Consider the following 190205-nt stretch of genomic DNA (forward strand, 5'->3'; position numbering starts at 1 on the left):
CCCCGGTCGCCTGCCTGTTCGTCGACGAGGCGCAGTTCCTCGAGCCGCGCCAGGTCGACGACCTGCTGCGGATCGCGGTCCGCCACGAGGTGCCGGTGATGACCTACGGCATCCGCACGGATTTCCGCACCCGGGCGTTCCCCGGCTCCGCCCGCCTCCTCGAGATCGCGCACACCCTCGAAGAGCTCAAGACGATCTGCCGCTGCGGGCGCAAGGCGCTGTTCAACGGCCGCAAGGTCGAGGGCCGGTTCGTGTTCGACGGCGACCAGGTGGCGATCGACGGCGCGGAGGTGACCTACGAGTCGCTGTGCGCGCACTGCTACGCCGCGGAGTCCGCCGGTCTCCCGCGCGACGCGGACTGACCCGGGGCGCGGAGGTGCCGGCGGGCCGGGGCACCGACGGCCGGCGGACCGGGGATGCCGGGGCCGAGGCGCGGGCCGGATACCGCCGCCCGCGTCCGGACCTGCCGATACAGTAGGGGTGAACCGCCGGAATCAGTGTCGACCCGCTGGGAGTGAAGCGCCGATGTCACAGCTCGCCTACTCGATCATCAACGATGCCGACCCCGCTGCCCCCGTCCTCATCCTCGGTCCCTCGCTCGGCACCACCGGGTCGCTGTGGGCCGGTCCCGCCTACCGTCTGGCCGACGACTTCCGCGTCGTCACCTTCGACCTGCCCGGCCACGGCCGCAGCCCTCGGGTCCCCGGGGTGACGATCGAGCAGATCTGCGACCTCGTCCTCGAGATCGCCGACGAGCTCGGGGCCGACTCCTTCTTCTACGCCGGGATCTCGATCTCCGGCGGGATCGCCCTCGCCCTCTCCCTGCGCGCTCCGGATCGGGTGCGCGCCGCCGCCGCCCTGTGCTGCGCGCCGCGGTTCGGCGATGCCGCGACCTGGGAGCAGCGCATCGCCGACGTCCGCTCCGACGGCACCCGCTCCCTCGTGCCGGACACCGCCGACCGCTGGTTCGCCGCCGGATTCCTCGACGAGGACATCGCGGCCGGGCCGATCGTCCTCGAGATGCTCGCCGCGACGGACGACGCGGGCTACATCGACTGCTGCGAGGCGCTCGCCGGCTTCGACCTCAGCGGCTCCGTGGGAGCGATCACCGTGCCGCTCCTGCTGCTCGCCGGTGCCCAGGACCCGAGCAACCCGCCCGAGGCGATGCGCGCCCTGGCCGAGCAGATCGACGGCTCGTTCTTCGCCGTCGTCCCGGACTCCGCGCACCTGCCCGTCGCCGAGCACCCCGAGCTCGTCGCCGAGCACCTCTCCGGATTCTTCGGTGCCCGGCTCGACTGAGCACGTCGCCGCCGGCCCGAGCGCACAGCCCGGACCGCCCGATCACCGCTGCCCGACCGATGAGAGCGAAAGAGGACACCATGTCATCGACCCGACCCGCCGGAGAGCACGCGGCGCGCTACGCACCGCTGCCGCAGGGCGATACGGAGAGAGAGTTCAAGTCACCCGGTGAGCGGGCCGAGGGCTTCTCCCTCGGCACCACCCGGATCCGCTGGATCGGATTCGTCGGCGGACTGCTCGCCGCCGTCCTGCTCTGGGTGATCATGCCGGACGACCTGCCGCAGGCCGCGCGCGTCACCGCCGCCGCAGCCGGGCTCATGGCGGTGTGGTGGATGACCGAGGCGATCCCGATCCCGGCGACCGCGCTCGTGCCGCTCGTCGTGTTCCCGCTGCTCGGCGGCACGGAGGAGGAGCCGGCGACGGTGTCCTCGGTCGGGGCGAGCTACGGCTCGGACACGATCTTCCTCTTCATGGGCGGGTTCCTCATCGCGCTCGCGATGCAGCGCTGGAACCTCCACCGGCGGATCGCGCTGTTCGTCCTCTCCCTCATGGGGGAGAGCACCGGGGCGATGATCGCCGGCTTCATGATCGCCACCGGCTTCCTCTCGATGTGGGTGTCGAACACCGCCACCGCGGTGCTCATGCTGCCGATCGGCCTGTCCGTCCTCGTCCTCGTCAACGAGGCGATGGAGAAGGACTCCGACTCCGAATCCCTCGCCGAGGTCAGCGAGGCCGATGAGGCGGACGGGGACTCCGAGGCCGCCGTCGACAGCCCCGGCGGGGAATCGGTGAGATCGAGCGTGCTGCGCTCGAACTTCGGCACCGCCCTCATGCTCGGCATCGCCTATGCGGCCTCCGTCGGCTCGCTCGGCACGATCATCGGCACCCCGCCCAACCTCCTGCTCGTCGGGTACCTCCAGGAGAACCACGACATCACCATCGGCTTCGGCCAGTGGATGCTCGTCGGCGTGCCGCTCTCGCTGGTGATGATGGCGATCACGTGGTTCCTCCTCGTCAAGGTGCTGTTCAAGCCGGAGACCGATCGGATCCCCGGAGGCAGGGACCTCATCGCGGCGGAGAAGGAGAAGCTCGGCGCGATGTCGCTCGGTGAGAAGCTCGTGCTCGCGATCTTCGTCCTCGCCGCCGCCTCGTGGATCACCATCCCGCTCGTGTTCGAGGAGCCGCCGATCTCCGACGCCGGGATCGCGATCGTCGTCGGCATCCTCCTCTTCATCGTCCCAGCCGGCGCCGAGCGCGGGGTCCGGCTGCTCGACTGGGAATCGGCCGTCGAGCTCCCGTGGGGCGTGCTGCTCCTGTTCGGCGGCGGCCTCGCGCTGTCCGCCCAGTTCTCGTCCTCCGGGCTCACCGACTGGATCGGCGAATCGGCGCAGGGCCTGGCGGGCGTGCCGGTCCTCGTCCTCGTCCTCATCCTCGCCGCAGGCATCCTGCTGCTCACCGAGATCACCTCGAACACGGCGACGGCCGCGACGTTCCTGCCCGTGGTGGGCGGGGTCGCCGTCGGCCTGGAGATCGATCCGCTGCTGCTGACCATCCCGGTCGCCCTCGCGGCGACCTGCGCCTTCATGCTCCCGGTGGCCACCCCGCCCAATGCGGTGGCCTACGGATCGGGCTACGTCACGATCGCGCAGATGGTCAAGGGCGGCGTGCTGCTCAACCTCGTCGGTGTCGTCCTCATCACCCTGGTGACGATGACCCTGGCCACCTGGGTGTTCGGCATCGCCTACTGACCGCTCCGGCGCACCGCGCCGAGCACCTCTGCACCGACCCACCGTCCGCACCGAAACACGACCAGGAGACCCAGTGCCCCGACTCTTCGACCCCATCACCCTGCGCGGCCTCACCGTGCGCAACCGGATCTGGCTCGCGCCCATGTGCCAGTACTCGTGCGAGGCCCGCGACGGCGTGCCGACCGACTGGCACCTCGTCCATCTCGGCGCCCGGGCGCAGGGCGGGTTCGGGCTCATCATCACCGAGGCCGCGGCCGTCGTCCCCGAGGGCAGGATCTCGCCGCAGGACGCCGGGCTGTGGAACGACGAGCAGGCGCAGGCCTGGTCGCGGGTCGTCGAGTTCGTCCACTCGCAGGGGGCGGCGATCGCCGTGCAGCTCGCCCACGCCGGACGCAAGGCGAGCACGTACCGGCCGTTCGTCGGCGAGCCCACCGGTTCGGTCCCCGAGTCCGAGGGCGGCTGGCAGGCGGTCGGACCGACGGAGGCCCCGTTCGAAGGGCTCGCCGCGCCGCGCGCCCTGACGTTCGCGCAGATCGAGGAGGCGGTCGCCGCCTTCGGCGCGGCGGCGGCTCGCGCCGAGCGCGCCGGCTTCGACGCCGTCGAGATCCACGCTGCCCACGGCTACCTCATCCACGAGTTCCTCTCGCCCCTGTCGAACACGCGCAGCGACGAGTACGGCGGCTCCCTCGAGAACCGCGCCCGGTTCCTGTTCGAGGTCGTCGAGGCGGTGCGCACGGAGGTCCCGGACACCATGCCGGTGCTCGTGCGGATCTCCGCCTCGGAATGGACCGAGGGCGGCTTCGACGTCGCGGAGGCGACCGAGATCGCCGTGCGGCTCCAGACCGCCGGCGTCGACCTCGTCGATGTGTCGAGCGGCGGCAACGTGCTCGCCGACATCCCGCTCGGCCCGTCCTACCAGGTCCCGCTCGCCGGGGAGATCGCCGCGGCCGGGGTCACCACCGGCGCCGTCGGACTCATCACCGAGCCCGCCCAGGCCGAGGGGGTGCTCGTCACCGGCGACGCCGACGTCGTGCTGCTCGCCCGGGCCGCGCTGCGGGAGCCGAGCTGGCCGCAGCGCGCCGCCCATGCGCTCGGGGTCGGCTGGCGCGAGGCCCCGTACCCGCCGCAGTACACCCGCGGGAAGTGGTGAGGAGCCCGGACCGAACCCGGGGCACGATCACACGGTGCCCGGCAGCACCGGGGCCACCCGCAGAACCCGATACGACCACAGGAGGAGAACCATGGAACCGCTCGCACTCAGCGACGTCGTCATCCGCGCGACGTCCGTCTCCGACATGGAGAACAACGTCTACCTGCTCACCGCGCGCACGAGCGGTGAGCAGGTGATCATCGATGCCGCCGACGACGTCCCCGCGATCCGGGAGCTGTTCGCCGCAGGGGCCGAGGACTCCGCGCACGGCACCCGCGTCACCACGGTGCTCACCACCCACCGCCACTGGGACCACGTGCGGGCGCTGCGCGAGACCGCCGCGGAGCACGACGCGCGGACGCTGGCCGGGGAGAACGACGCGGACGCGATCGAGGAGGAGTCCGGCGCCCGGATCGACGAGCGGATCGCCCACGGGGACACGCTCGAGTTCGCCGGGTTTCGGCTCGAGGCCGTCGAGCTGCGCGGCCACACGCCGGGCTCCATCGCGTACGTGCTCCGGGACTCCGGCGGCACGACCGTGATCTTCTCCGGCGACAGCCTGTTCCCGGGCGGGCCGGGGAAGACGTGGAGCGCTGAGGACTTCGAGTCGCTCATCACCGACCTCGAGGAGCGGATCTTCGACCGCTTCGACGACGAGGTCCGGGTGCTGCCCGGGCACGGGGACACGACGACCCTCGGCGCGGAGCGCCCGCAAGTCCCGCAGTGGCGCAAGCGCGGGTGGTGAGGATCCGCCCCGCCGGGCCTGCGCGGTGACGCTTCTCAGCCGGCAGCGGGGCGGTCCGCTCGCCGCTCGGCCTTCTCCACGCGTTGGCGCAGTGCGAAGAAGAGCGAGGCGGCCATGATGAAGATCATCGAGCCGATCTCCCCGACGACCTCGAGCAGGGTGACCCCGTAGCGCAGCCGTTCCGGCCAGCCCCACAGGCCGGAGGCCGGGTGGAGCATGTCGAGGATGGCGGCGAAGAGCACGAGGGCCGCGAGCCCGGCGACGATCACCCACGCCTGGCGGCGTGCCCGGGCGCCGGAGAGGATCCACGAGATGCCGAGCGCCAGCACCACCGGGATCCCCATGAGGCCCCAGGCCAGGAGCTCGCCGAAATCCTGACCGCGCAGCCCGAGCCCCGATTCGAACCCGAAGCGTTCGGCGAGCGCGCCGCCCCAGTTCTCGTGGAGCTCGAGGCTGTCGTCGGCGATGACGACGAGGAAGGCCGCGGCGATCGCGTAATGGATCCGGGCCCGCGGCAGGTGGAGCGCGGTGTAGATCAGCGCACCGGCGGCCACGACGAGCTGGAGATAGCCGAGCGTCTCGGCGAATCCGCGGTCGCGGTCGGCGTTGAACAGCGGGTCGGCGAACGCCGGAAAGGCCCCGCGCGTCGTGTTGAGCCGGTGGAGCATGTCGAACCCGATGAGCACAGCGAGGACGATCACCGAAGCGATGATCGCTGCCCACCACCAGACCGCCCGCCGACCGAGCAGGTCGCGGACAGTTGTTCGAACATTTGAGATCTGCATGACGGACCAGCCTATCGGTCGTCCGGGCCCGAGGTGCGGGCCGGTGGGGGCGTGTCGATGGATCGGGGGGCCGGATCTCCCGGCGGGCGGTGGTGGACCGAGTGCCGGCCGTAGCGGGGGCGGCCCTGAATGAACACGAACCACAGGCAGGAGAGCATGATCACACTGATCGAAGCGAGCTCCCCCGCGGATTCGGCGAGGTCGAGGAGGTACCGCTGTCGGACGGTCCACCCCCACCAGTAGGACGCCTGGGTGAGCATGTCGACTCCGGCGGCGAACACTGCGATGAGTGCGATCCCGGCGATGACCACCCAGGCCTGACGGCGGGCGTGCACGGAGGAGAACCACCACGCGAAGACCAGCGCGATGAGCACGGGCAGCCCCATGAGACCCCAGGCCATGAGCTCGCCGATGTCGTGACCGCGGACGCCGAGCATGTGGGGGATGGCGAACCGGTCGGACAGCGCTCCGCCCCAGTTCTCGTGGAGCTCGAAGGAGTCGTCGATGATGATTCAGACGAGGTCGCGGCGAGCACGAGGTGCGTCCAGGCGCGGCGCTGCCGCAGGGCGACGCAGACGAGGGCGAGGGCGAGCGCCGTCCACCACCACGGCGCCCACCGGCCGAGCCGACGCGCCCCGCGTGGGCCGACCGGGCCGGAGGCAGGGCGCCGGGTCGTATGCCTGGTCCCGGAACCTGCCAGCGAGGATCGACGTCGCTGTCCATTCATAACCGTAAGGCTATGCATTTGCGATGAGACGAGAATGAGACGAAATGCGGGGTGTCTCATTCTCGTCTCATCCGCGCCGACCGCGGCCGCAGCGGGTCGACCAGGGGTGCGCCGGGACGCGGTGTGCCGGGGACCTCAGGGAGTCGGCATGCCCCCGTTGACGTTGAGCGTCTCACCGAGCACATAGCTCGACTCCGGTGAGCTGAGGAACACATAGGCGGGTGCGAGCTCGGTGGGCTGGCCGGCACGGCCGAGCGGTGTGCTCTTCCCGAACTCCGGCAGCGCCTCCTTCGGCTGCCCGTCCGACACCTGGAGCGGGGTCCAGATCGGCCCGGGGGCCACCGCGTTGACGCGGATGCCCTGCGGGGCGAGCGACTGGGCCAGACCCTTGGTGAAGTTGTTGATCGCCGCCTTGGTCGAGGCGTAGTCGAGCAGATGGGCCGAGGGCTCGTAGGCCTGGACCGAGGTCGAATTCACGATCGTCGACCCCGGCGGCATGTGCTCCACCGCCGCCTGGGAGATCCGGAAGATCGCGTGGATGTTCGTCGCGAAGGTCTGCGTCCACTGCTCGTCGGGGAGTTCGGCGAACTCCTCGACGGCGATCTGCCGACCCGCGTTGTTGACGAGCGCATCGAGGCCGCCGAGCGCCTCGACCGCCTGCTCGACGAGCGTGGTGCAGAAGGCGGGGTCGGAGATGTCCCCGGGGAAGAGGAACGCGCGGCGCCCGGAGTCCTCGATGAACCCCTTGATCTCCTGGGCGTCGGCCTCCTCCGCCGGGAGGTACGACAGTGCGACGTCGGCGCCTTCGCGGGCGAAGGCGATCGCGACGGCGGCGCCGATGCCGGAGTCGGCGCCGGTGATGAGGGCCCGCCTGCCCTCGAGGCGGCCGGTCCCGCGGTACGAGTGCTGTCCGCGGTCGGTCTGCGGAGCGAGCTGCTGGTCGAGGCCCGGCTCGGGCTGATCCTGCTGCGGCGGTGAGATCTCCGGGAAGCGGGTGACGGGGTTCTGGAAGGTGAGCTGGTCGGTGTGCTGGGTGTCGGTCATGGGAGCCTCCTCAGGAACCGAAGATGCCGACGGCATAGGCGATGAACAGGAACACCAGTGCGGCGACCACGAGGACGATCGCGATCACGGGACCCTTCGAGCCCGACGACGAGGCCTCGGGCTGGTGAGGCGGTGTCGAGGTCGCCGACTGCGACTCCGGCGGAGTGTCGCCGGGCCGGACGCCGCCCCCGGGTTCGAGGTCGGCATCCCCGCGTGGGTCGGGGTCGAGGTTCGGGTTCTGCTCCGTGTGCTCGGTGTTCATCGGATCGGGGGTGCTGCAGGGGTCGTTCGTGCTCATATCGCACTCGTCCTCTCCGCGGCCGACGAGCGGGACGGCCGCACCTGGACCCGGTCCGGACGACCGGGTGGGATCACGGCTCCCATCCTACTCGCGCAGACCGCGGCCAACAATGGTTCATGTGACAAGTTCCCTTGTGATTTCTGAGATGGCCCCGTCAGCGGTGCGCACGCTCGGTGTCAGGGCTGGACATGGTGTTCCTTCCGGGGATCGAGGACGACTTTGATGCACCCGTCGGACTTCTGCTGGAACATCGCGTACGCCTGGGGTGCGGCCCCGAGCGGCACCCGGTGGGTGACGAGGTCATCGATCCCGAGCGGGTCGGCAGGGTCCTCGACGAGCGGCAGCAGATCGTCGATCCAGCGCTTGACGTTGCACTGGCCCATCCGCAGCTGGATCTGCTTGTCGAACAGCGTGAGCATCGGCATCGGGCTCGCCTGACCGCCGTAGACGCCGCTGAGCGACACCGTCCCACCGCGGCGCACGAGATCGATCGCCGCATGGAGCGCGGCCAGCCGGTCGACGCCGCCGGTCTCCATGAGACGCCGGCCCAGGGCATCGGGCAGCAGGCCGACGGCTGCGTGCGCAGCGCCGCCGAGAGGGGACCCATGCGCCTCCATGCCGACGGCATCGACGACGGCGTCGGGGCCGCGGCCGCCGCACACCTCCCGGATCGCCGCGATCGTGTCGGACCCGGGGTCGAACACCTCGACCCCGTGGCGCGCGGCCATCTCCCGCCGTTCGGGCACCGGGTCGATGCCGAACACGCGGGCCCCCCGGTGCACGCCGATCCGCGCCGCGAACTGGCCGACCGGACCGAGGCCGAGCACGGCGAGGGTGTCCCCGGCCCCGACACCGGCGTACCTCACCCCCTGCCACGCCGTGGGGAGGATGTCGCTGAGGAAGAGGTAGCGATGGTCGGGCAGCTCCGTGCCGACCCGAATCGGTCCGAAGTCCGCGTGCGGGACGCGCAGGAACTCGGCCTGGCCGCCGGGCACCGACCCGTAGAGACGCGAGTAGCCGAACAGGGCGGCTCCGGAGCCGTGCTCGGTCACCTGCGTGGTCTCGCACTGGGAGAACAGACCGCGGCTGCACATCCAGCACCGGCCGCAGGAGATCGTGAAGGGCACGACCACGCGATCACCGACCGCCAGTCGGGTGTCCCTCCCGGCCTCGACCACGATCCCCATGGGTTCGTGTCCGACGATGTCACCGGGATCCATGAATGGGCCGAGCACCTCGTAGAGATGGAGGTCCGAACCGCAGATCGCGGTCGATGTCACCTCGATGATCGCGTCGTCGGGGCTGTGCAGGACGGGGTCCGGGACGGTCTCGACGCTCATCGTCCGCTTGCCCTGCCAGGTCACTGCTCTCATCGCTGGTCTCCTCTCGCATCGATGTCGTGGAGCGTGTCGTGCATGGTGCGGTGGAGCAGCCGGAGGGCGGCGACCTGGGTCCGGGCGAGGACCTCGACCGGGTCGCCCTCGAAATGATGGAGCGCAGTGCGCACCTGCCCGCGGACAGCAGCCGCCAGCCAGGCGGTGCCGGGCGGGTTGCCCTCCTGCTCCCCGGGCCCGCCGGACCCGGTCACCGCGACGACGGCATCGGCCCCGAGCAGCCGAGCGGCACCCGACGCCATTGCGATCGCTGCATCCTCACTGATCACCGGCCCCTCCGGGACCCCGAGCGCGCGGTGCTTGACGGCGGACTGATAGCTCACCACCGCACCGGCGAACCACGCGGAGGAATCCGGCGCGGCAGAGAACTGCACGGCGATCTTCCCGCCCGTGAGCGATTCGGCGGCGGCGACGGTGAAATCGTGGGTGCGCGCGAGCTCGGCGACCTCCACGGCGATGGCGGCCGCGGTGCTCTCGAGCTCCTCCGGTGCCGTCACGCGAGCCCGTCCGGGTCGGTGCTGTCGGCGGGATCGGTCCCGTGACCGGTCGCGGCCGCGGTGAAGCTGTCGCGACCGGTCCGGAAGGCCCGCTCGCGGGCGTAGGCGTGGACGGCATCGAGCACGGTGAGCTGCCCGTCGACCTTCTCCGAGAGCTCGGCGAAGACGTGCGGATCGAGACCGAGCAGGTCGGCGTTGGTCTCCAGCGTCTGCCAGCCGCCGCGCTTGCCGACCACCGCGCTGCGCATGAGCTCGGCCTCGAGCACGAGGGTCATGGGGGATCGGGAGAATAGGGTGCCGTTGGTCTTGAGGCGCGCGGCTCTCTCCCCGGCCCACGACAGCGCCTGACGGTGCGGAAGCTGTTTGAGCCCGAGTCGCCGGATGATCCGGCGGAGGAGCTCGCGCTCGCCGCGGATCTCCTCGGCGAGGGAGGACAGGCGGGCGAACACCGGCGAGTCCGCGTAGGCCTCGGCCATCCGCTCGATCCGCTCCACGCCCGCGGTCGCGCCGGTGAGGTGATCGGAGAGGTACAGGCCCAGGAGGTCCCGGTCGACGACCGCGGCGATCGCCGGCGTTCCCTCGTCACGATCCCGATCCGGGCCGCCCACGGCAGTCCGCAGTCGGCGCTCGTCGCTTGGCCGGAGCGGCACGGAGTCGCCGCCCTGTCCCTCGGACAGGGCGGCCAGCAGCTCGCGGAGCGTCTCCGCAGCGGTGTGCTGCGGCTCCCAGGCGAACTCTCTGCGGGCGCGGGAGCCGTCCATCACCGGGACCTGCATCCCCATGTCGAGCCACCCCGGATCCGCCGGCACGGCTCCGGTCCGATGGGCGGCGGCAAGGGCGGCGCGCACCGCCCCCACCGGCAGCTCGACGAAGCGTCCGTGATCGACGAGGTCGGCGAGCTCCTGAGCGCCGAGCACGTCATCGGTGCAGATGTTGAACGCACCGGGAGCGCGCGTGGCCACGGCCGCCGCATAGGCACGGCCGACGTCGGCGGAGTGCACCGCCTGGACGCGCAGCCCCTTTGGCACCGGCAGGGCCGGCAGGCGCCCGGCGCGCAGGGCCTGCACCGGTGCCAGGTCCCCGAGGAAGTACCGCTGGATCTCCGAGGCGGCCGCGGCCTGGAAGGTCAGGGCGGGCCGCAGACGGGTGAGGAGGATCTCGGGGTGGTCGGCGGCGAACTCGTCGAGCAGCCGTTCCTGGGCCGCCTTGTCGACGCTGTAGTGCGAGCTCGGAATGCCGCCGTGCGGCCAGGTCTCGTCGTGCGCTCGGTCGTCCTGGGCCGGCGAGTACGCGCCCACCGACGAGGCCACGACGAGGTGGGGCACGCCTGCGGCGGCGACGGCGCGGGCGACGTGGGCGGTGCCCGCGACGTTGACCCGGCGCAGCAGGGCGCGGTCCGAGTTCGGCTGGATGAGCCAGGCGAGATGGACGACCGCGTCGACCCCGGCGAACGCGCGGGTCAGCTGTGCGACGGCGGTGTCGGGGTCGGTCGCGGCCCCGATGTCGATCGAGGTCCACGCGCACCCGCTGTAGGGAGGACGGGACTCGTCCGGCAGGCGGCGCGCGATGCCGAGGACATCTGTCACCTCCGGGCGCTCGTGCAGTGCTGTGAGCACTGCGGTTCCGACGTTTCCGGTGGCGCCGACGACTGCGACTCGCATGGGATCCCCTCGGTTGGGCGGCGGTGCGGCGAGCACCGCCGGATGCATCGAACCTACCGCTCGCGGCCGCCCGCTGTCGAGAGTCGGAGCAGCAAGATCCCTTGTGATCTCCGGAGGGTTCAGAGCGTGGCGAGGCCGATCGCGAACCAGCTCGCGGCGAGGCCGAGGAGGACGAGGTTGGGAACGTTCCAGCGGGATTCGACGACCGCGCCGGCCCGGTCCGCCGGCGCCGCGGCCGAGGCGGCGCGCGCCGCGTGCACGGCGGCGATCTGCGGTGAGGTGCGGGCGGCGATGCGCGCCCGGGTGCCCGTCGTACGGACGATCCCGCGTCCGGCCGCGGGCAGCGCCCAGGCGGCGATCGGGCCGCCGTCCGTCCGTTCGACGCTGAGTCCCAGGCGCTCGTCGAGCCCGGTGATCGCCGACCACGGCACATCGTGGGTGCGCAGCGGATTGGCGATCCACAGGCCGTCGGGGGCGATCCGCAGGTGGGGGTGGCCGTAGAGGACCCAGGCGAGGACGGCCGGGGCGACGGCGATTCCCGCCAGCCCTGCCGCGCGCCCGGGAGGCGCCTGGAGCATGACGGTGACGAGGGCGATCGCGCAGGTCAGGCCCACCGTGGCGACGATGAGGCGCGAGCCGCCGGTGCGGAGCACCGAGGACTGCGGTGCGGGAGGGGGTGGGGTGTGCGCGGTCATGGCTCCGGCTCGACTCTGGCGGTGTCTCGAATTGATAACGATAGCCGATTTATTTCGGCATATGAGACGCGGATCACACGGCGCGCATTAGTGTCCTCATCAATTCGTGTTGTGCTCGAACCACTGTAGTTGACCGTTCGGTGAACTCGTGGTCGCACGACACCCGGTCGGACCGCAGGTCCACGAACCCTCGAGGGAGCGAACACGGTGAAGAGACGACTTCTCGCAAGCGGAGCAGGCCTGGCGGCCGCCGCACTGGTGCTCAGCGCATGCACTCCGCCCGGCAGCGGCGGCGACGGCGGCGGCGACGGCGGAGGAGGCGGCGGTGAAGGCGGCGACTCCGTCATCAACGTCGGCTGGAACGAGCCCTTCCGCTCGATGAACACCCTGACCGCCAACGGCAACGCGGTGGCCAACTCGATCGTCACGTACATGATGAACGACAACTTTGGATACTACGACGACGCTCTCGAGATCCAGGACGGCCAGCTGGGCTCCGTCGAGCAGGTCTCCGAGGATCCGCTCAAGGTCAAGTACACGTTCGCAGATTCCGCGCAGTGGTCCGACGGCACCCCGGTCGATGCCGCTGACCTCGTGCTCCAGTGGGCGGCGTCATCCTCGAACTTCAACACCGTCGAGTCGAACAACGACGACGAGGGCAACGTCAACGAGAACCCTGAGGGCACCGTCTACTTCGACTCCTCGAGCATCGGCCCGAAGCTCATCGAGGAGTTCCCGGAGGTCTCCGAGGACGGCAAGGAAGTCACCGTCACCTATTCGAAGCCCTTCGCGGACTGGCGAACGACCCTTGGGCTCGGTGCGGACGGGGTCGGAGTGCCCGCGCACATCGTTGCCAAGAAGGCGCTCGGCACCGAGGACGCAGCGGAGGCGAAGCAGGGGATCCTCGATGCGATCGAGAACGAGGACGCCGAGGCGCTGTCGAAGATCTCGAACACGTGGAACACCGCGTTCGACTTCACGTCGTTGCCCGATGACCCCGATCTCCTCGTCCACAACGGTCCCTACAAGATGACCGCCTTCGAGGAGGGCCAGTACCTCACCCTCGAGGTCGACGAGAACTACTCCGGCCCTATCGAGCCGCAGGTGCAGACCGTCACCTTCCGGTACAACGAGGACCCGATGGCGATGGTCCAGGCGATCGAGAACGGCGAGGTCGACATCACCCAGCCGCAGGCCACCGCGGACGTCCTCCAGGCCGCCGAGGGCATCGAGGGCGTCACCGTCGACACCGGCGACGGCGCGACCTACGAGCACGTCGATCTCACATTCAATAACAACGGCCCCTTCGACCCGGCGACCTACGACGGCGACGAGGAGAAGGCCAAGAAGGTCCGGCAGGCGTTCCTCATGACGATCCCGCGCGAGCAGATTGTCGAGACGATCATCAAGCCGCTCAACGAGGAAGCCGTCGTCCGCAGCTCCCTCTACCAGGTGCCCGGTTCCCCGATGTACGACACTGTCGTGGAGGGCAATGGCAGCGACATGTACCCGGCGGCCGCGGACGTCGAGGGCGCCAAGGCGCTCCTCGAGGAGGCCGGCGTCGAGGCGCCCGAGGTGCGCTTCCTCTACGGTGCGTCCAACCAGCGCCGCGCCCAGCAGTTCCAGCTCATCAAGGAATCGGCTGAGGAGGCCGGCTTCACGGTGATCGAGGACGGCGACGACAATTGGGGCACCCGCCTCGGTGACGGCACCTATGACGCCTCGCTGTTCGGCTGGCAGTCCGAGGGTACCGGCGTCTCCGATGCCGATCCCAACTGGCGCAGCGGTGCCCAGAACAACTACGGCGGCTACAGCAACGATGAGCTCGACGGGATGCTCGACGAGCTCCTCAGCGAGACCGACGAGGCCGCGCAGGGGGAGAAGGTCGCGGAGATCGAGAAGACCCTGCTCGAGGACGGCTTCGGTGTGCCGATCTTCCAGCACCCCGAGCTCCTCATCTACCGCGACCGCGTCCAGGGCGCCAGCTCCACCACGGTGTCCCCGACGATGTTCTGGAACTACTGGGAGTGGCAGGTCTCCTGATCACGCCCGGTCCGCGGGCCGTGAGGCCCCGCGGAACCCTCCGCCCGCCGCGTGATCGGACCCGGTGGCGCCGCTCCGTTTCGGAGTGGCGCCACCGGTGAGGTTCACCGGCCCAGAGCCCGCCGGAAGCCCTATGCTCACATTCCTGCTCCGCCGATTCCTCTCCTCGGCCCTCGTCCTGCTCGTCGTGTCGTTCGTCATCTATCTGCTGCTCGACGCGGCGATGGACTACTACTACGACCTGCGGACCTCGACCTCGCCGAACATCGCCGCGCTCTACGAGAGCCGCACCCGGCTCCTCAACCTCGACACCCCCGTCATCGTGCGCTACTTCCTGTGGCTCGGCGGCGTCGGCGGGTGCCTCATCGGCTCCTGCGACCTCGGAACCGCGTGGCAGAGCGGCCAGGAGGTCACCTCGATGCTCCCGGGCGCGATCGGCAACACGATCAAGCTCGTCACCGCCGCGACCGTCGTGTCGATCGTGCTCGGCATCGGCGTCGGCATGATCTCCGCGATCCGGCAGTACACCGGCTTCGACTACTTCATCACCTTCGTCTCCTTCCTCCTCTACTCGCTGCCGGTGTTCTGGGTCGCCGTGCTGCTCAAGCAGTACGGCGCCATCCGGTTCAACAACTTCCTCGGTGATCCGGTTGTCGGGTGGACGCCGATCATCGTCCTCACCGTGTTCGCCGGCCTGTTCTGGATGGCCGCGCTCGGCGGATCCGCGAAGCGGCGGCTCATCACCTTCCTCATCGCCGCCGCCGCGACCTTCGCGACGATCTACTACATCCTCGCCACCGGCTGGTTCCAGAGCCCGAGCGTCGGGATCGTCGGCGTCGGGGTCACCGGCCTCGCCGCGGCGATCGTCGTCGTGTTCCTCTCGACCGGCCTGAAGAACCGCCGCTCGCTGTACACCGGCCTCACCATCGCCGTGCTCGGCATCGCGCTCTACATCCCGCTCCAGTGGCTCTTCTTCTATGTGCCGATGAACTGGCTCCTCATCCTCGGCCTCGCGGTGGTCACCGTGCTCGTCGGCCTCGGCGTGGGGCTGGCGTTCGGCGGCCCGGACAAGTGGGCCTCGGCGCGCACCGGCGCGATCATCGCCGTGATCATCTCCGTCGTCGTGTTCTTCGACCGGATCTTCCAGGAGTGGGGCGCCTACAACCGGCACCCGGCGATCAACGGCCGGCCGGTCGCCACGATCGGCGCCTCGACGCCGAACATCGAGGGGAGCTTCTGGTTCCTCAACCTCGACACCTTCACCCACCTGCTGCTGCCGTCGATCGCGCTCATCCTCATCTCCTTCGCCACCTACACCCGTTACACCCGCGGGTCGATGCTCGAGGTGATGAACCAGGACTACATCCGCACCGCCCGGGCCAAGGGGCTCGGCGAGCGCACGGTGATCATGCGGCACGCGCTGCGCAACGCGCTGCTGCCGCTCGCCTCGATCATCCCGGTCGACATCATCACCCTCATCGGCGGCGCCGTCATCACCGAGACGATCTTCGGCTGGAACGGGATGGGCAAGATGTTCATCGACGCGATGAACCGCAACGAGCTCGAACCCGTCATGGCCTACATCCTCATCACCGGCATCCTCGCGATGGTCGCCAACCTCGTCGCCGACTTCCTGTACGCCGTCCTCGATCCGCGAATCCGGGTGCAAGCATGAGCACACCACTGAATACCCACGACCACCCCGACGCCCACGGCGACGGGGAGACCACCTCGATCGAGCTCAAGGAGACCGAGGGCCTGTCCCAGTCGGCCATCGTGTGGCGCAAGTTCATCCGCCACACCGGTGCGATCGTCGGGTTCACCGTGCTCGGGTTCGTCGCGCTGCTCGCCTTCACCTCGCAGGGGGTCGGTCCGATCCCCGGCTGGTGGATCCACGGCCATCAGGCGTCGAACCCGGTGATCAACCCCTCCGGCGCACCCACGTGGTCGCTCGCCGATCCGTTCGACCTTGGACCGCACCCGTTCGGGCAGGACGACATCGGCCGAGACAACTTCGCGCGCGTGATGAAGGGCACCCAGATCTCGATCATGGTCATGCTCATCATCGGCGCGATCTCCATGGTCATCGGCACCGTCGTCGGCTCCCTCGCCGGGTTCTACCGCGGCTGGCTCGACGCCGCCCTCATGCGGATCACCGACGGCTTCATCATCCTGCCGACGATCGTCGTCGGCGCGATCCTCGGCAAGCTCGTGTCGAACTCGAACGCCGTCATGCTCGGCGTGGCGCTCGGCGCCATCCTGTGGACCGGCCTCGCCCGTCTGGTGCGCGGCGAGTTCCTCGCTCTGCGCGAGCGCGAGTTCGTCGACTCCGCGCGCGTCGCCGGCGCCTCGGACTTCCGGATCATGTTCAAGCACATGCTCCCCAACGCGCTCGGCGTCGTCATCGTCAACACCACGCTGCTCATGAGCCAGGCGATCGTGCTCGAGACCGCACTGAGCTTCCTCGGGTTCGGCATCCGCTCGCCCGAGGTGTCGCTCGGCGCGCTCATCAACGAGTACCAGACCGCGTTCTCCACCCGCCCCTGGCTGTTCTGGTGGCCGGGCCTGTTCATCATCGTCATCGCGCTGTGCATCAACTTCATCGGCGACGGCCTGCGCGATGCGAACGACCCCCGCCAGAAGAAGATCCCCAGTCAGCGCCAGATGGACCGGGCGGCGAAGCGCGAGTCGCAGGCCCCGGCGGCCGGCGGCCTCCGCGGAGACGCCCTGACGAACCCGAACGCCGCCAAGCCGGGCCAGCGCCCGACGGAGGAATGACATGTTGGACACCACAGACGCAGTCGCGGCCGATGCGCCCGTGCTCTCGGTGCGCGACCTCGGGGTCCGCTTCTGGGTGGGCGGCGAATGGTTCACCGCCGCGGAGAACATCAGCTACGACGTCCGCCCCGGCGAGGTCCTCGCGATCGTCGGCGAGTCCGGTTCGGGCAAGTCGCAGTCGTCGATGTCGCTCATCGGCCTGCTCCCGGCCAACGGGCGGGCCTCCGGGTCCGCGAAGCTCCGCGGCCGCGAGCTCATCGGGATGCCGCAGGCGCAGATGCGCGAGGTCCGCGGCGACGACATCTCGATCATCTTCCAGGAGCCGATGACCGCCCTCAACCCCGTCTACACGGTGGGCTATCAGATCGTCGAGACGCTGCGCACGCACTTCGACATGGGGCCGAGCGCGGCCAGGGAGCGGGCGCTCGAGCTCATGCGGCTCGTCGAGATCCCTGACCCGGAGAAGCGCTTCTCCTCCTTCCCGCATCAGCTCTCCGGCGGGCAGCGGCAGCGCATCATGATCGCCCAGGCGCTCGCCTGCGACCCCACGCTGCTCATCGCCGACGAGCCGACGACCGCGCTCGACGTCACGGTGCAGGCGGAGATCCTCAAGCTCATGCGCGAACTCCGTGAGCGGATCGACTCCGGGATCATCCTCATCACCCACGACATGGGTGTCGTCGCCGACATGGCCGACCGGATCATCGTCCTGCGCAACGGGCGCGTCGTCGAGGCCGGCACCTCGGCGGAGATCTTCAGCGATCCCCAGCACCCCTACACTCGCCAGCTCCTCGACTCCGTGCCCCACCTCGGCGCGAACGTGCGCGGCGGGGCGCTCGGCGGGGTCGACCTCGCGGCGATGTCGGAGGACCCCGACCACACGGTGGTCGCGGCGGACCGGGAAGCCGAGACCGCCCCGCTCGAGGTGTCCCTCGACTCCACCGACATGCTCGTCCACCCGGGTGGGGAGAGCCCCGACACGGGGGTGCCGGCGCTGCGCCTGCGCGGGGCGTCCATCGAGTACCCGGCGAGCGGTCGGCAGAAGGCGTTCCGCGCCGCCCACCGGATCGACCTCGGGATCGGACCCGGCGAGGTCATCGGCCTCGTGGGGGAGTCCGGTTCCGGCAAGACGACGATCGGGCGCGCCGCGCTCGGCCTGCTGCCGGTCGTCGAGGGCTCGATCGAGGTCGTCGGCACCGACATCACGGGGCTGAAGAACTCCCAGCTGCGCAAGCACCGCCGCGACGTCGGGATCGTGTTCCAGGACCCCGGCTCCTCCCTCAACCCGCGCCTGCCGGTGGGGGAGAGCATCGGGGAACCGCTGCTCCTCCACGAGAACCTCAAGGGCAGGCCGCTGAGCGACCGGGTCGAGGCGCTCCTCGACTCCGTCGAGCTGCCGCGCTCCATGCGCAACCGCTACCCGCACGAGCTGTCCGGCGGTCAGCGGCAGCGGATCGGCATCGCCCGGGCGCTCGCGCTCAAGCCCAAGCTCCTCATCGCCGACGAGCCGACCTCCGCGCTCGACGTGTCGGTGCAGGCGAAGGTGCTGCGGCTGTTCTCCGACCTCCAGGCCGAGTACGGCTTCGCCTGCCTGTTCATCTCCCACGACCTCGCGGTGGTGGAGAGCGTGGCGGCGCGGATCGCGGTCATGCGCCACGGCCACATCGTCGAGGTCGGACCGTCGCCCGCTGTGATCTCCGCTCCGCTCCACCCCTACACCCGCCGGCTGCTCGCCGCGGTGCCGGTGCCGGATCCCGAGGAGCAGCGCCGTCGCCGCGAGACGCGCGATGCGATGCTCGAGGCGACTGCGGAGTGAGGCCGCCCCGGCTGCGGCGCCGGGGCGGGCCCGCGCCGTGCGCGTCACGGAGGCGGGTCCGGCGACCCTATACTGGACTGTTGGACACCTGACTGCATCTCCAAAGGGAATCGATGACTGAACTCACCTCACGCCGCGCCGACCGCCGCAACGTCGCGATCGTCGCGCACGTCGACCACGGCAAGACCACCCTGGTCGACGGCATGCTCCGCCAGGCCGGCGCCTTCGGCGACCACGGCGAGGTGCTGGAGCGGGTGATGGACTCCGGCGACCTCGAGCGCGAGAAGGGCATCACGATCCTCGCGAAGAACACCTCGATCAGCTACAGCGGCCCCTCGGCCGACGGCGAGACCATCATCATCAACGTCATCGACACCCCCGGCCACGCCGACTTCGGCGGCGAGGTCGAGCGCGGCCTGTCGATGGTCGACGGCGTGGTGCTCCTCGTCGACGCCTCGGAGGGCCCGCTGCCGCAGACCCGGTTCGTGCTGCGCAAGACGCTCGCCGCGAAGAAGCCGGTGATCCTCGCGATCAACAAGACCGACCGGCCCGACGCCCGCATCGACGAGGTGCTCGAGGAGGCGCAGGACCTGCTCCTCGGCCTCGCCGGCGACCTCGTCGACGAGGTCCCCGACATCGACCTCGACGCCGTCCTCGAGGTGCCCGTCGTCTACACCTCCGGCAAGGCCGGGCGCGCCTCGACGCACCAGCCCGCCGACGGCGAGCTGCCCGACACCCCGGACCTCGAGCCGCTGTTCGCGACCATCCTCGAGCACATCCCGGCACCGGCCTACAACGACGACGGGGTCCTCCAGGCCCACGTCACCAACCTCGACGCCTCGCCGTTCCTCGGCCGCCTGGCGCTCCTGCGGATCTACGGCGGGACCCTGCGCAAGGGTCAGCAGGTCGCGTGGATCCAGGGCGACGGGACGGAGAAGACCGCGAAGATCACCGAGCTGCTCGAGACCCAGGGCCTCGACCGGGTGCCGGCCGAATCCGCCTCCGCCGGAGACATCGTCGCGATCGCCGGCATCCCGGAGATCATGATCGGCGACACGATCACCGACCCCGAGGACCCGCGCCCGATGCCCGCGATCACCATCGACGATCCCGCGATCTCGATGACGATCGGCATCAACACCTCGCCGCTCGCCGGCCGCGAGAAGGGCACGAAGGTCACCGCCCGGATGGTCAAGGACCGCCTCGACGCCGAGCTCGTCGGCAACGTGTCCCTGCGCGTCCTGCCCACCGAGCGCCCCGACGCCTGGGAGGTCCAGGGCCGCGGCGAGCTCGCACTCGCGATCCTCGTCGAGCAGATGCGCCGCGAGGGCTTCGAGCTCACCGTCGGCAAGCCGCAGGTCGTCACCCAGGAGATCGACGGGGTCGTCCACGAGCCGCTCGAGCACGTGACGATCGACGTCCCGGAGGAGCACCTCGGCGCCATCACCCAGCTCATGGCCGCCCGCAAGGGCACGATGGAGACGATGTCGAACCACGGCAGCGGCTGGGTCCGGATGGAGTTCAAGGTGCCGGCCCGCGGTCTCATCGGCTTCCGCACCCGCTTCCTCACCGAGACCCGCGGCACCGGCATCTCGAACTCGATCTCCGCCGGCCTCACCCCGTGGGCCGGGGCGATCGAGCTGCGGACCAACGGCTCGCTCGTCGCCGACCGCCCCGGTGCGGTCACCCCGTTCGCGATGATCAACCTCCAGGAGCGCGGCACGTTCTTCGTCGAGCCCACCTCCGAGGTGTACGAGGGCCAGGTCGTCGGCGAGAACTCGCGCAGCGATGACATGGACGTCAACATCACCAAGGAGAAGAAGCTCACGAACATGCGCTCGGCGACCGCCGACTCGTTCGAGAACCTCACCCCGCCGCGCAAGCTCACGCTCGAGGAGAGCCTCGAGTTCGCCGGCAACGACGAGTGCGTCGAGGTCACCCCGGGCACCGTGCGGATCCGCAAGGTCGTGCTCGACCAGAAGGAGCGGCAGAAGCTCTTCAACGCCCGCCGTCGCCAGAACGCATGACCGTTCGCCCCGCCGCTGCCGCCACCCGCTCGCTGTCCGCGGCCGAGGCGCGCGTCCTGTTCGTCCACGCCCACCCGGACGACGAGTCGATCCTGACCGGCGGGACGATGGCGCAGCTGGCCGCCGCCGGCGCGGCCGTCACCCTCCTCACCGCCACCCGCGGCGAGGGGGGCGAGGTCATCGGGGAGGAGCACGCCGCGCTGTTCGGGGACCGCCCGGGGCTCGCCGCCCACCGCGAGACCGAGCTCGCCGCCGCCGTCGCCGCGCTCGGCGTGAGCGACCACCGGTTCCTCGGCGACGGTGAGGCCGGGGGCGCGCGCGGCGGTCTGCCCGCCCGCCGCTTCGAGGACTCCGGCATGGAGTGGGGTCCTGACGGCCACGCCCGGGAGCCCGCCGAGATGCCGGCCGCGGCGCTCTGCCGCACCCCGGTGGGCGAGGTCGCCGCCTACATCCGCGAGGTCGTCCGCGACGTCGACCCCCACCTCGTCATCACGTACTCCGACGGCGGCGGCTACGGCCACCCCGATCACCGACACGTCCACCGCGCCACCGTCGAGGCGCTGCGCGGGATCGTGCCCGCACCGGGGGAGCCGGGTGCCGCGGCGGCCGCGGTCCCCGCCGCCCACACCCCGCCGGTGCTCCTCTTCGCCGACACCCCCGCCGAGGTCGCCGCCCAGGCCTTCGACCCGCAGCGCCCCGGCTTCGACCTCACGGGCTTCGCGCCGGCCGAATCGATCCCGACGATCGCCGCCGAGGCGCCCATCAGCGTCATCGAGGACGTGTCCGCCTTCGCCGGGGCCAAGGCCATGGCGATGGCCGCCCACGCCACCCAGGTCACCGTCGCCGGGGAGTTCTTCGCCCTGTCGAACGGGGTCGGGCAGCACATCGGCGACGTCGAGTACTACACGTCCGCCGCGTTCCCCGGACCCGTTCCGGATCCGCACGGCCCCTACGAATCCGTGCTCGACACCGTGCGCGTCCCGCTCGCCCCGGCGGCAGCGGCGGGCGAGCGCGACGAGCGCGGGCCGGGCGCCCCAGGTTCCGATGCCGCGGCAGGCGCTGCGGGTGCCGGTGCGGCCGCCGGGACGACCGCGGGCTCCGACTCGGCGGACGCCGCGGGAACCCGCCGGAAGGTCGGTGTGGGCGCTGCGATCCATGCGATCATCGTCGGCGTGCTCATCGGCGCGCTCGGGACCGCTCAGCACCTCAACGCGACCGCGGTCGACCTCGCCGGGCAGGACGTCGTCGTCCCCTGGGGGCTCGTGCTCGCCCTGGTCCTCGTCACCGCCGGGCTGTGGCACATCGCCACGCTCTACCGGTCCACCGGGCTCGTCGTGCTCACCGCCGCGGTGATCTCCGGCATCGGGTTCCTGTTCGGGCAGCCCGCTCTGCTGCCCGGCAGCGATCTCCTCGTCACCGGCTCGCTGCGAAGCATCACCTGGATCTTCGCGCCGATGATCATCGCCGCGATCCTCGCCTTCACCCTGCCCGCGCTGCGCCGCCGGCGGTCCGCTCCCGAGCCGCAGTCGTCAGCTGACCGAAACTGAACAGAGATCGGACAGGTGACCCTGCTGTAGTAGATTGTGCTGAACCGTCCGCCCGCACACCTCGACAGTGAGACCTCCATGGCCGCCCGCACCGCAGCGCCGAACCGCGCCCGCACCACCGCTCTCGTCCTCCTGGGCATCGTCGTGCTGCTCGCCGTCGTGTACGTCGTCGCGGCCTTCTTCGCCTCCCGGCAGATGCCCTCCGAGGCCTCCGTGGGCGGGGTCGACATCAGCGGACAGAGCGAGGAGGAGGCCGTCGCCACCCTCGAGCGCGAACTCGGTCCGCGGGCCGCGGAGGAGTTCCGGCTGCAGGCCGGGGACATGGAGGCGACCGTCGTCCCGGCCGACGCGGGTCTGGGCTTCGACGCCGCCGCCACGATCTCCGGTATCACCGACTTCACCCTCGACCCGCGGGTGGTCGTGGAGAAGCTGTTCGGCGACCGCGTCTACGATCCCGCGCTCGTCGTGGACGAGGACGCCTTCACCCCTGTCGCGCGCACCGTCGCCGAGGACTTCACCGTGGACCCCGTGGACGCGGAGCTCGCGTTCGACGACGGGGAGATCGCGCTGAGCGAGGGCGAGGCCGGCACGGTGGTGACGGAGGACATGATCCGCACCGCCGTCGCCGAGCAGTGGCTCCGCAGCGAGGACGCGCTCGCCGTGCCCGCCGAGGAGACCGCGCCGGACATCACCACCGAGGAGGCGCAGACCGCGCGCACCGAGGTGGCCGAGCCCGCGATCAGCGGCGACGTCACCCTGCGCGCCGCCGAGGAAGACGAGGAGGGGCAGCCCGTGGGCGAGCCCTCCGAGCTCGTCGTGTCCCCGGAGGTCATTGCGAGCACCCTGTCGTTCGAGGCCCACGAGGGCGCGCTGCGCCCGGTCCTCGACGTGGAGAAGCTCCAGACCGCGGTGCTCGAGGACAACCCCGACGTCGGTGCCGAGGCGAAGGATGCGAGCTTCCGGATCGTCGACGGGAAGCCCGAGGTCGTCCCCGGCGAGAGCGGCATCTCGGTGGAGGAGCAGGAGCTCGCCGACGCGGTGCTGCCCGCACTGACGTCCGAGGAGCGCAGCGGCGAGGTGGCGCTCAAGGAGTCCGAGCCGGAGTTCACCACGGAGGAGGCCGAGAAGGCCGAGGTCAGCGAGGAGATCTCCGCGTTCTCCACCTCCTACAGCTCCGAGCCGAACCGCGACACCAACCTCCGGGTCGCCTCGGAGAAGGTGTCCGGCACCGTCGTGCAGCCCGGCGAGCAGTTCAGCCTCAACGAGGCGATCGGCCAGCGCACGGCGGCCAACGGCTACCGCCCGGCCGGTGTGATCTCCGGCGGGCAGATGAAGGAGGACTACGGCGGCGGCGTGTCCCAGGTGTCGACCACGCTGTTCAACGCCGCGTACTTCGCCGGGTTCCAGCTCGACGAGCACCAGGCGCACTCCCGCTACATCTCCCGCTACCCGGAGGGCCGGGAGACCACCCTCGACTGGCAGTCGATCGACCTCAAGTTCACCAACGATTCGGAGACCCCGGTGGTGCTCGACATGTACCTCGCCGGGGGAGAGGTCCACGCCCGCGTGTTCGGCGTCAAGACCGTCGACGTCGAGTCCTCCTCATCGGGTCGCTTCGCCTTCATCTCGCCGTCGACGATCACCGAGTCCGGTCCGAGCTGCCGTCCGCAGTCGGCGCGCGAGGGCTGGTCGATCACGATCTCGCGCACGATCAAGGACCACGACAGCGGCTCGGTCGTCAAGCGCGACGAGTTCACCACCGTCTACCGGCCGGTCAACCGGGTCGTCTGCGAGTAGCCGGATCGCTCACGAGCGCAGCGCGTACCAGTAGCGATGATGCTCGACGGCGCCGAGCGCACCGAACAGCCCGAGCGAGGCGGCGTTGTCCGCCTCGACCTCCGCGAGCAGCGAGCGCACGCCCCGCTCGGCGGCGGCGGCCGCCGCCGCGACGACGAGCGCCCGGCCGGCGCCGCGCCGGCGGACACCGGGGTCGACGACGAGGTTCGACACCACCGCCCACTTCTGGGTGATCGCCAGGCGCACCGTGCCGACGAGCGTGCGGGAGCCGTCGGGGTGGAGCGCGAGCGCGGAGTAGAACCGGTGCTGCTCCGGGGAGGTGACGAGCCGGGCGAAATCCTCATGGGTCGGGGAGTCGACCGGGTGGCCCCATGCGGTCCAGTGCACCGCGTGCGCCTCCTCGCTCTCCACGATCTCGAGGCCGGGCAGCGCCGCATCGGCGGCGCGCCCGACCGGGCCTGCGACCTCCCGGGTCGCGGCGGTGAGCGCCAGCGTCGCCCCCGAGGGCGCGAAACCGGCGGCCCGGAGCAGCGGGCCGAGCTCCGCGCACGGCTCGGCGAGCTCGGAGGTGCCGTGGGCGGAGTAGATCTGGAGCTGCGGGGGCAGTCCGCGCTGCTCGTACCAGCGGATGATGAGCTCGAGGGCCTCAGCCGCGGGGATCCCCGTCCGGCCGAGCGGGAGCGCGGAGTTGCCGCGCGTGGAGACCCCGCCGGCGGCCCGCAGCAGCACCCCGGTCTGGGTGAGCGGCACCTCGGCGCCGGCGCCCTCGGCCTCGTGGTGCAGATTGTCCGTGTGGAGCCACGCGATATCGGCGGGCAGCCACACCTGCGCGGAGATCCGGCGCAGGTCGAGCGGGGACACGATCTCATGGAGCCGGCCCGGGCGCTGCGGGGCCGGCGGCACCTCGTGCACGAGGAGGATGTCGGCGCGTGCCACGGTCACCTCGCCGCGCCGGGTGTCCACGGTCACGCTCGCCTCGTCCGCGGCCGTCACGGTGCCGAGCGCATCGGTCGGCTGCCCGTCGGCGGCGTACCGCAGGACCACGCGCATACCGGCGCGGGGAGTGAGCATGTGTGACCTCTTCGACTGGGGGACCGGGCCGGTGTCCAGCCTATAAGGGAGTACCCTGGGAGGGCGCACACCATGCCCGTTCGATGAGGAGACAATCCCGTGACGTACGTCATCGCCCAGCCCTGCGTGGATCTCAAGGACAAGGCCTGCATCGATGAGTGCCCCGTCGACTGCATCTACGAGGGCGAGCGCTCGCTCTACATCCACCCCGACGAGTGCGTGGACTGCGGTGCCTGCGAACCGGTCTGCCCGGTCGAGGCGATCTACTACGAGGACGACGTGCCGGAGCAGTGGGCGGAGTACTACAAGGCCAACGTCGAGTTCTTCGACGACATCGGCTCCCCGGGCGGTGCCGCGAAGCTCGGCAACACCGGCAAGGACCACCCGATCATCTCCGCCCTGCCCCCGCAGCAGTGACCCGCGCCGGCCACACCACCGAGCGGAGCCGGAGCCTGAACCCAGGAGCGCCAGCGTGAACTACGGACTCGACCTGCCCGATTACCCCTGGGACACCCTCGCCCCCTACCGGGCGCGCGCCGCCGAGCACCCGAGCGGCATCTGCGATCTGTCGATCGGCACGCCGGTCGACCCGACGCCCGCGGTGATCCGCGAGGCTCTCGCCGCGGGATCGGACTCCCACGGCTACCCGACGACCGCCGGCACGCCCGAGCTGCGCGCCGCCATCGCCGGCTGGTACGAGCAGTGGCACGGGATCGCGCTCGACCCGCGGACCCAGGTCATGCCGACGGTCGGCTCGAAGGAACTCGTCGCCTGGCTGCCGACCCTCCTCGGCCTGCGGCAGCGCGGGCTCGCGGTCGCCTGCCCGTCCGCGGCCTACCCGACCTACGAGATGGGGGCGACTCTCGCCGGCGTCGACTGCGTGCGCCTCGACGCCGCGGACATCGCCTCCGGTGCCGCCGGGCTCGAGGGCATCGGGCTGCTCTGGCTCAACACCCCGGGCAATCCCACCGGCACGGTGCTCGACGTCGAGGTGCTCGCCGCGGTCGCCGAGCGCGCGCGGGCCGCCGGGGTCGTCGTCGCCTCCGACGAGTGCTACGCGCTCCTCAACTGGCAGGGTGAGGACGCGACGCCGTCGATCCTCCACCCGGCCGTCACCGGCGGCGATCCCACCGGTCTGCTCGCGGTGTACTCGATGTCCAAGCAGTCGAACCTCGCCGGCTACCGCGCGGCCTTCACCGCCGGCGACCCCGCGCTCGTCGGCGACCTGACGAACTCGCGCAAGCACGCCGGGATGATCGTGCCGGGCCCCGTGCAGACGGCGATGATCGCCGGGCTCGGCGACACCGCCCACGTCCGCGCCCAGAAGGAGACCTACCGGGCGCGCCGCGACACGTTGCTCCCGGCGGTCACGGAGTTCGGCCTGCGGGTCGAGCACTCCGAGGCCGGACTCTACCTCTGGTGCACCCGCGACGAGGACTGCTGGGACACCCTGGCCGCGCTCGCCGAGCGCGGCATCCTCGCCGGCCCCGGAGCGTTCTACGGGGACGCCGCGGGCCGCTTCGTGCGGATCGCGCTCACCGCGAGCGACGAGCGGATCGCACAGGCCGCCGATCGCCTGCGCGCGGGGGGCTGAGCGCCCCGGGTGCGGCTGAGCGCGCCTCGGGTGCGGGAACCGGCCGGGTGCCCACCGAGCGGACCGCGTGCGCCGGTCCGCGCCTCGGACGCGGGAGCGCTCGCAGGGCGGGCGCGATTTTCGCTCAGGCCGGGGAGTCGGTAACCTCTACCGTGACTGTGAATGAATACTCAGGAACTTCTTGAGGTGACCCCAGAGGAGCGAATATGGCAGAGGATGCAGTTCTGCGCGTCGACGGCACGGATCTCTCCCTCCCCACGGTGACGGGGACCGAAGGCACAGCAGGGCTGCGAATCGGATCGCTGCTCAAGGACACCGGCCGGGTCACCTACGACCCCGGGTTCGCGAACACCGCCTCGACCTCCTCGGCCGTGACCTACATCGACGGCGACGAGGGCATCCTGCGCCACCGCGGCTACTCGATCGAGGACCTCGCGGAGAACTCGACCTTCGTCGAGGTCGCCTACCTCCTCATCTACGGCGAGCTCCCCACGCAGGAGCAGCTCGATTCCTTCGACGCGCGCCTGCGCCGCCACACGATCGTCCACGAGGACCTCCGCCGCTTCTTCCAGGCGTTCCCCTACGACGCCCACCCGATGCCCATGGTGTCGGCCTCGATCATGGCGATGTCGACGTTCTACCAGGACAACCTCTCGGTGTTCGACGACGAGCAGATCGATCTCTCGACGATCCGCCTGCTTGCCAAGATGCCGACCATCGCCGCGCTCGCGCACCGCAAGGTCGCCGGCCTGCCGGTGGTCCACCCGGACAACTCGCTCAACATCGTGGAGAACTTCCTCCGCGTGAACTTCGGCTTCCCGTCCGAGCCCTACGAGGTCGACCCGCTCATGGCGAAGGCCATGGACCAGCTCTTCATCCTCCACGCCGATCACGAGCAGAACTGCTCGACCTCGACGGTGCGGATGGTCGGGTCCTCGCAGGCGAACCTCTTCCAGTCGATCTCCGCCGGTGTCAACGCCCTGGCCGGGCCGCTGCACGGCGGCGCGAACTCCGCGGTGCTCGAGATGCTCGAGGAGATCTCGGAGTCCCACGACGGCCCGCAGAAGTTCATGGAGCGGGTGAAGAACAAGGAGCAGGGCGTCCGGCTCATGGGCTTCGGCCACCGGGTCTACAAGAACTACGACCCCCGCGCGGCGATCATCAAGAAGACCGCCCACGAGATCATCGACCAGATGAGCGGTGCGGACGAGATGCTCGACCTCGCGATGAGCCTCGAGGAGATCGCGCTCGCCGACGACTACTTCGTCGAGCGCAGCCTGTACCCGAACGTCGACTTCTACACCGGCCTGATCTACAAGGCGATGGGCTTCCCGACGAACATGTTCACCGTGCTGTTCGCCGTCGGTCGACTGCCGGGCTGGATCGCCCAGTGGCGCGAGATGATCAAGGACCCGGAGACGAAGATCGGCCGCCCGCGCCAGATCTACACCGGCGAGCCCGAGCGGAAGTACGTGCCGATCGCCGAGCGCTGATCCCCGCTCCACATCCCAGAATCCGAAGGTTCCTGAGAAGGGAACCTTCGGATTCTGCGATGTCAGGGGCGGTGTGCAACGGGTGCTGGGTCAGTGGAGGTCGGGGTTGAGCGCGATGCCCTTCGCGGTCCGTCCGAGCGCCTCGATCGACCCGGTCGTCGAATTGCGGCGGTACAGTACGTTGTCCGCCCCGTCGAGCTCGCGCGCCTTGACGACGCGGCCGCCCTCGTCGACGAGCGACACCCGCGAGCCGGCGGTGAGGTAGAGGCCGGCCTCGACGATGCAGTCGTCGCCGATCGAGATCCCGATCCCGGAGTTCGCGCCGAGCAGCGTTCCCGAGCCGACGGAGATCCGGTGCTCGTTGCCGCCGGACAGGGTGCCCATGGTCGAGGCGCCGCCGCCGATGTCCGAGCCGTCGCCGACGACGACGCCCTGCGAGATCCGGCCCTCGATCATCGCCTGCCCGAGGGTGCCGGCGTTGAAGTTGACGAAGCCCTCGTGCATGACGACGGTGCCCGGCGCCAGGTGCGCGCCGAGTCGGACGCGGTCCGCATCAGCGATCCGCACTCCGGCGGGCACGACGAAATCGGTCATCCGCGGGAACTTGTCGACCCCGTGGACGGTGACGTACCCGCGCGCCGTGAGCTTGGCGCGGGTGAGCTCGAAGTCCTCGACCGCACAGGGGCCGTGCGAGGTCCACGCGACGTTCGCGAGCTTCCCGAACAGCCCGTCGAGGTTGACCTCGTTGGGCGCGACGAGCCGGTGGGACAGTGCGTGGAGGCGCAGGTAGCCGTCGGCGGCGTCCGCCGGCGCGGCGTCGAGATCGATGGTGTGCTGCACGACCTCGGTGCGAGTGCCGCGCAGCTCGTCGGCGCCGACGAGGGCGTCGAGCCCGGCGGTCGCGACACCGGACGCGGCGTGCTGCTCGGCCTGCGCGGAGTCGTCGAACAGGGCAGGGGTGGGGTACCAGACGCTGAGCACGGTGTCGCCGTGCGCGGTGGACACTCCGGCGGAGGATACGAATCGTTGAGTCATGTGTCCCAGCCTACTGCTCGCCCTCGCGCAGCCGGTACTAGGCTGGGCTCCATGAGCAGTGATCCCCACGACCCCGCGCCCGCCGCCGAGACCGCGCCCGGCGCACATCCCACCCCCGACGCCGATGCCGCCCGTCTCATCGAGGCGCTGGCCGACCCGGTCGAGCTCACCGCCCGGCTCTGCGACATCCCCTCGGTGTCCGGGGACGAGGCGCGCCTGGCCGATGCCGTCGCCGGCGTCCTCGCGCACATCTCCGCCGGCCCCGGCCCGGACCTCGACATCCACCGCGACGGCGACACGGTCGTCGCCGCGACCCGGCTCGGCCGCGGCGAACGGATCGTCATCGCCGGCCACCTCGACACCGTCCCGATCGAGGACAACGTGCCCGCGGAGCGTCGCACGCTCGACGGGGCCGAGGTGATCTGGGGGCGCGGCGCCTGCGATATGAAGGCCGGAGTCGCGATGCAGCTGTGCACGGCCGCCGCCCTGCGCAGCCCCGAGCGCGACGTCACGTGGATCTTCTACGACCACGAGGAGGTCGAGGCCGAGCTCAACGGGCTCGGCCGGGTGGCCCGCAGCCATCCCGAATGGCTCGCCGGCGACTTCGCGATCCTCGGGGAGCCGAGCAACGCCGGCATCGAGGGCGGCTGTAACGGCACGATCCGCATCGAGGTCACCACCGAGGGCGTGCGGGCCCATTCGGCACGCGCCTTCACCGGGGTCAATGCGATCCACCGGGCCGCCGACATCCTCACCCGTCTCGCCGAGCACACCCCGGACACCGTGACCGTCGACGGACTCGAATACCGCGAATCGCTGTCGGCTGTCGGGATCCACGGGGGAGTGGCCGGCAATGTCATCCCCGACGCCTGCACCGTCGTCGTCAACTACCGGTTCGCCCCGGACAAGTCCGCCGCGGACGCCGAGGCGCACCTCGCCGCGTTCTTCGCCCCGCACCCGATCCGCGTCACCGACTCCGCCGAGGGCGCCCGTCCCGGTCTCGACCAGCCCGCCGCCCGGGCCTTCATCGACGCGATCGGGGGAGAGCCCCAGGCCAAGCTCGGCTGGACCGACGTCGCACGCTTCTCCGCGCTCGGCATCCCCGCGGTGAATTTCGGCCCCGGCAGCCCGCTGTTCGCCCACAAGGCCGACGAGCACGTCCCGTGCGCAGAGGTGGAATCGGCGAGCGCTGACCTGCTGCGCTTCCTCGAACCCGCCCGCAGCGCACCGGAGGCCCCCGCCCGATGACCCCCGACTCCCCGATCTACAGCAAGGGACCGCTGCGCCTGCGCCGCGCCCACGTGCCGGCCACCACCACCGATCAGCGCCTGCTCGAGGGCGGCGGCACCGCCGACTGGGTGCACCAGGACCCGTGGCGGGTGCTGCGCATCCAGGCGGAGTTCGTCGAGGGCTTCGGCTCGCTCGCGGAGATCGGCCCGGCGGTGTCCGTGTTCGGCTCCGCCCGCCTCCATGAGGGCACCCCGGAGTACGGGCTCGCCCGCGAGGTGTCCGGCGAGCTCGCCCGCGCCGGCTACGCCGTCATCACCGGCGGCGGGCCCGGGATCATGGAGGCGGGCAACCGGGGTGCCGTCGACGCCGCCGGCTCCTCGGTGGGTCTCGGCATCGAGCTGCCCTTCGAGTCCGGGCTCAACCCCTACGTCGACCTCGGCATCAACTTCCGGTACTTCTTCGTCCGCAAGACGATGTTCCTCAAGTACTCGCAGGGCTTCATCGTGCTGCCCGGCGGATTCGGCACGCTCGACGAGCTGTTCGAGGCGCTGACCATGGTGCAGACCGGCAAGCTCTCCCGATTCCCGATCGTGCTCATGGGCACCGAGTTCTGGGGCGGCCTCGTCGACTGGATCCGCGACACGCTCGTGGGCGTCGGCACGATCAGCCGCGAGGACATCGACCTCCTCACGCTCACCGACTCCCCGACCGAGGCGGTCGCGTTCATCACCGGTGCCGACACGAGCGATCCGGTCTCTGCCGAGCCCGGGCCCGAGGAGCCGGCCGAGGTGGTGTCGGGCCTGACCGCCGAGCACCGGACCGGCCGGCGCCCGGCTCCCGGCGGCGCCGACCGTCCGGACTTCTCCGCCCACGACGCCTGGTGAGCACTGCGGGCAGCCGCGACGGCCGCACGCCCGCTGGGTCCGAGGTGCCCGCGAGTCCGATATGAGACCATGGGCGCATGCCAATGTGGATCGTTCTCGGAGTCTGCGCCGCGGTCTTCTTCATGGCCGTCGCCGTCGCAGGCGCCTTCAACCTCTTCAACGGGGGCATGCCCGCGGCCGGTGACGAGCGCCCGCGTCGTCTCCTCGCCTCCGATTTCACCGCCGGGGATCTCGAGGCCGTCGCCTTCTCACCGGCGATCCGCGGATACCGGATGGACGAGGTCGACGCGGTGTACAGCGAGATGGCGCACCGGATCCGCCTGCAGGAGGACCGGATCGCGGTCCTCGAGAGCCGCCTCCCGGCGCCCGAGGCATGACCCGGCCCGCACCGGACGTCTCCGTGCTGCCCGAGTACGACCGCGCCCCCCGCTTCGCCCCGACCGTCTTCGACGCCTCCCGTGCCGGGCGCTGGGCTCGGGAGATCCTCGCCCTGCCGGTATGGCTGCAGGCGCTCGCGGTCTATCTCGCCTCCCGGATCATCAGCGTCGGGATCTTCGCCGCGGTCGTCCGCACCCAGGACCGCACCCCGTGGACCACCGGGTTGGACACCTCGCTCGGGGACTTCCTCAACTTCTGGGACGGCGGCTGGTACCAGCGCATCGCCGACGAGGGCTACCCCGATGTCCTGCCGCGCGGCGCCGACGGCACGGTGATGGAGAACGCGTGGGCGTTCTATCCCCTCCATCCCTGGATGGTGCGCGACTTCGCGCAGCTCACCGGCCTCGACTACCAGGTCGTCTCCCCGCTCCTGTCCACGGTGTTCGGTGCCGTCGCGGCGATCGTCGTGCTCCACCTGTTCCGCCGGCACACCACGCCCGGCCGGGCGCTGTTCGGCCTCGCGGTCCTCTTCGTCTTCCCCGCCTCGGCGATCTTCAGCACCGGCTACGCGGAGTCGCTCACGCTCCTGCTCCAGGCTCTCGCCCTCCTGCTCGTCATCGACCGGCGCTATCTCATGGCGGTCCCCGTCGTCGTCCTCATGGACCTGTCGCGGCCGATCGGCGTGGCGTTCTCGTTCTTCATGCTCATCCACCTCATCGACCGGTTCCTGCGCCGCCGGACGATCCCCTACCCGGCCGGTGAGGTCGTGCGCTCCTGGACGCTCGGCGTGCTGTCCTGCGCCGCCGCGCTCGTCCACCCGGTGCACGCCTGGCTCCGCACCGGGGAGCTCACCGCCTACACCGACACCGAGGCCGCCTGGAGCGGCGGGCACACGCGCATCATCGTCCAGTGGTTCGCCCGGGGGAACGATCTCGTGGGGCCCTTCGGGCCGCTCCTCCTGTTCGCCGCGATCGCGCTCATGCTCGTCCTCATCTACTCCCCGGCCGGCCGGCAGATGGGCCGGACGCTGCAGCACTTCTGCCTCGCCTACTGCATCTACATCCTGCTGTTCTTCAATCCGCAGACCTCGACCCTGCGCCTCCTCCTCCCGCTGTTCCCGATCGCGCTCACTCTCGCCTGGTGCCGGGCAGGGATGTACCGGGCGGTGCTGCTCGGCTGCCTCGTGCTGTTCCAGGTCGTGTGGGTCGGCTTCCTCTGGCACTTCACCCCGCCGGCCGACCTGCCGCCGTGACCCGGCAGGCGCCGATTCGCGCCCGATCCTCCTCAGCCGGGGCGAAATGGTGGATAATCGACAGTGACACAGTCGGGAATGGAAGGAAGAACTCTTCATGGCAGCTCAGAAACCGCGCACCGGTGACGGACCCCTCGAAGTGACCAAGGAGGGTCGCGGATACGTCGTCCGTCTCCCTGTCGAAGGCGGCGGACGTCTGGTCATCGAAGTGAGCAAGGACGAGGCCACGAACCTTCAGAACACCCTCGGCGAGGCGCTCGCACAGTGAGCTGAGACCGGTGCACGGAGGAGGGGAGCCCCGAGCGGACCCCCTCCTCCGGCGTTCCCGGGCCCGGCTCAGACGCGGGTGAGGACGAGGAGCCCGTCGTCGACGGGCAGGATGAGGCGGGCGACGTCGGTGCGCTCGACGATCCGGTCGAGCATCGTGCGCACCACCTGGGTGCGCGGGGCGCGGTTGGCCGGTTTCGCCACCGCCCCGCCAAGCAGCGCGTGGTTGACGACGAGCAGGCCGCCGGGGGCCAGCCGCTCGATCGCGAGCGGCACGAGCCGGTCGTAGGTCAGGGGCTCGGAGTCGACGAACACGAGGTCGTAGCCGCCGGCGGCGAGCCGGGCGAGCGCATCCTCGCCGCGCCCGTGGATCATCCGCACCCGGTGGGCCCGGATCCGGGCGACGCCGATGAGGTCGCGCGCTACGGCCTGCTTGTCGGCGTCGATGTCGATGCTCGTGAGGATGCCGGAACTCGGCATGCCGCGGAGCAGGGCGAGGGTGGAGACGCCGGTGCCGGTGCCGACCTCGATCGCGGTCGCCGGCCGTGCCATCCGGGCGAGCAGGGTGAGGGTCCCGGCGGTGGTCGTCGACACCGGGACGGTCGAGTACTCCGCGGAGATCGTGCGGGCGGCATCCATCACCGGATCGGAGGGGTTGAACCGATCAGCGTAGTGGGCGTCGATCGCCCGGTCGCGTGACATGGTCTCCTCCTCTCCTCGGACGGCGCTCGCCAGTCTATCCCGGTTCCTCCGAGGTGCGGAGGTCGCGACTCGCGGCCTCCCAGGACTCCCGCAGCAGCGCCTCGTCGGCGGCGCAGTCCTCGATCCGGGCGCGGCCGTCGGCGTGGGGGATGCCCTCGGTGTCCCAGCGGCGTGCGGCCTCGGTGCGGATCGGCGCGGGCAGGACGCCGCGCACGTTCGTCACCCTCCACCACGGCACGAAGGATCCGTGGGTGGCGAGCACCCGGCCGACGAAGCGCGCCGAGGTGCCGGTCACCCGACCGAGCATCCCATAGGGGGCGATCCGGCCGGCGGGCACGCACTCGACGGCGCGCAGCACCAGCTCCGTCCGGCGTTCGTCCATAGGGGGATTGTGCCACGGGCCCGCTGATAGACTGGCGCCCATGTTCGGCATCAACGGCACTGAGATGATCATTCTCGTCGTCGTGGTGCTCCTCGTCGTGGGGCCCAAGCGCCTGCCCGAGTACGCCCAGCAGCTGCGCGACCTCGTGCGCTCGCTCAAGCGGAAGGCCGACGAGGCCAAGGCCGACGTCCAGCGCGACCTCGGCGACGACTTCTCCGACGTCGACTGGCGCAAGCTCGATCCGCGCCAGTACGACCCGCGCCGGATCGTGCGCGAAGCGCTCATGGAGGAGGAGGCCGACTCCCGCGCCCGTCAGGTCTCGGCAGGCGCGGCGGCCGTGGCCGGGGCCCAGGTCGCCGGTGCGGGCTCCCCGGTGAGCACCCAGGCGGGCCCGCTCGAGCGGTTTCAGGCCCAGGCCGCGCTGCGCGACGTCGCCGTCGCCGCGCCCTTCGACCCCGAGGCCACCTGATCGGAGCGCCTGACGCAGCGCGCTCGATCCACTCGGTTCGCCCGGTCCATCCGGAGCGCCTGAACCGCCCCGAGCCGGAGAGGCCCGGGGCGGGCTCGGGCCCACGGCTTCCCGATCAGACGGGGGACAGCCCCAGGGAGCGGCCTGCGAGCCCCCGCGTGCGCGAGGTCAGCTGCGAGGCGATCGAGCGCAGGGCCACCGAGGCCGGAGCATCGGGGGCGGCGAGCACGGCGGGGCGCCCGGCGTCCGCGCCCGAGCGCACCTCGGTGTCGAGCGGGATCCGACCGAGCAGCGGCACCTTCGCCCCGACCGTGCGGGTGAGGTTCTCCGCGACCTGGTCCCCGCCGCCGGACCCGAACACGTCCATCCGGGTGCCGTCGGGGAGCTCGAGCCACGACATGTTCTCGATCACGCCGGCCACCCGCTGGCGGGTCTGCACGGCGACCGAACCGGCGCGCTCGGCGACCTGCGCGGCCGCCTGCTGCGGGGTGGTGACGACGAGCAGCTCGGAGCCGGGCAGCAGCTGGGCCGCCGAGATCGCGATGTCGCCGGTGCCCGGGGGCAGATCGAGGAGCAGCACGTCGAGATCGCCCCAGAACACGTCGGTGAGGAACTGCTGGAGCGCGCGGTGGAGCATCGGGCCGCGCCACACGACGGGCTGGCTGGGAGGGACGAACATGCCGATGCTCATGATCTTCACGTCGTGCGCGACCTGCGGGATGATCATGTCGTCGACGCGCGTGGGGCTGCCGGTGACCCCGAGCATGCCGGGGATCGAGAAGCCGTAGATGTCGGCGTCGACGACTCCGACGCGCAGACCGTCGGCGGCCATCGCGGCGGCGAGGTTCGCCGTCACCGAGGACTTGCCGACCCCGCCCTTGCCGGACGCGATCGCGTAGATCCGGGTGAGCGAGCCGGGCGCGTTGAACGGGATCTCACGGGACGCGCCGGCGCCCTGGAGCTTCTCGCGCATCGCCTGCCGCTGCTCCGGGGTCATCACGCCGAGCTTGACCGTCGTCCCGGTGACGCCGGGGACCTTCCCGACCGCGGCCTCGGTGTCGCGGGTGATGGTGTCCTTGAGCGGACAGCCGGCCACGGTGAGGAGCACGGTGACGGTGACGTGGCCGGAGTCGTCGACGACGACGTCGTCGACCATGTCGAGCTCGACGATGTTGCGCTTGATCTCCGGGTCGAGCACGGTCTCGAGTGCACTGCGGAGCTGGTCCAGGGTGGGTGCGGGCATCGGTGTGCTACGCGTCCTCTCTGTTCTCGGGGGGTGTCTGCACGGCGTCGCGGGCCGCCTTGAGCGCGGTGGCCTCGGCAGTCGCCTGCGCCTTCTTCACGGCCTTCTTCACGGCAACCTTCTTCACGGTCTCGAGGTCCTCGCGGTGCTCGGCCCGGCGGTCGGCCTCCCGCGCCTCCTCCATCTCCTCGAGCAGGTTGCGCAGCTCGGAGCGGATGAAGTCGCGGGTCGCCATCTCGCGCATCGCGATGCGCAGGCTCGCCACCTCGCGGGTGAGGTACTCGGTGTCGGCGAGGTTGCGCTCGGCGCGCTGCCGGTCGTTCTCGAACTCCACCCGGTCGCGGTCGGCGCTGCGGTTCTCCGCGAGCAGGATGAGCGGCGCGGCGTAGGAGGCCTGGAGCGACAGGATGAGGGTGAGCAGGGTGAAGTTCAGCGCCCGCGGGTCGAACTGGAGGGGTTCGGGCATGAGCGTGTTCCACGCCAGCCAGACGAAGCAGAACACCGTCATCCCGATGAGGAACTGGGGTGTGCCCATGAACCGGGCGAAGGACTCCGAGGCCTTGCCGAACGACTCCGGGGACATCCCGATCGACGGCAGCCGCCGCTTCTTGATGCGCGGGACGTCGAGTGCGTCGTAGTCGCCCTTGCTCACTGCTTGCCCTCCTTCGCCAGGTCTCCGGTGATCTCCTCGGCGCGGACCTCGTCGGGCGCCTGCCGCCAGTCCTCGGGGAGGAGCTGGTCGAGCACGTCGTCGACGGTGACGACGCCCACGAGGTGGTCGTTCTCGTCCGCGATCGGGATCGACACGAGATTGTAGGCGGCGAGGATCCGGGTGATGTCGCCGAGCGGGGCGTCGGCCCCGAGCGGTTCGACCTCGTCGTCGAGGATCGTGCCGACGGCCACGTGCGGCGGTTCGCGCAGCAGCGCCTGGATGTGGACGAGGCCCAGGTACTTGCCGGTGGGCGGCTCGAGCGGCTGCCGGCACACGAACACGGCGGCGGCGAGCGCCGGATCGAGGTCCTCTCGGCGGACATGGGCGAGCGCCTCGGCGACGGTGGTCTCCGGGGCGAGGATCACCGGCTCGGTGGTCATCAGGCCGCCGGCGGTGTCCTCGTCGTAGGACAGCAGGTGGCGGACGTCCTTGGCCTCCTCGGGCTCCATCGCGGCGAGCAGCACCTCGGCCTGCTCGTCGGTGAGCTCGCCGAGGAGGTCGGCGGCGTCGTCGGGGTCCATCGCCTCGAGGACGTCGGCGGCACGGTCCATCCCGAGCATCGACACGATCTCGACGCTCGTCTCCTCCGGCAGCTCCTCGAGGACGTCGGCGAGGCGCTCGTCGTCGAGCTCGCGGGCCACCTCGAGCCGACGCTTGGGGGTGAGCTCGAGGAGCACGTCGGCGAGGTCGGCGGGCTTGGTGCCCTGGTACGCCGCGATGAGCTGGGTGGCCTCCTGGTCGACGGCGGAGTCGATCGGGTGGTCGACCTCGGACCAGTCGACCTGAAGGGTCTCGCCGCGGCGGCGGAAGCCGAAGGTGCCCTGGCGGTCGGTGACGCGGCGCACGAACAGGCGGGTGACCTCCCACTCGCGGTTGCGCTGCTGCTCGATCGCGACGTCCTCGACCTGCACGGCCGTCCCGTCGGAGCGCAGCCGCAGGCGCCGGTCGAGGAGCTCGCCGAGCACGAGGGTCTCCGAGCGGCGCTGCTCGAAGCGGCGCATGTTCACCAGGCCGGTGGTGATGACGGCGCCGGCGGCGATCCCGGTGACCCGGCCCATCGGCACGAACACGCGGCGGCGACCGGGCACCTCGACGACGAGGCCGATCGCCTTGGGCTGCTGGCGCATGGTGGCGCGGTAGACGATGACGACATCGCGCACGCGCCCCACCTGATCGCCGAGAGGGTCGAAGACCGCGGTGGAGGCCAGGCGGGCGACGAAGACGCGATCAGCTGAACCACTCACCCCACAAGACTACGCCAGTCGCTTCGGTCATACTGGACCCCATGGCGAAACCATCGATGCAGCTCCCCGGGGGAGAGGTCCTCGGCTCCTACCGCACCCATGACGAGGCGAACGGAACGGTCCAGTTCCTCGCCCAGCACGGCTTCCCGGTGGCCTCCCTGTCGATCGTCGGCACCGACGTCCGGATCGTGGAACAGGTGACGGGCATGCTCACGTGGGCCGCGGCCGCCGGTCGGGGAGCGCTGACCGGCGCCTGGATGGGGCTGTTCGTCGGCCTCCTCCTCGCACTGTTCGGCGGGAACGAATCGCTGACCTCCGGGGCCCTGCTGCCCGGCATCGTCATCGGCGTGGGCTTCGGCATGCTCTGGGGCATCCTCGTCAAGGCGCTCGGGCGCAAGAAGGCCTCCGTCATGCTCCGGCCGCAGGTCATCGCCGGCACCTACGAGATCGTGTGCCCGCCGGCCCGGGTGAACGAGGCCCGCGAGATCCTCTCCCGCCGCTGAACCGGTGCGCGAACTGCGCGGTATCCGACTTCCGAGCGCGCAACTGCGCGCCTGCCTTCGGATAACGCGCAGTTCGATGAGGGGGCACAGTTCGACGAGGGGACACAGTCCGACGCGGGGGCGACCTCAGGGGAGTGCGCGCCAGGCCTCCGCGGTCGTCGGGTCGACCTCGACGAGCGCCGGGGGAGCGGGCACGCCGGCGGCGGTGACACGGCCGGGCACGGTGTCCGGTTCGGCGCTGAGCACCGCGTCGACGATCGCGGCCGACAGGACGTCAGCGGCGGCGATGTTGAGCTCGACGAGCGCGGCGGCCTCCGGATCGTCGAGCGCGCGCTCACCCGTGGCGAGCGCGAACACCGCGTCGCCGTCGAACAAGGTGTGCGAGGGGTGGATCGCCCGCGCCAGGCCGGCGTGGGCCGACTGCGCCAGGCGTGTCGTCTGCGCGGCGTCGAGGCGGGCATCGGTGACGATGCACGCGATCGTCGTATTGCGGGCGCCGGCGTTCTCCCCGCCGCCGTTCCCGGTGCTGCCACCGGGATCCCCGCCCCCATCGCCGCCACCGGGATCCCCGGTCCCGCCGTGGAACTCCGTGAACCGTGCGCGCAGGCCGTGCGCCTGCGGCACGCCGATGCCGTAGCGGGCGAGCACCGAGGCGCAGTGGAGCCGACCTGCGGGGTCGAGGACGCCTCCCATCGGGTTCGCGACGACGAGCGCGGCGACAGTGTGCCCGGCGGGGGTCGTGATCGACGCCTGCCCGAGGCCGCCGCGCAGCAGTCCGCGCCCGGTCCAGGCGCCGACGCCGGCGCCCACGGAGCCGCGCAGGTGCGGCTGCTCGGCACGGGCGTCGCCGTAGGCGGCCAGGCCGTCCTCCTCGACCGGCGGAGCGGCCGGCTCGCCGCCGCGCCCGAGGTCGAAGATCCCGGCGGCCGGCACGATCGGCACGGTGACGCCGGGCAGCCCGGGGGCGGGGAAGCCGCGGCCGTCGGCACGAAGCCCGCGCTGCACCCCGTGGGCGGCGACGAGCCCGAACGCGCTGCCGCCGGTGAGGACGACGGCGTCGGCGCCGTAGCCGAGCGTGCCGGGGGAGAGGATGTCGGTCTCGTGGCTCGCCGGTCCGCCGCCGCGCACGTCGACCCCGGCGAGGGTGCCGGGCGGGGGCACGATCACGGTGGTCCCGGTGAGCCGGCCCTCCCCGGTGCGCGCGGTGTGGCCGAGCGCGACCCCGGCGACCTCGAGGACGCCGCGCCCGCGGCGCAGCGTGCCCAGGGGGAGATCGGGGGAGCTCATTGCGCGCCCTGCACCCAGGCCTCGACCTCGGCGCGGGTGCGGGGGAACCCTGCGGACAGGTTCTCCACCCCGTCCGCGGTGACGAGGACGTCGTCCTCGATCCGCACGCCGATCCCGCGGAACTCCTCGGGCACGAGCATGTCCGCGGCCTTGAAGTACAGACCCGGTTCGATGGTGAACACCATGCCCTCGCGCAGCTCGGCCCCGAGGTACATCTCCGCGCGCGCCTGCGCGCAGTCGTGGACGTCGAGACCGAGGTGGTGGCTGGTGCCGTGGACCATCCACCGGCGGTGCTGCTGCCCGGTCGGGGCGAGCGCCTCCTCCGGGCTCACCGGCAGCAGGCCGAAGTCCGCGAGCCGGTGGGCGATGACCCGCATCGCGGCGTCGTGGACCTCGCCGAAGCGCACCGTCCGGTGGACGTGTTCGGCGGCGACGGCGAACGCGGCATCGGCGGCCTCGAGGACCGCGTCGTAGATCCGGGCCTGCACCGGGGTGAAGGTGCCCGACACCGGCAGGGTGCGGGTGACGTCGGCGGTGTAGAGCGAATCGGCCTCCGCCCCGGCATCGACGAGCACGAGGTCTCCGGGGGCCACCGCGCCGGTGTTCTTGATCCAGTGGAGGGTGCAGGCGTGATCGCCTGCCGCGGCGATGGTGTCGTACCCGACGCCGTTGCCGTCGGCGCGCGCGGCGAGCGCGAAGGCCGTCTCGATGACCCGCTCGCCGCGGGTGTGGGCGAGCGCGCGCGGCAGGCTCGCGACCACGGAGTCGAAGCCGGCGCGGGTGATGTCGACGGCACGGCGGAGCTCGCCGATCTCGTACTCGTCCTTGATGAGACGCATCTCGGAGAGGTGCTGGGCGAGCTCGTCGTCGCCGGCGCGGGAGACCTCGAGGTCCGCGGCGACCTGGGTGCGGGCGGTCTCGATCTGCGCCTCGACCACGGTGTCCGCCCCGCGCAGCAGGCGCACCGACACGGAGCCGAGGTCCTTGGCGATCGCCTCGGGCGCCTCGCGGATGTCACGGCAGGCGATGCCGAGCTTCGCCTCCATCGTCGGCAGGTCCTCGCGCGGACCCACCCAGTACTCGCCGTAGCGGGCGTCGGAGAAGAACTCCTCGGTGTCCGCGCCGGCCCGGGGCCGGAAGTAGAAGGTCTGCTCGTGGCCGTCGTCGGTGGGCTCGAACACGAGCACCGAATCGGGCTCGGAGTCGGTCTCGAGGCCGGTGAGGTGGATGAAGGCGGAATGGGCGCGGAAGACGTAGTCGGTGTCGTTCGAGCGCACCTTGAGATTGCCGGCCGGGATCACCAGGCGTTCGCCCGGGAAACGGGCCGAGACCGCCGCACGCCGCGCCGGCGTCCAGGCGGATGCGGGCAGGGGCGTCGGGTCGCCGGCGCTCGTGCGGTCCCAGCCGGAGGCGATGAAGTCGCGGAAGGCCGCCGACTGCGGGCGGCGGGAGCGGGTGTTGACGCGCTCCTCGAGCGGCGGGTCGGACGGGGCGGCGGCGGGTGCGGATTCCTTGGTCGTCATGTCTCCAGTCTAGGGGTGGGGGAGACGTTCGGGTCCAGGGGTGAAATCACCGGTCAGAGGCGGGAGGGCGGAGCGACGGGCCGTGCGGACAGCCCTACAATCGGAGTCATGGCGATCGACCTCCACACCCATTCGCGCTTCTCCGACGGCACTCAGAGCCCGACCGCGCTCGTCGAGGAGGCCGCGGAGCTCGGGGTCGCCGTGCTCGGCCTCACCGACCACGACACCACCGCCGGCTGGGACGAGGCGGTGCGCGCCGCGCAGGCCGCCGGGATCGCACTCGTGCGCGGGATGGAGGTCTCCTGCCGGTACGACGGGATCAGCGTCCACCTGCTGAGCTACCTCCACGACCCGGCCGCCGCCGAGCTCACCGCGGCCGTCGCCGACGCCCGCCGGGCGCGCCTCGACCGGACCCGCACGATGGTCGAGCGGCTCGCCGAGGACTTCCCGCTGTCCTGGGAATCCGTGCTCGAGCAGGCCGGTGCCGAGGCGACGATCGGCCGCCCCCACATCGCCGATGCGCTCGTCACCGCCGGCATCGTCGGGGACCGCTCGGCGGCCTTCGCCGGGCTGCTGTCCTCCCATTCGAAGTACTACGTGTCGCTGCCGACGATCTCCCCGATCGAGGCGATCCGGATGGTCCACGAGGCCGGGGGCGCGGCCGTGTTCGCCCACCCGCGGGCGTCGCTGCGCGGCCGCACGGTGCCCGACGCCGGGGTGCGCGCGATGGTCGAGGCGGGTCTCGACGGGCTCGAGGTCGACCACCGCGACAATCCGCCGAGCGCGCGCGTGGCGCTGCGGGCGACCGCCGAGGCGCACGGCCTGCTCGTCACCGGCTCGAGCGACTATCACGGCACCGGCAAACCCAACCGGCTCGCCGAGCACACGACGGACCCGGAGATGCTCGAGCGGCTCGTCGCGGTGACCTCGGGCGTGCCGCTCATCGACGCCTGAATGCCGGAGGGCCGGTGATCCGTGGGGATCACCGGCCCGGTGCGCGGTGCTGTGCTGACGATGCTGCGCCCGCAGGGGAGCGGCGCGGGCGCTCAGCCCTCGCGGCCGCCCTCGGCGCGCGAAGCACGGCCCTGCGGCTTGCCGCGGCGGGTGCGCCGGCGGTTGCGGCGCGGACGGTCCCCGCTGCCGGCGGAGTCGCCGGAGCGCTCGGCGCCGGCTCGACCGCCGTCGCGCGAGCGATCGCCGCGACCCTCGGAGGAACGACGCCGGGAGCCGCTGCGGCGGGGCACCTCGGCCCCGGTCTCCCCGTCGACCTCCTGGCCGGCGGCGGGCTTGCGGCGACGCAGTCGGCCCTTGGTGCCCGCCGGGATCCTGAGGTCCTCGTAGAAGTGCGGGGAGGTCGAGTAGGTCTCCACCGGCTCGTCGAGTCCGAGGTCGAGCGCCTTGCTGATGAGGCGCCAGCGCGGCATGTCGTCCCAGTCGACGAAGGTCACCGCGATGCCGGTGTTGCCGGCGCGACCGGTGCGGCCGATCCGGTGGACGTAGGTCTTCTCGTCGTCGGGGCACTGGTAGTTGATGACGTGGGTGACGTCGTCGATGTCGATGCCGCGGGCGGCGACATCGGTGGCGACGAGCACGTCGACCTTGTGCTCGCGGAACGCCTTGAGGGCGCGCTCGCGCATCTGCTGGTTGAGGTCGCCGTGGAGCGGCCGCGCGTTGAAGCCGCGGTCGACGAGCTCCTCGGCCAGCCGGTCGGCCGTGCGCTTGGTGCGCGCGAAGATGATCGTGCGCTCCCGGCCCTCGGCCTGGAGCAGGCGGGCGACCATCTCGCTCTTGTCCATCGCGTGCGCCCGGTAGACGTACTGCTTGGTGTTCTTCGCCGTCTTCGTGTGGTCGTCGGGATCCTGCGCCCGGATGTGGGTGGGCCGGTTCATGTAGCGGCGGGCGAGCGAGATCACCGGACCGGGCATGGTGGCGGAGAACAGCATCGTCTGGCGGTGCGCGGGCAGCGCGTCGACGATCCGTTCGACGTCGGGCAGGAATCCCAGGTCGAGCATCTCGTCGGCCTCGTCGAACACCGCGGTGTTGACCCGGTCGAGGCGCAGCGCGCGGCGGCCGTAGAGGTCGAGCAGGCGGCCCGGGGTGCCGACGACGACGTCGACGCCGGCGCGGAGCGCGGCGAGCTGGGGGTCGAAGTCCTTGCCGCCGTAGATCGTGATGATCGACAGGTTCCGCTTCGTCGAGGCGGTGCGCAGGTCCTCGGCGACCTGCTGCGCGAGCTCACGGGTGGGGACGACGACGAGGGCCTGCGGGGCGCGGCCTTCGATCTGGGTGGCGCCTTCGTCGGGGCCGACGGCGCGCTGGAGCAGCGGGATGCCGAAGCCCAGGGTCTTGCCGGTGCCGGTCTTCGCCTGCCCGATGATGTCCGCGCCGGTGAGCGCGACGGGCAGGGTGAGCGCCTGGATGGGGAAGGGGGTGGTGATGCCGGACTCGGCCAGTGCGGCCACGATCGGTTCGGCGACCCCGAGGTCGGCGAAGGTCTGCTCCGGGGGAGTCTCGACGTCCTCGACGTCGATGGTCTCGGCTGCGATCTCTGTCATTGCTGTGCTCCTCACGGTGCTCCCGCAGGAGCACGTTCTGTCATGGTGCGTCGCGGTAGGCTGTCCGCATGTCTGCTGCCGCCCTGCCCGCCGACGTCCGGTCGACCACCCTGGCGATCCTCGCGTTCGGGGAGCTCACGTCGGTCGAACGCGCCGCCGCCGATGCGCAGGCGGCCCCGAGCATCCGGGACCGGGTCGATCTCATCGCCGTCGCGGGCGTCGCCCTGAGCCACTACGAGGCGCTCGCCGCTCGCGTCGAGGCGCTCGGCGGGGACATCGCGGAACTCATGGAGGGCGTCGAACCGTCGTTCACCGCGCTGCGGGAACGCACCCGGCCGCGTGATTGGTACGAAAGCCTCATGAAGGGGTACGTCTTCGACGGGATCAACAGAGATTTCTATCGCGCGGCCCTGGTCAATCTCGATGAGACGAGCGAACGGGTGGCCACTGCCGTACTCGATGATACACGGCAGGCCGATCACCTCCGCAGCCGGCTGGCCCGCGCCATCGCCGAGCAGCCGGAGCTGTCCTCCCGGTTGGCGCTGTGGGGGCGGCGGCTCGTCGGGGAGGCGCTCGTGCGCGGCCGGCACCTCATCACGGCCTTCGACCTCGCGGTCGACGACGAGGCCGTCTCGGCGATCGCGCAGCGGGTGATGACGAATCACTCGCGCAGGATGGCCGCGCTCGACCTCGTCGCCTGACCGGAGCTCACGCCCGGGGCGACGTCTCAGCCCACCCCGAACCCGACGCGGCGCTGCTGCTCCTCGCCGGTCTCCACGTAGGCGAGGGCGGCGGCGGGCACGAAGACCTGCCGACCCTTGGCGTCCGCGAGGCTGAGCATGCCACCGTCCTGCAGAGCCGCCTTCACCTGTTCGTTGACCTCGTCGGCCGTCGCGGTGCTCTCGAGCACGAGTTCGCGGGGGGCGTTCTGCACGCCGATCCTGATCTCCATGGGTCTCCTTCGTCGATTTCGGCGCAGCCGGTCGGCTCCACGCTCGGGGGTGGGTCCGGGACCACTCTAGTCCGCGGGAACGGGAGCGGCGGAGCCCCCTCCGGCCTCGGCCTCCTCGGAGTCGGACAGCGAGCCCACGCCGTTCCACAGCACTCCGGAGATCAGATGGGCGGCGGCGTCGGCCTCGAACTCGGCGGTCTCCGCGAGCTGGAGCGCGGCGGCCTCGGCCATGCTCGTGATCGCGACGGCGAGGAGCTTCGCCTCGGCGGTCGTGGCGGCGGACTCGCGCTCGATGAGCTCGGCGATCCACATCGCGGCCCGATCGGTCGAGCTGCTCGCACGTTTGACCGCGCCGGGCTCATAGGAATCGGCGCGGGCGATGATGAGGAACTCCGACCGATGATCGGTGACGAAAGAGAAGTAGGCCGAGATCGCCGCGGCCACTCGCTCCTCGTTGTCATCGCTCGAGTGCAGCGCCTCGGTGAGCACGGAATCGAAGACCGCGTTGGCGGCATCGATCACGGCGAGGTAGAGGGACTGCTTCGAGTCGAAGTGCTGGTAGAGGACCGGCTTCGAGACCCCGGCGGCGATCGCGACGGCATCCATCGAAGCCGTGCGGTATCCCGAGCGGGAGAAGACCTCGGTGGCCACTGCGACCAGCTGGTCCCGACGCTGGGCCTGGGGCATTCTCTGAGATTTCGTCATCCTCTCAGTTTATCGCCAGAATCGCTGACCCAAAGGCAAATGTCCAGACCAGAGAGTACAAGTCGTGGAGATCACACCCGTGTCCGTGCCGCGTGATGGAATGGGCGGCATGGGAACGAGCAGGGGAACATCACCGTCGGGCACACCCTCGGAAGCGCAGGCCGACGCACCGGCCGATGCAAGGCCAAGGCCGGACGCATTGCCGAGCGCGCCGGGAGCGGCTGCCGGGAGCGGCGCGGACCCCGCGGCGCTCGCCGCCGCGCTGGCCGCCGGGCAGGCGGTCAGCGTCGTCGGCGCTCCCGGGACCGGGAAGACCGCGCTGCTCCTCGCCGTCCACGCCCGGCTCGCGGCGCTGCCGGGGACGGGGCCGGACGACACGCTCGTGCTGACCCCCACCCGGGACCACGCCACGGATCTGCGCGACCGGATCGCACTCGACCCTGAGCGGGTGCGCACGGCCCCGGCCGCCCGGAGCATCCACTCGCTCGCTTTCGGGATCGTGTCCGCCCACGCCGCGGTGCGTGACGGCGCCGGCACGAAGTTCGTGTCCGGGCCGGACCAGGATGCGCTGCTCGCCGCGCTCCTCGAGGGATACGAGGAGGGCCGGGCGGCACCGCCGGCGTGGCCCGCCCACATGACCGCCGAGGTGCGCCGCACCGCGGGCTTCCGCGACGAGCTCCGCGAAGTGCTCAACCGGGTGATGGAGCGCGGCTTCGCGCCCGCGGACGTGCTCGACGCGGCACAGGCGGCCCGTCGCCCCGAGTGGACCGCCGTCGCCCAGGTCCTGCAGGACTACGAGGACCAGCTCGCGGTGCCGGTGTTCGGCGGTGTCGACACCGCCGCCGTCCTCGCCGAGGCCGCGGCGGTGCTGCGGGAGGAGCGCGACGCCGGCACCGTCGCCGGTCGGCGGTGGAGCTTCTCCGGTGAGATCGTCCCGCGCTATGTGCTCGTCGACGCGGCGCAGGACCTCCCCGACGCCGCCGTCGCGGTCCTCAGCGGGCTGCGTGACCTCGGCACTCGGATCGCCGTCGCCGCCTCCCCGGACACCGGCACCCAGGGCTTCCGGGGCGGCTCGGGCTCCGTCGTCGCCGCGGTGACCGCCCACGGCGCCCCGGCGATCGCCGGACCCGCGGGCCATCGGCCGATCGTCCTCGAGGCCGCGGCCGGGCACGTGCGCGGCGCCGGGGCGATCGCCGCGGTGTCCCAGGACTTCGCGCGGCGGATCTCCACGGACCTCGCGCGCGGCCACGTCCCGCGCGCGGCGGCTGACGCACCGGACGGGGGCTCCCGCGTGCGGGTGGCGCTCTCCCGCTCCGCGGCGGAGCAGTCACGCACCGTGGCCGCACTGCTGCGCGCGTGGTTCCACGACGTCGGGACGGATTGGTCCGACATCGCCGTCATCGGACGCACCTCCGGCACCGCGGCCGCACTCCGGCAGGAGCTCGGGCACCTCGGGATCCCGGTCGGCGCCGTCGAGCTCCCGCTGCGCACCGACCCGGCCACCGCCCCGCTGCTCCGGGCCCTCACCGTCGATCTCGGGGACCCGGACGCCCTCGACGGGCTCGTGCGCGAACTCCTCACCGGTCCGTATCTCGGCGTCGATCCGGTCGCGCTGCGCGGACTCGAGCGGGAGGCCGCCGTCCTCCTGTCACGGCATGCGGGTGGCGCTCCGGACGATGGCGGGGAACGTTCCGCACCGCACCGCTCCGTGCTCGTGCGCGCCCTGCAGGAGCTGCCGCCGGCGCAGCTGCCCGACACGCTGCGGACCCTCGCGACGGTCCTCGACACCGCCGCGGATTCCGCCGACGCAGACGCGCACACCGCGGTGTGGCGGCTCTGGCAGGCCACCGGGGTCGCCCGGGCGTGGCGGGCGCGGGCGCTCAGCAGCCCCGGTGACCCGATCAACGACCGCCTCGACGCGGTCCTGCGCCTGATCTCCCTGGCGGAGAAGCTGGGGGACGACCTCGCGGACCGGGAGTCGCTGCGGGCGCGGTCCTTCGCCGCCCTCGTCGCCGACCAGGAGTTCGCGCAGGATTCGCTCGCCGCCCGCCGCACGCAGGCTGCTGTGGCAGTCGACTCACCGGCGGCACTGGCCCACCGGAGCTTCTCCCGGGTCGTCGTCGTCGACGTCGACGAGGGGCAGTGGCCCGACCCCCGTGTGCGCGGCTCGATGTTCGCCACCGAGGCCCTCCTGCTCGGCCTCACCGGAGGAGAGCCCGACCCGGACCCGGGCGCGGAGTACGCCCGCCGGCGCCGTGCGACGATCGTCGACGAGGGCCGGCTGTTCCTCAGCGCGATCACCCGCGCCGCCGACGAACTCGTCGTCATGGCTCTCGAGGACGGCGACACGTCGCCGAGCGCGTTCTTCGATACCGTGGCTGCCCACCCCGCGGTGGAGGAGCTCACCGCTCCCACCGCTCCTCTCGATGACGGCCCGGATGCCGGTGCGGACATGGGCGGGGGCGGCAGTGCCGTATCGGACCTCCTCCCGGTGAGCGCGCGCCAGGCCGCCGCCCGCGCCCGCAGCCGCTTCGTGGCAGCGGCGGATTCCGGCGCGGACACCGAGGAGTGGGCGGACCTCCTCCACGCGCTCGCCGCGCACGGCGTGGCGGAGGCCGCCCCGGAGAACTGGACGGCCTGGCAGGAGGTGACGACGTCGACCCCGCTGCTCGGGCCGGACGACGAAGCCAGGATCTCCCCCTCCACCGCGGAGGACTTCACCTCCTGCGCCCTGCGCTGGTTCCTCACCCGGCACGGGGGGCGCACCGCGAGCTCGCGGGCGCAGAGCCTCGGCACCCTCATCCATGCGATCGCCGAAGCCTACCCCCGTGGCGGCTTCGCGGACATGATCGCGGACTTCGACGAGGGGTTCGCCGAGATCGCGTTCGATGCCGCATGGGAGCGCGACCGCGAGTACGCGACCGGGCGGCGCATGGTGGAGAACCTCGACCGGTACCTGCGCGAGTCGTTCGAGCAGCGCCCGGGTCTCGAGGTCGCCGTGGAGGTGGGCGTCGACGCCGCGGCCCCACAGGGCGCCCCGGGTGCGCCCTGGCGGATCACCGGCCGGATCGACCGGCTCGAGATCATCCCCGGGCGTGCGGGTGCCCCGGACGGTGTGCGCCCGGTCGACTTCAAGACCGGGAAGACCATCGTGTCCCGAGCCGACGGCACCACGCACCCGCAGCTCGGGGTCTACCAGTTCGCGCTGCGGGCGGGGGGTACGGAGCGCGCCGACGGCACCCGCGTCGACGGCGAGCCCGCCGGGGCGGAGCTCGTCTACCTGCGCAACACCAAGCCGACCACCCGGGAGCAGCCGGCGCTCGGCGACGCCGCGGACCCCGCCTGGGCGGAGACCCTCGTCGGAGGCATCGCCGAGGGCATGCGCTCGGCGCGCTTCGTCGCCACCCCGAGTCCGGACATCTGCCGCAGCTGTCCGGTGAGATCATCGTGCCCGGCCTTCGCCGGCGCACCAGTTGCAGGAGCCGATGACGCATGAGCCCCACCGCACCGCGCTACACCGCCCTCCGACTCGCCGAGATCATCGGCGTCGAACCGCCCACCGAGGAGCAGCAGCGGATCATCGAGGGCCCGCTCGACACCGCCGTCGTCATCGCCGGAGCGGGCTCGGGCAAGACCACCGTCATCGCCCAGCGCGTCGTCTACCTCGTGGCCAACGGGATCGTCGACGCGGAGTCGATCCTCGGCCTCACCTTCACGCGGAAGGCCGTGGGGGAGCTCAACGAGAGGATCCGCCGGCTGCTCCACCGTTTCCGGGCGGCGGAGGGCGACCGGCGCGGCGCCACGGACCTGCCCGGGCTCGACGTCCCCACCGTGACGACGTACAACTCCTTCGCCGCCGGGATCGTGTCCGACCACGGGGTGCGGATCGGCGTCGAACCGGAGTCCCGACTGCTCGACATCGCCGACGCGATGGAGCTCGCCGGCGCCGTGGTCGACGCCGCGACGGACCGGGAGATCCCCCCGAACGTCGCCCGCTCGACGGCCATCGACCAGATCCTGGGCCTCTCCTCCCAGATCAACGAGCACCTGCAGACCCCGGAAGCGGTGATCGACCACCTCGACGACTGCCTCGATGCGTTCCTCACCGGGGAGTCCTTCACCGCGCATCTCGACGCCATCCGCCGGAAGAGGATCCCCAAGGAGGAGAAGGAGCAGCTCGTCGACGAGGCGGAGGCGCTCGCAGCCCGCGCCGGGCTCGGCGAGGTCCCCGCCGGTCCGCGCAGCCGGGCGCGCACAGCGGATCCCGCGCGCCTCGAGCTCATCGATCTGCTCGCCGGGGGCGGCCTCGGCCCGGACACCGTCCTCCCGCTCGCCCACAAGCGCCGGGTCGCGGTCCTCGCCCGCCGCTATCTCGATCTCAAGCGCGCCGGCTCGGCCATGGAGTTCTCCGACCAGGTGGCCTTCGCCCACCGGATCATGACCGAGGTGCCGGCCGTGCGCGGCATCGAGCGCGCGCGCTGGAGCGTCGTCATGCTCGACGAGTACCAGGACACCTCGGACTCCCAGTTCGAGCTGCTCCGCACCGTGTTCGCCGGCCTGCCCGTGATGGCGGTGGGCGACCCCCGGCAGTCGATCTACGGCTGGCGCGGGGCGAGCGCGCGCAACATCGGGGAGTTCCCGCTCCACTTCCGCTCCCCGGACGGCACACCCGCCCGTTCGCTCACGCTGAGCACGAGCTGGCGCAACGACGTCGACGTCCTCGCTGTGGCGAACCGGCTCGCCGCCGCGCTGCCCGACGCTGACCCGGACGACGCGCTCACCGCACGACCTGGCGCCGGACCCGGTCGCGTCGACATCTCCGCCACCCCCGGTGATCCCGATCCGGAGTACGGCTCCGACCAGTGGGCCGGGCTCGCGCAGTGGTTGGTGGAGATCGGGAAGGAGACGCCTACCCGGACGCGGGCGGTGCTGTGCCGCAAGCGCAGCCAGTTCCCCCCCGTCGCCCACGCGCTCACCGCCGCCGGGCTCGACGTCCACATCGCCGGATCCACCGGTATGCTCGACGACCCCTTCGTCGCAGACGCGCACAGCGCCCTCCAGGCGCTCGTCGACCCCGGTGCCGGCGACCACCTCATGCGGCTCCTCAGCGGTACGGTCTGCGGGCTCGGTGTATCCGACATCGCCGCCCTCGACCGCTTCACCCGACACCGCAGCCGCCGCCTCCGGGAGCGGCTGTCGCCCGCCGGGCCCGAGGCCGTCGGAGCTCCGGGCCCGGGAGGTGCCGGCGACGCGGAACCGGCGCCGGAGATCGAGGACATCACCCTCGTCGAGGGCATCGACGACCTCCTCACCACCGGCGCGCAGGCTGATGCCCGGGCCACCGGGCTGTCTCCGGCGGCACTGCGCAGGATCACCCGGCTCGCCGCAGCCCTGCGCACCCTGCGGCGGTCGACGACGACGATCCCCGGGCTCGTCCGCGAGGTCATCCGCGAGCTCGACATCGACACCGAGGTCGACGCGCTGCCCGCCGCCGCGGCTCAGGTGCACCGCGCCTCGCTCGACGCCTTCGTCTCCCTCGCCCTCGACTACTCCGCCCAGCACCCGGAGGGCACCGTGCGCACCTTCCTCGACTGGGTCACGGTGCTCGAGTCGAAGGACGCGCTCGCGAACCCGGAGAGCGAGCCGGACCCGACGGCGGTCACGGTGATGACGATCCACTCCTCCAAAGGCCTCGAGTTCGACGCGGTCGCGATCCCCGACTGCGTGGTGGGCGACCTGCCGACCGGGCTCCGGGAGACGAAGGGGTGGCTCGCCCCCGGGGCACTGCCCTACCCCCTGCGCGGCGACCAGGCGAAGCTGCCGCCACTCGATCTGCTGGCCCACGGTGGCTCCTCACCCGCGGAATTCAAGGAGTGGCTCGCGACGAACGTCCGACCGCGGCTCGAGGAGCACCACCTCATCGAGGAGCGCAGGCTCGCCTACGTCGCAGTGACCCGGGCCAAGGCCCGCCTGTGGCTCGGCGGTGCTCTGCACACGACCCGCACGAAACCCAATGAGTTCTCCCCGTTCCTCCACGAGGCGATGGAGGTGCTCGGCCACGACGAGAGCGAGCTGCCGGAGGCCGAGGATCCCGGCGAGCGCGCGACCGCCGCGACCACCGGCATCCCGTGGCCGGTCGTCGACACCGCGCGCCTCGAGAAGCAGCGCGCCCACCTCGACCTGCTGGACGCGCGCCGGGCGGAGCACCCCGACCTGCAGTCCCTCGCGGAATCCGCTGCGGACCCGGAGGTCAGGGCGCTCGCCGCTCGGGTGATCGCGCTCGACGAGGCCCGGACCGCAGGCGGCGCAGACTTCGCCGTCCCCGCGCGCCTGTCGACGACGGGGATCGTCGCGTTCCTCGACGATCCCGCCGGGTTCGCCGCGAGCACGCGCCGCCCGATGCCCTACGCCCCGAACGAGGCCACCGGCCTGGGCACGGCCTTCCACACCTGGGTGGAGAACTACTACGGGCAGGCCGCGCTCGGCGATGTCGACGTCGACCCGGCGGTCGCCGCGCTGTCCGGCGCGGCCCGGCGGCGGCTGGCCGAGCTCACCGAGGTATTCGTGGCCTCGGAGTTCGCCCGCCTCGAGCCGGCGGAGATCGAGCTCCCCTTCGAGCTCGTGCTCGAGCGGGCCGACGGCCCCGCCATCCACGTGCCCGGCAAGATCGATGCGGTGTTCCGCACCCCTGAGGGTCTGCGGGTGGTCGACTGGAAGACGGCGCGGGCGCCCGGGGAGGAGCAGCTCGGGACCATGGCGGTCCAGCTGTCCGTCTACGCCCTCGCGCTGTCCCGGATGCCGGAGTACGCCGGACTCCCGATCGACGCGGCCTTCTACTTCCTCGGCAGCGACCGGGTGGTGCGCGCTCCACGCCTGCTCGGGGCCGCGGAGCTCGTCGCCGCCCTCGAATCCGGCGCCGACGACCTCGCGCAGCAGGGACGGGAGGGCGGCGGGGTCAGCGGTCCTCGGGGCCGGTGATCCGCTCCGTCGGGACTGCCGAGGCCGACTCCTCGTCGATGTCGTGCGTCACCGGTGCGGTGGGACGGAAGACGTCGCCGGCGCGCACCGCGGTGCGACGCGGGGCCGGGGGAGAGGTGGTGGCCGCGGGGTCGGCTCCGGTGTCTGCGCCCGTACCGGACAGAGGCTCGGGCCCGGGCACGGGCTTCGGTTCGGGCCCGGTCGCGTCTGCGGGCTGCTCGGCCGCGGCGCCCGGCTCCGTGATCGCCTCTGCCGACTGCTCGCCAGGGGGTGCCGCGGGCGCAGCGCCCTGCGCATCCTCGGGGCCCGTGCCGCCGTAGGGGCCGGGATGCCCCTCGGCCGGTGCATCGGTGAGCTCGGCGAGCGAGGCGAGGAGCGCGACGGCATCGGCGATCTCGCCGTCGTCGCCGCCCCGGCGGGCCTCGAGGAGCCAGTCGAGGGCGGTGAGCTCCGAGCGGAGCTCGACCCGTGTGCGCAGGCCCGGGTCCGGGCCTGCGCGGTGACCGCGGTAGACGGTGAAGAACTCCTCGACCGCATCGGGGTGCAGGAGTGCGGTGACGGCGGCGAGGTCGGTGGCCGGGTCGCCGATGTGCAGCCGCCCCAGGTCGGTGACCGCGGCGATCCGGCCACCCTCGGTGCGCAGTGCGTCCTCCGACAGGCCGCCGTGGACGGCACACGGGAAGAAGCGCCAGGTCGCGACATTCTCCAGGGCGGTCTCCCAGCGCGAGAGCAGGACGGAGGGCACCTGGCCGGTGGCGGCTCCGGCGTCGAGCGCATCGAGGAGGCGCTGCCGCTCCTCGGCGCTGTCGAGCACGGCGAGGCCGGAGTCCGCGATGTCCCCGGGGTCGGCATTGTGGAGCTCGGCGAGGAACTCCGCGAGCGCCGTCACGAGGGCGGGGGAGTCGGCGAAGGCGACGGTGGAGGCCGGCGTGCCCGGCAGGGGTGCGCACACCCGGATCTCCTCCCCGCGGGAGTCGAACTGCTCAGCGGGCACCGCGAGCCGCCCCAGGATCTGCGGGAAGGTCACCGAGGTGCCCGGCAGCAGCCCGCGGAGCAGTGCGGCGGCGTACTCCTCCGCATCGGCTCCCTCCGCGCCTGCGCTCGGCACGAGGACGGCGACGACGGAGCGCTCGCCGTCGGACACGAGCACGCGGTGGCCGCGCGGGTCGTCGAGCGCGAGCCACGACTGCGGTTCGAACCCGTCGAGGATTCCGGCGGTGGCGGCAGCGATCTTGAGGTCGAGAGTCTCCACCCCTCCAAACTACCGCCGCAGGGCGGCCCTGGCGATGAGGCGCACGGATCCGCACCCGGAAACCCGAAGGACGGGCCGTGTCCGTCCGGTTCGCTATCGTGGACACCATGAGACCCCTGCCGCTCCTCGAGCCCGCCAGCCTGGCACGCAGCAGCGTGCGCCGCAACCACCTGTCGCGCGGCACGGACGGCGACCTCTCCGCGGTCTGGGCGCGGTCCGGGACGCGCGGCGTCCTCGCCCATCGCGGCTACCTGCTCATCGCCTCCGGGCACCTCGTCACCGTCACCGCGGACCAGGTCCCGGAGGGGGGCACCCAGATCTACCTCGGGATCGACCCCGACGGCGCCGACAGGATCGGCATCGACCTCGACGACGCCGGCCGCTCGGCCGTCGACGCACGGCTCGCCGCGGAGCGCGACCGCGATGCCGAGGACTTCCTCGACGGACCGACCACCGGCATCCACGTCACGGAGCCCACTTGGCTCGACCTCCGCCATGTCGCCACCGAGCTCGACGACCTCGACATCGGGCTCGCCTGCAGCCTCGTCGCAGTCGGCAACTGGCACCGCACGCACACCCATTCGCCCCGCAACGGGTCGCCCACCCGACCGGCTGTGGGAGGCTGGGTGCGCCGTGACCCGGAGACCGGCAGCGAGCACTTCCCGCGCACCGATCCCGCCGTCATCATGGCCGTCGTGCACACCGACGGGGACGGCACCGAGCGCCTCCTGCTGGGCAACAACGCCCAATGGCCGGCCGACCGCTATTCGCTCCTCGCCGGGTTCGTCGAGCCCGGGGAGACGCTCGAAGCAGCGGTGATCCGCGAGGTCTGGGAGGAGGCCGGGGTGGACTGCGTGCGCCCGGTCTACGTCGGCTCGCAGCCGTGGCCGTTCCCCTCCTCGCTCATGCTCGGTTTCACCGCCGAGGCCGTCTCGCGCGACACCCGTGCCGACGGCGACGAGATCACCCGCGTGCGCTGGTTCACCCGCGAGGAGCTCACCGCGGAGACCGCGGCCGGCACCGTGTGGGTGCCCGGCGACGTCTCGATCGCCGGGCAGATCCTCTCCGCCTGGCTCTCCGGGGGAGCATGACCGCAGTGCAGCCGGCGGCCGCCGCCGCACTGCTCGAGCATCTCGACCCGGAGCAGCGGCGGGTCGCCGAGCACGTGAGCGGCCCGCTCGTCGTCCTCGCCGGCGCCGGGACGGGCAAGACCCGCGCGATGACGCATCGGATCGCGTACGGAGCGGCCACCGGCGCCTTCTCCGTCCGCCACGTCCTCGCGCTGACCTTCACCTCGAAGGCCGCCGGCGAGATGCGGGCGCGGCTGCGTGCACTCGGCGTGCCCGGGGTGCAGGCCCGCACCTTCCACTCCGCCGCGCTGCGCCAGCTGCGGTACTTCTGGGACGCGTTCGCCGAGGGACCCTTCCCCGAGCTCCTGGGCCAGAAGGCGGGGGTCCTCTCCCGCGCGATGGCCGAAGCCGGATTCGAGGTCGAGCGGGAGGTGGTGCGCGACGTCGCCGCCGAGATCGAGTACGCCGCGGTCTCGATGCTCGCGGTCGACGACTATCTGGCGCAGGCCGCGCACCGCGAGCTGCCCCCGGGCATCACCCCGGCCGGCATGGAGCAGATCATGCGCGCCTACAGCGAGATCAAGTCCCGTCGGCGTCTCCTCGACTTCGAGGACATCCTGCTCACGCTCACCGGCCTCCTCGCCACCCGGGAGGACATCGCCGCGCAGGTCCACGAGCAGTACCGCCACTTCGTCGTCGACGAGTTCCAGGACGTCTCCCCGCTCCAGTACGACCTCCTCATGCGCTGGCTCGGGCGACGCGAGTCCCTGTGCGTCGTCGGCGACCCCGCGCAGACGATCTACACCTTCGCCGGCGCCACCGACTCCTTCCTGCTGCGGCTGCCCTCGCGCCTGCCCGGAGCGCAGAGCATCTCGCTCGTGCGCAACTACCGATCGACCGAGCAGATCGTGCAGGCGGCGAACGCGGTCCTGTCCCACACCGGGCGCACCCCGCTCGTGCTCCGCAGCACCGGGCGCAGCGGCCCGGCTCCGGTGTTCACCGAGTACGCCGACGACCAGGCGGAGGCCGAGGCTGTCGCCGCCCGGATCGCCGAGGAGATCTCCCGGGGCCGGCGGGCCTCGGACATCGCGGTGCTGTTCCGCACGAACGGGCAGAGCCGCGCGTTCGAGGACGCGCTCGGAGCCCGGGGAGTGGGATACGTGCTGCGCGGGGGAGAGCGGTTCTTCGCCCGACGCGAGGTCAAGGAGGGGATCGCGCTGCTGCGCGCCTCGGCCGCCCGGCTGGCTCCGCGGCCGCTGCCGGAGCTCGTCGGCGAGGTGCTCGATGCGATCGGCTGGGCACCGCGCCCCCCGAGCGGGGCCGGGGCGAGCCGGGAGCGCTGGGAGTCGCTCGACGCCCTCGTCGGGCTCGCCGCATCGATGCAGGAGAAGTCGGAGCTGCCCGTACCCCTGCAGGATTTCCTCAGCGACCTCGCCGACCGTCAGGAGCACCAGTTCGCCCCTCCCGTCAACGGCGTCACGCTCGCCTCGGTGCACGCGGCCAAGGGTCTCGAGTGGGAGAGCGTGCACCTCGTCGGGCTGTCCGAAGGGCTCGTGCCGATCAGCTATGCGACGACGCCGGCGGCGGTGGCCGAGGAGCGGCGGCTGTTCTACGTCGCGCTCACCCGGGCCCGCACCGAGCTGTCGCTGAGCTGGTCGCTCGCACGTCAGGAGGGCCGCCGGTCCCGGCGCTCGCCCTCGCGCTTCATCGGGGAGATGCAGAGTGCGCACGGGGCCTCCACCCGGCCCGCCGGACAGCGTGCGGGAACCCGGAACCCGCGGGCGCGGACGGCCCCGGTGCGGTGCACGCGCTGCGGGAGGACGCTCGTGACCGCGGTGGAGCAGAAGCTGCAGCGCTGCGGCGACTGCCCCGGCGAGGTCGATGCGAACCTGCTCGTGGCGCTGCTCGACTGGCGCCGGGAGCAGTCGGAACGGCTCCGGATGCCCGCCTACATGATCCTCACCACCGCGACCGTCAACGCGATTGCCGAGGTGCGGCCGCGCACGGCGGCGCAGATGGACCGGATCCCGGGGATCGGCCCGGTGAAGTGCGAGCAGTTCGGCGCGGACATCATCGCGCTCGTCGAGGCGCACTCCGGTTCGATGTGAGGCCCGGGGGAGCGCGGGATCAGGCGGGGACGTGGAACCGTCCGGCGACGGGGATCCGGCAGTCGCACTCGCCGTGGAAGTCGACGCCGATCTCCGTCACCGCGCCGCTCGGCAGGGTGACGACGGCGTCGACGGGGACCGGGGTGCAGCCGAGCAGATGGTTGCGCAGCACGAGCGCGGTGTGGGCGACCGCCAGGGTGCTGAGCACCGGATCGGTGCGCGCCGGCCGGGGAGACTGCTTCCACAGCGTCCGCCAGGCGAGGAGCCAGTCGGCGTCCTCCTCGGTGCGGAGATTGACCCGGCAGCGGGTGCACGGTGTGGAGCCGGGCACGATGACGTGGGAGATCGTCGCCTGCGCCTGCCCGACGACGACCTGCTGGTGGTCGATCCCGTTCTCCACGAGGTATCCCGCCGAGACCGCGTCCTCCACCCAGACCCCGGTGAGGACGACGAGCGGGGAGCGGTACCCGGTGGACTCCTCCGCCCGGCCGATCCGATGGGCGTCGAAGCCGGCGGCCGCGAGCACCGGGAGGAGCTCCTCGGCGTAGGGGCCGAGCACGAGCACCGGGGTGGCGGCGAGCGTGGCGGCGATCTGCGTGGGGGAGACGCCGAGGTTCGCGGCGAGGGGATCGACGTGGACGGTGGGGCGCCGAGGCGCCGCGTCCGGGCCGAGCGGCACGAGGACCCCGGCCTCGTCGAGGAGGGCGAGCAGGGAGGAGGCGCGGGCCGAGGACACGCCCAGATGCTCCGCCCGGTCGAAGAAGTCGTCGATCCCGATCCCCATCCGGAGGACGGAGATGAGCTCCGTGTCCTGTGGGGTGAGGCCGTCGATGAGGATCGGTTCGTCGATCCCGAACTGTACGCACCGGTCGCTGCGCCAGACCACCGGCACCGAGTGAAAGAGCTGATACACCGCTGATGCACCTCCTGATCCGGAGGCTACCGACTGGCGGTGCGCGCGAACAGTCCCCGGACGCGCCTGTGGATAACCTCTGCGGGAGAGTCCCGGACCGGGTCCGGGCAGGGTCGGAGCCCACTGCGCATCCGATGATCCGCAGGAGCTGACCGGCCCTGCCCGGGTGGTCGACCCCCAGCCGCGCTCGGGATCTCATGAGCCTTCCCCTTGCCCATGAAACCCGGGTTTTCCGGGGGTCTGACACCTCAAACTATGCGGCCCCCGCGGTGCCGTCAACACCGGGCGTCCCGGCGCCTGTGCACAAGCCGGCGCCAGCTGTTGACGAGTGTGCCCGCGCCTGTGGATGACGGTGTGGATGCGGGAACGCGCGAGATTCCGAGGGTGCCCGATCCGCCCCGGTGGGCGCGGCGTGTCGCGGGCTGGGTGAGCGGGGACAGGGGCGGGGGCGAAAATTTCCGCCGGAAGTTCGGCGCCCGGGGCCCCGCACCCGACCGGGGTGCCCCGGTGCACGTGGCGGGCCCGTGTCAGCGGCGCACTCTAGGGTGGTGGTATGGAGGCACGAGAGGTCATCGCCGCACTCGCGGACGGCACGATCACGGTCCGGCGGTCGGCGCGCCGGCGCAAGACGATCTCGGTGAGCCGCGATCACGGCTCGTACGTCGTCGCGGTGCCCGCCCGGTACGACGTCGACCGCCATGCCGGTGACATCGGTTCGCTCATCGCGCGACTGGAGAAGCGCGCCCGCACCGCGCCCCGCGGCGACGCCGAGCTCGAACGCCTCGCAGCCGAGCTCAACGACCGCTGCTTCGACGACGGGATCGCGCCCGCCTCGGTGCGCTGGGTGACGAACCAGCGCCATCGCTTCGCCTCGGCGACCTCGGCGACCCGGGAGATCCGGGTCTCCGACCGGCTGCGCGAGGTGCCGCGCTGGGTCCTCGAATCGGTGCTCGTCCACGAGCTCGCGCACCTGCGTGTGCCGGACCACTCGGCGGCGTTCACCGCGCTCACCCGCCGCCACCCGGACACCGACAGGGCCGAGGTCTTCCTCACCGGCTTCTCCTACGGGGAGACCGCGGCGGAGGCCTCTGCGCGTCACCGGGACTGAGTCGCGCTGCCGGGTTCGTGGTGCGCCGCCGCGGCCGAGGAGCGCCGCCGGGTCGACGGCGCAGGGCCCGGACCGAGGTGGGTCGCCGGGATCGAGTCGCGGCACCGGCACCTGGACCCGTGAGCAGGATCGGCCAGGGCACGAGGGAGCGGATCAGGAGCGTCCCGCATCGACGGTGCGGGCGGAGTGTGCCGCCTCGAACAGTCCCGGCAGGCGGCCGGGCAGGTCGGGCAGGATGTTCTCCGGCAGCTCCTCGAGGTCGAACCATGCCACGGCGAGCGACTCCTCGGAGGCGCTCACCGGCGCCGCTGCGTCCACCGACGCGCCGTAGACGACATCGCGGTGCACCCGGCACGCGCCGAAGGCCGCGGGCAGGCCGTGGACATGGAGGTCGATCGGGGCGGGGGAGAACCAGTCGACGCGGGTCAGGCCGGACTCCTCGAGGCACTCCCGCAGGGCCGCGGCCCGCAGCGAGGAGTCCGCGGCCTCGATGTGTCCGCCGAACTGCCCCCAGGCATCGGCCTTGCGGTGGTGGTGGAGGAGCACACGCCGGGCATCGAGGTCGAACACCACGCAGCTCGCGGTGAAGTGCTCGGGCCCGCCGTCGCGGTCGAGGGCGGCGGCCCCGGCGGAGGCGAGGAAGGCCCGGGCCGCAGCCTGTTCATCGATCCGGTCGGCAGGCGCGGGCCAGGAGCGCAGCTCGCGCGCCGCGAGCTGTGTGCGGGCCCCCGGGGCGCTGCCGCCGGTGGGCGTCACGGGGACGGCGGGGTGGAGCCGCTGGGACGATCGTCGTCCCCGTCGCCGGGGTCGCCGCCGTCGGCGGGGCCGTCCCCGGCCGCGGAAGCATCGCCATCGTCCGGGGTGGATGCATCCGTGCTCGGGGCGGCAGCTGCGTCGGCGGGGCCGGTGGTCGGCGAACCGGTGTCGTCGTCACCAGCGGAGCCGGCGCCCTCGTCGGCGAGCAGCCGGGCGAGCGCCTCGTCCATCGAGGAGTCCGTCGACCATTCCTGGCTGCGACGCTCGCGGTAGCCCAGCGGGTCGTCGAGGTCCTGCGTCGTCGGCAGCAGGTCGGGGTGGTTGAATACCGCGTCGCGCGCCTCGGGCCCCTCGGTCTGCTCGAGGTAGGAGAACAGCGCCGCGGCATCGCGGAGCCGGGCCGGGCGCAGGTCCATGCCGACGAGCTGGGCGAAGGTCCGGTCCGCCGCGCCCTCGGTGGCCTGGCGCTCGCGGAGCGCCTCGCGGATGGTGTCGCGCGAGCCGAGCTGTGCGCACGCCCGGTAGGCCACGACATCGGCCCAGCCGGCGATCACCGACAGGAGGTTCTGCAGGCTGGTGAGCGCCTGGTGCTGCGCCTCGGTGGGTTTCGGGTCGAACAGGCCGCGGCGGATCTCCTCGCTCATCTCCTGCATGCGGCTGGGATCGATCGAGCCGGCCATGCCCTGGATTCGATCGAGGTCGAGCTCGATCCCGGAGGCGTACTTGCTCAGCGCGGTCTCCACGTGGCCGGCGAGCCAGGGGGAGCGCTTGAACAGCCAGAGGAGTGCGAGCTCGCGCACGGCGAGGTGGATGCGCAGCTCGGTGGCCTCGACGCCGATCTCGGAGGCCGCACCGGTGATGTTCGCCTCGATGAGAGCGGGCCGGCTGCCCTTGATGAGCGGCAGACCGTACTCGGTGCCGCTGAGCACGGAGCCCGACAGCGCGCCGAGCGCCTCGCCCAGCTGCATGCCGAACATCGACTCGCTCATCGAGGTGAACATCTGACCCGCGCCGGCGAGCATCGGCTTGAGCTCCTCGGGCGCCTGCTCGGCGATGCTCGCGGTGAGCGCGGAGGACATGTTCGACTGGATCGGTCGCACCAGCCGCTGCCAGCCCTCGAAGGTCTGCTCGACCCACTCGCGGCGGGTCAGTGCGATCGCTTCCGGAACGCCGACGGCGGAGGTCGTGACGTCCTCGAGCCAGAGCTCCGCGAGGCGGAACGCGTCGTGGGAGGCGCGGGTGACCTCCTCGGTGACCTCCGGGTCGGGCTGCGGGATGTGCTGCTCGGCCGCGCGCATGCCCCCGGTCTGCGAACCGCCGGAGAGCATGCCCTGGAGCTGCTGCATGATGCCGCCGAGCATCGCCGGATCGAACGGGAGGCCGCCGGGGCCCGCCTGTCCGGCCGAACCGGACTGCCCACCCGAACCTGACTGCCCGAAGGCACCGCCCATCTGGCCGCCGGGACCGAAGAGCATCCCGAAGATGTTGCCGAGCGGGTCGTTGTTGTCGTCGGGCTGGTCGCCTTCGCGGTTCTTGTCGGTCATGCCATTCCCTCGGTCGTCCGCGGAGCCTCGGCTCCGCTGATGTGCTGGTCGGTGCTGCTCGCGGTGCGCGCGTGCCGCGTGCCGTGCACGGGCGGCGCGCTGGTGCTGTGCTGTGCGCGGTGAGCGATCCCGTGCGATCCACGGGCCTGCTGAGAAGCCTACCGAGCGAAGCTGGTCAAACCTTCCGAACCGGGGGCGCGAATCGCCGGTGTCCGCCCGTGGCTGAATCGTCGCCCGGGCGGCGAGGGCGCCGGCACCCGGTCACGATTGGGTCACCGCGATCGCCGTGGCCTACACTTCACTAGAGCCGAGACCGAAAGGAACCCCTGCGTGAGCGAGCCTGCCGTCACCGGCCCCGAAGCGCCCGCACGGTCGCGCCGGAAGCGGTCCGACGGCACCATCGTCTCGGGGATCGTCACGTATCTCCTCGTGCTCGTCGCGGCCCTCGTCCCGGTGCCCTATCTCATCCAGATGCCCGGGCCTGTCGTCAACACCCTCGAACCCGTCGAGGGCGACGAGCTCATCACGATCACCGGCACCGAGACCTACGAGGCCGAGGGCACGCTCGACCTCCTCACCGTCGCCGTCGCCGGCGGGCCCGGCCGCAGCCTCAACGCCTCCCAGGTGCTCCGCTCCGTCGTCAGCGCCGAGGACACCGTGGTGCCGACCGAGGCGTACTATCCGCTGACCACCACGCGGGAGGACGTCACCGGGCAGAACGCCGCCGAGATGGCCTCCTCCCAGGACACCGCCACGGCCGCCGCGCTCGGCGAGCTCGGCATCGACTACCGCTCCGTCATCACCGTCGCCGAGGTCGTCCCCGGCTCGGCGGCCGAGGGCCAGGTGCAGCCGGGGGACATCATCACCGCCGTCGACGGTGCGGAGATCGGCGGCGACGAGGCCGCCGCGCAGACCGTGGCCGACGCCGTGCGGAGCTCGGAGAGCACGGTCGTCCTCGGCCTGGAGCGCGCCGGGGAGCCGCTCGACGTCGAGGTCGCCCCGGTGGAGGCGCACGGCCAGAAGATGATCGGCGTGACGATGACGCAGGCCTTCGACTTCCCGTTCGACGTCACCTTCAACGTCGAGGGGATCGGCGGACCGTCGGCGGGGACGATCTTCGCCCTCGCGATCATCGACGAGCTCACCCCGGGCAACCTCACCGGGGACCGGGCGATCGCCGGCACCGGGGCGATCAGCCCCGACGGCACCGTGGCCCCGATCGGAGGCGCCCGCCAGAAGGTGTCCGCCGCCGCGGAGTCGGGCGCCGAGTTCTTCCTGTCCCCGACCGACAACTGCGCCGAGGTGCTCGGCGCCCGGGGTGCCGACGCACTCGCCGTCGTCGCCGTGGGCACCCTCTCAGAAGCTCATTCCGCGGTGCAGGACATCGCCGCGGACCGTACCGGGAACCTGCCGTCCTGCCAGGACGCCGCGGCCAACTGATGTCCGACGCTGCTAGGAAAGGACACGCGTGACCTTCGCTGCCCCACCAGGAGGCCGTTCGACCGGCATGAAGCCGAAGAAGCCCTCACCGCTCATGCTCACCCTCATCGCGGTCGCGGTGCTGCTCGTGCTCTTCGTGATCTTCGCGCAGGTCTACACCGAGGTGCTGTGGTTCGACCAGCTCGGCGTGCTCTCCGTCTACGCCACCGAGTGGATCACCAAGGTCGTCCTCTTCGTCATCGGCTTCCTCGTCATGGCGGTGCCGGTGTGGTACTGCCTGCGGATCGCCCACCGGAACCGTCCGGTCTACGCGCCCGTCACCCCGCGCCAGGAGAACCTCGACCGGTACCGCGAGGCCGTCGAGCCGCTGCGCCGGATGATGACGATCGCGCTGCCGGCCGTGCTCGGACTGCTCGGCGGCGTCGCGCTCTCGGCGGCCTGGACCCAGGCCCTCATGGTCCTCAACGCCACTCCCTTCGGCACTCCCGATCCGCAGTTCGGCCACGACATGTCCTTCTACGTCTTCGTCCTCCCGGTGATCCGGGTGGCGCTCGACTTCCTCGGCATGGTGACGCTGCTGGCCTTCATCGCCTCGGTCGTCTCCCACTACCTGTTCGGCGGAATCCGTCCCGGCGAGGAGCGCGGTCTCCACCTGACCAGGACCGCGCGCGTGCAGCTCGCGATCACCGCCGCGCTCCTGCTGCTCGTGCAGGCCGGCCGGCTGTTCGTACTGCGCTACGAGAACCTCACCAACACCTCGGGGATCGTCACCGGCGCCACCTACACCGGGGACAACATCACGCTCCCGGCGATGCTCATCGTGTCGCTCGCGACCGTGGCCGTCGCGGTGCTGTTCGCCGCGAACGCCTTCGCGAACGTGTGGAAGCTGTCGGTGGTCGCGGTGATCATGCTCGTCGTGCTCGGCGGGATCTCGATCATCGGTCTGCCCGCCGGGGTCCAGCAGTTCCAGGTGCAGCCCTCGGAGCAGAGCCTCGAGAACGAGTACATCCAGCGCAACATCGATGCCACCCGCAGCGCCTACGGCATCGACGACGTCGAGGTCATCCCCTACAGCCCCACGGTCGAAGGGGAACCCGGTGCGCTGCGGGCCGACGCGGAGACCGCCGCCTCGGTGCGCCTGCTCGACCCGAACCTCGTCTCCGACACCTTCCGCCAGCTCCAGCAGCAGCGTCCCTTCTACGGCTTCCCCGAGCAGCTCGACGTCGATCGGTACGAGATCGACGGGCAGATGCAGGACACCGTGATCGCGCTGCGCGAGCTCAATCCCGGTTCCCAGGCGGATTCCTCGTGGCTCAACCAGGCCGTCGTCTACACCCACGGCTTCGGCGTCGTCGCCGCCTACGGCAACCAGCAGGGCAACGACGGGCAGCCGGCCTTCCTCGAGGCGAACATCCCGCCCACCGGTGAGCTCGGCGAGTACGAGCCGCGCATCTACTTCGGCGAGCGCTCCCCGCGCTACTCGATCGTCGGTGCGCCGGAGGACTCGGACCCGCGCGAGATCGACTACCCGGCCGACGGCGAGGACGGCTCCGCCCAGGTCTACAACACCTTCTCCGGCGAGGGCGGCCCGGCGGTCGGCTCGTTCTTCCACCGCCTGCTCTACGCGATCAAGTTCCAGGACGAGCAGATCGTCCTGTCCGATGCGCTCAACCCCGAATCGCAGATCCTCTACGAGCGGAACCCGCGCGAGCGGGTGCAGCGCGTCGCGCCGTTCCTCGAGGTCGACGGCGATCCCTACCCGGCTGTCATCGACGGGAAGATCAAGTGGATCGTCGACGCCTACACGACCTCGCCGGAGTACCCGTACTCCACGCCGCAGGTCCTCCAGGAGGCGACGCAGGACTCGAACACCGAGCGCTCCGGCGCCACCCAGGCGCTGCCACCGCAGCAGGTCAACTACATCCGCAACTCCGTCAAGGTCACCGTCGACGCCTTCGACGGGTCCGTCGACCTCTACGCCTGGGACGAGAAGGACCCCGTCCTGCAGACGTGGATGAAGATCTTCCCCGACCTCGTGCAGCCGGTGGAGAACATGAGCGCGGATCTCATGAGCCACGTGCGCTACCCCGAAGATCTCTTCAAGGTCCAGCGCTCCCTGCTCACCCAGTACCACGTGGAGGACTCGAACTCGTTCTACACCGGGCAGGACTTCTGGACCCAGCCGCTCGACCCGACGGTCAACGCCGAGCGCAACCTCGTGCAGCCGCCGTACTACCTCACGCTGCGGATGCCCACCCAGGAGGCGCCGTCGTTCTCGCTGACCTCGTCGTTCATCCCGCGGCAGTCGAACGGGCAGACGCGCAACAACCTCACCGGCTTCCTCGCCGCGTCCGCGGATGCGGGCTCGGAGGAGGGCGCGCCGAGCGAGGAGTACGGCAAGCTCAGGCTCCTCCAGCTGCCGCGCAACACGACGTTCCCCGGCCCCGGCCAGGCGCAGAACAACTTCAACACCGAGCCGGAGATCCAGACGAGCCTCAACCTGCTGCGGCAGGGCGAGTCCGAGGTGCAGAACGGCAACCTGCTCACGCTGCCGGTGGCCGGCGGTCTGCTCTATGTGCAGCCGGTCTACGTGCGCTCCGCGGGCGAGACCTCGTACCCGGTGCTCCAGCGCGTGCTCGTGGCCTTCGGCGAGGAGATCGGCTTCGCGCCGACGCTTGACGAGGCGCTCGACCAGGTGTTCGGCGGCGACTCCGGTGTGCAGGCCGGCGATGCCGACAAGGCCGGTCAGGACACCGAGGACGAGGCGGGCACCGGTGCCGGTGGGGAGGGGGCCGGAGCATCCGCCCCCGACGAGTCGGTGCAGGAGGCCCTCGACGAGGCGAAGCAGGCGATGGAGGATGCCGACCGGGCTCTCCAGGACGGCGACTTCGCCGCCTATGGCGAAGCGCAGGAGCGTCTCCGCCAGGCGCTCGAGCGCGCGCTCGAGGTCGAGCAGGGCCCGGCCGACGCCGAGGCGCCCGCCGAGGGGGAGGCCCCGACCGAGGCGCCCGCCGAGGGCGAGGGCTGATCGCGCGAGCTGGTTCCGGGCCGCTCCACGCGGTGAGGCAGATCACCTCCCGGCGATTTGGTGGTCACCTGGCGTTCACGTATAGTTGAGAACGCATCGCGGGGTGGAGCAGTTCGGTAGCTCGCCGGGCTCATAACCCGGAGGTCGAGGGTTCAAATCCCTCCCCCGCCACCAGTAGGGAGAATCCCCCGGTTCCGGAGACGGAACCGGGGGATTCCGCGTTCCCGGGCGGCTCTGCGGTTAGGGTGGTGAGGACCAGCGATCCGACGGCTCGGCCGTCGAAGGAGGTCCTCGTCCATGACCACGAACCCCCAGGGAATCGTCGACGCACTCGACTTCTCACAGCTCATCGCCGCCGCCGGGCACGCCGGCCCGAAAGTCACCTTCTCCGTGCCCACCGAGGTGCGCGGCACCACCGGCGGCACGTCTGCCGCCGTGCTGGCCGGCCAGCTCCGGACCGCGGCCGCGGAGCTCGAAGCCGCCGGCACGAACCGGGCCGACGCCGAGGCGCTGCTCGCCCCGATCCAGGAGCTCGCCGACGACTCGAGCTACTGGCGGCGGCAGAGCCGCGGCTTCGTCGCCTTCGCGGCCCCGGGCTTCCACCTCGCCGTCCGCGTCCCGATCGAGGTCGAGGTCGGCCTCACCGTGGCCGACCGGTTCCGCGTGGTGCCGCTCGTGCCGCTCCTCGAGAGCGGCGGCCGCACCTACATCCTCGCGCTGTCGAAGAACTCCGTCCGCCTGTTCGAGGCCACCCGCAACGCCATCGAGCAGCTGCCGCAGGGTGGGATCCCGGCCGACTTCGACGCGGTCGTCGGCGAGCTGCCCGAGCACCAGCTGCAGCAGCGCGCGGTCGGCGGCGGGCACGCCGCGTTCCACGGCCACGGCGGCTCGGACGACACCGACAGCATGCTCACCGAGAAGTTCCTCCGGGGTGTGGGCGAGGCGGTGGGTGCCGAGCTCGGCACCGCGCGCTCCCAGCCGCTCGTCCTCGCCGCAGTCGCGGAGTACCTGCCGGTCTTCACCGCCGTCTGCCCCTACCCGGCGATCCACGACGCGGTGATCGCCGGCAACCCCGAGCACACGAGCCCGGACACGCTGCGCTCGGAGGCGTGGCGGCTGCTCGCGGAGCGCACAGCCGTGGCCGAGGCGGAGGAGGCGGAGCGGGCGCTCTCCCTCGTGCACAACGGCAAGGGGTCCTTCGACCTCGCCGAGGTCGCCCAGGCCGCCGGTGAGGGCCGCGTCGACACCCTCTACCTGCCGCGCGACGCCCGGCGCCTCGCGTCCCCCGACGCCGCCGCCCTGGCCGACGCCGCAGTCGTCGACACCGTGCGCAACCGCGGCACGGTGCGCACGCTCGGGGAGTGGGACCGCTCCGACGAGGTCATCGCGACCTTCCGGTACTGACACGCACCGCCCCGTACTGAGGCGCACCGCCCCGTACGGAAGCGCACCGCCCTCGCGGCGAGGCGCGCCGTGTCGATCCCCTCGGACTCCGCGCCGCTGCCGGCGGGCTCCGCGCCGCTGCGGAGGGCGCCGCTGCAGGGCGCGGTGGGGAGGCGTGCGGCTCGCCCCCGGGGACCTGCGGGATGCCGCGGCGCGGGCCCGGCGGAGGGTCGGTGCAGAGGTCCGCGGGGGGAGCGGCGACGGGGGAGTGACGAGGCTCACGCCGCAGGGGTCGTCATCCCGCTTGCGCATAGTTGAAGCTTCAACTACATTATCTCTTGTAGTTAAAAACTTAACCAATGAGGAGAACACCATGACCGCTCTGCCCACCAACCTCACCGCCGGCACCTGGAACTTCGACGCCCTCCACTCCGACTTCGGGTTCGTCGCCCGTCACGCCGGCGTGTCGAAGGTGCGCGGCGAGTTCACCGACTTCACCGGCGTCATCGCCGTTGCCGACGAGTTCGAGAACAGCACCGTCGAGGCCTCCGCGAACGTCGCCTCGATCACCACCGGCAACGAGCAGCGCGATGGCCACCTCCAGTCCGGCGACTTCTTCCTCGCCGAGGAGCACCCGCAGGCGACCTTCATGTCGACCGCGATCGAGAACTTCGACGGCGCCGAGTTCGACCTCGTCGGTGACCTCACCATGCGCGGTGTGACCCTGCCCGTGACCTTCAAGGCCGAGTTCAACGGCGTCGCCGTCGACGTCGACTCCTCGCTGGCCGGCTTCTCCGCCACCACCACCGTCAACCGCAAGGACTACGGCATGAAGTTCCACGCCGCGATGGGCGGCGGCGAGCTCCTCGTCAGCGACAAGATCGTCATCACCATCGAGATCGAGGCCGCCAAGCAGGCCTGATCCGCCGCTCCGGCGGGCGCACCGCGCGCCCGCCGGACCCGGGAGCACCGACGAGGCGCCCGCACCGGAAACCGGTGCGGGCGCCTTGCTGTGTGCTCGGAGTCGGGCCGCCGGCCGTAGACGGCGGAGCCCGGGGACTACTTCGCCGGGCGCGCGGTGAAGGTCCCGTCCTCGATCGCCCGGGCGAGGCGGGCGATGCCCGCGGTGGCGGCCTCGACCTCGGCGGGACTCTTGCAGAACGAGTAGCGGATCGTCGCGCGGTAGTGCTCCGCCGTCGGTGATCCGGCCCGGCACAGCGCGGCCACCGGAATCCCGGTGAAGCCGTACTCCCGGGTGATCCGCTCGTTGAGGGCGAAGGCGTCCTCGTCGGTGAGCGGGGCGAAGTCGACGAGCACGAAGTATCCCGCCCGCGGCGTCCGGACATCGATGCCCGGCACCTGGCGCAGTGCGGCGAGCAGCACGCCGCGGCGCGCGGCGAGCGAGTCGCGGTTCTCGGAGGGGAACGGCGAACCGGTGCGCAGCGCCTCGGCGACGGCGACCTGCAGGGGGGAGCCGGCGGTGAAGGTGAGGAACTGCTTGACGCCCTGGATGGCCGCGCGGACCTCCGGAGCGGCCACGACCCAGCCGACCTTCCAGCCGGTGATGTTGAAGGACTTTCCAGCCGAGGACACCGATACCACCCGCTCGGGCTCGTCGACGTGCGCGGCGAGCGCATGATGCTCGGCTCCGTCGAACACGAGGTACTCGTACACCTCGTCGGTGATGACCCAGGCATCCGCACGCTGGGCGCCGGCGAAGATCCGCCGGAGCTGTTCGAGGTCGAACAGCGCACCCGTCGGGTTGTGCGGGGTGTTGACGATGATCGCCGCCGTCGACTCCGACACCGCCGCCTCGAAAGCCTCCCAATCCGGGGCGAAGCCGCCGTCGACCGGCAGCACCGGCACCGTGACCATCGTCGCCCCGGCAGCCGTGATCGCCGCCGGGTACGCATCGTAGAACGGTTCGAACACGATGACCTCGCCCCCGGGCGGCACGAGCGCGAGGATCGCAGCGGTGAGCGCCTCCGTCGCGCCGACGGTGACGAGCACCTCGTCGGTGCTCACCTGCTGGCCGTACTCGCGGCGACGCTGCTCGGCGACCGCGTCGATGAGCGCGGGGAATCCTTGGCCGGGCGCGTACTGATTCATCCCCGCGCGCATGGCGTCAGCAGCAGCGGCGACAAGCGGCTCCGGGGCGTCGGTGCCGGGCGCGCCCTGGCCCAGATTGACTGCCCCGTGGGCGGCGGCGAGCTGCGTCATCTGCCCGAAGATCGTCTCTCCCACCGTGCCGTCGGGCCGGACGAGGCCGGCGGCGTCGACCATCCGGTGCCACAGGGGTGCGCGCATGAGCTCCGGCATCACATGTACTCCAGCACCGCGTCGTGGAGCCGGCCGTTCGTCACGACCGCGTTCCCGCCGAAGGGACCGTCCGACCCGCCGAGGTCGGTGAACCTGCCGCCGGCCTCGAGCACCACGGGGACGAGCGCGGCCATGTCGTAGAGCTCGAGCTCCGGCTCGCAGGCGATGTCGACCGCGCCCTCGGCGACGAGCATGTAGGACCAGAAGTCTCCGTAGCCGCGGGTCCGCCACACCGTGTCGCACAGCTGCAGGAACCGCTCCCGGGTGCCGCGCCCCCGCCAGCCGGTGAGCGAGGCGAAGGACAGCGAGGCATCGGCGAGCGCATCCACGGCGGACACGGAGATCCGCTCCGGGGCACCGCCGTCGACGACGAGGTGTGCGCCGGCCCCGGACGCGGCGTACCAGCGGCGGCCGAGCGCCGGGGCGCTGACGACGCCGACGAGCGGCGTCTCACCGTCGTAGAGGCTGATGAGGGTGGCGTAGACGGGCACGCCGCGGACGAAGTTCTTCGTCCCGTCGATCGGGTCGACGATCCAGCGCCGGGCGGCCTCACCACGACCGCCGTACTCCTCGCCGAGCATCGCGTCGGCGGGCCGGTGCTCGGCGAGGACCTCGGCGATCATCTCCTCGACCGCGCGATCGACGTCGGTCACGGGGGTGAGGTCCGGCTTCGTGGTCACCGTGAGGTCGTGGGCGCGGAAGCGGGGGAGGGTGAGCGCGTCCGCCCGGTCCGCGAGCAGGAGTGCGAGCTGAAGATCGTCCATGGGGCCACAATAGCGAGCACGCCCGCCGGGGGAGTGCGGGGTTCGAGGAGTGGGAAGGTCAGCCGGCAAGGTTGCCGAGCAGCCGCCGCAGCGAGGCGAGCCGTGCCGGTCCGGATTCCCCGGCCCGTCCCTCGGCGACCCAGGCGTCGAGTGCACAGCCGGCGGAATCGGCGAGGTGCGCGCACCCCTTGGGGCAGTCGGCGGTGGCGGGGACGAGCTCGCCGAACGCGGCGAGCACGTTGTGCGCATCGACGTGGGCGAGGCCGAAGCTGCGCACTCCCGGGGTGTCGATGAGCCAGCCGCCGCCGGGCAGGGGCAGGCAGACGGCCGAGGACGAGGTGTGCCGGCCGCGGCCCGTGACCTCGTTGACGGCACCGGTCGCCCGACCGGCGTCGGGCACGAGCGCGTTCATCAGCGTCGACTTGCCCACCCCGGAGTGCCCGACGAGCACGCTGAGCCGGTCGGCGAGCACGCCGGCGAGCGCGGTGATGCGCGGTCGGCCGCCGTCGTCGAAGCCGCACGGGACGATCTCCACACCGGTGGCCTCGAAGCGCTCCCGGATCGCGTCGAGGGGCGCGAGGTCGAGCTTGGTCACGGCGAGCAGCGGGGTGATCCCGGCGTCGAAGGCCGCCGTGAGCGTCCGATCGATGAGCCCCCACGAGGGTTCCGGGTCCGCCGTGGCGGTGACGACCACGAGCTGGTCGGCGTTGGCGACGATGACGCGCTCGGTCGGGTCGGTGTCGTCGGCGCTGCGGCGCAGCACCGTGCGCCGGGGCAGGACCTCGACGATGCGGGCGAGGGAGCCGTCCTCGCCCGAGGTGTCCCCGGCCATCCGCACCCGGTCGCCGGGCACGATCGCCTGCCGGCGCAGCCGCGAGGCGCGCACGCACGTGATGATCGGCCCCTCGGCGGGGGCCCCGGCCTCATCGTGCTCCGCGACGGCGCGGTAGCGCCCGCGGTCGACCGCGACGACCATGCCCACCGGCGCGTCGCTGTGGTCGGGCCGCTCCTTGGTGCGCGGCCGCGAACCGCGCCGGTTGGGGCGCGGTCGGTAGTCGTCCTCGGTGAAGTCCCGGTAGCGGCGCGGCATCGGTCACCCGAGCATGGCGGTCCACAGCGCGGTGAACTCCGGCATCGTCTTGCCCACCGTCGCGACGTCCTCGATCTCGATCCCCTCGACCCGCAGCCCGAGGACCGCGGCGGCCATGACCATCCGATGGTCGTGGTAGGTGGCCCAGCGGGCACCCCGCGTGGCCGGCGAGTTGATGATGAGCGAGTCGGGGCCCTCGGTGACGCGGGCCCCGGTCTTCGTCAGCTCGGTCGCCAGAGCGCTGAGCCGATCGGTCTCGTGGCCGCGGAGGTGGCCGATGTTCCGCAGCGTCGAGGTGCCCTCGGCGCAGGCCGCGATCGCGGCGACGACGGGGGTGAGCTCGCCGACGTCGCCGAGGTCGAGGTCGACGCCGTGCAGCCGCGCCGGACCGGTGACCTCGAGCCCGCTGCGGCTCAGCGTGGAGGTGGCGCCGAACTCCTCGGCGATGCCGCGCATCGCGTCCCCGGCCTGGGTGGTGTGCGCCGGCCAGTGGGGGATCGTCACGGTGCCCCGGGTGACGAGGGCGGCGCCGAGGAAGGTCGCGGCGTTCGACAGATCCGGTTCGACCGCGACCTGCAGGCCGTGCGGACGGCCGGGTTCGACGACCCAGCGGTGCGGCTCCGGCTCGCTCACGTGCACGCCGGCGTCGGCGAGGGTCTCGAGCGTCATGTCGATGTGCGGCCGGGAAGGGAGCCGCTCACCGGTGTGGGTGAGCTCGAGGCCGAGGTCGAAGGCGCCGGCGGCGAGCAGCAGGCCGGAGACGAACTGGCTCGTCGCGGAGGCGTCGAGGTCGAGGTGCCCGCCGCGGACGCCGCCGGCGGCCTCGACCGTGAAGGGCAGAGCATCCGTCCCGGAGTCGGTGGTGACCTCGGCCCCCAGGCGGCGCAGCGCGTCGAGCATCGTCGACATCGGGCGCACATAGGCCTGCGGGTCGCCGTCGAACCGGACCCGGCGCCCGGTCGCGGCGGCGAGCGGGGGCACGAAGCGCATGACGGTGCCGGCGAGCCCGCAGTCGACGGTGACCGGGTCCGTGTCGGCCACGGCCGCGGGACCCGGGAGCGGCTCGATGCGCAGCGCGCCGTCGGCGTCGGGGACGATGCGGGCGCCGAGCGCGGTGAGGGCGGCGATCATGAGCTCGGTGTCGCGGCTGATGAGCGGGGCGGCGATCCGGGAGGGCTCGGTGGCGAGCGCGGCGAGGACGAGGAAGCGGTTGGTGAGGGACTTGGATCCGGGGACGGCGACAGTGGCCCGCACCGGTGCATCGCTGCACGGTGCGAGCCACGTCCGCTCAGGGCTGTGCGTCACCTGTTCGGCAGGCTCACCGTGTCGAGCGCCTTCGCCGAGGTGCGCTCGACATTGCGCCACAGATCCTCCGCGGCATGCTGGGCGCGCCATGCGAGGCCGGGCTTGCCCGCGGTGTCCACGCTGGCGAGGAGCGCCCCGCCGAGCAGCGAAGTCTTGGCGAGGAGAGAATCCTTCGAGGCGCTCTCGCTGCTGAGCTGCTGGCCCACGACGTCGATGAGGTAGGTGCCGACGAGCACAGTGGACGACAGGCGCGGGAACCGGCCGATCGCGAGCAGCGAGCCCGCGGCGACCTGGGCGGCGCCGGTGATCCGGGCGACGGTCTCCGCCTCGACCGGGAGGTCGACCTGCTTCTTCACCAGGGAGAGGAGGGGGGCGACGGACTTCGCGGCGGCGTGCGGATTGCGCACCCGGGCGATGCCGTTGCCGATGTACGCGGAGGCGAGCATGGGGCGGGCGATGAACCGGACCAGGGACACGGTGTTTCCTTCCGTAGTGGGCAGTACTCCTGCCACCCGAGCATAGTCGCTCGCCCGCGCCCGGACGGAACTGCCGGCGGAATATCATCGCCGCCGCGGGCGTTCTCACGACACGAGCCGCAGCCGCCGTCCCGGAGCCCGGGAGGCGCCGACGGCAGAGAGGAAGTGGAGCGGATGACGGCGACGATGCTCGCAGAGCGCAGCGCGCGCACCGGAACCCCGGTGCGCACCCCCGACGCCGGGGCGACGGGCGTATCATGGTCGATGATGACTGAATCGACATCGCCCGTGGTCGACGACACCGTCGACGTGGCAGCCGAGACCGACGCCGAACGCTCCGCCCGCTTCGAACGCGACGCGCTGGAGTACGTCAACCAGCTGTACGCGGCGGCGCTGCGCATGACGCGCAACCCCGCGGACGCGGAGGACCTCGTCCAGGAGGCGTACACGAAGGCCTACGCCGCCTTCCACCAGTACACCCCCGGCACGAACCTCAAGGCGTGGCTCTACCGCATCCTCACGAACACCTTCATCAACAACTACCGCAAGAAGCAGCGGCAGCCGCTCGAATCGAGCGGGGAGGACATCGAGGACTGGCAGATCCACCGCGCCGCCTCGCACACCTCCTCCGGCGGCCGGTCCGCGGAGCTCGAGGCGCTCGACCGGCTCCCGGACAGCGATGTCACCGATGCGCTGAGCCAGCTCCCCGAGGACTTCCGGATGGTCGTCTACTACGCGGACGTCGAAGGTCTGCCGTACAAGGAGATCGCCGAGGTCATGGACACTCCCATCGGCACGGTGATGTCACGACTGCACCGCGGGCGCAGGCAGCTGCGCGAGATGCTCGCCGGCTACGCCGCCGAACGCGGATTCGGAACCCGGAAGGAGGCCGACGATGAGTGAGCTCCGTCGGGACGACGACTGCTGCCGATCCGGACGCCAGGAGAGCCTGACCCGGATCTACCACTACCTCGACGGCGAGCTCTCCGGCGAGGAGATCTCCGCCATCCGCGAGCACATCGACACCTGCCACGACTGCCGCGAGGAGTACGCCGTCGAGGCGCTCCTCAAGGAGCTCGTACGCCGCTCGTGCTGCAACGACGCCGCGCCGGACGGGCTCAAGGAGCGGATCCGTGCGCGCATCGTGATGGAGCAGACGACGATCACCGTCCACCGTCGGATGGGCTGAGGGACGTCGCATCGGCCTGCGCGCTGCGGAAGAGCGGCTACAGGTGTGCGAACAGCATTCTGCAACAGCGCACAGCACAGCGGCGGGGGGGGGGGGGGGGGCCGGCCCCCCCCCCCCGGGGGGGCGGCCCCCCCCCCCCCGCCGAGCGCGGGGGGGGCGCGCGCGGGTAGGTATTGGAGTGCGGCGCGGACGGCCCGGGCGCGCCCGGCGGCGCCCCGCCCCCCCCCGGGGCGCCGGGGGGGGCGGTTTTTTGCCCCCCCCCCCCCCCCCCCCCCCCCCCCCCCCGGGGGGGGGGCCGCCCCCCCCCCCCCCCCCCCCGCCGCTGTGTGCACCGCGCCTCAGCGCAGCCGTCCGTGCGCCTCAGGCGTTGGGACGCTTGCCGTGGTTGGCTCCGCGCTTCTTGCGGTCACGGCGCTTGCGGCCTCGCTTGCTCATGATCGTCACTCCTTCTGTTCGACCTCATTATTCTTCCATACCTGGCGCAGGGGCGCCACAGCACGGACTCAGCCGGCGGTGTCGCGCACCCCGAGCCAGTCGAACCAGCCGCGGTGCAGCACGAGCCAGGCGAGCAGCCCGTACCCCTCCTGCCCGGGCAGCCCGGTGCCGGACGCGGTGAGCTCGCGCTGCCAGGCGGCATGCTCCCGCAGCGGCGTGAAGGTGTCGACATAGGCGATCCCACGGCGCAGCGCGACATCGGCGAAGCCCGCGTTGAGCTCCTCGAGGCGCCGGTTGCGGTCGCGGTCGAGCGACGGGGGAGGCCCGACGACGAAGGTGAGGACCTCGGACCCGAGCGCGGAGTCGAGCGCGTTGGCGAGGTTGAGGCGCGAGCGCGCCGTCGACAGGCCGGCATCGATGTCGTGCGGGCCCGGTGCGAGCACGAGGCGGTTCTGCGTGTGCGGGTCGAACCGCAGGCGCGCCTCGGCCATCCCGCGCTGGCTCATGCCCACCGAGTCCTCACCGGCCACCCCGAGGGCGTAGAACCGGGAGTCTGGCAGCGACGGCAGGGTGCGGGCGGCGACACGGCCCGTCCAGCCCAGGCAGCGGGCGTCGCCGTGACCGGCGACGAGCTCGTCACCGATCACGACGACCGTGGTCGTCCGCTGCTGCGTCACCGTGCGAAGACGCGTTCGACGAGGTCGGCCTGCTCGAGGTCGTGGACCTTCTTGAGACCGGTCGCCGGGGACGCCGAGGCGACGCGGGTCACGATCCGCATCTCGCGGCCGCCGAGCAGCGGTACGAGATCGAGGGCCATGAACGGCCAGGCGCCCTGGTTCTCCGGCTCCTCCTGCGCCCACACGAGCTCCACGTCGTCGCCGAACGGCGCGAGCGCGGCTGCGATCCCCTCCTCGTCGAGCGGGTAGAGCTGCTCGACGCGGACGAGCGCGGTGCGGGTGTCCTCGAGCTTCTCCCGCTGCGCCAGCAGGTCCCAGTAGAGCTTGCCGGAGACGAACACCACCCGATCGACGCCCGAGGCATCCACAGTGGTGTCCGGGAGCACCGGCTCGAACCGGCCGGAGGTGAAGTCCTCGACCGTGGTCGCCGCGGACTTGAGCCGCAGCATCGACTTCGGAGTGAACACGACGAGCGGCCGCTTGCGGTCCGTGTGCGCGTGGCGGCGCAGCAGGTGGAAGTACGAGGCGCCGTTCGACGGGTAGGCGACGGTCATGTTGTTCTCCGCGCACAGCTGGAGGAACCGCTCGATCCGGGCCGAGGAGTGGTCCGGGCCCTGGCCCTCGTAGCCGTGCGGCAGGAGCATGACGACACCGGAGGTCTGCGCCCACTTCTGCTCGGAGGAGGAGATGAACTCGTCGATGATCGACTGCGCGCCCTGCGCGAAGTCGCCGAACTGCGCCTCCCACAGCACGAGCGCATCCTGGCGCTCCACCGCGTAGCCGTACTCGAAGCCCACCGCCGCGTACTCGCTGAGCAGCGAGTCGTAGACGTAGAATTTCGCCTGGTCCTCGGTGAGGTTCGACAGCGGCGTCCACTCGTTGCCGTTGTCGTGGTCGATGAGGACCGAGTGGCGCTGCGTGAAGGTGCCGCGGCGGGAGTCCTGGCCGGCGAGGCGGACGGGGATGCCCTCCATGAGGAGCGAGCCGAAAGCGAGCAGCTCCGCGAAGCCCCAGTCGATGCCGCCGGAGCGCGACATCTCCTGCCGCTTCTGGAGCAGGCTCTTGAGCTTCTTGTGGACCGCGAAGTCGTCCGGGACCTCGAGGTGGGCATCGCCGACCCGCTCGATGACCTGCGAGGGCACGGCGGTCTCGAAGGGGTTGTCCGCTTCGAGGTCGGCCGGGCGCTCGGGGCGCGGCGGCAGCTTCGCGGCCTCCTTGGCCTGCTTCTCCGCCTCCTTGGTCTCGGCGAAGGCGGCCTCGAGCTTGGACTGGTAGTCCTTGAGCGCCTCCTGCGCCTCCTCCTCGGAGATGCACTTCCGGCCGACGAGCGATTCGGTGTAGACCTTGCGCACCGAGCCCTTCGACTCGATGAGCGAGTACATCACCGGCTGTGTCATCGATGGATCGTCGCCCTCGTTGTGGCCGCGGCGGCGGTAGCACACGAGGTCGATGACGATGTCGCGGTTGAACTCCTGGCGGTACTCGAAGGCGAGCTCGGCGGCCCGGTACACGGCCTCCGGGTCATCGCCGTTGACATGCAGGATCGGCGCGCTGATCGTCTTCGCGACGTCGGTGCAGTAGTACGAGGAGCGGGCCGAGGCCGGCGGGGTGGTGAAGCCGACCTGGTTGTTGATGATGACGTGCACGGTGCCGCCGGTGCGGTAGCCGCGCAGCTCGGACAGGTGCAAAGTCTCCGCGACGACTCCCTGACCGGCGAAGGCCGCGTCGCCGTGGACGAGCACCGGCAGCACGGAGAATCCGGCGTTGCCGGCGTCGATCTCGTCCTGCTTGGCGCGCGCGATGCCCTCGAGCACAGGGTCGACGGTCTCGAGGTGGCTCGGGTTGGCCGCGACGTAGACCTTCGTCGAGTTGCCGTCCGGCGAGGTGTAGGAGCCCTCCTGGCCGAGGTGGTACTTGACGTCGCCGGAGCCCTGGAAGCTGTCCGGGGCCTGGGTGCCGTCGAACTCGCGGAACACCTGGGCGTAGCTCTTGCCCGCGATGTTGGTGAGCACGTTGAGGCGGCCGCGGTGGGCCATGCCGATCGTCACCTCGTCCATGCCGGCGTCGGCCGCCTGACTGAGGATCTTGTCGAGCATGACGATCGCGGACTCGCCGCCCTCGAGGCTGAAGCGCTTCTGTCCGATGTACTTCGTCTGCAGGAAGGTCTCGAACGCCTCGGCGGCGTTGAGGCGGCCGAGCACGTGGCCCTGCTCCTCGCGGGTGAGCTCCTCGTGGGGGACCTCGAGCTTCTGCTGGAACCAGCGGCGCTGCTCGGGATCGGCGATGTACATGTATTCGATGCCGGTGGTGCGGCAGTACGAGTCGCGGAGCACGCCGAGGATCTTGCGCAGCGGCAATAGCGGCCGGTCGCCGAAGCCGCCGGTGGGGAACTCCCGCTCGAGGTCCCACAGGGTGAGGCCGTGGGAGTTGATATCGAGGTCCGGGTGGCTGCGCTGGCGGTAGACGAGCGGGTCGATGTTCGCCATGAGGTGACCGCGCGTGCGGTAGGCGTCGATGAGCTCGATGACGCGGGCGGACTTGTTGACGTCGGTCTGGTCGCCGGCGTCGAGGTCCGGCACCCAGCGCACCGGCGTGTAGGGCAGACGCAGCGACTCGAAGACGTCGTCGTAGAAGCCGTCCTCGCCGAGCAGGTAGCCGTGGACGAGCTTGAGGAACTCGCCGGAGCCAGCACCCTGGATGACGCGGTGGTCGTACGTCGAGGTCAGGGTCACGACCTTGGAGATCGCCAGGCGGTTGATGGTCTCCTGGCTGGCGCCCTGGAACTCGGCGGGGTACTCGAGCGCGCCGACGCCGATGATGCAGCCCTGGCCCTTGGTCAGGCGCGGCACGGAGTGGACGGTGCCGATGCCGCCGGGGTTCGTCAGGGACACCGTGGTGCCGGCGAAGTCGTCGGCGGCGAGCTTGCCGATCCGCGCCCGCTCGACGAGGTCGTCGTAGGCGTCGACGAACTGCTTGAAGGTCAGGGTCTCGGCCTTCTTGACGTTGGGCACGAGCAGGGTGCGGGTGCCGTCCTTCTTGGGGACGTCGATCGCGAGACCGAAGTTGACGTGACCCGGGCTGACCATGACGGGCTTGCCGTCCTGCACCTCGTAGTACACGTTCTGGCTCGGGAAGGCCTTGAGCGCCCGGATCACCGCGAACCCGATGAGGTGGGTGAAGGAGACCTTGCCGCCGCGGGTGCGCTTGAGGTGGGAGTTGATGACGATGCGGTTGTCGATGAGCGCCTTCGCCGGCAGCGAGCGGACCGAGGTGGCCGTCGGGATGGTGAGCGACTGGTCCATGTTCTCGGCGATGAGCTTGGCCGGACCGCGGAGCTTCGTCACGACGTCCTCGACGGTCTCCTGCGGAGCGGACTTCTCCCGCGTGCCGCTCGACTCCTTCTTCGAGGCCGCGGACTTCGACTCCGCCTTCGGGGTCTCGGACTCGTTGACCGAGGGCGTCACGCCCTTGTGCGAGTCGAGCTTCTTCGCATCCCCGGAATCCGCGCCCTTCTCACCCTTGGCGGCGTTCCCGGTCTTGGCGGCGGCCGAGGACGAGCTGCTCTTCGAGGCGCTGCTCGAGGCCCCGGGCTCCGCAGAGTCCGAGGAGGACTTCTTCGCGGAGGACGAATTCTGGTTCGACTTCCCCGACGTCTTCGTCGGAGCGCCGTTCCCGGCCGCCGGGGAGTCCTGCCCGCCCTCGGCCTCGTACTGCTCGAAGAACGGCCACCAGGACCTGTCGACGGAATCCTTGTCGGACTTGAACTGCTCGTAGAGTTCCTCGACCAGCCACTCGTTGGACCCGAAGTCCTCGACGCTGCGGTTGGGGGTGTTTACGGACACGGCGAGAATCGCCCTCTTCCTCATCTGAAGTGATTGACGTCCTCCCCAGCCTAGCGCTTCGACCGTGCAAAATCGCCAGGAGAATGGAGAATGGGTCTATGCGCTTCATCACCGGAACACCCTCCCATGAGCTCACCTACGCCGATGCGTTCCTCGTGCCGAGCCGCTCGGACGTGACGAGCCGGTTCGACGTCGATCTCTCCTCCGCCGACGGCACCGGCACGACCATCCCGGTCGTCGCGGCGAACATGACCGCGGTGTCCGGCCGTCGGATGGCCGAGACCATGGCCCGTCGCGGGGGGCTCGCGGTGCTCCCGCAGGACACCCCGCTGTCCGTCGCGGCGGACACCCTCGCGTGGATCAAGGCCCGGCACCCCGTCTACGAGACCCCGGTCCGGGTGTTCCCGCAGGACACCGTGCTCTCCGCCCTCCACCTCCTGCCCAAGCGCGCGCACGGCCACGCGGTCGTCGTCGACGAGGACCAGCGCGTGCTCGGCACGATCTCGCGCGACTCGCTCGAGGGCGTCGACCGCTTCACCTCGGTGAGCGCAGTGATGGAGCCGCCGCTCGAACCGGTCGAGGCCTCCCGGTTCGATTCCGTGGAGCGGTCCGACCTGTCCGGGGTGTACGAACGGATGACCGAGGCGCGGCGCGACTTCGTGCCCGTCGTCGATTCCGGCGTGCTCGTCGGGGCGCTCACCGCGCAGTCGGTGCTGCGCGCCTCGATCTACACCCCGGCGCTCGACGCGCACGGCCGGCTCCGGGTGGCCGCGGCGATCGGCGTCAACGCCGACATCGGCCACCGCGCGCAGGCGCTCGTCGAGGCCGGCGCCGACGTCCTCGTCGTCGACACCGCCCACGGGCACCAGGAGAAGATGCTCGAGGCGCTGCGCACCATCGACGGCCTCGAGCTCGGGGTGCCGGTCGTCGCCGGCAACGTCGTCACCGCCGCCGGGGTCGAGGATCTCGTCGAGGCCGGCGCCGACATCATCAAGGTCGGGGTCGGGCCCGGGGCGATGTGCACCACCCGGATGATGACCGCGGTCGGCCGCCCCCAGTTCTCCGCCGTCGCCGAATGCGCAGCCGCCGCCCGCGGCCTCGGCGCCCACGTCTGGGCCGACGGGGGAGTGCGGCACCCCCGCGACGTCGCCCTGGCGCTCGCCGCCGGCGCCTCGCAGGTCATGGTCGGCTCGTGGTTCGCCGGGACCCTCGAGAGCCCCGGCGACCTGCTCGTCGACCCCTCCGGACGCCAGTACAAGGAGAGCTTCGGCATGGCCTCGGCCCGGGCGGTCGCCGCCCGCACCCGCACCGAGTCCGCCTTCGATCGCGCGCGCAAGGGCCTGTTCGAGGAGGGGATCTCGAGCGGCCGGATGTTCATCGATCCCGAGCGCCCCGGCGTCGAGGACCTGCTCGACGAGATCACCTCGGGAGTGCGCTCCTCGTGCACCTACGCCGGCGCGCGCACGCTCGCCGAGTTCGCCGACCGGGCGCTCGTCGGGATCCAATCGGCGGCAGGGTACGAGGAGGGCCGCCCGCTCGACCGGAGCTGGTGAGCCCGCAGGGCGCGATCCGGCGGCCGCTACCGCAGTCTGTGAGTCTGCCGTGAACCGGTTCCGGCCGTCTTCCCGGCGCGGGGCCGGTGGACGGGGTTCGTTAGGATACTGCGCATGACCAGTGACAGTCCCGGCCGGCCTCGAGCCGGCAGCCCCGTCCATCCCCCGCACGATCACACGCATCCGCAGCGCACCGCGCACCGGCCGTCGAGCCAGGGGGACCGTCACTGAGATGGAGTGGTTCCTCCTCGCCCTCGCGCTCCTGCTGATCCTCGGCACCGGCGTGTTCGTCGCCGCCGAATTCTCCCTCCTCACCCTCGACAAGCACACCGTCGACCAGTCCGTCGAACGGGGTGAGCGCGGGTCCTCGTACCTCAAGAAGGGGATGACCCAGCTCTCGACCCAGCTGTCGGCGGCGCAGGTGGGCATCACGCTCACCACCCTCCTCACCGGTTACCTCATGGAGCCCTCGCTCGGCGTCCTCCTGTCGCCGATGTTCGAGGGCTTCGGCCTCGGGGAGTCCGCGGCGTCGACCGCGAGCCTCACCCTCGCCCTCCTCATCTCGACCTTCCTCTCGATGATCGTCGGCGAGCTCGTGCCGAAGAACCTCGCGATCTCCGCCCCGCTCATCACCGGCAAGATCTTCGTCCCGCTCCAGTACATCTTCTCGGTGGTGTTCCGGCCCGTCATCGCAGTGCTCAACGGCACCGCGAACAAGGCCCTGCTCGCGATGGGCATCGAGCCGCAGGAGGAGGGCACCGCCGGGCGCTCCCCGGAGGAGCTCACCGCGCTCGTGCGCCACTCCGCTCAGGAGGGCACGATGGCCGAGCAGACCGCGGACCTCCTCACCCGCACGCTGAGCTTCTCCGAGCGCACCGCTGAGGACGTCATGACTCCGCGCACCTCGATGATCAGCGTCAACCGCGACACCACGGCCGCGGAGATCGTCGAGACCGCCCGGCAGACGGGCTTCTCGCGGTTCCCGGTCGTCGGGGATTCGCGCGACGACATCGTCGGCATGGTCCACGTCAAGCAGGCCGTCGCGGTGCCGCTGGCCAACCGGCCCGACGCCTTCGCCGCCGGTCTCATGAGCGAGGTCGCGCAGGTGCCGGAGACGATGCCGCTCGATCCGCTCCTCATGGAGCTGCGGATGCGCGGCAGCCAGATGGCGCTCGTCGTCGACGAGTACGGCGGTACCGCCGGGGTCGTCACGCTCGAGGACGTCGTCGAGGAGCTCGTCGGCGAGGTCGTCGACGAGCACGACCGGCTGCGTGTGAGCGTGCGTCCGGTGCGCGACGGCAGCTGGGTGGTCCCGGGCCGGCTGCGTCCCGACGAGGTGAGCTCGGTGATCGGCCTCGAGGTGCCCCAGGACCCCGACTACGAGACCATGGCCGGCTATGTCATGCTCACGCTCGGCCGGATCCCGGTCGAGGGCGACAGCGTCCGCCTGCCCGAGGCGCGCCTCGTCGTCGAGCGGATGCACGGCCGTCGGATCGAGAGGCTGCGCCTCATCCCGGACTACCTCGCGAGCGGATTCGGGGGTGCGTCATGAGCGACTGGATGGGTCTCGTCTGGCTCGTGGTCCTGCTGCTGGCCAACGCCTTCTTCGTCGCCGCGGAGTTCGGCATCGTGTCGGCCAAGCGCTCGCAGATCGAACCGCGGGCCGCGGCCGGGTCGAAATCGGCTCGGACAGCGCTCTACGCGATGGAGCACGTCTCTATCATGCTCGCGATCTGCCAGCTCGGCATCACCGTGTGCTCGCTGCTCATCGGCAATGTCGCGGAGCCGGCGATCCACCACCTGCTCGCCGGCCCGATGGAGTTCCTCGGCATCCCGCCGACGATGTCCGACGTCGTCGCCTTCATCATCGCGCTGTCGGCGGTGACGTACCTCCATGTGGTCATCGGCGAGATGATCCCCAAGAACATCGCACTCGCCATGTCGCGGCAGGCCGCGATGCTGCTCGCGCCGCCGCTCGTGTTCCTGTCCAAGGTGTTCGGCTTCGTCATCCGCCCGCTCAACGCGATCGCGAACGGGATCCTGCGCCTGATGGGAGTCGAGCCGCGCGACGAGGTCAACGCCGCCTACACGGTCGAAGAGGTGCAGTCGATCGTCGTCGAGTCCCAGCGCGAAGGGCTGCTCAGCGACGACACCGGGCTGCTCAAGGGCGCGCTCGAGTTCTCCGACAAGTCGATCGGGGACGTCATGGTGCCGATGGATCGCGTCATCACGCTTCAGGCCGGTGCGACCCCGTCCGACATCGAGCGGCTCGTCGCCCGCACCGGCTTCTCCCGCTACATCCTCCTCGACGCCGACGGCGCGCCGGAGAGCTACATCCACATCAAGGACGTGCTCTACGCCGACACCCCGGCCGACTACGAGGCGGAGATCCCGGCGAAGCGCTACCGCTCTCTCGTCACGCTCACCGCCGGGGACGAGATCGAGGACTCGCTCGGCGTCATGCAGGACGCCGGCAACCATGTGGGACGGGTGCTCGACGCCGCCGGTGTCGCGGTCGGCGTGCTGTTCCTCGAGGACGTGCTCGAGGAGCTCGTCGGGGAGGTCCACGACGCGATGCAGCGCGGGCCGCGCTCACGCCGCTGAGGGCCTCTCGACACACCCCGGCACGCCGGTGATCACAGTGATGCGATAATTGTGACAAATCGGTGACATCCCCGTGATTCCGCGGGTATCGGGGGCGGTCGCGGCACTGTCCGAGCGCCTCGGCCCCGGACCGGGTCACGGGAATGTGTCATTCCGTCACTTTCTCGTTATAGTGTTGTGACATACCTGGTGCACGGTCGGATCCTTCCCCTCCGCCACACCGTGCGCAGATGTCGTCGTGTGCTCGTGCGCCGGCATCGCAGAACCTGCAGTCGTCAGTTTGGAGTTGTGGAGTGGGTCAGGAAACCACCGCGCCGGCACTCGTGCGTCGTCGTGATCTGCGCAAGCAGGAAGAGGCGGCCCGCCGGGCGGAACGGAAGCTCCCGTTCCTGCGCTCGGCCGTTGCGAGCCCGGCGCCGCGGACCGAGGACCTCGTGGAGCGCCGCTCCTCTGGCACCGTCGGTGCCCGGTCCATCGCGACCCGCGGCTCCGACGGCAGCGCCGTCCGCGCTCTCAAGCGCCGCCGCGTCACCACCGTCACCGCGATGGCCTCCGTGTCCGTCGCCGGCACCGCGATCGCCGGCGTGCTGCTGAGCTCGAACATGCCGAGCACGCAGGTCGCCGCCGCCCAGGAGATCAGCACCGACGCCGTCGAGGCGATCGGCGCCGAGTCCGTCGACCCGCAGGTCGACGCCGAGGAGGGCGACAAGGCGGCCGGCGAGGCCGACGCCTACGCCGGCGGCGTGCCGAGCGCCCAGGACCGCAAGGCCGAGGCCGCGTCCCGCTCCGTCACCCGCACCGTGCTGCCGGGCTGCTCCGGCGAAGCTCCCGCAGGGGACGCATCGAACGGGCAGATCCCCGACGAGTGGCTGTGCGAGATCGGTATCGGCGGGCACAAGCTCCGCGCCGACGCCGCCGTCTCCTTCGCGGAGATGAACGCCGCGTACAAGGCCGACACCGGCAAGGACATGGCGATCACCGATTCCTACCGGACGCTCGAGTCGCAGGTCTCCGTGGCCGGTCGCAAGCCCGGTCTCGCCGCCCGCCCCGGCACCTCGCTCCACGGCTGGGGGATCGCGCTCGACTTCGGCGGCGGTGCGGCCACCGCCTCGGGCGAGCAGTACGAATGGCTCGTCAAGAATGCCGGCAAGTACGGCTGGGAGAACCCGGACTGGGCGAAGTCGAGCAAGTACGAGCCCTGGCACTGGGAATACGTCCCGGCCCGGCAGTCGATCCGCGGCGCCTGAGCCCGGTTCGCACCGCGTGCCCGGCGTCATGTCGGTCACATTCGCACACTCGGCGCACGCACCCCTTCGGTGAGTGCTAGTATTGTCGAGTTGCCCGCCCGCGTAGCTCAGTGGATAGAGCGTCTGCCTCCGGAGCAGAAGGTCGTAGGTTCGAATCCTGTCGCGGGCACCACATCGCGAAATCCCGCGGTTCCTGAGAACGGAACCGCGGGATTTCGCATTTTCACTGCCGGAGATGCTTCCCCTGAACGGGGCGGGGGCACTGCTTGACGAGAGCGGTCGGCGATCGGAAGCGCAGCGCGGCGATCACTCGGTGACGACGATGGTCTCCGTGGTGATGACGGACCTGTCGCCCTTGGCATAGCGGACTTCGACGGTCAGCGTGTCGCCGGGCTCCACGCCCGCGGTGTGCTTGATGTTCTTGAACGTCTTCGCCCATTCCGTCTTGGATCCGGGAAAACGGAATGTCGTGGGCTTGCGGTCATCGTTCGAGGGGTGGACGGAGACCATGATGTGCTCTCCGGTGGAGTTCGTACCCGAGATCACGAAACCCTTCTTCAGGTCCTTCCGCGTGACTTCCGCCGGCGCATCGACTCGGAGCCCGTGACCGGGTTCGGCGGGTTCTTCGGGTGCGTCGTCGACGGTGAGGGTGATGAACTTGTTGCTGCTCTTGCCTGCTGCGCTGACCATGATCGAGAGGGTGTCGCCGGTGACGACTTCGTCGAGGTTGTCGTCGGTGTTGGAGAGCTGTCGGTGGATGTCGTTGCGGTATTGGGCGCCGAAGGTGGTCGACAGCGGCAGTTCGAGGGTCCATGCGCCGGTGTCGTCGGTGGTGACCTCGGGGACGGCGGATTTGACGTAGTAGGTGTTGCCGGAGGTGGTCATGATCGCCAGTTGGCGGATGTCGACGGGGGTGTTGGGTGTGGCGGTGCCGGTGATGCTGATGGTGGCGTCGTCGTCGCCTTCGGTGTAGGTGATGTCCGAGGTGGTGATTTTCGGGAAGACGACCTCGGCCGCCGCTGCGGCAGCGGACGCCGGAATGGAGGCGGCCGCGATCGCCGGCGCGCCGAGACCGGTGAGAGCGAGTGCGATCGCAGGTGCCAGGACCAGAGACTTCTTCATGATTCCCCTTACGGTGAGCGAGTGATCCACCGCCATTACATGCTCTGGATGTGCTGGCCCGATGAATGAACCTTGAACGAGCGGCGAACGGGCACGCGACGAACGGCGCAGAGCCTGGGCCGCGCGATGGTCCGGACGTGCCGTCCGCCCGCCGCCTCGGCCACGAGTCGGCGCCTCCGCCGGCCATCGATGCCTCCCGCGCGGCAGCTCGGTTCTCAGCGGCGCCGGCCGCCGGGGCGGGCCCGTTCGACCGCGATCGCGACACCCACCCGGGTATCGGCGGCGAGCTTGAGCATGACGCGTCCCAGGTGCACCTTGACCGTCGCCTCGGACAGGAACAGCCGGTCGGCGATGAGCCGGTTCGTCAGGCCCTCGGCCACGAGCTCGGCGACCTCCCGCTCGCGCTCGGTGAGGGTGCCGAGCAGGCGCTGGGCATCGTGCTGCACCGTGAATCGCCCACCGACCCCGAACCTTCGGATGAGGTGGAGAGTGGCGCGCGGGGAGAGGAACGCGTCACCGGCCATCACGGTGCGGATCGCACCCACGAGGTCCGCCGGAGGGGTGTCCTTGAGGAGGAAGCCGACCGCTCCGGCCTCGAGCGCCCGGAACACCGCGTCCTCGCTGTCGAAGCTCGTGAGCGCCACGACGAGCGGAGGGCGCACGGCGTTGACGAGCGCGGCGGTCGCGGTGATGCCGTCCATCCCCGGCGTCCGGATGTCCATGATGACGACGTCGGGGAAGTGCGCGGAGGCACGGTCGATCGCCTCGGCACCGTCCGCCGCCTCGCCGACGACCTCGAGATCCGGCGCCTGCTGCAGGATCGCCCGGATGCCCGCTCGCGAATACGGGTCGTCGTCGACGACGAGGACCCGGATAGCGGCGGGCCGCGGGGGCGGTTCAGGGGCGGCGGTCACCTCTCGAATATAGGTCACACCCCGCGCCAGGCCTGCGCGGCCTCGATGGGCCACGGGAGCGTCGCGTCGACGACGAAGCAGTCCTCATGGACGCCGATCCACGACGCGCCCGACAGCAGGCGCACCCGCTCGCGGATGCCTGCGATCCCGGAGCCCGCACCCGAGCCCTGCAGCACCGGGTCCACTGGTCCGCCGATCGGATTCGACACCCGGATCCTGATATCCGATCCCGGCGCACCCTCGACGTACAGCGAGATCGGTGCGCCCGGCGCGTGCTTGAGCGCGTTGGTCAGGGATTCCTGCGCGATCCGGTAGATGCTGCGATCGAGCGCGGCGGGGGCCGATTCCGTGCCGTCGAGCAGCACGACGGCGTCCACCGCCGTCCCGGCCTCGCGCAGCGAGCGGACGAGGCGGGGGAGTGCGCGCATGGAGGCGGTGGCCGGTGCCTCGGTCGGACCGGTGGAGGAGGCCGGGCCGCCGGTCCGCAGATCCCCGAGCAGACCGCGCAGATCCTCGAGCGAGGCGTGCGCCTGGCCCCGCAGCACGCGCGCGGCGTGAGCGAGCGCAGGGTCGGAAGTGTGCGTCGCCGTCTCCAGCGCCCCCGACTGCAGGGAGATCACCGACAGCCGATGGGCGAGCGCATCATGGATCTCCGTGGCGAGCCGGTCCCGTTCGGACGTGCGGGCCAGCTCCGAGCTGAGATCGGCGTTGCGAGCGTCGACGGCCTCGACGCGGGTGCGTGCGGTGGCGGTCTCGCGCCGACTGCGGACGAGGAGCGCCAGCCCGCCGGTGGTGCCGACCGACATCGCCGCGACGATGAGGACGACGATCGCGGCGACCGCCCCGCTGCCGGGCGTGTCCGGTGTGCCCGCGACCCCGAAGAGCGAGCCGATCATCGTCGACTGGGGATCGCGGACGAGGTCGCGCACCGTCGCGAACACGACGAGCACCCCCGCGCCGGCCGCCGCGGCAATCGCCGGCCATCCGCGCAGCCGTGCGAGAGCGTGGAAGGCGCCGATGAGAACGAGCCAGTAGTCCATGCCGACGAGCGTGAGGAGGGCACCTGCGACGAGCGGCACGACGGGGAAGCGTCGACGCAGGAACACGGTGAGCCAGAGCAGGCAGGCGAGGAGCAGGACGACGATCCCGAGGTCGGTCGGGAGCCCCGGTCCGGAGGTGGCGCCCGGCACGCCCTCGATGCTGAGGAACGTGAGGAGGACACCCAGCAGGTACAGCACGATGTCCCACAGGGTGCGCAGGGAGAGGCGCACGATCCGCGCGGCAAGGCTATTCACGATCCCCACCGTAGTGCGGGGTCCGGACACGGCCATCAGCCGATCGGTCGGTGCGGTCGAGCCGATCGGCTGATGTGGGGCAAGCAGCGGGCGACCGACGATGGGTCTCGTCCGCACCATCGCACGGTCGGCTCGCCGGCCCGCACCCGAACCTCGAGGAGATCCCATGTCACAGAACCAGCCCCCGCAGCCCGGACACCCGGGCGGGCACCACCCGCACGCCGGAGGCCCCCACGATCCGCAGGGTCCGCCCCGCCCCCCGTACGGGCATCCCGTGCCGTCCGGCCAGCAGCCGTGGGGCGCAGGCCCGCAGCCCGGCCCGAACGGTTACGGCATGCCCCCGGGCGCGCCCCACCCGGCGCCGCCGAAGCGGAAGTCGATCTTCAAGCGCTGGTGGTTCTGGGTGGGCGTCGTCGTGCTCCTCGTCATCGTCGGCAGCTGCGCGGGAGGAGGCGGCGAGCAGCAGGCCTCCGACGCCGGTCAGGACGCCGCCGGAGAGCAGGATGTGGAGCAGCGCGCCCCGGCGGAAGAAGAGGGTGGCGGCGAGGATGCCGCGGAGGACGCGGCCGCGGCCGAGGCGCCGGAGGAGAAGTCCGCGGGCATCGGCGAGCCGGTCGCGAGCGGGGACTTCGAGGTGACCGTCTCCGATGTCGAGTCCGGGGTCTCCTCGGTCGGTGACGACATGTTCGGGGCAGAGGCACAGGGACAGTTCGTCGTCGTGAGCATGGAGGTGACGAACGTCGGCGACTCGCCGGTGATGTTCTTCTCCAGCGATGTGGAGCTCACCGATGCCGAGGGTCGCACGTACGCCGCCGACGAGGGCTCCGCGATGTACCTCGAGGACAGCAACTCCTTCCTCGAGGAGATCAATCCCGGCAACACGGTCGACGGGATCGTGCTGTTCGATGTGCCCGAGGGCGTGGAGCCCGACACCCTCGTGTTCCGCGGCGGCCTGTTCGACGAGCCGATCGAGATCGCGATCGGCTGAGCGCCGCAGCCCTCGGGACATCGACCGGGGACCCGGCCGGCGGCACTGCACCGCCGGCCGGGTCGGTGCCGCCGACCGGATCCGTGCACCCCCCGCCGGCGCACCCTCCCCACCCGGCTCGCACCCGCGGCCCTGCGGGTAATACCCTGAGACGGTGACTCCTGAAGAACTTAAGTCGGCCATCAGCGCCGTCATCGCCGAACTCAACGCCGCCGGCCTCGCGATCACCGAGCCGGACACGATCGTCGTCGAGCGCCCGAAGAACCGCGACCACGGCGACTGGGCGTCGAACATCGCCCTGCAGACGGCCAAGCGGGCCGGCCTCAAGCCGCGCGACCTCGCCGAGCAGATCGCCGAGCGGCTGCGCGCCCGCTCCGGCATCGACGCCGTCGACGTCGCCGGACCCGGCTTCCTCAACATCACCCTCGCCGCCGATGCCGCCGGACGTCTCGCCGCGGACATCGTCGCCGCCGGAGAGTCCTACGGCACCGGCGACGCGCTCGCCGGACACGTCGTCAACATGGAGTTCGTGTCCGCCAACCCCACCGGTCCGCTCCACCTCGGCCACACCCGCTGGGCCGCGCTCGGCGACGCGATCGCCCGTGTGCTCCGCGCCGCCGGGGCCGAGGTCGCCAGTGAGTACTACATCAACGACGCCGGCTCGCAGATGGACACCTTCGCGAACTCTGTCCTCGCCCGCATGCACGGTCGCGCGGTCCCCGAGGGCGGCTATCCGGGGCAGTACGTCGCCGACATCGCCGAGGCGATCCGCGCCGAGCGGCCCGCACTCGCCGAGGCCCCCGAGGACGAGGCCCGCGCCGAGGTCCGCGACCGCGCCTACGCCCTGCAGATGGCCGACATCCGCAGCACGCTGCAGGATTTCGGCGTGCACTTCGACGTGTGGTTCTCCGAAGCGTCCCTGCACGCCTCCGGTGCGATCGAGAAGGCCGTCGCCCGGCTCCGCGAGCAGGGCCACGTCTACGAGGACGGGGGAGCGGTGTGGCTGCGCACCACGACCTTCGGCGACGACAAGGACCGGGTGCTCATCCGCGCCGACGGCCAGCCCACGTACTTCGCCGCCGACGCCGCCTACTACCTCGACAAGAAGGACCGCGGCTTCACCGAGAAGATCTACCTCCTCGGTGCCGACCACCACGGCTACATCGGCCGGCTCAAGGCGATCGCGGCGGCCGCCGGCGACGATCCGGAGACGAACATCGAGGTCCTCATCGGCCAGCTCATCTCGATCAACGGGGCGAAGCTCTCCAAGCGCGCCGGCAACATCATCGAGCTGCGCGACCTCATCGACTGGCTCGGCGCCGACGCCGTGCGCTACTCGCTCGCCCGCACCCCGGCGGACTCGCCGCTCACCCTCGACCCCGAGGTGCTCCGCTCGGCGAGCAACGACAATCCCGTCTACTACGTCCAGTACGCGCACGCCCGCGCATGCAGCATCGAGCGCAACGCCGTGACCGCCGGGATCACCACCGAGGCGTTCGACCCCGCCGCGCTCACCGACCCGACGGAGACGGTGCTGCTCGCCGCGCTCGCCGACTTCCCGCGCGTCGTCGCCCAGGCCGCGCAGCTGCGCGAGCCGCACCGGATCGCGCGCTACCTCGAGAGCGTCGCCGGACTGTTCCACAAGTGGTACGACGCCTGCCGCGTGACCCCGCGCACCGACGAGGAGATCACCCCTGTGCACTCCTCGCGCCTCATGCTCGACCGGGCCACCGCGACCGTCTTGGCCAATGGACTCGGGCTCCTGGGCGTCGGCGCGCCTGAGAGGATGTAGGGGTGCCCGCACACATCGCCGGCAGTCTCCACGCCGTCCCGTCCCCGGTCTGGCTGCCGTTCCCCGACGACGTCAACGCGCTCATGCCGAGCCTGTGGTCGGCGAACGTCACCAAGGGCGACGACGGGGTGCTGCGCATCGCCGGGCACTCGGTCGTCGACCTCGCCGCCGCGCACGGCACCCCGATGTACGTCCTCGACGTCGCCGACTTCCGAGCCCGCGCCGCCGAGTTCGCCACCGTCTTCTCCCGCGCCTTCGAGCGCGTCGGCCCGGGTGCCCGCGGCTACTACGCCGGCAAGGCGTTCCTCTGCACCGCGGCCGCCGGCTGGATCGCCGAGGCCGGGCTCGGCCTCGACTGCTGCACGCTGGGCGAGCTCATGGTCGCGCAGCGGGCCGGCTTCGACCCCGCGCTCGTCGGCCTCCACGGCAACAACAAGTCGGACGAGGAGATCGCCTATGCCCTCGACTGGGGGATCGGCCGCATCGTCATCGACTCCTTCGACGAGATCCCGCGGGTCGCCGCTGCCGCGGCCGCCCGCGGCATCACCGCACCCGTCATGCTCCGCATCACCGTCGGCGTCGAGGCGCACACCCACGACTTCATCGCGACCGCCCACGAGGACCAGAAGTTCGGGCTCAGCCTACAGGGCGGGGACGCCGCCGCGGCTGCGGCGCAGATCATCGACGCCCCCGAGCTCGAACTCCTCGGGCTCCACAGCCACATCGGATCGCAGATCTTCGACAAGGCCGGGTTCGAGGTCGCCGCCGGCAGGATCATCGGCCTGCGGGCCCAGCTCGAGCGGGCCCACGGGGTATCCCTGCCCGAGGTCGACCTCGGCGGCGGGTTCGGCATCCAGTACACCTCGCAGGACACCCCGACCCCGTTCGCCGAGATCGCCGAGCAGCTCGCCGACGTCGTCGCCAAGGTGTGTGCCGAGCACGGCAGCGCGATGCCGCTCGTGTCCTTCGAGCCCGGTCGCGCGATCGCCGGCCCGGCGATGTTCACCCTCTACCGGGCCGGCACGGTCAAACCCGTCGACACCGGCAGCGGAGTGCGCTGCTACGTCAGCGTCGACGGCGGGATGAGCGACAACATCCGCACCGCCCTCTACGACGCCGACTACTCGTGCACGCTCGCCAACCGCGCCTCGGCAGAACCGCCCGTCGTCGTGCGCGTCGTCGGCAAGCACTGCGAGAGCGGGGACATCGTCGTCCGCGACGAGTACCTGCCGGCCGACATCACCGCCGGCGACCTCATCGCGGTGCCCGGCACCGGCGCCTACTGCCGACCGCTCGCCTCGAACTACAACCACGTGCCCCGCCCCGGGGTGCTCGCCGTCGAGGGTGCCGAGGTCCGCTGGGCGATCCGCCCCGAGAGCTATCAGGACATGTTCGCCACCGACCCCGGGTTCGCGCCCGGGACCGATCCCGAAGAGTGAGAGCCCTATGAAATCTCTGCACGTCGCCATGCTCGGCTGCGGTGTCGTCGGCACCGAGGTCGCCCGCCGGATCCTCGAGAACGGGGACGATCTCGCCCAGCGCACCGGAGCGCGCCTCGAGCTCACCGCCGTCGCCGTGCGCGACGCGGACAAGGAGCGCCCCGGCATCCCCGCGGAGCTCCTCACCACCGACGCCCAGGCCGCGATCGCCGGTGCCGACATCGTCATCGAGCTCATGGGCGGCATCGAGCCGGCCCGCGAGCTCATCCTCGAAGCACTGCGCTCCGGGGCGTCCGTGGTGACGGCGAACAAGGCGCTGCTCGCGGAGTCTTACGGCGAGCTCATGCAGGCCGCCGACTCCGCCGAGGTGCGCCTCGAGCACGAGGCCGCGGTCGCCGGGGCGATCCCGATCATCCGCCCCGTCGGCGACTCGCTCGCCGGTGACCGGATCACCCGCGTCATGGGCATCGTCAACGGCACGACGAACTACATCCTCGACCAGATGGACTCCGAGGGGTGGGACTTCGACACCGCGCTGCGCACCGCACAGGAGCTCGGCTTCGCCGAGGCGGACCCGACGGCGGACATCGGCGGCCACGACGCCGCCGCGAAGGCCGCGATCCTCGCCGCGATCGCCTTCCACACCCCCGTCACCATCGACGACGTCGATGTCGAGGGCATCACCGGCGTCACCGCCGACATGATCGAGACCGCCCGTGCGCAGGGCTTCACCATCAAGCTGCTCGCGATCTGCGAGGAGCTCGCGGACTCGCCCGAGGGCCCGGGAGTCTCCGCCCGCGTGTACCCCGCGCTGCTCCCGCGCGACCACGTGCTGTCCGGCGTCGGCGGCGCGTTCAACGCGGTGTTCGTCGAGGCCGAGGCCGCCGGCGAGCTCATGTTCTACGGCCAGGGCGCCGGTGGGGCGCCGACCGCCTCGGCCGTGCTCGGCGACGTCGTGTCGGTCGGCCGCCGCAAGGTGCTCGGCGGCCGCGGCCAGTACGAGCGCGCGGTCGCGGTGCGCCGTCCGGTGCTGCCGATCTCCGCGATCACCACCCGCTACCAGATCACCCTCGACGTGTTCGACCGGCCCGGCGTGCTCTCCCGGGTGACCGAGGTGTTCGCCTCGGAGCAGGTGTCGATCGAGCTCGTCCAGCAGACCCAGGTCGTCGACGAGCCCGAGGGCACCGAGCAGCGCGCCAAGCTCGTCATCGCCACGCACTCGGGCACCGATGCCGCGCTGCGCCGCACCGTCGACCGGCTCGCCGCGCTCGACGTCGTCAACGCCCTGACCTCGGTGCTGCGCATCGAGGGCCACTGAGCCGCCCGCGCCCCGCCCGCCCGACATGTCCGGAAGGAACCCCATGAACGCACAGCACCGCCACCAGTGGCAGGGAGTCATCGAGGAGTACCGCGGCCTCCTCGACATCGCTGACACCACCGCCGCCGTCACCCTGGGGGAGGGCGGCACGCCGCTCATCCACGCCGCCGGCCTGTCCGAGCGCACCGGTGCCGAGGTGTGGGTCAAGTACGAGGGCATGAACCCGACCGCCTCCTTCAAGGACCGCGGCATGACGATGGCGATCTCGAAGGCCGTGGAGTACGGCGCCAAGGCCGTGATCTGCGCCTCGACCGGGAACACCTCGGCCTCGGCGGCGGCCTACGCGACGAAGGCCGGGCTCACGTGCGCGGTGCTCGTGCCGGCCGGCAAGATCTCGGTGGGCAAGATGAGCCAGGCCGTCGCGCACGGCGCCGAGCTCCTCGAGATCGACGGCAACTTCGACGACTGCCTCACCCTGTGCCGCAAGCTCTCCGAGGCCTACCCGGTGCACCTCGTCAACTCGGTCAACCCCGACCGCATCGAGGGCCAGAAGACCGCGTCGTTCGAGGTCGTCGACCGGCTCGGGCAGGCCCCGGACATCCACGTCCTGCCCGTCGGCAACGCCGGCAACATCACCGCCTACTGGAAGGGCTACCGCGAGTACGCGGAGCTCGGCCTGGCGGACTCCCGCCCGCGGATGTGGGGCTTCCAAGCCGCGGGTGCCGCCCCGCTCGTGCTCGGTCACCCGGTCGACGAGCCGGAGACCGTCGCGACCGCGATCCGGATCGGCAACCCGGCCTCGTGGGAGCAGGCGATCGCCGCCCGCGACGAGTCCGAGGGCCTCATCGACTCCGTCACCGACGACGAGATCCTCGCCGCGCACCGCCTCCTGTCCTCGACCGAGGGGATCTTCGTCGAGCCGGGCTCGGCGGCCTCGATCGCCGGTCTGCTCAAGCGCTCCGACGCCGGAGAGGTGCCGTCCGGAGCGACGATCGTGTGCACGGTCACCGGGCACGGGCTCAAGGACCCGCAGTGGGCGATCCGCACCGCCGACGGCGCGGATCTCGAGCCCACCCGGGTATCGGTCGACGCCGTGTCGGCAGCCCGTGCGCTCGGACTCGAGGAGGGCTGATGCCGGTGGGCACGCCTGCCGACTCCTCCGTGCGCGGTGACCGGATCCCGGCCGGCCTCGAGGTGCTCGTCGAGGTGCCCGCCACCTCGGCGAACCTCGGCGCCGGCTACGACAGCTTCGGCATGGCGCTCGACATCCGCGATGCGGTGCGCGCCCGGATCACGCCCGCACCCATCGACCCCGAGGCCTGTGTCACCGTCTCCGGCGAGGGCGCGGACGTGCTGCCCCGGAGCACCGCGCACCTCATCCACCGGGTCGCCCGCGAGGTGCTCGCCGCGCGCGGGCTCGAGCTCGGCGACCGCCTCGAGCTCGAGGCCCGCAACGTCATCCCGCAGTCGCGCGGCATGGGGTCCTCGGCCTCCGCCGTCGTCGCCGGCATCGCGATCGCCGACGCGATCGGGCAGGCCGCCGGATGCGAGCCGGAGACCGCCGCCGGCCGGCTGGCCTGGGCGACGCACTTCGAGGGTCATCCCGACAATGCCGCGCCGGCGCTGTTCGGGGGAGTGACGATCAGCTTCACCGACATCGGCGGTGCCGCCCAGTCGGTGTCGGTCCCCGTGGCCGACGGCGTGCGCGCGGTGCTCATCGTGCCCGAAACCCGGCTCGACACCGCGATCGCCCGGTCCCTGCTGCCGGAGACGGTCCCGCACACCGATGCGGCGGCGAACTCCGCGATCGCCGGGCTGTTCGCCTATGCGATCTCCCATGACCCGGGGATGCTCCTCGAGGCGACCGTCGACCGCCTCCACCAGAACTACCGCCGGCCGGCGATGCTCGAGTCTCTCGAGCGCGTCGACGCGCTGCGTGCCGCCGGTCTGGCGGCCGTCGTGTCGGGTGCCGGCCCGACCGTCGCGGTGCTCGGCACCGGTGACGACCTCGCCGAGCGCGTGGCCGCCGTGCTGCGCGGCGATCCCGCCCGGATCCTCGCGACCGCGATCGCGCCGGTGGGGGTCCTCACCACGGTCGTCGACGAGTCCTGAGCACACCGCCCGGGGCTCCACGGAGGGCTCCCAGGCCAGCCGCCCAGCCGGCGGGGAGCAGGGTGGGGGAGCCGAGCGGTGCACGGCGGGTCCGATTCGCGCTGACCGGTGTCGAAGTGTAGGCTGGAGCCGTTCCCTCACGAGAAGTCGTGAGCTGTCAGGTCCGTTCGGATCGACTCCGTCGAGCGTGGCTCTGCTCGGATCGTTACCGTATCGAAGCGGATTCGCCGGGAACATTCTTCGTACCGCTTCTGAAATCTTCAGGGTACTCCATTGAGAGCGTGCAGTGTCATGCGCGCCGTCCATCGCTGCGGAATCCATGTACGACTTCCCCGCAGCCGAACGAGGGAGAAGGAACCTTCGTGACTGAGACCACGAACAATGACTCTGCCGCCCGCACGGGAAGCCTGACCGCACTGCGGCTCCCGCAGCTCCAGGAGATGGCAGCAGGTCTGGGTATCAAGGGATACCGGCGTCTGCGCAAGAGCGACCTCATCGACGCCATCAACTCCGCCGGCGGACGGCAGAGCGCCGCCCCGGCCCGCCGTTCGCAGGCCGCCGAGGCGCCCGCCGCTCCCGTTGCCGAGGCGCCCGCCGCTCCCGCTGCCGAGGCGCCCGCCGCCCCGACGACCCCCGCCTCCGCGCCCGAGGCCCCCACCGGGAACATGCAGGGTGCCGAGCAGACCGAGGGCGAGCAGCGCTCGCGCCGCTCGCCGCGCCGTCGCGGCGGCGATGCCGCGCAGGCCGGTGAGACCCGTGGGCAGGGTGCCGAGTCCGGCACCCCCGCCGAGGAGCGCGGCGAGCAGCCCGGCCGCGGCCGACGCCGCGGCGGCGACCGCGACGAGAACCGCGACCAGGGCGACTCCCGCGCCGAGCGCGGGGGAGACCAGGGCGGCGACAAGCGCGACCACGGCAGCGACCGCAGCGATGACCGGAACCGTGATCGTGGGAACGACCGGAACAACGACCACGGCGGCGAGCGGAACAGCGATCGCAACGAGCGGGGCGGCGACCGGAACGGCAACCGCGACCGCAATGACCGCAACAACGATCGCAACAACGAGCGCGGCAACGATCGCAACGATCGCGGCAATGACCGGAACAACGACCGGAACGAGCGCGGCGACAACCGTGATCGCAATGACCGGAACAACGACCGCAATGACCGGAACAATGACCGGAACGACCGCAACGACCGCGGCGGCAGGAACCGGGACCGCGGGAACGACCGCCACGACCGCGACTCCGACCGGCGCGGCCGGAACCGGGGGCGCGACCGCAAGCGGCGCGGTGGGCGCAACGACTTCGACGAGCCGGAGCTCCGGCCCGACGACGTGCTCATCCCCGTCGGCGGCATCCTCGATGTCCACGACAACTACGCCTTCCTGCGCACGACGAACTACCTCCCGGGGCCGAACGACGTCTACGTCTCGGCGAACATGGTCAAGCGCAACGGCCTGCGCAAGGGCGACGTCGTCGTCGGCGCGATCCGCCAGTCCCGCGAGGGCGAGCAGCGCTCCGGCAAGCGCGAGAAGTTCGATGCGCTCGTGCGCCTCGACTCCGTCAACGGCCTGAGCGTCGAGGACGCCAAACGGCGCGTCGAGTTCTCCAAGCTCACCCCGCTCTACCCGCAGGAGCGCCTGCGGATGGAGACCACCTCGAAGCAGATCTCCGGACGCATCATCGACCTCGTCGCCCCGATCGGCAAGGGTCAGCGCGGCCTCATCGTCGCGCCGCCCAAGGCCGGCAAGACGATGATCATGCAGCAGATCGCGAACGCGATCACCGCGAACAACCCCGCGGTGCACCTCATGGTCGTGCTCGTCGACGAGCGCCCCGAAGAGGTCACCGACATGGAGCGCGCGGTCAAGGGCGAGGTCATCGCCTCGACCTTCGACCGCCCGGCGGACGACCACACGACGATCGCCGAGCTCGCCATCGAGCGCGCCAAGCGCCTCGTCGAGATGGGCCAGGACGTCGTCGTGCTCCTCGACAACATCACCCGCCTGGGGCGCGCCTACAACCTCGCCCAGCCGGCGTCCGGACGCATCCTGTCCGGCGGTGTGGACGCCAATGCGCTCTACCCGCCGAAGAAGTTCTTCGGTGCCGCGCGCAACATCGAGGGCGGCGGCTCGCTCACCATCCTCGCCACCGCGCTCGTCGAGACCGGGTCGAAGATGGACGAGGTGATCTTCGAGGAGTTCAAGGGCACCGGCAACATGGAGCTGCGCCTCAGCCGCCACCTCGCGGACAAGCGCATCTACCCGGCCGTGGACGTCAACTCCTCGGGCACCCGTCGTGAGGAGAACCTCATGAGCCCGGAGGAGCGGAAGATCATGTGGAAGCTGCGTCGCGTGCTGTCCGGTCTCGAGCAGCAGCAGTCGCTCGAGCTGCTCCTGTCGAAGCTCAAGGAGACCGGCTCGAACGCGGAGTTCCTCATGCAGGTGCAGAAGACGACTCCGCTGCCGAAGTCCGCCGCCGACGAGTACTGATCGATGAGCGCAGGGCATGCCGGCGCGGACATCGAATCGCTCACCCAGACGGTGCGCTCGCTCCTCGACGAGCACGCGCGCGTCGAGCAGGACCTCGCCGACCCGGAGGTGCACCAGCACCCCGGGTCGGCGAGGCGCCTGACCCGGCGCTACGCCGAGCTCGACCAGGTGGCCGAGTGCTGGCGCGAGCTCACCGCCGTCGACGCCGATCTCGGCGCCGCGGCCGAGCTCTCCGCGGAGGACGCGTCCTTCGCCGCTGAGGTCGAGGAGCTCACCGAGCGTCGCAGCGCGCTGCTCGCCCGCCTGCGCGAGCTGCTCGTGCCGCGCGACCCCGACGACGCCCGCGACGCCCTCATCGAGATCCGGGCGGGGGAGGGCGGCGAGGAATCCGCGCTGTTCGCCTCCGACCTCCTGCGCATGTACCAGCGGTGGGCGGACTCCCGCGGCTGGACGACGGAGATCCTCGACCGGACCGCCTCCGACCTCGGTGGCAGCAAGGACGTCACCCTCGCTGTGAAGTCGAAGGACGGGGGAGTGTACGGCTGGCTGCGGTTCGAGGGCGGCGTGCACCGCGTGCAGCGCGTACCGGTGACCGAATCGCAGGGCCGGATCCACACCTCGGCCGCCGGCGTGCTCGTCTTCCCCGAGGTCGACGAGCCCGAGGAGGTCCAGATCGCGGACTCCGACCTCCGGATCGACGTCTACCGCTCCTCGGGACCCGGAGGCCAGTCCGTCAACACCACCGATTCCGCCGTCCGGATCACCCACCTGCCCACCGGCATCGTGGCGAGCTGCCAGAACGAGAAGTCGCAGCTCCAGAACCGCGAGGCCGCGATGCGCATCCTGCGCGCCCGGATCCTCGCCCGCCAGGCGGAGGAAGCGGCCGCCGCCGCCAACGACCTGCGCCGCACCCAGGTGCGCACGGTCGACCGCTCCGAGCGGATCCGCACGTACAACTTCCCGGAGAACCGGATCGCCGACCACCGCACGGGGTACAAGGCCCACAACCTCGACCAGGTGCTGTCCGGCCAGCTCGACCCGGTCATCGAGTCCTCCCGGGCCGCCGAGCGCGCCCGCCGGCTCGACGCGATCGGCTGAGCCCCGATGCCCGCTCCCACCCCCGACGCCGTGCTCGCCGTCACGGCCGACCGGCTGCGTGAGGCCGCAGTGCCCTCGCCGTCGGCCGACGCGCGGCTGCTCCTCGCCCACGCCTGGGACTGCACCCCGGGTGAGCTCGGGCTGCGCTCCCTGCGCGGCACCGCCGTCCCGGAGCCCGTGCGCGCCCGCCTCGCCGACCTGCTCGAGCGCCGCTGCGCCCGCGAGCCGCTCCAGCACATCACCGGCTCCGCCGCCTTCCGCTACCTCGAGCTCGCTGTCGGCCCGGGGGTCTTCATCCCGCGCCCCGAGACCGAGCTCCTCGTCGATCAGGTGATCGCCGCCGCCCGCGGCATCGAGCGGCCGCGCATCCTCGATCTGTGCACCGGCTCCGGCGCGATCGCCCTCGCCGTCGCGACCGAGGTGCCCGGCAGCACCGTCGTCGCGGTGGAGAAGGAGGAAGCCGCGCTCGCCGCCGCGCATCGCAATGTCGACACCCACCGGCACGCCGTGGCAGCCGCCGGCAGCACGGTCACGCTGCTCGCCGCCGACATCCGCGAACTCCCGGAGATCGGCGCCTTCGACGTCCTCGTCTCCAACCCGCCCTACATCCCCGCCGGACGCACGCCGGACGCCCCCGAGGTCGGGGAGCACGACCCGGCGAGCGCGCTGTTCGGCGGGGGCGCCGACGGCATGGAGCTGCCGGCAGCAGTGGTGCGCGCCGGCGTCCGGGTGCTCCGACCCGGCGGCACGATCGTCGTCGAGCACGACGACACCCAGGGTGCGGCGCTGCGCACCCTGCTCACGGCGAGCGGCTTCACCGGTGCGCGCACCCACCGCGATTACACTGACAGGGACCGCTTCACGACCGCCGCACTACCGGAAGAGAGCTGATGTCACGCACCTTCGACGTCCGCAACGACGATGTCCGTGATCTCGTGTTCGAGGAGTGCGCCCGCGTCGTGCGCGCCCAGGGGCTCATCGTGCTCCCCACCGACACGGTGTACGGCATCGCCGCCGACGCCTTCTCCCCGGAGGGGGTGGCGAAGCTCCTCGCCGCCAAGGGCCGCGGCCGGGACATGCCGCCGCCGGTCCTCGTCGGCCGGCGCGAGGCGCTCATGGGGCTCGCCGAGGTCGCCGACGAACGCATCCTCACGTTGACGAAGCGCTTCTGGCCGGGTCCGCTCACGATCATCTGCACCGCCCAGCCGTTCCTCGACTGGGACCTCGGCGACACCCACGGCACGGTCGCGATCCGGATGCCCGACGAGGACCGGACGCGCGAGCTCCTCGTCCTCACCGGGCCGCTCGCGGTGTCGAGCGCGAACACCACGGGATCCCCGGCCGCCTCGACCGCGGACCAGGCCGAATCGATGCTCGGCGATGCCGTCGACGTCTACCTCGACGGCGGCCCGGTGCTCGGCGGGAGGTCCTCGACGATCGTCGACATGACCGCGCGACCCCCGCGCCTCGTCCGCTCCGGCCCGATCACCCACGGGCAGCTTCTCGAGGTCGTGCCGGACCTCGTGGATGTGGACGGCTGAGTGCGCGCCTATCTGTTCATCGTGGTGATCGCTGCGATCACCACCTACCTCGTGACCCCGATGGTCCGGCGCATCGCGGAGCGGGGGCTGATCTTCTCGCCCCTGCGCGAACGCGACGTCCACTCGGTGCCGACGCCGCGCCTCGGCGGGGTCGCGATCTTCGCCGGGGTCATGGTGGGTCTGCTCTTCGCCTCGCGCACCCCGTTCCTCGAGGAGCTCTTCGAGCAGCCGGCACCGGTCATCGGGATCGCCGGGGCCGCGGCGATGCTCTGCCTGCTCGGCGTCATCGACGACATCTGGGACCTCCACTGGATCACCAAGCTCGCCGGGCAGACGCTCGCCGCCGGGTTCATGGCGCTCAACGGCGTGGCGATGCTCTCGATCCCGTTCAACGAGGTCATCATCGGCTCGCCGCGGATGTCGATCATCGTCACGGTGCTCGTCGTGCTCGTGACGATCAATGCGGTGAACTTCGTCGACGGCCTCGACGGGCTCGCCGCCGGCGTCGTGACGATCGGGGGAGTGGCGTTCTTCGTCTACTCCTACGGACTCGCCGTCGACACCAGCCCGGACAGCTACGCGAACCTCGCCTCGCTCATCATCTCCGTGCTCGTCGGCGCCTGCCTGGGCTTCCTGCCCCACAACTTCAACCCCGCACGGATCTTCATGGGCGACTCCGGCTCGATGCTCATCGGCCTGCTCCTCGCCGCCTCGACGATCCGCGTCACCGGCCAGGTCGACCCGGCGCTGCTCGGCCGCGAGCGCGTCCTCCCCACCTTCCTCCCGATCATCCTCCCGGTCGCGGTGATGTTCCTGCCGCTGCTCGATCTCATGCTCGCGGTGGTGCGCCGCATGCTCGCCGGCCAGTCGCCGTTCTCCGCCGACGCCAAGCACCTCCACCACCGCATGCTCCGGCTCGGCCACTCCCACGCCCGCGCCGTGCTCCTGCTCTACCTGTGGACGGCGATCTTCGCCTTCGGCACGGTCTCCTTCCTCATGCTCCCGCCGGGCACCGTGATCTCCGTGCTCTTCGTCGCGATCGCTGTGACCCTCATCCTGACGTTCTACCCGCTGCGTGCCCGTCTGCGGGCCAAGGAGGAAATATGACTGCCCACGACACCGTCCGGACGATCATGCGCGGCATCATCGTGCGCGGTCTGCTCATCACCGCCGTCATCGCCGTCATCGCCACGGTCGTCGGGTATCTCGTCGCCGGCATGCCGGGGGTGTGGGGCGCCCTCATCGGCGCGGCCACCGCATTCGTGTTCTTCGCGATCACCGCGCTCCTCATGCTGCTCACCGCGGACTCCTCGCCGGTGGTCATGGCCGGAGCCGTGCTCGGCGGCTTCCTCCTCAAGGTCGCCGGCCTCATCGCGCTCACCGCGAGCCTGCGGAACCTCGACTTCTACGATCCCTGGGTGCTCTTCGTCACACTCGCCGTCGGTGCCTTCGCCTCCCTCATCGTCGACGTCGTCACGGTGCAGCGCGCCCGCCTCCCGATCATCGACCCGAAGTAGGCGCCCGGAGGGCCGGGGGCACCCCGCCCGGAGCGGCGATCCGGTTTGGTCTGGCCCTCTACGGTTGGTAGAGTGACTGTGGAATCGCCGTGGAGTGCCTGAGCGCACACCGTGCAGATTTCACAGGCGCCAGCCCCACCTCCCATCCCGTCCGGGATCGAGGTGCGCTCGCCGGTCAGTGTTCGTCCATGGTGGTCAATCGGGAGCCCGGTTCGCCCCGCCGAGTCGTCAGGAGTCAGCCCTGTTCACTCCAGCTGCCTTGTCACCGACAATGCTTCTCGCAGCGAGCGAGGGAGGCGGTTTCCACGCCCCCGGTCTCGAGGAGTTCTATCCACCGGCAGTTCTGTTCGCGGGCACTCCGTTCGAGCTCAACCGGATCATGATCATCCGGATCCTCGTGAGCCTGCTGCTCGTGCTGCTCTTCGTGTGGCTCCTGCGCAACCCCAAGCTCGTCCCGGGGCGCGGTCAGTCGATCGCGGAGATGGTGCTCGACTTCGTCCGCAAGGGCATCGCCTACGACATGCTCGGCAAGAAGGACGGCGACCGCTTCTTCCCGCTCATCGCGGTGATCTTCCTGTCGGTCTTCGCTCTCAACATCACCGGCATCATCCCGTTCCTCAACATCTCCTCGAACGCGAACATCGGCATGCCGCTCGTCATGGCCCTCGTCGCCTACGTCGTCATGATCGGCGCCGGCATCAAGGCCCAGGGCGGCGGCCAGTACATCAAGAGCCAGCTCTTCCCGGCCGGCGTGCCCAAGGCGATGTACATCCTCGTCACCCCGATCGAAGCGGTCTCGACCTTCGTCGCCCGCCCGCTCAGCCTCACCCTCCGACTCACGTTCAACATGCTCGTCGGACACCTCCTCCTGGTGCTGTGCTTCGCGGCCACCCAGTACTTCGTCGTCGAGCTCGGCGGGGCCTGGGCGGCCTTCGGCGCACTCACCTTCATCGGCGGCTTCGCGTTCACGCTGTTCGAGATCCTGGTCGCGATCCTGCAGGCCTACATCTTCGCGCTGCTCACCGCCGCCTACATCCAGCTCAGCGTGTCGCACGACCACTGAGCCGGCCCATTGAACCTGTCAACCAACGGCTAGGAACGAGTCCGACCCACCAGTCGGATTTCAGTAATCGGAAGGAAGAACCCACGTGGACACCACCATTCTCGCCGAAGTCTCCGGCAGCATCTCGACCGTCGGATACGGCCTGTCGGCCATCGGCCCGGGTATCGGCATCGGCATTCTCGTCGGCAAGACCGTCGAGGGCATGGCCCGCCAGCCGGAGGTCTCCGGTCAGCTGCGCACCACCATGTTCCTCGGCATCGCGTTCGTCGAGCTCCTGGCGTTCCTCGGCGTCGCCGCACACTTCATCTTCGCCGTCTGATAACGGAAGCAGAGCGATCACATGACCCCGATTTCAGTGCTTGCAGCAGGAGAGACTGCCAACCCCCTGCTGCCGGCGACCTATGACATCATCTGGTCAGCGGTCTGCTTCGCCATCATCTTCTTCGCCTTCTGGAAGCTCGTGCTGCCGAAGTTCAGGGACATCCTGGACGAGCGCGCACAGGCCATCGAAGGCGGCATCGAGAAGGCTGAGCGGGTGCAGGCGGAGGCCGACAAGGCCCTCGCCGAGTACCAGAAGCAGCTCGCCGACGGTCGCGCCGAGGCCGCACGGCTCCGGGCCGAGGCCCAGGAAGAGGGCGCGCAGATCCTGGCAGAGATGAAGCAGAACGCCAACGACGAGGCCGAGCGCATCATCGCGCAGGCCAAGGCGCAGATCGAGGCCGAGCGGCAGGCCGCGATGGTCTCGCTGCGCGGTGAGGTCGGCGGCATCGCCACCGATCTGGCCTCGCGGATCGTGGGCGAGAGCCTGCGCGACGACCAGCGCGCCGCGAACGTCGTCGACCGCTTCATCGCCGACCTCGAAGCGCAGACCCCTGCGGCTCAGCCGGTGAAGGAGTACTGATGCTCCAGTCGAGCAGAAGCTCACTCGCCCTCACGCTGCAGGACCTGGACGCGGCCCTCGGGCAGCAGTCCGGTGCCGCGCTGGCCGACGGCCTGCTCGGCATGGTCTCGGTGCTCGCGGACAACGCGCAGCTCCGCCGTGCCATGGCGGACTCGGCGATCGACGCCGAGCGCAAGCGCGGCGTGCTCCAGACCCTGTTCTCCGGGTCGGTGGACGAGCGTGCGCTCGACATCGCTCTCGCCGCGGCCGCCCGTCACTGGGCCAGGCCGCAGGACTTCGTCACTGCGCTCGAGGTCGCCGGCGTCACCGCGGTCGCGGCCGACGCTCAGACCGCGGGCCGGCTCGGCCAGGTCGAGGAGGAGCTGTTCCGCTTCAGCCGTCTGCTGGAATCCGATCACGAGCTCGGCTGGGCCTTCGAGTCCGCCGCGCCCGCGGAGTCCAAGCGCGCGCTCGTCGCGGACCTGCTCGGTGAGAGGGCCTCGGCCGACACCGTCCGTCTCGCCTCCCAGGCGGCCGCGCACCCGCGCGGCCTGCGGGTCTCGGAGACGCTGGACACCTACTCCGAGGTGCTCGCGGCGCGCCAGCAGCGCTCCGTCGCCGAGGTGACGGTCGCCCAGCCGATGAGCCCCGAACAGCAGGACCGTCTGACCGCAGCGCTCTCTGCGTCCTACGGCAGGGAGCTGGTCCTCAACGTGCACGTCGATCCCGAAGTCGTCGGCGGAGTGCGCGTGCAGGTCGGCGATGAGGTGATGAACTCGACGATCTCCGATCGTCTGGCAGACGCCCGTCGCCGGCTCGCCGGCTGACACACCACCGCCCGCGCACCTCGGGCACACATACACGGTATGGAGCGGTCCACCCGACCACCTCGGGGACGCTCTTCGAAAACAAGGAAGCAGGGAAACCAGATGGCGGAACTGACAATTCGTCCGGAGGAGATCCGGGACGCCCTGGCGAAGTTCGTCGAATCGTACAACCCGCAGGGTGGAGACAAGACCGAGGTCGGCAAGGTCATCACCGCCGGTGACGGCATCGCCAGCGTCTCGGGCCTGCCCGGCGTGATGGCGAACGAGCTCCTCCGGTTCGAGGACGGCACCCTCGGCCTCGCCCAGAACCTCGATGAGCGCGAGATCGGTGCCGTCATCCTCGGTGACTTCGAAGGCATCGCTGAGGAGCAGAACGTCTACCGCACCGGCGAGGTCCTGTCGATCCCGGTCGGCGACGGCTACCTCGGACGCGTCGTCGACCCGCTCGGCAACCCGATCGACGGACTCGGCGAGATCGCCTCCACCGGCCGCCGCGAGCTCGAGCTCCAGGCCGCCGGCGTGATGGACCGCAAGGAGGTCAAGGAGCCGCTGCAGACCGGCCTCAAGGCCATCGACGCGATGATCCCGATCGGCCGCGGACAGCGCCAGCTCATCATCGGCGACCGCAAGACCGGCAAGACCGCGATCGCGCTCGACACGATCATCAACCAGAAGGCCAACTGGGAGTCCGGCGACCCGAAGAAACAGGTCCGCTGCATCTACGTCGCCTGTGGCCAGAAGGGCTCGACCATCGCCTCGGTGCGCCGCAGCCTCGAGGAGTCGGGTGCGCTCGAGTACACCACGATCGTCGCCTCCCCGGCCTCCGACCCCGCCGGCTTCAAGTACCTCGCCCCCTACGCGGGCTCGGCCATCGGCCAGCACTGGATGTACGAGGGCAAGCACGTCCTCATCGTGTTCGACGACCTGTCGAAGCAGGCCGAGGCCTACCGTGCGATCTCCCTCCTGCTGCGCCGTCCGCCGGGTCGTGAGGCCTACCCGGGCGACGTGTTCTACCTCCACTCCCGCCTGCTCGAGCGCTGCGCCAAGCTGTCGGACGCGATGGGCGGCGGTTCGATGACCGGCCTGCCGATCATCGAGACCAAGGCGAACGACGTCGGAGCCTTCATCCCGACGAACGTCATCTCGATCACCGACGGCCAGATCTTCCTCCAGTCGGATCTGTTCAACTCGAACCAGCGCCCCGCGGTCGACGTCGGCATCTCGGTGTCGCGCGTCGGCGGCTCCGCCCAGACGAAGCCGCTGCGCGGTGTGTCGGGCACGCTGAAGATCTCGCTCGCGCAGTACCGCTCGCTCGAGGCCTTCGCGATGTTCGCCTCGGACCTCGATCCTGCGACCAAGCAGCAGCTGGCCCGCGGCGCCCGCCTCACCGAGCTGCTCAAGCAGAACCAGTTCTCCCCGATGTCGGCGGAGAAGCAGACCGTGTCGATCTGGGCCGGCTCCGAGGGTCACCTCGACGACATCCCGGTCGAGGACGTGTTGCGGTTCGAAGCGGAGTTCCACGAACACCTCGAGCGGAAGACGAATCTGCTCGACACGATCCGTGATCTCACCGCCAAGCTCTCCGATGAGATCATCAGCGAGCTCGATCAGGCGATCACCGACTTCAAGGCCGGCTTCCAGCCGTCCTCGGATGCGGGCATCCACGCCGGCTCGGAGGAGTTCGACTCCGCCCAGGCCGACGAGGTGCAGCAGGAGAAGATCGTCAAGCAGTCGCGCGGGTCCTCGGCCAAGAAGGCCTGACCGACCCCATGACGCTCGCTAGCGAAAGGAACATCTGATGGGAGCCCAGCAGAGGGTCTTCAAGGCGAAGATCAACTCCACGAAGTCCTTGCGGAAGATCTTCAAGGCCATGGAGCTCATCGCTGCGTCCCGGATCCAGAAGGCGATCGGACGCGTGCAGGCCGCGAGCCCGTACGCGAATGCGCTCACCCGTGCGGTGTCCGCCGTCGCCACGCAGTCGAACGTCGATCACACCCTCACCACCGAGCCCGAGAACGCGCAGCGGGCCGCGGTGGTCGTGATCGGCCCCGACCGCGGATTCGCCGGCGCCTACTCGGCGAACGTCATCCGTGAGGCCGAGGAGCTCGTCCGCATGCTCGGCGAGGACGGCAAGCAGGTGTCGCTGTACACCGTCGGCCGCAAGGCGGAGACCTACTACACCTTCCGGGAGCGCGAGCTCGCCCGGGCGTGGACCGGGTTCTCCGAGGCGCCGGAGGCCGCTCACGCCCGTGAGATCGGCGAGCAGCTCGTCGAGGCGTTCCACACTCCCGTCGAGGACGGCGGGGTCGACGAGATCTACCTCGTCTACACCCGCTTCATCTCGAGCATCGCCCGTGAGCCGGAGTACCGTCGGCTCATCCCGCTCGAGGTCGTCGAGGCGGAGGACGACTCGAGCGTGCCCGAGGTGCGCACCGAGCCGACCGCGCCGAGCTTCGAGCAGGATCAGGTGTTCCCGCTCTACGAGTTCGAGCCGAGTGCGGAGGAAGTGCTCGATGCGCTGCTCCCGCGCTACATCGACTCGCGGATCCTCGCCGCCCTGCTCAACGCCTCGGCGGCGGAGCAGGCGGCTCGCCAGCAGGCGATGAACACTGCGGTGGACAACGCCGACGAACTCATCAAGACCTACACCCGGTTGGCCAACACGGCCCGCCAGGCCGAGATCACTCAGGAACTCACTGAGATCGTCGGCGGTGCCGACGCCCTCGCCGCCTCCGGCGGCGAGTGACCGGTCACCTACGAGAGCAGAGAAGAAAGAAGACCATGACTGCCACAGTTACGGAAACCCCCCAGGCACAGGGGACCGTTGGCCGGATCTCCCGCGTCATCGGCCCCGTCGTGGACGTCGAGTTCCCGCTCGACTCCGTGCCGGCCATCTACAACGCGCTGACCACCGAGGTCACGCTGTCCGAGGGGACCCGCAAGGTCACCCTCGAGGTCGAGCTGCAGCTCGGCAACGGCATCGTCCGCGCGATCTCCCTGCAGCCGACCGACGGCCTCGTCCGCGGCCAGGAGGTCGTCGACTCCGGTTCCCCGATCACCGTGCCCGTGGGCGACGTGACCAAGGGCAAGGTCTTCAACGTCACCGGTGACGTCCTCAACGGCTCGATGATCGACGAGCCCTACGAGATCACCGAACGCTGGCCGATCCACCGCAGCGCGCCGAACTTCGACCAGCTCGAGTCGAAGACCCAGATGTTCGAGACCGGCATCAAGGTCATCGACCTCCTCACCCCCTACGTGCTCGGCGGCAAGATCGGCCTGTTCGGCGGCGCGGGCGTGGGCAAGACCGTGCTCATCCAGGAGATGATCACGCGTGTGGCCCAGGACCACGGCGGCGTATCGGTGTTCGCCGGCGTCGGCGAGCGCACCCGTGAGGGCAACGACCTGATCTTCGAGATGGACGAGTCGGGCGTGCTCGACAAGACCGCGCTCGTCTTCGGCCAGATGGACGAGCCGCCGGGCACCCGCCTGCGCGTCGCGCTCACCGGTCTGACCATGGCGGAGTACTTCCGCGATGTGCAGAACCAGGACGTGCTCCTCTTCATCGACAACATCTTCCGCTTCACCCAGGCCGGCTCCGAGGTCTCCACGCTGCTGGGCCGCATGCCCTCGGCCGTGGGCTACCAGCCGACCCTGGCCGACGAGATGGGTGTCCTGCAGGAGCGCATCACCTCGACCCGCGGCAACTCGATCACCTCGATGCAGGCGATCTACGTCCCGGCCGACGACTACACCGACCCGGCCCCGGCGACGACCTTCGCGCACCTCGATGCGACGACTGAGCTCAGCCGTGACATCGCCTCGCGCGGCCTCTACCCGGCCGTGGACCCGCTCGCCTCGTCCTCGCGCATCCTCGACCCGCTCTACGTGGGTCAGGAGCACTACGACGTGGCGACCGAGGTCAAGCAGATCCTGCAGAAGAACAAGGAGCTGCAGGACATCATCGCGATCCTCGGCGTCGACGAGCTCTCGGAGGAGGACAAGCTCACCGTGCACCGCGCGCGCCGGATCGAGCAGTTCCTCTCCCAGAACACCTACACCGCGCTCCAGTTCACCGGTGTCGAGGGCTCGACCGTGTCGATCAAGGACACCATCGAGGGCTTCCGCGGCATCTGCAACGGCGACTTCGATCACATCCCGGAGCAGGCGTTCTTCAACGTCGGCGCGATCGACGACGTGCTGCGCAACTACGACGAGCTCCAGAAGAAGGGCTGATCCGATGAGTCTCCAGGTCACCGTGGTCGCCGCCGAGCACGCTGTGTGGTCCGGCGAGGCCCGCCGGGTCGTGGCCAAGACCACCGAGGGCGAGATCGGCATCCTGCCCGGCCACGAGCCGGTGCTCGGCATCGTGGCCGGCGGGCAGGTGCGCATCGTGACCGCGGACGGCGAGCACCTCACGGCTCAGGCCGATGGCGGGTTCCTGTCCGTGGAGAACGATCGCGTGACCGTGGTCGCCGACCAGGCCGAACTCGTCTGAGCTTCGCTACACTGGCAGACGTGAACCCCTCCTCCCTACTGATTGTTCTGCTCTCATTGGTAGGGCTGGCGATCCTCGTCGTCGCACTGTTCTCGATGCGACGCCGCTCGATCACCCGTCTGTCGGGCGCATTCGACTGCTCCACCCGCGTGGGCGACGGTACCCGTCGCCCACGTTGGCGTCTCGGGGTCGGGGTGTTCACCGTCACCGCTCTCGCGTGGTACCCCGTGTTCAGCCTCGGCCGGCGCCCCGCCTTCCTGCTGCCGCGCTCGGATCTCGAGATCACCGCGCGGAATGCGCCTGATCCGGACGAGCAGTACGCGGTGTTGCCCGATGCTCAGATCATCACGTGCCGCTACGGCACCCATGACGGGGATCCCCGGGACGTGCTCCTCGCCCTCGACTCCGAGGCGCTCTCGGCCTTCTCCTCCTGGCTCGAGTCGGCTCCTCCCGGCTCCAATCTCACGATGGGACGATTCACCTGATGCAGGTCCTGACCGTCCACGGCCCCGCTGTGCTGTCCGGCTCCGTCGAGGTCCGCGGGGCGAAGAACAGCGTGCTCAAGCTCATGGCGGCGACCCTGCTCGCCCCGGGCCGTTCCGTGATCACCAATGTGCCGCGCATCCTCGACGTGTCGATCATGTGCGAGCTGCTCGGACGCCTCGGCTGCGGGATCGACTACGACCCGGAGGCCGGGACGGTCGCGATCGACGTGCCCGAGGAGGCCGGGATCCAGGCGGACTACGAGCTCGTCCGCGCGATGCGCGCCTCGATCTCCGTTCTCGGCCCGCTCACCGGTCGGATGCACGCCGCCCACGTGGCGCTGCCCGGCGGCGACGCGATCGGCTCGCGCGGGCTCGACCTCCACAAAGCCGGCCTCGAGCTCCTCGGGGCGACCGTCCACCTCGACCACGGATATTTCATCGCCGAGGCGCCCGACGGCCTGCGCGGGGCGGACATCCACCTCGCGTTCCCCTCGGTCGGGGCGACGGAGAACCTCGTCATGGCCGCGACGCTCGCCGAGGGCCGGACCGTCATCGAGAACGCGGCGCGCGAACCGGAGATCGTCGACATCTGTCGGATGCTCGTGGCGATGGGCGCACGGATCTCCGGGATCGGCACCTCGACCCTGACCGTCGACGGCGTCGCCCGCCTGCAGCCGGTGGAGCACCGCTGCGTGGGGGATCGGATCGTCGCCGGGACCTGGGCGTTCGCCGCCGCGATCACCGGGGGCGACCTCACCGTCGAGGGCGCGTCCCTCGACCTGCTGCCGATCGTCGTCGACAAGCTCCGCGACGCCGGGGCGGAGGTCGCGGACTGCGACACCGACAACCCCGGCGGCGCGTTCCGGGTGCGTGGGACCGAGCGGCCGCGCAGCATCCGTGTGTCGACCCTGCCGTTCCCCGGCTTCCCCACGGATCTTCAGCCCTTCGTCATCGCGCTCAACGCGGTGGCCGACGGTGTGGGGCTGCTGACCGAGAACCTCTTCGAGGCGCGCTGGCGGTTCGTCAACGAGCTCGCCCGGCTCGGCGCGGAGGTGTCGATCGACGGCAACCACGCGCTCATCACCGGGGTGCCGCAGCTCTCCGGGGCGGAGGTCGAGGCCTCGGACATCCGGGCCGGGGCGGGTCTGGTGCTCGCGGGGCTCGCCGCGACCGGGCAGACGCAGATCTCCGGTGTCGATCACATCGATCGTGGCTACGAGTACTTCGTGGAGAAGCTCCAGGCGCTCGGTGCGCAGGTCGAGCGGGTGGAGAAGCCCGATCTCCTCGACTTCGACCGCCCCTGAGACCTCAATTTCCGAAGATTCCTGAGAGCGTTTCCGCGATTCTTCGCAAGGTCAGCGCGCCGCCGACTGTGTCCCGTGACGGGTCCGGGTGCTGGTCGCAGCGCAGCGACCGGTGGAGTTCCCCGGTGGCGAAGGCGCCCCCGATGTCATCGCCCGCGTCGCGAGGTCACAGCCGCGGCGTCCTGGTGTCACAATCGTGAGCCGGCGCCCGCAACAGTCCACAGGCCGGGGCGCGCACTGGTGCCGGGGCGACGCTCTGTCTAGCGTGCCGGCATGGCTGCACACCGGATCCCCCTGTACTTCAACCCCGACGATCACGACTCCTACGACCTGTCCTCGTACTCCGTCACCGCGCGCGGACATGTCCGTGCACCGCATCACGGCGTGCGCGAGCACCCGGAGTGGCGGAAGACGATCGAGATCCCCGACTGGGCCGATGAGGATTGGAAGACCATCCATCTGCGCCAGCTCGGCCTCCAGCACGTGCGGCCGGACTGCGCCGCGAGCCACACCTCGGCGGCGGTCCTCCACGGCATGGCGGTCCCGCAGGATCTGCTCCGCCACAGCCACGTGACCTCGATGATCGGCGTCGTGCCGATCCGCCGCCGCGGTGTCAAAGGGCATTCGGCGGAGCTGCTCGATGTCGTCGAGGAGTGGGACCTGCGGATCGTCGCACGTGATCAGACGCTGCGGCAGATCGCCGGGATGCTCGGCGTGCGCGACATGACCATCGCCCTCGACTGCCTGCTCGGCACGTGGCACGGAGAGGCGAGCGCCACCCTGGATTCGCTCCGCGCCGTCGCCGAGGCGCCGGTCCGGTACCGCGGCAGGTCGACCTTCCGCGCCGCGCTCGACCGCGCGCGGCCGGGGGTGGATTCGCCGCGCGAGACTTCTCTGCGACTCGTGCTTGTGGACGGCGGGCTCCCGGAGCCGGTCGTCCATCCTCCCGTCCACATCCGAGCGCTCGGTCGGACGATCCATCCGGATGTCGGCTACGTCGAGCAGCGACTCGCCGTCGAGTACGAGGGGGAGCACCACCGGACCGACCCCGTCCAGTGGGCGGTCGACATCGAGCGCGGTCAGGCGTTCGAGTCGGAGGGCTGGCGACGCACCCGGGTGACGAAGGACATGCCCGAGGCCGAGGTCGTCGCGCTCACGGCCGCTGCCCTGGACGCCTCGCCGACGGTCCGGGGATTCGGGGCATGAGGTCGGGGGTCCGTGAGGTCCTGCATCGTGAGATCGCACAGACGCGCGGAATCGCTCTCAGGAACCTTCGGAAATTGTCAGGAGAAGAGGGCGAGGTGGGCGCTGCTGACCGGGTCGATGTGGTCGGCGAACTCGTCGTGCTTGCCCACCCACGACTTGACGTAGGGGCACAGCGGGACGATCCGGAAGCCCTCGGCCACGGCGGCGGCGATCGCGTCCCGGGTGAGCCGGGAGGCGAGCCCCCGGCCGGAGAAGGCCTCGTCGATCACCGTGTGGTAGAGGATCCGCTGCTGCGCCGGGTCCGAGGAACCCCCGCCGGGGGCGTCCCCCTCACCGGATCCGCTCCCGCCGCCGCGGGGCGCCGTGGTGTCGCGGTAGGCCGAGAACCCCGCCGGCGCGCCGTCGACGGTGATGTCGTAGCGGTGCTCGGCAGGGTTGTCGGTGACTTCGATGACAGGATCGCTCATGACTGCCTCCTGGGCTTGATGCGGACGCGGGGGAGCGGGGGCGCCGGGATCGGCTCGGGCTGGTCGGGCGGGAAGGTGCCGAACCGCGGCCCCTCGACGCCGTCGCCCACAGGCTCGGCGGTGGTGTCACCGCCCTCGCCGTCGCCCAGCGGCTCAGCGGCACCGGCGCCATCGGCGCCGTCGTCCTCGGCGCGACCGATCTCGGTCTGCCACGCGCGACGGTAGGCGACGATCTCGTCGTGGCTGCGTCCGACGAAGTTCCACCACATGACGATGCTCTCCCCGAACGGCCGCCCGCCGACGACGATCACCCGGGCGGGCGCCTCGGGCCCGGCGGTGAGCCTCAGCGCATCCGGACCCGACGGGAGGTACGCGAGCTCGTCCGGCGCCACCGTCTGCTCGTGATCGCGCACGCCGAGCGTGAGCGCACCGGAGTCGAGCAGCACACCGTGCTCGCAGGAGGCATCGAGGTCGACCTCGACGGTCTGCCCCGCATCGACGAGGATCTCCGCGGCGTGCGCGGGCACACGGGTGTCCACGGGCGAGCTCTGCCCGGCGAAGGAGCCGAGGTAGGTGAGCACCCGGCCGCCGGGCACCTCGGCCCAGGTGGGGACGAAGTGCTGGGACTCCGGCATCCCGTTGCGCAGCGCGTCGGGCAGCGCGTACCAGAGCTGGACGCCGTGGAGCTGCTCGGTGGCATCGGAGGAGAACTCCGAGTGGGAGATGCCGGAGCCGGCGATCATGAGGTTGACCTCGCCGGGCCGCACGATGTTGGAGAAGCCGGTGGAGTCGATGTGCTCGATCTCGCCGTGGAACAGCAGGGTCACGGTGGCGAGCCCGGTGTGCGGGTGGCGGGCGACCTGCATGCCCCCGGTGGCGGCGACATCGTCGGGACCGAAGTGGTCGACGAAGCACCAGGGGCCGATGAGCGAGCGCTTGCGCTGGGGGAGGGTGCGGCGCACGGTCATCGCCCGCAGCCCGCCGAGCGGCACCTCGCGCGCGGTGATGATGTCGATGGCATCGGCGCAGGTGACGTGTGCGCACTCGTACTCAGCCGGGTCGATCTCGTGATTCGTCATCGGGCTCCTTCGGCAGCGGCCGGCGGTCTCAGAAGAGCCGGGTCTCGGGGTCGTCCATCCCGCGCAGCGCATCGTAGTCGAGGACGACGCAGCGGATGCCGCGGTCCTCCGCGAGCGCACGGGCCTGGGGCTTGATCTCCTGCGCGGCGAAGACCCCACTGACGGGGGAGAGGAGGGGATCGCGATTGAGGAGTTCGAGGTAGCGGGTGAGCTGCTCGACACCGTCGATCCCCCCACGCCGCTTGATCTCGATCGCGACCGAGGTGCCGAGCGCGTCCTTCGCGAGGATGTCGACGGGCCCGATCGCGGTCATGTACTCCCGGCGGACGGTCTGGTACCCGGTGCCGAGCGATTCGATGTGCTCGGCGAGGAGCTCCTGGAGGTGCGCCTCGACCCCGTCCTTGACGAGACCGGGATCGACGCCGAGGTCGTGCACGGTCTCGGAGATCACCTCGGCGATCGAGATCACCAGGCGGTCGTCGGTCTTCGCCTGGGTCACCGTCCAGATCTCGGTGAACCCGGCTGCCCGCTGGTCCTCGTCCGGCTCCGACACGCTCAGGGTGCACGGCGGGGTCATCCAGTTGAGCGGCTTGTAGGATCCGCCGTCGGAATGGACGAGGACGCTGCCGTCGGCCTTGATCATGAGGACCCGGTCAGCCGTCGGCAGATGGGCCGTCAGCCTTCCGGCATAGTCGACACTGCACTTCGCGATCACCACACGCACCCTGCAACCCTACGTGAGAGAATCGGGCCATGCCACGTTCGTCCTCCTCCCGCCGGTCCAACAAGTGGTCCCGCGAGCCGCGCGATCTGAGCTTGTCCCTCAACTCCCTGCGCCGCGTGCACGACGAACCCGATGGACAGTGGGTGGTGCAGCACGTTCGCGGGACCAGCTCGGGGAAGACCTACGTGTGCCCGGGCTGCCGGCAGGACCTCCCGGCATCGATCGCCCACACCGTCGCCTGGCGCTCCGAGGACGAGTTCGCGGTGGCCGCCGGCGTCTCGTTCCGGCGCCACTGGCACACCTCCTGCTTCAACGCCCGCCGCCGGCGCCGCTGAGCACAGCCGCCCCCTGCACACCCCGGACACGACGATCCCGCCGTTCGACATGAACGGCGGGATCGTCCGCGGTGCGGGGGTCGGGTCGGTGTCCGCCCGTCTCAGCGCAGCCGGTTGAAGTCGCGCGACTTCGGGTCGCGGGCGGGTCGGCCGCCCTGCGGAGCCTTTCCACCCGCCGAGGCGCCGGCCGGCCCCGAGCCGCCGGAACCGCTCGCGGAACCCTTCGACCCGGCGGCGGTCTTCGCGGCGCCATCGGGCTTCGCGGTGCCATCGGCCTTCGTTCCGCCCTCGGACTGCCGCGCGGGGGCAGGCTTCTCACCGTCGTTCTTCCGGTCGCTCGGCTGCTGGCCGCCGGTCTGCGAGGAGCCCGAGGCGCCGGGCGTGCCGGCAGGCTTCTCATCGAGCTTCCGCGCCCCGGGCTTCTGCGCCCCGCCGCCGGTGGTGCCGGCAGCGCCCGAGGAGCCGGAGCCGTCGGTCGTGCCGGACTCCTGCGCCGCGGCCGCGGCGCTCTCCGCATCCGCAGGCGCGGTGAGGTCGTCGAGCTCGGAGCCGGAGGCGATCTTCTCGGTGGGGAGCGCGGCGGCGGCCTCCTGATCCGACTTGTCCTCGGTCATGTCGACGCCGTCGAAGAGTCCGGGAGCGGCGAACATCGACCGCAGCTGCTGGAGCTGGGCGGTGATGGTGCGGCGCTGCTTGGTGAGCAGGTCGACCTGCGACTGGGCACTCGACACGTTGCGCTTGGCCTCGGCGGCGGATTCCTCGATCGTCGCCTCGGCGGTGGCACGGGATTCGGCGATGAGCTCCTGCGAGCGCTTCCGTCCGTCGGCGATGATGCGGTCGGCCTTCTCGACGGCCTCCTTGCGGGTCGTCTCCGCGCGCTCGGCGGCGGCCTTGGCCTCCTCGTCGGCCTTCTTGGCGCGGGCCTGGGCCTCGGAGATGAGCTTCGCGTTCTCCTCCGTGGCCTTGTCGAAGCGCTCCTTCTCCGACTTCTCCGCCTGCTGGCGCTTGTCGGCGAGTTCGACCTCGAGGTCGTTCGCGGCCTTCTTCGCCTTCTCCTGCTCGGCGTGGGCGGCAGCGAGGATGGAGTCCGCCTCGCTCTTCGCCTTCGCGCGGATGTCGGCGGCCTCCTTCTCGGCGTCCGCACGCAGCGCGGCGATCTCGCGCTTGACGGTCTCGCGGCTCTGCTCGGCCTCCGCCTGCGCGGAGTCGGTGTGCTGGGAGGCCTCGCGTGCAGCGGTGGCCTTGAGCTCCTCGGCACGGGAGTCCGCGGCCTTGATCGTCTCCTCGGCACGCAGCTCCGCCGAGGCGGTGATCGCCTCGGCCTCGGAGCGGGCCTTGTTGAGCACGTCGTTGCTCTCGGTGTGCATCCGGGCGCGCTGGCTCGCGGCATCGGCGCGGGCCTTGTTGCGGATCGTCTCCGCGTCCGCGGTCGCCTGCGCGAGGGTCTCGCGGGCCTGGGACTCCGCGATCTTGAGCAGGTGGTCGATCCGGCTGCCGGGAGGGCCGGACGCCTCGGCGCTGTCGTTCGCGGCCTTCTTGAGCTGCTGCTTCGCCTCGGACAGCTCGCCGGCGATCTGCAGCTTGGCGCGATCGGCGGTGATCACCTGGCTCCGTGCATCTGCCAGCGCTTTGCGCAGCGAATCGATCTCGGTCTGCAGCTGCCCGATCCGGGCATCGACTTCATTCTTCTCGTATCCGCGCATTGCAGTGCGGAACTCTTCCAGAGGCGTCACTCTCTCGACTCCCATCCTTGTCTCACCGGTGCTCTTCAGCTTCTCGGTCCACTCTACTGAGGATTCATGGGTATGACCTCCGAGCGGATGTGCCCGATCGGCCACGACCCGGCGGATCGCACCCGGGGCCTGGGCGTCACCGGTGCGGATGCGAGGGATCTCACCCGGGGGCGGGCGGTGCGGGCGGAATACCGGCACCGCGGTCCGTGTTGAACCGATCGAGAGCGCAGACGCCGCCGGCCGCTCGAGTGCCACGGCGGAAGTGCTCACCCGTCCATCCGTCACACGCAGCAGAGGAGAACACCCATGGCTTACACCCTTCCCGGACTCAGCGAGGCCGAAGGCGAGAAGGTCGCCGGCATCCTGCAGGAGCGGCTCGATGCGATGAACGCACTGCACCTCATCCTCAAGCACGCGCACTGGAACGTCGTCGGGCCCGCCTTCATCGGCGTGCACGAGATGCTCGACCCGCAGGTCGAGCTCGTCCGCGGCTTCGCCGACGAGATCGCCGAGCGGATCGCCGCTCTCGGCAGCAGCCCCAACGGTGTGCCGAGCCGCGTGGCCTGGGATCGCCCGGGCATGAAGTACGAGCTCGACCGGGCCAGCACCCAGGCGCACATCGCCGCGCTCGACGCCGTCTACGACGACGTCAACGCCGCCCACCGCGAGGCCGTCGCCGCGACCGCGGAGATCGATCCGATGAGCGAGGACCTCCTCACCGCCCAGACCCGGGAGCTCGAGCAGTTCCAGTGGTTCCTCCGCGCGCACCTCGACGACGGCGCCGGCAACCTCAAGGGCTGACCGCCTCGGCGGCCCCCGGCCCACGCTTCCTGCACGCACCCGTTCCGCCGTCACCGGTGGGGCGGGTGCGTGCGGTTCCGGCCTGATCCCGATCGGGCACGTGCCGGTCCGCGGGCCGCCTCGGCCGGCGGTTGTGTCGGCCATCACGTCCTCGGATACCCTGGACGGAGCACGGGAGCGCGCCGAAGGGCCGGTGCGCCGCGCGGCCGGCCGGGTGCCGGACGCACCCACCATCATCGCCCGATCGCCGGGGACGCCCCGCCGGTCGGCTGCTCAAGGAGGAGAACATGACCGAAGCCGTCATCGTCGCCGGATCGCGCACCCCGCAGGGGCGGATGTCCGGAGCACTCGGATCGCTCAGCGCCGTCGACCTCGGCGCCGAGGCGATCGGCGGCGCCCTCGACCGCGCGGGCGTGGCACGCGAGGCAGTCGAGTACGTCATCATGGGCCAGGTCCTCCAGGCCGGCTGCGGGCAGGGGCCAGCGCGGCAGGCTGCCGCCCAGGCCGGCATCCCGATGTCCACGCCGGCGATCACCGTCAACAAGCTCTGCCTGTCCGGGCTCAACGCGATCACCCAGGCCGCGATGCTCGTCCGCGCCGGCGAGTACGACCTCGTCGTCGCCGGCGGCCAGGAATCCATGACGAACGCCCCCCACATGCTCGAGAAGTCGCGTGCGGGCTACAAGTACGGCACCATCTCCGTCCGCGACCACATGGACTACGACGGACTGTGGGACGCCTTCACCGACGAGGCGATGGGCGGTCTCACCGAGTCCGCGAACACCGGCGACGGCGAGTTCACCCGCGAGCAGCAGGACGCCTACGCCGCGCAGTCACACCAGCGCGCCGCCGCCGCGTGGCAGGAGGGCCGCTTCGCCGATGAGGTCACCCCGGTCACCATCCGCGGGCGCAAGGGCGACACCGTGGTGAGCGAGGACGAGGGCGTGCGCCCGGACACCACGGCCGAATCCCTGGGGAAGCTCCGCCCGGCCTTCCGCAAGGACGGCACGATCACCGCCGGCTCCGCCTCCCAGATCTCGGATGGGGCCGTCGCCGTCGTCGTGGCCTCGCGGGAGAAGGCCGAGGAGCTCGGTCTGCCGATCCTCGCCGTCATCCGCTCCCACGCCTGGACCGCCGGGCCGGACTCGACGCTGCAGCACCAGCCCTCGCAGGCGATCAAGGCCGCCGCGGAGAAGGAGGGCATGAGCCCGGCGGACTTCGATCTCTACGAGATCAACGAGGCGTTCGCGGCGGTGAGCCTGGCGAGCATGAAGGACCTCGGGATCGACGACTCGAAGGTCAATGTCAACGGCGGGGCCGTCGCGCTCGGCCACCCGATCGGCGCCTCGGGCGCCCGTGTCGCGCTCCACCTCGCGCTCGAGCTCCAGCGGCGCGGCGGTGGGAAGGGCGTGGCCGCACTGTGCGGCGGCGGCGGCCAGGGCGACGCGCTCGTCCTCGAGGTCCCCGCGACCTGACGCACCCCGCGTACCGACGTTCTCCGAAGGAAGGATCGATCATGCTCCTCGCATTCTCCGTCGCCCCCTCGGGCGGCGACGACCCCACCGGCTCCGTCCACGACGCCGTCGCCGCGGCCGTCGAGGTCGTGCGGAAGTCCGGTCTGCCCAACCGCACCGACTCGATGTTCACCACCATCGAGGGCGAGTGGGACGAGGTGTTCGCCGTGGTCAAGGAGGCCACCGAGGCCGTCGGGGCGTTCGGCTCGCGCGTCTCGCTCGTCATCAAGGCCGACATCCGGCCGGGGTACACCGGTGAGCTCACCGGCAAGCTCGATCGGCTGGAGAAGGCGCTCGACGAGCGCGCCGACTGAACCGACGCGCGCTCGCGCCGAATCGCCGTGCACGCGCCGGGCCGTTGTGGACGGGGCGGAGCATGGGACGTCCCCTGCTCCGCCCCGTCCGCGCGCACGCGCCGTTCACCTCCCGTTGACCTCGGAGCACTACGCTCCCGTGCTGGAGGTGCTGCCGTATGACCACTGACCACACGATCCCCGCTGCACAGCGCGTCGAATCCCTCATCAGCGAGGTCGCCGAGGTGCGCGCCGCTGTGCTCGCCGCGGAGGCGCGCAGCGCGGAGCTCATCGCCCGCGTGCGCGACCGGCACCGGGAATCCGCGCGGAACCTCGTGCACTACGTCGCCCTGCGGGCGCTCGACATCCGCGGGCTCCAGGACCGGCTCGCCGAGGTCGGGGTGTCCTCGCTCGGCCGGATGGAGGCCGGGGTGCTCGGACACCTCGACGTGGTCCTCACCGCGCTGCGCGCCCAGCTCGGACAGGCTCCGGACCCGGATCCGCAGGCGCTCACCCCGGTGGCCGGCCGGGAGATCCTGGCGCGTGACACCGCGCGGCTCCTCGGCCCGGAACCGGCCGATCGCCGGACCCGCATCATGGTGACGATGCCCACCGAGTCGGCCCACGACGGCGACCTCGTCGCGGCGATGGCCGCCGCCGGGATGGACCTCGCGCGGATCAACTGCGCACATGACGACGAGGACACGTGGACCGCGATGATCGCTGCGATCCGCGCCCAGCGCGGTCCCGGTCGCATATCCCCTCCGCTCATCGCGATGGACCTCGCCGGTCCGAAGCTCCGCACCGGTCCGCTCCTGCCCGGGCCGCCCGTCCTCAAGATCCGCCCGGAGCGCGACGTCTCCGGACGGGTCGTCGAGCGCTCAATCGTGTGGTTGGGGAGGGTCGACGACCAGGCGGCCCGCGGCATCGAGGGCGCTCTCGACGCCGAGGCGCTGCCGCTCGCCGGGGACGCGGGGGCGATCACCGAGGCGCTGTCCCGCCTCGACGAGGGCGATGAGGTCCGTCTCACCGACGCCCGGGATTCGCACCGTCGGCTGCGCATCGAGGCCCGCGGCTCGGCCGGGATCCTGCTGTCGGCGGACAAGACGATCTACTGGATGACCGGGACCGAGGTGCACGCGCTCGACGCCGTCCTCACCGTCGGCCCGCTGCCCGGTGTCGAGCAGAGTATGCGAGTGCACCTCGACGACACCATCGTGCTCACCCGCTCGATGGAGCCGCGCCCCGCAGTCACCGACCCGCCCTTCGTCATCGGCTGCTCGCTGCCGGAGGTGTTCGACGACGCGGCGATCGGCGACGAGGTGTGGATCGACGACGGCCGGATCGGCGCCGTCGTCACCGCCGGGGGTACCGACGCGCTCGAGCTGCGGGTGACGAGCGCGGGTCCGCGCGGGGCGAAGCTCAAGGCGGAGAAGGGCATCAACCTGCCGGACACGACGATCGGCATCCCGGCGCTGACGGATGCCGACCGCTCCCACATTCCGTTCGTCGCCGCGCATGCGGACATGGTCAACCTGTCCTTCGTCCGCTCCGCCGCCGACGTCGCCCAGCTCATCGACGCGCTCGCCGCGGAACAGGCCGAGGACGTCGACATCACGCTCAAGATCGAGACCGTCGCGGCGTTCGAGGAGCTGCCGCGGATGCTGCTCGAGGCGATGCGCTGGCAGGACGTGGGGGTGATGATCGCCCGCGGCGACCTCGCGGTCGAGGCCGGGTTCGAGCGGATGGCCGAGCTCCAGGAGGAGATCCTGTGGCTGTGCGAGGCCGCGCACGTCCCGGTGATCTGGGCGACCCAGGTGCTCGAGAGCCTGGCGAAGTCCGGTCTGCCGTCACGCGCGGAGATCACCGACGCGGCGATGGCGCAGCGCGCCGAGTGCGTCATGCTCAACAAGGGCCCCTACATCGAAGAGGCGATCGAGGCGCTGTCGGACATCCTGTCGCGGATGGGCGGGCACACGAGCAAGAAGCGCGACATGCTCCGTCAGCTCGAGTCGTGGTCGCTGTGAGGTCGTCGTCGCCGTGAGGTCCCGGCCGCTGTGAGGCCGTGCCCGGCGGGGGAGGGCCGTGTAGTAGCCTGAGTGGCGGCGCTCCGTGCGGCCCGGCCCCCATAGCTCAATGGATAGAGCAACGGCCTTCTAATCCGTAGGTTGCAGGTTCGAATCCTGCTGGGGGCGCAGCATCGGGATCACGGCGCTCGACCACGGTCGGCCCGGATCGAGCAGCGGCGCTCGAGCATCGGCCCTCGTGGAGGCTGTGAGAACCGTCCCGCGCATGACGGGAGCCCGCGGATTCTCCGTTGAATCCGCGGGCTCCCGACATGTCCGGGCACCGAGTCCGGGAAGCGGCCCCGGCTGTGTTCTCAGGCGAGGTACGGGCTGGCGGGCTTGCCCCAGAACGCGAGCCGCTCACTCATCGCGAGGCCGATCCCGGCGAGCGCGGCGAGCAGCGCGAACGCCTGGATGAAGAAGGCGACATCGACGAAGAGGACGCTGACCCCGCCGAACACGACGAGCAGGAGGGCGAGGAAGGACATGGCCGCAGCGGCCTGGAAGAAACGCGATCCCGTCATCGGAATCAACCCCTTTCGGTGTGGTGCTTGAACACTACGCTCGAACGACCGTTCTGCACCTGGGAGTTCGCTGGAAATTGTGACCCACGCCACATTCGCGGCGCCGACCGGATGCGCGTGACGCGGCGGGCGGAATCCGCTCGAGAACGCGCGAATCGGCGCGGTGGTCGGCGTGGTGAGTGGTGACGTGCGGCGAAAACCGACAGAGTGGAGCCGTGACTACCCGATCGAATCTCCATGCCCTCGCGCCCGGGGTGGCGCCGGCGCTCTCCGACCTGGTCAGACGGGTCCGGGAGTCGCGGTTCCCCCTGCAGACAGCGGACGCGCAGGACGGTCGTGCACTGCAGCGGGACATCGACGACCAGCTCACCGACTACCTGCTCCCGCGGGTGTCGGACACCGACGCGCCGCTCCTCGTCGTCGTCGGCGGCTCCACGGGTGCCGGCAAGTCGACCTTGGTGAATTCGATCATCGGTTCCGAGGTGTCCAACCCGGGCGTGCTGCGCCCGACGACCCGCTGGCCGGTCCTCGTCCACAATCCCGAGGACCGCGAGTACTTCACCTCCGACCGCATCCTCCCCACTCTCCGACGCGTCGTGCGGGCCGAGACCGACCTCGAGCAGCCGCAGGTGCGCCTCGTCGCGCACGAGGGCGTGCCGCGCGGTCTCGCGCTCCTCGACTCCCCGGACATCGACTCCGTGCTCGAATCCAACCGCACGCTCGCCCGCCAGCTGCTCGCCGCGGCGGACCTGTGGCTGTTCGTCACCACCGCCGCCCGCTACGCCGACGCCGTGCCGTGGGAGCTCCTCAAGACCTCGGTCGAGCGCGGCACGACGGTGGCGATGGTGCTCGACCGGGTCCCTCCGCAGGCCAACCGTGAGGTGCGCCACCACCTGTCCGGGCTCCTCTCCGACTCCGGGCTCGGCTCCGCGCCGATCTTCACCATCCCCGAGCTCGAGCTCACCGACGGCCTGCTGCCCGACGCCGCGGTGTTCCCGGTGCGCTCGTGGATCCTCAATCTCGGGATGAATGCGACCGCCCGCGACCGGGTGATCTCCCGCACGCTCACGGGTGCGCTCGCCGCCGTCCCGGCCAAGGTCCGCGAGCTCGCCGACATCGTGTCCGGCCAGGAGGACGCGCACCAGCGTCTGCACGCCGTGGTCGACGAGGAGTTCGGCCGCAGCGCCGCCGATCTCGCCGAGTCCCTCGCCGACGGCCGGGTGCTGCGCGGCGAGGTGCTGGCCCGCTGGCAGGACTTCGTCGGCACCGGCCAGTTCTTCCGCGGCCTCGAGCCCACCGTCGCGCGCGTGCGCGACCGCATCACCGCAGCCGTGACCGGCAAGCGCGACGCCGCCGAGCCGCTCGAGCAGGCCATCGAGAGCAGCGTGGCTCTCCTCATCCGGGAGCAGACGGTGCGTGCCGTCGCGGAGACCGCCGAACGCTGGCAGGCCTACCCCGAGGGCGCCGCGCTCGTCGACGAGCGTCCTGCCATGGCCACGCTGCCCCCGCAGTTCGATGCCGAGGTCGGCCGGATGGTCGCCGACTGGTCCTCCGGCGTCAACGACCTCGTGCGCGAGGTCGGCCAGAGCAAGCGGGCCAAGGCCCGGATCCTGTCCTTCGGCGTCAACGGCGTCGGCGCCGTCCTCATGCTCGCCGTGTTCGCCGGCACCGGGGGACTCACCGGTGCCGAGGCCGGCATCGCCGGGGGCACCGCCGTGGTCGCGGGCAAGCTGCTCGACACGATCTTCGGCGACCAGGTGACCCGCGACCTCGCGCAGACCGCTCGCGAGCAGCTCGTCGAACGGGCGAGGGCGGTGCTCGAACGGCACCGTGCTCCCTTCGATCAGGCGCTCGCCGACACCGAGGTGCCGCCCCGGCAGGCCGGGGTGCTGCGTGGAGCCGGAGACCGATTGGAGGAGACCCTGTGAGCCAGCAGACCCACGAGGCCATCAGCCGGCTGGCCGCCGGCATCCGCCGCGCCCTCGACCTCGAGGAGGGCCGTCTCGATCGCACCACCGTCGCGCGCGCCGGAGAGCTCCTGGAGAAGACCGACGCCCGGATGAACCTCGGCGAGGACTTCACCGTCGTCGCGTTCGCCGGTTCGACCGGCTCGGGCAAGTCCTCTCTGTTCAACGCGGTGGCCGGGCTCGAGATCGCGCAGGTCGGCGTGCGACGGCCCACGACCTCGCTGCCGACGGCCTGCGTCTGGGGAGAGGGCGGCGAAGAGCTCCTGTCTTGGCTCGGGGTGCCCGTCGACAACCGGACCTGGCGCGAGAGCGCACTCGACGGTGATGACGAGGAATCGCTCCACGGACTCATCCTCCTCGACCTGCCCGACCACGACTCCACCGCTGCCGAGCACCGGATCGAATCCGATCGCCTCGTCGGCCTCGTCGATGTCGTGTTCTGGGTCGTCGACCCGCAGAAGTACGCGGATTTCTCCCTCCACTCGCACTACCTCTCCCAGTTCGCCGAGCACACGACGAACATGGTCGTCGTGCTCAACCAGATCGACACGCTGACCACGGCCGAGCGCGAGGCCTGCCATGACCACCTGCGGCAGCTGCTCTCCCAGGACGGTCTCGACGGGGCCCGGATCCAGCTCGCCTCGGCCGTCACCAGAGAAGGCGTCCCGCAGCTGCGTGACACCCTGACGCAGACGGTGTCGGCGAAAGAGGCCGCCTCGGAGCGGCTGCTCGCCGATATGCGTTCGCTCGCCGCCCAGATGCGCTCCGAGCTCGGCGAGCCGCTGTCCGACCCGACGCGCCTGCCGGGTGCGGACCGCCTCGTCGACGCGATGGTCGACGCCGCCGGCGTCGAAGCCGTCGCGCAGACCGTGCGCGACGACTACCAGCGGCGCGCCTATCGGAAGACCGGCTACCCGCCTCTCGCGCTCGCCCAGCGCGGGCAGGCCGACCCACTCGGCGCCAAGCACGGTGGGGACCGCGACGACCTCATCCGTGCCGCCGTCCCGGAGACCACCCGCACGCAGAGCGCGCGGGTCAACCTCGCCGCGCACGAACTCGTCGCCGAGGCGGTGCGCTCGCTCCCGCTGCAGTGGCGCCACGCGGTCTCCCACGCGGAGAAGCAGAGCACGGCGGAGCTGACCCACACCCTCGACTCCGCGGTCACCGCTGTCGACATCGAGCGGCGGACCCCGGGGTGGTGGGGAGTCGCCGGCTTCTTCCAGATCCTGTTCTTCCTCGCGACCGTGATCGGCGCGCTGTGGCTCGTGGCGCAGCTCGTGCTCATGTTCGCCGGCGTCCTCGTCGACGGATCCCCTTGGCTGTGGATCGTCCCCGGAGCGCTGCTCGGGATCGGGATCATCGGCTCGATCGTCACCTCGGTCACCGCCGCCTCGGCCCGTGCCAAGGGTGCCCGCGAGGCCGGTGCCGAGGTCGATGAGCGCCTGCGTGAGGCGGTGCAGCGCGCCGCGGCGGGTTCCTACCTCGAACCGATCACCGCGATCCTCGGCGAGCACAAGGCGGTCTACGACGGTCTGCGCTGACTGAGGACAGTGCGCCGTCCTCGGTGACCGCGGCCTGTGGAGGAGCGCCCGCTCCTCCACAGGCCGAACTCGTCCCTGGTGCACGAGGCACGCCGGGGCGAGCGTGGACTCACCTCCACTCGAAAGGACGAGAACGGTGAAGACCACGAATCATCTCATCGGCACCATCGGCAGCGACCCCCGCACGGGCACCCTCACCGACGGCCGGCCCTACGTCGGCTTCCGGTTGGCCGTGAACCACGACTATTTCAACTCCGAGACCGGCGCCTACGAATCGGGCGACACGAGCTGGTACGACGTCGCCGCCTACGGCGCGATCGCCCAGGCGTGCGCCTGCTCCCTGTCGAAGGGCGACCCCGTCATCGTCGTCGGACGACTCCGGGTGCGCGACTGGACGTCGGGGGAGAGGTCGGGCACCGCGGTGGAGATCATCGCCGATGCCATCGGCCACAACCTGCGCTTCGGCACCGGGTCCTTCAGCCGCCGCAGCTCCCGGCGTCGGTCCTCCGGCGGTGAGGATCCGGCCTCGGACTCCGGATCCGACACCGAGTGGGGTGGGCTGTCCCAGCGCCCGCCGGCCGGCCCGGTTCCGTGGGAGTCCGAACACGCCCAGGCAGACGGGGCGCCGCCGGAGCATGCCGCAGACCTCGCTCCGGTCGGCACGGGGGACCGAGCAGCCGCCCCCGGGGATCCCGAACCGGCCCTCGTCGGTGCGGAGCCCGGATCCTCGACGGATGAGGACGCGCCGTTCTGAGTCTCCCGGGACCGGCGCGGGCTCGCCGAGGCGCTACAGTGGTGCACGCGAGTCGGTGCCGGTTGCGAAGGAGATCCATGACGTTCCACGCGCGTGCGGCAGTGCCAGTCCTGCTGCTCTCGTCCCTGGCCCTGACCGGGTGCTCCCTGTTCCAGCAGCCCGTCGAACCCGGGCCGGCGCAGCCGACCGAGGAGCCCGCCGTCGTCGACGAGGTCATCACCGCGCTCGAACCGCTGACCGGTGATGAGGAGCCGCTGCCGAACTCGCAGGAGCTCTTCGACACCCTCATCGAGGCGGGGTACGACGCCGAGGACATCGAGACGACGCTCGACGAGTCGCCGCTGGGCAACGAAGTGCCGGCCAAGATGTTCGGCGTGCGCGTCGAGGACGGCTGCGTCGTCGGGGAGATCCGCGGGGGAGCGGCCACCGCCCGGCTCATGCCGCCCAGCGAGTCCGTCGACACCTGCCTGTTCGGCGCCGTCGAACGGCCCGAGGGCGTCGATGCGCCCTCCGGCGAGGAGCGCGGCGAGGACGACTCCGACAACGGCGCCGGGCACATCCCGGGCGAGGAGATCAACCGTCCGCGCGAGGAGGCCACGGAATCGCCCACCGAGGATTCCGGCGGGTCGGGCACCGGCGGCGGCTCGGGCACCGACGGCGGCACCGGGGGATCCGGCGGCGGGAGCGGCACCGACGGCGGCTCCGGGGACGGACCTCCGGAGCTCGGCGGCAACTGACGCCGCGGGTGCATGCGCCGCGCCTGATTCGCCGCCGCTGTGCCGAGCCGATAGCCTGGTGTCACTATGGCCGAATTCATTTACACCATGCACAAGGCGCGCAAGGCGCACGGTGACAAAGTCATCCTCGACGACGTGTCGATGTCGTTCTACCCCGGAGCGAAGATCGGCATGGTCGGGCCCAACGGCGCCGGCAAGTCGACGATCCTCAAGATCATGGCCGGGATCGACCAGCCCTCGAACGGCGAAGCTCGCCTGAGCCCCGGGTACACGGTCGGCATCCTCCTCCAGGAGCCGCCGCTCAACGAGGAGAAGACCGTCCTCGGCAACGTCGAGGAGGGTGTCGGCGAGATCAAGGGCAAGGTCGACCGCTACAACGAGATCTCCGCCCTCATGGCCGACCCGGACGCCGATTTCGACGCGCTCATGGAGGAGATGGGCAAGCTCCAGGAGGCCATCGACGCCGCCGACGCCTGGGACCTCGATTCCCAGCTCGAACAAGCGATGGACGCCCTGCGCTGTCCTCCGCCGGACGCCGACGTCTCCGTCCTCTCCGGCGGTGAGCGCCGCCGGGTGGCGCTGTGCAAGCTGCTTCTCGAGAAGCCCGACCTGCTCCTCCTCGACGAGCCCACCAACCACCTCGATGCGGAATCGGTGCTGTGGCTCGAGCAGCACCTCGCCTCGTACCCCGGCGCCGTCATCGCCGTGACCCACGACCGGTACTTCCTCGATCACGTCGCGCAGTGGATCGCCGAGGTCGACCGCGGTCACCTGTACCCCTACGAGGGCAACTACTCGACCTACCTCGAGAAGAAGGCCGAGCGCCTCAAGGTCCAGGGCAAGAAGGACCAGAAGCTCCAGAAGCGCCTCAAGGAGGAGCTCGAGTGGGTGCGCTCGAACGCGAAGGCCCGCCAGACCAAGTCGAAGGCCCGCCTGGCCCGCTACGAGGAGATGGCCGCGGAGGCGGAGAAGACCCGCAAGCTCGACTTCGAGGAGATCCAGATCCCGCCGGGCCCGCGCCTGGGCGACATCGTCATCGAGGCCGAGGACATCGTCAAGGGCTTCGACGGCCGCACGCTCATCGACGGGCTGTCGTTCTCGCTGCCGCGCAACGGCATCGTCGGCGTCATCGGCCCCAACGGCGTCGGCAAGACCACGCTGTTCAAGACCATTGTCGGACTCGAGGAGATCGACGGGGGCGACCTCAAGATCGGCGACACCGTGAGGATCTCCTACGTCGACCAGTCCCGCGGCGGCATCGACCCGGACAAGAGCCTGTGGGAGGTCGTGTCCGACGGGCTCGACTTCATCCAGGTCGGTGCGGTCGAGATGCCGTCTCGCGCCTACGTGTCCGCTTTCGGCTTCAAGGGGCCGGACCAGCAGAAGAAGGCCGGCGTGCTGTCCGGCGGTGAGCGCAACCGCCTCAACCTCGCGCTCACGCTCAAGCAGGGCGGCAACCTGCTCCTGCTCGACGAGCCGACCAACGACCTCGACGTCGAGACCCTCGGCTCGCTCGAGAACGCTCTCCTCGAGTTCCCGGGCTGCGCCGTGGTCGTGTCCCACGACCGGTGGTTCCTCGACCGCGTGGCCACCCACATCCTGGCCTGGGAGGGTACGGAGGAGAACCCGTCGAGCTGGTACTGGTTCGAGGGCAACTTCGAGTCCTACGAGAAGAACAAGGTCGAGCGCCTCGGCGAGGAGGCGGCCCGGCCGCACCGCGTCACCCACCGTCGCCTGACCCGCGACTGACCACCTCGGTGGAGCACTGCAGCGCCCCCGGGAGCCTTATGGATCCCGGGGGCGCTGCAGTGCTGTGACCTGTCGATTCCTTGCGGTTCGACGGTCAGGAACCTTCGAGGATCGACGTCCCGGTCAGCGCTTGACGCGCATCATGCCCTGCTGCGCGACCGTGGCGAGGAGCTGCCCGTCGCGGGCGAAGATCCGGCCGGCACCGAGCGCGCGTCCCCCCTCGGCCGACGGGGAGTTCTGGGAATAGAGCATCCACTCGTCCACGCGGATCGGACGGTGCCACCACATCGCGTGGTCGAGGCTCGCGAGCCGCAGGCCCGGCTCCTGCCAGGCGAGCCCGTGACGTCGCATCGCGGGCTCGAGGAGATTGAAGTCGCTCGCATACGCCAGGGCGGCGGCGTTGAGGAGCGGGTCGGCCGGGAACTCGGCCGAGGCGCGGATCCACACGTGCTGGTGCGAGACCTCGTCGCCCTGATGCGCGAGGTAGAGGGACGGCTCGACCGGGCGCACATCGAACGGTCGCTTGACCAGCCATTCCTGCACATGCGGGAGGTTGACCGAGCCGACGAGGTCCTTGATCTCCGGGCAGTCCTCGGGATCGGGCATCCCGGCGGGGAAGTCGTCCCCGTGGTCGTATCCCTCCTGCACGAGCTGGAAGGACGACATCACCGACATGATCGGCTGCCCGTCCTGGTATGCGTGGACCCGGCGGGCCGAGAACGAGCCGCCGTCGCGCAGGTTCTCCACCCCGAACACGATCGGCCGGGTGGCGTCGCCGGTGCGGAGGAAGTACCCGTGGAGGGAATGGATCGGGCGGTCGTCCGCGACAGTGAGACCGCCGGCCATGACGCACTGGGCGAGCACCTGGCCGCCGAACACCCGGCCGTCGGGCTTGAACTGGCTCTGCCCCTCGAAGAACTCCGTCTCCCGGCTCTCGTGGATCGGGTCGGTCGGGGAGAGCTGCAGGACGCCTCGCAGTGCGGCGACGTTCTCGGAATGATTCATCGTGCTCCAGGGGGCTCGGGGCGGTCCGCGGCGGTGCGGGTGCGGGCCGCCCATGACGGGTGGTGTGGACGACGCGGGAGCCGTCCTGCAACGCAGATCACATCGAGTCTAATCGCGCCGTCGGCGCGTGGTGCGCGAGGGTCCCGACTCCGGACCGCACCGCTGCCCGCCGGAGTCGGTGCCGAGAGGACAGCGGTGCGGTGACGGCCGTGTCGTCGGTGCGCGGCTGGCACAATGGGGGAATGGACTCCACGCTCACCGACCCCCTGCTGCGCGGCCCCTTCACCCGGGTGCTCATCGAGCTGCGCTGGGGAGACCTCGACGCCTACGGGCACATCAACAACGTCGCCCAGTTCCGCATCCTCGAGGAGGCCCGCGTGCGCGCGTTCGGCTCGCCCACGGCGAACCGGGACGCCGCCGCACCGGCCGCCCCCGGAGTCTCCGGAGTCGTCCTGGGGCCGGGCATCCCGCCGGTGTTCGGCGACGCCTCGGGCGACACCGACATCCTCGTCTTCTCCCACCGCATCGAGTACCGCGAGCCGATCCCGTACCGGACCGGCCCGATCGCGGTCGACACGGTGATCTCCGCCGTCGGCCCCGCCACCGTCGATGTCGGCTATGTCATCGCCGAACCCGACGGCTCGCGCGCCTACACCGTGGCGGAATCGGTCATCGCGATGGTCGACGCCGACACCGGCCGTGCGCGCCGGCTCACGGAGTCCGAGACCGTGCAGCTGCGCGCCGTCGTCGGCGACCGCGTGCCGCTGCGCAGGCGCTGAGATGCCGGATCTCCGACTCACCGATGCCCACGACCTGCGCGATTGGGAGGTATTCACGCAGCGCGCTCAGCGCCTCGATCCGGACGGCGCGATGCGCCTCACCGTGCACGGGGCGCGCCTCGTGCTCACGGTCTCCCCGCTGTACCCGCACGGCCTCGGCGACACCACGCCCCTGACGCTCGGGATGCGGATCGTGCCCCTGCCCGCATCCGACCTCGACGGGCTCGATGCCGTGGTGCCGCTCGCCGCGCTCACCGACCGGTTCGCCCGAGCCCGGGCACAGGGCTTGCTCCACGTGCCGGTGCCGCCTCAGGAGGTGCACGCCGCGTGGGCGGGGATCGCTCCGCCGCGCGGACCGTGGGAGCCGCTCGGGTCGCTCGACGCCGGGATCGTCGTGCGCGCGGCCGAGGCCGGCATCGCCGAGGTCGCCGCCGGCAGTCCGGAGGCCGCCGGTGGGCCCGCGGTGAGCGCACTGCGCCGACGCGTGTGGTCGCGGTCGCTCCACGAGGCGGCCGGCACGGCGGCATCGGGACCGGTGCCCGGGGAGCGCCCCACGGTCGACCCCGATTCCGGGGCGGCGTTCGCGCTCCACGGGCTCGGATTCCTGGTCGAGGGAGCGCCGGTCGAGGTGCGCGGCTGCGGGACGTGGCTGCGGCTGTCCACCCCGGTCGGGCACGTGCTCACCCGTCATCGCGGGTGAGGCCGCCCCTCGCGGCGCGCCCGCCCCGTCGGCGGGGTCGCCGGCTCAACGGTCCTGCGGACCTCCAGGTCCGGGACCCGAGGCCGGGCAGGTGCCGGTGGCCGGCTCGTCGTGTTCGGCCGGCGTGTTGAGCATCGCGGTCGCCGCGCGCTGGAAGTAGTCCCACATCATCGCGTCGTACATCGGCGGCAGGGCGATCGTGTCCATCGCGGTGCGCATGTGGCGCAGCCAGTGGTCGCGGGCCTTGGGGGTCACCGGGAACGGGAAGTGGCGCATCCGCAGCCGCGGATGGCCGCGCTCCTCCTGGTACGTCGTCGGCCCGCCGAAATACTGCTCGAGGAAGGTCTGCAGGCGGTGCTTGGCGCCGGTGAGCTCATGACCTTCCGGGTACATCGCGATGAGGTACTCGTCGGCCGCGACCTCCGCGTAGAAGGTGTCCACGAGTGCGGTGAAGGTCGCATGCCCGCCGATCATGGCGAAGAAGCTGTCCGGTCGCTGCAGCGACACGTGGTCGATCATCGGGGCCCTTCCGGTCGTCGACGTCCCTCGGTGCGGGGACGTCCGCTCAGCCTATCGGCTTCGTCGAGCCGCCATCGGCGACGCCCGAGCCGGTCGTGCTCTTCCTCGTCGTCCCCGTGCCGCCGTCCCCGGACTCGGTCTCCGCATCGGGGTCCTTGTGGGCATGGGCGGGGTCGGGCAGGGTGCGCAGCACCGTCTGCTGCGGCAGCGGGATGCGCAGGCCGCGGCGGTCGAGCTGATTCTTGATCTCCCCGCGGAAGGCGCGTGCGACGGCCCACTGCTCGTTCGGCTCGGTCTTGATCACCGTCCGGATGGTCATCGACTCCCCGCTGATCGCCTCGACACCCCAGATCTCGGGATCCTCGAGGATCGCCTCGGCGATCTTGGGATTGCGCCGCAGGGCGGCGACGGCGTCGGCGATGACCGCATCGATCGTCGCGCGGTCCGAGCTGTAGGGCAGCGGGATGTCCATCACCGCGCGCGCCCAGCCCTGCGACTGATTGCCCACGCGCAGGATCTCGCCGTTGCGCACGTGCCACAGGGTGCCGTCGACCCCGCGCACCCGGGTGGTGCGCAGCCCGACCTCCTCGACGATGCCGATCGCCTCACCGAGGTCCACCGAGTCGCCGATCCCGTACTGGTCCTCGACGACGATGAAGAATCCGGACAGGTAGTCCTTGACGAGGGTCTGCGCGCCGAAGCCGATCGCGACACCGGCGATACCGGCAGAGGCGAGCACGGGGCCCAGGTTGAAGCCGAGCTCGGTGAGCACCATGAGGACTGCGAGCACACTGATGAGGATCGTCGCGATCGACGACAGCATCGACCCGACGGTCTTGGCGCGCTGGGCGCGCCGCGCCCGGACCGAGGGGTCCTGCTCGGCGGGCCTCTCCCCGGCGGGGAACCGCTTCTTCTCCGTCGCCGCGGTCGAGCCGTCGGCGATCGACTGGGCGAACCGGCGGATGAGCTTGCGCACGACGACGTTGAGGATGATCGCCACGACGACGATGACGAGGATGCGCAGCGGGGTGCCGAGGAAGAACGCCCAGTAGTCGAATTCGGTGGTCTTGTCGACGGTGTCCGTGACGGCGTCGCGGACCTGTTCAGCTGGAGTCTGCATAACGTGCACCCACTCTAGGGACGGTCTCTGAGTATCAGCGGCACGCGGTCCGCGGTGTCTGAGGACGCGCTGGGTCCGGATCCCGGCCGTGCGTCCTGACCAGGCCGTACGGCCGGTCGCAGGTCGGACTGCGCGGGTCCGTCGTGAGCGATCTCACCCCGGGCGTCGGCCGCCCGCCTCAGCTTCCGGCCGCCGCCTGGCAGCGCAGGGTGCGCTCGGCGGTATCGAGGTTCTCCCGCATGAGTCGCAGCAGTCCCTTCGGTGCGGCCGGGTGCGACTGAAGCCACGCGAGCGTCGCGATGACCGTGGACTGCGAGGCCGGCGGGTAGAGCTCGAGGGTGAAGAGCTGTGCGATCTCCAGGGTGCGGGTCTCCCACCAGCCGGCGACGCGGTCGAAGTACTCCGCGGCGAACGGTTCGAGCGGTGCGAGCGCGGCCACCGGTTCTCCCGACTCCGTCTCCAGGCCCAGGCGGAACCCCCGGGCGATCGCCTGCGCGGTCGCATTCGGCAGCGACCGGTCGTCGACCAGGCGCGTGAACGCCGTGCTCTTCGCCTCCGGGGTGGCCGGGGCGGCGAGTGCGGTCTGCGCGCTGCGCCGCCCGGTGGCGGTGTCGTCCTCGGCCAGCCAGCGTTCGACCCCGGCGGCGTCGAGGCGCCCGGCGGCGGCCAGCGCGACGACGACCGACCAGCGGAGGTCGGTGTCGAGGCTCAGCCCCGGCAGCGGTTCGTCCTGCCCGTCGAGGACCGCGGCGAGCTCGTCGAGCTGCTCCGGGGTGCAGGCGTGGGCGGTGAAGCCCTGGAAGAACTGGAGCTGCTGGTCCGAGCCTGCGGGCGCGGCATGCATCATCCGCTGCAGGGCGGCGGCCACCTGTGCGCGGGCCTGCGGCCGATCGGCCGGCGGCAGGTAGGCGGTGAGCGCGGTGGTGAGCTGGCGCATCTGCACGAGCAGACCGGTCGAATGGGTGACAGCGGGCAGATGGGTGCACAGCATGTCGATGTAGGCGCGGGCGGAGAGCTCCCCGTCGCGCACCATGTCCCACACCGTGGAGAGCACCATGAGCTGGGTGAGCGAGTCGGTGAAGCCGCTGAGGTGCTCCATCGCGGTGCGCAGGCTGAGCTCGTCGAAGCGGACCTTCGCATAGGCGAGGTCGGCGTCGTTGACCACGACGACGACGGGAGCCGCCTCGACCCCGGCGTGCCCGGTCCCGGCACGCTCTGCGCCGGTGCCCCCGGTCCCGGTGAGCGGCACCTGCGCGGTGGGGCCGTCGATGTCGATCTCGTGGAACTCCGTACGCGCGAAGATGCCGTCGGTCCCGAGGGAATAGAGGCCGACCCCCATGCGCTGCGGGCGCAGGCTCGGCACGGGCTGCCCCGGCAGCTCGACCGGCGTCTGCTCGATCGACAGCGCGGACACGGTGCCGTCGGCGGCGCGCTCGAGCCGCGGCCGCATGAGGGTGACCCCGGACTCCTCGAGCCACAGGGCCGTCCACGCCGAGAGGTCGCGACCGGAGGCCTCGGCGAGCTCGACCATGAGATCGGAGAGCTCGGTGTTCGACCAGGCGTGCGACTCGAAGTACCGCTGCACGCCGGTGAAGAACTCCTCGCGTCCCACCCAGGCGACGAGCTGCTTGAGCACCGATGCGCCCTTGGCGTAGGTGATGCCGTCGAAGTTGACCTCGACGTCGGCGAGGTCCTCGATCGGCGCGACGATCGGGTGGGTGCTCGGCAACTGGTCCTGCCGGTAGGCCCAGGCCTTCTCCAAGGTGGCGAAGGTCGTCCACGCATCGGTGAACTCGGTCGCCTCCGCGGTGGCGAGCGTCGACATGAACTCCGCGAAGGACTCGTTGAGCCACAGGTCGTTCCACCAGCGCATCGTCACGAGGTCGCCGAACCACATGTGCGCGAGCTCGTGGAGGATCGTCACCGCGCGGCGCTCGACCATCGCCCGGGTGGGGCGGGAGCGGAACACGTAGTTCTCGAGGAAGGTCACCGCACCGGCGTTCTCCATCGCCCCGGCATTGAATTCGGGGACGAAGAGCTGGTCGTACTTCTCGAACGGGTACGGCGTGCCGAAGATGCGCTCGTAGAACTCGAAGCCCGCGCGGGTGATGTCGAGGATGTCGTCCGCGTCGAGGTGCTCGAACAGCGAGGCGCGGCAGTAGACGCCGAGCTCGACGTCCTCCCCGTCGGAGCTGCGCAGGGAGGAGAACACGCCGCGGTACGGCCCGGCGATGATCGCGGTGATGTAGCTCGAGATCGGCGGCGTGGGGGCGAACTGCCAGGTGCTCAGGCCGGCGGCGTCGATCCCGAGCCGGGCGGCCGGCTCCGCGGCCTCCCCGGCCTGTGGGGTGGGGGAGTTCGACACGACGGTCCAGTGGTCCGGGGCGAGCACGGTGAAGGAGAAGGACGCCTTGAGATCGGGCTGTTCGAACACCGGGAACACGCGGCGGGCGTCGGGCACCTCGAACTGCGTGTAGAGGTAGGTCTCGTCGTCGACCGGGTCGACGAATCGGTGGAGGCCCTCGCCGGTGTTCATGTACGCGAAGCGGGCGTCGACGGTGAGAACGTTCTCCGCGGCGAGCCCCGGCAGCGCGATCCGGCCCGGGGTGACGAGCGCGGTCGGATCGAGCTCCTCGCCGTTGAGGGTGATCGACTCGACGTGCGTGGTGATCGCGTCGATGAACGTCGCAGCGCCCTCCTCGGCGGAGAACGTCACCCGCGTCACCGAGCGGAAGTCCTCGCCCTGCCCGTCGAGCACGAGCGTGATGTCGTAGGACTGGACGGAGAGCAGCGCGGCGCGGGTCTGCGCCTCGGCGCGGGTGAGGTTGTGCTGCGGCATCGATGGGCCTCCCGGGCGGGTCGGGTGTGGAATGATCACTGCTGGATCATTGTTCCACGAAGTGCGGACGCCGCCGCCGAGGCGCGGGGCCCCGCGATTCACCGTCACCGTTGCGCGCGGGAGCGGGCCGGAGAGCCGGACCCGCGGGCCCGCAGAGAGGACCGATCGATGTCGACGACCACCCTGGACTTCTGGTTCGACCCCACCTGCCCCTGGGCCTGGATGAGCTCCCGCTGGGCGCTCGAGGTCGAGAAGGTCCGCGACGTCGAGGTGCGCTTCCACGTCATGAGCCTCGCGGTGCTCAACGAGGGCCGGGACCTGCCCGAGGACTACCGCGCCAAGATGGATCGGGCCTGGGGCCCGGTGCGCGTGATCGTCGCCGCCGCGGACCAGCACGGCGAGGACGTCGTCCCTGCCCTCTACACCGCGATGGGCACCCGGATCCATCCCGGCGGCAGCACCGACTACGCCGCGGTCATCGCCGAATCGCTCGCCGAGGTCGGCCTGCCCGCCGAGCTCGCCGCCGCAGCGGATTCCACGGACTACGACGAGCAGCTGCGCGCCTCGCACCAGGAGGGCATCTCCAAGGTCGGCGAGGACGTCGGCACCCCGGTCGTCGCGGTCGGCGACACCGCGTTCTTCGGCCCCGTGGTCACCCCGGCGCCCAAGGGCGAGGCGGCCGGTACACTGTTCGACGGAGTGCTCGCCATGGCCTCCACGCCCGGCTTCTACGAGCTCAAGCGCACCCGGACCGAGGGCCCGATCTTCGACTGATCGGCACCGGTGGCCGCACGACCGCGGAGCCGCGGCCCGACCGACGGCTTCGATCGATGGGGGAGACATGAGAGTTCATCTGGGGACCGACCACGCCGGCTACGAGTTCAAGGAGACGCTCAAGCGGCACCTGGACGCCGGCGGGTACGAGGTCGTCGACCACGGCGCGCTCGAGTACGACGCGCTCGACGACTACCCGGCGTTCTGCATCGAGGCGGCGCAGGGCGTGGTGGCCGACCGCGAGTCCGGCCTCGACTCGCTCGGCGTGGTGATCGGCGGCTCCGGCAACGGTGAGCAGATCGCGGCGAACAAGGTCCGCGGCGCACGGGCGGCCCTCGCCTGGAACACCGACACCGCGCAGCTCGCCCGGCAGCACAACGATGCCTGGGTGGTGAGCGTGGGTGCCCGCCAGCACCCCGAGGCCGAGGCGCTCGCGATCGTCGACGCATTCCTCGCCGAGCCGTTCTCCGCCGACGAGCGCCACGAGCGCCGGATCGGGATCATCCGCTCCTTCGAGGACACCGGCACCGTCTGACCCCGGCCTTCCCGCTCCACCGCGAAACGGCGATATCCTGCGGTTCCTGAGAACGGAACCGCAGGATATCGCTGTCTCGGCACCAGCAGGTCAGTACCAGAAGATCGGGATCCACTCCGGGTGATGGGCGTGGACGATGGTGAGGAACACGATGAGGTCGAACAGCAGGTGCACGGTGATCGTGTACGGCAGGGACTTCGTGCGGGTGAAGATCACCGCCTGGACGAGCGCGAACGGGATGGTCAGCAGCGGTCCCCACGACTGGTAGCCGAGCTCCCACAGGAACGACACGAAGATGATCGAGGTGAGCACGTTCGCCGTCCAGAACGAGAAGTGGCGGTAGAGGAGCGCGAAGATCGTGCAGATGAAGAACAGCTCGTCCCAGATGCCGACGGCGTTGACACCGAGGAACAGCCGGATGATCTCGCTCGGGGTCTCCACCGCCGGCCAGTTCTGATAGACCCCGGAGGAGATGAAGTAGCGCGGCAGGATGAGCCAGCCGAGGAACAGGACTGCGAACAGCCAGCCCCATTCGAGCTTCGACCACGGGCGGCCCTGACGGCGCGGGAACACGATCGCCCGGTCCTTGTACCCGTACCGGCTGATGACGTACGGGATGATGACGGCTCCGGACAGCACAACACCCATGAGCGCGATGTTGCCCCAGGTGATGTCCGCCTCGACGGAGATCAGGCTGATGAGGCCGAGCGCGAGCGCGATGAGCAGCAGGTCGCGGCCGAGCGAGGCCGCCGCGACGAACCCGAGCGCGACCCCAGCGACGAGCGGGAGATAGCCCCAGTCGGACATGAAGCCGAAGAGCAGCACGGCAGCGATGGAGACCAGCAGGGTCGCGAGCGACCCGAGCGAGAACGCACCGTGCCGGCTCGGATGGGCGCTGCCGGGGGACGCTGTACGGGATTCGAAGGATGAGCTCACCGTCCCAGTGTCGCAGGTCGGGCCGCCGGGCACGGCGACCGGGGCCTCGGCACCGGCCCAGCACTGTGCTCCGACGGTCGGATCACCCGTGTTACCTTGGTCACACGTCGACGAAGGAGAGCATGTGACCGTCAGGATCTTCGCCAATGCCCGGGTGTTCGAAGGGGATTCGTTCTCGCCACCGCGGACCGTCACGGTGGTCGACGGCCGGGTCCGCTCGATCGACGAGGCCGCCCCGGACTGGGCTCGGGCCGACCCCGACTCCCGGACCGTCGACCTCGCCGGGCAGTACCTGCTGCCCGGCTTCATCGAGAGCCACGGCCATCCTGCGATGCTCGCGCGAACGCTTCTCGAGGTCGATGTGACGCCGCAGAGCGCGGGGTCGATCGCCGCGATCCAGGACGCGGTCGCCGCGGCCGTACAGGATCCGCCGGCCGACGGCTGGATCCGCGGGGCGGGCTGGCTCGAGGGCTACCTCGACGACCGGAGGGTCCCCACCCGGCAGGATCTCGATGCGGTCGCCCCCGATCACCCGGTCGTCCTCATCCGCGGCTGCCGGCACATCGCACTCGCGAACTCGAAGGCGCTCGAGCTCTCGGGGATCGACGCGAGCACCGCGGACCCGGCGGGCGGACGGCTCGTGCGCGACCCGGACACCGGCGAGCCCACCGGGATCCTCCAGGAGGCCGCCCAGGACCTCCTGCAGATCCCCGCCTACACCCCGGAGATGCTCGAACGCGGATTCGCGCTCGCCCAGGCGAAGTTCGCCGAATGGGGAGTCACCACCGTCAACGACATGTCCACGGGCTCTGCGGAGATGCGCCTCTACACCGCCCTCAACCGCGCCGACCGGCTCGGCGTCCGGGTCCGGCCGTGGCTGTGGGCGCTCGACCAGATGGGGATGAAGGGGCTCCTGCCCGCCGCGGTGGGCGCCGGGATCACCTCGGGCCTCGGCGACGACATGGTCCGGATCCAGGGAATGAAGTTCGTGCTCGACGGGGGAGTCGGAGGCCAGACCGCCGCGCTGACATGCCCCTATGAGCACAGCGACGAGACCGGGATCCTCTACTACGACGACGAGGAGATCACGGCGGCCGTGCGTCGCGCGCTCGAGCACGGCCTGCGTCCGGCGATCCACGGGATCGGGGACGCCGCGATCGACCAGGCGCTGCGTGCGCTCGAGCGCACCGGCCTGATGGGCCGGGTCGAAGAGATGCGGGCGCGGATCGAGCACTGCACCCTGCCGAGCGACGAGAACCTCGATGCGCTCGCCCGCCACGGCATCATCGCAGCCTCCTCCGTCGGGTTCGTCTATCACATCGGCGACAGCTACCTCGACGTCCTCGGAGCCGAGCGGATGGAGCGGGTCTACCCCCACCGGACCTTCATCGATCGGGGGATCGTGGCACCGGGCAACTCCGATGTCCCTGTCACCAACGGCAATCCGTGGGAGGGGATCTACGGCGCCGTGACCCGGAAGAGCTCCTCGGGCCAGGTGCTCGACACCGTGCAGAACATCACCGTGGCCGAGGCGCTCGCCGCCTACACCTCGCTCGCCGCCTATGCGACGTTCGAGGAGGACACGCTCGGCACGATCGCCGTCGGAGCGCACGCGGACTTCGGCGTCTACGAGCGCAGTCCGTTCGAGGTCGACGTCGAGGAGCTCAAGGACTTCACCCCGGTCGGGGTGTACCTGGCGGGGGAGCCCGTCTCACCGAACTGACGCCCACCGGACACCGCCGAGAGGACGCACTCATGCTCTATTCAGGAGACCAGCAGGTCATCCTCACCGTCATCACCATCGCCTATTTCTTCTTCCTCATCGGGGTCTCGGTGTGGATCGGACTCAAGCAGATCAAGACCTACGAGGACTACAACGTCGCCTCGCGCAGCGTGACGCTGTTCCCCCTCATCCTCACCTACGTCGGCACCGCGATCGGCGGCTCGATCCTGCTCGGCCTCATCACCAACGGCTATTCGCTCGGCATGGGTCAGCAGTGGTTCAACGCCGGCATCATCCTCGCCAGCGTGCTCATGGCGGTCTTCTTCATCAAGCGCATCCGGGTGCTCGGGGAGAAGAACAACTATGTGACGATCGGCGACTTCACCGCGCACCGCTTCGGCTCCGCGGCCCGCATCCCGACGACGATCGCCGTGCTCACCGCCTACTGCGCGATCACCGGCATGCAGTTCGTGTCGATCGGCCTCATCCTCAACCTCATCGCCAACGTCCCCATGACCGCGGCGATCATCATCTCCGCCGTCATGCTCACGATCAAGACGGTGTTCGGCGGTCTCAAGGCCGTGGTGTGGCAGGACGCGTTCCACGGCACCCTGCAGACCATCGCGGTGTTCGGGCTGTTCGTCCTCGTCCTCGTCGCCGCCGGGGACTTCAGCCAGGTGCAGGCCAACGCCGAGGCCCAGGGGCTCGGTAAGCTCATGGATCCGATGGGGATCGGCTTCGCCGAGGTGGCCGTCTACGCGCTCACCGTCGGCGCCTACCAGCTCGTCCGGCAGGACCTGTGGCAGCGCGCCTGGGCGGGCAAGGACCTCAAGACGGTGATCAAGGGGTACTGGATCGCGCTGGCGCTCATGACCGCAACGATGGTCATGGTGATCTGGATCGGCGTCTGGGCCCGGTTCGGCATCGGACTCGAATCCGAGGACCCGACCCTCGTGTACTACGAGCTCATCGCCGAGCTGCTCCCCTTCGAGGTCGTCATCATCCTCATCGTCGCTCTCATGGCGACGGTGATCTCGTGCGCGGACTCGTTCTTCATGTGCGGCGCGTCGTCGATCGTCAACGACGTCATCAAACCCCGACTGGCCAAGGACACCTCGCAGAAGGCGCTCCTGCGCTGGAGCCGGATCGCGGTCGTCATCACTGCGGTGATCGCGCTCGTCCTCGCGCTCGCGGTGCCGGTGCTCGTCGAGCTGTGGGTGACCGGAACGGCCATGCTCGTGTCCGGCCTCCTGTTCCCCGCCATCGTGGCGCTGTACTTCACGCGGGTGTCCGGACGCGCCGCGCTGACCTCGATGTGGGTCGGTCTCGTCGTGTCGATCGGCTGGACCCTGCTGGGCGGGCCGTTCGGCATCCACCCGGTGTTCCTCGGTCTGCCCCTGTCGATCGTCACCTATCTGGTGATCCATGCGATCGACCGCAGGCGGCTCGTCGAGTTCGCCGGGCTGCCTCCCGAGGAGACGCGCCTGGTGCTCGATTCCGAGCGGTCGGACGGCGCGGGAGACGAGGCGAGCGGGACCGGAGGCACGGATGCGGGTGCGCGTGGAGATGGCCGGGCGGCCGGCACCTCGGCGGCTGCGTCCATGGAACCGGGCCGTCGCCCGCAGTGACCCCGCCGGGTCCCGAGGTGGGTACCCGAGAATGCAGAAGCGCCGCTGTCACCAGCGGCGCTTCTGTTCGGAGGGGATGACGGGAATCGAACCCGCACCATCAGTTTGGAAGACTGAGGCTCTACCATTGAGCTACATCCCCGAATGTGCGAGACCGACTCTAGACCAGAGGCGGGCGGTTTGGCAAAACCCGCATCCCCATCGGCCCGGGTGATCCGGCCCGGGTGATTAGGGCAATCGAGAACGCCTGACTATGATTCGAGGGGACCCCGGGGTGTAGCGCAGCTTGGTAGCGCATCTGCTTTGGGAGCAGAGGGTCGCAGGTTCAAATCCTGTCACCCCGACGGCGGAGGGCCCGCGGACCGATCGGTCCGCGGGCCCTCGTGCATCGCCGGCTCCCGACGATCAGGCTCCTCAGCTGCTGTGGGGGACCACCACGGCGCGGGCGGACAGCTCGCCGGCCTGGAGCCTCCGGTACGCCTCGAGCCCGTCGTCGAGCGAGAAGCGCTCGACCTCCGGCACGATCTGACCGGCGCGGTACATCGCGACGACCTCGTGGAGGTCCTCGATCGTGCCCCAGTACGTGCTCGTCAGCTCCGCTTCGTTGGGCGCGGTGAAGAACGACCAGGGGTGTGCGCCGCCGTCGATCCCGACGATCGTCACCCGGCCCTGCACCGCGACCGAGGCCATCGCGACCCCGATCGTCGGAGCCGCGCCGACGAAGTCGAACACCGCGTCCACCCCGCGACCGCCGGTGAGCTCGCGGATCCGATCGACCTGATCGTCCCCGCCCGGCACGGTCACCGCACCGTACTTCTCCGCCTGGGCCATCGCCTCGGGCTTCATGTCGGTGGCGATGATCGTCGCACCGGTGAGCGCGCGGAGGATCTGCACCCCGATCTGACCGAGCCCGCCCAGGCCGATGACGAGCGCGGTCTTCCCGCCGCCGGCTAGCTGCGGCAGCGCGAGCTTGATCGCGTGGTACGGGGTGAGGCCGGCATCGGACAGGGGAGCGGCGGCCATCGGGTCGGCATCGCCGAGCGGCACGAGGTTGCGGGCGGGGACGGACACGTACTCCGCCATCCCGCCGTCGCGGCCCAGCCCGATGCCCATGTAGGGGTTCGTCGCCTGGTTCTCGCAGTAGGTGTCCTGCCCGCGTGAGCAGGCCTTGCACCGGCCGCAGCCGACCGGCCCGTAGACGAGGTGGGCGTCGCCCTTCTCGAACCCCTCGACCCCGGGGCCGAGCTCCTCGACCCAGCCGGAGTTCTCGTGGCCGAGCACGAACGAGGGCGGCACGCGACCCGGGGTGTCGGCCTCGAACACGTCGTAGATCGCGACGTCGGAGTGGCAGGCGCCGGCGCCGGCGACCTTGAGCAGCACCTCCCCGGGGCCCGGGGTTGGTCGGTCGATCTCCTTGAGGGTCGGGAAGGTCTTGTAGTCCTCGAACACGATCGCACGCATGGATGCCTCACTCCTGTTGATGCGTTCCGGGGCGGGCCGGTGTCGCCGGCCCGATCGCAGCCGCCGGGCCCGGTGGCCCGGGAACCGTGATCACCTCCACCCTAGAGCGACGTATGCGCATGTGTGCGTGCGTTCGGATCGTCGACATCCGGTGTTCACTCCGTGGTCGGGCGGGTGGCCGCCGCGGACCCTGCTCCGGCGGATTTTCGCCCGTCGAACGGTCTGGGATAGGCTGTAGGGCGGTCTGCAATCCGGCGAGTGAGCCGGATCCCCCTACCTTCTGTCCCAACGAGAGGTTTACTGTGAAGAGCTCCGTCGAGAACATCGACCCCACGCGGGTCAAGCTCAGCGTTGAAGCGCCCTACGCCGAACTCAAGCCGAGCATCGACGCGGCGTACAAGGAGATCGCCAAGCAGGTCTCCATCCCCGGATTCCGCCGCGGCAAGGTCCCTGCGCGGATCATCGACCAGCGCGTCGGTCGCCCGGCGGTCCTGCAGGAGGCCGTGAACAACAGCCTCGACGACCTCTACCGCAAAGCCATCGACGAGCACGAGCTCCGCCCGCTCGGCTCGCCCGAGGTCGAAGTCACCGCGATCCCCGGCCTCGACGGCACGGAGGAGGGCGATCTCACCTTCACCATCGAGGTCGACGTCCGCCCCGAGATCGAGCTCCCCGCCTACGACACCCTGAGCGTCGAGGTCGACACCTTCGAGGTCTCCGACGAGGACGTCGAGAAGGAGCTCACCGACCTCCGCAGCCGCTTCGGCACCCTCAAGACCGTCGACCGCCCGGCGCAGAAGGACGACTTCGTCACCCTCGACCTCACCGCCACCGTCGACGGCGAGGAGATCGACTCGGCCTCCGACATCTCCTACCAGGTGGGTGCCGGCACCATGCTCGAGGGTATGGACGAGGCACTCGACGGGCTGTCCGCCGAGGAGGAGACCTCCTTCGAGTCCACTCTCGCCGGGGGCGAGCACGCCGGCAGGACCGGTCTCGTCGCGATCACCCTCAAGGCCGTCAAGGAGCGCGAGCTCCCCGAGGCCGACGACGACTTCGCGCAGCTCGCCAGCGAGTTCGACACGATCGACGAGCTCAAGGCCGACCTGCGCGAGCAGGCCGCGAAGCAGAAGGAGTTCGACCAGGGCGTGCAGGCGCGCGACAAGGTCCTCGAGCTCCTCATCGAGAAGCTCGACGTCCCCGTCCCGGCCAAGCTCGTCGAGGACGAGGTGCACCGCCACCTCGAGCAGGAGAACCGGCTCGAGGACGACGAGCACCGCGCCGAGGTCACCGCGGAGACGGAGAAGACCCTGCGCACCCAGTTCGTGCTCGACGCGGTCGTCGAGGCCGAGAACGTCGACGTCTCGCAGCCGGAGCTCATCGAGTACATCATCTCCGCGGCCCAGCAGTACGGCATGAACCCCAACGAGTTCGCGCAGGCGCTCGACTCGAACAACCAGGTCCCGGCCATCGTGTCGGAGGTCGCGCGCCGCAAGGCCCTGGCCGAGGTGCTCGCCGGGGCGAAGGTCGTCGATGCCGACGGCAGCACCGTCGACATGACCGCGTTCACCACCGCCCCGGGTGAGGACGAGGAGGACTCCGAGGAGGTCGAGGCGGCTGTCGAGTCGACCGACGCCGAGGCGGGGTCCGACTCCGGCGAGAAGGCCGACTCCGAGGAGACGGCCGAGAAGAAGGCCCCGGCCAAGAAGGCCGCTCCGAAGAAGGCTGCCGCGAAGAAGGACGACGCCGAGGCCGATGCCGAGGACGCGCCCAAGAAGAAGGCGCCGGCGAAGAAGGCCGCCGCCAAGAAGCCGGCGGCCAAGAAGGCCGCGGCGAAGAAGGACGAGAAGGCGGACTCCGACTCCGAGTGAGTTCGCGCCGGTCCGCTGCGAGGCGGTCCGGTCACCCGACGGCGGGCACGGTGCACACCGTGCCCGCCGTCGTCGTCCGGGCACTCTCGTGTCACCTCGCGCCGGCCCATTCCGGGCCCGGGGGCAGACGCCTTCCAGGCGGTCCGGCGCTCGCTGCGGCGCGTCCTGTGTGCGGCTCAGTGAGGGCCGCGCCGGGGCCGATCACGCTGAGGGCGAACACCGGACGGTCGGGGACTAAATCCCCGGATGCAGCGGTTAGAGTCCAGTACAGGACAGCAACAGACAACAGGAGTGAAACGTGAGCACACACGAGTTCGCCTCACCGGTTTCCGCAGGCGGAACCGGGGGACTGGGCCTCGATGACCACATCTTCAACCGCCTTCTCAAGGAGCGCATCATCTGGCTCGGCTCGGAGGTGCGGGACGAGAACGCCAACATGATCTGTGCTCAGATGATGCTGCTCGCCGCGGAGGACCCGGACAAGGACATCTGGCTCTACATCAACTCGCCCGGCGGCTCGGTGACTGCCGGCATGGCGATCTACGACACCATGCAGCACGTCAAGCCCGACGTCGGCACCGTGGCCATGGGCATGGCCGCCTCGATGGGCCAGTTCCTCCTGTCCTCGGGCGCCAAGGGCAAGCGCTACGCCACCCCGCACGCGCGCATCCTCATGCACCAGCCGCTCGGCGGGATCGGCGGCACGGCCACGGACATCAAGATCCAGGCCGAGCTCATCCTCCACATGAAGAAGCAGATGGCCGAGCTCACCGCCGAGCAGACCGGGAAGTCGCTCGAGCAGATCCTCAAGGACAACGACCGCGACCACTGGTTCACCGCCGAGGAGGCCCGCGAGTACGGGTTCATCGACCGGGTCATCACCGGCTCGGAGGACATGTCCGGCGAGTCCGCGCTCAACTGAAGAACCAAGGAGTCAGAAGAATGACGAATCTCTCACCGTGGGCCGCCGCCGGCCAGATGCCGACCTCGCGCTACGTCATGCCGCAGTTCGAGGAGCGCACCCCGTTCGGCTTCAAGCGGCAGGATCCGTACACCAAGCTGTTCGAGGACCGCGTGATCTTCCTCGGCGTGCAGGTCGACGACACGTCGGCCGACGACGTCATGGCCCAGCTGCTCGTCCTCGAGTCGCAGGACCCCGACCGCGACATCACCCTCTACATCAACTCACCGGGCGGCTCGTTCACCGCCCTCACCGCGATCTACGACACCATGCAGTACGTCAAGCCGGAGATCCAGACGGTGTGCCTGGGCCAGGCGGCCTCCGCGGCGGCAGTGCTGCTCGCGGCGGGCACCAAGGGCAAGCGCCTCGCGCTGCCCAACGCCCGTGTGCTCATCCACCAGCCGTCCATGCAGGGGCAGGGTCACGGGCAGGCCTCGGACATCGAGATCCAGGCCGCCGAGGTGCTGCGCATGCGGACCTGGCTCGAGGAGACCCTGGCGTCCCACTCGAACAAGACGGCCGAGCAGGTGTCGAGCGACATCGAGCGCGACCTGTTCCTCACCGCCGACCAGGCGCTCGACTACGGTCTGGTCGACCAGGTGCTGACCTCGCGCAAGGCCGTGCGCTGAGGATCGGTCTCATCCCCGACGCCGCGAACGGCGCCGGGCGCCCGGGGCGCGGACCGCAGAGGTCCGCGCCCCGTTGCGCATTCGGGACCGTCGCGCACACGGCCGCCGCCGGCCGCGGGCCCGGTTCCTCGACACGCCTCCGGAGCCGGGTCCGGCGCCGTGTCAGCGGGATGTGGAATGCTGTTGAGGTGTTCATCCGAACAGGGATAGTCTTGAGGGCACATGCCCCGCTGAAAGGTTGTGACAGTGGCTCGCGGAACTGAGGGTGCTGACCTGCTCAAGTGCAACTTCTGCGGGAAGTCCCAGAAGCAGGTCCGGAAGCTCATCGCCGGGCCGGGCGTCTACATCTGCGATGAGTGCATCGGCCTGTGCAACGAGATCATCGAGGAGGAGCTCAACGAATCGACCGCAGAGGTCGAGGAGACGGAGCTGCCCCGCCCGCGCGAGATCTACGACTTCCTCCAGGAGTACGTCGTCGGCCAGGAGCCGGCGAAGAAGGCCCTCGCCGTCGCGGTGTACAACCACTACAAGCGCATCCGCGCACTCACCGACTCCGGGTCGGACGCGGATTCCGGCGTCGAGATCGCGAAGTCGAATATCCTCCTCGTCGGCCCCACGGGCTCCGGCAAGACCTACCTCGCCCAGACTCTCGCGAAGCGCCTCAACGTGCCGTTCGCCGTGGCGGACGCCACGGCGCTGACTGAAGCCGGCTACGTCGGCGAGGACGTGGAGAACATCCTCCTCAAGCTCATCCAGGCCGCCGACTTCGACGTCGAGCGGGCGCAGACCGGCATCATCTACATCGACGAGATCGACAAGATCGCACGGAAGTCGGAGAACCCGTCGATCACCCGCGATGTGTCCGGCGAGGGTGTGCAGCAGGCGCTGCTCAAGATCCTCGAGGGCACACAGGCCTCGGTGCCTCCGCAGGGCGGGCGCAAGCACCCGCACCAGGACTTCATCCAGATCGACACGACGAACGTGCTCTTCATCGTCGCCGGCGCCTTCGCCGGCCTCGAGGAGATCATCGCCTCCCGCAAGGGCAAGCACGGCATCGGCTTCGGGGCCCTCATCCAGTCCAAGCAGGACGAGGACGACCTCTACTCCGAGCTCATGCCGGAGGACCTGCTCAAGTTCGGGCTGATCCCGGAGTTCATCGGCCGCCTGCCGGTGCTCGCCACGGTGTCGAACCTCGACCGCGAGGCGCTCATGTCGATCCTCACCGCACCGAAGAACGCGCTCGTCAAGCAGTACCAGAAGATGTTCGAGTTCGACGGGGCGGAGCTCGAGTTCGAGTCCGAGGCGCTCGAGGCGATCGCCGACCTCGCACTGCTGCGCGGCACCGGTGCGCGCGGCCTCCGTTCGATCATGGAGGAGGTGCTCCAGCCGGTGATGTTCGACATCCCGAGCCGCGACGACGTCGGCTCCGTGGTCGTCACCAAGGCGGTGGTGGAGAGCAACGCCGCCCCGACGATCGTGCCGAAGAAGGACTCCGAACCCCAGCAGCGCAGGCCCAAGTCCGCCTGACCGGACAGCGGAGAACGGATGCCCGGTGCGGACCGTATGGTCCGCACCGGGCATCCGCTGTCTCCCCGGATCACTGCGTGGCGACGGTCTGACCGTAGCCCTCCGAGGGCTGCACGACGACGAAGCCGGGACCGTGGAACACGAGCTGGAAGCTCTCCCCGGACCCGCGGCCGAAGAACGACCCCACGCTCACCGCGGACTTGATGCTCGGTGCGAGGTTGGCCGACCAGCACACGGCGGCCTGCGGGTCGACGAAGGTCGGGGTGCGCGAGCAGTCGAGGATCATCGGATCGCCCTGGCAGCACACCGCGGCGGTGCCGGTCCCGGACATCTCGAGGTTGAACAGGCCGGCACCGGCGGCGAGCGCTCCGACGCCCTTGATCCGCTTGATGTCCCAGGCGAGGTTCGCATCGAAGGCGAGCAGACTCGAGGAGTTCACCGTGAGGGCGTCCTGCTGGCCCTCGAGCTGCATCATGAAGATGTTCGCGGCCTGCCGGGCGAAGAACACCTCGCCGTGGCCCTCGACCCGCATCATCGGGGTGTCCTCGTTCGTCATCGCCTTCTTGAGGAACTGACCGACGGACGAGGAGCCCTGGTGGGTGAACTCGACGTTGCCCTGGTAGGCGACCATCGCGCCCTTCGTGGCGACCATCGGGGCATCGGGGGTGACGAGCGCGCGCAGCATCTTGGACGACTGCATCGTCCAGCGCTGGTTGCTCTCCTGTTCGGCATTGCGCTTGGCAAAGAGTTCGCTTCGCATCAGGGGCTCCTCGTGACGACAAAGAAGGGGAGTGCGAGCGGTGGCTCGCACTCCCCAGCCTAGATCCCCGGAGCTCCGTGGACGAGGCCTCAGCGTTGCGGATCCGCCATAGCGAACTCGACTTCGGCGACGGCGAGCTCCGCACCGTCGACGGCACGCAGCTCCCAGTCCTTCACCCGGCCGGCGGCACGCAGGTCAGATTCCGCCAGTGTGACGAGCTCGATGATCCGGGGAACGGCTGTGACCACGGCGCGGGTGATCTCCGTCTTCTGCGAGACCTTCGCCTCGGTCTTCGTGCGGCGCACCTCGCCGAGCACCGTCGCGACGTCGGCGAGCATGCCGGCGGGCGCCTCGGCGGCGGAGAACTCCGGCAGCGCTTCGACGGTCGGCCAGGCGGTCCGGTGGACGGAGCCCTCGCGCCACCACGACCACACCTCTTCGGTGACGAAGGGCGTGATCGGGGCGAACAGTCGCAGCAGCACGTCGAGTGCGGTGGCCAGCGTCGCATGCGCCGACAGCTGGGCGGCCTCCCCGTCGGCGCCGTAGGACCGGTCCTTGACGAGCTCGACGTAGTCGTCGGTGAACTCCCAGAAGAAGGATTCCGCGGCGCGGAGCATGTGGGCATAGTCGTAGGCGGCCATATGGGTGCCGCAGTCGGCCACGGTGGCCCGCAGCGAGGTCAGCAGCGCCCGGTCGAGCGGCTCGGTGATGAGCTCGCCGCGTCCCACGAGTCGGGAATGCACACCTTGGGCGAGCGCGAACTTCGAGGCGTTGAGGAGCTTCATCGCCAGCCGCCGGCCGATCTGCATCTGCGACACGTCGTAGGCGGTGTCCGCGCCGAACCGGGCGCTCGCGGCCCAGTAGCGCACGGCGTCCGGGCCGAACCCGGGCTTCGCCTCCTGGAGGATGTCGCTCGGCACGACGACGTTGCCCTTGGACTTCGACATCTTCTTGCGGTCCGGATCGAGGATCCAGCCCGAGAGCGCGGCGTTCGTCCACGGGATCGAATCATTGAGCGAATTGGCGCGCACCACGGTGGAGAACAGCCAGGTCCGGATGATGTCGTGACCCTGCGGCCGCAGGTCGAACGGGAAGACCGTGTCGAACAGCGCCTGGTCCCGCGACCAGCCCCCGACGATCTGCGGGGTGAGCGAGGAGGTCGCCCAGGTGTCGAGGACGTCCGGGTCGCCGGTGAAGCCACCGGGCTGATCGCGCTGATCCTCGCTGAACCCGGTGGGAGCCTGGGCCTGCGGATCGACGGGCAGCGCGGCATCCTCGGGCACGATCGGAGAGGAGTAGTCGGGGCTGCCCTCGGCGTCGAGGCGGTACCACAGCGGGATCGGCACGCCGAAGTAGCGCTGGCGGGAGACGAGCCAGTCGCCGTTGAGGCCCTCGACCCAGTTCTCATAGCGCGAGCGCATGAATCCGGGGTACCAGGTGAGTTCGCGCCCGCGCTCGACGAGGGCGTCGCGCAGCTCGGCCGAGCGCCCGCCGTTGCGGATGTACCACTGGCGGCTGGTGACGACCTCGAGCGGCTTGTCGCCCTTCTCGTAGAAGGGCACCGGGTGGGTGATCGGCTCCGGGTCGGCGAGCAGGTCGCCGGATTCCCGGAGGAGCTCGGTGATGTCCTTGCGGGCGGTGAAGGTCGTCTTGCCGGCGAGCTGCGTGTAGAGCTCGGCCGCATCGGCCTTGGGCGAGTCCGCGATCCACTCGGGGACCTCGCGGGCCAGACGCCCCTCGCGGGTGATCACGGGGCGGGTGGGCAGGTCGAGCTCGCGCCACCAGGTGACGTCGGTGAGGTCGCCGAAGGTGCAGACCATGGCGATGCCGGTGCCCTTGTCGGCCTTCGCCAGCTCGTGGGGGCGGACCTCGACGGACACGCCGAACAGCGGGGACACCACCGTGGTGCCGAAGTACGGCCGGTAGCGCTCGTCGTCGGGGTGGGCGACGAGCGCGACGACGGCGGGGATGAGCTCCGGGCGCGAAGTGACGATGATGATCGGGTCGACGGAGGTGTCGGCGGTGCCGTCAGCGGCGGCCGGGTGGAATGCCACCCGGTGGTAGGCGCCCTCCTTCTCGCGGTCCTCGAGCTCGGCCTGGGCGACCGCGGTGCCGAAGGTCACGTCCCACATCGTCGGCGCATCGGTGGAGTAGGCGTGGCCGCCCGCCAGGTCGGCGAGGAACGCCCGCTGGCTCACCGCGCGCGAGGTGTCGTCGATCGTGCGGTAGGTGTACTTCCAGTCGACCGACAGGCCCACGGAGCGGAAGAGGTCCTCGAAGACCTTCTCGTCGTCGGCGGACAGCTGCTCGCACAGCTCGATGAAGTTCTGCCGGGACACCGGCACGAAGTCCCGCGGGTTCTTCGCCGGCTTGGCCGGCGGGGTGAAGCCCGGTTCGTGGGGCAGGCTGGGCTCGCACCGCACGCCGTAGTAGTTCTGCACCCGCCGCTCGGTGGGCAGGCCGTTGTCGTCCCAGCCCAGCGGGTAGAACACGTTCTTCCCCGTCATCCGCTGGTAGCGGGCGATGATGTCGGTCTGGGTGTAGGAGAACACGTGCCCCACGTGCAGGGAGCCCGAGGCGGTGGGCGGGGGAGTGTCGATGGAGTAGACGGCGTCGCGCTGCGTGTCGGGATCGAACGCGTAGACGCCGGACTCACCCCAGTTCGCGTCCCACTTGTCCTTGAGGCCCTCGAGGGCCGGCTTGTCCGGGAGATGCACCGAGTCATGTGTGCGCGAGGCAGGTTGAGTCATAGTGCTCAGATTCTCGCACCGGTGCAGGTGCAATCCAAACAGGCGGGACCGTCGCGGCGCGCTGCCGTGGCACGATGGTGGCATGGCACTGCTCGGACGCGTGGGGGAGGACAACCCCCCGCCCACCTCGACCGGCTGGATGAACCCCGCCCGGTCGCTGGCGATCATCGCTGTCGTGGCGATCCACGCGATCGGCGACACCGTGGAGACCCGGTACACCGATCTCGGGACGAGCGCGTGGTGGCTCGCCAATGCGATCGACTCCTCCGCCCGCTGGTCCGTTCCGGTGTTCCTCATGATCGCCGGCGCGCTCGCCCTCGATCCGGCCAAGGGCGGCCGACCACGCGAGTTCCTCCTCAAGCGGGTCTTCCGGATCGGGATCCCGCTCGTCGTGTGGACCGTGATATATGTCCTGTTCCGCCTCTACTACATGGGCGGTCGGGAGTCGGACTGGGATCCGATCCTCGCGATCGCCTCGGGCTCGCCGTTCGTCCAGCTCTACTTCCTCTACGTGCTCGCCGGGCTCACGCTCCTCACGCCGTTCATGCGGCTCCTGTCCACGCACGGCTCGCGGCGGGTCCAGTGGGGGACCGCGCTCATCCTGCTCGGGATCGGGATGGCCGACGGGATCTTCGCCTCGGCGTTCGGGGTCGGGGAGTCCAACGCGGCCACCCGCTTCCTGCCGATGATGGGCTACTACGTGCTCGGCTGGGTGCTGCGCGACTGGATCCTCACCCGCCGGCAGGCCGTGATCGCCGCACTCGTGTTCGCCTCCGGTGTGCTGTCGACCTTCCTGTGGGCGGGGTTCGGCCCGGGGGAGAAGCCGTGGAAGTTCTCCTACGAGTACCTCTCGCCCATGGTCGTGGCGATGTCGCTCGCCGCCTACCTCCTCCTCCACTTCTCCATGCGCTCGGGGTTCGGGCTCCTCACTCGCCTCTATCCGTACTCCTTCGGCGTGTTCCTCCTCCACCCGCTGCTCCTGTTCCCCATGCGCGAACTCATCGGCGGCCCGTCGAGCCTCGGCGACGTCGCGCTCCACGGCTTCGTCATGCCGATCGTCTACACCCTCGTGTGCACCGTCCTCACGATGATCGCGCTGCGGACCCCGCTCGTGCGGGCCGCATTCGGGGAGGGGCGGCCGCCGCGCCGGTGGATGCGCCGACTCGCCGCCGAGGACTCTCTCCGCGACGGCTCTCCGGGCACCGGGTCGACGGGGTCCGGCCCCTCCCACCTCGGGACGCCCGGGTGCTGAGCGCGCTCACCGGGGCGTCGGTCGCTCGCCGACCGGTCGGGGCTCCCACGCGACCTGCAGGAGCCTGCGGATCCTGTGCAGATCGTGCCGGCCGGTGCAGGAACCGCGGGGCTCGGGCTCGGTCCTGCCGGGCCGCGGGCGCCTCGGGCACGGTTCCGCCCACCGGCGGCGCACCCCGGTAGGCTGGCCGCAGGACCGCCGAACCCGTGACCGCGGGTGACCGGGAACTCGACCACCAGGAACACGGAGGAGCCATGTCCAATCTGCGCGCAGTCGTCACCGGAGCGAGCTCGGGAATCGGAGCGGCCACCGTCCGCCGCCTCCGCCGGGAGGGGTGGGACGTCGTCGCCGTCGCCCGCCGCGAGGACCGGCTCGCCGAGCTCGCGGCCGAGACCGGGGCCGAGGTCGTCGTCGCCGACATGACGAGCGACGCCGACGTCGCCCGGATGGCCGAGCAGGTCGTCGCCGGAGGCCCCGTCAACGCGCTCGTCGCGAACGCCGGGTTCGCGCTCGGCACCGACACCGTGGCCGAGGCCGACGTCGACGGCTGGCGGCGGATGTTCGACATCAACGTGCTCGGCGTGGTGCGGTGCGTCAAGGCGCTGCTGCCTGCGCTCGTCGAGTCCGGGCGCGGCGACATCGTCGTGATGTCCTCGACCGCCGGCCACCAGGCCTACGAGGGCGGCGGCGGGTACGTCGCGGCGAAGCACGGCTCGCACTCGACGGCCGCGACCCTGCGCCTCGAGCTCGCCGGGCAGCCGGTGCGGGTCATCGAGATCGCTCCCGGCATGGTCGCCACCGAGGAGTTCTCCCGCAAGCGGCTGGGATCCCAGGAGAAGGCCGACAAGGTCTACGAGGGCGTGGAGAACCCGCTCACCGCCGAGGACTGCGCCGACGCCGTCGTCTACACGCTCACCCGGCCGCACCACTTCAACGTGGACCTCATGGTCATCCGCCCGATCGCCCAGGCCGCCCAGCACAAGGTCGCCAGGCACCAGGGCCTCTGAGGCCCGCCTGGACCCCGGGGTCCCGGCCGGCCCAGCGGGCTCGAACTGCGCGGTATCCGAATCCGCGCGCGCAATTGCGCGGCAGTCGTCGGATACCGCGCAGTTCGGCAGCGGGCGCGCGGGCGCGACGGTGGACTGGACCCCGTGCGGCCGTGCGCTAGACTGAGGAACTGCGCTGATCCGGCCATCACCGGGGAGCATTCGGAAGAACAGCCGCGCGCGTCCGCCTCGGGCGTGGCGCCGCGGCCCAGTAGAACCGGACGGGTGGGCCCGTCACAGCCTGCAGGAATGAGCGATCCGCTCCCCACCGGAGCCGCGGACCGATCATCTGCCCCGACATCGGTCCGGGCAGGTCGGAGGTCCGGGCTCGACCCGGCGGGTGGGCGGATAAGCGGGGTGGTACCGCGGCAGTGATGTCGTCCTCGCACGGATCGAACCGACACACCATCGAACCGGACGAACCCCGAGGGACGCTCATGACCGAACAGCACGATTCCGCTCCGCTCTACCCGAAGAAGTCGACCTCCGCCTTCGGGCTCACCGCCTCTCCGCGGTTCCCCGCCATCGAAGCCGATGTGCTGCGGTTCTGGGAGGAGGACGGCACCTTCCAGGCCTCGATCGACAACCGGCCCGCCGGTGAGAACGGGGAGAACGAGTTCGTCTTCTACGACGGACCGCCCTTCGCCAACGGCCTGCCGCACTACGGCCACCTCCTCACCGGCTACGTCAAGGACGTCGTGCCGCGCTACCAGACCATGCGCGGCAAGCGGGTCGAGCGCCGCTTCGGCTGGGACACCCACGGACTGCCCGCCGAGCTCGAGGCGGAGCGCCAGCTCGGCATCACCGACAAGTCCCAGATCTCCGACATGGGCATCGCCGAGTTCAACGCCGCCTGCCGCGCCTCGGTCCTCAAGTACACCGACGAATGGCAGGAGTACGTCACCCGGCAGGGTCGCTGGGTCGACTTCGACAACGACTACAAGACGCTCAACGTCGAGTACATGGAGAGCGTCATCTGGGCGTTCAAACAGCTGTGGGACAAGGGCCTCGTCTACGAGGGCTACCGCGTGCTGCCCTACTGCTGGCGCGATCAGACCCCGCTGTCCAACCACGAGCTCCGGATGGACGACGACGTCTACAAGATGCGTCAGGACCCCTCGGTGACGATCGGCTACCGGCTCCTCGATCCCGTCGAGCTCGGCACCGGCCGCGCCGAGGTCGACTCCGCCGAGCAGTACGTCCTCATCTGGACGACGACCCCATGGACGGTGCCGAGCAACCAGGCCGTCGCCGCGAACCCCGAGGTCGAGTACGTCGCCGTGTTCCCCGGCGAGGACGCCGCCCCCGAGCTGCAGGGGCATGTCCTCGTCCTCGCCCGCGAGCGCCTCGCCGCCTACGCCAGCGAGCTCGGCGCCGAGCCCGAGGTCGTCGCCACCGTGCCCGGCCCCGAGCTCGCCGGCCGCCGCTACGAGCCGCCGTTCCCGTACTTCGAGGGACGCCAGGAGGAGTTCGGAGAGCGGATGCACACGATCCTCGAGGCCGACTTCGTCACCACCGAGGACGGCACCGGCATCGTCCACCAGTCGCCGGCCTTCGGTGAGGAGGACAAGGTCCTCACCGACACCTACGGCATCCGGGCGGCGCGTCCCGTCGACGACAGCGGCTGCTTCGAGCACCCCGTCGACGATTACGCCGGCCAGCAGGTGTTCGACGCGAACAAGCCGATCATCGCCGACCTCAAGCATCACACCGGTCCGCTCGCCGGGCGCAGCGCGCTGCTCGTGCGCCACGAGACCTACGAGCACTCCTACCCGCACTGCTGGCGCTGCCGCACCCCGCTGATCTACCGCGCGGTGTCGAGCTGGTTCGTCGCGGTGTCGACCTTCAAGGACCGGATGGTCGAGCTCAACGAGCAGATCACCTGGGTGCCGGAGAACGTCAAGCACGGTCAGTTCGGCAAGTGGCTGTCCAACGCCCGCGACTGGTCGATCTCCCGCAACCGCTTCTGGGGTTCGCCGATCCCGGTGTGGGTGTCCGACGACCCCGAGCACCCGCGCACCGACGTCTACGGCTCGCTCGCCGAGCTCGAGGCCGACTTCGGACGGCTGCCGCGCAACGAGGCCGGGGAGCCCGACCTCCACCGCCCGTTCATCGACGAGCTCACCCGGCCCAACCCCGACGACCCGACGGGGAGGTCGACGATGCGCCGCGTCACCGACGTCCTCGACGTGTGGTTCGACTCCGGGTCGATGAGCTACGCCCAGGTGCACTACCCGTTCGAGAACCGCGACTGGTTCGACCACCACTTCCCGGGCGACTTCATCGTCGAGTACATCGGCCAGACCCGCGGCTGGTTCTACACCCTGCACGTGCTCGCCACCGCGGTGTTCGACCGCCCGGCGTTCCTCAACTGCATCTCCCACGGGATCGTGCTCGGCTCCGACGGCCAGAAGATGTCGAAGAGCCTGCGCAACTACCCCGACGTCAACGAGGTCCTCGACCGCGACGGCTCCGACGCCATGCGCTGGTTCCTCATGTCGAGCCCGATCCTGCGCGGCGGCAACCTCGTCGTCACCGAGCAGGGCATCCGCGACGGCGTGCGCCAGGTCATCCTGCCGCTGTGGAACGCCTGGCACTTCTTCGCCACCTACGCGAACTCCGCGGACTCCGACTCGGGTGAGAAGACCGGTTACGCCGCCCGCCCCCGCTACGAGTCGACCCGGGTGCTCGACCGCTACCTGCTGGCGAAGACGCACGACTTCCTCCGCGCCTTCGAGGCCCGCATGGACACCTACGACATCTGGGGCGCCTGCGACATGGTGCGCGAGCACCTCGACATGTTCACCAACTGGTACGTGCGCCGCTCGCGGCGCCGGTTCTGGGACGGCACCCCGGACACGCGCGAGTCCTTCGACGTGTTCTACACGTGCTTCGAAGCGTTCCTCCGTGCCGCCGCCCCGCTCATCCCGTTCACCATCGAGGAGATCTACCGCGGCCTCACCGGCGAGCGCTCCGTCCACCTGCAGGACTACCCGGATGCTTCCCTGTTCACCGCCGACCCCGAGCTCGTGGCCGCGATGGACCGGACCCGGGACGTGTGCTCCACCGGTTCGAGCCTGCGGAAGGCGAACAGCCTGCGCGTGCGGCTGCCGCTGGCCGGGCTCACCGTCGCCACCGACACCGCGCTCGGCGAGGACTTCACCGCGATCATCGCCGACGAGCTCAACGTGCGGCAGGTCACCGTGCTGCCGCTCGAGAAGGCTGCGGCCGCTGGTTTCACCCTCGAGCAGAAGCTCACCGTCAACGCCCGCGCGGCCGGCCCGCGCCTGGGCAAGCAGGTGCAGCAGGCGATCAAGGGCTCGAAGACCGGCGACTGGTCGGTGGTCGACGGGGTCGTGACCGCCGGCGGCATGGAGCTCGTCGACGGCGAGTACACGCTCGAGGAGGTCGCCGACGCCGGGGGCGCCGATGCCGCGCTCGCCGCGATGGACTCCGGCTTCGTCGCCCTCGACACCGCCGTGACCCCCGAGCTCGAGGCGGAGGGTGCGGCGCGCGACACCGTGCGCGCGATCCAGAACGCCCGCAAGCAGCTCGACCTCAACGTCTCCGACCGCATCCGGGTGACGATCTCCGCCCCCGAGCCCGCGCTCGACCACCTCCGCGCCCATACCGAGCTGGTGCAGGGGGAGACGCTCACCGAGCGGCTCGAGCTCACCGCCGCACCGCTGCCGGAGTCCGAGGAGGGCGTGTTCCCGGCCGGTGAGCTCCACCCCGATGCGCGCCTGCAGGTGAGCCGCGCATGACGGATCAGCACCTCCCCGAGGAGCTTCCCGACGGTCTCCCCGGCGGCGAGCTCGCCCCGCTCCTGCCCGACGACCCGGACGCCCCTGCCGTCGAGGCGGTGACGGGGACCTCCGAGGACCGCCCGTTGCCGGCCGACGCGCGCGGCACCGCAGACCTCGCCCGCGTCTACGCCGAGCTGCTCGCGCGGGCCGGCGAGACGATGGTCGAACCGCGGCTCGACGCGACGCGCAGGGCCTGCGAGCTGCTCGGCGACGTCCACACCGCGGCGCCGGTCATCACCATCACCGGCACGAACGGCAAGTCCTCGACCGTCCGGATGGTCGATGCGCTGCTCACCGCGCACGGGTTGCGCGTGGGCCGCTTCACCAGCCCCCACCTCCACCGGGTCACCGAGCGCATCGCGGTGGATTCCGCCGAGGTGCCCGAACCGGTGTTCGTGCGCGTGCACGACGAGATCGCGCCGGTGCTCGCCGTCGTCGACGCCGAGCTCGAGGCGGCCGGCCGGGCCCGGCTGACGTACTTCGAGGCCCTCACCGTCCTCGCCCTCGCCGTGTTCGCCGACGCCCCCGTCGACGTCATGGTGCTCGAGGTCGGGATGGGCGGGGAATGGGACTCGACGAACGTCGCCGACGCCCAGGTGTGCGGGTTCACCCCCGTCGGCCTCGACCACACCGCGTTCCTCGGCCCCGATCTCACCGCGATCGCCACGACGAAGGCCGGGATCCTCGACCGCACCGTCGACCCGAGTCCGGCCCCGGACCCGGTTGCCGTGCTGGCCCGGCAGGACCCGGAGGCCGCAGCCGCCTTCACCGCGCAGATCGAGGAGCGCGGAGTGAGCGCGGCCTGGGAGGACAGCGACTTCGCCGTGATCTCCCGGCAGCAGGCCGTCGACGGCCAGCTCGTCACGCTCCGCGGCGCGTTCGGGATCTACCCGGACCTGTTCCTCCCGCTCCACGGAGCGCACCAGGTGCACAATGCCGCGCTCGCGCTCGCCATCTGCGAGCGGTTCCTGTCCGACGGGGAGAAGCCGCTCGATGCGGAGACCGTCGCCCAGGGGTTCTCCCAGGTCGATTCGCCGGGACGCGCGGAGATCCTCCGGAGCGAGCCGACGATCCTCGTCGACGGTGCGCACAACCCGGACGGCGCCCGCGTCCTCGCCGACACCATCGAGGAGGCCTTCGACTTCCGCGAGGTCGTCGCCGTGCTCGCGATGTTCGGCGACAAGGACCTCCACGGCGTGCTCGAGCACGTCCACCGCTTCGCCGACCGGGTGGTCGTCACCGAGGCCCGCTCCGAACGCGCACTGCCGCGCGAGGAGCTCGCCGCGGCGGCGGGCGAATGGTGGGACCCCGATGATGTCATCGGCGCCGAGGACATGAACGCGGCCCTCATGGAGGCGATCGACCTCGCACTCGCCGATGGCGAACCGGGAGTCGGCATCGTCGTCACCGGCTCGCTCACCACCGTCGCCGAGGCGCGCACGCTGCTCGGCCGGAAGGACGCCTCATGACCGGCGCGGCCGCCCAGAAGTCGAAGATCCCGCTGCTGTGCGCGACCGTGCTCGTTTCCGAGGTGCTCGTCATCTACTTCGCCGCGCTCGCCGGCTTCGGGCTGCGGCCCGTGCCCTTCGGCTGGGTGATCGGGGGTGCGACCGCGCTCGCGGCACTGTGCATCCTTGCGGTGGCGACCCTGCCACGGCGTCGCGGACAGCGCAGCGCGGGGATCGCGCTCGGCTGGCTCGCGCAGATCCTCATCCTCGCCGCCGGATTCGTCATGACCTCGCTGTTCTTCGTCGGGGCCGTGTTCGGGGTGATGTGGGCGGTCGCCGTCTACTGGGGGCGGCGGATGGATCGCGAGCTCACCGCCTGGGGCCGCTGAGCGCCGGCGCGGCCCCGGTGCGCCCGACCGGGACCGTCTCGCCCGGTGCACCGGCCCGAGGCCGTCTCGCCCGGTGCGCCGGGCCCTGCATGTCCTAGACTGATCGCGGCGCCGCACACCGGCCGCCGCCTGCGAAACCGAGATCCCTGAAGGAGAACCCCTCGTGACCGAACGCACTCTCGTGCTCGTCAAGCCCGACGGCGTCGAACGCGGACTGATCGGAGCGATCATCGCCCGCATCGAGACCAAGGGCTACACCGTCGAACGCCTCGAGCTCCTCCGGGCCACCCCCGAACAGCTCGCCGCGCACTACGCCGAGCACGAGGGCAAGCCCTTCTACCCGCCGCTCGTCGAGTTCATGTCGGAGGGGCCGCTCGTCGCGCTCGTCGCATCCGGCCACGGGGTCATCCAGGGCTTCCGCTCGCTCGCCGGGACCACCGACCCGACGACTGCGGCCCCGGGCACCATCCGCGGCGACCTCGGCCGCGACTGGGGGCTGAACGTGCAGAAGAACCTCGTCCACGGCTCCGACTCCGAGGAATCCGCCGCGCGCGAGATCGCGATCTGGTTCCCCGAGGGCTGAGACGCCCACCGGCCGGCTCCCACTCATGGGCCGGCCCCGCGCCGGACTGCGCGGTATCCCACGAACTGCGCGGAATTGCGCGGTTTCTGCGGGATACCGCGCAGTTCGCGTCCGAGGCGTCCGATCCGTAGACCGGCCGGTGCCCGGGTGGGAAGCTCGAGGAACCGGAATGGCCCCCGGTCGATCTCCGGGCCGCGCGAGGAGGGCCACCGCCGACCCGTCGCGCACATTCCAGCCGATGGAAGCAGGCGCGGTCATGACGAGCGCAACCGAGATCCCCGACACCGGACGACGCACACCGACACCCGAGCGGCCACCCGTGCGACGGCGCGCACCGTTCGTCGAGTGGATCACCTCGACGGACCACAAGACCATCGGGTACATGTACCTCATCGCGTCCTTCACGTTCTTCTGCATCGGCGGCGTCATGGCGCTGCTCATCCGGCTCGAGCTGTTCGAGCCCGGGATGCAGATCATCGAGACGAAGGAGCAGTACAACCAGCTGTTCACCATGCACGGCACGATCATGCTGCTGATGTTCGCCACCCCTCTCTTCGCGGGCTTCGCCAATGTCATCATGCCGCTGCAGATCGGCGCGCCGGACGTCGCGTTCCCGCGCCTCAACGCCTTCGCGTTCTGGCTCTTCCTGTTCGGCAGCCTCATCGCGATCGCCGGCTTCCTCACCCCGCAGGGTTCTGCCTCGTTCGGCTGGACCGCCTACGCCCCGCTCAGCAACACGACCTTCACCCCCGGGCTCGGCGGACACCTGTGGGCGATGGGCCTGGCGTTCCAGGGCTTCGGCACCATCCTCGGCTCGGTGAACTTCATCACCACGATCATCACCATGCGGGCTCCGGGCATGACGATGTTCCGGATGCCGATCTTCACCTGGAACGTGCTCCCTACCGGCATGCTCGTCCTCATTTCCTTCCCGCCGCTCGCGGTGGCGCTGCTGGGCCTGGCGGCGGGCCGGATCGCCGGAGCGCATCTCTTCAGCCCCGAGAACGGTGGGCCGATCCTCTGGCAGCACCTGTTCTGGTTCTTCGGCCACCCCGAGGTGTACGTCATCGCACTGCCGTTCTTCGGCATCGTGTCGGAGATCTTCCCGGCCTTCAGCCGCAAGCCGATCTTCGGGTACAAGGGCCTCGTCTACGCGACGATCGCGATCGCCGCGCTGTCCGTCACCGTGTGGGCCCACCACATGTACGTCACCGGTGCGGTCCTCCTCCCGTTCTTCGCGTTCATGACGATGCTCATCGCGGTGCCGACGGGTGTGAAGATCTACAACTGGATCGGCACGATGTGGCGCGGTTCCCTGACCTTCGAGACTCCGATGCTCTGGTCCCTCGGGTTCCTCGTGTCGTTCGTGTTCGGCGGGCTGACCGGGGTCATCCTCGCCAGCCCGGTCCTCGATCAGCAGGTGTCCGACTCGTACTTCGTCGTCGCCCACTTCCACTACGTCATCTTCGGCACCGTGGTGTTCGCGATGTTCGCCGGGTTCTACTTCTGGTGGCCGAAGTGGACGGGCCGGATGCTCAACGAGTCGCTCGGCACGATCCACTTCTGGCTGCTGTTCATCGGCTTCCACATGACGTTCCTCATCCAGCACTGGATGGGTGCCGATGGCATGCCGCGCCGGTACGCGGACTTCCTGCCGCAGGACGGCTGGACGTGGATGAACCAGATCTCCACCGTAGGTTCGCTGATCCTGGGCCTGTCGATGATCCCGTTCTTCTGGAACGTCTGGGTCACCGCCCGCAAGGCACCGAAGGTCACGGTGAACGACCCGTGGGGCTACGGCTCCTCCCTCGAGTGGGCGACCTCGTGCCCGCCGCCGCGCCACAACTTCACCTCGCTGCCCCGGATCCGCTCCGAGCGCCCTGCGTTCGACGCGAACCACCCGGAGCTGCTCGAGCTCCTGGAGCTCTCCCGTCAGCCGACGAGCGAGCCGAAGAACACCCAGAAGCGGAACACGATGGACGCATAGACGAGGATCAGCCAGAGCACGGCGATGATGAGCGCGGTGCCGGCGATCGCCCGCACGACCCCGTTGTCGCGCAGCCCGGCGCCGAGGTTCCCGGCGATGACGTTGTAACCGGTGACCACGCAGAACGGCGGGATCGTCACGGTCCACACCACGATGCACCACGGGCAGCCGATCCCGATGACGAAGATCGAGGAGTAGTAGAGGTACATCACGAGCACGGTGCCGGCGAGCAGGCCGAGATTCAGGCCGACCATCACCCAGCCGGGGACCCGGGTGCGGGTGATGAGGAGGACACCGAGCAGGAGCGGGAAGATGAACGCCGCGATCCCGAGGAACTGATTGGGGAACCCGAAGATCTGCGACTGCTCGAACGCCATGACGCTGCCGCAGGAGAAGAACGGATTGAAGTCGCACGACAGCGTCGCCGAGGGGTTCTCGAGCAGCCGGACCTTGTCGATCGAGAGTTCGAAGGACGCGAGGAAGCCGATGACCGAGCTCACGACGAGGAATATCCCGAGCTTGACCTCGTCCATGAACCAGGGCCCCCCGGAACGCGCCCCGGGGTCGAGGTGTCCTTCGCCGTCGTCGAACCGGGTGCCGTCGGACCCGGAATCGCCGAACTCCGCGTCGTCGTGCTCGTGGTCGGTGGTGGAAGAATGCGATGCGCTCACCCCGCCAGAATGCACCTGCTCGGTGCGCGGGCACAAGCGCGGGCATGCGGCACCCGCCGTCCCGCGGCCCGTTCGACGGTCTGCCGGGGCGCCTGTGACATAATGTTCATGGCGACCCGCCATTCACACCAAGCGGGTCTCCCGCTTCCACCGAGCCTGGCTCTCCCGCCGGCAGGTAACAAGACGAAGCGGCATGGGCCTGGCCACCGCGCCGACACTATCGCGCGAGCCGCCCCTGTACGCCACAGGTTTTTGGATCCGGGTACGCACCCGGACACCGGTCGAACCGCAGCGCAGGCGAGTCGGTGTGCCGCCCGCCGCTCGGTGCTAGGAGCAGTGCACCATGACGAACACCCCAGAGGACCAGCAGGATCCCACCGCCGGGATCCTCGCGGATCTCGAGAACCTCCGCGCAGAGCACGAATCCCGGACGGACGGATCCGGTCAGGTCGATGAGGACACCCGCGCCCGCCTCGACTCACTGGCCGATGCGGCCGGTTCGCTCCGCGAGCCCGCCGCACCGCCGGTGCGCCGCGACTCCGGGAACCCGGACGAGGCCGAGGCGCCCCGCGCCGCCCGGGACGAGTCGGCACCGCGCTCGGCGCGTTCCGCCGTCGCCAACCGCGGACTGATCTTCGAGTCCGCCGTGAGCGGTGCGGACGAGTCCGACGACCATGACGATCCCGCCCCCGTACAGGCCGCCGCCCCCGCGCAGGTGGACCTCCGCAATCCCTTCGCCTTCAACCAGGCGTTCTCCGCCCCTGAGGAGCCGGTGACCTTCGAAGCCGCCCCGATCCCCACCGGCGGAGGACTGCTGTTCCAGCCGCCCCATCCCGAGCTCGCCGAGCAGGTCGACTCGGAGTGGGACGAGGACGACGTGGACGAGTTCGACGACGACTCCGCGGACGACGACACCGACAATCGTGACGACTCCGAGGATTCCGACGACTCCGGGGACGCGGGCGACAGCGACGACGACCGCGGCCGCCGCGACGGCCGCCGCTCGCGCTCCCGCGGATCCGGTCGCCGCTCCCGCCGGCGTTCGGGCGACTCGGGGAACGAGGATTCCGGCGACGGCGATTCCGCTGACGACTCCCGGGACGATGCCCGCGACACCGACGACTCCGACGACGACTCGGACGACTCCGACTCCCAGCCGCGCCGCCGTCGGCGCGGCGGTCGCGGCCGGCGGTCGCGCAACCGCGACCAGCAGGACGACTCCGACGCGTCGAACGGGCAGGACTCCGAAGACGACTCGGAAGACACCGACGACTCCGGTAGCGGTGGCTCGAACCGGTCCCGCCGCCGCTCCGGACGCGGTTCGGGCCGCGGTTCGCAGCAGGACCAGGATCGCAGGGGCGGCCAGGACGATTCCGGCCGCGGCGACGACTCCGCCGACGATGACTCCGAGGACGGCTCGAACGGCCGTCGGCGCCGCCGCACCCGCAGCCGCAGGCCCGCGGGCGGAGGGTCCGACGACAGCCAGGTCACCGGTCTCAAGGGCTCGACCCGGCTCGAGGCCAAGCGCCAGCGGCGGCGCGAGGGACGCGAGGCCGGTCGCCGCCGGCCCGTCATCACCGAGGCGGAGTTCCTCGCCCGCCGCGAATCCGTCGAGCGCACCATGCTCGTGCGCGAGACCGATGGCCGCACACAGCTCGTCGTGCTCGAGGACGGCATCGCCGTCGAGCACTACCTCAGCGAGGCGAAGGCCCACGCCTCGATCATCGGCAACGTTTACCTCGGCAAGGTGCAGAACGTGCTCCCGAGCATGGAGGCCGCGTTCGTCGACATCGGCAAGGGCCGCAACGCGGTCCTCTACGCCGGGGAGGTCAACTGGGACGTCCTCGGGATGGAGGGCAAGCCGCGCCGCATCGAGGTCGCGCTCAACCCCGGGGATCCCGTGCTCGTCCAGGTCACCAAGGACCCGATCGGCCACAAGGGCGCCCGGCTCACCAGCCAGGTCTCGCTGCCCGGTCGCTTCCTCGTCTACGTGCCCGGCAATTCGATGACCGGGATCTCGCGCAAGCTGCCCGATACCGAGCGCCAGCGGCTCAAGAAGGTGCTCAAGGAGCTCGTGCCCGGCTCGTCCGGCGTCATCGTCCGCACCGCCGCCGAGGGCGCCTCGGAGTCGGAGCTCGGGCGCGACGTCGAACGGCTGTCGAAGCGCTGGGAGTCGATCGAGAAGAAGTCGAAGTCGACCAAGGTGCAGGCCCCGCAGCTGCTCTACAGCGAGCCCGACATGACCGTCCGGATCATCCGCGACGTGTTCAACGAGGACTTCTCCGCCCTCGTCGTCGACGGCGACAAGGTGTGGGAGACCATCCGCGAGTACGTCGAGGCCGTCGCGCCCGACCTCCTCGACCGGGTGAGCCGGTACGAGGCGGACGGCGACATCTTCGAGCACTACCGGGTGGCCGAGCAGATCGAGAAGGCGCTCGATCGCAAGGTCAACCTGCCCTCGGGCGGCTCCCTCGTCATCGACCGCACCGAGGCGATGACGGTCATCGACGTCAACACGGGCAAGTTCACCGGCTCCGGGGGCAACCTCGAGGAGACGGTGACGAAGAACAACCTCGAGGCGGCCGAAGAGGTCATCCGCCAGCTGCGGCTGCGCGACATCGGCGGCATCATCGTCGTCGACTTCATCGACATGGTCCTCGAGTCGAACCGCGACCTCGTGGTCCGGCGCCTCATCGAGTGCCTGGGCCGGGACCGCACCAAGCACCAGGTCGCCGAGGTGACCTCGCTCGGACTCGTGCAGATGACCCGCAAGAGGATCGGCACCGGCCTGGCCGAGTCGCTCGCCCAGGCGGGCGAGGACTTCACCGGGCGCGGCCTGCTGCTCCCGGGCACCGAGCCGGAGCAATCCGGGCGCGGCCAGTCGCAGGGCCGTTCCTCGCGCCGCCGGAAGGGGCAGGACTCCGCCAAGGACTCCCGCCAGGACCAGAGGCGGAACGACTCCGAGCCGATCGACGAGGAGAAGCAGGACGCCTCGCGCTCAGCGGTCGCCGCGATCGCCAAGGCCACCCTCAAGAAGGACGAGGACGCGGCGGAGGCCTCGGCCGCGGACGCCGAGGAGGTGCCCGGGGACGGGACCGCGGCCGGGACACCCGCAGCGGACGAGTCCGGCGAGGGATCCCGCACGGGCGGGTCGGGTGATCCCGATCCCGGCTCGGACGGCTCCGAGGAGAAGACCGCGGGTCGCCGCTCGAGCCGCCGCGGCCGTGGCCGGGGGAGCAGGCGGGGCGGCGCACAGAGCGACGACTCCCGGAGCGAGGACACCCGGAGCGAGGACGCACCCGCGACCGCGGTGCAGTCCGAGCCCGCACGGTCCGACTCCGGCACCGAGGACTCCCAGCCTGCCGACTCCGGGGCAACCGGCACCGTGCCCGGAACTGCGCCTGCCGAGGACGCCGAGCCGGCGGAGCCGAAGCGCGCCGCCCGGAAGCCGCGTGCCAAGCGCACACCGACGAAGCCCACCGGCCCGGCGCCGCTGATGATCGGCGCGGACAGCGCGACCCGTGTCCAGCAGGCGCCGCAGGTGCAGGAGAAGCCGGAGCCGGCACCGCAGGCATCGGAGTCGAAGCCGGTCGAGAAGCCGGCGGACACCAAGCCGGCGGAGACGAAGCCTGCGGAGACGAAGGCGGCGCTGCCGGTGCTCATGATCGGCATGGACGGCTGAGCGCGCGACGCGGCTGAGATCAGCCGGATTCGGAGCGCACAGGACGTGCCAGCGGCGGCCGGGGACCTTGGGTCCCCGGCCGCCGTTGTCGTCCGTCCGACCTGGGCCGAGGCTGGGCCGAAAGGAGTGTGGTGCGCGTCACCTGCTGTGACCGAGGTAACAGTTGAGTAACCAAACCGGGCGCCACCCTGTCCTGGCTTGATCCAGGTCACATTCTCGTGGAGTTTAGTGTTCCATGAGTAGAACATCGATACAGGCTGACATCCTTGCGACCGAACTGTCCCCGATCGAGCAGCAGGTCGACTCGATCCTGTCCCCGTTCGTCACCGCATTCTCGAACATCATCTTCTTCCCGATCACCATCGGCGGCGTGAGCTTCCCGATCGTCGTCGCCTGGCTCATCATCGGCGCCCTGGTGTTCACGATCTACACGGGGTTCATCCAGTTCCGCGGCTTCGGCGTCGCGCTCGAGGTGGTGCGCGGCAAGTACTCCTCGAAGGACGACCCGGGTGAGGTCACCCACTTCCAGGCCCTGTCCTCGGCGCTGTCCGGCACCGTCGGCCTCGGCAACATCGCCGGCGTCGGCGCCGCGATCGCCATGGGCGGCCCCGGCGCGACCTTCTGGATGATCGTCGCCGGTCTGCTCGGCATGGCGACGAAGTTCGTCGAGTGCACACTCGGCGTCAAGTACCGCACCATCGACTCCGACGGCGTCGTCCACGGCGGTCCCTTCAAGTACCTGCCCGTCGCCTTCCGCAAGTTCTCCACCCCGGTCGCCACCGTGCTCACCGGCGTGTTCGCCATCGCCATCCTCCTCTTCGGCGTCGCCGGCGGCGGCATGTTCCAGGCCAACCAGACCTTCGCGCAGCTGAAGAACGTCACCGGCGGCAGCGAGGGCGTGCTCGGCGGCCAGTGGGCCGGCCTCATCGTCGGCATCATCATCGCCGTCCTCGTCGGCCTCGTCATCATCGGCGGCATCAAGTCGATCGGCCGGGTCACCGACAAGCTCGTCCCGGGCATGGGCATCCTCTACGTCGTGTCCTGCCTCATCGTGCTCATCGGCAACTTCGGTCACATCCCGGCGGCCTTCGGCGAGATCGTCTCCGGCGCCTTCAGCCCGCAGGGCATCGCCGGCGGCTTCCTCGGCGTCATGATCGTCGGCTTCCAGCGTGCGGCCTTCTCCAATGAGGCCGGCATCGGCTCGGCTCCGATCGCCCACTCGGCGGTGAAGACCCGTCGTCCGGTCTCCGAGGGCTTCGTCGCCCTGCTCGAGCCCTTCATCGACACCGTCGTCGTGTGTACCATGACCGCGCTGACGATCATCATCGCCGACCAGGCCTCCTACTCGCAGGCGCAGCAGGACTACGCCGCGGAGGGTGTGTCGCCCGACGGCGTCACGCTGGTCTCCGACGCGTTCACCACGATCGCCGGCTGGTGGCCCATCCTGCTCGCGATCGCCGTCACCCTGTTCGCCTTCTCCACCCTCATCACCTGGGCGTACTACGGCGAGAAGGCATGGCACTACCTGTTCGGCCGCCGCAAGGCCACGGACATCGTGTTCCGCCTCATCCTCATGGCGTTCATCATCATCGGCTGTGTCGCGACCTTCGGCCAGGTCATCAACTTCGCCGATGCCGCGCTGTTCATGTGCGCCTTCATTAACATCCTCGGCCTGTACATGCTCATGCCGGTCGTCAAGCGCGAGATGAAGAAGTACCTCGAGGACCGCAGGGCGGGCACCCTGCACGAGCTCGGTGCCGAGGACGAGCAGGAGCTCGTCGAGATCCGTCAGGAGCAGGGCAACCTGTGATCGCGCGGAAGCTCTGCCCTAGCTGAGCTGCACCTGCGGAGGCCGGAACCCCTGGGGTTCCGGCCTCCGTCGTGCGCGCACCGGATCGCCCCGCCGTCCGACTAAGCTGGGAGCATGGCAGAGCAGTCCTCCTCATCCGCAGCGCCCCATTTCGTCACCGACATGACCGGGCCCCTCCACCGGCTCGCACAGGCGCTCGGCGTCCAGCCCGAGTACCGCTCCGCCGAGGGCGAGACCGTGCAGATCCCCGACCGCACGCTCGCCGCCGTGCTCACCGCGCTCGGTGCGCGCTGCGAGACGCGTGCGCAGGTCGAGGACGGGCTCCGTGCCCTCGACGACGCGCGCTTCGCGCGGCCCCTGCCGGCGTTCGCCCACCAGTTCGCCGGAGACTCCGCGCGGATCCCGTTCACCCTGCCGGAGGGGGAGCGCTTCGGCCTGTCGCTCATGACCGAGTCCGGTACCCGCGTCCCGCTCACCGAGGTTGGGCCGGTGACGGAGACGCGCACCGTGATGACCGAGGGCGCGCCGGTGCTGCGACAGGTGCGCACGGTGGCGATCCCCGCCGACCTGCCGCTCGGCGAGCACACGATCACCCTGACGAGCGGTCACCGCGCGGACACCATGCCGTTCATCGTCGCTCCGCGCACCGTCCCCACCGTCGAGGACGTCACCGCCGCCGCGATGGCGGCATCCGACAGCCACCGTCGTCCCTGGGGGATCACCGTGCAGCTCTACTCGCTGCGCTCGCGCATCTCGTGGGGGACCGGCGATTTCGGCGACCTCCGCGACCTCATGGCGATCAGTGCCGAACAGGGCGCGGACTTCGTGCTCATCAACCCCATCCATGCGCAGGCGCCGGTGCCGCCGGTGGAGAACTCCCCGTACCTCCCGTCGAGCCGCCAGGCGATCGACCCGATCTACATCCGGATCGAGGACGTCCCCGAGGCCGCCTACATCGACACCGACCAGCGGCTGGCGATCCAGTCGCTCGCCCGGCGCTGGGGGAAGCCGGCGATCACCGCCGATCCGATCGACCGCGACCGGATCATCGCGGACAAGATCGCCGCCCTCGAGCTCCTCTACAAGGTCCCCGTGGGCGCCGCCCGTCGGGCGAAGTTCCGCCGTTTCGTCGAGCGCGCACCGCAGGGGATGCGCGACTGGGCGGTCTTCAACGCGATCTACCGCCACGCGAGCAGCGGCGGGGCGAAGGCGAAGCGCGCCGCGAAGTCCCTGCAGAAGGACAGCGCACGCTCCGGGAAGGACACGGTGCGCATCCTCGCCACCGGCGTCGCCTGGCCGCAGGAGATGACCGGTCCGCGCGCCGAGGCGGTGCGCGAGTTCGAGGCCGAGCACGCCGGGGACATCGAGTTCTGGATGTGGACGCAGTTCATCGCCGCCGAGCAGCTGCGCCGGGCCCAGCGCACCGCGCGCGAGCTCGGGATGCGGATCGGTCTCGTCACCGACCTCGCCGTCGGCGTGTCCGCGGGCGGGGCCGACTCCTGGACCCTCGACGCGTTCCTCGCCACCGATGCCACCGTCGGTGCGCCCGCCGACTTCTACAACCAGCAGGGCCAGGACTGGTCGCAGCCGCCGTGGCACCCTCGGCGTCTCGCCGACGCCGGCTACGCCCCGCTGCGCGACCTGTTCCGCACCGCCTTCACCGGTGCCGGCGGCATCCGCATCGACCACATCATGGGCCTGTTCCGACTGTGGTGGGTGCCGCGCGGCAACGCTGCCAAGGACGGCGCCTACGTCTCCTACGACTCCGAGGCGATCCTCGCCGTGCTCGCGCTCGAGGCGCACCGGGCCGGCGTGCTCGTCATCGGCGAGGACCTCGGCACCGTCGGCCCCGGGGTGCGCGAGCGGCTCACGGAGCTGGGGGTGCTCGGCACCTCGGTGCTGTGGTTCGAGCAGACCGAGTCCGGACTCACCGACCCCCGGGATTACCGCTCGCTCAGCCTGGCAACCCTCAACACCCACGACATGCATCCGACCGCCGGGTACCTCAACCTCGCCGACATCGAGCTGTCCGAGGAGCTCGGGCTGCTCGATGCCGACCCCCGCGAGGTCTACACCGGGGAGCGCAGCAACCGGCAGGACGCCCTCAAGACCATCGCGGAGGCCGGCGACCTCGAGCCGACCGACACCATGGTGGGCACGATCGACGACGTGTGGCCGGTGACGGTGGGCCTCCACGCCTACCTCGCCCGCACCTCGGCCCAGCTCGTCGGGGTCGCGCTCGCCGATGTCGTGGGGGAGACGCGGGCGCAGAACAAACCGGGCACCTCCGAGGAGTACCCCAACTGGACGCTGCCGCTCACCGACGGCACCGGCGCGCCGGTGGTGCTCGACGACCTCGACGGCGGGGACCGGCTGCCGGTCATCGCCCGGATCATGAACGCCTCCGCCCACGAGGTCGCCGCGGACCGGCCGGTGGCCCCCGCTACCATGGACGAGGAGCGGCCTGTCGGACCCGAGCCCGCAGCCGTCGCGGAGTCCGGGACGCGGCCGTCGGACGCCGCCACCACCGCACCCGACACCGAGGACGACGATGAGCGCTGAGATCCCCGCCGAGCTCGCCCGCCTGCGCGGCAGCATCGACAACGTCGACGCCGCCCTCCTCCACATCCTCGCCGAGCGCTTCAAGCTCACCGAGCGGGTGGGCGAGCTCAAGGCGCGCCACGACCTGCCCGCCGCCGACCCGGCCCGGGAGTCACGGCAGGTCGAGCGGCTGCGTCGGCTCGCCGCGGAGGCCAACCTCGACCCCGAGTTCGCGGAGAAGTTCCTCGCGTTCATCGTCGCCGAGGTGATCCGCCATCACGAGCGGATCGCCGAAGAGCACCGCGACGGGCGCTGAGACCGCCGCCGCGCCCGCTGTGCGATTTGTCCCCGGGGTCGGAACGACGGTACGATGGTGCGTCGGTGCACAAGCGCCACGGTGGGTTCTTCCTTCCAATGGGCAGCGCGGATCATGGGCAGGCGCCCGGGTCCCGTTCGGCCAAGGGAGAGCTGCCGTCACAGCAGACGTGAGCAGCCCGGAGCTGTCCGCGCAGAACACATGAGAAGAGGTTCGACATGGTCTACGCCATCGTCCGTGCCGGCGGCCATCAGGAGAAGGTCAGCGTCGGCGACATCATCACTGTCAACCGTATGAAGGCGGCCGCAGGCGACACCGTCGAGCTCGCCGCTGTTCTGCACGTGGACGGCGACACCGTCATCCATGACGCGGACAAGCTCGCCCAGGTGAAGGTCTCCGCCGAGGTCGTCGACGAGCTCCGCGGTCCGAAGATCGTGATCCAGAAGTACAAGAACAAGACCGGGTACAAGAAGCGGCAGGGCCATCGTCAGGACCTCACCCGCCTCAAGATCACCGACATCAAGTAAGACCGACACCGACTTTTCTTTCGCAGGAGAATAACCATGGCAACTAAAAAGGGAGCGAGCTCGACTCGCAACGGTCGTGACTCCAACGCCAAGCGCCTCGGAGTGAAGCGCTTCGGCGGCCAGGTCGTCAGCGCCGGTGAGATCCTCGTCCGGCAGCGCGGCACCCGTTTCCACCCCGGTCAGAACGTCGGCCGCGGCGGCGACGACACCCTCTTCGCCCTCGCGGCGGGCACCGTGGAGTTCGGTGCCAAGAGCGGCCGCAAGGTCGTCAACATCATCGCCGGCTGAGACGCCGAGCGACCGGCAGCACCGGTCGGCTCGCGGGCACGCGCCCGCTGAGCACGTTCCGCACGTGGATGGGGTGAGCCCGCTGGGCTCGCCCCATTCCCGTACCCGCACCCTCCGAACGCAAAGGACGGCCATGGCCACGGAGTTCATCGATCGCGTCACCCTGCACGTCTCCGCAGGCGACGGCGGCAACGGCTGCGCCTCGATCCGCCGGGAGAAGTTCAAGCCGCTCGGCGGCCCGGACGGTGCGAACGGGGGCGACGGCGGCGACGTGGTGCTCCTCGTCGACGACCAGACGACCACCCTGCTGCCCTACCACCGCAGCCCGCACCGCTCCGCCCCCAACGGCGGGATCGGCAAGGGCGATCTGCGCCACGGCGCCGACGGCGAGACCCTGGTGCTCCCGGTGCCGGTGGGCACCGTGGTCAAGAGCACCGCCGGCGAGGTCATCGCCGACCTCGTCGAGCCCGGCACGGAGTTCGTCGCCGCCGCCGGTGGGCGCGGGGGGCTCGGCAACGCCGCCCTCGCCTCGACCAAGCGCAAGGCCCCGGGATTCGCCCTCCTCGGCGAGCCCGGCGAGACCCGCGACCTCGTGCTCGAGCTCAAGTCCGTCGCGGACATCGCGCTCATCGGCTTCCCGTCGGCCGGGAAGTCGAGCCTCATCGCCGCGCTGTCCGCCGCCCGACCCAAGATCGCGGAGTACCCGTTCACCACGCTCGTCCCCAACCTCGGCGTCGTCGAGGCCGGGGACGTCCGCTTCACCGTCGCCGACGTCCCGGGACTCATCCCGGGCGCATCCGAGGGCCGCGGCCTGGGACTCGAGTTCCTCCGCCACGTCGAGCGCTGCGCCGCACTCGTCCACGTCATCGACATGGCGACGTGGGAGCCCGGCCGCGACCCGGTGTCCGACCTCGCGACGATCGAGGCCGAGCTCGCGCAGTACGCCGTCGACATCGCCCATGACGGCGGCGACCTGCTCCCGCTCACCGAGCGCCCCACCCTCGTCGCGCTCAACAAGATCGACATCCCCGACGGGCAGGACCTCGCCGATATCGTCCGCGCCGACCTCGAGGCCGCCGGCTACCGCGTGTTCGACGTGTCCGCCGTGTCCCACCGCGGCCTGCGCGAGCTGTCCTTCGCGATGGCCGAGCTCGTCGCCGCCGAGCGCGCCCGCCGCGAGGCCGAGCCCGCCGTGCCCGAACGGATCGTCATCCGGCCCCGGGCCGTCGACGACGCCGGCTTCCGCGTGACGGTCGAGGAGACCGCCGACGGGCCGGTGTTCCGGATCCTCGGCGACAAGCCCGAGCGCTGGATCGTGCAGACCGACTTCGCCAACGACGAGGCCGTCGGCTACCTCGGCGACCGGCTCGAGCGGCTCGGCGTCGAGGAGGAGCTGTTCAAGGCCGGTGCCGTGCCGGGCTCCACCGTGGTCATCGGGCCCGGGGCCGGTGTCGTCTTCGACTGGGACCCGACGATGGTCGGCGGGGCGGAGCTGCTCGGCCAGCGCGGGACCGACCTGCGCCTCGAGGAGACCGGGCGCGCCTCCCGCAAGGAGCGCAAGGCCGCCTTCCACGAGCGGATGGATGCCAAGGCCGAGGCGCGCGCCGAGCTCGAGGCCGAGCGCCTCGCGGAGAAGCGCGCCCGGGAGTCCGGCGCGTGACCGCTCCGGCCGGGGCGGGGGCCGATCTCGCCGCAGTGCGTACGGCGGTGTCCGGCGCCAAGCGGGTCGTTGTCAAGATCGGCTCGTCCTCGCTCACCTCCGTGGCCGGCGGGCTCGACCACGCCCACCTGCACGCGCTCACTGCGGCACTCGCCGCCCACCGCGCCGCTGGGCACGAGGTCATCCTCGTGTCCTCCGGCGCGATCGCCGCCGGGCTCGAGCCGATGGGGATCTCCCGGCGCCCCAAGGACCTCGCCACCCAGCAGGCCGCGGCGGGCGTGGGCCAGAGCCTCCTCATGGCCGCCTACACCCATGCCCTGGCCGGGCACGGGGTGGTCCCCGGCCAGGTGCTGCTCACCGCTGACGACCTCATCCGACGCTCCCACTACCGCAACGCGCAGCGCGCCGTGGACCGGCTGCTGGCGCTGGGCATCATGCCGATCGTCAACGAGAACGACACCGTCGCCACGCGGGAGATCCGGTTCGGCGACAACGACCGGCTCGCCGCGCTCGTCGCCCACCTCGCCCACGCCGACGCGCTCGTCCTGCTCTCCGACGTCGATGCTCTCTACACCGCGCCGCCCGGCACCCCCGGGGCCGTCCACGTGCCCTTCGTCGCCGGATCCGACGACCTCGCGGCGGTGGGGATCGGCGGGGTCGGCGAGGCCGGCGTCGGGACCGGCGGCATGCTCACCAAGGTCCAGGCCGCGACGATGGCCGCCGACTCCGGCATCCCCACCGTGCTGACCTCGGCCCCGCAGGTCGGTGCGGCGCTCGCCGGGGCGGACCTCGGCACGTACTTCGGGGTCACCCACCGGCGGCGCCAGACCCGCCTGCTGTGGCTCGCCCACCTCGCGGAGACCCACGGCTCCGTCCACGTCGACGCCGGGGCGGCGCGCGCGCTGCTGCGGCGCGGCACCTCGCTGCTGGCCGCCGGAGTGACCGCGGTGAGCGGCGAGTTCGAGGCAGGGGACCCTGTCGACGTGCGCGATCCGGCCGGGGACCTCATCGCGCGCGGGATGGTGAATTTCGCCTCCCACGAGCTGCCGGGCATGTTCGGGATGTCGATCGACGCACTTGGCGACAGGTTCGGCGGCGACTACCGTAAAGAGGTCATCCATCGCAACGACCTCGTCCTCACGGATGCGGTGTTCTAGGAAAGCAACACTATGACCGACATCCCCACGCCCACCCCCGACATCGACCAGAAGACCGTGCGCGGAGTCACCCGCACGGTGCGCGCGGCCAAGGCCGCCTCCTTCGCGCTCGCCGCCGCCTCCACGACGGAGAAGGACGCCGCGCTCGAGGCGATCGCCCGCATCCTCGAGGACAACACCGAGGACATCCGGGCCGCGAACGCCGAGGACATCGAGACCGCCCGGAAGAAGGACACCCCGGAGGCGATGATCGACCGGCTCACCCTCACCGACGAGCGGATCGCGGAAGTCGCCGCCGCGGTGCGCGAGGTCGTGGCGCTGCCGGACCCGGTGGGCGACGTCGTGCTCGGCCGGACCCTGCCCAACGGCATCCTGCTGCGGCAGGAGCGCGTGCCGATGGGCGTCGTCGGCGCGATCTACGAGGCCCGCCCCAACGTCACCGTCGACATCGCGGTGCTCGCACTCAAGAGCGGCAACGCGGTGGTGCTGCGCGGCGGCTCCGCGGCGCGCTCCTCGAACACCCTGCTCATCGAGCTGCTGCGCCGCGCGGTCGCCTCGACCGGGCTGCCCGCCGACGCCGTGCAGGGGATCGACGAGTACGGCCGCGACGGCGCCAAGGTACTCATGCAGGCGCGCGACCACGTCGACCTGCTCATCCCGCGCGGGGGAGCGGAGCTCATCTCCGCAGTCGTGCGCGAATCGATCGTCCCGGTCATCGAGACCGGGGTGGGCAATGTCCACATGTTCCTCGACGCGAGCGCGCCGGTCGGGATGGCCTGCGACCTCGTCATCAACTCGAAGACGCAGCGCCCGAGCGTGTGCAACGCGCTCGAGACCCTGCTCGTCCACGAGAAGGCCGCCAAGCGGGTGCTGCCCCGCTTGCTCGCCCGGCTCGACGAGGCCGGGGTCGTCGTCCACGCCGACGCCGACGTCGCGCAGTTCGCGCCCGAGGGCATGCGGACCAAGCGGGTGACACGCCGCGACTGGGCCAAGGAGTACCTCCAGCTCGAGCTCGCGGTGAAGATCGTCGCCGGGCTCGACGAGGCGATCGAGCACATCCGCGCCTACTCCTCGGGGCACACCGAGGTCATCGTGACCAACGAGCTCGACAAGGCGGAGCGGTTCGTCGCGGCGATCGATTCCGCGGCGGTCGGGATCAACGTGTCGACCCGCTTCACCGACGGCGGCGAGTTCGGGCTCGGGGCGGAGGTGGGGATCTCCACCCAGAAGCTCCACGCGCGCGGCCCCATGGGACTGGCCCAGCTCACCACCACCAAGTGGATCATGCGCGGCAGCGGGCAGGTCCGCGGCTGACACGATCCCCGTCCCACGGCACGGCGCGTGGGGCACCTGCGTACAATGCATGAGAAACTGTTGAGGACCATCACCCCGACCGCACGCGGTCGTGAGACAAGGAGCACTCCGTGACGACGTCCATCCTGCTGGCCCAGGCCGAAGAGGCCCATCACACCGTGGTGGACCTGCCGATGCACCCGATCTTCTTCGGCCTCATCGCGTTCGCGGCGCTCATGCTGCTGATGTTCATCACCATGTCGTGGAAGGGCATCTCGCACCGCCACTGATATGAGTCTCTCCTCACGCCGGGTCGGTGTCATGGGCGGCACCTTCGACCCGATCCACCATGGACACCTGGTCGCCGCCAGCGAGGTGGCGGCCAAGTTCGCGCTCGACGAGGTCGTCTTCGTGCCTACCGGACGCCCGTATCAGAAGAGCATGCGGGAGGTGACGCCGCCTGAGCACCGCTACCTCATGACGGTCATCGCGACGGCGTCGAACCCCCGCTTCACGGTGTCGCGCGTCGACGTCGACCGGCCGGGGGACACGTACACCATCGACACCCTCCGGGATCTGCGGGCGGAGTACGGGGAGACCGCCGAGCTGTTCTTCATCACCGGAGCCGATGCCCTGGCGCAGATCATGACGTGGAAGGACCTCGACGAGCTGTTCTCGATGGCCCATTTCGTCGGTGTGACCCGACCTGGCCACGAGCTCGTCGTCGACGGACTGCCGACGGAGGGCCTGAGCCTGCTGCAGATCCCGGCTCTGGCGATCTCGTCGACGGACTGCCGGGCGCGGGTGGAGGACGATCTGCCGGTCTGGTACCTCGTGCCGGACGGCGTTGTACAGTACATCGCAAAACACGAGTTGTACAGGAGTGAGCATGGCTGAGCAGTTCATGACGCGCAGAGAACGCCGGGAGGCGGAACGGCGCGCGGCTGCTGCCGGTGCCGTACCGACGGAGTCCTCTCCCCAGCCGGGAGATCCCGCTCGGACCGAGGCCCCGACCCAGCAGCCATCGGCCCAGCAGGCGCCTCCGGCCGCCCGCGCGGAGTCTGCGTCTTCGGCGCTGACCCCGCAGTCGGAGATCCCGGCCTTCGAAGACACGCCGTTCGAGCCCGACCGGCACGAACGCGGACCGCTGGCGTCGGACCACCCCCAGCGAGAGGCCGCTCCGCGCGACGCAGCGAGTTCCGTCAACCTCCGGAACCTCCCGGGAGGCACGGGTCGGCCCGGCGTCGGCGCCGATGACATCCCGCACTTCGCCACTCGTGCCGAGCGGAAGCGCTACCTGCGCGAGCACGGGCTCGAGCCGCCCCCGGTCGACGCGGAGGACGGCCCCTCGAGCGGCGAGCAGGATGCCGAGCCCGCTCGGGAGGACGGTGAGCCGCGCAACGGCCCCGGTGCTGCTCCGGAGCACTCGTCCGCTGCGTCCGCACCCGCCGCACCCCCTGCGGCGCCGTCGCCGGCGCCTCCGCCCGCTTCTGCGGAAGAACCGGTCCCCGTACGCCCGGACGCTCCGGCCCGGGACACCGCGGGCCATGATCTCACCGCCCGTCGCCAGGCCGCGGCACGCCCGCAGATCAGCACCGCTACGGCGTCTGCCGCAGACCCGGCCGGACTCGACTTCGGCGGGCCGGACGACTCCGCGGCGAACGGCGCGGCGGCCTCCCGCGCCCGTCGCACCCCGGTGGTGCATCCGCCCACATCGCAGAGCATCCGGGTGGTGACCGGCGCGACCTCGCTCGCCCGCACCCAGGCCGCGATGGACGCCGCCCGCCGCGCCGAGCTCGAGGAGCAGTCCGGGTCCGCTGGGTCCGACTCCGGTCGAGACACCGCCGGGCCCGCTGCCCGGACCGCACCGAGCGGGTCCGCGAAGACGGGCGGAACGCAGACCGGAGCCGGAGCACGGCCCGCGACGTCGACGGACGAGGAGCCGATCGTCTCCCGGCCCGCCGCCGAGCACACCTCGGACGACGAGCAGGTGCGTCGGGCCGCGGCGCACCCGCCCACCCAGCCGATCTCCTCGGTCGACGCCGACGAGGACGGCGAGTCCGACGGACTGGTGTGGGATCTGCCCAACGCGGAGGTGGGCGAGGAGATCGAGAACCCTCCCGCGTCGCCGCTGAGCGCACGCAACGTCACCGGCCAGGACGGCGACATCCTCATCGGGGAGCGTCCTTCGAAGGTGCCCTACGTCCTGCTCGGGGTGTCTGCGGCGATCGCGCTCGTCCTCGTCGTCATCGCGCTCCTGCTGATCTTCTGATTCCCGACCCGCTCGCTCCCGCCCTCTGCACCTCGATGCCCCCGAAAGGACATGCGTGACGGCCACTCCCGCAGCCACCGCACTCGCCCGCACCGCCGCCGCAGCCGCCGCCGACAAGCTCGGGACCGACATCGTCGGCCTCGACGTCAGCGCCCAGCTCGCGCTCACCGACGTCTTCGTCATCGCCTCCGCGACCAACGAGCGCCAGGTCAAGGCCATCGTCGACGGCGTGGAGGAGGCGCTCCTCAAGGAGCACGACGTCAAGCGCGTGCGGCGTGAGAACGGCGACGGGAACTGGGTGCTCATCGACTTCGACGACATCGTCGTCCACGTGTTCACCGAGGAGGACCGGCAGTTCTACGCCCTCGAGCGGCTGTGGAGCGACTGCCCGGTCGTCGACCTCGACCTGCCTGCCGTCGCCGGTGCTGACGCCGCGGAGACCCGCGGCACCGCGGAGGCCTGAGCCGTGGTCGCCTCGCTCATCCTGCTGCGCCACGGGCAGACGGACTACAACGCCGAAGGACGATTCCAGGGTCAAGCGGACATCCCGCTCAACGAGCTCGGCCGCTCCCAGGCCCGCGCGGCCGCCGAGGCGCTCGCCGGCTCCGGCATCGACCGGATCGTGTCCTCCGACCTCGCCCGTGCCTACGAGACCGCCCAGGCCCTGGCGGCCCGGACCGGCGCTGGGCTCGAGGCGGACCCGCTGCTCCGCGAGATCTCCGTCGGGGAATGGCAGGGTCGCACCCGGTCGGAGATCGCGGAGATCTGGCCCGACCAGCTCGCCGCCTGGCAGTCCGGCGTGGACATGCGCCCCCCGGGCGGGGAGAGCCGCAGGGAGTCCTCGGCCCGCGTCGTCGCAGCGATCCGCGAGATCGTCGCCGGCGCCGGAGCGGAGGAGACGCTCGCCGTCGTCGCCCACGGCGCTGTGCTCCGCGGGGCCGCCGAGGAGCTCCTCGGCCTGGGCCGCGAGGGCGCCGGGTACCTCGGCGTCATGGCGAACTGCGGCTACGGCGTGCTCACCCCGCGCCGCGACACCTGGGTGCTGCGCTCCTGGGGCGCGAGCTCCGACCCCGCCGCCATCGCCTGATCCGGCGCCGGATCAGCGTCGCGTCCGCTCGGCGTGGAGGGAGCGGGCGAGGTCGAGGAGCACCTCGGCGGACGATTCCCAGGAGAACTCTGCGGCCCTGACCTGCGCCGCCTGGGCGCGGGCGGCCCACACCTCGGGCACGGACAGCGCGGAGACGGCGTGCGCGATGTCGGCGGGATCGTGCGGGTCGAAGAACTCCGCGACCCCGTCGGCGAGCTCCCGGAAGATCGGCAGCTCGCTCACCGCGACGGGCACCCCGCGCGCCATCGCCTCGACGACGGGGAGCCCGAAGCCCTCGTCGAGCGAGGCCGTGACGAGCGCAGTCGCCGAATCGAGGAGCGCGGCATACTCCTCGTCGCTCGCCCCGCGGTGGAACACGACGCGCGCCCGGTCGGGGACGAGCGCCCGCAGCTCCCGCTCGCGGGCCGGGGTGATCCGGCTCGGCAGGTGGAGCGTCCAGCCCGGCAGGTGCGCGAGCGCGCGGATGAGCGCCTCGACGTTCTTGTAGGGGAGGAACGCCCCCATGTAGACGAGCGAGCGGGCGTCGTGGCCGGGCGCGCGGGCAGGCAGCTCCGGCGGGGGAGCGACGGCATTGGGCACGACGTGCACCGGCCGCGAGGTGAGCGCATGCTCGGCGACGAGCCGGGCCGTCGTGCGGCTCACCACCGCGACGGCGTCCGCGCGGTCGAGCATCAGCCGCTGCGGCCAGTACGCCCGGTGGTAGAGCCGCCACGCCCCGCGCACCACCGCCGGCAGGTCCGCCGGCGGCTGCGGGTGCGCGTAGTAGATGAGGTCGTGGAGGGTGAGGACGAGCGCGTGGTCGCGGCCCCAGGAGCCCATCACCTGCATCGTCGAGAACACGACATCGGCACCCAGGGCGTCGAGCCGCTTGGCGATGGTCAGCTCGGCCGGGGACATCGGATGGTTGAGGACGACGTACGGGGTGTCGGGCAGCAGCGCGAGCTGCGCCTCGTCGTGGATGATCGCGATGACCTCGATCTCGGTCCCGCGGGTGACCTCGAGGAGTGCGGCGAGCAGGCACGAGCCGTAGCGGGAGATCCCGTCGTGGCGATCGGTGCGGGTGAACCGGGCATCGAAGAACAGCTTCATGGTGCATCAGCCTAGAGGAGTGCGCCCATGCCTCGGCGGGCCGAGCCGATGAGCGTCCGGACCGGTTTGTCGACTCTCCGTCGGCTCTCACCATTTTGCTGAGGATCGTACAGTTTCGCTAGGATCGACAACCATGAAGTCAATGGTCGGGACCCGGATGTCCTCGTGTGCATCGCGTGGCAGGACGGGAGCCGTCGACACATGACGATCCTCGTGACCGTGGGCATCCTCGCAGCCCTCCTCGTCCTCACCCCGCTCGTCACCGCCGGGCTCGGACGCCATGCCGGGTGGGTGCTGGGAGTCGCGTATCTGGCCGCGGCCGCGGCCTTCCTGCCCGCTGTCACCGAGGTCCTCGCCGGCGGCACCGTCGAAGCCGCCTGGGAATGGGTCCCGAGCCTCGACGTCGCCCTGGCCTTCCGGGTCGACGGGATCGGCGTGGTCTTCACCCTCATCGCCCTCGTCATCGGCGCGTTCGTGCTCTTCTACTCGACGGCCTACCTGTCGCCGGGCCCGAACCTCAGCTTCTACTGGCTCATGGCGACCTTCACCTTCGCGATGGTCGTGCTCGTCCTCACCGACGACCTGCTCGTGCTCTTCATCGCGTGGGAGGTCACCTCGCTCGCGTCGTTCATGCTCATCGCCCGCTCGGGCGCCGCCGCCCACCCGGCGTCGCTGCGCACGATGTTCATCACCTTCATCGGCGGTCTCGGCCTGCTCGTGGCGATCGGCTTCATCATCGCCCGCACCGGCACGACCTCGATCCACGCCGCGCTCACCGACGAGGTGTGGGGCGCCGATCCGGCATTCACCACGACGGTCGCACTGCTCGTCGCGCTCGCCGCGATGACGAAGTCCGCGCAGTTCCCGTTCCACTCCTGGCTGCCCGACGCGATGGCCGCCGCCACTCCGGTGAGCGCCTATCTCCACGCCGCGGCGGTCGTCAAGGCCGGCATCTTCCTCCTCATCCGGTTCAGCCCGGCCTTCCACTCCACCCCGGCCTGGAACGCGGTGCTCATCGTCGCCGGACTCATCACCACCGCGATCGGCGGCTGGTTCGCCCTCAACCAGGTCGACCTCAAGAAGCTCATGGCCTACTCGACGGTGAGCCAGCTCGGCCTCATCGTCGCCGCGATCGGCGTCGGCACCGAGCTCGCGCTCTCTGCCGCCGTGCTCCACGTCATCGCCCATGCCCTGTTCAAGTCCGGCCTGTTCATGATGGTCGGCGTCGTCGACCACATCGGCCACACCCGCGACTTCGGGAAGATTCCGCAGCTCTTCCGCGTGTCCCCGCTCGCCTTCGTCGTCACGATCATCGGCACCGCCTCGATGGCCGGCATCCCGCCGCTGCTCGGCTTCGCCTCGAAGGAGACCGTGTTCATGGGACTCGGCGAGGCGCCGGGTGCGGCGTGGACCGGCTGGGCCGCGCTCATCGCCGCGGCCGCGGCCTCCGTGCTCACCTTCGCCTACTGCGCCAAGGTCGTGTTCGGCGCGTTCGTCGACGGTCCGGCCCCGGACCGGGAGCGGCTCGGACGCACCGACGGCGTCATGCTCACCTTCGCAGCGCTGCCGATCCTCGCCTCTGTGCCGCTGGCCTTCATGCTCCCGACGGTCGAGCGCCTCGTCGTCCCCGCGGCCGCTGCCGCACTGCCCGGCACCGACCCCCACCCGCACCTCGCGCTGTGGCACGGGATCTCCCCGGAGCTCATCGCCTCGATCCTCATCATCGCCGCCGGCATCGCCATCATCCTCGCCCGCCGCACGGTGTTCCCGTTCTTCATGCGTGCCCGCCTGCCGTTCGACGGCGCCGATGTCATCAGCGGCATCACCCGCGGCCTCGAGTCCGCCGGCCGCGGCGCCAGCGGACTCGTCGCCCCGGTCCGCGCCGCGCCGCACGTGCGCGCGATCCTCGGACTGCTCTCCCTCGTGATCTTCGGCGGCACCCTGGCGATCGCGCTCGGCCCCGGTCTGCCGCCGGTGCAGCCGAACCTGTCGCGCCCGATCGACCTCGTCCTCCTCGTCCTCATCGGCTTCTCCGTGCTCGCCGTGTGCTTCGCGCGCTCGCGGATGACCGCGACGGTCGCGCTGTCGGCCGTCGGCATCCTTGCGACCGTGCAGATCATGGCGCTCGGCGCCCCCGACGTCACACTCACCCAGCTGCTCGTCGAGGCGATGACGATCATCGTCATCATGCTCGTCCTGCAGAAGCTCCCGCGCACCTTCTGGCGGTACCGCAAGCGCACGCAGACCCGGCGCGGGATCTTCGCCGTGTTCGTCGGCGTCGCCGTCGGCACCGCGGTGTGGGTGATGACCGGTCGCCGGGAGCGCTCCGAGATCGCGCTCTACTACCTCCACGAGGCCCCGGAGATCAGCGGCGGCTCGAACATCGTCAACACGATCCTCGTGGAGTTCCGTGCACTCGATACGCTCGGCGAGCTCACCGTGCTCGGGATGGCCGGGATCGCGATCGTCGCGGTGCTGTCCTCGGTCCGCGACAAGTTCATCGACCCGCACGCCGCGGACATCCCCGAGGTGCCGCGCACCCCGTGGCTCAGCCTGCGACCGCGCGGCTCGGTCGCCCATCGCGCCGTCATGGTCGCCTGGCCCAACGTCATCCCGATGCAGCTCATGGTGCGCGTCCTCGGCCCGATCCTCGCGATCGCCTCCGCGCTGATCTTCTGGCGCGGCCACAACGAGCCCGGCGGCGGCTTCATCGCCGCGCTCGTCGGCTCCGCGATCGTCGGCCTGCTCTACATGTCGACCTCGAAGGACCGCGCGATCGGTCCGCCGCGCGCCCCGCTCATCCTCATCGGCGGCGGCGTCATGGTCGCCGTCCTCACCGGGTTCGTCGGCCTGATCTTCGCCGGCTCCTTCCTCGAACCGATCCACGGGTACATCTTCGGCGAGCACTTCACCACCTCGCTGCTGTTCGACGTCGGCGTGTACATGGCCGTGGTAGGACTCATCCTCGTGTCCTTCAACCTGCTCGGCACCTCGGACTCGGCGTTCACCCCGGCCGGCGACGACGTCCTCACCGACGGGCAGATGCAGCGCGACGTCGACGCGCTGCCGTTCGAGGGCACGCGCGAGCGCGCGGACGAGATGATGTACGGCGAGCTCCACGGCCCGCTCGACGCGACCCGCGGCGAGCGCCCGCAGGCCGGTGCGCTCGTCAAGCCCCAGCGGAGGAGCCGGCTCGGCGTGCGGTCGAAGCACATGTCCACCGGCGAGCAGCACCAGGAGCGTGGCGAATGATCCTCGCAGTGACCGTCGGAATCCTCGTCGCCGGAGGCGTCTACCTGCTGCTGCAGCGCTCCATGGTGCGCGCGGTGTTCGGACTCACGCTGATCTCCCACGCGGCGAACTTCGCGCTGCTCGCCTCCGGGGTGACAGCATGGCGCGGCGAGCCGCTCGAAGGGCGCACCGACCCCTCGATCGCCGCGGACCCGCTGCCCCAGGCGTTCGTGCTCACCGCGATCGTCATCACGCTCGCGATCACGATCTTCATGCTCGCGATGGCCGTGCTCGGCCACGACGACGACCAGCACACGCCGCCGAACACGGGGGAGGCCCGCGAACAGTGAACTCCGCTCTCCTCCTGCTCATCATCGCGATCCCGCTCGGCGCCTCGGCGCTGTCGACGATCGTCCGCTCCCGGCTCCTCGACCGGATCCTCCTCATCGGCATCCCCGCCCTCATCACGGCGGCGGGCCTGTACCTGCTCGCGGTGCACACCCGGGAGCCGGTGATCGCGCATTCCGTGGGCGGCTTCGTGGACGGACTGGCGATCCCGTTCGTGTCCGACACCTTCGCCGCACTGCTGCTCACCGTCACCTCGATCGCCGCGCTCGTGTGCTCGTGGTTCCTCATCGCCACCGGCGAGGACCAGTACCGATTCATGCCCGCGCTCATCCTCATGATGCTCACCGGCGTGTACGGCGCGATCCTCACCGGTGATCTCTTCAACCTCTTCGTCTTCGTCGAGGTCATGGTGCTGCCGTCCTACGCACTCATCGCGGTGACCGGCACCTGGCGGCGGCTCGGGGTGGGCCGGATGTTCGTCATGGTCAACCTCCTGACCTCGACGATCCTGCTCATCGGCGTCGGCTTCGTCTACGGCTCGCTCGGCACGGTCAACCTCGCGCTCATCGCGGAGATGGAGGAGATCCCACCGGCCGGGCAGCTCGCGATCGGCGTCGTGCTCACCGCGCTGTTCGTCAAGGCCGGTGCCGCGCCGGTGCACGGCTGGCTCGTCCGCAGCTACCCGAACACCTCCGCCGGCATGATGGCGCTGTTCTCCGGTCTCCACACCAAGGTCGCGCTCTATGCGATCTACCGGGTCTACTCCTCGGTGTTCGTCGAGCCCCCGGTCTGGTCGTGGGTCGTCGCGGTCATCGTCGTCGTCACCATCCTGCTGGCGGTGCTCTCCGCGTTCGGCGAGATCCGCGTGCGCAACGTGCTCGCCTTCCAGATGGTGTCCGGCGTCGGCCACATCCTCATCGGCGTCGTCCTCATGAGTGCCGCCGCGCTGTCCGCCGGCACCTTCTACCTCACCCACCACATCATCACCATGGCGGGACTGCTGCTGACCATGGGTGCCGTCGAGCAGACCTACGGCACGGGCGCGTTCAAGAAGCTCTCCGGGGTAGCCGGGCGCGAGAAATGGGCGACCGTGCTCATGGTGGTCGGCCTGTTCTCCCTCATCGGCCTGCCCCCGACCTCCGGCGTGTGGGGCAAGATCGGGCTCATCCGGGCCTCGGCGGCGGACGAGTCCGTGCTCGGCCCCGTGCTCATCGGCGCAGTGATCCTCGGGTCGCTCATCAGCATCCTCGCCCTCCAGCGGCTGTGGGCGAACTCCTTCTGGGGGGAGCCGATGACGCACTACCACCCGGACTCGCTGAGCACCGGGCGCGCCGCGCTCACCGAGCTGCCGGACTCCGTGCGGATCCGCACGCGGCTGCTCCTGCCGGGCACGGTGATGATCGCGCTGTCCGTCGGTCTGTTCCTGTTCCCTGATCTGCTGTTCGCGGTGACCGAGCGGGCCGCGGAGGACCTCCTGCACACGGTCCCCTACATCGAGGCGGTGCGCACACGATGATGAATCCGTTCCGGGCGATCGGCTACAGCCTGTGGATCGGCAAGGAGATCGTCACCGGCACCGTCGATGTCCTCACGGGGATCTTCAAGGCCGGGGAGTACGGTCGGCCGATGATCGTCGAGCTCCCGCTGCGCTGCGAGACGGACGTCGAGATCACCCTCATGGCCTCCTCGATCACCATCACTCCGGGCACGCTCGTCGTCGCCTCGGCAGCGGCGGACGAGCGGTCGCGTGCGACGCTCTTCGTCCATGCGCTGTTCGGGGAGTCCGAGGCGGACGTGCTCGAGGGCCTGTACGAGATGGAGGACCGGCTGCTGCACATGACGCGCGGACGGAAGCCCGAGCCGATCAGCAGGGGGGCCGCCGTCCAGAGGCCGAGCGGTGACGCCGGCTCGCCGGGAGAATCCGGGACGACCGGTGAAGCCGGATCGACGGAGAGGAGTGCCCAGTGACCATCGTGCTGTGGATCTGCATCGGCCTGCTCGCGCTGGCGATCGTGGTGGGCCTCTCCCGGGTGCTCACCGCCAAGGACATGGGCTCGCGGGCGATCGTCGGCGACCTCGTGTACTTCTCCGCGATCGGCATCCTCACCTTCATCGCGATGCTCGTCGACCTCTCGATCGTGCTCGACGTGATCTTCCTGTCGTCGATGCTCGGCATCCTCGCCACCGTGGCCCTGTCCCGCATCCAGACGAGGGGGCACCGCTGATGATCCCGGACACGCTCGCCATCACCCTCGTCGGGGTCTTCGGGATCACCGGCAGCGCCATCGTGCTCCTCTGTGCGGTCGCGATGTTCCGCGCGAACGATGCGCTGTCGCGGATCAACGTGTTCTCACCGGCGACGGGACTGGCGATGCCGCTCATCCTGCTCGCCGCCTACATCTACACGCTGTGGCACGACGGTTTCAGCCTCACCCGCCTCTTCATGGCGGTCGCCGGCTTCCTCGCGCTCATCGTCGTGTCCTCGGTCGCGTCGAACGTGCTCTCGCGCTCGACCTTCGCCGGGGGTGCTCCGGTGTGGCGTCATACCTCGCCCAACCGCCTGTCCGAGGCGCCCGGGGACGAGGACGCCGGCCTCACCGAGTACGAGTCGACCCTCGCCGACTTCGATATCGACGACTCCGAGCACTGAGAGGCGCCCTGCGGGCCCGGGCACCCTCCTGGCACCCGCCCGGCGCCCTGCTGGCACCCTGGCGGCGTCGCACTGACCGCCGATGCGAGAGTTTCTGCCCGCGGCGACCGAATCGTCGCTGATCAGGGTTCCCTGGGCGGAGATTCAGATGCTCTCCGGAGAAACCCCTGCATTCACCGGTGGTGGCGCACGGCTGCGCGTGCGCCGTCCGGGCGTCAGGGCTGGAGGCGGTGCGTGGTCCAGGCAGCGCCGGATTCCGTGCGCGAGTACTCGAGCCGCCGGTGGAGGCGGTCGGGGCTGCCGTGCCAGAACTCGATCCGCTCGGGTACGAGGACGAAGGCATGCCAGTGCTCGGGACGGGGGATCGGCGCCGCGGACTCCTCGAGCTCCCGCGCGGCCGTGGAGAGCGCGGACTCCTCGGTGAGCTCGGCGCTCTGGTAGGAGTGCGAGGAGGTGGCGCGGGCGCCTCGGGGGCGGTCCTCCCAGATCGCGTCGGAGACGGCGTCGGGGAGCGCGCGCACCACTCCCTCGACGGTGATCTGCTGGAGCGTCTCGCGCCAGTAGAAGTTGAGCGCTGCGTGCGGGTTCGCCGCGAGGTGGGCGCCCTTGCGGCTGCGCGCGGTGAAGCTCAGCTCCGGCCCGTCGTCGCCGATCCCCTTGAGGAGCACCGTGCGCAGGGCGACCCGCCCATCTGCTGCAGCGGTGGCGAGGGCGGCGGCGTGCGGCTCGCGCACATCGCGGTCCTCTGCGTCGCCGATCCACTGTCGGAGCAGGGCGAGCGGGTCCGCGGGCGGGGAGTCGAACTCCGGCAGATGCAGCGTCGCATCGCCGCTGAGCGTGCGCGGTTCCTTCATGCTCGCAGTGTAGACGACCGACTGCCGGCGGTCAGCGGGTGCCGGTGGCGCAGCGTGCGGTGTTCACGCGGGGTCTGCCGGATGTTCGTGCTCAGCGCACCAGGCGGACCTCGGCAAGGTCCTCGAGGTCGTCCTCCACCCGGTGCGCGCCGTCCCGGGCGAACCCGTTGCGGGCGTAGAAGCGCCGGGCGCGGGGATTCTCCTCAGCGACCCACAGGGAAGCCGGCGCATCGCCGATCGCCGAGTCGAGCAGCGCCTGGCCTGCTCCGGTGCCGTGGTGAGCGGCGAGGACGTAGAGCGTGAACAGCTCCAGCGGGCGCACCGGCGGGGTGTCCCGGGACGGCCCGTGGATCGCGAAACCCACCGGGCGCCCGTCGACCCGGGCGACGCGGATCCGCTCTGCGGCATCAGGGTGGGAGAGCGAGGAGCGCCACATGTCCTCCCGCTTCCGCAGGGCCTCATCGCCGAAGAACCGGGCGGGCAGGAGAGAGCTGTAGGTCTCCCGCCAGGCCTGCACGTGGATCCGGGCGAGGTCCGCCCAGTCGGAGGGACGCGGCTGTGCCACGGTGAACGGGGTCGGATCCTCCATGGAGGCACCCTATCCGGGTGCGGAGCCGCGGTCAGCGACCGGGGTGCCGGTCGGCGAAGTCCTCGAGGAGCCGGGCCGTGGGTTCGGGCCGTTCGTAGTGGACGAGGTGCCCGACGCCGTCGAACACATGCGAGCGGGCATCGGGCAGCGCGTCGACGAAGGCGCGGGTGGGAGCGGGCGGTGCGATCGAATCGGCGCCCCCGGAGATCACGAGCACGGGCATGGTGAGGGCTGGGGCCGCCTCGGCGGCGGTGTGGGACACGGACATGTCGAACGCCTGGGCGAGGGAATCCCGGTCGCTGTACGTCGAGAAGTACCGGCGGTGCTGATCGTGGATGTAGCGGCGCAGACCGGGGTCCCGGGTGGTCGCCATGACCTCGCTCATCCCGCGCACGATGAGCGGGTGCCCGAGCACGGCATCGCCGGCCCGCTCCGGCAGCCGGGCGGAGAGCGCGTAGTAGACGCGGGCGAGGTGCGAGGCGAGGCGCGACGGCCCCTCGAGCGCGGGCGAGGTGATCGGGTTGATGAGTGCGAGCGCGTCGAGCGGATGGTTCTGCCGAGCGAGGCGGTCGGCGAGGTGGGCGACGAGGATCGAGCCGAAGGAGTGACCGACGACGAGCGGCCGGGTGCCGAACCGCTGTTCGACTACGCCGAGGAGCCCGTCGAGGAAGCCGACGTAGGAGCCGAGGGTGAGTCCGCCGGGCAGGGGAGCGGTCGCCCCGAAGCCGGGGAGGTCGGGGACGACGACCGGGCGGCGGCGGACGTGGTGGGCGATGAGGTCCATGCCGTGGTGATCGCCGCGGAAGCCGTGGACGAGGAGCAGCGGGCGGGCCGCCGTGACCGGATCCGTCGGCGCGGAGGCGCGTGCCGGGTGTTCCCAGACCGCGGTCGGGTGGACGCCGCCGGGCACCGGCACGTTGAGGTCCACCCGGGAGGAATCGATCCAGCTCATAGGGGCCAGCCTAGCGAGCGCGACCGGGTGCTCGGTGGGCGCCGGGCTGTGTGGACCGGGCCGTCCGGCGGTCGTCGATGAAGGTTCTGCGGCGGCGGCCTCGCCGATTTTGCAAACGGTCCGGGACTGAGTACTATGGTTCGAGTCGCCCGGAGTTCCGGGAGGCACCTTTCGGGGGTATGGCGCAGTTGGTAGCGCGTCTCCATGGCATGGAGAAGGTCAGGGGTTCGAATCCCCTTACCTCCACCAGAAGGTCGTTGTTCAAACCAGCGACATCACCGGTTTGAGTTCTAGACTCCGCCGTCCGTCCTTGTTGACGGACGGCGAGGGTCTGGACGTCGGGGTTGAGGAACACGGTGAACGGGACGCCGGGTTCGCCGTGGATGGAGTCTTCGTCTTGGACGATGAGCTTGTCGAAGAAGGCTTGGTTGGCGATCCGTCGTAGTGAGTCGTCGATGCTCATGTAGATGGCGTGCATGTCGCCTGCGAGGGCGAGGCAGTCGTCCAGGTGGGCTTTCGCTTGGTCGTACTCGATGTCGCCGGCCTTGATCTGCGCATCGAGGAACACGAGCCGTCGGGCGATGCGACGCTGCTCGGAGCCGAGCAGGTCGAGGGGCACGGCTCCGGCGTAGTGGGCCTGCATGAGCTTGGTGCGCTCATCGCGGAGCGCGTCGCGTTCGATCTTGTACGCCTGGCTCTCCTGCTTGGCGACGGCGTGGAGCCGGTCGAACTCGCCGGTGACCAGCTCACGGAGCGCGGTCACGACGTGTTCGGCTATCTGCACCTGTCGGTAGTGGTCCTCGACGGCGGCTTCGATGTCGGGCACGAACATGGACTTGCGCTCGCAGTTGGTGCGCTTCGCGTGCCGGCCGGAGCACATGAAGTACGGGTAGACGACCCCGCGGCGGCTCCTGGCGTTGGTCAGCGTCAGCCGGGACCCGCACTCCCCGCAGTACAGGCTTCCCTTGAGGTAGTGGTCGTGGGATTGAGTCTTCTCTCCAGATGTCTGATGCGCGTTCAGAACGGCCTGAACTCGGTACCAGACCTCGGGCGCGACCAGGGGTTCGTGGATGCCGTCGTAGCTGGCGCCGCGGAACCGGACGCTGCCCTTGTAGTAGGGGTTGGTGAGCATTTTGTGGATCGTAGACAGCACCGGCGGCTTGGAGGGCCGCTTCGGGGTGGGCACGGTCGTCAGACCCCGGTCGATCAGCTCCTCACGCAGGCTGATCGTGGAGTGGTTACCGGTGGCGTAGTGAATCGTCCTTGGTTTGATTGAGGGTAAGCCAAACATCCTGAAAGGACATCGATTCTCTGATGGCCCCGTCGAAATACCCCCAAGAACTCCGTG

General features: G+C 70.7%; 161 protein-coding genes, 6 tRNA genes and 1 pseudogene (1 of these 168 cut by a window edge). 114 read left to right on the forward strand and 54 right to left on the reverse strand.

The window, feature by feature from the left end:
- The 5 genes from AB0I45_RS08700 to AB0I45_RS08720 all read left to right on the forward strand — a co-directional run.
- Window positions 1-362, forward strand: the 3' portion of a protein-coding gene (locus tag AB0I45_RS08700; protein WP_137319341.1) for a thymidine kinase. 277 nt of this gene lie to the left of the window's left edge; the window shows 362 of its 639 coding nt (coding positions 278-639); its start codon lies beyond the left edge, outside the window; it ends in the stop codon at window positions 360-362.
- Window positions 363-525: 163 nt separating this feature from the next.
- A complete protein-coding gene (locus AB0I45_RS08705) occupies window positions 526-1299 on the forward strand; it encodes an alpha/beta fold hydrolase (RefSeq protein WP_137319342.1) in 774 nt (257 codons plus the stop codon).
- A gap of 80 nt (window positions 1300-1379) precedes the next feature.
- Window positions 1380-3047 carry a DASS family sodium-coupled anion symporter gene (locus AB0I45_RS08710; RefSeq protein ID WP_137319343.1) on the forward strand — a complete coding sequence of 556 codons (1668 nt, stop codon included), beginning with the start codon at window positions 1380-1382 and terminating at the stop codon, window positions 3045-3047.
- A 73-nt stretch (window positions 3048-3120) separates the two neighbouring features.
- Window positions 3121-4197 carry an NADH:flavin oxidoreductase/NADH oxidase gene (locus AB0I45_RS08715; protein WP_295687502.1) on the forward strand — a complete coding sequence of 359 codons (1077 nt, stop codon included), beginning with the start codon at window positions 3121-3123 and terminating at the stop codon, window positions 4195-4197.
- Window positions 4198-4288: 91 nt separating this feature from the next.
- Window positions 4289-4942, forward strand: coding sequence for an MBL fold metallo-hydrolase (locus AB0I45_RS08720; protein WP_295687505.1), 654 nt, complete (start codon window positions 4289-4291; stop codon window positions 4940-4942).
- 35 nt (window positions 4943-4977) lie between these two features.
- Here AB0I45_RS08720 and AB0I45_RS08725 read toward each other — a convergent pair whose 3' ends face one another.
- From AB0I45_RS08725 to AB0I45_RS08760, 8 genes are all read right to left on the reverse strand, one after another.
- Window positions 4978-5727, reverse strand: a complete 750-nt coding sequence (locus AB0I45_RS08725) for a hypothetical protein (RefSeq protein WP_295687508.1) — start codon at window positions 5725-5727, stop codon at window positions 4978-4980.
- 11 nt (window positions 5728-5738) lie between these two features.
- On the reverse strand, window positions 5739-6164 hold the full coding sequence (locus AB0I45_RS08730) for a hypothetical protein (protein ID WP_295687511.1): 426 nt from the start codon (window positions 6162-6164) through the stop codon (window positions 5739-5741).
- Between the two features lie 425 nt (window positions 6165-6589).
- Window positions 6590-7498 carry an SDR family oxidoreductase gene (locus AB0I45_RS08735; protein WP_137319347.1) on the reverse strand — a complete coding sequence of 303 codons (909 nt, stop codon included), beginning with the start codon at window positions 7496-7498 and terminating at the stop codon, window positions 6590-6592.
- Between the two features lie 10 nt (window positions 7499-7508).
- On the reverse strand, window positions 7509-7796 hold the full coding sequence (locus tag AB0I45_RS08740) for a DUF6480 family protein (protein ID WP_295687517.1): 288 nt from the start codon (window positions 7794-7796) through the stop codon (window positions 7509-7511).
- Between the two features lie 179 nt (window positions 7797-7975).
- Window positions 7976-9172, reverse strand: coding sequence for a zinc-dependent alcohol dehydrogenase (locus AB0I45_RS08745; RefSeq protein WP_295687520.1), 1197 nt, complete (start codon window positions 9170-9172; stop codon window positions 7976-7978).
- Window positions 9169-9690, reverse strand: a complete 522-nt coding sequence (locus tag AB0I45_RS08750; RefSeq protein WP_137319349.1) for a CinA family protein — start codon at window positions 9688-9690, stop codon at window positions 9169-9171. Before AB0I45_RS08750 ends, AB0I45_RS08745 begins: the two co-directional genes overlap by 4 nt.
- The gene (locus AB0I45_RS08755; protein WP_295687523.1) at window positions 9687-11351 is read right to left on the reverse strand and encodes an NAD-dependent epimerase/dehydratase family protein; all 1665 of its coding nucleotides are present in this window, start codon (window positions 11349-11351) and stop codon (window positions 9687-9689) included. The genes AB0I45_RS08750 and AB0I45_RS08755 overlap by 4 nt, the downstream gene beginning before the upstream one ends.
- A gap of 119 nt (window positions 11352-11470) precedes the next feature.
- Complete coding sequence (locus AB0I45_RS08760) at window positions 11471-12046, reverse strand: PH domain-containing protein (RefSeq protein WP_295687525.1); 576 nt, start codon at window positions 12044-12046, stop codon at window positions 11471-11473.
- Between the two features lie 207 nt (window positions 12047-12253).
- Between AB0I45_RS08760 and AB0I45_RS08765 the strand changes: the two genes are divergently transcribed.
- The 7 genes from AB0I45_RS08765 to AB0I45_RS08795 all read left to right on the forward strand — a co-directional run bounded on the left by AB0I45_RS08765 (window position 12254) and on the right by AB0I45_RS08795 (window position 24054).
- Window positions 12254-14089 carry an ABC transporter family substrate-binding protein gene (locus AB0I45_RS08765; RefSeq protein ID WP_345031593.1) on the forward strand — a complete coding sequence of 612 codons (1836 nt, stop codon included), beginning with the start codon at window positions 12254-12256 and terminating at the stop codon, window positions 14087-14089.
- 133 nt (window positions 14090-14222) lie between these two features.
- A complete protein-coding gene (locus AB0I45_RS08770; protein WP_295687529.1) occupies window positions 14223-15764 on the forward strand; it encodes an ABC transporter permease in 1542 nt (513 codons plus the stop codon).
- A complete protein-coding gene (locus tag AB0I45_RS08775; RefSeq protein WP_295687532.1) occupies window positions 15761-16867 on the forward strand; it encodes an ABC transporter permease in 1107 nt (368 codons plus the stop codon). The genes AB0I45_RS08770 and AB0I45_RS08775 overlap by 4 nt, the downstream gene beginning before the upstream one ends.
- 1 nt (window position 16868) lies before the next feature.
- Window positions 16869-18683: an ABC transporter ATP-binding protein gene (locus tag AB0I45_RS08780; protein WP_295687535.1), complete on the forward strand. Its 1815-nt coding sequence runs from the start codon at window positions 16869-16871 to the stop codon at window positions 18681-18683.
- Window positions 18684-18796: 113 nt separating this feature from the next.
- The gene (gene typA / locus AB0I45_RS08785) at window positions 18797-20710 is read left to right on the forward strand and encodes a translational GTPase TypA (RefSeq protein WP_137319355.1); all 1914 of its coding nucleotides are present in this window, start codon (window positions 18797-18799) and stop codon (window positions 20708-20710) included.
- Window positions 20707-22257, forward strand: coding sequence for a PIG-L family deacetylase (locus AB0I45_RS08790; protein WP_295687539.1), 1551 nt, complete (start codon window positions 20707-20709; stop codon window positions 22255-22257). The genes typA and AB0I45_RS08790 overlap by 4 nt, the downstream gene beginning before the upstream one ends.
- 78 nt (window positions 22258-22335) lie before the next feature.
- A complete protein-coding gene (locus AB0I45_RS08795; protein WP_137319357.1) occupies window positions 22336-24054 on the forward strand; it encodes a VanW family protein in 1719 nt (572 codons plus the stop codon).
- Between the two features lie 9 nt (window positions 24055-24063).
- Here the strand turns inward: AB0I45_RS08795 and AB0I45_RS08800 are convergent, their stop codons facing one another.
- Window positions 24064-25125 carry a GNAT family N-acetyltransferase gene (locus AB0I45_RS08800; protein ID WP_137319358.1) on the reverse strand — a complete coding sequence of 354 codons (1062 nt, stop codon included), beginning with the start codon at window positions 25123-25125 and terminating at the stop codon, window positions 24064-24066.
- Window positions 25126-25224: 99 nt separating this feature from the next.
- Between AB0I45_RS08800 and fdxA the strand changes: the two genes are divergently transcribed.
- From fdxA to AB0I45_RS08815, 3 genes are all read left to right on the forward strand, one after another.
- Entirely contained in the window at window positions 25225-25542 is a 318-nt protein-coding gene (gene fdxA, locus AB0I45_RS08805) for a ferredoxin (RefSeq protein ID WP_175406932.1), read from the forward strand.
- Between the two features lie 55 nt (window positions 25543-25597).
- Complete coding sequence (gene dapC / locus AB0I45_RS08810) at window positions 25598-26719, forward strand: succinyldiaminopimelate transaminase (protein ID WP_295687550.1); 1122 nt, start codon at window positions 25598-25600, stop codon at window positions 26717-26719.
- Between the two features lie 206 nt (window positions 26720-26925).
- A complete protein-coding gene (locus AB0I45_RS08815) occupies window positions 26926-28212 on the forward strand; it encodes a citrate synthase (RefSeq protein WP_137319360.1) in 1287 nt (428 codons plus the stop codon).
- Window positions 28213-28302: 90 nt separating this feature from the next.
- Here AB0I45_RS08815 and dapD read toward each other — a convergent pair whose 3' ends face one another.
- The gene (gene dapD / locus AB0I45_RS08820) at window positions 28303-29247 is read right to left on the reverse strand and encodes a 2,3,4,5-tetrahydropyridine-2,6-dicarboxylate N-succinyltransferase (RefSeq protein ID WP_295687554.1); all 945 of its coding nucleotides are present in this window, start codon (window positions 29245-29247) and stop codon (window positions 28303-28305) included.
- Window positions 29248-29298: 51 nt separating this feature from the next.
- Between dapD and dapE the strand changes: the two genes are divergently transcribed.
- From dapE to AB0I45_RS08845, 5 genes are all read left to right on the forward strand, one after another.
- Window positions 29299-30495, forward strand: coding sequence for a succinyl-diaminopimelate desuccinylase (gene dapE, locus AB0I45_RS08825; protein ID WP_265808529.1), 1197 nt, complete (start codon window positions 29299-29301; stop codon window positions 30493-30495).
- Window positions 30492-31361, forward strand: coding sequence for a TIGR00730 family Rossman fold protein (locus tag AB0I45_RS08830; RefSeq protein ID WP_295687560.1), 870 nt, complete (start codon window positions 30492-30494; stop codon window positions 31359-31361). The genes dapE and AB0I45_RS08830 overlap by 4 nt, the downstream gene beginning before the upstream one ends.
- A 77-nt stretch (window positions 31362-31438) precedes the next feature.
- The gene (locus tag AB0I45_RS08835) at window positions 31439-31738 is read left to right on the forward strand and encodes a DivIVA domain-containing protein (protein WP_295687563.1); all 300 of its coding nucleotides are present in this window, start codon (window positions 31439-31441) and stop codon (window positions 31736-31738) included.
- Window positions 31735-32991 carry a hypothetical protein gene (locus AB0I45_RS08840; protein WP_295687566.1) on the forward strand — a complete coding sequence of 419 codons (1257 nt, stop codon included), beginning with the start codon at window positions 31735-31737 and terminating at the stop codon, window positions 32989-32991. Before AB0I45_RS08835 ends, AB0I45_RS08840 begins: the two co-directional genes overlap by 4 nt.
- Window positions 32992-33088: 97 nt before the next feature.
- Window positions 33089-33259 (forward strand): DUF3117 domain-containing protein, encoded by a 171-nt coding sequence (locus AB0I45_RS08845; RefSeq protein WP_137319365.1) that lies wholly within the window; start codon window positions 33089-33091, stop codon window positions 33257-33259.
- 68 nt (window positions 33260-33327) lie between these two features.
- Here the strand turns inward: AB0I45_RS08845 and AB0I45_RS08850 are convergent, their stop codons facing one another.
- Together AB0I45_RS08850 and AB0I45_RS08855 are read right to left on the reverse strand one after the other, a co-directional pair.
- A complete protein-coding gene (locus AB0I45_RS08850) occupies window positions 33328-33960 on the reverse strand; it encodes a class I SAM-dependent methyltransferase (protein WP_137319366.1) in 633 nt (210 codons plus the stop codon).
- 34 nt (window positions 33961-33994) lie between these two features.
- Complete coding sequence (locus AB0I45_RS08855; protein ID WP_137319367.1) at window positions 33995-34342, reverse strand: MGMT family protein; 348 nt, start codon at window positions 34340-34342, stop codon at window positions 33995-33997.
- A 40-nt stretch (window positions 34343-34382) separates the two neighbouring features.
- Between AB0I45_RS08855 and AB0I45_RS08860 the strand changes: the two genes are divergently transcribed.
- Window positions 34383-34811: a twin-arginine translocase TatA/TatE family subunit gene (locus tag AB0I45_RS08860; RefSeq protein WP_137319368.1), complete on the forward strand. Its 429-nt coding sequence runs from the start codon at window positions 34383-34385 to the stop codon at window positions 34809-34811.
- Window positions 34812-34926: 115 nt separating this feature from the next.
- Here the strand turns inward: AB0I45_RS08860 and AB0I45_RS08865 are convergent, their stop codons facing one another.
- The 3 genes from AB0I45_RS08865 to AB0I45_RS08875 all read right to left on the reverse strand — a co-directional run bounded on the left by AB0I45_RS08865 (window position 34927) and on the right by AB0I45_RS08875 (window position 38010).
- Complete coding sequence (locus tag AB0I45_RS08865; protein ID WP_137319369.1) at window positions 34927-36054, reverse strand: P-loop NTPase; 1128 nt, start codon at window positions 36052-36054, stop codon at window positions 34927-34929.
- A gap of 7 nt (window positions 36055-36061) precedes the next feature.
- Window positions 36062-36637 (reverse strand): DUF1003 domain-containing protein, encoded by a 576-nt coding sequence (locus AB0I45_RS08870; protein WP_295687592.1) that lies wholly within the window; start codon window positions 36635-36637, stop codon window positions 36062-36064.
- 65 nt (window positions 36638-36702) lie between these two features.
- Window positions 36703-38010: a CBS domain-containing protein gene (locus AB0I45_RS08875; RefSeq protein ID WP_265808532.1), complete on the reverse strand. Its 1308-nt coding sequence runs from the start codon at window positions 38008-38010 to the stop codon at window positions 36703-36705.
- A 41-nt stretch (window positions 38011-38051) separates the two neighbouring features.
- Here AB0I45_RS08875 and AB0I45_RS08880 point away from each other — a divergent pair, with 41 nt between their 5' ends.
- A complete protein-coding gene (locus AB0I45_RS08880) occupies window positions 38052-38513 on the forward strand; it encodes a general stress protein (RefSeq protein WP_295687578.1) in 462 nt (153 codons plus the stop codon).
- Window positions 38514-38639: 126 nt separating this feature from the next.
- On the opposite strand, the gene AB0I45_RS08885 is transcribed toward AB0I45_RS08880, so the two are convergent.
- Complete coding sequence (locus tag AB0I45_RS08885; RefSeq protein WP_345031623.1) at window positions 38640-39800, reverse strand: P1 family peptidase; 1161 nt, start codon at window positions 39798-39800, stop codon at window positions 38640-38642.
- Entirely contained in the window at window positions 39797-41323 is a 1527-nt protein-coding gene (locus AB0I45_RS08890) for an aminopeptidase P family protein (protein ID WP_295687583.1), read from the reverse strand. The genes AB0I45_RS08885 and AB0I45_RS08890 overlap by 4 nt, the downstream gene beginning before the upstream one ends.
- Before the next feature lie 108 nt (window positions 41324-41431).
- On the opposite strand from AB0I45_RS08890, the gene AB0I45_RS08895 reads away from it, so the two are divergent.
- Window positions 41432-42277 (forward strand): PHP domain-containing protein, encoded by an 846-nt coding sequence (locus AB0I45_RS08895; RefSeq protein WP_137319375.1) that lies wholly within the window; start codon window positions 41432-41434, stop codon window positions 42275-42277.
- Between the two features lie 92 nt (window positions 42278-42369).
- Here AB0I45_RS08895 and AB0I45_RS08900 read toward each other — a convergent pair whose 3' ends face one another.
- Window positions 42370-43878: a DEAD/DEAH box helicase gene (locus tag AB0I45_RS08900; protein WP_137319376.1), complete on the reverse strand. Its 1509-nt coding sequence runs from the start codon at window positions 43876-43878 to the stop codon at window positions 42370-42372.
- A 68-nt stretch (window positions 43879-43946) separates the two neighbouring features.
- Here AB0I45_RS08900 and AB0I45_RS08905 point away from each other — a divergent pair, with 68 nt between their 5' ends.
- Window positions 43947-44579, forward strand: a complete 633-nt coding sequence (locus AB0I45_RS08905; protein ID WP_247425302.1) for a ferritin-like fold-containing protein — start codon at window positions 43947-43949, stop codon at window positions 44577-44579.
- 26 nt (window positions 44580-44605) lie between these two features.
- On the opposite strand, the gene AB0I45_RS08910 is transcribed toward AB0I45_RS08905, so the two are convergent.
- Window positions 44606-44830, reverse strand: a complete 225-nt coding sequence (locus tag AB0I45_RS08910; protein WP_137319378.1) for a DUF3107 domain-containing protein — start codon at window positions 44828-44830, stop codon at window positions 44606-44608.
- Window positions 44831-44896: 66 nt separating this feature from the next.
- The gene (locus tag AB0I45_RS08915; protein ID WP_295689489.1) at window positions 44897-45535 is read right to left on the reverse strand and encodes a TetR/AcrR family transcriptional regulator; all 639 of its coding nucleotides are present in this window, start codon (window positions 45533-45535) and stop codon (window positions 44897-44899) included.
- 199 nt (window positions 45536-45734) lie between these two features.
- Here AB0I45_RS08915 and AB0I45_RS08920 point away from each other — a divergent pair, with 199 nt between their 5' ends.
- Window positions 45735-49031, forward strand: a complete 3297-nt coding sequence (locus AB0I45_RS08920) for a UrvD/REP family ATP-dependent DNA helicase (RefSeq protein WP_295689490.1) — start codon at window positions 45735-45737, stop codon at window positions 49029-49031.
- Entirely contained in the window at window positions 49028-52513 is a 3486-nt protein-coding gene (locus tag AB0I45_RS08925; RefSeq protein WP_295689491.1) for an ATP-dependent DNA helicase, read from the forward strand. Before AB0I45_RS08920 ends, AB0I45_RS08925 begins: the two co-directional genes overlap by 4 nt.
- Here the strand turns inward: AB0I45_RS08925 and AB0I45_RS08930 are convergent.
- Window positions 52491-53765, reverse strand: a complete 1275-nt coding sequence (locus AB0I45_RS08930) for a phosphotransferase (protein ID WP_295689492.1) — start codon at window positions 53763-53765, stop codon at window positions 52491-52493. The genes AB0I45_RS08925 and AB0I45_RS08930 overlap by 23 nt on opposite strands.
- A gap of 107 nt (window positions 53766-53872) precedes the next feature.
- On the opposite strand from AB0I45_RS08930, the gene nudC reads away from it, so the two are divergent.
- Both nudC and AB0I45_RS08940 read left to right on the forward strand, forming a co-directional pair.
- Window positions 53873-54856, forward strand: a complete 984-nt coding sequence (gene nudC / locus AB0I45_RS08935) for an NAD(+) diphosphatase (RefSeq protein ID WP_295689494.1) — start codon at window positions 53873-53875, stop codon at window positions 54854-54856.
- Window positions 54853-56943, forward strand: coding sequence for an ATP-dependent DNA helicase UvrD2 (locus AB0I45_RS08940; protein ID WP_295689496.1), 2091 nt, complete (start codon window positions 54853-54855; stop codon window positions 56941-56943). The genes nudC and AB0I45_RS08940 overlap by 4 nt, the downstream gene beginning before the upstream one ends.
- A gap of 19 nt (window positions 56944-56962) precedes the next feature.
- On the opposite strand, the gene AB0I45_RS08945 is transcribed toward AB0I45_RS08940, so the two are convergent.
- On the reverse strand, window positions 56963-57856 hold the full coding sequence (locus AB0I45_RS08945; RefSeq protein ID WP_137319385.1) for a hypothetical protein: 894 nt from the start codon (window positions 57854-57856) through the stop codon (window positions 56963-56965).
- A 553-nt stretch (window positions 57857-58409) separates the two neighbouring features.
- On the opposite strand from AB0I45_RS08945, the gene AB0I45_RS08950 reads away from it, so the two are divergent.
- A complete protein-coding gene (locus tag AB0I45_RS08950) occupies window positions 58410-58964 on the forward strand; it encodes a M48 family metallopeptidase (RefSeq protein ID WP_137319386.1) in 555 nt (184 codons plus the stop codon).
- A gap of 153 nt (window positions 58965-59117) precedes the next feature.
- On the opposite strand, the gene AB0I45_RS08955 is transcribed toward AB0I45_RS08950, so the two are convergent.
- Entirely contained in the window at window positions 59118-59720 is a 603-nt protein-coding gene (locus AB0I45_RS08955) for an NUDIX domain-containing protein (protein ID WP_254668758.1), read from the reverse strand.
- Complete coding sequence (locus tag AB0I45_RS08960) at window positions 59717-61264, reverse strand: zinc-dependent metalloprotease (RefSeq protein WP_295689499.1); 1548 nt, start codon at window positions 61262-61264, stop codon at window positions 59717-59719. Before AB0I45_RS08960 ends, AB0I45_RS08955 begins: the two co-directional genes overlap by 4 nt.
- 330 nt (window positions 61265-61594) lie before the next feature.
- Between AB0I45_RS08960 and AB0I45_RS08965 the strand changes: the two genes are divergently transcribed.
- From AB0I45_RS08965 to AB0I45_RS08985, 5 genes are all read left to right on the forward strand, one after another.
- Entirely contained in the window at window positions 61595-62704 is a 1110-nt protein-coding gene (locus AB0I45_RS08965; RefSeq protein WP_295689501.1) for a S16 family serine protease, read from the forward strand.
- A 67-nt stretch (window positions 62705-62771) separates the two neighbouring features.
- Window positions 62772-65732 (forward strand): UPF0182 family protein, encoded by a 2961-nt coding sequence (locus AB0I45_RS08970; RefSeq protein WP_295689508.1) that lies wholly within the window; start codon window positions 62772-62774, stop codon window positions 65730-65732.
- Between the two features lie 97 nt (window positions 65733-65829).
- Window positions 65830-65906: transfer RNA gene (locus AB0I45_RS08975), tRNA-Met, on the forward strand.
- 123 nt (window positions 65907-66029) lie between these two features.
- Window positions 66030-67136, forward strand: a complete 1107-nt coding sequence (locus AB0I45_RS08980) for a hypothetical protein (protein ID WP_295689503.1) — start codon at window positions 66030-66032, stop codon at window positions 67134-67136.
- A 352-nt stretch (window positions 67137-67488) separates the two neighbouring features.
- The gene (locus AB0I45_RS08985) at window positions 67489-68037 is read left to right on the forward strand and encodes a YceI family protein (RefSeq protein ID WP_295689506.1); all 549 of its coding nucleotides are present in this window, start codon (window positions 67489-67491) and stop codon (window positions 68035-68037) included.
- 137 nt (window positions 68038-68174) lie between these two features.
- On the opposite strand, the gene AB0I45_RS08990 is transcribed toward AB0I45_RS08985, so the two are convergent.
- From AB0I45_RS08990 to AB0I45_RS09010, 5 genes are read right to left on the reverse strand one after another with little or no spacing between them, the layout of a single operon-like run.
- Entirely contained in the window at window positions 68175-69434 is a 1260-nt protein-coding gene (locus tag AB0I45_RS08990; RefSeq protein WP_295690804.1) for an aminotransferase class I/II-fold pyridoxal phosphate-dependent enzyme, read from the reverse strand.
- Entirely contained in the window at window positions 69434-70198 is a 765-nt protein-coding gene (hisN, locus tag AB0I45_RS08995; protein WP_295690806.1) for a histidinol-phosphatase, read from the reverse strand. The genes AB0I45_RS08990 and hisN overlap by 1 nt, the downstream gene beginning before the upstream one ends.
- Window positions 70199-70256: 58 nt before the next feature.
- Complete coding sequence (gene rsgA / locus AB0I45_RS09000; protein WP_137319392.1) at window positions 70257-71288, reverse strand: ribosome small subunit-dependent GTPase A; 1032 nt, start codon at window positions 71286-71288, stop codon at window positions 70257-70259.
- 3 nt (window positions 71289-71291) lie between these two features.
- Window positions 71292-72593: a 3-phosphoshikimate 1-carboxyvinyltransferase gene (gene aroA / locus AB0I45_RS09005; RefSeq protein WP_295690811.1), complete on the reverse strand. Its 1302-nt coding sequence runs from the start codon at window positions 72591-72593 to the stop codon at window positions 71292-71294.
- The gene (locus tag AB0I45_RS09010; RefSeq protein WP_137319394.1) at window positions 72590-73069 is read right to left on the reverse strand and encodes a DoxX family membrane protein; all 480 of its coding nucleotides are present in this window, start codon (window positions 73067-73069) and stop codon (window positions 72590-72592) included. The genes aroA and AB0I45_RS09010 overlap by 4 nt, the downstream gene beginning before the upstream one ends.
- 264 nt (window positions 73070-73333) lie before the next feature.
- Here AB0I45_RS09010 and AB0I45_RS09015 point away from each other — a divergent pair, with 264 nt between their 5' ends.
- Both AB0I45_RS09015 and rsrA read left to right on the forward strand, forming a co-directional pair.
- Window positions 73334-73972, forward strand: a complete 639-nt coding sequence (locus AB0I45_RS09015) for a sigma-70 family RNA polymerase sigma factor (protein WP_175407042.1) — start codon at window positions 73334-73336, stop codon at window positions 73970-73972.
- The gene (gene rsrA / locus AB0I45_RS09020; RefSeq protein ID WP_137319395.1) at window positions 73965-74258 is read left to right on the forward strand and encodes a mycothiol system anti-sigma-R factor; all 294 of its coding nucleotides are present in this window, start codon (window positions 73965-73967) and stop codon (window positions 74256-74258) included. Before AB0I45_RS09015 ends, rsrA begins: the two co-directional genes overlap by 8 nt.
- 503 nt (window positions 74259-74761) lie before the next feature.
- Here the strand turns inward: rsrA and AB0I45_RS09025 are convergent.
- Both AB0I45_RS09025 and AB0I45_RS09030 read right to left on the reverse strand, forming a co-directional pair.
- Window positions 74762-75370, reverse strand: coding sequence for a GDSL-type esterase/lipase family protein (locus AB0I45_RS09025; protein WP_137319396.1), 609 nt, complete (start codon window positions 75368-75370; stop codon window positions 74762-74764).
- Window positions 75367-79212 carry a multifunctional oxoglutarate decarboxylase/oxoglutarate dehydrogenase thiamine pyrophosphate-binding subunit/dihydrolipoyllysine-residue succinyltransferase subunit gene (locus AB0I45_RS09030; protein ID WP_295690098.1) on the reverse strand — a complete coding sequence of 1282 codons (3846 nt, stop codon included), beginning with the start codon at window positions 79210-79212 and terminating at the stop codon, window positions 75367-75369. Before AB0I45_RS09030 ends, AB0I45_RS09025 begins: the two co-directional genes overlap by 4 nt.
- Before the next feature lie 98 nt (window positions 79213-79310).
- On the opposite strand from AB0I45_RS09030, the gene AB0I45_RS09035 reads away from it, so the two are divergent.
- The 5 genes from AB0I45_RS09035 to AB0I45_RS09055 all read left to right on the forward strand — a co-directional run bounded on the left by AB0I45_RS09035 (window position 79311) and on the right by AB0I45_RS09055 (window position 84788).
- Entirely contained in the window at window positions 79311-80765 is a 1455-nt protein-coding gene (locus tag AB0I45_RS09035) for a GuaB1 family IMP dehydrogenase-related protein (RefSeq protein ID WP_295690099.1), read from the forward strand.
- 232 nt (window positions 80766-80997) lie between these two features.
- A complete protein-coding gene (locus AB0I45_RS09040; protein ID WP_295690100.1) occupies window positions 80998-82317 on the forward strand; it encodes a hemolysin family protein in 1320 nt (439 codons plus the stop codon).
- On the forward strand, window positions 82314-83369 hold the full coding sequence (locus AB0I45_RS09045) for a hemolysin family protein (protein ID WP_295690102.1): 1056 nt from the start codon (window positions 82314-82316) through the stop codon (window positions 83367-83369). Before AB0I45_RS09040 ends, AB0I45_RS09045 begins: the two co-directional genes overlap by 4 nt.
- A 293-nt stretch (window positions 83370-83662) precedes the next feature.
- Window positions 83663-84616, forward strand: coding sequence for a M15 family metallopeptidase (locus AB0I45_RS09050; RefSeq protein WP_247425342.1), 954 nt, complete (start codon window positions 83663-83665; stop codon window positions 84614-84616).
- A gap of 96 nt (window positions 84617-84712) precedes the next feature.
- Window positions 84713-84788: transfer RNA gene (locus tag AB0I45_RS09055), tRNA-Arg, on the forward strand.
- A gap of 134 nt (window positions 84789-84922) precedes the next feature.
- Here the strand turns inward: AB0I45_RS09055 and AB0I45_RS09060 are convergent.
- The 3 genes from AB0I45_RS09060 to AB0I45_RS09070 form a co-directional block, all read right to left on the reverse strand.
- Window positions 84923-85738, reverse strand: coding sequence for a hypothetical protein (locus tag AB0I45_RS09060; RefSeq protein ID WP_295690103.1), 816 nt, complete (start codon window positions 85736-85738; stop codon window positions 84923-84925).
- Window positions 85739-85953: 215 nt separating this feature from the next.
- Entirely contained in the window at window positions 85954-86652 is a 699-nt protein-coding gene (locus AB0I45_RS09065) for a response regulator transcription factor (protein ID WP_360317855.1), read from the reverse strand.
- A gap of 14 nt (window positions 86653-86666) precedes the next feature.
- Window positions 86667-87947, reverse strand: a complete 1281-nt coding sequence (locus tag AB0I45_RS09070; protein ID WP_175406935.1) for a histidine kinase — start codon at window positions 87945-87947, stop codon at window positions 86667-86669.
- Window positions 87948-88113: 166 nt separating this feature from the next.
- Here AB0I45_RS09070 and AB0I45_RS09075 point away from each other — a divergent pair, with 166 nt between their 5' ends.
- From AB0I45_RS09075 to AB0I45_RS09185, 23 genes are all read left to right on the forward strand, one after another.
- Window positions 88114-88935 (forward strand): DUF4352 domain-containing protein, encoded by an 822-nt coding sequence (locus AB0I45_RS09075; RefSeq protein ID WP_360317859.1) that lies wholly within the window; start codon window positions 88114-88116, stop codon window positions 88933-88935.
- Between the two features lie 154 nt (window positions 88936-89089).
- Window positions 89090-90727, forward strand: a complete 1638-nt coding sequence (gene argS, locus AB0I45_RS09080; RefSeq protein WP_360317862.1) for an arginine--tRNA ligase — start codon at window positions 89090-89092, stop codon at window positions 90725-90727.
- A 2-nt stretch (window positions 90728-90729) separates the two neighbouring features.
- Window positions 90730-92166, forward strand: a complete 1437-nt coding sequence (gene lysA, locus AB0I45_RS09085; RefSeq protein WP_360317865.1) for a diaminopimelate decarboxylase — start codon at window positions 90730-90732, stop codon at window positions 92164-92166.
- A gap of 7 nt (window positions 92167-92173) precedes the next feature.
- On the forward strand, window positions 92174-93484 hold the full coding sequence (locus tag AB0I45_RS09090; protein ID WP_360317868.1) for a homoserine dehydrogenase: 1311 nt from the start codon (window positions 92174-92176) through the stop codon (window positions 93482-93484).
- A gap of 43 nt (window positions 93485-93527) precedes the next feature.
- The gene (thrC, locus tag AB0I45_RS09095; protein WP_137319407.1) at window positions 93528-94616 is read left to right on the forward strand and encodes a threonine synthase; all 1089 of its coding nucleotides are present in this window, start codon (window positions 93528-93530) and stop codon (window positions 94614-94616) included.
- Complete coding sequence (gene thrB / locus AB0I45_RS09100; protein ID WP_137319408.1) at window positions 94616-95596, forward strand: homoserine kinase; 981 nt, start codon at window positions 94616-94618, stop codon at window positions 95594-95596. The genes thrC and thrB overlap by 1 nt, the downstream gene beginning before the upstream one ends.
- Window positions 95597-95958: 362 nt before the next feature.
- Window positions 95959-98088: a transcription termination factor Rho gene (gene rho, locus AB0I45_RS09105; RefSeq protein WP_360317873.1), complete on the forward strand. Its 2130-nt coding sequence runs from the start codon at window positions 95959-95961 to the stop codon at window positions 98086-98088.
- 3 nt (window positions 98089-98091) lie between these two features.
- The gene (gene prfA, locus AB0I45_RS09110; RefSeq protein WP_137319410.1) at window positions 98092-99186 is read left to right on the forward strand and encodes a peptide chain release factor 1; all 1095 of its coding nucleotides are present in this window, start codon (window positions 98092-98094) and stop codon (window positions 99184-99186) included.
- A gap of 6 nt (window positions 99187-99192) precedes the next feature.
- Window positions 99193-100077: a peptide chain release factor N(5)-glutamine methyltransferase gene (gene prmC, locus AB0I45_RS09115; protein WP_345031395.1), complete on the forward strand. Its 885-nt coding sequence runs from the start codon at window positions 99193-99195 to the stop codon at window positions 100075-100077.
- Window positions 100077-100727, forward strand: a complete 651-nt coding sequence (locus AB0I45_RS09120; RefSeq protein ID WP_137319412.1) for an L-threonylcarbamoyladenylate synthase — start codon at window positions 100077-100079, stop codon at window positions 100725-100727. The genes prmC and AB0I45_RS09120 overlap by 1 nt, the downstream gene beginning before the upstream one ends.
- On the forward strand, window positions 100728-101834 hold the full coding sequence (locus tag AB0I45_RS09125; RefSeq protein ID WP_360317878.1) for an MraY family glycosyltransferase: 1107 nt from the start codon (window positions 100728-100730) through the stop codon (window positions 101832-101834).
- Window positions 101831-102244: a hypothetical protein gene (locus tag AB0I45_RS09130; protein WP_345031389.1), complete on the forward strand. Its 414-nt coding sequence runs from the start codon at window positions 101831-101833 to the stop codon at window positions 102242-102244. Before AB0I45_RS09125 ends, AB0I45_RS09130 begins: the two co-directional genes overlap by 4 nt.
- Window positions 102245-102515: 271 nt before the next feature.
- Entirely contained in the window at window positions 102516-103307 is a 792-nt protein-coding gene (atpB, locus tag AB0I45_RS09135; RefSeq protein WP_345031387.1) for a F0F1 ATP synthase subunit A, read from the forward strand.
- 85 nt (window positions 103308-103392) lie between these two features.
- Window positions 103393-103626, forward strand: a complete 234-nt coding sequence (gene atpE / locus AB0I45_RS09140) for an ATP synthase F0 subunit C (protein WP_137319416.1) — start codon at window positions 103393-103395, stop codon at window positions 103624-103626.
- Between the two features lie 21 nt (window positions 103627-103647).
- Window positions 103648-104208, forward strand: coding sequence for a F0F1 ATP synthase subunit B (locus AB0I45_RS09145; protein ID WP_345031385.1), 561 nt, complete (start codon window positions 103648-103650; stop codon window positions 104206-104208).
- On the forward strand, window positions 104208-105014 hold the full coding sequence (locus AB0I45_RS09150; protein ID WP_345031382.1) for a F0F1 ATP synthase subunit delta: 807 nt from the start codon (window positions 104208-104210) through the stop codon (window positions 105012-105014). Before AB0I45_RS09145 ends, AB0I45_RS09150 begins: the two co-directional genes overlap by 1 nt.
- Before the next feature lie 102 nt (window positions 105015-105116).
- Window positions 105117-106775 carry a F0F1 ATP synthase subunit alpha gene (atpA, locus tag AB0I45_RS09155; protein WP_345031379.1) on the forward strand — a complete coding sequence of 553 codons (1659 nt, stop codon included), beginning with the start codon at window positions 105117-105119 and terminating at the stop codon, window positions 106773-106775.
- A 37-nt stretch (window positions 106776-106812) separates the two neighbouring features.
- On the forward strand, window positions 106813-107760 hold the full coding sequence (locus AB0I45_RS09160) for a F0F1 ATP synthase subunit gamma (RefSeq protein WP_295687671.1): 948 nt from the start codon (window positions 106813-106815) through the stop codon (window positions 107758-107760).
- Window positions 107761-107795: 35 nt separating this feature from the next.
- Entirely contained in the window at window positions 107796-109250 is a 1455-nt protein-coding gene (gene atpD / locus AB0I45_RS09165) for a F0F1 ATP synthase subunit beta (RefSeq protein ID WP_137319421.1), read from the forward strand.
- 4 nt (window positions 109251-109254) lie between these two features.
- On the forward strand, window positions 109255-109512 hold the full coding sequence (locus AB0I45_RS09170; protein ID WP_137319422.1) for a F0F1 ATP synthase subunit epsilon: 258 nt from the start codon (window positions 109255-109257) through the stop codon (window positions 109510-109512).
- Between the two features lie 20 nt (window positions 109513-109532).
- Window positions 109533-109997: a DUF2550 domain-containing protein gene (locus tag AB0I45_RS09175; RefSeq protein ID WP_137319423.1), complete on the forward strand. Its 465-nt coding sequence runs from the start codon at window positions 109533-109535 to the stop codon at window positions 109995-109997.
- Window positions 109997-111301: a UDP-N-acetylglucosamine 1-carboxyvinyltransferase gene (gene murA / locus AB0I45_RS09180; protein WP_247425365.1), complete on the forward strand. Its 1305-nt coding sequence runs from the start codon at window positions 109997-109999 to the stop codon at window positions 111299-111301. Before AB0I45_RS09175 ends, murA begins: the two co-directional genes overlap by 1 nt.
- 273 nt (window positions 111302-111574) lie before the next feature.
- A complete protein-coding gene (locus tag AB0I45_RS09185) occupies window positions 111575-112507 on the forward strand; it encodes a hypothetical protein (RefSeq protein ID WP_295687664.1) in 933 nt (310 codons plus the stop codon).
- A gap of 77 nt (window positions 112508-112584) precedes the next feature.
- Here the strand turns inward: AB0I45_RS09185 and AB0I45_RS09190 are convergent, their stop codons facing one another.
- From AB0I45_RS09190 to nucS, 3 genes are read right to left on the reverse strand one after another with little or no spacing between them, the layout of a single operon-like run.
- Window positions 112585-112974: a GNAT family N-acetyltransferase gene (locus AB0I45_RS09190; protein ID WP_295687661.1), complete on the reverse strand. Its 390-nt coding sequence runs from the start codon at window positions 112972-112974 to the stop codon at window positions 112585-112587.
- The gene (locus AB0I45_RS09195) at window positions 112971-114053 is read right to left on the reverse strand and encodes a pirin family protein (RefSeq protein WP_295687659.1); all 1083 of its coding nucleotides are present in this window, start codon (window positions 114051-114053) and stop codon (window positions 112971-112973) included. The genes AB0I45_RS09190 and AB0I45_RS09195 overlap by 4 nt, the downstream gene beginning before the upstream one ends.
- A gap of 28 nt (window positions 114054-114081) precedes the next feature.
- Window positions 114082-114777 carry an endonuclease NucS gene (gene nucS, locus AB0I45_RS09200; protein ID WP_295687656.1) on the reverse strand — a complete coding sequence of 232 codons (696 nt, stop codon included), beginning with the start codon at window positions 114775-114777 and terminating at the stop codon, window positions 114082-114084.
- Between the two features lie 29 nt (window positions 114778-114806).
- On the opposite strand from nucS, the gene AB0I45_RS09205 reads away from it, so the two are divergent.
- Window positions 114807-115112, forward strand: a complete 306-nt coding sequence (locus AB0I45_RS09205; RefSeq protein ID WP_247425370.1) for a hypothetical protein — start codon at window positions 114807-114809, stop codon at window positions 115110-115112.
- A 101-nt stretch (window positions 115113-115213) separates the two neighbouring features.
- On the opposite strand, the gene AB0I45_RS09210 is transcribed toward AB0I45_RS09205, so the two are convergent.
- Window positions 115214-116845: a cell division protein gene (locus tag AB0I45_RS09210; protein WP_360317891.1), complete on the reverse strand. Its 1632-nt coding sequence runs from the start codon at window positions 116843-116845 to the stop codon at window positions 115214-115216.
- A 306-nt stretch (window positions 116846-117151) separates the two neighbouring features.
- Here AB0I45_RS09210 and AB0I45_RS09215 point away from each other — a divergent pair, with 306 nt between their 5' ends.
- From AB0I45_RS09215 to AB0I45_RS09235, 5 genes are all read left to right on the forward strand, one after another.
- Complete coding sequence (locus tag AB0I45_RS09215) at window positions 117152-117646, forward strand: DNA starvation/stationary phase protection protein (protein WP_265808557.1); 495 nt, start codon at window positions 117152-117154, stop codon at window positions 117644-117646.
- A gap of 287 nt (window positions 117647-117933) precedes the next feature.
- A complete protein-coding gene (locus AB0I45_RS09220) occupies window positions 117934-119121 on the forward strand; it encodes an acetyl-CoA C-acetyltransferase (protein ID WP_137319430.1) in 1188 nt (395 codons plus the stop codon).
- A gap of 41 nt (window positions 119122-119162) precedes the next feature.
- Entirely contained in the window at window positions 119163-119474 is a 312-nt protein-coding gene (locus AB0I45_RS09225) for a thiamine-binding protein (protein WP_137319431.1), read from the forward strand.
- Between the two features lie 158 nt (window positions 119475-119632).
- A complete protein-coding gene (locus tag AB0I45_RS09230) occupies window positions 119633-121480 on the forward strand; it encodes a pyruvate kinase (RefSeq protein ID WP_295687647.1) in 1848 nt (615 codons plus the stop codon).
- Window positions 121481-121575: 95 nt separating this feature from the next.
- Window positions 121576-121648: transfer RNA gene (locus AB0I45_RS09235), tRNA-Arg, on the forward strand.
- A 185-nt stretch (window positions 121649-121833) separates the two neighbouring features.
- Here AB0I45_RS09235 and AB0I45_RS09240 read toward each other — a convergent pair.
- Window positions 121834-122043 carry a hypothetical protein gene (locus tag AB0I45_RS09240; RefSeq protein ID WP_137319433.1) on the reverse strand — a complete coding sequence of 70 codons (210 nt, stop codon included), beginning with the start codon at window positions 122041-122043 and terminating at the stop codon, window positions 121834-121836.
- Window positions 122044-122258: 215 nt separating this feature from the next.
- On the opposite strand from AB0I45_RS09240, the gene AB0I45_RS09245 reads away from it, so the two are divergent.
- The 5 genes from AB0I45_RS09245 (at window position 122259) to ettA (ending at window position 128791) form a co-directional block, all read left to right on the forward strand.
- Window positions 122259-123971 (forward strand): dynamin family protein, encoded by a 1713-nt coding sequence (locus AB0I45_RS09245; RefSeq protein ID WP_295687644.1) that lies wholly within the window; start codon window positions 122259-122261, stop codon window positions 123969-123971.
- Window positions 123968-125551 (forward strand): GTPase, encoded by a 1584-nt coding sequence (locus tag AB0I45_RS09250; RefSeq protein WP_295687642.1) that lies wholly within the window; start codon window positions 123968-123970, stop codon window positions 125549-125551. Before AB0I45_RS09245 ends, AB0I45_RS09250 begins: the two co-directional genes overlap by 4 nt.
- 136 nt (window positions 125552-125687) lie before the next feature.
- Window positions 125688-126305, forward strand: coding sequence for a single-stranded DNA-binding protein (locus AB0I45_RS09255; RefSeq protein WP_175406938.1), 618 nt, complete (start codon window positions 125688-125690; stop codon window positions 126303-126305).
- A gap of 77 nt (window positions 126306-126382) precedes the next feature.
- A complete protein-coding gene (locus tag AB0I45_RS09260) occupies window positions 126383-127042 on the forward strand; it encodes a hypothetical protein (RefSeq protein ID WP_295687637.1) in 660 nt (219 codons plus the stop codon).
- A gap of 66 nt (window positions 127043-127108) precedes the next feature.
- Window positions 127109-128791, forward strand: a complete 1683-nt coding sequence (gene ettA, locus AB0I45_RS09265) for an energy-dependent translational throttle protein EttA (protein WP_137319437.1) — start codon at window positions 127109-127111, stop codon at window positions 128789-128791.
- A 123-nt stretch (window positions 128792-128914) separates the two neighbouring features.
- Here the strand turns inward: ettA and AB0I45_RS09270 are convergent, their stop codons facing one another.
- On the reverse strand, window positions 128915-129796 hold the full coding sequence (locus AB0I45_RS09270; protein WP_295687634.1) for an acyl-CoA thioesterase II: 882 nt from the start codon (window positions 129794-129796) through the stop codon (window positions 128915-128917).
- Between the two features lie 242 nt (window positions 129797-130038).
- Here AB0I45_RS09270 and AB0I45_RS09275 point away from each other — a divergent pair, with 242 nt between their 5' ends.
- A complete protein-coding gene (locus AB0I45_RS09275) occupies window positions 130039-130575 on the forward strand; it encodes an acyl-CoA thioesterase (RefSeq protein ID WP_247425397.1) in 537 nt (178 codons plus the stop codon).
- Between the two features lies 1 nt (window position 130576).
- A complete protein-coding gene (locus tag AB0I45_RS09280) occupies window positions 130577-131275 on the forward strand; it encodes a hypothetical protein (RefSeq protein ID WP_247425399.1) in 699 nt (232 codons plus the stop codon).
- A 45-nt stretch (window positions 131276-131320) separates the two neighbouring features.
- Here AB0I45_RS09280 and AB0I45_RS09285 read toward each other — a convergent pair whose 3' ends face one another.
- The 3 genes from AB0I45_RS09285 to pepN form a co-directional block, all read right to left on the reverse strand.
- Window positions 131321-131794, reverse strand: coding sequence for a globin (locus AB0I45_RS09285; RefSeq protein ID WP_137319441.1), 474 nt, complete (start codon window positions 131792-131794; stop codon window positions 131321-131323).
- Window positions 131795-131840: 46 nt separating this feature from the next.
- Window positions 131841-132914 (reverse strand): mechanosensitive ion channel family protein, encoded by a 1074-nt coding sequence (locus AB0I45_RS09290; protein ID WP_137319442.1) that lies wholly within the window; start codon window positions 132912-132914, stop codon window positions 131841-131843.
- Window positions 132915-133092: 178 nt separating this feature from the next.
- On the reverse strand, window positions 133093-135753 hold the full coding sequence (gene pepN, locus AB0I45_RS09295; RefSeq protein WP_295687624.1) for an aminopeptidase N: 2661 nt from the start codon (window positions 135751-135753) through the stop codon (window positions 133093-133095).
- Between the two features lie 168 nt (window positions 135754-135921).
- Between pepN and AB0I45_RS09300 the strand changes: the two genes are divergently transcribed.
- Together AB0I45_RS09300 and AB0I45_RS09305 are read left to right on the forward strand one after the other, a co-directional pair.
- Entirely contained in the window at window positions 135922-136527 is a 606-nt protein-coding gene (locus AB0I45_RS09300) for a DsbA family protein (protein WP_345031360.1), read from the forward strand.
- Between the two features lie 67 nt (window positions 136528-136594).
- Window positions 136595-137062 (forward strand): ribose-5-phosphate isomerase, encoded by a 468-nt coding sequence (locus AB0I45_RS09305; RefSeq protein ID WP_295687620.1) that lies wholly within the window; start codon window positions 136595-136597, stop codon window positions 137060-137062.
- Between the two features lie 90 nt (window positions 137063-137152).
- Here AB0I45_RS09305 and AB0I45_RS09310 read toward each other — a convergent pair whose 3' ends face one another.
- Entirely contained in the window at window positions 137153-137908 is a 756-nt protein-coding gene (locus AB0I45_RS09310; RefSeq protein ID WP_295687689.1) for a CPBP family intramembrane glutamic endopeptidase, read from the reverse strand.
- Between the two features lie 214 nt (window positions 137909-138122).
- Here AB0I45_RS09310 and AB0I45_RS09315 point away from each other — a divergent pair, with 214 nt between their 5' ends.
- Complete coding sequence (locus tag AB0I45_RS09315) at window positions 138123-139721, forward strand: amidohydrolase (protein ID WP_345031357.1); 1599 nt, start codon at window positions 138123-138125, stop codon at window positions 139719-139721.
- Window positions 139722-139753: 32 nt separating this feature from the next.
- Window positions 139754-141349 (forward strand): sodium:solute symporter family protein, encoded by a 1596-nt coding sequence (locus AB0I45_RS09320; RefSeq protein WP_295687615.1) that lies wholly within the window; start codon window positions 139754-139756, stop codon window positions 141347-141349.
- A 71-nt stretch (window positions 141350-141420) separates the two neighbouring features.
- Here the strand turns inward: AB0I45_RS09320 and AB0I45_RS09325 are convergent.
- Window positions 141421-141491 (reverse strand) — tRNA-Gly (locus tag AB0I45_RS09325).
- Window positions 141492-141619: 128 nt separating this feature from the next.
- Between AB0I45_RS09325 and AB0I45_RS09330 the strand changes: the two genes are divergently transcribed.
- Window positions 141620-141693 (forward strand) — tRNA-Pro (locus AB0I45_RS09330).
- 70 nt (window positions 141694-141763) lie between these two features.
- Here the strand turns inward: AB0I45_RS09330 and AB0I45_RS09335 are convergent.
- On the reverse strand, window positions 141764-142810 hold the full coding sequence (locus tag AB0I45_RS09335; RefSeq protein WP_295687613.1) for an NAD(P)-dependent alcohol dehydrogenase: 1047 nt from the start codon (window positions 142808-142810) through the stop codon (window positions 141764-141766).
- A 302-nt stretch (window positions 142811-143112) separates the two neighbouring features.
- On the opposite strand from AB0I45_RS09335, the gene tig reads away from it, so the two are divergent.
- The 4 genes from tig to clpX all read left to right on the forward strand — a co-directional run bounded on the left by tig (window position 143113) and on the right by clpX (window position 147798).
- Complete coding sequence (gene tig, locus AB0I45_RS09340; RefSeq protein WP_295687611.1) at window positions 143113-144681, forward strand: trigger factor; 1569 nt, start codon at window positions 143113-143115, stop codon at window positions 144679-144681.
- A gap of 298 nt (window positions 144682-144979) precedes the next feature.
- Window positions 144980-145603: an ATP-dependent Clp protease proteolytic subunit gene (locus AB0I45_RS09345; protein ID WP_295687608.1), complete on the forward strand. Its 624-nt coding sequence runs from the start codon at window positions 144980-144982 to the stop codon at window positions 145601-145603.
- 20 nt (window positions 145604-145623) lie between these two features.
- Entirely contained in the window at window positions 145624-146271 is a 648-nt protein-coding gene (locus AB0I45_RS09350) for an ATP-dependent Clp protease proteolytic subunit (RefSeq protein WP_137319451.1), read from the forward strand.
- Between the two features lie 246 nt (window positions 146272-146517).
- Window positions 146518-147798, forward strand: a complete 1281-nt coding sequence (gene clpX / locus AB0I45_RS09355; protein WP_295687603.1) for an ATP-dependent Clp protease ATP-binding subunit ClpX — start codon at window positions 146518-146520, stop codon at window positions 147796-147798.
- Window positions 147799-147868: 70 nt separating this feature from the next.
- Here clpX and AB0I45_RS09360 read toward each other — a convergent pair whose 3' ends face one another.
- Window positions 147869-148558 carry an AIM24 family protein gene (locus AB0I45_RS09360; RefSeq protein ID WP_295687600.1) on the reverse strand — a complete coding sequence of 230 codons (690 nt, stop codon included), beginning with the start codon at window positions 148556-148558 and terminating at the stop codon, window positions 147869-147871.
- Window positions 148559-148647: 89 nt separating this feature from the next.
- A complete protein-coding gene (gene valS / locus AB0I45_RS09365) occupies window positions 148648-151308 on the reverse strand; it encodes a valine--tRNA ligase (protein WP_345031351.1) in 2661 nt (886 codons plus the stop codon).
- Window positions 151309-151390: 82 nt separating this feature from the next.
- Here valS and AB0I45_RS09370 point away from each other — a divergent pair, with 82 nt between their 5' ends.
- The 7 genes from AB0I45_RS09370 (at window position 151391) to ctaD (ending at window position 161819) form a co-directional block, all read left to right on the forward strand.
- Entirely contained in the window at window positions 151391-152560 is a 1170-nt protein-coding gene (locus tag AB0I45_RS09370; RefSeq protein ID WP_295690134.1) for an acyltransferase family protein, read from the forward strand.
- Between the two features lie 254 nt (window positions 152561-152814).
- Window positions 152815-153567 carry an SDR family oxidoreductase gene (locus AB0I45_RS09375; protein WP_295690132.1) on the forward strand — a complete coding sequence of 251 codons (753 nt, stop codon included), beginning with the start codon at window positions 152815-152817 and terminating at the stop codon, window positions 153565-153567.
- Between the two features lie 476 nt (window positions 153568-154043).
- On the forward strand, window positions 154044-157370 hold the full coding sequence (gene ileS / locus AB0I45_RS09380; protein ID WP_295690130.1) for an isoleucine--tRNA ligase: 3327 nt from the start codon (window positions 154044-154046) through the stop codon (window positions 157368-157370).
- Complete coding sequence (locus AB0I45_RS09385; protein WP_295690129.1) at window positions 157367-158881, forward strand: folylpolyglutamate synthase/dihydrofolate synthase family protein; 1515 nt, start codon at window positions 157367-157369, stop codon at window positions 158879-158881. The genes ileS and AB0I45_RS09385 overlap by 4 nt, the downstream gene beginning before the upstream one ends.
- Entirely contained in the window at window positions 158878-159249 is a 372-nt protein-coding gene (locus AB0I45_RS09390) for a DUF4233 domain-containing protein (RefSeq protein ID WP_137319459.1), read from the forward strand. The genes AB0I45_RS09385 and AB0I45_RS09390 overlap by 4 nt, the downstream gene beginning before the upstream one ends.
- Before the next feature lie 163 nt (window positions 159250-159412).
- Window positions 159413-159832 (forward strand): nucleoside-diphosphate kinase, encoded by a 420-nt coding sequence (ndk, locus tag AB0I45_RS09395; RefSeq protein WP_137319460.1) that lies wholly within the window; start codon window positions 159413-159415, stop codon window positions 159830-159832.
- 256 nt (window positions 159833-160088) lie between these two features.
- Complete coding sequence (gene ctaD / locus AB0I45_RS09400) at window positions 160089-161819, forward strand: cytochrome c oxidase subunit I (RefSeq protein ID WP_295690127.1); 1731 nt, start codon at window positions 160089-160091, stop codon at window positions 161817-161819.
- On the opposite strand, the gene AB0I45_RS09405 is transcribed toward ctaD, so the two are convergent.
- Window positions 161765-162490 carry a vitamin K epoxide reductase family protein gene (locus AB0I45_RS09405; protein WP_360317915.1) on the reverse strand — a complete coding sequence of 242 codons (726 nt, stop codon included), beginning with the start codon at window positions 162488-162490 and terminating at the stop codon, window positions 161765-161767. The two genes, ctaD and AB0I45_RS09405, sit on opposite strands and share 55 nt — an antisense overlap.
- 343 nt (window positions 162491-162833) lie before the next feature.
- On the opposite strand from AB0I45_RS09405, the gene AB0I45_RS09410 reads away from it, so the two are divergent.
- From AB0I45_RS09410 to AB0I45_RS09475, 14 genes are all read left to right on the forward strand, one after another.
- Entirely contained in the window at window positions 162834-166172 is a 3339-nt protein-coding gene (locus AB0I45_RS09410) for an Rne/Rng family ribonuclease (protein ID WP_345031336.1), read from the forward strand.
- 235 nt (window positions 166173-166407) lie between these two features.
- The gene (locus AB0I45_RS09415) at window positions 166408-167982 is read left to right on the forward strand and encodes an alanine/glycine:cation symporter family protein (RefSeq protein WP_295688697.1); all 1575 of its coding nucleotides are present in this window, start codon (window positions 166408-166410) and stop codon (window positions 167980-167982) included.
- 114 nt (window positions 167983-168096) lie between these two features.
- Window positions 168097-170544 carry a 4-alpha-glucanotransferase gene (malQ, locus tag AB0I45_RS09420; protein ID WP_295688696.1) on the forward strand — a complete coding sequence of 816 codons (2448 nt, stop codon included), beginning with the start codon at window positions 168097-168099 and terminating at the stop codon, window positions 170542-170544.
- Entirely contained in the window at window positions 170534-170839 is a 306-nt protein-coding gene (locus AB0I45_RS09425) for a chorismate mutase (protein ID WP_137319465.1), read from the forward strand. The genes malQ and AB0I45_RS09425 overlap by 11 nt, the downstream gene beginning before the upstream one ends.
- Before the next feature lie 218 nt (window positions 170840-171057).
- Window positions 171058-171366, forward strand: coding sequence for a 50S ribosomal protein L21 (gene rplU / locus AB0I45_RS09430; protein WP_295688694.1), 309 nt, complete (start codon window positions 171058-171060; stop codon window positions 171364-171366).
- 36 nt (window positions 171367-171402) lie between these two features.
- On the forward strand, window positions 171403-171654 hold the full coding sequence (gene rpmA, locus AB0I45_RS09435; RefSeq protein ID WP_137319467.1) for a 50S ribosomal protein L27: 252 nt from the start codon (window positions 171403-171405) through the stop codon (window positions 171652-171654).
- A 133-nt stretch (window positions 171655-171787) separates the two neighbouring features.
- Entirely contained in the window at window positions 171788-173314 is a 1527-nt protein-coding gene (gene obgE / locus AB0I45_RS09440; protein WP_295688693.1) for a GTPase ObgE, read from the forward strand.
- Window positions 173311-174471 (forward strand): glutamate 5-kinase, encoded by a 1161-nt coding sequence (gene proB / locus AB0I45_RS09445; protein ID WP_295688692.1) that lies wholly within the window; start codon window positions 173311-173313, stop codon window positions 174469-174471. Before obgE ends, proB begins: the two co-directional genes overlap by 4 nt.
- 12 nt (window positions 174472-174483) lie before the next feature.
- Window positions 174484-175785 carry a glutamate-5-semialdehyde dehydrogenase gene (locus AB0I45_RS09450; protein WP_137319470.1) on the forward strand — a complete coding sequence of 434 codons (1302 nt, stop codon included), beginning with the start codon at window positions 174484-174486 and terminating at the stop codon, window positions 175783-175785.
- A gap of 110 nt (window positions 175786-175895) precedes the next feature.
- Window positions 175896-176054, forward strand: a complete 159-nt coding sequence (locus tag AB0I45_RS09455; RefSeq protein WP_247619137.1) for a hypothetical protein — start codon at window positions 175896-175898, stop codon at window positions 176052-176054.
- Between the two features lies 1 nt (window position 176055).
- Window positions 176056-176661, forward strand: coding sequence for a nicotinate-nucleotide adenylyltransferase (nadD, locus tag AB0I45_RS09460; RefSeq protein WP_265808577.1), 606 nt, complete (start codon window positions 176056-176058; stop codon window positions 176659-176661).
- A complete protein-coding gene (locus AB0I45_RS09465; protein WP_295688688.1) occupies window positions 176654-178036 on the forward strand; it encodes a hypothetical protein in 1383 nt (460 codons plus the stop codon). Before nadD ends, AB0I45_RS09465 begins: the two co-directional genes overlap by 8 nt.
- 55 nt (window positions 178037-178091) lie before the next feature.
- Window positions 178092-178499: a ribosome silencing factor gene (gene rsfS / locus AB0I45_RS09470; RefSeq protein WP_137319473.1), complete on the forward strand. Its 408-nt coding sequence runs from the start codon at window positions 178092-178094 to the stop codon at window positions 178497-178499.
- A gap of 3 nt (window positions 178500-178502) precedes the next feature.
- Window positions 178503-179123 (forward strand): histidine phosphatase family protein, encoded by a 621-nt coding sequence (locus AB0I45_RS09475; RefSeq protein ID WP_137319474.1) that lies wholly within the window; start codon window positions 178503-178505, stop codon window positions 179121-179123.
- Window positions 179124-179135: 12 nt separating this feature from the next.
- Here AB0I45_RS09475 and AB0I45_RS09480 read toward each other — a convergent pair whose 3' ends face one another.
- Complete coding sequence (locus AB0I45_RS09480) at window positions 179136-180233, reverse strand: glycosyltransferase family 1 protein (protein ID WP_295688685.1); 1098 nt, start codon at window positions 180231-180233, stop codon at window positions 179136-179138.
- A 201-nt stretch (window positions 180234-180434) separates the two neighbouring features.
- On the opposite strand from AB0I45_RS09480, the gene AB0I45_RS09485 reads away from it, so the two are divergent.
- The 6 genes from AB0I45_RS09485 to AB0I45_RS09510 are packed head-to-tail and all read left to right on the forward strand — an operon-like array spanning window position 180435 to window position 186462.
- Entirely contained in the window at window positions 180435-183485 is a 3051-nt protein-coding gene (locus AB0I45_RS09485; protein ID WP_295688683.1) for a DUF4040 family protein, read from the forward strand.
- On the forward strand, window positions 183482-183814 hold the full coding sequence (locus tag AB0I45_RS09490; protein WP_137319477.1) for a cation:proton antiporter subunit C: 333 nt from the start codon (window positions 183482-183484) through the stop codon (window positions 183812-183814). The genes AB0I45_RS09485 and AB0I45_RS09490 overlap by 4 nt, the downstream gene beginning before the upstream one ends.
- A complete protein-coding gene (locus tag AB0I45_RS09495; protein WP_295688682.1) occupies window positions 183811-185328 on the forward strand; it encodes a monovalent cation/H+ antiporter subunit D family protein in 1518 nt (505 codons plus the stop codon). The genes AB0I45_RS09490 and AB0I45_RS09495 overlap by 4 nt, the downstream gene beginning before the upstream one ends.
- Window positions 185325-185780, forward strand: coding sequence for a Na+/H+ antiporter subunit E (locus tag AB0I45_RS09500; RefSeq protein ID WP_295688680.1), 456 nt, complete (start codon window positions 185325-185327; stop codon window positions 185778-185780). The genes AB0I45_RS09495 and AB0I45_RS09500 overlap by 4 nt, the downstream gene beginning before the upstream one ends.
- The gene (locus AB0I45_RS09505; protein WP_265808583.1) at window positions 185777-186037 is read left to right on the forward strand and encodes a hypothetical protein; all 261 of its coding nucleotides are present in this window, start codon (window positions 185777-185779) and stop codon (window positions 186035-186037) included. Before AB0I45_RS09500 ends, AB0I45_RS09505 begins: the two co-directional genes overlap by 4 nt.
- Window positions 186037-186462, forward strand: coding sequence for a monovalent cation/H(+) antiporter subunit G (locus AB0I45_RS09510; RefSeq protein WP_137319481.1), 426 nt, complete (start codon window positions 186037-186039; stop codon window positions 186460-186462). The genes AB0I45_RS09505 and AB0I45_RS09510 overlap by 1 nt, the downstream gene beginning before the upstream one ends.
- 215 nt (window positions 186463-186677) lie before the next feature.
- Here AB0I45_RS09510 and AB0I45_RS09515 read toward each other — a convergent pair whose 3' ends face one another.
- From AB0I45_RS09515 to AB0I45_RS09525, 3 genes are all read right to left on the reverse strand, one after another.
- Window positions 186678-187316 carry a pyridoxal 5'-phosphate synthase gene (locus AB0I45_RS09515; RefSeq protein WP_295688677.1) on the reverse strand — a complete coding sequence of 213 codons (639 nt, stop codon included), beginning with the start codon at window positions 187314-187316 and terminating at the stop codon, window positions 186678-186680.
- A gap of 91 nt (window positions 187317-187407) precedes the next feature.
- On the reverse strand, window positions 187408-187905 hold the full coding sequence (locus AB0I45_RS09520) for a GNAT family N-acetyltransferase (RefSeq protein WP_247619128.1): 498 nt from the start codon (window positions 187903-187905) through the stop codon (window positions 187408-187410).
- Window positions 187906-187936: 31 nt separating this feature from the next.
- Window positions 187937-188857, reverse strand: coding sequence for an alpha/beta hydrolase (locus AB0I45_RS09525; RefSeq protein ID WP_295688673.1), 921 nt, complete (start codon window positions 188855-188857; stop codon window positions 187937-187939).
- A 173-nt stretch (window positions 188858-189030) separates the two neighbouring features.
- On the opposite strand from AB0I45_RS09525, the gene AB0I45_RS09530 reads away from it, so the two are divergent.
- Window positions 189031-189106 (forward strand) — tRNA-Ala (locus AB0I45_RS09530).
- Between the two features lie 550 nt (window positions 189107-189656).
- On the opposite strand, the pseudogene AB0I45_RS09535 reads toward AB0I45_RS09530, so the two are convergent.
- Window positions 189657-190148: pseudogene (locus AB0I45_RS09535) on the reverse strand (recombinase zinc beta ribbon domain-containing protein); the annotation flags it as partial.
- Window positions 190149-190205: the final 57 nt, after the last annotated feature.

The organism is Brevibacterium sp. NPDC049920 (genome assembly GCF_040656435.1).
In the GTDB taxonomy this organism is placed as follows: Bacteria; Actinomycetota; Actinomycetes; order Actinomycetales; family Brevibacteriaceae; genus Brevibacterium; species Brevibacterium pityocampae.

Coding starts and splice junctions, on each gene's coding strand:
- AB0I45_RS08865 (WP_137319369.1), bottom strand. CDS start 36,054: ATGCCCGCACCCACCCTGGACCAGCTCCGCAGTGCACTCGAGACCGTG.
- AB0I45_RS09285 (WP_137319441.1), bottom strand. CDS start 131,794: ATGATCGACCACGTGTCGCTGCAGCGACCGGACAGCTTCTTCGCCATG.
- AB0I45_RS09425 (WP_137319465.1), top strand. CDS start 170,534: ATGAGCGCTGAGATCCCCGCCGAGCTCGCCCGCCTGCGCGGCAGCATC.
- AB0I45_RS09185 (WP_295687664.1), top strand. CDS start 111,575: ATGGCTGCACACCGGATCCCCCTGTACTTCAACCCCGACGATCACGAC.
- AB0I45_RS09320 (WP_295687615.1), top strand. CDS start 139,754: ATGCTCTATTCAGGAGACCAGCAGGTCATCCTCACCGTCATCACCATC.
- AB0I45_RS09525 (WP_295688673.1), bottom strand. CDS start 188,857: ATGAGCTGGATCGATTCCTCCCGGGTGGACCTCAACGTGCCGGTGCCC.
- pepN (WP_295687624.1), bottom strand. CDS start 135,753: ATGCCGCAGCACAACCTCACCCGCGCCGAGGCGCAGACCCGCGCCGCG.
- AB0I45_RS09240 (WP_137319433.1), bottom strand. CDS start 122,043: ATGACGGGATCGCGTTTCTTCCAGGCCGCTGCGGCCATGTCCTTCCTC.
- AB0I45_RS08790 (WP_295687539.1), top strand. CDS start 20,707: ATGACCGTTCGCCCCGCCGCTGCCGCCACCCGCTCGCTGTCCGCGGCC.
- AB0I45_RS09130 (WP_345031389.1), top strand. CDS start 101,831: ATGACTGCCCACGACACCGTCCGGACGATCATGCGCGGCATCATCGTG.
- AB0I45_RS09465 (WP_295688688.1), top strand. CDS start 176,654: ATGGCTGAGCAGTTCATGACGCGCAGAGAACGCCGGGAGGCGGAACGG.
- AB0I45_RS09260 (WP_295687637.1), top strand. CDS start 126,383: ATGACGTTCCACGCGCGTGCGGCAGTGCCAGTCCTGCTGCTCTCGTCC.
- hisN (WP_295690806.1), bottom strand. CDS start 70,198: ATGGACGATCTTCAGCTCGCACTCCTGCTCGCGGACCGGGCGGACGCG.
- rsrA (WP_137319395.1), top strand. CDS start 73,965: ATGAGTGAGCTCCGTCGGGACGACGACTGCTGCCGATCCGGACGCCAG.
- AB0I45_RS09300 (WP_345031360.1), top strand. CDS start 135,922: ATGTCGACGACCACCCTGGACTTCTGGTTCGACCCCACCTGCCCCTGG.
- AB0I45_RS08830 (WP_295687560.1), top strand. CDS start 30,492: ATGACCCCCGACTCCCCGATCTACAGCAAGGGACCGCTGCGCCTGCGC.
- AB0I45_RS08940 (WP_295689496.1), top strand. CDS start 54,853: ATGACCGCAGTGCAGCCGGCGGCCGCCGCCGCACTGCTCGAGCATCTC.
- AB0I45_RS08905 (WP_247425302.1), top strand. CDS start 43,947: ATGTCTGCTGCCGCCCTGCCCGCCGACGTCCGGTCGACCACCCTGGCG.
- AB0I45_RS08800 (WP_137319358.1), bottom strand. CDS start 25,125: ATGCTCACTCCCCGCGCCGGTATGCGCGTGGTCCTGCGGTACGCCGCC.
- AB0I45_RS09290 (WP_137319442.1), bottom strand. CDS start 132,914: ATGCAGACTCCAGCTGAACAGGTCCGCGACGCCGTCACGGACACCGTC.
- AB0I45_RS09205 (WP_247425370.1), top strand. CDS start 114,807: ATGCCACGTTCGTCCTCCTCCCGCCGGTCCAACAAGTGGTCCCGCGAG.
- AB0I45_RS08915 (WP_295689489.1), bottom strand. CDS start 45,535: ATGACGAAATCTCAGAGAATGCCCCAGGCCCAGCGTCGGGACCAGCTG.
- AB0I45_RS09305 (WP_295687620.1), top strand. CDS start 136,595: ATGAGAGTTCATCTGGGGACCGACCACGCCGGCTACGAGTTCAAGGAG.
- AB0I45_RS09060 (WP_295690103.1), bottom strand. CDS start 85,738: ATGAAGAAGTCTCTGGTCCTGGCACCTGCGATCGCACTCGCTCTCACC.
- AB0I45_RS09040 (WP_295690100.1), top strand. CDS start 80,998: ATGGAGTGGTTCCTCCTCGCCCTCGCGCTCCTGCTGATCCTCGGCACC.
- AB0I45_RS08740 (WP_295687517.1), bottom strand. CDS start 7,796: ATGAGCACGAACGACCCCTGCAGCACCCCCGATCCGATGAACACCGAG.
- AB0I45_RS09515 (WP_295688677.1), bottom strand. CDS start 187,316: ATGAAGGAACCGCGCACGCTCAGCGGCGATGCGACGCTGCATCTGCCG.
- AB0I45_RS09160 (WP_295687671.1), top strand. CDS start 106,813: ATGGGAGCCCAGCAGAGGGTCTTCAAGGCGAAGATCAACTCCACGAAG.
- AB0I45_RS09410 (WP_345031336.1), top strand. CDS start 162,834: ATGACGAACACCCCAGAGGACCAGCAGGATCCCACCGCCGGGATCCTC.
- dapD (WP_295687554.1), bottom strand. CDS start 29,247: ATGACTCAACGATTCGTATCCTCCGCCGGAGTGTCCACCGCGCACGGC.
- AB0I45_RS08900 (WP_137319376.1), bottom strand. CDS start 43,878: ATGACAGAGATCGCAGCCGAGACCATCGACGTCGAGGACGTCGAGACT.
- AB0I45_RS09075 (WP_360317859.1), top strand. CDS start 88,114: ATGTCACAGAACCAGCCCCCGCAGCCCGGACACCCGGGCGGGCACCAC.
- nudC (WP_295689494.1), top strand. CDS start 53,873: ATGAGACCCCTGCCGCTCCTCGAGCCCGCCAGCCTGGCACGCAGCAGC.
- AB0I45_RS08705 (WP_137319342.1), top strand. CDS start 526: ATGTCACAGCTCGCCTACTCGATCATCAACGATGCCGACCCCGCTGCC.
- AB0I45_RS09145 (WP_345031385.1), top strand. CDS start 103,648: ATGACCCCGATTTCAGTGCTTGCAGCAGGAGAGACTGCCAACCCCCTG.
- AB0I45_RS08770 (WP_295687529.1), top strand. CDS start 14,223: ATGCTCACATTCCTGCTCCGCCGATTCCTCTCCTCGGCCCTCGTCCTG.
- AB0I45_RS08895 (WP_137319375.1), top strand. CDS start 41,432: ATGGCGATCGACCTCCACACCCATTCGCGCTTCTCCGACGGCACTCAG.
- AB0I45_RS08870 (WP_295687592.1), bottom strand. CDS start 36,637: ATGTCCCCGGAGTCGTTCGGCAAGGCCTCGGAGTCCTTCGCCCGGTTC.
- AB0I45_RS09190 (WP_295687661.1), bottom strand. CDS start 112,974: ATGAGCGATCCTGTCATCGAAGTCACCGACAACCCTGCCGAGCACCGC.
- AB0I45_RS08755 (WP_295687523.1), bottom strand. CDS start 11,351: ATGCGAGTCGCAGTCGTCGGCGCCACCGGAAACGTCGGAACCGCAGTG.
- rsgA (WP_137319392.1), bottom strand. CDS start 71,288: ATGCCGCGCCGCTACCGGGACTTCACCGAGGACGACTACCGACCGCGC.
- AB0I45_RS09375 (WP_295690132.1), top strand. CDS start 152,815: ATGTCCAATCTGCGCGCAGTCGTCACCGGAGCGAGCTCGGGAATCGGA.
- AB0I45_RS08850 (WP_137319366.1), bottom strand. CDS start 33,960: ATGTCACGCGACCGGGCGATCGACGCCCACTACGCTGATCGGTTCAAC.
- AB0I45_RS08835 (WP_295687563.1), top strand. CDS start 31,439: ATGCCAATGTGGATCGTTCTCGGAGTCTGCGCCGCGGTCTTCTTCATG.
- AB0I45_RS09510 (WP_137319481.1), top strand. CDS start 186,037: ATGATCCCGGACACGCTCGCCATCACCCTCGTCGGGGTCTTCGGGATC.
- AB0I45_RS09520 (WP_247619128.1), bottom strand. CDS start 187,905: ATGGAGGATCCGACCCCGTTCACCGTGGCACAGCCGCGTCCCTCCGAC.
- AB0I45_RS09090 (WP_360317868.1), top strand. CDS start 92,174: ATGAAATCTCTGCACGTCGCCATGCTCGGCTGCGGTGTCGTCGGCACC.
- AB0I45_RS08730 (WP_295687511.1), bottom strand. CDS start 6,164: ATGCTCGGCGTCCGCGGTCACGACATCGGCGAGCTCATGGCCTGGGGT.
- AB0I45_RS08815 (WP_137319360.1), top strand. CDS start 26,926: ATGGCAGAGGATGCAGTTCTGCGCGTCGACGGCACGGATCTCTCCCTC.
- AB0I45_RS09220 (WP_137319430.1), top strand. CDS start 117,934: ATGACCGAAGCCGTCATCGTCGCCGGATCGCGCACCCCGCAGGGGCGG.
- AB0I45_RS09480 (WP_295688685.1), bottom strand. CDS start 180,233: ATGAAGCTGTTCTTCGATGCCCGGTTCACCCGCACCGATCGCCACGAC.
- AB0I45_RS08780 (WP_295687535.1), top strand. CDS start 16,869: ATGTTGGACACCACAGACGCAGTCGCGGCCGATGCGCCCGTGCTCTCG.
- AB0I45_RS08720 (WP_295687505.1), top strand. CDS start 4,289: ATGGAACCGCTCGCACTCAGCGACGTCGTCATCCGCGCGACGTCCGTC.
- rpmA (WP_137319467.1), top strand. CDS start 171,403: ATGGCAACTAAAAAGGGAGCGAGCTCGACTCGCAACGGTCGTGACTCC.
- atpD (WP_137319421.1), top strand. CDS start 107,796: ATGACTGCCACAGTTACGGAAACCCCCCAGGCACAGGGGACCGTTGGC.
- ileS (WP_295690130.1), top strand. CDS start 154,044: ATGACCGAACAGCACGATTCCGCTCCGCTCTACCCGAAGAAGTCGACC.
- AB0I45_RS09500 (WP_295688680.1), top strand. CDS start 185,325: ATGATGAATCCGTTCCGGGCGATCGGCTACAGCCTGTGGATCGGCAAG.
- AB0I45_RS09045 (WP_295690102.1), top strand. CDS start 82,314: ATGAGCGACTGGATGGGTCTCGTCTGGCTCGTGGTCCTGCTGCTGGCC.
- AB0I45_RS09360 (WP_295687600.1), bottom strand. CDS start 148,558: ATGCGAAGCGAACTCTTTGCCAAGCGCAATGCCGAACAGGAGAGCAAC.
- typA (WP_137319355.1), top strand. CDS start 18,797: ATGACTGAACTCACCTCACGCCGCGCCGACCGCCGCAACGTCGCGATC.
- AB0I45_RS09230 (WP_295687647.1), top strand. CDS start 119,633: ATGACCACTGACCACACGATCCCCGCTGCACAGCGCGTCGAATCCCTC.
- AB0I45_RS08950 (WP_137319386.1), top strand. CDS start 58,410: ATGGAGGCACGAGAGGTCATCGCCGCACTCGCGGACGGCACGATCACG.
- AB0I45_RS08845 (WP_137319365.1), top strand. CDS start 33,089: ATGGCAGCTCAGAAACCGCGCACCGGTGACGGACCCCTCGAAGTGACC.
- AB0I45_RS08795 (WP_137319357.1), top strand. CDS start 22,336: ATGGCCGCCCGCACCGCAGCGCCGAACCGCGCCCGCACCACCGCTCTC.
- AB0I45_RS08735 (WP_137319347.1), bottom strand. CDS start 7,498: ATGACCGACACCCAGCACACCGACCAGCTCACCTTCCAGAACCCCGTC.
- ctaD (WP_295690127.1), top strand. CDS start 160,089: ATGACGAGCGCAACCGAGATCCCCGACACCGGACGACGCACACCGACA.
- AB0I45_RS09195 (WP_295687659.1), bottom strand. CDS start 114,053: ATGACGAATCACGAGATCGACCCGGCTGAGTACGAGTGCGCACACGTC.
- thrC (WP_137319407.1), top strand. CDS start 93,528: ATGAACGCACAGCACCGCCACCAGTGGCAGGGAGTCATCGAGGAGTAC.
- AB0I45_RS09170 (WP_137319422.1), top strand. CDS start 109,255: ATGAGTCTCCAGGTCACCGTGGTCGCCGCCGAGCACGCTGTGTGGTCC.
- rplU (WP_295688694.1), top strand. CDS start 171,058: ATGGTCTACGCCATCGTCCGTGCCGGCGGCCATCAGGAGAAGGTCAGC.
- AB0I45_RS08980 (WP_295689503.1), top strand. CDS start 66,030: ATGACCACGAACCCCCAGGGAATCGTCGACGCACTCGACTTCTCACAG.
- AB0I45_RS09350 (WP_137319451.1), top strand. CDS start 145,624: ATGACGAATCTCTCACCGTGGGCCGCCGCCGGCCAGATGCCGACCTCG.
- AB0I45_RS09150 (WP_345031382.1), top strand. CDS start 104,208: ATGCTCCAGTCGAGCAGAAGCTCACTCGCCCTCACGCTGCAGGACCTG.
- AB0I45_RS09270 (WP_295687634.1), bottom strand. CDS start 129,796: ATGAATCATTCCGAGAACGTCGCCGCACTGCGAGGCGTCCTGCAGCTC.
- AB0I45_RS08840 (WP_295687566.1), top strand. CDS start 31,735: ATGACCCGGCCCGCACCGGACGTCTCCGTGCTGCCCGAGTACGACCGC.
- AB0I45_RS08890 (WP_295687583.1), bottom strand. CDS start 41,323: ATGACGACCAAGGAATCCGCACCCGCCGCCGCCCCGTCCGACCCGCCG.
- murA (WP_247425365.1), top strand. CDS start 109,997: ATGCAGGTCCTGACCGTCCACGGCCCCGCTGTGCTGTCCGGCTCCGTC.
- ettA (WP_137319437.1), top strand. CDS start 127,109: ATGGCCGAATTCATTTACACCATGCACAAGGCGCGCAAGGCGCACGGT.
- AB0I45_RS08885 (WP_345031623.1), bottom strand. CDS start 39,800: ATGAGCTCCCCCGATCTCCCCCTGGGCACGCTGCGCCGCGGGCGCGGC.
- AB0I45_RS09280 (WP_247425399.1), top strand. CDS start 130,577: ATGCCGGATCTCCGACTCACCGATGCCCACGACCTGCGCGATTGGGAG.
- AB0I45_RS08760 (WP_295687525.1), bottom strand. CDS start 12,046: ATGACCGCGCACACCCCACCCCCTCCCGCACCGCAGTCCTCGGTGCTC.
- AB0I45_RS09275 (WP_247425397.1), top strand. CDS start 130,039: ATGGACTCCACGCTCACCGACCCCCTGCTGCGCGGCCCCTTCACCCGG.
- valS (WP_345031351.1), bottom strand. CDS start 151,308: ATGACTCAACCTGCCTCGCGCACACATGACTCGGTGCATCTCCCGGAC.
- thrB (WP_137319408.1), top strand. CDS start 94,616: ATGCCGGTGGGCACGCCTGCCGACTCCTCCGTGCGCGGTGACCGGATC.
- AB0I45_RS09370 (WP_295690134.1), top strand. CDS start 151,391: ATGGCACTGCTCGGACGCGTGGGGGAGGACAACCCCCCGCCCACCTCG.
- AB0I45_RS08880 (WP_295687578.1), top strand. CDS start 38,052: ATGGCGAAACCATCGATGCAGCTCCCCGGGGGAGAGGTCCTCGGCTCC.
- AB0I45_RS09415 (WP_295688697.1), top strand. CDS start 166,408: ATGAGTAGAACATCGATACAGGCTGACATCCTTGCGACCGAACTGTCC.
- atpA (WP_345031379.1), top strand. CDS start 105,117: ATGGCGGAACTGACAATTCGTCCGGAGGAGATCCGGGACGCCCTGGCG.
- AB0I45_RS09485 (WP_295688683.1), top strand. CDS start 180,435: ATGACGATCCTCGTGACCGTGGGCATCCTCGCAGCCCTCCTCGTCCTC.
- AB0I45_RS08910 (WP_137319378.1), bottom strand. CDS start 44,830: ATGGAGATCAGGATCGGCGTGCAGAACGCCCCCCGCGAACTCGTGCTC.
- AB0I45_RS09385 (WP_295690129.1), top strand. CDS start 157,367: ATGACGGATCAGCACCTCCCCGAGGAGCTTCCCGACGGTCTCCCCGGC.
- AB0I45_RS08860 (WP_137319368.1), top strand. CDS start 34,383: ATGTTCGGCATCAACGGCACTGAGATGATCATTCTCGTCGTCGTGGTG.
- AB0I45_RS09120 (WP_137319412.1), top strand. CDS start 100,077: ATGTCACGCACCTTCGACGTCCGCAACGACGATGTCCGTGATCTCGTG.
- AB0I45_RS08710 (WP_137319343.1), top strand. CDS start 1,380: ATGTCATCGACCCGACCCGCCGGAGAGCACGCGGCGCGCTACGCACCG.
- prfA (WP_137319410.1), top strand. CDS start 98,092: ATGAGCGCAGGGCATGCCGGCGCGGACATCGAATCGCTCACCCAGACG.
- AB0I45_RS09225 (WP_137319431.1), top strand. CDS start 119,163: ATGCTCCTCGCATTCTCCGTCGCCCCCTCGGGCGGCGACGACCCCACC.
- AB0I45_RS08775 (WP_295687532.1), top strand. CDS start 15,761: ATGAGCACACCACTGAATACCCACGACCACCCCGACGCCCACGGCGAC.
- AB0I45_RS09215 (WP_265808557.1), top strand. CDS start 117,152: ATGGCTTACACCCTTCCCGGACTCAGCGAGGCCGAAGGCGAGAAGGTC.
- nadD (WP_265808577.1), top strand. CDS start 176,056: ATGAGTCTCTCCTCACGCCGGGTCGGTGTCATGGGCGGCACCTTCGAC.
- AB0I45_RS08725 (WP_295687508.1), bottom strand. CDS start 5,727: ATGCAGATCTCAAATGTTCGAACAACTGTCCGCGACCTGCTCGGTCGG.
- AB0I45_RS08970 (WP_295689508.1), top strand. CDS start 62,772: ATGAAGCCGAAGAAGCCCTCACCGCTCATGCTCACCCTCATCGCGGTC.
- AB0I45_RS09390 (WP_137319459.1), top strand. CDS start 158,878: ATGACCGGCGCGGCCGCCCAGAAGTCGAAGATCCCGCTGCTGTGCGCG.
- obgE (WP_295688693.1), top strand. CDS start 171,788: ATGGCCACGGAGTTCATCGATCGCGTCACCCTGCACGTCTCCGCAGGC.
- prmC (WP_345031395.1), top strand. CDS start 99,193: ATGCCCGCTCCCACCCCCGACGCCGTGCTCGCCGTCACGGCCGACCGG.
- AB0I45_RS09490 (WP_137319477.1), top strand. CDS start 183,482: ATGATCCTCGCAGTGACCGTCGGAATCCTCGTCGCCGGAGGCGTCTAC.
- AB0I45_RS08990 (WP_295690804.1), bottom strand. CDS start 69,434: ATGCCGGAGCTCATGCGCGCACCCCTGTGGCACCGGATGGTCGACGCC.
- AB0I45_RS09450 (WP_137319470.1), top strand. CDS start 174,484: ATGACCGACATCCCCACGCCCACCCCCGACATCGACCAGAAGACCGTG.
- AB0I45_RS09015 (WP_175407042.1), top strand. CDS start 73,334: ATGATGACTGAATCGACATCGCCCGTGGTCGACGACACCGTCGACGTG.
- dapE (WP_265808529.1), top strand. CDS start 29,299: ATGAGCAGTGATCCCCACGACCCCGCGCCCGCCGCCGAGACCGCGCCC.
- AB0I45_RS08925 (WP_295689491.1), top strand. CDS start 49,028: ATGAGCCCCACCGCACCGCGCTACACCGCCCTCCGACTCGCCGAGATC.
- atpB (WP_345031387.1), top strand. CDS start 102,516: ATGCTTCTCGCAGCGAGCGAGGGAGGCGGTTTCCACGCCCCCGGTCTC.
- AB0I45_RS09035 (WP_295690099.1), top strand. CDS start 79,311: ATGCGCTTCATCACCGGAACACCCTCCCATGAGCTCACCTACGCCGAT.
- AB0I45_RS08960 (WP_295689499.1), bottom strand. CDS start 61,264: ATGACCGACAAGAACCGCGAAGGCGACCAGCCCGACGACAACAACGAC.
- AB0I45_RS08985 (WP_295689506.1), top strand. CDS start 67,489: ATGACCGCTCTGCCCACCAACCTCACCGCCGGCACCTGGAACTTCGAC.
- AB0I45_RS09335 (WP_295687613.1), bottom strand. CDS start 142,810: ATGCGTGCGATCGTGTTCGAGGACTACAAGACCTTCCCGACCCTCAAG.
- AB0I45_RS08855 (WP_137319367.1), bottom strand. CDS start 34,342: ATGGACGAACGCCGGACGGAGCTGGTGCTGCGCGCCGTCGAGTGCGTG.
- AB0I45_RS08745 (WP_295687520.1), bottom strand. CDS start 9,172: ATGAGAGCAGTGACCTGGCAGGGCAAGCGGACGATGAGCGTCGAGACC.
- malQ (WP_295688696.1), top strand. CDS start 168,097: ATGGCAGAGCAGTCCTCCTCATCCGCAGCGCCCCATTTCGTCACCGAC.